This is a genomic window from Klebsiella oxytoca (assembly GCF_009707385.1).
In the GTDB taxonomy this organism is placed as follows: Bacteria; Pseudomonadota; Gammaproteobacteria; order Enterobacterales; family Enterobacteriaceae; genus Klebsiella; species Klebsiella oxytoca_C.
In genome coordinates this window covers 173,014-403,699 of the sequence record NZ_CP046115.1, presented here as the reverse complement: position 1 = coordinate 403,699, position 230,686 = coordinate 173,014, and the positions used below count along the sequence as shown (strand labels likewise).

General features: G+C 54.1%; 200 protein-coding genes, 9 tRNA genes, 6 rRNA genes, 1 pseudogene and 2 riboswitches (1 of these 218 cut by a window edge). Of the genes and pseudogenes, 79 read left to right on the top strand and 137 right to left on the bottom strand.

From position 1 onward, the window contains the following. Positions 1-688: 688 nt before the first annotated feature. Positions 689-1,018, bottom strand: a complete 330-nt coding sequence (yjdP, locus tag GJ746_RS01885; protein ID WP_154678684.1) for a DDRRRQL repeat protein YjdP — start codon at positions 1,016-1,018, stop codon at positions 689-691. A gap of 69 nt (positions 1,019-1,087) precedes the next feature. Further along, positions 1,088-1,537 carry a bifunctional allose-6-phosphate isomerase/ribose-5-phosphate isomerase RpiB gene (rpiB, locus tag GJ746_RS01880; protein WP_154678683.1) on the bottom strand — a complete coding sequence of 150 codons (450 nt, stop codon included), beginning with the start codon at positions 1,535-1,537 and terminating at the stop codon, positions 1,088-1,090. A gap of 360 nt (positions 1,538-1,897) precedes the next feature. On the opposite strand from rpiB, the gene GJ746_RS01875 reads away from it, so the two are divergent. The 6 genes from GJ746_RS01875 (at position 1,898) to alsK (ending at position 8,071) form a co-directional block, all read left to right on the top strand. After that, a complete protein-coding gene (locus tag GJ746_RS01875; protein ID WP_154678682.1) occupies positions 1,898-2,785 on the top strand; it encodes a MurR/RpiR family transcriptional regulator in 888 nt (295 codons plus the stop codon). Between the two features lie 174 nt (positions 2,786-2,959). Next, complete coding sequence (alsB, locus tag GJ746_RS01870; protein ID WP_154678681.1) at positions 2,960-3,895, top strand: D-allose transporter substrate-binding protein; 936 nt, start codon at positions 2,960-2,962, stop codon at positions 3,893-3,895. An 83-nt stretch (positions 3,896-3,978) separates the two neighbouring features. After that, positions 3,979-5,511 carry a D-allose ABC transporter ATP-binding protein AlsA gene (gene alsA, locus GJ746_RS01865; protein WP_154678680.1) on the top strand — a complete coding sequence of 511 codons (1,533 nt, stop codon included), beginning with the start codon at positions 3,979-3,981 and terminating at the stop codon, positions 5,509-5,511. After that, entirely contained in the window at positions 5,490-6,470 is a 981-nt protein-coding gene (gene alsC, locus GJ746_RS01860) for a D-allose ABC transporter permease (RefSeq protein WP_154678679.1), read from the top strand. The genes alsA and alsC overlap by 22 nt, the downstream gene beginning before the upstream one ends. 10 nt (positions 6,471-6,480) lie before the next feature. Further along, entirely contained in the window at positions 6,481-7,176 is a 696-nt protein-coding gene (gene alsE / locus GJ746_RS01855; protein ID WP_154678678.1) for a D-allulose 6-phosphate 3-epimerase, read from the top strand. After that, entirely contained in the window at positions 7,160-8,071 is a 912-nt protein-coding gene (gene alsK, locus GJ746_RS01850; protein WP_154678677.1) for an allose kinase, read from the top strand. Before alsE ends, alsK begins: the two co-directional genes overlap by 17 nt. On the opposite strand, the gene GJ746_RS01845 is transcribed toward alsK, so the two are convergent. Further along, positions 8,068-8,235 carry a hypothetical protein gene (locus GJ746_RS01845; RefSeq protein ID WP_154678676.1) on the bottom strand — a complete coding sequence of 56 codons (168 nt, stop codon included), beginning with the start codon at positions 8,233-8,235 and terminating at the stop codon, positions 8,068-8,070. The two genes, alsK and GJ746_RS01845, sit on opposite strands and share 4 nt — an antisense overlap. Before the next feature lie 93 nt (positions 8,236-8,328). On the opposite strand from GJ746_RS01845, the gene fdhF reads away from it, so the two are divergent. Together fdhF and GJ746_RS01835 are read left to right on the top strand one after the other, a co-directional pair. Beyond that, the gene (gene fdhF, locus GJ746_RS01840) at positions 8,329-10,476 is read left to right on the top strand and encodes a formate dehydrogenase subunit alpha (RefSeq protein ID WP_154678675.1); all 2,148 of its coding nucleotides are present in this window, start codon (positions 8,329-8,331) and stop codon (positions 10,474-10,476) included. Positions 10,477-10,699: 223 nt separating this feature from the next. Beyond that, complete coding sequence (locus GJ746_RS01835) at positions 10,700-11,383, top strand: tetratricopeptide repeat protein (RefSeq protein WP_154678674.1); 684 nt, start codon at positions 10,700-10,702, stop codon at positions 11,381-11,383. 35 nt (positions 11,384-11,418) lie between these two features. Here the strand turns inward: GJ746_RS01835 and gltP are convergent, their stop codons facing one another. Next, positions 11,419-12,732, bottom strand: a complete 1,314-nt coding sequence (gene gltP / locus GJ746_RS01830) for a glutamate/aspartate:proton symporter GltP (protein WP_154678673.1) — start codon at positions 12,730-12,732, stop codon at positions 11,419-11,421. Positions 12,733-13,144: 412 nt separating this feature from the next. Between gltP and acs the strand changes: the two genes are divergently transcribed. The 3 genes from acs to actP all read left to right on the top strand — a co-directional run bounded on the left by acs (position 13,145) and on the right by actP (position 17,248). After that, positions 13,145-15,103: an acetate--CoA ligase gene (gene acs / locus GJ746_RS01825; protein WP_154678672.1), complete on the top strand. Its 1,959-nt coding sequence runs from the start codon at positions 13,145-13,147 to the stop codon at positions 15,101-15,103. Positions 15,104-15,287: 184 nt separating this feature from the next. After that, a complete protein-coding gene (locus GJ746_RS01820; RefSeq protein WP_004127871.1) occupies positions 15,288-15,602 on the top strand; it encodes a DUF485 domain-containing protein in 315 nt (104 codons plus the stop codon). Continuing rightward, positions 15,599-17,248 (top strand): cation/acetate symporter ActP, encoded by a 1,650-nt coding sequence (actP, locus tag GJ746_RS01815; RefSeq protein ID WP_154678671.1) that lies wholly within the window; start codon positions 15,599-15,601, stop codon positions 17,246-17,248. Before GJ746_RS01820 ends, actP begins: the two co-directional genes overlap by 4 nt. A gap of 35 nt (positions 17,249-17,283) precedes the next feature. Here the strand turns inward: actP and GJ746_RS01810 are convergent, their stop codons facing one another. The 7 genes from GJ746_RS01810 to GJ746_RS01780 form a co-directional block, all read right to left on the bottom strand. Continuing rightward, on the bottom strand, positions 17,284-18,381 hold the full coding sequence (locus GJ746_RS01810) for a type 1 fimbrial protein (protein WP_154678670.1): 1,098 nt from the start codon (positions 18,379-18,381) through the stop codon (positions 17,284-17,286). A gap of 11 nt (positions 18,382-18,392) precedes the next feature. After that, positions 18,393-18,983: a fimbrial protein gene (locus GJ746_RS01805; protein ID WP_154678669.1), complete on the bottom strand. Its 591-nt coding sequence runs from the start codon at positions 18,981-18,983 to the stop codon at positions 18,393-18,395. Positions 18,984-18,990: 7 nt separating this feature from the next. Beyond that, positions 18,991-21,582 carry a fimbria/pilus outer membrane usher protein gene (locus GJ746_RS01800; protein ID WP_154678668.1) on the bottom strand — a complete coding sequence of 864 codons (2,592 nt, stop codon included), beginning with the start codon at positions 21,580-21,582 and terminating at the stop codon, positions 18,991-18,993. Then, the gene (locus tag GJ746_RS01795) at positions 21,536-22,222 is read right to left on the bottom strand and encodes a fimbrial assembly chaperone (RefSeq protein WP_154678667.1); all 687 of its coding nucleotides are present in this window, start codon (positions 22,220-22,222) and stop codon (positions 21,536-21,538) included. Before GJ746_RS01795 ends, GJ746_RS01800 begins: the two co-directional genes overlap by 47 nt. 56 nt (positions 22,223-22,278) lie before the next feature. Beyond that, positions 22,279-22,815: a fimbrial protein gene (locus tag GJ746_RS01790; RefSeq protein ID WP_154678666.1), complete on the bottom strand. Its 537-nt coding sequence runs from the start codon at positions 22,813-22,815 to the stop codon at positions 22,279-22,281. 628 nt (positions 22,816-23,443) lie between these two features. Beyond that, complete coding sequence (locus GJ746_RS01785) at positions 23,444-24,133, bottom strand: LrgB family protein (RefSeq protein ID WP_154678665.1); 690 nt, start codon at positions 24,131-24,133, stop codon at positions 23,444-23,446. After that, complete coding sequence (locus GJ746_RS01780) at positions 24,126-24,536, bottom strand: CidA/LrgA family protein (protein ID WP_154678664.1); 411 nt, start codon at positions 24,534-24,536, stop codon at positions 24,126-24,128. Before GJ746_RS01780 ends, GJ746_RS01785 begins: the two co-directional genes overlap by 8 nt. 103 nt (positions 24,537-24,639) lie before the next feature. On the opposite strand from GJ746_RS01780, the gene GJ746_RS01775 reads away from it, so the two are divergent. Beyond that, entirely contained in the window at positions 24,640-25,521 is an 882-nt protein-coding gene (locus GJ746_RS01775; protein WP_154678663.1) for a LysR family transcriptional regulator, read from the top strand. A gap of 154 nt (positions 25,522-25,675) precedes the next feature. On the opposite strand, the gene GJ746_RS01770 is transcribed toward GJ746_RS01775, so the two are convergent. After that, positions 25,676-27,322 (bottom strand): Na+/H+ antiporter, encoded by a 1,647-nt coding sequence (locus GJ746_RS01770; RefSeq protein WP_154678662.1) that lies wholly within the window; start codon positions 27,320-27,322, stop codon positions 25,676-25,678. 146 nt (positions 27,323-27,468) lie between these two features. Beyond that, positions 27,469-28,818, bottom strand: coding sequence for an NCS2 family permease (locus GJ746_RS01765; RefSeq protein ID WP_154678661.1), 1,350 nt, complete (start codon positions 28,816-28,818; stop codon positions 27,469-27,471). Between the two features lie 105 nt (positions 28,819-28,923). Here GJ746_RS01765 and GJ746_RS01760 point away from each other — a divergent pair, with 105 nt between their 5' ends. Further along, positions 28,924-29,226, top strand: coding sequence for a hypothetical protein (locus GJ746_RS01760; RefSeq protein WP_227852735.1), 303 nt, complete (start codon positions 28,924-28,926; stop codon positions 29,224-29,226). Here the strand turns inward: GJ746_RS01760 and GJ746_RS01755 are convergent. After that, a complete protein-coding gene (locus tag GJ746_RS01755; RefSeq protein WP_154678660.1) occupies positions 29,207-29,875 on the bottom strand; it encodes a glutathione S-transferase family protein in 669 nt (222 codons plus the stop codon). The genes GJ746_RS01760 and GJ746_RS01755 overlap by 20 nt on opposite strands. Positions 29,876-30,132: 257 nt before the next feature. Next, complete coding sequence (gene soxR, locus GJ746_RS01750) at positions 30,133-30,591, bottom strand: redox-sensitive transcriptional activator SoxR (RefSeq protein ID WP_004109476.1); 459 nt, start codon at positions 30,589-30,591, stop codon at positions 30,133-30,135. Between the two features lie 84 nt (positions 30,592-30,675). On the opposite strand from soxR, the gene soxS reads away from it, so the two are divergent. Beyond that, positions 30,676-31,005: a superoxide response transcriptional regulator SoxS gene (soxS, locus tag GJ746_RS01745; protein WP_139540844.1), complete on the top strand. Its 330-nt coding sequence runs from the start codon at positions 30,676-30,678 to the stop codon at positions 31,003-31,005. Here the strand turns inward: soxS and GJ746_RS01740 are convergent. Next, complete coding sequence (locus GJ746_RS01740; protein WP_154678659.1) at positions 30,990-32,594, bottom strand: EAL domain-containing protein; 1,605 nt, start codon at positions 32,592-32,594, stop codon at positions 30,990-30,992. The genes soxS and GJ746_RS01740 overlap by 16 nt on opposite strands. A gap of 544 nt (positions 32,595-33,138) precedes the next feature. Between GJ746_RS01740 and GJ746_RS01735 the strand changes: the two genes are divergently transcribed. Further along, positions 33,139-33,420 carry a YjcB family protein gene (locus tag GJ746_RS01735; RefSeq protein WP_154678658.1) on the top strand — a complete coding sequence of 94 codons (282 nt, stop codon included), beginning with the start codon at positions 33,139-33,141 and terminating at the stop codon, positions 33,418-33,420. A gap of 408 nt (positions 33,421-33,828) precedes the next feature. Here the strand turns inward: GJ746_RS01735 and iraM are convergent, their stop codons facing one another. Continuing rightward, a complete protein-coding gene (gene iraM, locus GJ746_RS01730) occupies positions 33,829-34,203 on the bottom strand; it encodes an anti-adapter protein IraM (RefSeq protein ID WP_154678657.1) in 375 nt (124 codons plus the stop codon). 747 nt (positions 34,204-34,950) lie between these two features. On the opposite strand from iraM, the gene GJ746_RS01725 reads away from it, so the two are divergent. After that, positions 34,951-36,501 carry a lytic transglycosylase F gene (locus GJ746_RS01725; protein ID WP_154678656.1) on the top strand — a complete coding sequence of 517 codons (1,551 nt, stop codon included), beginning with the start codon at positions 34,951-34,953 and terminating at the stop codon, positions 36,499-36,501. An 85-nt stretch (positions 36,502-36,586) separates the two neighbouring features. On the opposite strand, the gene ssb1 is transcribed toward GJ746_RS01725, so the two are convergent. Further along, positions 36,587-37,114, bottom strand: a complete 528-nt coding sequence (gene ssb1 / locus GJ746_RS01720; protein WP_004097799.1) for a single-stranded DNA-binding protein SSB1 — start codon at positions 37,112-37,114, stop codon at positions 36,587-36,589. A gap of 246 nt (positions 37,115-37,360) precedes the next feature. Between ssb1 and uvrA the strand changes: the two genes are divergently transcribed. From uvrA to GJ746_RS01705, 3 genes are all read left to right on the top strand, one after another. Continuing rightward, positions 37,361-40,186, top strand: a complete 2,826-nt coding sequence (gene uvrA, locus GJ746_RS01715; protein WP_004097797.1) for an excinuclease ABC subunit UvrA — start codon at positions 37,361-37,363, stop codon at positions 40,184-40,186. 133 nt (positions 40,187-40,319) lie between these two features. Further along, positions 40,320-40,730, top strand: a complete 411-nt coding sequence (locus GJ746_RS01710; RefSeq protein ID WP_154678655.1) for a hypothetical protein — start codon at positions 40,320-40,322, stop codon at positions 40,728-40,730. A gap of 2 nt (positions 40,731-40,732) precedes the next feature. Then, complete coding sequence (locus tag GJ746_RS01705) at positions 40,733-41,041, top strand: hypothetical protein (protein WP_154678654.1); 309 nt, start codon at positions 40,733-40,735, stop codon at positions 41,039-41,041. Between the two features lie 2 nt (positions 41,042-41,043). On the opposite strand, the gene GJ746_RS01700 is transcribed toward GJ746_RS01705, so the two are convergent. The 6 genes from GJ746_RS01700 to dnaB form a co-directional block, all read right to left on the bottom strand. Further along, positions 41,044-41,397 carry an MmcQ/YjbR family DNA-binding protein gene (locus GJ746_RS01700; protein WP_154678653.1) on the bottom strand — a complete coding sequence of 118 codons (354 nt, stop codon included), beginning with the start codon at positions 41,395-41,397 and terminating at the stop codon, positions 41,044-41,046. Between the two features lie 2 nt (positions 41,398-41,399). Next, positions 41,400-41,816 (bottom strand): secondary thiamine-phosphate synthase enzyme YjbQ, encoded by a 417-nt coding sequence (locus GJ746_RS01695; RefSeq protein ID WP_154678652.1) that lies wholly within the window; start codon positions 41,814-41,816, stop codon positions 41,400-41,402. Between the two features lie 140 nt (positions 41,817-41,956). Beyond that, positions 41,957-42,670, bottom strand: coding sequence for an acid phosphatase AphA (gene aphA, locus GJ746_RS01690; protein WP_154678651.1), 714 nt, complete (start codon positions 42,668-42,670; stop codon positions 41,957-41,959). Between the two features lie 196 nt (positions 42,671-42,866). Continuing rightward, positions 42,867-44,060, bottom strand: a complete 1,194-nt coding sequence (gene tyrB, locus GJ746_RS01685; RefSeq protein WP_154678650.1) for an aromatic amino acid transaminase — start codon at positions 44,058-44,060, stop codon at positions 42,867-42,869. 236 nt (positions 44,061-44,296) lie between these two features. After that, positions 44,297-45,376 (bottom strand): alanine racemase, encoded by a 1,080-nt coding sequence (gene alr, locus GJ746_RS01680; RefSeq protein WP_154678649.1) that lies wholly within the window; start codon positions 45,374-45,376, stop codon positions 44,297-44,299. Between the two features lie 145 nt (positions 45,377-45,521). Then, positions 45,522-46,937: a replicative DNA helicase gene (dnaB, locus tag GJ746_RS01675; RefSeq protein WP_154678648.1), complete on the bottom strand. Its 1,416-nt coding sequence runs from the start codon at positions 46,935-46,937 to the stop codon at positions 45,522-45,524. Between the two features lie 61 nt (positions 46,938-46,998). Between dnaB and GJ746_RS01670 the strand changes: the two genes are divergently transcribed. Next, positions 46,999-47,982, top strand: a complete 984-nt coding sequence (locus GJ746_RS01670) for a quinone oxidoreductase (protein ID WP_154678647.1) — start codon at positions 46,999-47,001, stop codon at positions 47,980-47,982. 169 nt (positions 47,983-48,151) lie between these two features. Here GJ746_RS01670 and pspG read toward each other — a convergent pair whose 3' ends face one another. From pspG to GJ746_RS01655, 3 genes are all read right to left on the bottom strand, one after another. Beyond that, positions 48,152-48,394, bottom strand: coding sequence for an envelope stress response protein PspG (gene pspG, locus GJ746_RS01665; RefSeq protein WP_154678646.1), 243 nt, complete (start codon positions 48,392-48,394; stop codon positions 48,152-48,154). Between the two features lie 138 nt (positions 48,395-48,532). After that, complete coding sequence (gene dusA / locus GJ746_RS01660) at positions 48,533-49,531, bottom strand: tRNA dihydrouridine(20/20a) synthase DusA (protein ID WP_154678645.1); 999 nt, start codon at positions 49,529-49,531, stop codon at positions 48,533-48,535. 104 nt (positions 49,532-49,635) lie between these two features. Then, entirely contained in the window at positions 49,636-50,124 is a 489-nt protein-coding gene (locus tag GJ746_RS01655; protein WP_154678644.1) for a cupin domain-containing protein, read from the bottom strand. Between the two features lie 175 nt (positions 50,125-50,299). Between GJ746_RS01655 and zur the strand changes: the two genes are divergently transcribed. Next, positions 50,300-50,815, top strand: a complete 516-nt coding sequence (gene zur, locus GJ746_RS01650) for a zinc uptake transcriptional repressor Zur (protein ID WP_154678643.1) — start codon at positions 50,300-50,302, stop codon at positions 50,813-50,815. 213 nt (positions 50,816-51,028) lie between these two features. Here zur and GJ746_RS01645 read toward each other — a convergent pair whose 3' ends face one another. From GJ746_RS01645 to GJ746_RS01630, 4 genes are all read right to left on the bottom strand, one after another. After that, positions 51,029-51,238, bottom strand: coding sequence for a CsbD family protein (locus GJ746_RS01645; RefSeq protein ID WP_004137568.1), 210 nt, complete (start codon positions 51,236-51,238; stop codon positions 51,029-51,031). 125 nt (positions 51,239-51,363) lie between these two features. Next, positions 51,364-52,680, bottom strand: a complete 1,317-nt coding sequence (dinF, locus tag GJ746_RS01640) for an MATE family efflux transporter DinF (protein ID WP_154678642.1) — start codon at positions 52,678-52,680, stop codon at positions 51,364-51,366. Positions 52,681-52,752: 72 nt separating this feature from the next. Continuing rightward, positions 52,753-53,361: a transcriptional repressor LexA gene (lexA, locus tag GJ746_RS01635; protein ID WP_004097774.1), complete on the bottom strand. Its 609-nt coding sequence runs from the start codon at positions 53,359-53,361 to the stop codon at positions 52,753-52,755. A 122-nt stretch (positions 53,362-53,483) separates the two neighbouring features. Next, positions 53,484-53,852 (bottom strand): diacylglycerol kinase, encoded by a 369-nt coding sequence (locus GJ746_RS01630; protein ID WP_154678641.1) that lies wholly within the window; start codon positions 53,850-53,852, stop codon positions 53,484-53,486. Positions 53,853-53,981: 129 nt separating this feature from the next. Between GJ746_RS01630 and plsB the strand changes: the two genes are divergently transcribed. Beyond that, positions 53,982-56,405, top strand: a complete 2,424-nt coding sequence (gene plsB, locus GJ746_RS01625) for a glycerol-3-phosphate 1-O-acyltransferase PlsB (RefSeq protein WP_154678640.1) — start codon at positions 53,982-53,984, stop codon at positions 56,403-56,405. 98 nt (positions 56,406-56,503) lie between these two features. Here the strand turns inward: plsB and ubiA are convergent, their stop codons facing one another. From ubiA to malK, 5 genes are all read right to left on the bottom strand, one after another. Further along, on the bottom strand, positions 56,504-57,373 hold the full coding sequence (gene ubiA, locus GJ746_RS01620; protein WP_154678639.1) for a 4-hydroxybenzoate octaprenyltransferase: 870 nt from the start codon (positions 57,371-57,373) through the stop codon (positions 56,504-56,506). Positions 57,374-57,385: 12 nt separating this feature from the next. Further along, positions 57,386-57,883 (bottom strand): chorismate lyase, encoded by a 498-nt coding sequence (gene ubiC, locus GJ746_RS01615; RefSeq protein WP_154678638.1) that lies wholly within the window; start codon positions 57,881-57,883, stop codon positions 57,386-57,388. A gap of 188 nt (positions 57,884-58,071) precedes the next feature. Continuing rightward, complete coding sequence (malM, locus tag GJ746_RS01610; protein WP_154678637.1) at positions 58,072-59,004, bottom strand: maltose operon protein MalM; 933 nt, start codon at positions 59,002-59,004, stop codon at positions 58,072-58,074. A gap of 110 nt (positions 59,005-59,114) precedes the next feature. Then, positions 59,115-60,473, bottom strand: a complete 1,359-nt coding sequence (locus GJ746_RS01605; protein WP_154678636.1) for a maltoporin — start codon at positions 60,471-60,473, stop codon at positions 59,115-59,117. Between the two features lie 98 nt (positions 60,474-60,571). Further along, on the bottom strand, positions 60,572-61,681 hold the full coding sequence (gene malK / locus GJ746_RS01600) for a maltose/maltodextrin ABC transporter ATP-binding protein MalK (protein ID WP_154678635.1): 1,110 nt from the start codon (positions 61,679-61,681) through the stop codon (positions 60,572-60,574). Positions 61,682-62,051: 370 nt separating this feature from the next. Between malK and malE the strand changes: the two genes are divergently transcribed. The 3 genes from malE to malG all read left to right on the top strand — a co-directional run bounded on the left by malE (position 62,052) and on the right by malG (position 65,881). Continuing rightward, the gene (malE, locus tag GJ746_RS01595; protein WP_154678634.1) at positions 62,052-63,242 is read left to right on the top strand and encodes a maltose/maltodextrin ABC transporter substrate-binding protein MalE; all 1,191 of its coding nucleotides are present in this window, start codon (positions 62,052-62,054) and stop codon (positions 63,240-63,242) included. A gap of 189 nt (positions 63,243-63,431) precedes the next feature. Continuing rightward, positions 63,432-64,976 carry a maltose ABC transporter permease MalF gene (malF, locus tag GJ746_RS01590; protein WP_154678633.1) on the top strand — a complete coding sequence of 515 codons (1,545 nt, stop codon included), beginning with the start codon at positions 63,432-63,434 and terminating at the stop codon, positions 64,974-64,976. 14 nt (positions 64,977-64,990) lie between these two features. Beyond that, entirely contained in the window at positions 64,991-65,881 is an 891-nt protein-coding gene (malG, locus tag GJ746_RS01585; protein WP_004109572.1) for a maltose ABC transporter permease MalG, read from the top strand. Between the two features lie 316 nt (positions 65,882-66,197). Here the strand turns inward: malG and psiE are convergent, their stop codons facing one another. Then, the gene (gene psiE / locus GJ746_RS01580; protein ID WP_154678632.1) at positions 66,198-66,608 is read right to left on the bottom strand and encodes a phosphate-starvation-inducible protein PsiE; all 411 of its coding nucleotides are present in this window, start codon (positions 66,606-66,608) and stop codon (positions 66,198-66,200) included. A gap of 144 nt (positions 66,609-66,752) precedes the next feature. Between psiE and GJ746_RS01575 the strand changes: the two genes are divergently transcribed. Together GJ746_RS01575 and GJ746_RS01570 are read left to right on the top strand one after the other, a co-directional pair. Continuing rightward, positions 66,753-67,262, top strand: a complete 510-nt coding sequence (locus GJ746_RS01575) for a GNAT family N-acetyltransferase (RefSeq protein WP_154678631.1) — start codon at positions 66,753-66,755, stop codon at positions 67,260-67,262. Positions 67,263-67,270: 8 nt separating this feature from the next. Next, on the top strand, positions 67,271-67,726 hold the full coding sequence (locus tag GJ746_RS01570; RefSeq protein WP_154678630.1) for an acyltransferase: 456 nt from the start codon (positions 67,271-67,273) through the stop codon (positions 67,724-67,726). Between the two features lie 45 nt (positions 67,727-67,771). Here the strand turns inward: GJ746_RS01570 and pgi are convergent, their stop codons facing one another. Continuing rightward, entirely contained in the window at positions 67,772-69,421 is a 1,650-nt protein-coding gene (gene pgi / locus GJ746_RS01565) for a glucose-6-phosphate isomerase (protein WP_154678629.1), read from the bottom strand. Between the two features lie 352 nt (positions 69,422-69,773). Then, positions 69,774-70,007: riboswitch (Lysine riboswitch) on the top strand. 179 nt (positions 70,008-70,186) lie between these two features. Between pgi and lysC the strand changes: the two genes are divergently transcribed. The 3 genes from lysC (at position 70,187) to GJ746_RS01550 (ending at position 73,074) form a co-directional block, all read left to right on the top strand. After that, a complete protein-coding gene (lysC, locus tag GJ746_RS01560; RefSeq protein WP_154678628.1) occupies positions 70,187-71,536 on the top strand; it encodes a lysine-sensitive aspartokinase 3 in 1,350 nt (449 codons plus the stop codon). Positions 71,537-71,666: 130 nt separating this feature from the next. Next, positions 71,667-72,611, top strand: a complete 945-nt coding sequence (gene panS / locus GJ746_RS01555) for a ketopantoate/pantoate/pantothenate transporter PanS (RefSeq protein WP_154678627.1) — start codon at positions 71,667-71,669, stop codon at positions 72,609-72,611. Between the two features lie 190 nt (positions 72,612-72,801). Continuing rightward, the gene (locus GJ746_RS01550) at positions 72,802-73,074 is read left to right on the top strand and encodes a DUF3811 domain-containing protein (protein WP_154678626.1); all 273 of its coding nucleotides are present in this window, start codon (positions 72,802-72,804) and stop codon (positions 73,072-73,074) included. Here GJ746_RS01550 and rluF read toward each other — a convergent pair. After that, positions 73,071-73,943, bottom strand: a complete 873-nt coding sequence (rluF, locus tag GJ746_RS01545; protein WP_154678625.1) for a 23S rRNA pseudouridine(2604) synthase RluF — start codon at positions 73,941-73,943, stop codon at positions 73,071-73,073. The genes GJ746_RS01550 and rluF overlap by 4 nt on opposite strands. Before the next feature lie 468 nt (positions 73,944-74,411). On the opposite strand from rluF, the gene GJ746_RS01540 reads away from it, so the two are divergent. From GJ746_RS01540 to GJ746_RS01505, 8 genes are all read left to right on the top strand, one after another. Continuing rightward, the gene (locus tag GJ746_RS01540) at positions 74,412-75,365 is read left to right on the top strand and encodes a sugar-binding transcriptional regulator (RefSeq protein WP_154678624.1); all 954 of its coding nucleotides are present in this window, start codon (positions 74,412-74,414) and stop codon (positions 75,363-75,365) included. A 71-nt stretch (positions 75,366-75,436) separates the two neighbouring features. Beyond that, positions 75,437-76,240: an SDR family oxidoreductase gene (locus GJ746_RS01535; RefSeq protein ID WP_154678623.1), complete on the top strand. Its 804-nt coding sequence runs from the start codon at positions 75,437-75,439 to the stop codon at positions 76,238-76,240. Positions 76,241-76,249: 9 nt separating this feature from the next. Next, on the top strand, positions 76,250-76,657 hold the full coding sequence (locus GJ746_RS01530) for a mannose/fructose/sorbose PTS transporter subunit IIA (RefSeq protein ID WP_154678622.1): 408 nt from the start codon (positions 76,250-76,252) through the stop codon (positions 76,655-76,657). Continuing rightward, complete coding sequence (locus GJ746_RS01525) at positions 76,657-77,151, top strand: mannose/fructose/sorbose PTS transporter subunit IIB (protein WP_154678621.1); 495 nt, start codon at positions 76,657-76,659, stop codon at positions 77,149-77,151. Before GJ746_RS01530 ends, GJ746_RS01525 begins: the two co-directional genes overlap by 1 nt. 188 nt (positions 77,152-77,339) lie before the next feature. Beyond that, positions 77,340-78,137 (top strand): PTS mannose/fructose/sorbose transporter subunit IIC, encoded by a 798-nt coding sequence (locus tag GJ746_RS01520; protein WP_154678620.1) that lies wholly within the window; start codon positions 77,340-77,342, stop codon positions 78,135-78,137. Between the two features lie 11 nt (positions 78,138-78,148). Continuing rightward, entirely contained in the window at positions 78,149-78,973 is an 825-nt protein-coding gene (locus GJ746_RS01515) for a PTS system mannose/fructose/sorbose family transporter subunit IID (RefSeq protein WP_105889496.1), read from the top strand. A 97-nt stretch (positions 78,974-79,070) separates the two neighbouring features. Next, a complete protein-coding gene (gene sorE, locus GJ746_RS01510; RefSeq protein WP_154678619.1) occupies positions 79,071-80,303 on the top strand; it encodes an L-sorbose 1-phosphate reductase in 1,233 nt (410 codons plus the stop codon). After that, on the top strand, positions 80,296-81,105 hold the full coding sequence (locus GJ746_RS01505) for a shikimate 5-dehydrogenase (RefSeq protein WP_154678618.1): 810 nt from the start codon (positions 80,296-80,298) through the stop codon (positions 81,103-81,105). The genes sorE and GJ746_RS01505 overlap by 8 nt, the downstream gene beginning before the upstream one ends. A gap of 224 nt (positions 81,106-81,329) precedes the next feature. Here the strand turns inward: GJ746_RS01505 and GJ746_RS25535 are convergent. Together GJ746_RS25535 and GJ746_RS01495 are read right to left on the bottom strand one after the other, a co-directional pair. Next, positions 81,330-81,647, bottom strand: a pseudogene (locus tag GJ746_RS25535) (CcdB family protein). Beyond that, entirely contained in the window at positions 81,647-81,940 is a 294-nt protein-coding gene (locus GJ746_RS01495) for a type II toxin-antitoxin system CcdA family antitoxin (protein ID WP_154678617.1), read from the bottom strand. The pseudogene GJ746_RS25535 and the gene GJ746_RS01495 overlap by 1 nt, the downstream one beginning before the upstream one ends. 228 nt (positions 81,941-82,168) lie before the next feature. On the opposite strand from GJ746_RS01495, the gene pepE reads away from it, so the two are divergent. Beyond that, on the top strand, positions 82,169-82,774 hold the full coding sequence (gene pepE, locus GJ746_RS01490) for a dipeptidase PepE (protein WP_154682617.1): 606 nt from the start codon (positions 82,169-82,171) through the stop codon (positions 82,772-82,774). Between the two features lie 120 nt (positions 82,775-82,894). On the opposite strand, the gene GJ746_RS01485 is transcribed toward pepE, so the two are convergent. Beyond that, positions 82,895-84,526 carry a Na/Pi cotransporter family protein gene (locus tag GJ746_RS01485; RefSeq protein WP_154678616.1) on the bottom strand — a complete coding sequence of 544 codons (1,632 nt, stop codon included), beginning with the start codon at positions 84,524-84,526 and terminating at the stop codon, positions 82,895-82,897. 184 nt (positions 84,527-84,710) lie between these two features. Continuing rightward, positions 84,711-88,394, bottom strand: a complete 3,684-nt coding sequence (gene metH / locus GJ746_RS01480) for a methionine synthase (RefSeq protein ID WP_154678615.1) — start codon at positions 88,392-88,394, stop codon at positions 84,711-84,713. 197 nt (positions 88,395-88,591) lie between these two features. On the opposite strand from metH, the gene iclR reads away from it, so the two are divergent. Together iclR and GJ746_RS01470 are read left to right on the top strand one after the other, a co-directional pair. Next, positions 88,592-89,419 carry a glyoxylate bypass operon transcriptional repressor IclR gene (gene iclR, locus GJ746_RS01475; RefSeq protein WP_154678614.1) on the top strand — a complete coding sequence of 276 codons (828 nt, stop codon included), beginning with the start codon at positions 88,592-88,594 and terminating at the stop codon, positions 89,417-89,419. Between the two features lie 9 nt (positions 89,420-89,428). Then, a complete protein-coding gene (locus tag GJ746_RS01470; protein ID WP_154682616.1) occupies positions 89,429-89,833 on the top strand; it encodes an ASCH domain-containing protein in 405 nt (134 codons plus the stop codon). 15 nt (positions 89,834-89,848) lie between these two features. On the opposite strand, the gene aceK is transcribed toward GJ746_RS01470, so the two are convergent. The 4 genes from aceK to metA all read right to left on the bottom strand — a co-directional run bounded on the left by aceK (position 89,849) and on the right by metA (position 95,775). Beyond that, entirely contained in the window at positions 89,849-91,591 is a 1,743-nt protein-coding gene (gene aceK / locus GJ746_RS01465) for a bifunctional isocitrate dehydrogenase kinase/phosphatase (RefSeq protein ID WP_154678613.1), read from the bottom strand. A gap of 55 nt (positions 91,592-91,646) precedes the next feature. Further along, the gene (gene aceA, locus GJ746_RS01460; protein WP_154678612.1) at positions 91,647-92,951 is read right to left on the bottom strand and encodes an isocitrate lyase; all 1,305 of its coding nucleotides are present in this window, start codon (positions 92,949-92,951) and stop codon (positions 91,647-91,649) included. 34 nt (positions 92,952-92,985) lie between these two features. Next, positions 92,986-94,587, bottom strand: coding sequence for a malate synthase A (gene aceB / locus GJ746_RS01455; protein ID WP_154678611.1), 1,602 nt, complete (start codon positions 94,585-94,587; stop codon positions 92,986-92,988). Between the two features lie 258 nt (positions 94,588-94,845). After that, on the bottom strand, positions 94,846-95,775 hold the full coding sequence (gene metA / locus GJ746_RS01450; RefSeq protein WP_154678610.1) for a homoserine O-acetyltransferase MetA: 930 nt from the start codon (positions 95,773-95,775) through the stop codon (positions 94,846-94,848). Positions 95,776-95,931: 156 nt separating this feature from the next. Here metA and GJ746_RS01445 point away from each other — a divergent pair, with 156 nt between their 5' ends. Beyond that, on the top strand, positions 95,932-96,369 hold the full coding sequence (locus tag GJ746_RS01445; RefSeq protein ID WP_154678609.1) for an acetyltransferase: 438 nt from the start codon (positions 95,932-95,934) through the stop codon (positions 96,367-96,369). A 99-nt stretch (positions 96,370-96,468) separates the two neighbouring features. On the opposite strand, the gene rrf (GJ746_RS01440) is transcribed toward GJ746_RS01445, so the two are convergent. The 3 genes from rrf (GJ746_RS01440) to GJ746_RS01430 all read right to left on the bottom strand — a co-directional run bounded on the left by rrf (GJ746_RS01440) (position 96,469) and on the right by GJ746_RS01430 (position 101,425). After that, positions 96,469-96,584, bottom strand: a 5S ribosomal RNA gene (gene rrf, locus GJ746_RS01440). 198 nt (positions 96,585-96,782) lie between these two features. Continuing rightward, positions 96,783-99,687: ribosomal RNA gene (locus tag GJ746_RS01435) — 23S ribosomal RNA — on the bottom strand. Positions 99,688-99,885: 198 nt separating this feature from the next. Beyond that, positions 99,886-101,425 (bottom strand): 16S ribosomal RNA (locus tag GJ746_RS01430). The 16S, 23S and 5S rRNA genes sit together here, the layout of an rRNA operon. 630 nt (positions 101,426-102,055) lie before the next feature. On the opposite strand from GJ746_RS01430, the gene purH reads away from it, so the two are divergent. Continuing rightward, complete coding sequence (gene purH / locus GJ746_RS01425; protein WP_154678608.1) at positions 102,056-103,645, top strand: bifunctional phosphoribosylaminoimidazolecarboxamide formyltransferase/IMP cyclohydrolase; 1,590 nt, start codon at positions 102,056-102,058, stop codon at positions 103,643-103,645. A 15-nt stretch (positions 103,646-103,660) separates the two neighbouring features. After that, positions 103,661-104,953 (top strand): phosphoribosylamine--glycine ligase, encoded by a 1,293-nt coding sequence (purD, locus tag GJ746_RS01420; protein WP_154678607.1) that lies wholly within the window; start codon positions 103,661-103,663, stop codon positions 104,951-104,953. On the opposite strand, the gene zraR is transcribed toward purD, so the two are convergent. Next, positions 104,950-106,281, bottom strand: coding sequence for a sigma-54-dependent response regulator transcription factor ZraR (gene zraR / locus GJ746_RS01415; RefSeq protein WP_154678606.1), 1,332 nt, complete (start codon positions 106,279-106,281; stop codon positions 104,950-104,952). The two genes, purD and zraR, sit on opposite strands and share 4 nt — an antisense overlap. Further along, positions 106,278-107,666, bottom strand: a complete 1,389-nt coding sequence (zraS, locus tag GJ746_RS01410; protein ID WP_154678605.1) for a two-component system sensor histidine kinase ZraS — start codon at positions 107,664-107,666, stop codon at positions 106,278-106,280. Before zraS ends, zraR begins: the two co-directional genes overlap by 4 nt. A 250-nt stretch (positions 107,667-107,916) precedes the next feature. On the opposite strand from zraS, the gene zraP reads away from it, so the two are divergent. Then, complete coding sequence (zraP, locus tag GJ746_RS01405) at positions 107,917-108,345, top strand: zinc resistance sensor/chaperone ZraP (protein WP_154678604.1); 429 nt, start codon at positions 107,917-107,919, stop codon at positions 108,343-108,345. 3 nt (positions 108,346-108,348) lie between these two features. Here zraP and GJ746_RS01400 read toward each other — a convergent pair whose 3' ends face one another. The 6 genes from GJ746_RS01400 to nudC all read right to left on the bottom strand — a co-directional run bounded on the left by GJ746_RS01400 (position 108,349) and on the right by nudC (position 112,831). After that, a complete protein-coding gene (locus GJ746_RS01400) occupies positions 108,349-109,041 on the bottom strand; it encodes a DUF1481 domain-containing protein (RefSeq protein WP_154682615.1) in 693 nt (230 codons plus the stop codon). Between the two features lie 12 nt (positions 109,042-109,053). Then, entirely contained in the window at positions 109,054-109,326 is a 273-nt protein-coding gene (gene hupA / locus GJ746_RS01395) for a nucleoid-associated protein HU-alpha (protein ID WP_002884342.1), read from the bottom strand. A gap of 186 nt (positions 109,327-109,512) precedes the next feature. Continuing rightward, positions 109,513-110,103 carry a YjaG family protein gene (locus GJ746_RS01390; protein WP_154678603.1) on the bottom strand — a complete coding sequence of 197 codons (591 nt, stop codon included), beginning with the start codon at positions 110,101-110,103 and terminating at the stop codon, positions 109,513-109,515. Positions 110,104-110,145: 42 nt separating this feature from the next. Beyond that, entirely contained in the window at positions 110,146-110,817 is a 672-nt protein-coding gene (nfi, locus tag GJ746_RS01385; protein ID WP_154678602.1) for a deoxyribonuclease V, read from the bottom strand. A gap of 9 nt (positions 110,818-110,826) precedes the next feature. Beyond that, on the bottom strand, positions 110,827-111,891 hold the full coding sequence (gene hemE / locus GJ746_RS01380; RefSeq protein WP_154678601.1) for a uroporphyrinogen decarboxylase: 1,065 nt from the start codon (positions 111,889-111,891) through the stop codon (positions 110,827-110,829). Positions 111,892-112,057: 166 nt separating this feature from the next. Continuing rightward, entirely contained in the window at positions 112,058-112,831 is a 774-nt protein-coding gene (gene nudC, locus GJ746_RS01375; RefSeq protein WP_154678600.1) for an NAD(+) diphosphatase, read from the bottom strand. A 95-nt stretch (positions 112,832-112,926) separates the two neighbouring features. Between nudC and rsd the strand changes: the two genes are divergently transcribed. The 10 genes from rsd (at position 112,927) to GJ746_RS01325 (ending at position 121,692) form a co-directional block, all read left to right on the top strand. Then, positions 112,927-113,424, top strand: coding sequence for a sigma D regulator (rsd, locus tag GJ746_RS01370; RefSeq protein WP_154678599.1), 498 nt, complete (start codon positions 112,927-112,929; stop codon positions 113,422-113,424). A gap of 54 nt (positions 113,425-113,478) precedes the next feature. Continuing rightward, positions 113,479-113,592: riboswitch (TPP riboswitch) on the top strand. A gap of 85 nt (positions 113,593-113,677) precedes the next feature. Further along, the gene (thiC, locus tag GJ746_RS01365; protein WP_154678598.1) at positions 113,678-115,573 is read left to right on the top strand and encodes a phosphomethylpyrimidine synthase ThiC; all 1,896 of its coding nucleotides are present in this window, start codon (positions 113,678-113,680) and stop codon (positions 115,571-115,573) included. Then, on the top strand, positions 115,573-116,208 hold the full coding sequence (gene thiE / locus GJ746_RS01360) for a thiamine phosphate synthase (protein ID WP_154678597.1): 636 nt from the start codon (positions 115,573-115,575) through the stop codon (positions 116,206-116,208). The genes thiC and thiE overlap by 1 nt, the downstream gene beginning before the upstream one ends. Then, positions 116,201-116,956 (top strand): HesA/MoeB/ThiF family protein, encoded by a 756-nt coding sequence (locus GJ746_RS01355; RefSeq protein ID WP_154678596.1) that lies wholly within the window; start codon positions 116,201-116,203, stop codon positions 116,954-116,956. Before thiE ends, GJ746_RS01355 begins: the two co-directional genes overlap by 8 nt. Beyond that, complete coding sequence (gene thiS / locus GJ746_RS01350; RefSeq protein ID WP_154678595.1) at positions 116,940-117,140, top strand: sulfur carrier protein ThiS; 201 nt, start codon at positions 116,940-116,942, stop codon at positions 117,138-117,140. The genes GJ746_RS01355 and thiS overlap by 17 nt, the downstream gene beginning before the upstream one ends. A 1-nt stretch (position 117,141) precedes the next feature. Next, entirely contained in the window at positions 117,142-117,912 is a 771-nt protein-coding gene (thiG, locus tag GJ746_RS01345; RefSeq protein WP_154678594.1) for a thiazole synthase, read from the top strand. Further along, on the top strand, positions 117,909-119,042 hold the full coding sequence (gene thiH, locus GJ746_RS01340) for a 2-iminoacetate synthase ThiH (protein WP_154678593.1): 1,134 nt from the start codon (positions 117,909-117,911) through the stop codon (positions 119,040-119,042). The genes thiG and thiH overlap by 4 nt, the downstream gene beginning before the upstream one ends. A 318-nt stretch (positions 119,043-119,360) precedes the next feature. Then, positions 119,361-120,893, top strand: coding sequence for a sensor domain-containing diguanylate cyclase (locus GJ746_RS01335; protein WP_154678592.1), 1,533 nt, complete (start codon positions 119,361-119,363; stop codon positions 120,891-120,893). Between the two features lie 172 nt (positions 120,894-121,065). Next, entirely contained in the window at positions 121,066-121,371 is a 306-nt protein-coding gene (locus tag GJ746_RS01330; protein ID WP_154678591.1) for a PTS sugar transporter subunit IIB, read from the top strand. A gap of 3 nt (positions 121,372-121,374) precedes the next feature. Beyond that, positions 121,375-121,692, top strand: coding sequence for a PTS lactose/cellobiose transporter subunit IIA (locus GJ746_RS01325; protein WP_154678590.1), 318 nt, complete (start codon positions 121,375-121,377; stop codon positions 121,690-121,692). A gap of 43 nt (positions 121,693-121,735) precedes the next feature. Here the strand turns inward: GJ746_RS01325 and dcuB are convergent, their stop codons facing one another. The 14 genes from dcuB to GJ746_RS01255 form a co-directional block, all read right to left on the bottom strand. Next, positions 121,736-123,076, bottom strand: a complete 1,341-nt coding sequence (dcuB, locus tag GJ746_RS01320; RefSeq protein ID WP_154678589.1) for an anaerobic C4-dicarboxylate transporter DcuB — start codon at positions 123,074-123,076, stop codon at positions 121,736-121,738. 402 nt (positions 123,077-123,478) lie between these two features. Then, positions 123,479-127,702: a DNA-directed RNA polymerase subunit beta' gene (gene rpoC / locus GJ746_RS01315; RefSeq protein ID WP_154678588.1), complete on the bottom strand. Its 4,224-nt coding sequence runs from the start codon at positions 127,700-127,702 to the stop codon at positions 123,479-123,481. A gap of 76 nt (positions 127,703-127,778) precedes the next feature. Beyond that, on the bottom strand, positions 127,779-131,807 hold the full coding sequence (rpoB, locus tag GJ746_RS01310; RefSeq protein ID WP_154678587.1) for a DNA-directed RNA polymerase subunit beta: 4,029 nt from the start codon (positions 131,805-131,807) through the stop codon (positions 127,779-127,781). Positions 131,808-132,132: 325 nt separating this feature from the next. Continuing rightward, positions 132,133-132,498 carry a 50S ribosomal protein L7/L12 gene (rplL, locus tag GJ746_RS01305; protein ID WP_012133812.1) on the bottom strand — a complete coding sequence of 122 codons (366 nt, stop codon included), beginning with the start codon at positions 132,496-132,498 and terminating at the stop codon, positions 132,133-132,135. A gap of 66 nt (positions 132,499-132,564) precedes the next feature. Then, entirely contained in the window at positions 132,565-133,062 is a 498-nt protein-coding gene (gene rplJ, locus GJ746_RS01300; RefSeq protein WP_004097644.1) for a 50S ribosomal protein L10, read from the bottom strand. Positions 133,063-133,477: 415 nt separating this feature from the next. Next, positions 133,478-134,182 carry a 50S ribosomal protein L1 gene (gene rplA / locus GJ746_RS01295; protein WP_154678586.1) on the bottom strand — a complete coding sequence of 235 codons (705 nt, stop codon included), beginning with the start codon at positions 134,180-134,182 and terminating at the stop codon, positions 133,478-133,480. Positions 134,183-134,185: 3 nt separating this feature from the next. Continuing rightward, positions 134,186-134,614, bottom strand: coding sequence for a 50S ribosomal protein L11 (gene rplK, locus GJ746_RS01290; protein ID WP_004097640.1), 429 nt, complete (start codon positions 134,612-134,614; stop codon positions 134,186-134,188). Between the two features lie 155 nt (positions 134,615-134,769). Then, positions 134,770-135,315 carry a transcription termination/antitermination protein NusG gene (gene nusG / locus GJ746_RS01285; RefSeq protein WP_002438628.1) on the bottom strand — a complete coding sequence of 182 codons (546 nt, stop codon included), beginning with the start codon at positions 135,313-135,315 and terminating at the stop codon, positions 134,770-134,772. Between the two features lies 1 nt (position 135,316). Further along, positions 135,317-135,700, bottom strand: coding sequence for a preprotein translocase subunit SecE (gene secE / locus GJ746_RS01280; RefSeq protein ID WP_004097638.1), 384 nt, complete (start codon positions 135,698-135,700; stop codon positions 135,317-135,319). Between the two features lie 232 nt (positions 135,701-135,932). Then, positions 135,933-137,117 carry an elongation factor Tu gene (tuf, locus tag GJ746_RS01275; RefSeq protein WP_154678585.1) on the bottom strand — a complete coding sequence of 395 codons (1,185 nt, stop codon included), beginning with the start codon at positions 137,115-137,117 and terminating at the stop codon, positions 135,933-135,935. 116 nt (positions 137,118-137,233) lie between these two features. Beyond that, positions 137,234-137,309: transfer RNA gene (locus tag GJ746_RS01270), tRNA-Thr, on the bottom strand. A gap of 5 nt (positions 137,310-137,314) precedes the next feature. Beyond that, positions 137,315-137,389: transfer RNA gene (locus tag GJ746_RS01265), tRNA-Gly, on the bottom strand. 119 nt (positions 137,390-137,508) lie between these two features. Then, positions 137,509-137,593, bottom strand: a tRNA-Tyr gene (locus tag GJ746_RS01260). 10 nt (positions 137,594-137,603) lie between these two features. Continuing rightward, positions 137,604-137,679, bottom strand: a tRNA-Thr gene (locus GJ746_RS01255). Positions 137,680-138,072: 393 nt separating this feature from the next. Here GJ746_RS01255 and coaA point away from each other — a divergent pair. Then, entirely contained in the window at positions 138,073-139,023 is a 951-nt protein-coding gene (gene coaA / locus GJ746_RS01250) for a type I pantothenate kinase (RefSeq protein ID WP_154678584.1), read from the top strand. A 26-nt stretch (positions 139,024-139,049) separates the two neighbouring features. Here coaA and birA read toward each other — a convergent pair whose 3' ends face one another. The 10 genes from birA to pepQ form a co-directional block, all read right to left on the bottom strand. Then, positions 139,050-140,012: a bifunctional biotin--[acetyl-CoA-carboxylase] ligase/biotin operon repressor BirA gene (gene birA, locus GJ746_RS01245; protein WP_154678583.1), complete on the bottom strand. Its 963-nt coding sequence runs from the start codon at positions 140,010-140,012 to the stop codon at positions 139,050-139,052. Next, positions 140,009-141,037: a UDP-N-acetylmuramate dehydrogenase gene (gene murB, locus GJ746_RS01240; RefSeq protein ID WP_154678582.1), complete on the bottom strand. Its 1,029-nt coding sequence runs from the start codon at positions 141,035-141,037 to the stop codon at positions 140,009-140,011. Before murB ends, birA begins: the two co-directional genes overlap by 4 nt. Before the next feature lie 165 nt (positions 141,038-141,202). Then, a 5S ribosomal RNA gene (rrf, locus tag GJ746_RS01235) occupies positions 141,203-141,318 on the bottom strand. A gap of 191 nt (positions 141,319-141,509) precedes the next feature. After that, positions 141,510-144,415: ribosomal RNA gene (locus GJ746_RS01230) — 23S ribosomal RNA — on the bottom strand. 183 nt (positions 144,416-144,598) lie between these two features. Further along, positions 144,599-144,674: transfer RNA gene (locus GJ746_RS01225), tRNA-Glu, on the bottom strand. An 85-nt stretch (positions 144,675-144,759) separates the two neighbouring features. Then, a 16S ribosomal RNA gene (locus tag GJ746_RS01220) occupies positions 144,760-146,294 on the bottom strand. A 392-nt stretch (positions 146,295-146,686) separates the two neighbouring features. Continuing rightward, a complete protein-coding gene (gene hemG, locus GJ746_RS01215) occupies positions 146,687-147,220 on the bottom strand; it encodes a menaquinone-dependent protoporphyrinogen IX dehydrogenase (protein WP_154678581.1) in 534 nt (177 codons plus the stop codon). A gap of 11 nt (positions 147,221-147,231) precedes the next feature. After that, positions 147,232-148,683 carry a Trk system potassium transporter TrkH gene (gene trkH, locus GJ746_RS01210; protein ID WP_154678580.1) on the bottom strand — a complete coding sequence of 484 codons (1,452 nt, stop codon included), beginning with the start codon at positions 148,681-148,683 and terminating at the stop codon, positions 147,232-147,234. 41 nt (positions 148,684-148,724) lie between these two features. After that, complete coding sequence (locus tag GJ746_RS01205) at positions 148,725-149,339, bottom strand: IMPACT family protein (RefSeq protein WP_154678579.1); 615 nt, start codon at positions 149,337-149,339, stop codon at positions 148,725-148,727. After that, entirely contained in the window at positions 149,339-150,670 is a 1,332-nt protein-coding gene (gene pepQ, locus GJ746_RS01200) for a Xaa-Pro dipeptidase (protein ID WP_154678578.1), read from the bottom strand. The genes GJ746_RS01205 and pepQ overlap by 1 nt, the downstream gene beginning before the upstream one ends. Before the next feature lie 191 nt (positions 150,671-150,861). Here pepQ and fadB point away from each other — a divergent pair, with 191 nt between their 5' ends. The 3 genes from fadB (at position 150,862) to GJ746_RS01185 (ending at position 155,034) form a co-directional block, all read left to right on the top strand. Further along, positions 150,862-153,051, top strand: coding sequence for a fatty acid oxidation complex subunit alpha FadB (gene fadB, locus GJ746_RS01195; protein WP_154678577.1), 2,190 nt, complete (start codon positions 150,862-150,864; stop codon positions 153,049-153,051). Positions 153,052-153,060: 9 nt separating this feature from the next. Further along, positions 153,061-154,224, top strand: coding sequence for an acetyl-CoA C-acyltransferase FadA (gene fadA, locus GJ746_RS01190; protein WP_154678576.1), 1,164 nt, complete (start codon positions 153,061-153,063; stop codon positions 154,222-154,224). Positions 154,225-154,827: 603 nt separating this feature from the next. Further along, entirely contained in the window at positions 154,828-155,034 is a 207-nt protein-coding gene (locus tag GJ746_RS01185; RefSeq protein ID WP_227852733.1) for a hypothetical protein, read from the top strand. A 43-nt stretch (positions 155,035-155,077) separates the two neighbouring features. Here the strand turns inward: GJ746_RS01185 and fre are convergent, their stop codons facing one another. Together fre and ubiD are read right to left on the bottom strand one after the other, a co-directional pair. Beyond that, complete coding sequence (fre, locus tag GJ746_RS01180; protein ID WP_154678574.1) at positions 155,078-155,779, bottom strand: NAD(P)H-flavin reductase; 702 nt, start codon at positions 155,777-155,779, stop codon at positions 155,078-155,080. A 54-nt stretch (positions 155,780-155,833) separates the two neighbouring features. Next, positions 155,834-157,303 carry a 4-hydroxy-3-polyprenylbenzoate decarboxylase gene (ubiD, locus tag GJ746_RS01175; protein WP_154678573.1) on the bottom strand — a complete coding sequence of 490 codons (1,470 nt, stop codon included), beginning with the start codon at positions 157,301-157,303 and terminating at the stop codon, positions 155,834-155,836. Positions 157,304-157,480: 177 nt separating this feature from the next. Between ubiD and rfaH the strand changes: the two genes are divergently transcribed. Beyond that, positions 157,481-157,969, top strand: coding sequence for a transcription/translation regulatory transformer protein RfaH (gene rfaH / locus GJ746_RS01170; RefSeq protein ID WP_154678572.1), 489 nt, complete (start codon positions 157,481-157,483; stop codon positions 157,967-157,969). Between the two features lie 6 nt (positions 157,970-157,975). Here the strand turns inward: rfaH and tatD are convergent, their stop codons facing one another. The 9 genes from tatD to udp form a co-directional block, all read right to left on the bottom strand. Beyond that, complete coding sequence (gene tatD, locus GJ746_RS01165) at positions 157,976-158,770, bottom strand: 3'-5' ssDNA/RNA exonuclease TatD (RefSeq protein ID WP_195908782.1); 795 nt, start codon at positions 158,768-158,770, stop codon at positions 157,976-157,978. A gap of 29 nt (positions 158,771-158,799) precedes the next feature. Then, the gene (tatC, locus tag GJ746_RS01160) at positions 158,800-159,573 is read right to left on the bottom strand and encodes a Sec-independent protein translocase subunit TatC (protein WP_154678571.1); all 774 of its coding nucleotides are present in this window, start codon (positions 159,571-159,573) and stop codon (positions 158,800-158,802) included. Between the two features lie 2 nt (positions 159,574-159,575). Beyond that, positions 159,576-160,115, bottom strand: a complete 540-nt coding sequence (gene tatB / locus GJ746_RS01155; protein ID WP_154678570.1) for a Sec-independent protein translocase protein TatB — start codon at positions 160,113-160,115, stop codon at positions 159,576-159,578. Positions 160,116-160,118: 3 nt separating this feature from the next. Next, complete coding sequence (gene tatA / locus GJ746_RS01150) at positions 160,119-160,370, bottom strand: Sec-independent protein translocase subunit TatA (RefSeq protein WP_154678569.1); 252 nt, start codon at positions 160,368-160,370, stop codon at positions 160,119-160,121. Between the two features lie 155 nt (positions 160,371-160,525). After that, entirely contained in the window at positions 160,526-162,166 is a 1,641-nt protein-coding gene (gene ubiB / locus GJ746_RS01145; RefSeq protein ID WP_154678568.1) for a ubiquinone biosynthesis regulatory protein kinase UbiB, read from the bottom strand. Continuing rightward, positions 162,163-162,768, bottom strand: a complete 606-nt coding sequence (gene ubiJ / locus GJ746_RS01140; RefSeq protein ID WP_154678567.1) for a ubiquinone biosynthesis protein UbiJ — start codon at positions 162,766-162,768, stop codon at positions 162,163-162,165. The genes ubiB and ubiJ overlap by 4 nt, the downstream gene beginning before the upstream one ends. A gap of 13 nt (positions 162,769-162,781) precedes the next feature. Next, positions 162,782-163,537: a bifunctional demethylmenaquinone methyltransferase/2-methoxy-6-polyprenyl-1,4-benzoquinol methylase UbiE gene (ubiE, locus tag GJ746_RS01135; RefSeq protein ID WP_004097585.1), complete on the bottom strand. Its 756-nt coding sequence runs from the start codon at positions 163,535-163,537 to the stop codon at positions 162,782-162,784. 70 nt (positions 163,538-163,607) lie between these two features. Further along, positions 163,608-165,056 carry a DNA recombination protein RmuC gene (rmuC, locus tag GJ746_RS01130; RefSeq protein WP_154678566.1) on the bottom strand — a complete coding sequence of 483 codons (1,449 nt, stop codon included), beginning with the start codon at positions 165,054-165,056 and terminating at the stop codon, positions 163,608-163,610. Positions 165,057-165,194: 138 nt separating this feature from the next. Beyond that, positions 165,195-165,956, bottom strand: a complete 762-nt coding sequence (udp, locus tag GJ746_RS01125; protein WP_154678565.1) for a uridine phosphorylase — start codon at positions 165,954-165,956, stop codon at positions 165,195-165,197. A gap of 267 nt (positions 165,957-166,223) precedes the next feature. Here udp and GJ746_RS01120 point away from each other — a divergent pair, with 267 nt between their 5' ends. Beyond that, positions 166,224-167,036, top strand: coding sequence for a dienelactone hydrolase family protein (locus GJ746_RS01120; protein WP_154678564.1), 813 nt, complete (start codon positions 166,224-166,226; stop codon positions 167,034-167,036). Positions 167,037-167,039: 3 nt separating this feature from the next. Here GJ746_RS01120 and GJ746_RS01115 read toward each other — a convergent pair whose 3' ends face one another. Both GJ746_RS01115 and metE read right to left on the bottom strand, forming a co-directional pair. After that, positions 167,040-167,729: a transporter substrate-binding domain-containing protein gene (locus GJ746_RS01115; protein ID WP_154682613.1), complete on the bottom strand. Its 690-nt coding sequence runs from the start codon at positions 167,727-167,729 to the stop codon at positions 167,040-167,042. A gap of 153 nt (positions 167,730-167,882) precedes the next feature. After that, positions 167,883-170,144 (bottom strand): 5-methyltetrahydropteroyltriglutamate--homocysteine S-methyltransferase, encoded by a 2,262-nt coding sequence (gene metE / locus GJ746_RS01110; protein ID WP_154678563.1) that lies wholly within the window; start codon positions 170,142-170,144, stop codon positions 167,883-167,885. A 231-nt stretch (positions 170,145-170,375) separates the two neighbouring features. On the opposite strand from metE, the gene metR reads away from it, so the two are divergent. Beyond that, positions 170,376-171,329, top strand: a complete 954-nt coding sequence (gene metR, locus GJ746_RS01105; RefSeq protein ID WP_154678562.1) for an HTH-type transcriptional regulator MetR — start codon at positions 170,376-170,378, stop codon at positions 171,327-171,329. Here the strand turns inward: metR and GJ746_RS01100 are convergent. From GJ746_RS01100 to pldB, 3 genes are all read right to left on the bottom strand, one after another. Then, positions 171,217-172,116, bottom strand: a complete 900-nt coding sequence (locus GJ746_RS01100; protein ID WP_154678561.1) for a carboxylate/amino acid/amine transporter — start codon at positions 172,114-172,116, stop codon at positions 171,217-171,219. The genes metR and GJ746_RS01100 overlap by 113 nt on opposite strands. An 88-nt stretch (positions 172,117-172,204) precedes the next feature. Continuing rightward, the gene (gene yigL, locus GJ746_RS01095) at positions 172,205-173,005 is read right to left on the bottom strand and encodes a sugar/pyridoxal phosphate phosphatase YigL (RefSeq protein ID WP_154678560.1); all 801 of its coding nucleotides are present in this window, start codon (positions 173,003-173,005) and stop codon (positions 172,205-172,207) included. 43 nt (positions 173,006-173,048) lie between these two features. Continuing rightward, the gene (pldB, locus tag GJ746_RS01090; protein ID WP_154678559.1) at positions 173,049-174,041 is read right to left on the bottom strand and encodes a lysophospholipase L2; all 993 of its coding nucleotides are present in this window, start codon (positions 174,039-174,041) and stop codon (positions 173,049-173,051) included. A gap of 109 nt (positions 174,042-174,150) precedes the next feature. Between pldB and rhtB the strand changes: the two genes are divergently transcribed. Together rhtB and GJ746_RS01080 are read left to right on the top strand one after the other, a co-directional pair. Continuing rightward, complete coding sequence (gene rhtB, locus GJ746_RS01085; protein WP_154678558.1) at positions 174,151-174,771, top strand: homoserine/homoserine lactone efflux protein; 621 nt, start codon at positions 174,151-174,153, stop codon at positions 174,769-174,771. A gap of 162 nt (positions 174,772-174,933) precedes the next feature. Further along, entirely contained in the window at positions 174,934-175,842 is a 909-nt protein-coding gene (locus tag GJ746_RS01080; RefSeq protein WP_154678557.1) for an Rpn family recombination-promoting nuclease/putative transposase, read from the top strand. Between the two features lie 42 nt (positions 175,843-175,884). Here GJ746_RS01080 and rhtC read toward each other — a convergent pair whose 3' ends face one another. From rhtC to pldA, 3 genes are all read right to left on the bottom strand, one after another. Beyond that, entirely contained in the window at positions 175,885-176,505 is a 621-nt protein-coding gene (rhtC, locus tag GJ746_RS01075; RefSeq protein WP_154678556.1) for a threonine export protein RhtC, read from the bottom strand. Positions 176,506-176,566: 61 nt separating this feature from the next. After that, a complete protein-coding gene (gene recQ / locus GJ746_RS01070; protein ID WP_154678555.1) occupies positions 176,567-178,393 on the bottom strand; it encodes an ATP-dependent DNA helicase RecQ in 1,827 nt (608 codons plus the stop codon). A gap of 67 nt (positions 178,394-178,460) precedes the next feature. Further along, on the bottom strand, positions 178,461-179,333 hold the full coding sequence (pldA, locus tag GJ746_RS01065; RefSeq protein ID WP_154678554.1) for a phospholipase A: 873 nt from the start codon (positions 179,331-179,333) through the stop codon (positions 178,461-178,463). Between the two features lie 155 nt (positions 179,334-179,488). On the opposite strand from pldA, the gene yigI reads away from it, so the two are divergent. Together yigI and rarD are read left to right on the top strand one after the other, a co-directional pair. Next, positions 179,489-179,953, top strand: coding sequence for an acyl-CoA thioesterase YigI (yigI, locus tag GJ746_RS01060; RefSeq protein WP_004097567.1), 465 nt, complete (start codon positions 179,489-179,491; stop codon positions 179,951-179,953). A gap of 49 nt (positions 179,954-180,002) precedes the next feature. After that, positions 180,003-180,896 carry an EamA family transporter RarD gene (rarD, locus tag GJ746_RS01055; RefSeq protein WP_154678553.1) on the top strand — a complete coding sequence of 298 codons (894 nt, stop codon included), beginning with the start codon at positions 180,003-180,005 and terminating at the stop codon, positions 180,894-180,896. A gap of 42 nt (positions 180,897-180,938) precedes the next feature. Here the strand turns inward: rarD and corA are convergent, their stop codons facing one another. The 8 genes from corA to lptM form a co-directional block, all read right to left on the bottom strand. Continuing rightward, a complete protein-coding gene (gene corA / locus GJ746_RS01050; RefSeq protein WP_004107687.1) occupies positions 180,939-181,889 on the bottom strand; it encodes a magnesium/cobalt transporter CorA in 951 nt (316 codons plus the stop codon). 149 nt (positions 181,890-182,038) lie between these two features. Further along, on the bottom strand, positions 182,039-182,095 hold the full coding sequence (gene ysgD / locus GJ746_RS25560; RefSeq protein WP_413773431.1) for a YsgD/CorL family protein: 57 nt from the start codon (positions 182,093-182,095) through the stop codon (positions 182,039-182,041). A gap of 148 nt (positions 182,096-182,243) precedes the next feature. Then, entirely contained in the window at positions 182,244-184,406 is a 2,163-nt protein-coding gene (gene uvrD / locus GJ746_RS01045) for a DNA helicase II (protein WP_154678552.1), read from the bottom strand. A 77-nt stretch (positions 184,407-184,483) separates the two neighbouring features. Further along, a complete protein-coding gene (gene yigB / locus GJ746_RS01040; RefSeq protein ID WP_154678551.1) occupies positions 184,484-185,200 on the bottom strand; it encodes a 5-amino-6-(5-phospho-D-ribitylamino)uracil phosphatase YigB in 717 nt (238 codons plus the stop codon). Then, a complete protein-coding gene (xerC, locus tag GJ746_RS01035) occupies positions 185,200-186,102 on the bottom strand; it encodes a tyrosine recombinase XerC (protein WP_154678550.1) in 903 nt (300 codons plus the stop codon). Before xerC ends, yigB begins: the two co-directional genes overlap by 1 nt. Continuing rightward, positions 186,099-186,806 (bottom strand): DUF484 domain-containing protein, encoded by a 708-nt coding sequence (locus GJ746_RS01030; protein ID WP_154678549.1) that lies wholly within the window; start codon positions 186,804-186,806, stop codon positions 186,099-186,101. Before GJ746_RS01030 ends, xerC begins: the two co-directional genes overlap by 4 nt. Next, the gene (gene dapF, locus GJ746_RS01025) at positions 186,803-187,627 is read right to left on the bottom strand and encodes a diaminopimelate epimerase (protein WP_154682612.1); all 825 of its coding nucleotides are present in this window, start codon (positions 187,625-187,627) and stop codon (positions 186,803-186,805) included. The genes GJ746_RS01030 and dapF overlap by 4 nt, the downstream gene beginning before the upstream one ends. A 25-nt stretch (positions 187,628-187,652) precedes the next feature. Further along, complete coding sequence (lptM, locus tag GJ746_RS01020; protein WP_154678548.1) at positions 187,653-187,856, bottom strand: LPS translocon maturation chaperone LptM; 204 nt, start codon at positions 187,854-187,856, stop codon at positions 187,653-187,655. Positions 187,857-187,994: 138 nt separating this feature from the next. Here lptM and cyaY point away from each other — a divergent pair, with 138 nt between their 5' ends. Further along, positions 187,995-188,315, top strand: a complete 321-nt coding sequence (gene cyaY / locus GJ746_RS01015; RefSeq protein WP_154678547.1) for an iron donor protein CyaY — start codon at positions 187,995-187,997, stop codon at positions 188,313-188,315. Between the two features lie 182 nt (positions 188,316-188,497). Here cyaY and cyaA read toward each other — a convergent pair whose 3' ends face one another. After that, positions 188,498-191,047, bottom strand: a complete 2,550-nt coding sequence (cyaA, locus tag GJ746_RS01010) for a class I adenylate cyclase (RefSeq protein ID WP_154678546.1) — start codon at positions 191,045-191,047, stop codon at positions 188,498-188,500. A 347-nt stretch (positions 191,048-191,394) separates the two neighbouring features. On the opposite strand from cyaA, the gene hemC reads away from it, so the two are divergent. Genes hemC through hemY form a run of 4 tightly spaced genes read left to right on the top strand, consistent with a single transcriptional unit; the run spans position 191,395 to position 195,521 of the window. Next, positions 191,395-192,336 (top strand): hydroxymethylbilane synthase, encoded by a 942-nt coding sequence (hemC, locus tag GJ746_RS01005; protein WP_154678545.1) that lies wholly within the window; start codon positions 191,395-191,397, stop codon positions 192,334-192,336. Beyond that, on the top strand, positions 192,333-193,073 hold the full coding sequence (gene hemD, locus GJ746_RS01000; RefSeq protein ID WP_154678544.1) for a uroporphyrinogen-III synthase: 741 nt from the start codon (positions 192,333-192,335) through the stop codon (positions 193,071-193,073). Before hemC ends, hemD begins: the two co-directional genes overlap by 4 nt. Before the next feature lie 21 nt (positions 193,074-193,094). Then, positions 193,095-194,321, top strand: a complete 1,227-nt coding sequence (gene hemX / locus GJ746_RS00995; protein ID WP_154678543.1) for a uroporphyrinogen-III C-methyltransferase — start codon at positions 193,095-193,097, stop codon at positions 194,319-194,321. A 3-nt stretch (positions 194,322-194,324) separates the two neighbouring features. Continuing rightward, on the top strand, positions 194,325-195,521 hold the full coding sequence (gene hemY / locus GJ746_RS00990) for a protoheme IX biogenesis protein HemY (protein WP_154678542.1): 1,197 nt from the start codon (positions 194,325-194,327) through the stop codon (positions 195,519-195,521). A gap of 586 nt (positions 195,522-196,107) precedes the next feature. Here hemY and GJ746_RS00985 read toward each other — a convergent pair. The 19 genes from GJ746_RS00985 to trxA all read right to left on the bottom strand — a co-directional run bounded on the left by GJ746_RS00985 (position 196,108) and on the right by trxA (position 213,218). After that, a tRNA-Pro gene (locus tag GJ746_RS00985) sits at positions 196,108-196,184 on the bottom strand. Positions 196,185-196,230: 46 nt separating this feature from the next. After that, positions 196,231-196,317: transfer RNA gene (locus tag GJ746_RS00980), tRNA-Leu, on the bottom strand. 22 nt (positions 196,318-196,339) lie between these two features. Beyond that, positions 196,340-196,415: transfer RNA gene (locus tag GJ746_RS00975), tRNA-His, on the bottom strand. A 55-nt stretch (positions 196,416-196,470) separates the two neighbouring features. Next, positions 196,471-196,547 (bottom strand) — tRNA-Arg (locus tag GJ746_RS00970). Between the two features lie 105 nt (positions 196,548-196,652). Next, complete coding sequence (gene thrP / locus GJ746_RS00965; RefSeq protein ID WP_154678541.1) at positions 196,653-198,035, bottom strand: bifunctional threonine/serine APC transporter ThrP; 1,383 nt, start codon at positions 198,033-198,035, stop codon at positions 196,653-196,655. Between the two features lie 240 nt (positions 198,036-198,275). Then, complete coding sequence (gene wecG, locus GJ746_RS00960; RefSeq protein WP_154678540.1) at positions 198,276-199,016, bottom strand: lipopolysaccharide N-acetylmannosaminouronosyltransferase; 741 nt, start codon at positions 199,014-199,016, stop codon at positions 198,276-198,278. An 11-nt stretch (positions 199,017-199,027) separates the two neighbouring features. Next, complete coding sequence (gene wzyE, locus GJ746_RS00955; RefSeq protein ID WP_154678539.1) at positions 199,028-200,374, bottom strand: ECA oligosaccharide polymerase; 1,347 nt, start codon at positions 200,372-200,374, stop codon at positions 199,028-199,030. After that, positions 200,371-201,450: a TDP-N-acetylfucosamine:lipid II N-acetylfucosaminyltransferase gene (locus GJ746_RS00950; RefSeq protein WP_154678538.1), complete on the bottom strand. Its 1,080-nt coding sequence runs from the start codon at positions 201,448-201,450 to the stop codon at positions 200,371-200,373. Before GJ746_RS00950 ends, wzyE begins: the two co-directional genes overlap by 4 nt. Next, on the bottom strand, positions 201,447-202,697 hold the full coding sequence (gene wzxE / locus GJ746_RS00945; RefSeq protein ID WP_154678537.1) for a lipid III flippase WzxE: 1,251 nt from the start codon (positions 202,695-202,697) through the stop codon (positions 201,447-201,449). The genes GJ746_RS00950 and wzxE overlap by 4 nt, the downstream gene beginning before the upstream one ends. A gap of 1 nt (position 202,698) precedes the next feature. Continuing rightward, positions 202,699-203,829, bottom strand: coding sequence for a dTDP-4-amino-4,6-dideoxygalactose transaminase (rffA, locus tag GJ746_RS00940; RefSeq protein WP_154682611.1), 1,131 nt, complete (start codon positions 203,827-203,829; stop codon positions 202,699-202,701). 4 nt (positions 203,830-203,833) lie between these two features. After that, on the bottom strand, positions 203,834-204,508 hold the full coding sequence (gene rffC / locus GJ746_RS00935; RefSeq protein WP_154678536.1) for a dTDP-4-amino-4,6-dideoxy-D-galactose acyltransferase: 675 nt from the start codon (positions 204,506-204,508) through the stop codon (positions 203,834-203,836). Further along, positions 204,486-205,367 (bottom strand): glucose-1-phosphate thymidylyltransferase RfbA, encoded by an 882-nt coding sequence (rfbA, locus tag GJ746_RS00930; RefSeq protein ID WP_154678535.1) that lies wholly within the window; start codon positions 205,365-205,367, stop codon positions 204,486-204,488. Before rfbA ends, rffC begins: the two co-directional genes overlap by 23 nt. A gap of 17 nt (positions 205,368-205,384) precedes the next feature. Further along, a complete protein-coding gene (gene rffG / locus GJ746_RS00925) occupies positions 205,385-206,452 on the bottom strand; it encodes a dTDP-glucose 4,6-dehydratase (RefSeq protein WP_154678534.1) in 1,068 nt (355 codons plus the stop codon). Beyond that, positions 206,449-207,711 (bottom strand): UDP-N-acetyl-D-mannosamine dehydrogenase, encoded by a 1,263-nt coding sequence (gene wecC / locus GJ746_RS00920; protein ID WP_154678533.1) that lies wholly within the window; start codon positions 207,709-207,711, stop codon positions 206,449-206,451. Before wecC ends, rffG begins: the two co-directional genes overlap by 4 nt. Beyond that, positions 207,708-208,838, bottom strand: a complete 1,131-nt coding sequence (gene wecB / locus GJ746_RS00915; protein ID WP_154678532.1) for a non-hydrolyzing UDP-N-acetylglucosamine 2-epimerase — start codon at positions 208,836-208,838, stop codon at positions 207,708-207,710. Before wecB ends, wecC begins: the two co-directional genes overlap by 4 nt. A 56-nt stretch (positions 208,839-208,894) precedes the next feature. Continuing rightward, positions 208,895-209,941 (bottom strand): ECA polysaccharide chain length modulation protein, encoded by a 1,047-nt coding sequence (gene wzzE, locus GJ746_RS00910; protein ID WP_154678531.1) that lies wholly within the window; start codon positions 209,939-209,941, stop codon positions 208,895-208,897. 21 nt (positions 209,942-209,962) lie between these two features. After that, positions 209,963-211,057, bottom strand: a complete 1,095-nt coding sequence (gene wecA / locus GJ746_RS00905; RefSeq protein WP_154678530.1) for a UDP-N-acetylglucosamine--undecaprenyl-phosphate N-acetylglucosaminephosphotransferase — start codon at positions 211,055-211,057, stop codon at positions 209,963-209,965. Positions 211,058-211,299: 242 nt separating this feature from the next. Next, complete coding sequence (gene rho / locus GJ746_RS00900) at positions 211,300-212,559, bottom strand: transcription termination factor Rho (protein ID WP_002883293.1); 1,260 nt, start codon at positions 212,557-212,559, stop codon at positions 211,300-211,302. A gap of 329 nt (positions 212,560-212,888) precedes the next feature. Next, positions 212,889-213,218: a thioredoxin TrxA gene (gene trxA, locus GJ746_RS00895; protein WP_154678529.1), complete on the bottom strand. Its 330-nt coding sequence runs from the start codon at positions 213,216-213,218 to the stop codon at positions 212,889-212,891. A gap of 341 nt (positions 213,219-213,559) precedes the next feature. Between trxA and rhlB the strand changes: the two genes are divergently transcribed. Then, positions 213,560-214,825 (top strand): ATP-dependent RNA helicase RhlB, encoded by a 1,266-nt coding sequence (gene rhlB, locus GJ746_RS00890; protein WP_154678528.1) that lies wholly within the window; start codon positions 213,560-213,562, stop codon positions 214,823-214,825. Positions 214,826-214,950: 125 nt separating this feature from the next. Continuing rightward, a complete protein-coding gene (gppA, locus tag GJ746_RS00885; protein ID WP_195908781.1) occupies positions 214,951-216,447 on the top strand; it encodes a guanosine-5'-triphosphate,3'-diphosphate diphosphatase in 1,497 nt (498 codons plus the stop codon). A gap of 89 nt (positions 216,448-216,536) precedes the next feature. On the opposite strand, the gene GJ746_RS00880 is transcribed toward gppA, so the two are convergent. Then, a complete protein-coding gene (locus GJ746_RS00880) occupies positions 216,537-217,277 on the bottom strand; it encodes a GntR family transcriptional regulator (RefSeq protein ID WP_154678526.1) in 741 nt (246 codons plus the stop codon). 221 nt (positions 217,278-217,498) lie between these two features. Here GJ746_RS00880 and GJ746_RS00875 point away from each other — a divergent pair, with 221 nt between their 5' ends. Genes GJ746_RS00875 through GJ746_RS00865 form a run of 3 tightly spaced genes read left to right on the top strand, consistent with a single transcriptional unit; the run spans position 217,499 to position 220,898 of the window. Beyond that, positions 217,499-218,515, top strand: coding sequence for an ADP-ribosylglycohydrolase family protein (locus GJ746_RS00875; protein ID WP_154678525.1), 1,017 nt, complete (start codon positions 217,499-217,501; stop codon positions 218,513-218,515). 18 nt (positions 218,516-218,533) lie between these two features. Next, the gene (locus GJ746_RS00870; RefSeq protein WP_154678524.1) at positions 218,534-219,952 is read left to right on the top strand and encodes a purine-cytosine permease family protein; all 1,419 of its coding nucleotides are present in this window, start codon (positions 218,534-218,536) and stop codon (positions 219,950-219,952) included. Then, positions 219,936-220,898 carry a PfkB family carbohydrate kinase gene (locus GJ746_RS00865; protein WP_154678523.1) on the top strand — a complete coding sequence of 321 codons (963 nt, stop codon included), beginning with the start codon at positions 219,936-219,938 and terminating at the stop codon, positions 220,896-220,898. Before GJ746_RS00870 ends, GJ746_RS00865 begins: the two co-directional genes overlap by 17 nt. A 3-nt stretch (positions 220,899-220,901) precedes the next feature. On the opposite strand, the gene rep is transcribed toward GJ746_RS00865, so the two are convergent. The 4 genes from rep to GJ746_RS00845 all read right to left on the bottom strand — a co-directional run bounded on the left by rep (position 220,902) and on the right by GJ746_RS00845 (position 225,222). Then, a complete protein-coding gene (gene rep, locus GJ746_RS00860) occupies positions 220,902-222,920 on the bottom strand; it encodes a DNA helicase Rep (protein ID WP_154678522.1) in 2,019 nt (672 codons plus the stop codon). Positions 222,921-223,021: 101 nt separating this feature from the next. After that, complete coding sequence (gene pnuC, locus GJ746_RS00855; RefSeq protein ID WP_154678521.1) at positions 223,022-223,744, bottom strand: nicotinamide riboside transporter PnuC; 723 nt, start codon at positions 223,742-223,744, stop codon at positions 223,022-223,024. Beyond that, positions 223,744-224,493 carry a nucleoside phosphorylase gene (locus tag GJ746_RS00850; RefSeq protein WP_195908780.1) on the bottom strand — a complete coding sequence of 250 codons (750 nt, stop codon included), beginning with the start codon at positions 224,491-224,493 and terminating at the stop codon, positions 223,744-223,746. The genes pnuC and GJ746_RS00850 overlap by 1 nt, the downstream gene beginning before the upstream one ends. Positions 224,494-224,517: 24 nt before the next feature. Beyond that, positions 224,518-225,222 carry a Crp/Fnr family transcriptional regulator gene (locus GJ746_RS00845; RefSeq protein ID WP_154678520.1) on the bottom strand — a complete coding sequence of 235 codons (705 nt, stop codon included), beginning with the start codon at positions 225,220-225,222 and terminating at the stop codon, positions 224,518-224,520. 193 nt (positions 225,223-225,415) lie between these two features. On the opposite strand from GJ746_RS00845, the gene ppiC (GJ746_RS00840) reads away from it, so the two are divergent. Beyond that, positions 225,416-225,697 (top strand): peptidylprolyl isomerase PpiC, encoded by a 282-nt coding sequence (gene ppiC, locus GJ746_RS00840; RefSeq protein WP_016808199.1) that lies wholly within the window; start codon positions 225,416-225,418, stop codon positions 225,695-225,697. A 52-nt stretch (positions 225,698-225,749) separates the two neighbouring features. Then, the gene (gene ppiC, locus GJ746_RS00835) at positions 225,750-226,031 is read left to right on the top strand and encodes a peptidylprolyl isomerase PpiC (protein ID WP_001140251.1); all 282 of its coding nucleotides are present in this window, start codon (positions 225,750-225,752) and stop codon (positions 226,029-226,031) included. A 171-nt stretch (positions 226,032-226,202) separates the two neighbouring features. On the opposite strand, the gene ilvC is transcribed toward ppiC (GJ746_RS00835), so the two are convergent. Continuing rightward, positions 226,203-227,678 carry a ketol-acid reductoisomerase gene (gene ilvC / locus GJ746_RS00830; protein WP_154678519.1) on the bottom strand — a complete coding sequence of 492 codons (1,476 nt, stop codon included), beginning with the start codon at positions 227,676-227,678 and terminating at the stop codon, positions 226,203-226,205. A 275-nt stretch (positions 227,679-227,953) separates the two neighbouring features. Here ilvC and ilvY point away from each other — a divergent pair, with 275 nt between their 5' ends. Next, positions 227,954-228,844 (top strand): HTH-type transcriptional activator IlvY, encoded by an 891-nt coding sequence (gene ilvY, locus GJ746_RS00825; protein ID WP_154678518.1) that lies wholly within the window; start codon positions 227,954-227,956, stop codon positions 228,842-228,844. On the opposite strand, the gene ilvA is transcribed toward ilvY, so the two are convergent. Continuing rightward, positions 228,841-230,385, bottom strand: coding sequence for a threonine ammonia-lyase, biosynthetic (gene ilvA, locus GJ746_RS00820; RefSeq protein ID WP_154682609.1), 1,545 nt, complete (start codon positions 230,383-230,385; stop codon positions 228,841-228,843). The two genes, ilvY and ilvA, sit on opposite strands and share 4 nt — an antisense overlap. 2 nt (positions 230,386-230,387) lie before the next feature. Further along, positions 230,388-230,686, bottom strand: the end of a protein-coding gene (gene ilvD, locus GJ746_RS00815; protein ID WP_154678517.1) for a dihydroxy-acid dehydratase. The gene runs 1,552 nt beyond the window's last position; the window shows 299 of its 1,851 coding nt (coding positions 1,553-1,851); the start codon falls outside the window, past its right edge; it ends in the stop codon at positions 230,388-230,390.

Sequence of the window (230,686 nt, the reverse complement as noted above, 5' to 3'; positions counted from 1 at the left end):
AGGAAGCGCTTTTTTAAGAATTTTCCATATGCAGCTAAGTTAAAGAAAAGATGAAAGAAATTTACATGAGAGCATAAAAATTAAAAAAAATTACTCTGCTTCAAAGTTGAAAATTCTGTTAATCAAAATAGTTTTAGATTATTTATTTGATAATATAAAACATTGCAGTTTAAATGATTGGTGATACGATTTAAAAACAGGTGGCTTAAAATCCTGAAAATCGCGACACATTATTTCTTTAGCAATGAATCCTTAACTGAATAAGGATTAATTTTAAGATGATTCCCTTTATTGAAAGGAATATTCTCCGGTTAAATAACAATTTAATTACAAATGACCTATTTAAAAGAATGAATTTGTTTTGGAAAGTGTGATGAGCATCATAATATGCAAGGAAAAGATGCAATTTTTGCGGACTACAGCAGGCTATGATCAATGAGATACAGTCAAAAAAATGGCACTAAAAATTCTGCTGATGACAAAAACAGATGTTCAAAAACAAATTACACACATATTTTTTGTGGTTATTGCGGTGACGAATTTCATTTATTGAAAAGAAGTTGGTAAGGATAAAAATTAGTATCTTAATAATAACGATATATCGATTGATGCTCTCCTTGACCTCTATATGTTCATTACGGCGTACTTCCGGTCAGGTTCTATGACGAATCATCCCCGCCTTGCTCTGTCAGTAATCATCATTCAGGCGCCGCCAGTCGTTGTCTAATTGCCGACGATCGCTATCCAGCTGGCGTTGACGCTCATCAAGCTGACGGCGTCGATCTTCAAGCTGGCGCCGCCTGTCGTCATAACGCTGCTGGCGATCGTCATTTTGCCGCCGATTATCCTGATAGCGACCGTCATCATAATCATCATCCGAGCGGCTCTCGTCGGGATGGTAAGCATCATTAATGGCCTGCTGAATATTGCCGATCGCGTCGTCAATAATATCAGCGTGCGCCAGCTGGCTGGCGAGGGAGAGAGTGCAGAAAAGCAAAGCGCTAGAATAATGTTTCATAAAGCCAGTCTCATCGTTGGGCTGGCTTTACGTTAATCAAGGAAGGGAACAACGAGTAGCGGAGGAATCTCAAATCCTCTGCTGTTCAAGCGCACCGATTGCATCCACCCGCCCCTGATGGCGTCCGCCTTCAAATTGAGCGCCCAGCCAGGCATCAACAATCATTTTTGCCAGCTCCAGGCCGATAACTCGTGCGCCAAAGGCCAGAATGTTGGTGTCATTGTGCTGCCGTGAAAGCTGCGCGGAGTAAGGCTCGCTGCACACAACGGCACGAATACCGGGATGTTTATTCGCGGCAATTGAGATACCGATACCGGTGCCACAGATAAGGAGCCCACCGTCAACCTCGCCGGCGACAACGGCCTGAGCGACGGCGCTGGCGTAGCGCGGATAATCGGTACGCTCCGTAGACCAGGTTCCTTTATCCACCACTTCAATGCCGCGCTGACGCAGATGTGACACAATGTCGTCTTTGAGGATGAAACCGACGTGATCGCAGCCAATTGCAATCCTTTTCATACTTAGCCTCGCCTGTTAGTAACTTTACAAATATAAATGAGTTGTGATTTTAACGCCCCAAAACGCGGAAAATTACGCCGAAATCACGCCATGCAGGGTCCTTTCTACATGCTGAGATTTCACAAATCAAGGCATAAGCGTTATCTATAGCGGCGTGAAAATTTATTCCCACGCTCGAGAAAAAATCATAACGCAATGATATTTATGCTTTTTTATGAAAAAAACACATTCAGCACCCTGAATTTAATTCACAAAAATAAAAACTTTATAAATAAATTAATTTTGTGAAGTAAGCGACATCTTTTCTGTTCAGGCTGTGGTGATATAGTGTCGTCTTCATTTTATGGACAAGAGAAAGCGATGAGTCAGTCAGAATCCAGTTCGCTCCCTAACGGCATCGGCCTTGCCCCCTGGCTTCGTATGAAGCAGGAAGGCATGACCGAAAACGAGAGTCGTATCGTCGAATGGTTGCTTACCCCCGGCAATCTTAGCGATGCGCCGGCTATCAAAGACGTCGCGGAGGCGCTGTCAGTATCAGAAGCCATGATCGTTAAGGTTTCTAAGCTGCTTGGTTTTAGCGGTTTTCGTAACCTGCGCAGCGCGCTGGAGGCGTACTTTTCGCAATCAGAGCAGGTGTTACCGGCCGAGCTCTCGTTTGATGAAGCGCCGCAGGATGTGGTGAATAAGGTGTTTAACATCACCCTGCGCACCATTATGGAAGGCCAGTCGATCGTTAACGTCGATGAAATTCATCGCGCGGCGCGCTTCTTTGCCCAGGCTAACCAGCGCGATCTGTACGGCGCGGGCGGCTCTAACGCCATCTGCGCCGACGTGCAGCATAAGTTTTTACGCATTGGCGTGCGCTGCCAGGCATATCCGGACGCGCATATCATGATGATGTCCGCCTCGCTGCTGAAGGAAGGCGACGTCGTGCTGGTGGTCTCGCATTCCGGGCGCACCAGCGACATTAAATCGGCGGTGGAACTTGCTAAAAAGAACGGAGCAAAAATTATTTGTATTACACATAGCTATCATTCGCCGATAGCCAAATTAGCTGATTTTATTATTTGTTCGCCAGCACCAGAGACGCCTTTATTAGGCCGTAACGCCTCGGCGCGTATACTACAACTCACATTATTAGATGCTTTCTTCGTTTCCGTTGCCCAGCTCAATATCGAACAAGCGAATTTAAATATGCAAAAAACCGGCGCGATTGTTAATTTTTTTTCACCAGGCGCGCTTAAGTAAAGACTCGTCATACTTCAAGCCACAGATGCGTTGGCTACGCTCGTTTGCCCCAGTCACATAGTTATCTATGTTCCTGGGGACTTACTCCCTTGCCGCCTTTCTGTGACTTGAATTATTTAGAGTATTAATAATTTGCTCCTGTCACAGGAGTCACCCTACACCGAGAATACTGCTATGAATAAATATCTGAAAATTTTCAGCGGCACGCTCATGGGCGTAATGTTATCCACCAGCGCCTTTGCCGCCGCCGATTATGCTGTGGTATTAAAAACATTATCCAATCCTTTTTGGGTTGATATGAAAAAGGGAATTGAAGACGAAGCTAAAACGCTGGGGGTAAGCGTCGATATTTTTGCCTCCCCTTCAGAAGGGGATTTCCAGTCACAGCTGCAGCTATTTGAGGATCTGAGCAACAAAAACTATAAAGGCATCGCCTTTGCGCCGCTCTCCTCTGTAAACCTGGTGATGCCGGTGGCTAAGGCATGGAAAAAGGGTATCTATCTGGTCAACCTCGATGAAAAAATCGATATGGATAACCTGAAGAAAGCCGGCGGCAACGTGGAAGCTTTTGTCACCACCGATAACGTGGCGGTAGGAGCGAAAGGCGCGGAGTTTATCATCGACAGACTGGGCGCAGAAGGCGGCGAAGTCGCGATTATTGAAGGCAAAGCGGGCAACGCGTCCGGTGAAGCCCGCCGCAGCGGCGCCACCGAGACGTTTAAAAAAGCGAGCCAGATCAAGCTGGTTGCCAGCCAGCCTGCCGACTGGGACCGTATTAAAGCGCTGGATGTTGCCACTAACGTGCTGCAGCGTAACCCGAACGTTAAAGCGATTTACTGCGCTAACGACACTATGGCTATGGGCGTCGCTCAGGCCGTCGCCAACGCCGGCAAAACCGGCAAAGTTCTGGTTGTCGGTACCGACGGAATTCCGGAAGCTCGCAAAATGGTCGAAGCCGGACAGATGACCGCCACTATTGCACAGAATCCGGCGGATATCGGCGCAACGGGTCTTAAGCTGATGGTCGATGCCGAGAAGAGCGGTAAAGTGATCCCGCTGGATAAAGCCCCGGAATTTAAGCTGGTGGATTCCATTCTGGTGACCAAATAACGCTGTTAATTCCCTCCCCCTAACCCTCTTCTTTTGGAAGAAGGTTAGGGAACATCGCGCAGAGGTAATAAAGGAAATTCTCTATGCTCACGCCATATATTTCAATGGCGGGGATCGGCAAATCCTTTGGCCCGGTTCACGCATTAAAATCGGTTGATTTAGCTATTTACCCGCACGAAATACATGCGTTATTAGGGGAAAATGGTGCCGGTAAATCAACGCTGATGAAAGTTCTGTCGGGAATACATGAACCGACCAAAGGCACCATTACCATTAATGACGTCGAATATGACAAGCTGGACCATAAATTAGCGGCCCAGCTCGGCATCGGAATTATTTATCAGGAACTCAGCGTCATTGATGAATTAACGGTACTGGAGAATTTATATATTGGCCGTCATCTGACGAAAAAAGTTTGCGGCGTCAATATTATCGACTGGCGAGAAATGCGCGTGCGCGCGGCAATGATGCTGCTGCGCGTCGGACTAAAAGTCGATTTAGATGAAAAGGTGGCGAATCTCTCTATCAGCCATAAGCAGATGCTGGAGATCGCCAAGACGCTAATGCTCGACGCCAAAGTTTTGATCATGGATGAACCCACCTCCTCACTGACCAATAAAGAGGTGGATTACCTGTTCCTGATCATGAACCAGCTGCGTAAAGAGGGCACCGCCATCGTGTATATCTCGCACAAGCTGGCGGAAATTCGCCGTATCTGTGACCGCTATACGGTCATGAAAGACGGTAGCAGCGTCTGCAGCGGAATGGTCAGCGAAGTGAATAACGACGACATCGTACGTCTGATGGTCGGTCGCGAGCTGCAAAACCGCTTCAACGTTATGAAAGAGAGCACCGGCAATATCGCCCGCGAGACGGTGTTCGAAGTAAAGAACGTCACCAGCCACGACAAGAAAAAGGTACGCGACATCTCGTTTAGCGTTAATCGCGGCGAAATTCTCGGTTTTGCCGGACTGGTCGGCTCCGGACGTACCGAACTGATGGACTGCCTGTTTGGCGTGGATAAACGTAGCAGCGGTGAAATTCGTCTTAACGGCAAAGCGATCTCCCCGCGCTCGCCGCTGGACGCCTTAAAGAAAGGCATGGGCTATATCACCGAAAGCCGCAGGGAAAACGGCTTTTTCCCCAATTTTTCCATCGCTCAGAATATGGCGGTAAGCCAGAGCCTGAAGCGTGGCGGATATAAAGGGGCCATGGGGCTATTTCGCGAAGGGGATGAACATAAAACGGCGGAAGAGCAGCGCAGGCTGCTGGCGCTGAAGTGTCATTCAGTTAATCAGAACATTACCGAACTTTCGGGCGGTAACCAGCAGAAGGTACTGATTTCCAAATGGTTATGCTGCAACCCCGAAGTCATTATTTTTGATGAACCGACGCGCGGCATCGACGTTGGCGCGAAAGCTGAAATTTATAAAGTGATGCGCCAGCTGGCCGATGACGGAAAAGTCATCCTGATGGTGTCATCCGAACTACCTGAAATTATTGCCGTCTGCGACCGCATCGCCGTGTTCTGCGAAGGGCGGCTGACGCAAATCCTGGCCAATCGCGACGACATGAGCGAAGAGGAGATTATGGCATGGGCACTACCACAAGAGTGAAAGGCGACATGGACGAGAAAAAACCGTTTAACTTCGCGCTGTTCTGGGATAAATACGGCACCTTTTTTATCCTTGCCATCATCGTCGCGATTTTCGGTACCCTATCGTCAGAGTACTTCCTGACGACCAACAACATTACGCAGATCTTTGTCCAGAGTTCGGTCACCGTGCTGATCGGCATGGGCGAGTTCTTCGCGATCCTCGTCGCCGGGATCGACCTGTCGGTCGGGGCGATCCTCGCGCTCTCCGGGATGGTCACCGCCAAGCTGATGCTGGCGGGCGTTGACCCGTTCCTTGCGGCGCTGATCGGCGGCGTGCTGGTCGGCGGCGCGCTGGGCGCCATCAACGGCTGCCTGGTCAACTGGACCGGCCTGCACCCGTTCATTATCACGCTTGGCACCAACGCCATCTTCCGCGGCATTACGCTGGTTATCTCTGACGCTAACTCGGTGTATGGATTCTCGTTTGATTTCGTGAACTTCTTCGCCGCAACGCCGCTGGGTATCCCGGTACCGGTGATCTTCTCGCTGATTGTGGCGGTGATCCTGTGGTTCCTGACCACCCGTATGCGCGTCGGCCGCAATATTTACGCGCTGGGCGGTAACAAGAACTCCGCTTTCTACTCCGGTATCGACGTCAAATTCCACATGCTGCTGGTGTTCATTATTTCCGGCATTTGCGCGGGGCTGGCGGGAGTGGTCTCTACCGCGCGCCTTGGTGCAGCGGAACCGCTGGCGGGAATGGGCTTTGAAACCTACGCCATCGCCAGCGCCATCATCGGCGGCACCAGCTTCTTCGGCGGCAAAGGACGCATCTTCTCGGTGGTCATCGGCGGCCTGATTATCGGCACCATCAACAACGGGTTGAACATTCTGCAGGTACAAACCTACTACCAGCTGGTGGTAATGGGCGGATTAATCATCGCGGCTGTCGCCCTCGACCGTCTTATCAGTAAGTAAGGAATTTATAATGAAAATTGCTCCCTCTTTAATGTGCATGGATCTGCTGAAATTCAAAGAGCAGATTGAGTTTATTGACCAGCATGCAGACTATTTTCACATCGATATTATGGACGGTCATTTTGTGCCGAACCTGACTCTGTCGCCGTTTTTCGTCGGCCAGGTGAAAAAGCTGGCCAGCAAACCGCTGGACTGCCACCTGATGGTCACCCGCCCACAGGACTACATTAGCCAGCTGGCGAAGGCGGGAGCGGACTTTATTACCCTGCATCCGGAAACCATCAACGGCCAGGCCTTCCGCCTGATTGAGGAAATACGTCGACACGGTATGAAGGTCGGGCTGATCCTTAACCCGGAAACGCCGGTGGAGGCGATGAAGTATTACATCCATAAAGCGGACAAAATCACGGTAATGACCGTCGATCCGGGGTTCGCCGGACAACCGTTTATCCCGGAGATGCTGGAAAAAATCGCCGAACTGAAAGCCTGGCGCGAGCGCGAGGGGCTGAACTACGAAATAGAAATCGACGGCTCCTGCAACAAAGCCACCTATGAAAAACTCATGGCGGCAGGCGCGGACGTGTTTATCGTCGGTACCTCTGGTCTCTTTAACCACGCCGACAGGATTGAAGACGCGTGGCAAATTATGGCAGAGCAGATTCTGGCGGCAAAAAACGAGGTACAGCCTCATGCAAAAACAGCGTAAGGTCGTCGCGGGCGTGGATATGGGGGCAACCCATATCCGCTTTTGCCTGCAAACGGCACGGGGCGAGGCGCTACACTGCGAAAAGCTGCGCACCGCGGACGTCATCGGCCCTGACGGCCTGGTCAACGGTATTAAAAACCTGTTGCAGCAGCAGTTGACCCATCACGCAGCTCAATGCTGCGGGCTGGTGATGGGGTTTCCGGCGCTGGTGGCAAAAGATAAGCGAACCATTATCTCAACGCCCAACCTGCCGCTGGCCGCTGACGACCTGTATAACCTGGCCGACAGGCTGGAAGCGGCGCTGGGCTGCCCGGTCGAGTTTTCGCGGGATGTCAATCTACAGCTCTCTTTTGATGTTCAGGAAAATGGCCTGCAGGCGCAGGAAGTGCTGGCGGCCTATCTCGGTACCGGCATGGGCTTCGCCGTCTGGCTGAACGGCGGGCCGTGGACCGGCGCCCACGGCGTGGCGGGCGAGCTGGGGCATATTCCGCTGGGCGATGATACCCTCACCTGCGGCTGCGGTAATCCCGCTTGTCTGGAAACCGTCTGCTCCGGCATTGCGCTGAAGCGCTGGTATGAACAGCAGCCGCGCGCGTACGAACTGGGAGAACTGTTTCTTCACGCCGCGCAGGAGCCGTTTGTGCAGCAGCTGCTTAACCACGCCGCCCGCGCCATTGCCACCAGCATCAACCTGTTCGACCCCGACGCGGTGATCCTCGGCGGTGGCGTAATGGATATGCCGGCCTTCCCGCGCGACGCTCTCATCACGATGGTCAAAACCTACGTTCGCCGTCCGCTGCCGTATCAGGCCGTACGCTTTATTGCCGCCTCTTCCTCAGCGTTTAACGGTGCCCAGGGCGCTGCAGCGCTGGCGAGCAGTCGTTATTTAACTTAGCCCAGCGATACCAATAAGCGCACTGCCCCGCGCTCTTTCCCGGAGGCGGTGCTGCGCACCTGTCCGGGCAACCCGACCCGCGTCACATTCTCCTGCGTCGACACGTCAAAACTGACGATAGGCTGTTTTTCGTCAGCATTTCGCCCAAAAAAACAACGTATCATCAGTCAATACCCACAATGAAAACATGGCATAGAAGATGCATAGTGACGGCGCGATAGCGCGTATGCGCCAATTGATTAACTGGAGCAAGACCGATGAAAAAAGTCGTCACGGTTTGCCCGTATTGCGCGTCAGGTTGCAAAATCAACCTGGTGGTCGATAACGGCAAAATCGTTCGGGCGGAGGCAGCGCAGGGGAAAACCAACCAGGGTACTCTGTGTCTGAAAGGCTATTATGGCTGGGACTTCATAAACGATACCCAGATCCTCACCCCGCGCCTGAAAACCCCTATGATCCGTCGCCAGCGCGGCGGCAAGCTGGAATCCGTCTCCTGGGATGAGGCGCTCGATTATGTCGCCACCCGCCTCAGCGCCATTAAAGAGAAATATGGCCCGGACGCGATTCAGACTACCGGTTCGTCCCGCGGGACAGGTAACGAAACCAACTATGTGATGCAAAAATTCGCGCGCGCCGTTATTGGTACCAATAACGTCGACTGCTGCGCTCGCGTCTGACACGGCCCTTCGGTTGCAGGTCTGCACCAGTCGGTCGGTAACGGCGCCATGAGTAATGCCATCACCGAGATTGATAACACCGATCTGGTGTTTATCTTCGGTTACAACCCGGCGGATTCCCACCCCATCGTGGCGAATCACGTCATTAACGCTAAACGCAATGGGGCGAAAATCATCGTCTGCGACCCGCGCAAAATTGAAACCGCGCGCATCGCCGACATGCACATTGCGCTGAAGAACGGCTCGAACATCGCGCTGCTCAACGCCATTGGCCACGTGATTATTGAAGAAAATCTGTACGATAAATCCTTTGTCGCCAGCCGTTCCGAGGGCTTCGAGGAGTATCGCAAAATCGTCGAAGGCTATACGCCGGAGTCGGTAGAAGAGATTACCGGCGTCAGCGCCCAGGAGATCCGCGCCTGCGCCCGTATGTACGCCAACGCGAAATCCGCGGCTATCCTGTGGGGCATGGGCGTAACCCAGTTCTATCAGGGCGTGGAGACCGTGCGTTCGCTGACCAGCCTGGCGATCCTCACCGGCAACCTCGGCAAGCCAAGCGTCGGCGTTAACCCGGTGCGCGGCCAGAACAACGTTCAGGGCGCCTGCGATATGGGCGCGCTGCCGGATACCTATCCGGGCTATCAGTACGTTAAGTTCCCGGAAAACCGCGAGAAGTTTGCCAAAGCCTGGGGCGTCGACAGCCTGCCGGCGCACACCGGCTACCGCATCAGCGAGCTGCCGCATCGCGCGGCGCATGGTGAAGTGCGGGCGGCGTACATCATGGGTGAAGATCCGCTGCAGACCGATGCCGAATTGTCCGCAGTACGCCAGGCATTCGACGATCTGGAGCTGGTTATCGTCCAGGATATTTTCATGACCAAAACCGCCGCAGCGGCCGACGTTATCCTGCCATCCACCTCGTGGGGCGAGCACGAAGGCGTCTACACCGCAGCGGACCGCGGCTTCCAGCGCTTCTTTAAAGCGGTAGAGCCGAAGTGGGACCTGAAAACTGACTGGCAGATTATCAGCGAAATCGCCACCCGTATGGGCTACAAGATGCACTACAACAACACCCAGGAGATCTGGGACGAATTGCGTCATCTGTGCCCGGATTTCTACGGCGCCACCTACGAGAAAATGGGCGAGCTGGGCTACGTGATGTGGCCGTGCCGCGATGAGTCCGATGCCGACCAGGGGACGTCGTATCTGTTTAAAGAGAAGTTCGATACCCCGAACGGTCTGGCGCAGTTCTTCACCTGCGACTGGGTCGCGCCGATTGACAAGCTCACCGAAGAGTATCCGATGGTGCTGTCGACGGTGCGGGAAGTCGGCCACTACTCGTGCCGTTCGATGACCGGCAACTGTGCGGCGCTGGCGGCGCTGGCGGATGAGCCAGGCTATGCGCAAATCAATACCGCTGACGCCGAGCGTCTTGGCATTGAGGACGAAGCGCTGGTGTGGGTGAATTCGCGTAAAGGCCGCATCATCACCCGCGCGCAGGTCAGCGATCGTCCGAATAAAGGAGCGGTCTATATGACCTACCAGTGGTGGATTGGCGCCTGTAACGAGCTGGTCACCGAGAACCTGAGCCCGATAACCAAAACGCCGGAGTACAAGTACTGCGCCGTCAACGTTGAGCCGATTGCCGACCAGCGTGCCGCCGAGCAGTATGTGATTGACGAGTACAACAAGCTGAAAGCCCGCCTGCGCGAAAGCGCAATGGGTTAATCAGGCCGCCTCCCCGGAGGCGGTGCTTCGCACCTGTCCGGGCTACCGGACCGCAGACGGCTGTGAATCTGTAGCCCGGGCAAGGCGCGTCGGCGCCGCCCCCGGGAAACAGACGGCACGACCCTTCGGGTAAAACAGATGTATTCCCCACAAGTTCCCGTCGTTTTCTTCTCCTTTCCCTGCCTTTATACTGCTCGCTATGTCCTCTACCGATAATAACAAAATGAAATACCTCTATTTACTGCTGGTGATGGCAAGCTGCACCGCAGGAGCCATGGAACCTGGCAGCCAGTATAAACAGCAGGCCGAAGCGGGCGATCCGCGGGCACAATATTACCTGGCGGATACCTACGTCAGCTTCGGCGATTTTCCGCAGGCCGAATATTGGGCGCAAAAAGCGGCAGACAGCGGCGATGGCGACGCGCTGGCGCTACTGGCCCAGCTTAAAATACGCAACCCGCAGCAGGCAGATTATCTCCAGGCCAAAACGCTGGCGGAGAAATCCGTTCAGACGGGCAGCAAAGCGGGAGAAATTGTGCTCGCCCGCCTGCTGGTAAATCAACAGGCAGGTACGCCGAACTATGCTCACGCCATCACCCTGTTACAGCATGCCGCCAGGGATCCGGAAAGCGACTCCGCCGTCGACGCTCAAATGCTACTGGGGCTGATCTACGCCAGCGGCGTTCATGCGCCGGAAGATGACGCGCAGGCGGCGCAGTATTTTAAAGAGAGCTCCGCTCTCTCCCGTACCGGTTACGCCGAATACTGGGCCGGAATGCTTTTCCAGCAGGGAGAAAAAGGCTTTATCGAACCAAACAAGCAAAAAGCGCTGCACTGGCTCAACGTCAGCTGCCAGGAGGGGTTTGATACCGGATGTGAAGAGTTCGACAGGATAAGTAAACAATAAAAAAAGCCCGGTGCGATGTCACCGGGCCTGCTGTTTTATTGGGCCGTTTTATCAAATTTGCCCAGCACTTCACGCTCATACGCCAGCGCTTTTTTGCGGTCAAACTTGTGTTCCCACTTAGCGATAACCAGCACCGCCAGCGCGTTGCCCACGACGTTCAGAGCGGTACGCGCCATATCGAGGATACGGTCAACGCCAGCGATAAACGCCAGGCCTTCCAGCGGAATACCCACGCTGCCCAGCGTCGCCAGCAGCACCACAAAGGAAACGCCCGGTACGCCCGCGATCCCTTTCGACGTCACCATCAGCGTCAGCACGAGCGTAATTTCCTGCCAGATAGACAGGTCGATACCGTACAGCTGGGCAATAAAGATGGCCGCAATACTCTGATATAACGTTGAACCATCAAGGTTAAACGAGTAGCCGGTAGGCACCACGAAGCTGGTGATTGATGCCGGCGCGCCATAGGCTTCCATCTTCTCAATAATACGCGGCAGCACGCTCTCAGAGCTGGCGGTAGAGTAGGCCAGAATCAGCTCATCTTTCAGAATACGAATCAGGATCCAGATGCTCAGTCCGCATACCCGCGCAACGATGCCGAGCACCACCAGCGCGAAGAACAGGATCGCAAAGTAAACCAGAATCACCAGCTTAGCCAGCGGCCACAGCGAGGCGAAGCCGAAGGTCGCAACGGTCACCGAAATCAGCGCGAACACACCGACTGGTGCGTAGCGCATCACCATGTGCGTCACTTTGAACATGGTTTCGGAGATAGAGCGGAACACGGTAACCAGCGGGTCACGGTGGGTGGCGGGCAACGAGGAGAGGCCCAGACCAAACAGCACCGAGAAGAAGATTATCGGCAGCATATCGCCTTTCGCCATTGAGGCGACGATATTGGTCGGCACCAGCGAAAGAATGGTGCCCATCAGGCCATGCGCGTGGCTCTGCACCTCCGCCGTGGTGTTTTGATATTTTGATATATCTACCGCCGCCAGCTGGGACATATCAATCCCGGTCCCAGGCTGGAAGACGTTAGCCAGGGTGATACCCAGCACAATGGCCACCGTGGTGATCACTTCAAAATAGATAATAGTTTTCGCGCCGATACGGCCCAGCTGCTTTGCATCGCCCACGCCCGCAATCCCAACCACCAGGGTCGAAATCACGATGGGTACAACGATCATTTTAATCAGATGGATAAAGATATCGCCCGCCGGGGTCAGCAAGTTTGAGATTAACCAATCACGGCTTTCGGCGTGGTAATGCAGGTAACTGCCCAGAAGTATGCCCAGCACAAGGGCCAGCAAAATTTGCCAGGCAAGGCTGACTTTTGTTTTTTTCTTCACTACAGACTTCCTCAATGAAAGGCACCATTCCAGAAGGTAATAGCTCCTCCTGAAAGGAGGTATGAATTGTGTTGCGTTGTTTTGCGGGGTTATTTAACGCGCAATATCAGTATCATTTGCACGGTATGCTGCGCAAGTCTTTAAGAACAGCGGTTTACTCTGGTTTTATGCATAAACTCGCTAATATCCCCAACTTATCTTGCATAAGTATTTGTTATAAAAAATATTTAACACATTCAATTTCTATAAATCTATTGCAGAAATTATTTCACCTCAAAGTTTCATTTGATTGATTTTCATTCAGTTCAATCAATGCGTGATCTGTCCCCCAAATAGCAAACAAAGCCGTCAAAGCCCCTACTATTAACGTTTATTTGACATATATTTAACAACCTACAGGAGAAAAAAAGCCATGAGCCAAATACATAAGCACTCTATTCCCGCTAACATTGCGGAACGTTGCCTGATTAACCCGGAGCAGTACCAGGCGCAGTATCAGCAGTCCGTCACCGATCCTGAGGCCTTCTGGGGCGAGCAGGGCAAAATCCTTGACTGGATGAAACCCTACACGCGCGTGAAAAACACCTCTTTCGCGCCGGGCAATATTTCCATCAAATGGTACGAAGACGGTACCCTTAACCTGGCCGCTAACTGTCTCGATCGCCATCTGGCGGAGCGCGGCGACCAGACGGCCATCATCTGGGAAGGCGACGACGCCAGCCAGAGCAAAAATATCACCTATCGCGAGCTACACCGCGACGTCTGTCGCTTTGCTAACGTCCTGCTCGACCTCGGCATTAAAAAGGGCGATGTTGTCGCTATCTATATGCCAATGGTGCCGGAAGCGGCGGTAGCCATGCTGGCCTGCGCCCGCATCGGCGCTATTCACTCGGTGATTTTCGGCGGCTTCTCGCCGGAAGCGGTCGCCGGTCGCATCATCGACTCGAACTCCCGTCTGGTCATTACCTCTGATGAAGGTCTGCGCGCCGGTCGCGCGATCCCGCTGAAGAAGAATGTCGATGACGCGTTGAAGAACCCGAATGTCAAAAGCGTCGAACACGTAGTGGTCCTCAAACGCACCGGCGGCAAAATCGACTGGCAGGAAGGTCGCGACCTGTGGTGGAGCGATCTGATTGAGAAGGCCAGCGCGGAACACCAGCCCGAAGAGATGAACGCTGAAGACCCGCTGTTCATCCTTTACACCTCCGGTTCGACCGGAAAACCAAAAGGCGTGCTGCACACCACCGGCGGCTACCTGGTCTATGCGGCCTCAACCTTCAAATACGTTTTTGATTACCATCCAGGCGATATCTACTGGTGTACCGCCGACGTCGGCTGGGTCACCGGCCATAGCTACCTGCTGTACGGTCCGCTGGCCTGCGGCGCGACGACGCTGATGTTCGAAGGCGTGCCAAACTGGCCGACGCCTGCGCGTATGTGTCAGGTGGTGGATAAACATCAGGTCAACATTCTTTATACCGCCCCCACGGCGATCCGCGCGCTGATGGCTGAAGGCGATAAGGCTATCGAAGGTACCGACCGCTCGTCCCTGCGCATTCTTGGATCCGTTGGCGAACCGATTAACCCGGAAGCCTGGGAGTGGTACTGGAAGAAGATCGGCAAAGAGAAGTGCCCGGTCATGGATACCTGGTGGCAAACCGAAACCGGCGGCTTTATGATCACGCCTCTGCCTGGCGCTATTGAGCTGAAGGCGGGTTCCGCCACGCGTCCGTTCTTTGGCGTCCAGCCGGTACTGGTGGATAACGAAGGCACGCCGCTGGAAGGCGCGACCGAAGGTAACCTGGCGATTGCCGACTCCTGGCCGGGCCAGGCGCGCACGCTGTTTGGCGATCACGAACGCTTCGAACAGACCTACTTCTCGACCTTTAAAAATATGTACTTCAGCGGCGACGGCGCGCGCCGTGACGAAGATGGTTACTACTGGATCACCGGGCGCGTCGATGACGTGCTCAACGTTTCCGGCCACCGTCTCGGAACCGCCGAAATCGAATCAGCGCTGGTGTCGCATCCGAAAATCGCCGAAGCGGCGGTGGTAGGTATTCCGCATAATATTAAAGGCCAGGCGATCTACGCCTACGTCACGCTTAACCATGGCGAAGAACCGACGCCGGAGCTGTACGCCGAAGTTCGCAACTGGGTAAGAAAAGAGATTGGTCCGCTGGCGACGCCGGACGTGCTGCACTGGACAGATTCCTTACCCAAAACCCGCTCGGGCAAAATTATGCGTCGTATTCTGCGCAAAATTGCCGCGGGCGATACCAGCAACCTCGGCGATACCTCAACGCTCGCCGATCCTGGCGTGGTGGAAAAACTGCTCGAAGAGAAGCAGGCCATCGCTATGCCATCATAAACCAACCGATCCCCTACACCCTCTCCCCATAAGGGGAGAGGACATAAATAAAGACTCCCCTAAGGATTTCAGGTAGCAGGAAAGCGGAAAACAGGCTGATTCCCGACAGTTAACTGCCGGGCGGATGAGTGTTGCCGACGACCGGCGCGTGGATGACGAAAAGGGAACCTCTGGAGACGCTACGATGAACGATCAGATTTGTCAGCGGATAGAAAATAGTGCGCATTTTAAGGAGCTTGTTGCAGCCCGGCAAAGGTTTGCCGCCATCCTTTCACTGATTATGCTGGTGATATATGTGGGCTTTATTCTGCTTATCGCCTTCGCTCCCGGCTGGCTCGGTACGCCGCTACATGCGGGAACCAGCGTCACCCGAGGTATTCCGATTGGTATCGGCGTGATCGTTATCTCTTTCGTATTAACCGGAATTTACGTCTGGCGGGCAAATGGTGAATTTGATCGGCTGACGAAGAGCATTCTCAGCGAGGTTAAAGCATCATGAAGAAAGTCCTGACGGCGCTCGCCGCCACGCTCCCTTTTACCGCTAACGCCGCGGATGCCATTACCGGCGCGGTACAGCGTCAGCCCACCAACTGGCAGGCGATTATCATGTTCCTGATTTTCGTCGCCCTGACCCTGTATATCACTTACTGGGCGTCAAAACGCGTACGTTCGCGCAGCGACTACTACACCGCTGGTGGCAACATTACCGGTTTCCAGAACGGTCTGGCGATTGCCGGCGACTTTATGTCCGCGGCCTCGTTTCTCGGTATTTCCGCGCTGGTCTACACCTCCGGCTACGACGGGCTGATTTACTCGCTCGGCTTCCTCGTTGGCTGGCCAATTATTCTGTTTCTGATCGCCGAGCGCCTGCGTAATCTCGGCCGCTACACGTTTGCCGACGTCGCCTCTTATCGCCTCAAACAGGGGCCGATTCGCACCCTCTCCGCCTGCGGCTCGCTGGTGGTGGTGGCGCTCTATCTGATAGCCCAGATGGTCGGCGCGGGTAAACTTATACAGCTGCTGTTCGGCCTCAACTACCACGTTGCGGTCGTGCTGGTGGGCGTGCTGATGGTGCTCTACGTCCTCTTCGGCGGTATGCTAGCCACCACCTGGGTGCAGATTATCAAAGCGGTACTGCTGCTGTTCGGCGCAAGCTTTATGGCCTTTATGGTGATGAAGCACGTCGGCTTCAGCTTCAATAATCTGTTTACTGAAGCGATGGCGGTCCACCCGAAAGGGGCGGCAATTATGAGTCCAGGTGGCCTGGTGAAAGACCCGATATCGGCGCTCTCGCTCGGCCTCGGGCTGATGTTTGGTACTGCTGGTCTGCCGCATATTCTGATGCGTTTCTTCACCGTGAGCGATGCGAAAGAAGCGCGTAAGAGCGTGTTCTACGCCACCGGCTTTATGGGTTATTTCTATATTCTGACCTTTATCATCGGCTTCGGCGCCATCATGCTGGTGGGGGCGAATCCGGCGTTCAAAGACGCGGCCGGGCAGCTTATCGGCGGCAACAACATGGCGGCGGTGCACCTGGCGGATGCGGTCGGCGGCAACCTGTTCCTTGGCTTTATCTCAGCGGTCGCCTTCGCCACGATTCTGGCGGTGGTTGCTGGCTTGACGCTGGCGGGCGCATCGGCGGTGTCTCACGACCTGTACGCTAACGTGTTCCGCAAAGGTGCGACCGAGCGTCAGGAGCTGAAGGTTTCCAAAATTACCGTACTGATCCTCGGCGTAGTGGCGATTCTGCTGGGTATTCTGTTCGAGAATCAGAACATCGCCTTTATGGTCGGCCTGGCGTTCTCTATCGCCGCCAGCTGTAACTTCCCGATTATCCTGCTGTCGATGTACTGGTCGAAGCTGACCACGCGCGGAGCGATGATTGGCGGCTGGCTGGGCCTGCTGACCGCGGTGATTCTGATGATCCTCGGGCCAACAATCTGGGTGACAATACTTGGTCACGAGAATGCAATATTCCCGTATGAGTATCCGGCGCTGTTCTCTATCGCCGTGGCCTTTATCGGTATCTGGCTGTTCTCTACCACTGATAACTCAGCGGAAGGAGCACGCGAGCGCGAGTTGTTCCGCGCCCAGTTTATCCGTTCGCAGACCGGTATCGGTATTGAGAAGGGTCAGGCGCACTAAACTCTCATTCCCCGACCTGGAGGTCGGGGAATATTTTAGTTGTAGATAAAGGTTATCGTTCCGCTCGCATTGGCTTTACCCGGCGTAACCTCAGCGCCGGTTTTATAATAGTTAGTCGAAAAATACAGCGTATTTGTCCCTGAGGCCCCACCGGGGTTATTTGGATCGGTAAATATTGTATAGCTCGCCTCCGCGCCGGGATTGGTCACCGTGGTTCGGTTGTAAGGGAATAAGGCGTAATTGGTATTCAGGGAGAGGGGAACACCGTTAATATTCAACTGTACTCCAACGCCAGTCGCAATGTTCTCTCCGGGGGTTAGCGCCATCACGCTATTATCCGGGTTATCTCCATCCGTTTCGGTCGCAATAATCCGCATCGTTGCTCTCGTCCCTGGTTCACAGGTCAGTGTGAGCGTTTGTTGGGCAGAACCGACTTTGTTAGAAAGATTAAATTCACTCGTTTTAACCGAACCCATTGTGAAATTCAGTGCGGTTGAACCAGCCGTGCAACCCATTGGCGTCAACTTGATTTTCGTCGTACCGTTTATATGCAGTTGGGAAATAACCATCGTTCCGGAGCTGTCTTTAAACGAAACCGTCGAGATAGGATCTTTCAACGTCAGAGAGCTATTGCTGGCAATAGCTCCGCCGGTAGCTACGAGCTGTAACTGATAGGTTGGCGCATAATTTGTACCAGCCCAATAATCGAGTAATCCATTAGGTTTACCCAGATAGAAGTCCGCATCACCGATATAATGCTGGCTATAATCTGGTGTGAAGTCATCGTTATCACCATCATACTCACCGGTGATATTCAGCCAGACTTTAACTCTGAGACCAATACCGGGCACACTAGTGGTATATATCCCATCACTAACCGGTGAAATAGTATTATCTGAAGACCACGCAAACTGGGCATAAATATTACCCTGACAGTTTGTTACGTGGGTTTTTGAATGTGTAATCTGGCCTGAATCATAGAGAATCGTGCCCGCTGAGTAGTTACCCGCATTTACTAATACTTGCTCAGGAAGATTCGTCATTGATACATCACCATAGTTGGCACCATCGACACATGACCAACCAGACATCGGAAAGCTTAACGCCAATAGTAAAATAATATTCTTGAACATACTCTTCCCTGTTATTTATAAGACACGTTGAATGTAGCGGCAAAAAGCACCTTCCCGGCGGTTATCTGGCCATAAGGAGTGTACATTCTGGCAATCATGTCAAAAACGTGCCCCCCCGCCTCATCGCTGAAGGTATAAATATATTGATCGCCGGGCCCTAATGATTTGGAATCCTTAAGACTGAAAAGCTGTAATCCAACACCCTTCGCCCCAGTTCCAACGGCCGCGCTTTTATATATCATCGAATAGGTACTGTCATAATAAGAACCACTAAACGTGATGGTGACCGCACGCGTACCTTTTGAACAATTCTCAAACTCAAGATAAACAGGAACATTTGCGCTATTAGCACCCGGTTTTCCCGTCAAATGCTGAAAAGATACGGTGCCTAAGTCAATATTATCAGAGGGCTTTATCGAGACCTCACAGGAAGGTTCTTCAATCATACCAGTAATATTAAAATTAACGGTACTGCTCGCATCATAAGCCCAGGCGCCAGAACTTAAAAAAAAAGAAATAATAAAACCTGCTCCCGGCAGGCAGGAATTCTTGACCAATGAACAACGCCTGCTTCCTGTCCTCAGGGAATGTCGTCTACTCATATTTTACTCATCTACAGTTAGCCTGATAAAAAACAATATCCTCGGTAGATTTATTTCCCGAAAAATCATAATTAAAATGGCACCGGGAATTATTATCATCGCCCCACTTAACCAATAAACGACCTTTTACCGGAAGCCCCGTCAGATAAACCTGTCCTGCATCGCCTACAATGGAACTTCTACTGTCTTTCGCATCCAGAGATTCATCTTTCAGTGAAACGAGCGCGCCAAAAGGCACGTCTTTATTATGAAAGCGCAGGGTCATCATTGCCTTATAGCCAATCCAGGTATCATATTTGACCTTAACGATAGCGCTGCGCGTCGGTACCACCGTTCTGACGATATTATCAATTTCCGCACCCGAGACCTGCTGCTCATTGAGGGCGAGACTATTTTCGTGATAGGGCCGAACGAAAGGCACGACGGCATATCCGGCGGAATCGGTCATTACGTTAGTTTGCCCAAGCACCGCCACATCGCTGACGCCAGGAGCTTCAACCAGCGCCACGCTCTCACCAAGATAGCGGGAAAGGGTTACCCCACCGGAATGAGCGACCATTCCGCCGCGCAGCGAGTAGTTATATCGGGAGCTGTAGCTGTCATAGCCGTATCCCGCCGTCACCTCGCCTTTAGAACCCTGGTAGTTCAGGTTAACGTTTCCTGAAGTACTCTTATCGCTGGCGTTGTACCCCTCCAGCACACTCCAGTTCAGAGAACGATCCGCAAAAGCAGTACCGCTCAAACCAAGGCTGTGGGTAGAGTCCCCCTTGCGGCTACTGTTCATGTTGTAATTGGCTGAGGTGCTATCGCCAAAAGGTACGCTCACGGTCAGCGAGATAATGCTATCGCTGGATGGAGAACTATCGCTATTCTGGCTTGTACTCTGTACATTTCGGTTATAAGAGTAGTTGATGAAATATGATATCCGGCCAAGGGTATTACTGTAACTTACCCCCAGCGACTCCATGCGTGAATTATCCCAGTAAGACTCGCTAACCAGCGAAAGGGAAAGTGAGCCAAAGCCAGCAAATATCTGTGAGGCCGATGCGTCAAAGCGATCTTTTGTCCGTCCATTGGATGAACAACAGCCGCTATAAGCAGTCGCGTTATCGATAAAATTCTGCAAAGAGTAATAACCATGCGTTGAATACCGATATCCTGCGACGGAGAAGTTGGTACCCGTTAATGGAAAATCTTTACTAAAACGCAAGCGATAAGATTGCCCCTCGCTGGAGGTCGTATTATCCGCTAGTGGATTTTCTTTTATTTCAGCCCAGGACTGGGAAGCATCAAACGAGAGTGCGCCGACAGAACCCAGATTAAACCCGGCCCCGAGCAGCGCATTGCTATATTTATCTTCCAGTTGCTGAAAACCGCCGTACAGCGTGACGTTGCTCAATGCTCCCCAGGCCAGGGTGGATTGCAGAAAATTGTATTCCTTTCCACCGGAGCTCCCCGAACGCGTTTTACCGCTGCTGAAAGCATAGTCTACCTGCCCTTCACGCTGGAGAATCGCCAGCGAGGCAAAGGGCACCACAAAGCTCTGCTCACCGCCATCAGACTCTTTCACCGTTACATAGAGATCGCCCGCACTCCCCGTTGGATAAAGGTCATTTATCTCGAATGCCCCGGGAGAGACCGTGGTTTTATAGATGCTGTAACCGTTCTGATATACCGTAACGTCCGCGGTAGTCCGGGCGATTCCCTTGATCACCGGCGCAAAGCCATTCATGCTGTCCGGCAACATCTCTTTATCTGAATTCAACTGCAAACCGGTGAAGCTGATGCTGTCAAAGATGCCTGAGGAAGTGTAAGTCTGACCTAATATCAGTTGGCCTTTCAGGGTGTGGATATCACGCGAAATATAGCTGTAGACGGAGTCCCACTGGTTGCCATCATCATTATGATTAAGGGTGCTGTAATTACGTAAACGCCATGGCCCAACGTTCAGCCCCGGCTGCAGACTGAGAAACTGGCTGGATGTCGATTCTCCACCGTGCCGCGGATCGGTTTTTTGCCCTGAAAGATTGTAGTTAAGCAACCCGGCGGTGATTCCCTGCTGCCATTGGTTCTCAGCGACATAGCCCTGAGGGCGGCGCATCATCGCGATCTGAGGCAAGGTAAAATCGACCCGCTGCTGCGAAAGCAATACCGCCGTTTCCCATCCTGGTATTGCAGACAGTTTTGCGCACTCGGAGCCTACGCTCGCAAGTTCAGGATAATCCTGAGTTTTTATCGACCACTCTTTCAGTTGCGCAATGCTAATACACGGCTGAGCAGACGAATCACTACCTTCATTTTGGGGCTTAAATACGATAGATTCAGCAGCAATAAATTTGTCGTTAATATAGATATCGAGGTTGTATTTGCCCGGAGGCACGGTTTCCTGGGAAATATAAGATAAATCTACGGCTGTCGCCCCGGTTTCGTTAACTTCAAGTAAGTGCGGGTTAAAATACTCCCCGGCGCCAGACGGTAACGGAATCGAACCAAGACAGCAAACAATGGCGATATAGCTGCTTTTCAATGAGAATGCATCATTCCATCCAACGCTATTGAAGAATGGCCTTATATTTTGGTCCTGACATACCATAATCATTGATCACACTCCATGTGACTTCTCTTTTCCCAGATGAAGAGGCACTTGCTACCGGTATTTTTATCGTTGAATAAGGTGCAACAAACCACGCCTCGGGTACTGCTTTACCATTAATAAATATCTCAGAAAAATTCATATACAGAGGAGAGTCATTTTTTACCTTAATCCCTCTGCCATCACTTGACCATTGCAGCTTTTCAGCGAAGTCTTCCGGAATCGCCTTTTTTAAGGCGGCGGGTCGATAAATAAGTTTGATTCTGGAGTTAATCGCAAATTGCACCATATTTTTATCTGGCACATCATCCGCGGCAGGAATCCCTTTAATATTGAGCCAAAGCATAGACTCGCGATCTTCTGCCAGAGGTTTGCCTGTACGAAGTATACGGACAAATCCCTGCTCACCCGCCTTCAAGCGAAAAAGAGGGGGCGTAGTAATAAATGAATCTTTCGCGGGTGACGCCTCATCCACGATGGATAACCATGACTGAACGATATTTGTAACGTTATCTTTATTCTGAACAGACACCGTGGTTGTCTTTTGTGTACCATCGAAGATAACGCGCGTGCCGCCAACAACTACGCTAGCCTGCGATACTGAAATACAAAGAAAAAAACAAACAATACATAATAATCTGTTCATGTTTTTGTCCAAACAGGGAAAGCATATAGCTTTCCCTTTATATATTTATGGCTTAATTAATAATATGTTACGTTATAGGTTACAGTTGTCTTCACTGGGCCTTTGGTTGGGTCAGAGGAACCAGACTTAGCCATTTTTACGGTAAACGGAATAGTTGCCGCGCCAGAGGAGATATCAACATCAGAGCCTTCAGCATTGTTCTTTTGTAGTGCTCCGGCATTATCAAAAATAGCGACAGCAACATTGGTCGCTGGAGATTCTGAAGCCTGATTTTTAAAGTAATCACTATTAAAATTATCTGCTTCACCACCAAAGGTAATTCTGGCTTTAGTCAGAGCCCCATCGTCCGTAGGGCAACCGGTCAAAGTGAAAGAGAAGTTCTTCGCGGCGCTATAGGTATTAGCTTTTAAATCTGCAACTGAGACAGTTCCCATCTCAATAGATGAAACGCCATTATCAATGGTAGCGGTACAGGTCGTATCGGAAACCGTTCCGTTAAAAGTGATAGTATTATCCGCATGAGATATTGCCACCAGAGAGCAGCCGGCGGACAAAGCTAAAATTTTAGCTAACGTTTTTACATTGGTTTTCATTTGTATTCCCCTATTTATTCAGATTAACAATCAATCCATCAATTGTTTATGGCAATATATTAGCGAATGAGATTAAATACCAACTGTACCTACCGCTGGTATATTTTTAGGGGAATGTATCGCTTGCATTTAACATTAATTCAAATACAAGAGCTTTAGTTCCACTTGAATCCATTCAATAATAAAAGCTCACTTCAACAACATAACGGAAACCAGGAGTATTCTCAACAATAGAAGGAAGTCTAATCCAGAATCATAAATGGTCATCATTAATAACTAACGTATATGATTTAAAAATAATCAAATAAAATCATGGAATTATAAAATATATACATTCATCATTTAAATATCAAAATATAAATAAATTAAGATTACAAATAAAATACCACTCAAATAGAAATATTTAGTTACAATCAAAAGGTGAAATAGTTGAGAACATCCATATCGATACTAAAAAAATAAGATATTGACTATACGAATAATATTAGAGCTAATACGGGCTTAATTATCATTTCTATGACGGGATATAACGAATAATGATAAATTCTTTAATTAAAACTGTTCAATAAACCATCATCTAGCCAGGTACATTCGTAAAAAATAGCTGAAATGACCACTGAATGATTTTTTAAAACATCGCCCAGCGTACCAACGGCGCGGCCAGCACCATCACTATCCCGGAAAGCATCATCACCAGACTGGCGACCACGCCCTCCTGTGGGCCAAGCTCATAGGATCGCGCGGTACCGGCGCCGTGTGATGCCGCGCCAAACCCTGCTCCTTTCGCCATTCCCGCGCGAATAGAAAGACGCAGAAACAGCACATCGCCTATTGCCATACCAAATACCCCGGTGACGACAACAAACAGGGCGACGAAATCAGGCTGACCGCCCAGCGGCTTAGCGGCTGCCAGGGCAAAAGGCGTCGTTACCGAGCGCACTGCCAGGCTGCGCTGGATCTCATCAGGCAGAGTCAACAATCTCGCCAGCCAGACCGAACTGGTCACCGCAACAACCGACGCGGTGGTCACCCCGGCGGTAAGCGACATCCAGTGACGTTTAATGATCGCCAGGTTGTCATATACCGGCACGGCGAAAGCGATGGTTGCCGGGCCCAGCAGCCACAGCAGCCAGTGGGTCTCACCCAGATAGCTTTGATAGGAGATATGACCGATTACCAGAATCATCACCAGCAGGATCGGGGTAAAAACCAACGGCATCAGCGGGAGTTTATGGAAGCGGCGATAAAGCCGCTTGTTGGCAAAATAGAGTCCCAGCGTCACCAGAAGGCACAGGACGCTCAGCTGAAAATCACTCATGCTTCATCCTGCTGACTTCATAGCGATACACCTTATCAACCACCCACGCCGTTGCGCCCAGCACCATCGTGGTACTTAAGCCAATCACCAGAAAAATACGCCAGCCATCAACCATCAGCAGCTGCGCATAGTTAACCACCGCCACCACCGCCGGCACGAAAAACAGCAGCATTTCCGCCAGCAGCCAGCGTGCTCCGGCCCGAACCCAGTTTAGAGGGATCACCCGGCAAACAATCAGCGCCAGCATTATCAGCATACCAACCAGATTCGCCGGAAGCGGCAAATGCAACCAGTTAACTAAATAATCAGCGCAGACGAACAGTCCGGCATAGATCAGTACCTGAACGGGTACCTGAAGACGTTGCATGACCAGGGGCGTCACGCGAACTGGCGCGAAGGCCATGGGCGGTATTCCTGAAAAAGAAAACAGGCGTGCAGTATAGAGAGCCGTCCGGCCCGGTAGAAATGAATTAAAATCATCACAGGTATAGTCTCAGGGAATAATTATGGATATCCGAACGCTGCGTTATTTTGTCGAAGTGGTTCGCCAACAGAGCTTCACTCGCGCGGCGGAGAAACTGTTCGTCACGCAGCCCACCATCAGCAAAATGCTTAAGAATCTGGAAGATGAGCTGAACTGCACGCTGCTGATCCGCGATGGTCGGAAGCTATTGCTGACCGATACCGGGCGGGTAGTCTTCGAGCGCGGGCAGGCTATCCTTGGCGAATTTCATCAGCTGGAATCAGAGCTGAGTGATATTAATCATCTGCATAAAGGCATACTGCGTCTTGGGATCCCGCCGATGGTCGGCATGCTGATGGCCGAGCCAATTAGCCTCTTTCGCCAGCGCTACTCGGGGGTCGAGCTGAAAATTTCCGAGTTTGGTGGCCTGACCGTGCAGCAGGCCGTAAGCAACGGCGAGCTGGATTTAGCCATGACGGCTCTTCCCGTTGATGAGGCCAGCGGCCTGACTACGCTTTCTCTGTTCAGCCATCCGCTCTGCGTGCTAACGCCGAGAACCGCGCACTGGAAGGGTATCGCGTCATTGTCGCCGGAAGCGCTCGCAGAGTATCCGCTGGTGATTTACAACGAGGATTTCGCCCTCAGCCAGCAGCTGATGCGGCTATTTGCACAGCATGAAGTTAAGCCGAGCATCGCCGTGCGCAGCGGGCAATGGGATTTTCTGGCCGCCATGGTGCAGGCTGGCATTGGCGTAGCCATTTTGCCGGAGCCGATCTGCCAGCGTCTCGACCCACAAAGCTTTTGCTGGATCCCGCTGCAGAGCGATCTACGCTGGGAGCTGGGAATGATTTGGCGCGAAGGTGTGTACATGTCGCACAGCGCGCGGGCGTGGCTGGAGTGCAGTAAGGCGTTCTGGCTGAAGTGAGTTCCCGGGTTGCGGCGTAACGCCTTACCCGGGCTATAATTCTCAATCTTCTGAGGGGCGGTAGCCCGGACAAGGCGCGTCAGGCGCCGCCTCCGGGAAAATCACACCACACACGTCCCGAGCGGCGCAGCGCCGCCGGGGAACAGGTACGGCGTTACTGGTCTTCGATCAGCAGCGCCTCCAGCAGGTCGAGGTCGTGCAGCAGCTTCTGCAGCGTCTCGTTACTGATCTGCCGGGTGGCGCGCAGGTGGTACAGTTCCCCACGCTCTGAACGCAGCGCCGCCAGGCGGAAACGACGTTCAAGGCTCTCTTCCAGCATCGAGGTTTCAACATCGTTACGACCATCAACGCGGCGGCGCAGGTTACCAATCACTCGCGAACTGACTTCTGTCAGCAGCTGATTATCGATATTCTCTTTGGTGTCCGCCGCCAGGCGCTCTTCCATTTTCTGAATCGCGACAATCGCCACGTCCGCCGTTGCCGCTCGCGCCAGGCGCTCCTCTTTACGCTGCTGCACATGGTCGGTCGATTCGATATGGCGCAGCAGAATCGGCAGCACAATCACGCCGACGAACAGAGAAAACAGAATCACCCCGGCGGCAAGGAATACCAGCTCATAGCGCGCCGGGAAGACGTTGCCGTCCGGCAGCAGCAGAGGAATCGACAGCACACCGGCAAGAGTAATCGCCCCGCGGACGCCGGCGACGGAGGAGATCAGCAGCTCGCGCGTCGTCCAGGAGCCGAACTCCATCGGTTTCTTTTTCAGGAAACGCTGACTGAGTTTGCGCATCGTCCACAGCCAGCCGAAACGCACCAGCATCAGGGCGGCATAAATCAGAACGATATCGGTAAACAGCATCCAGGTTTCGACGTTGGGATCTGCTTCAGCGGCCACCAGCGAGCTGGAGAGAATATCCGGTAGCTGCAGGCCCAACAGCAGGAATACCATGCCGTTGAACACGAACTCCAGCATCGCCCAGGTACTGTTAGCACGCAGGCGCATCGCCAGCGGCGCGCTGCGCATCACTCCGGAGCGGGTGATGGTCATCCCCGCGGCAACTGCCGCCAGGATCCCGGAAAAGCCGATATGTTCAGCGATCAGGTAAGAAGCGAACGGCAGCAGAAATAGCAGTACGATTTGCGTTGCCGGTTCATCGCCGCCCCAGCGGCTGAGGAAGCGCATTGAACGTCCGTACAGCCAGCTAACCACGAAGCCCGCGAGAATACCGCCAACCGCCACTTTGAAGAACTCAACCGTCGCGCCGCCGACGGTAAAGACCATCGTCCCCATCGCTACCGCAACGGCAAATTTCAGGGAGACCAGGCCGGAGGCATCGTTCATTAGCGCCTCGCCCTGCAAAATCCCCATAATTTTTTTCGGAATGCGCCCTTCGCCAACGATCCCGGACAGCGCCACGGCATCCGTTGGCGACAGAACCGCCGCCAGGGCAAAAGCCGGAATCAGCGGAATACCCGGCACAATCCAGTAGATAAGGTAGCCAATACCAACCACCGTCACCACTACCAGCGCCAGCGCCAGACCGAAAATTTCTCGTCCATGCTCAATGAACTCACGGGTTGGCGTCTTCCAGCCGTCGGCAAAAAGCAGCGGCGGAATAAAAAGAACCAGAAAGAGTTCAGGGTCGAATTCAACATGCAATCCGAAGGTAGGCCAGGCTAACAGCGCGCCGATGCCGATTTGGATTAAAGGTAGTGGAACCTGAAAGGGAAGTACGCGTGTAACAACCCCGGAGAGAGAGACCACGAGGGTCATGATGAGTATGGTAAAGAATATTTCCATGTGTTCCCTGTTTGCTGCGTTTTCTTTTTTACATCTGAGGCGTCATGTCTCGGCATAATACGCTACTCAGATTAACGCAAAAGGAAACAGGATGTGGCTTAAAAATTAAACGGGCGGCCAAAGCCGCCCGTCGTTAGCAGGAAAAGTTAAATCGCCCAGCCGCCTGCGTAGAAAATAACCAGCGCCGCAGCGATGATCACCGTGCCGAGGTTCAGCTTACGCCATTCGCCGGACACCAGACGGCCAATCACCAGCGACGCAAAGCCGATCATGATGCCGGTGACGATGTTGCAGGTCAGAACGATAAAGACCGCAGTAATCAGGCCCGCCATCGCATCAACGAAGTCGTTGAAATCGATTTTCGCCACGTTGCTCAGCATCAGCAGGCCGACGTACATCAGCGCCGGAGCGGTAGCGTAGGCCGGAACCAGATAAGAGAGCGGAGAGAGGAACAGGATCAGCAGGAACAGTACGCCGACGGTCACTGCGGTCAGACCGGTTTTACCGCCCGCCGCCGTACCGGCAGCAGATTCGATATACACCGCAGCCGGAGCCGCGCCCACCACGCCGGAGAAAACGCTGCTCAGGGAGTCGGTGGTCAGCGCTTTGCCGCCGTTGATAATCTGCCCGTCTTTATCCAGCAGGTTCGCCTGACCCGCCACCGCGCGGATAGTACCGGTAGCGTCAAACACCGCGGTCATTACCAATGCCAGTACGCTTGGCAGCACGACCGGGTTCAGCGCGCCGACGATATCCAGGCTACCGATCAGCGAATTGCCTTTATCGTCGCTCAGCGACGGCATAGCGAAGATACCTGAGAAGTGAACAGCAGGATCGAAAATCAGGCCGATAATCGATATACCGATGATCGTCAGCAGGATACCGCCCGGCACCTTCAGTTTTTCGAGGCCAATAATCACCGCCAGCCCCACCAGCGACATAATCACCGGGAAGCTATTAAAATGACCCAACGCCACCGGCAGGCCATCCAGCGGGTTTTTGATAACCAGACCCACGCCGTTAGCGGCAATCAGCAGCAGAAACAGGCCAATACCAATTCCCGTACCGTGCGCAACGCCCTGCGGCAGGTTACGCAGGATCCAGCTACGAATGCCGGTCGCCGAAATCACGGTGAACAGCACCCCCATCAGGAAGACCGCACCCAGCGCGACCGGAATGCTGATCTGCTGGCCCAGCACCAGGCTAAAGGCGGTAAAAGCGGTCAGCGAGATAGCGCAGCCAATCGCCAGCGGCAGGTTCGCCCACAGGCCCATCACCAGCGAACCGACGCCGGCCACCAGACAGGTGGAGACAAATACCGCGGCCGGCGGAAAACCTGCTTTACCAAGCATGCCAGGCACAACGATGACCGAGTACACCATCGCCAGGAAGGTGGTAAGACCGGCAACGATTTCCTGACGCACGGTACTGCCGCGAGCAGAAATTTTAAACCAGGCGTCTAATGAACCGCCGGTACGCGCTGAAGGCGTAGACATAGAAAACTTCCCCTGAGAATTTTTATCGTTCGTCTGTATGCGTGGTGGACCATCCACTGCCAGCTAAACGCGATCTCCTTGTGCTACATCGCAGCGCCAGGGGCTGTGAAAAGCAAACGTTTAACTCCGCGCATACAGTACGGTGTGAAGAATGACTTTGCCCCCTCTGTCAGCAGAGGAAATGATGAGCAAAATAAAAAGGCAAACGATTATCCAGCCTTTAGACGGGCCTTTTCAACTGAAGTTTGTCGGATTTCGCTAAATTTCGCTTATGACGTTCAGGAAATAACCAGTCGATGCGCAAACGTTATCGTCCATGCGCAATCCGGTAACAATTTTGCATTACGCCGCCAGCAATTTTTCCCCGGTCATCGGCTTCAGGAATGGTTCACTCTCCGGGAAGCGTAAAAGGGCCGCCGCGCTCAATTGCCTTCTGCCAGCCCGGACGCTGCTCCACGCGCTGAACCCACTGCGTCAGATGCGGTAAATCACCCACGCCGCCGCGCGCCAGCAGCGCCATCGCCGGAAAGCTCATCTGAATATCGGCCATACTGAGCTCTGCCCCGGCAAACCAGCGCTGCCTGGAAAGGTGCGTTTCGATAAAACGGGCATGGGTCTCCACCTGCCGGTTAAGCCAGGCCTTTTGCACCCCTTTGCCTAACGCATTGCCCAGCGTACGCATGCCAAACGGCACCGGAGGTTTACCGAGGCTGGAAAACACCAGTTTCATCAGCAGAAGGGGCATCAGGGAACCCTCGGCATAATGCAGCCAAAAGCGGTATTGCAGTTTATCTTCCATCGACTGAGGCTTCAGGCGCCGGGCGCTATCGTAGGTTTCCTGCAAATATTCAAGAATAGCGCCGGATTCAGCCAGAATGTGGCCGTTATCTTCCACGACCGGCGATTTCCCCAGCGGATGAACGCTCTTTAATTCAGCCGGCGCGAGCATATCCTTGCCGCGCTGATAAGAGACAACTTGATAAGGCAGCTGTAGTTCTTCCAGCGCCCATAATATGCGCTGCGATCGTGACTGATTGAGATGATGTACCGTTAACATGGGCCTCTCCCGCTGTTTGTTCAAATTAACTATAGAAACAGGCGGCGAATGACGGGAATTTTTCGGCAAACCATTGAGGCAAATTCGGAGAAAAGAGCCACACTTAAAGTGTCGGCGCAAACCGGAACCTCCATCAACACATTGCGCAATACTGAGGTGAGCCGACGTCGGGGGAAACCCTCCTGCGTACCAGCGGGATAGAGCGAAAGACCAAGACCGGAAAACAACTAAAGCGCCCTGTTGTGGCGCTTTAGTTTTTAGTCCTCCTCCAGCAACCGCGCCCCGGTCCCCTCTTCACCCAGCTTATCGCCAGGGTTACGTAACGGACAGTCGCGACGCGACAAACAGCCACAGCCAATGCAGCCATCAAGCTGATCGCGCAGCGCGGTGAGAGTATGAATGCGTCGGTCCAGCTCCTCCCGCCACTGGGACGACAGCATCTTCCACTCTTTAGCGCTGAGATTATGCCCTTCCGGCAGCACGCCGAACGCATCGCCGATAGTCGCCAGCGGAATACCGATACGTTGCGCAATCTTAATGATCGCCACCGCGCGCAGCACGTCGCGCCGGTAGCGTCGCTGATTGCCCGCATTGCGCTGGCTGTGGATCAGCCCTTTGCTTTCATAAAAGTGCAGCGCGGAAACGGCCACGCCGGTTCGTTTCGCTACCTCTCCGGGCGTCAGCAGCATTTTGATGCGGGGTGATTTCTTTTCCATAAAGCGCTTTACCTCAAGTTAACTTGAGGAATTATACTCCCCCGCAGACAAAACGACGAATCGAGAATTGAGAGAGGCCGCTTTATGTCCCATCAGGATATTATCCAAACGCTTATTGAATGGATTGATGAACATATCGATCAACCACTTAACATTGATGTAGTCGCCAGAAAATCGGGATACTCAAAATGGTATCTCCAGCGGATGTTTCGCGCCGTGATGCATCAAACGCTTGGAGATTACATTCGCCAGCGCCGTCTGCTGCTCGCCGCGGAAGCGTTAAGAACCACCCAGCGCCCTATTTTTGATATCGCGATGGATCTCGGCTACGTATCGCAGCAAACCTTCTCGCGAGTGTTCCGTCGCGAATTCGACCGTACGCCTACCGACTATCGCCATCAAATTTCCGCCTGATAAGGCTGTTGCCAGGGGCAGAGGCTGGTACGATCGTTCGCCAGCCACTGCATAAACTCCTGCGGCGGCATCGCTTTCGCAAAGTACCAGCCCTGGCAATATTGCACGTCGCGCTTATGTAGCCAGGCGACCTGGTTTGCGGTTTCCACACCTTCCGCCACTATCTTTAAATGCAGGCTGTTCGCCATCTGGATAATATGTTCAGCAATCAGGTGGCTGGTCGTATGACTTGCCAGCGTGTCGATAAAAGATTTATCAATCTTGAGGATGTCGACGTTGAGCGAATGGAGGTTTTGCAGGTTGGAGTAGCCGGTACCAAAATCATCGATGGCGATTTCGTATCCCGCGTCGCGAAAAGCCTGAATCACCGGCGTCGTTTTCGGTACATCAATAAACCCCCGCTCGGTCACTTCGATTTTAATTTGTTCCGCCTTGATAGCGTAGCGACGGACCTTCTCGTTGATGTGTTCAATCAAGCGCGCGGAGTGAAAATCGGAAGCGGAGAGGTTGATCGCCACGTATAAATGCGGGTTCCGGGCCAGGAACTCGCCAAGGTCGGAAAATACCTCATCTATTACATAGTCGGTAACCTGCGCAATCATCCCTTCGTTTTCCGCCAGCGGGATAAACTCCGCCGGGCTCATCACCGGACCATCGAAGCCCGGCCAGCGCAATAGCGCTTCGGTACCGACGCAGCGATTATTTTTAATATCGATAATCGGCTGATAGTGCAGGCACAGCTGGCGACGGCTTAACGCTCGCTGCAGCATATTGCGCGGAGAATGGTACTGCTGCCGGGTTCGCGACCACACCAGTAAAAGCAGCACGCTGCAAATCAGCCCCAGCGGCAAAGTCAGCGTTACCTGATTATAAAAATTCTGATAATAGCTGACGCGTGAGGTGGACATAATGACGGCTATTGGGCGAACGGTAGAATGGGCGATGGTATAAACGCGGCCATTCTGATGAAAAAAAGCCTCTTTCCCCCGTATCAGGCGATGCAGCTCCCCGGAGTCCGCATGCTTGCTGACAGAAAAAAACTGGTTGGTTTTAGTATCAAAAACACCCCAGGCCAGATTGCGGTCACTGGATATCAAGGTGCTGAACGAGAGCGGATTAATCACCGCGACATAGTGGCCGCGCTGTAAATAATTCATCGTATAGCCAGGATAGAACGGAGTCTCACGGTAGTAATAAATCGCGATATCCGGCTTTTTAATGTACGTTGCCGCCGGGATTTGCCAGCCTATCTGGCGGCGTACCGCGGTTGAACAATAAAAATACCTGCCGTCGGCATAGATTAGGTCATCAACATAAAGCAGGCCGCGAACGATGCCGAGCAGATATTGCTGATGCTGCGGCGAGCAGTACTCTCCCTGATAAAGGCGGGCTTTTTCGCGCGCTTCGTCGGCTTCACGGATCACCATTTCTGTTTTTTGCAGCGCCAGTTTAGAAAACAGCCGTAGCTGGTCGGCGGTTTCCGCTTTGGCGCGCATTTGCGCAAACCACAGTGCCAGCACGACCGGTAGCAGAATGACCAGTACAATGCCGAATATTCTCAACGCCTTATGCGGCGCGCTATGACTCATTTCCGCTTTTTATCCATGCGATACGCCTTAATCAAGGTGAAAGACCCCGATGATTCTGCTTACTGTGATATGAATCAGTGTGTTTCAGCAACCCACGCTTTGACGTAAAAACCTCATGACTATGAATCATGAATAATACTGGCTTCTGGAAAACTGGAGAAACATTCTCAGCATAATGAGATTAGCTCCACTATCTCATTCGGTTTATCCGCATAATTGACGGGAATAAGTAATAAAATCCGCAGAACCTAAACCTTAATAAAAAAGTAAAGCGGCCGACAATCGCTTATAATTGGCCCCCGCAATGAGAAACGACCCTATCTCCTGGCCATTAACCATACAGTTGACATGGTTAATAAGCGCAAGAAAAGAACATTTTTTCACTGGTGAATAAAAGACCAAATGTGATATAGTTCACATTAGTTTATGAAACAAAAACATTGTTTCATTACGTTCTTATTTACCTGTAGATAGCCAGAGCACCGAATCATCGTTAGTCTCATCAGGTTGTCAAAGGGTGCCAAATTTCTTTGAGGATAGGTTGATGGCTTCCATTACTACCAGTGTCGTACTTTTACGCTGGCCACTCGTGAGCGCCGTACTGATGTTTCTGGCCAGCTCGTTGAACATTCAGTTACGGAAAAGTGATTATGCCGGTCTGGCGGTAATTTGTAGCTGTATGGGCCTGGCTGCGGCCTGCTGGTTCGCCACCGGCCTTTTAGGCATTACCCTGGTGGACGTCGCGAAAATCTGGGGCAATATCAAAGACGTGATGATTGAAGTTATGAGCCAGACGCCGCCAGAATGGCCAATGATGATGACCTGATCGCAAAAGAAATTCGCGCCTTTGTGCCGGGTGGCGCCCAACGCCGGACCCGGCCTGAAGCGCCCACGCACGCAATGCGACTCCGGGAGCCTCCCGCTATTCCCCCCTTCTTTGAGAGCATCTCCGCACGCATGAATTTATGAATCATCTGCAAAATCAGTACCGTGCCTGACGATACCTGATAGTTGCGCGATGCGGGACTACCGATCGATAAACGAGTCCGCCAGGACTTTGTCCCGCAGGCCGATCTGTGCGTGGAAAAGAGATCTGGCGGAAAGCTCACTGCCCGCAGAATGGATTGCATAGCGAAGAGTTAGCCTACACGGTTTGCTTAGCGGCAACCTGGTGATGGCCGAAAGCGATAATGTCCAGGTGCGGCTTCCACTGTGGCCAGCGTAATACGGTCCATCACGCAGGATACTGTCCGGATGAGTGTCCTGGCGATCTGCGAGGAATGTCGTTCGGACAGCGTTTTATTGCACAGTGCGCCTGGTAAGAACAGGATACCGCCGTCGCGGCAGTAGAATGGTAGGGACATGAAGGCCGCTCGCGTAATTTCTCCCACTGCGCCTCATCGTATCGTGTGATGTTATAAACTTTCACCGCGTGATATTGATCGTTAATTAAAATGCTCGACGAGTAGAGCTTTATCGACTCCCCCGGCAGTAATAAAATATCGGCCTCATACCAAAGAATAAACTTTAAAAATCGCAGGCTGGAAATTGAAGAAAAGGCCACGCCGGAATGCGGACAGACAAGAGTATTATGAATAGTCCATTTCATTTTTTATCCTTGTATGCATTGCTGATAAACGTTTCTATATATTGATAGCACCCATTATCGCTAACCGCAAGGCGGCCTATTAATTGTGTGATATCAGACAATACTTAGCGTCAATTATACTCACTAAGACTTATCAACAACCTTGAGTTCTAATAATGAATAGTTAATCATAATAGTCTGAGAAAATAACAAACCGGAGCCTATAAAAACAAAAATACATTGACAATTAATTACAACTGGCCAATAAAAAGTCAGCTACGAGTATTATTTCCAGAGCGTTCTGGAGCTGTCTAAGCTATTCTTCGGATATTCACTAACCTGGAGTATTACCATGCTACCTGCTGGCGGAGTTATCGCTGCGGTTAACACCAACCAGTTCAGAGACATCTCGCGCTGGCGGATATTTACGGATTTCCGCAGCAGCGCCGATGTAGAATTTTTCATTTCGTCTCAAGCACGATCGCCAGTAGTCTGCGCCGGCAGCGCTACTCACCAGACAGACATATGACCACCTTACCTGGCGCAACATCTCTTTTATGGCACAGACAGGCTCTTCCATGTAAATAATGCAATAGTAATTAATAGCGGCCAGACAGGAATCTGAACCTGGTATAAAACGAAGAAAAAATGCGCCGTATAATATTATTGGAAAATACAGATTAACCGACTCTCCTGCATGTTCGCCAGGCATGCTAACTGCCAGGAATAGACTAAAATAAGAAAATCCCCCTGGCGGAGCACCGCGCCATGAACACTTTATCGTTGTCTCGATCCCTAATCGGCTGGCTCGTATGTCTTGCCGCTCTGCTATTCTTTACTTCAGTTTACGCCGCCACAGAAAACAAACGATCCGAGCCAGAGGAACGCGCTCCCCTGGAAGTCAACGTTGACGACATGCTACAGCCATGGAAGGGAGATTTACCGGGTATGCTCGACCGGCGAACCATTCGGGTACTCACCACATTCAGCAAAACCTTTTTCTTTATCAATAAAGGGACTCAGCGCGGCGCTACTCACGATATTTTTATGGAGTTTGAGCGCAGCCTGAATCAAAACCTGGCGAAGGAGAACAGGCTCAAACATCGTCATCTTAAAGTGCGTATTATCTTTGTACCAGTTGCCCGCGACCAGCTCATCAGCGCGCTTAACTCTGGTAAAGGGGATGTTATTGCCGCTAACCTGACGATCACCTCTGCCCGGCAGCGGGAGATGGCGTTTACCGCGCCAGTATACTCTCACGTTCAGGAGCTGCTTCTTTCCGGCCCCGGTTCTCCCGTAGTGGAAAATCTGCAGCAGCTTTCCGGTAAAACAGTGTTCGTGCGCGCCTCATCCAGCTACTACGAGAGTCTGGTTGCGCTCAACGCTCGCTTTGCCCGGCAATCGCTGCCGCCCATCACCATCGAACCGGCTCCCGAAGCGCTGGAGGACGAAGATCTGATAGAAATGCTCAGCGCAGGCCTGATTCCATTGACCGTGGTCGACCGTCATAAAGCCCTGTTCTGGCAGCAGGTCTTCCCCAAAATTAAGGTTCACCAGAACATCATTCTGCGCGATGAGGCCGATATCGGCTGGGCGGTTCGCAAAAACAGTCCGCAGTTGCTCGCGTTGCTTAATGATTTTATTAGCAAGAATCGTCAGGGCAGCAGGCTGGGCAATACCATTCTGCTGCGCTACCTCAAGGATGCCAGATACGTTAAGAACGCAGCGGCACAAAAAGAACGCCGTAAATTTCTGACGATGGTGGAAATCTTCCGTAAATATGGCGATCGCTACGATGTTGACTGGCTGCTGATGGCAGCCCAGGGGTATCAGGAGTCGCGGCTTAATCAATCCGTCCGTAGCCACGTCGGCGCGATTGGCGTTATGCAGGTAATGCCGAGCACCGGTAGGGAGCTAAAAGTCGGCGATATTAAACAGCTCGATCCCAATATCCATGCCGGAGTGAAATATATGCGCTGGATGATAGATCGCTACTATGGCGATGAGCCGATGACCCAGCTTGATAAAGCGCTGTTCTCGTTTGCTTCCTATAACGCTGGCCCCGCGCGCATCGCCAGGCTGCGCGTGGATACCAAAAAACGCGGTTTTGATCCCAACGTCTGGTTTGGCAACGTTGAGTATCTGGCCGCCGAGAGAATCGGTTCCGAGACCGTAAGCTACGTCAGCAACATCTATAAATATTACATCGCTTACCGGCTAATCGTGGATGATATGGCGCGTAAACAGCAGGCGACAGCAGGCTCGAAAAATCAGCTCACTCCGGCAACGAGCACACAAAGCATACCGGCCACACCGTGAAAGATTGCTGCGAACCTGCGATTTTAAAATAGAAAAAGCCCCAAACAGGGGCTTTTTGAGATGACTTAACAGCGCCAGTTCTTCATCAGAACGGGATATCGTCGTCAAAGTCCATCGGCGGTTCATTGGAAGGCGCTGCCGGTGCCTGCTGCTGCGGGCGAGACTGCGCGCCGCCGCTGAACTGGTTTCCACCCTGCGGCTGCTGAGGCTGACCCCAACCGCCCTGCTGCTGACCGCCGCCTGCTGGCGCGCCCGCGCCCTGCTGACGACCGCCGAGCATTTGCATGGTTCCGCCCACGTTTACCACAACCTCGGTGGTATATTTTTCCTGACCGGATTGATCGGTCCATTTACGGGTACGCAGCTGGCCTTCGATATAGACCTGAGAACCTTTACGCAGATACTCACCGGCTACTTCCGCCAGTTTGCCGAACAGCACAACCCGGTGCCATTCAGTCTGCTCTTTCATCTCTCCGGTCGCTTTATCACGCCAGGATTCGGAAGTAGCCAGCGTAATGTTGGCAACTGCGCCACCACTCGGCATGTAGCGTACTTCCGGGTCCTGGCCCAGATTACCGACGAGAATCACCTTGTTTACGCCTCTGCTGGCCATGTTTGAGTCTCCTGAATGCGTTTCTTAATAGTGTAAACGCGCGAGTGTACCATTTCCAGGTGCTATGTTGATAGCTGGGAAGTATGTTCCAGATAACTCTCGCGGCGTGACATTTTTGCATATCCCGCCGGAAAATGCATTCCAATACTGTATATTCAAACAGGTTAAATTGTGTCATAATTAGCCGTTTCTGCCGTTTGTCCTTCTAACAAACCAGGCAATCCGCGTATCTACCGGGAAAGGTGAATGGATAAGATCGAAGTTCGGGGCGCCCGCACCCACAATCTCAAAAATATCAACCTCGTTATCCCTCGCGACAAACTCATTGTCGTCACCGGGCTTTCGGGTTCAGGCAAATCCTCACTGGCTTTCGACACGTTATATGCCGAAGGGCAGCGTCGCTACGTTGAGTCGCTCTCCGCCTACGCGCGGCAGTTTCTGTCGCTGATGGAGAAGCCTGACGTCGACCATATCGAAGGGCTGTCGCCGGCGATTTCCATTGAACAGAAATCAACGTCCCACAACCCCCGTTCAACGGTAGGCACCATTACCGAAATTCACGACTACCTGCGTCTGCTGTACGCTCGCGTCGGCGAACCGCGCTGCCCGGATCACGACGTACCGCTGGCGGCGCAAACCGTGAGCCAGATGGTCGATAACGTGCTCTCACAGCCTGAAGGCCAGCGCCTGATGCTGCTGGCGCCGATCATTAAAGAGCGTAAAGGCGAGCATAACAAAACGCTGGAAAACCTCGCCGGACAGGGTTATATCCGCGCCAGGATCGACGGCGAGGTCTGCGATCTCTCCGATCCGCCGAAGCTTGAGCTGCAAAAGAAACACACCATCGAAGTCGTTATCGACCGCTTCAAGGTACGCGACGACCTTAGCACGCGTCTGGCCGAGTCTTTTGAAACCGCGCTGGAGCTCTCCGGCGGCACCGCTATCGTCGCCAATATGGACGACCCGAAAGCGGAAGAGCTGCTGTTTTCCGCCAACTTCGCCTGCCCGATTTGCGGCTACAGCATGCGCGAACTGGAGCCGCGCCTGTTCTCCTTCAACAACCCGGCTGGCGCCTGCCCGACCTGCGACGGCCTCGGCGTGCAGCAGTATTTCGATCCGGAACGCGTGATTCAGAACCCTGAGCTGTCGCTGGCGGGCGGAGCGATTCGCGGTTGGGATCGGCGCAATTTCTACTACTTCCAGATGCTGAAGTCGCTGGCAGAACATTATGAATTCGATGTTGAAGCGCCATGGGGTACGCTGAATAGCAGCGTACAAAAAGTGGTTCTGTACGGCTCAGGCAAAGAGAATATTGAATTCAAATATATGAACGATCGCGGCGACACCTCCGTGCGTCGCCATCCGTTTGAAGGCGTGCTGCATAATATGGAGCGCCGTTATAAAGAGACGGAATCCAGCGCCGTACGTGAAGAGCTGGCCAAATTCATCAGCAATCGTCCCTGCACCAGCTGTGAAGGTACTCGTCTGAAGCGTGAAGCGCGGCACGTGTTCGTGGAAAATACGCCGCTGCCGACAATCTCAGATATGAGCATCGGCCACGCCATGGATTTCTTCAACAATCTGAAGCTCTCCGGTCAACGTGCGCAAATTGCGGAAAAAGTCCTGAAAGAGATTGGCGACCGCCTGAAATTCCTCGTTAACGTCGGCCTGAACTACCTGACGCTTTCCCGTTCGGCGGAAACTCTCTCCGGCGGCGAAGCACAGCGTATCCGCCTCGCCAGCCAGATCGGCGCGGGCCTGGTTGGCGTCATGTACGTGCTGGATGAGCCTTCTATTGGCCTGCACCAGCGCGATAACGAACGCCTGCTGGGCACCCTGATCCACCTGCGTAATCTCGGCAACACGGTGATTGTCGTTGAGCACGATGAAGACGCTATTCGCGCCGCTGACCACGTTATCGATATCGGCCCTGGCGCCGGCGTGCACGGCGGTCAGGTGGTGGCTGAAGGTAAGCTGGAAGATATTATGGCAGTGCCGGAATCGCTGACCGGCCAGTTTATGAGCGGCAAACGTAAAATCGAGGTCCCGAAACAACGCGTCCCCGCTAATCCGGAAAAAGTGCTTAAGCTGAGCGGCGCGCGCGGCAACAACCTGAAAGACGTCACGCTGACGCTGCCGGTAGGTCTCTTTACCTGTATCACCGGCGTATCCGGCTCGGGTAAATCAACCCTGATTAACGACACGCTGTTCCCAATCGCCCAGCGCCAGCTCAACGGCGCCACCATTGCGGAACCTGCGCCGTACCGCGACGTGCAGGGGCTGGAACATTTCGATAAAGTCATCGATATCGACCAGAGTCCCATAGGCCGTACGCCACGCTCTAACCCGGCCACCTACACCGGCGTCTTTACTCCGGTGCGCGAACTGTTTGCCGGCGTGCCTGAATCACGCTCGCGCGGCTACACGCCGGGACGTTTCAGCTTTAACGTGCGCGGTGGTCGCTGTGAGGCCTGTCAGGGCGATGGCGTGATTAAAGTCGAGATGCACTTCCTGCCCGATATCTACGTACCTTGCGACCAGTGCAAAGGCAAGCGCTATAACCGTGAAACGCTGGAGATTAAATACAAAGGCAAAACGATTCATGAAGTGCTGGATATGACCATTGAAGAAGCGCGTGAGTTCTTCGATGCCGTACCGGCGCTGGCGCGCAAGCTACAGACGTTGATGGACGTCGGGCTGACCTATATTCGCCTTGGGCAGTCGGCCACCACGCTCTCCGGCGGTGAAGCCCAGCGCGTCAAGCTGGCGCGCGAGCTGTCCAAACGCGGTACCGGGCAAACGCTGTATATTCTTGATGAACCGACCACCGGTCTGCACTTTGCCGATATTCAGCAATTGCTGGAGGTTCTGCATCAGCTGCGCGACCAGGGTAATACCATCGTGGTGATTGAGCATAACCTGGACGTCATCAAAACGGCTGACTGGATCGTTGATCTTGGGCCGGAAGGCGGAAGCGGCGGCGGTGAAATCCTTGTTTCCGGTACGCCGGAAACGGTCGCCGAATGCGAGGCTTCATATACCGCTCGCTTCCTCAAGCCAATGCTGAAGTAATCTCACCTGCCTCTTCTCATCCCGGGAAGAGGCATCATCTCCTCTCATTTTATCCCGTTGATGTTTTGTGATTTGCGGCAGGACGGCATCTGTCATCAGATAGCGCCTACTGTCATAGATTGCAGAATGCATCATGAAATTAAAGCACGGGTTTTATCAATTCATCTTCACCGCAGCGTTGTTGGTGATAACCGCCTGCAGCTGGGTAGATAGCTACAGCGGCACGGCCTCTGAGCGGCTACAAATGCTGGAACAGCTTCATCTTCAGTTCATCAGCGATGCCGCGACAGCGCCAGTCGACCAGCAATTACTAAGGCATGAGACTCGCCAGATTCATCAACTGTTCAGCCTGGCGTTAAACGATAGCGATGCGCTACGACAGAATAACCTGCGCGTGCTGGAGAATAATTTTCAGCGGTTATACCTGCACGTTTCCCGCCAGGATGCGGCGATAACGCCTTTTGAAGCCGCTGTTTTAGCACAACAAACGGAAAATCTTTACCAGCAGGCCATCGGCGGCGAACAACGGCGTTCCGGGAGATAACAATGTCCACCATAGATCGTTTAAACATCAGTTCCACCGTAAATACGGCAGAGTGGATACAGCTTATGAAGGCCGTAGTTAATGATGACGATAGCGGCATTCGCAACGCCGGTACGCTCACGTTACGGGCGTTAGAAGAGCAGGCTCGCGGCTGGTTGACCCAGGACGACCTTATATTGCTTCTGGAAGGGCAGCGCGACATTGCCCGCATTCGCGCTAACAACGAGCGTATCGCAATGCAAACGCATCTTCAGTCCACGCTGCTTCGGCTGCTGGATATGACGCTGCTGGCGCTGCTGCCCAGAATTTAGCTTTATGGCAACAGCTTTCGCTTGTTCTCGGGCAGAGAATCAAGGGCCTGCTGATATGAAGCATCAACCAGATAATAAATTTGTGAGTCAGGCAGAGAGCCATCAAGAAACACCGTACTCCAGTGGGCTTTATTGAGATGTTTGCTGGGGCGGACATCGCGATGCTGCTGCCGTAGCAGTTCCGCAAGCTCGGGGCTGGTCTTTAATGAAACCGCAGGCCGGTTGTCCTCCACCTCTTTTATCATCGCGAACAGGACATCTGCCGCTTTAATCTGCGTGGCTTTCCAGTCGCTGTGCACGCTCTGTTCCGCGCCCGGTTTTGCCATGCAGTACAGCAATAGATCCGAAATTGTCATTTTTATTCCCCCATAAGCGTCGCGATAATTTGGCGCGCGCCACCATGAATACGATGCTCCCCCAGCCAGATACCCTGCCAGGTCCCCAGCCTGACGCGCCCATCCCGAACGGGCAGCATCAGCGACACGCCCAGCATCGACGACTTAATGTGCGAGGGCATATCATCAGAACCTTCATAATCATGTTCGTACGGCGCGTTATCCGGTACGGCTTTCAGAAAATGCTGCTCCATATCGTAGCGGACGGTCGGATCGCAGTTTTCATTTAGCGTCAGGGAAGCAGATGTATGCTGGAGCAGCAAATGCAGTAGGCCAGTTTTCACTTGCGAGACTTCGTGAACCTGGCCAACAATTTCATCAGTGACCAGATGAAAGCCCCGTGGTTTCGGACTTAACGTCAGGGTTTGCTGATGCCACATAAGCGACTCCTTTTACCAATGAACCTTCCTAAGTGTGCAGCAATAAGCGAAAAGGTAAACCTTTGGCTCGCTATTTTGCACAAAAAAACGGCAGCCCGCTGGCTGCCGTTTAGCAATACATGATTAAGCCGCCTGGCAGCTTAATATTCTGAATTCACAATCACCTCTTCTCCCTGAGCGCCCGCCATCGGCAGCGGCTTATAGGAGGAGTTCGATGCCCGCAAAATGCGGATCCCACGCGCACCAACCTCTCGTGCTGCGGAGATATCGTTATCAGAATCGCCGTAGAAGACTTTGATCCCCTTCTCCTGCAGCCACTGGATTTTGGTGTTCTGACCAGGTTTATCGCCCGCAAAAATAACCGGATTCATGTTCGCTGCCGGAATGAGAAAATCATCCTGTAAGATTTTTGATACCGTTTCAGTTTTGGTCTGACTGCGCCCGGTGACAAAGTAGATGCTATCGCCGCGTTTAATGTGCATCGCAATCAGCTGACGAGCCACCTCTTTCGGCATGCTGAACTCATCCCAGCCATTGTTCATTTTTTCCCAGAACTCCGGGTTTTTCAGGTAATCATCGCTGCCGGGGGAATAAGTTTTCTGCCCGCGCCAGAAGCCCGGGCTGGAGAACAGAACCGTATCGTCAATATCAAAACCGATGGCCATCGGTTGGCGCCCCAACAGGCTGTTTTCAATCTGCGCGACGGAAACCCAATGAATGGGCGCCTGTTCGGCGAGTTTCGCCATATTGGTGCCCGTCCACAGCGGCTGCGGTGCAGAGGCGTGAGCAACGACGGAACTATTTAGCGTGAACAGTAAGCAGACGGCTCCCAGGCCGAGAATAATCTTGCGCATATTTTTCCCTGAATAAATTAATCGTTATAATTTTCAATAATGTGTACGCTTATTATTGCCCCAAAACCTTACCCCTCGCAGGCAAAGATAGGAAGGCTTTTCTGTTCAGATATCGCATAAAAGGAGAGGGATCACACTTCAGGGAGGCAATTACCCTCACCAGAATATCAGTGAGGGCATTAAAGTTAAGTTAAAACTATATGACAGCAGCAAACGCCTGCGCCACGCGCTGAACATTGCGTGAATTGAGTCCCGCTACGCACATACGGCCGCTGGCAATCAGGTAGACACCAAACTCGTCGCGCAAGCGATCAACCTGGGCTGGGCTGAACCCGGTATAGCTGAACATTCCGCGCTGTTTAAGCAGATAATCAAAATCCCCTCCCGGCACGGTATCTTTAAGGACATTCACCAGCTCCTGACGCATGGCCAGAATACGGATGCGCATCTCTTCAACTTCCGCCAGCCACGAGGCTTTCAACTCGCTGTCGCTTAATACCGCCGCAACCACCTGCGCGCCAAAGTTTGGTGGGCTGGAGTAGTTACGACGTACTGTCGCTTTTAACTGTCCGAGCACGCGACCTGCGGTTTCTGCGTCTTCACAGACGATTGATAACCCGCCAACTCGCTCACCGTACAGGGAGAAAATTTTCGAGAACGAATTGCTCACCAGCATGGGAATACCGGCGTTGGCAATAGCGCGGATAGCGTAGGCATCTTCCTCAATTCCTGCGCCAAAGCCCTGATAGGCGATATCGAGGAAGGGAATCAAATTGCGCGCTTTCAGCACCTCAACCACTTCATCCCATTGAGCGTTGGTGAGATCGGCTCCCGTTGGGTTATGACAACACGGATGCAGCAGCACAATATCGCGTTCCGGTAGCGATTTAAGTTTTTCCAGGAAAGCCTCGAAACGCACGCCATTGGTTTTATCATCAAACCATGGGTAAGTACTTACTTCGAATCCAGCCCCTTCAAATATGGCAATGTGGTTTTCCCAGGTCGGATCGCTAACCCAAACGTGCGAACCCGGGAAATAGCGTTTCAGGAAATCTGCGCCCACTTTCAGCGCCCCGGAGCCGCCCAACGTCTGGATAGAGGCCACGCGATTTTGCGCCAGCACCGGATGGTCAGCGCCGAACAGCAGCGGCGCAATAGCGTGACGATATGTATTCAGCCCTTCCATAGGTAGATAGACTGAGGCGCCATGCGGCTGGGCATTGAGACGCGCCTCCGCTTCAGCAACCGCCTGCAGCTGGGGAATAATGCCGTCTTCGTTGTAATAAAGACCGATGCTGAGATTTACTTTGTCACTACGCGGATCGTCTTTGAAACGCTCCATCAGGGAAAGAATAGGGTCGCCAGCGTAGGCGTCAACTTTCTGAAACACGTGATGTTTCTCCAGGTTTACATGGGCTCGTCATAACACAATAAACTGGATGTGAAAGAAGGTCGAGAGGATGTTGGTGGATAAAACAGCCCAGAACGGGTCTGACGCATCAGCGTCGATGCCCTTCCCGGGTTGCGGCGTAAACGCCTTGCCCGGTACCGGCCCGCAGCCGGTAGTGAACCCGTAGCCCCGGTAAGGCGTCAGCCGCCACCGGGGGAAAAGAGCAGTGGCTGAAATTAATCCACGTACTTCATCGTGACTCGTGAAGTCAGCCGCGTAATAAGTTCGTAAGCACTTACTTTTGTGATTCCGGCGATGCGCTCGACCGGCAAACCATCCCCCCACAGCACGACCGAATCGCCAGCTTTATCCAGAGCATCAGGGCCAAGATCGACGCAAATCATATCCATCGCCACGCGCCCGACAATCGGCACTTCACGACCATTGACCAGTACAGGCGTCCCAGATGGCGCTGCGCGCGGATAGCCATCGCCGTAACCCATCGCCACAACCCCTAACCGCGTATTACGCTCGCTGATCCAGGTTCCGCCGTAGCCCACCGGCTCGCCGGCTTTATGCTCGCGAACAGCAATCAGGCTGGAGGTCAGGGACATCACCGGCTGACAGCCAAAATCCGCGCCGGTGGATCCACCGTCGAGCGGCGACACGCCGTAGAGGATAATCCCCGGACGCACCCAGTCGAAGTGCGACTGCGGCCACAGCAAAATCCCACCGGACGCGGCGATAGAACGCAGCCCCGGTTTACCTTCCGTGAAGGAGGTAAAGATATCCAGCTGACGTTCAGTGGCGCCGCACTCGGGCTCATCCGCTCGGGCAAAATGGCTGACTATGTTGACCGGCTGACGGACGTTTTTACACTGGCTCAGGCGCTGATAGAACGCTTCGGCCTGCTCGGGCAAAACGCCTAAACGATGCATCCCGGTATCCAGTTTCATCCAGACGGTCACCGGCTCGGGTAAATCCGCTTCTTCCAGCGCCGCCAGCTGTTCCATGCTGTGTACCGCGGTATGCAGGTGCTGGGCGGAAATTACCGGCAGATCGGCAGCCTCGAAAAAACCCTCCAGCAGCAGAATCGGCTGAGTAATACCGCCAGCGCGCAGGCGCAAAGCTTCTTCAAGTCGGGCGACGCCAAAAGCATCGGCGTCAGGGAGCGTTCGCGCGGTCTCAAGAAGACCGTGTCCGTAAGCGTTCGCTTTCACCACCGCAACCAGTTTGCTGGCTGGCGCCAGTTCACGTAGACGTTGCAGGTTGTGTCGCAGAGCGCGGCGGTTAATGACTACAGTTGCCGCTTGCATTTGAATTCCTTAATAAAAGAATCTCCTAAATCCTTCGTGTTGCAGGAAGGCGACAAGCCTGAGAATCCCCGGTCACTTAGTTAACTAAGTGACCGGGGTGAACAGGCGTAGTCAACGCATCTGCAGCATGAAGGATGACGGAGATTTATTCGTCGTCGTATTGTGGCCCAGCATAGTTATCAAAACGCGACCATTGACCGTTAAACGTCAGGCGCACCGTCCCGATAGGGCCGTTACGCTGTTTACCAATAATAATTTCGGCAATGCCTTTTAAGTCACTGTTTTCGTGATAAACCTCATCACGGTAGATAAACATGATTAAGTCGGCGTCCTGCTCGATAGAGCCGGATTCACGCAGGTCGGAGTTCACCGGGCGCTTATCTGCACGCTGTTCCAGAGAGCGGTTAAGCTGCGACAGCGCCACCACCGGCACCTGCAGCTCCTTCGCCAGCGCTTTTAGCGAGCGGGAGATTTCGGCGATTTCCAGAGTACGGTTATCGGAGAGCGACGGCACCCGCATTAGCTGCAGGTAGTCGATCATAATAAGACCAATGCCGCCGTGCTCGCGGGCGATACGCCGCGCGCGGGAGCGCACTTCCGTCGGCGTCAGGCCGGAGGAGTCATCGATATAGATATTACGTTTTTCCAGCAGGATCCCCATGGTGCCGGAAATACGCGCCCAGTCTTCATCATCCAGCTGGCCGGTACGAATACGGGTCTGGTCAACGCGCGACAGCGAGGCCAGAGAACGCATCATAATCTGTTCGGAGGGCATCTCAAGACTGAAGATTAATACCGGTTTATCCTGCAACATCGCTGCGTTTTCGACGAGGTTCATCGCAAAGGTCGTTTTACCCATCGACGGACGCGCGGCGACGATAATCAGGTCGGATGGCTGAAGACCGGCAGTCTTTTTATTGAGATCGTCATAACCGGTATTCACCCCGGTGACGCCGTCATGCGGCTGCTGGAATAGCTGCTCAATACGCGCCACGGTAGCATCCAGCACGTCAGCGATATTTTTCGGCCCTTCGTCTTTATTAGCGCGGCTTTCAGCAATTTTAAAGACCCTGGATTCCGCCAGGTCGAGCAGGTCTTCGCTGGTGCGGCCCTGGGGGTCGAAACCGGCCTCGGCGATTTCATTCGCTACCGAAATCATCTCACGCACAACGGCGCGTTCGCGCACGATATCGGCATAAGCGCTGATGTTCGCCGCGCTTGGCGTGTTTTTCGATAATTCAGCCAGATAGGCGAATCCGCCAACGCTGTCCAACTGCCCCTGACGCTCAAGCGATTCTGCAAGCGTTATCAGGTCAATTGGGCTGCCGGACTCCTGCAGACGCGCCATTTCGGTAAAAATATGGCGATGCGGACGGGTATAAAAATCTTCCGAAACAACGCGTTCGGCAACGTCGTCCCAGCGTTCGTTATCCAGCATTAAACCGCCCAACACCGACTGTTCCGCTTCAATCGAGTGCGGTGGGACTTTCAACCCGTCGACCTGATAGTCTCGCTCGCGGGGTTCAGTCTGTGGTTTGTTGAAGGGTTTATTTCCTGCCATAGTGAATGGAGTTACCGAGATAGTGAATGGGTCGAAAGATTACCACATTTATGGGGGAAGCATGGCAACACGAATTGAATTTCACAAGCACGGAGGGCCTGAAGTTCTGCAAGCGGTGGAGTTCACGCCGAAAGATCCCGCGGAGCACGAAATTCAGGTAGAGAATAAGGCCATCGGCATCAACTACATCGATACTTATATCCGCAGCGGCCTCTACCCGCCGCCGACTTTGCCGAGCGGTCTGGGCACCGAAGCTGCGGGCATAGTGAGCAAAGTCGGCAGCGGCGTGAATCATATTAAAGCCGGCGATCGGGTGGTCTATGCCCAATCAGCGCTGGGCGCTTATAGCTCCGTGCACAACGTGCCCGCCGATAAGGCCGCCATTTTACCTGACGCTATCTCTTTCGAGCAGGCGGCGGCCTCATTTCTCAAAGGGCTCACGGTCTATTACCTGTTGCGTAAAACCTACGAGATCAAAGCGGGTGAGCCGTTCCTGTTTCACGCCGCAGCTGGCGGCGTCGGGCTGATTGCCTGCCAGTGGGCAAAAGCGCTGGGGGCAAAACTAATCGGTACCGTCGGCAGCGCGCAGAAAGCCGGACGCGCTAAACAGGCCGGCGCCTGGCAAATCATTAACTATCGCGAAGAAAACATCGTCGAACGCCTGAAAGAGATCACCGACGGTAAGAAAGTCCACGTAGTTTATGACTCTGTTGGTAAAGATACCTGGGAATCCTCGCTTGATTGCCTGCAGCGTCGGGGGCTGATGGTCAGCTTCGGCAACTCTTCTGGCCCGGTGACCGGAGTGAATCTTGGGATCCTCAATCAGAAAGGTTCACTGTACGTGACACGCCCTTCGCTGCATGGCTATATCACCACGCGCGAAGAGCTGACGGAAGCCAGCAACGAGCTGTTCTCGCTAATCGCCAGCGGCGTAATAAAAGTGGATGTCGCGGAGAGTCAAAAATATGCATTAACCGATGCCCGGCGCGCGCATGAAGTGCTGGAAAGCCGGGCGACGCAGGGTTCGAGTTTATTGTTACCGTGATGACAAAAGTTTAGGGCTTCCACATGGGAAGCCCTTACTTTTTTTGTTCGGCTGTATGTAGGGTACAGCTCGATGAATTCGTTAACGCGCTAATAGTGACAGATTTGATAAGCAAAGCCTACGCTGTTTTATGCAAAAATCTTCAGGTTGTGACATACCGCTCAATACCTTAGTAACGCCAGCGGTTATTACCGCGATAACGATTCTCGGTTGGCGATTTTATCGCCCGTATCACCCATACCACGACTACGGCCAGCAGCAGCCACGGCAGCAGTTTAATCATTAACGCAAACAGACCGCCGACAAACATTAGCGCGGTCGCGACCACAATCGCGGCAATAATTCCCAGCAATGAAACGCCGGTGACCAACAGCACGACAAAAAAGCCAATCACAAATAACAGTTCCAGCATCGTCTTTCCCCTAAAGAAATTTTATCTACCTTGCCGGCTATTACAAAAATCGTGCCAAACATAACTTATTGAATAAAAACAAAACGCCCGACAGGGTTAGTGCCGGGCGTGGTGAAATTGACCAGGTTTTAGCGAAAACTACCGCTTATCGGCAACCAGTTTTAGCGCCTGCTCCAGCACGTTGATATCCGCCCCGGCTTTGTGCGCATTTTCACTCAGATAGCGACGCCACTGGCGCGCGCCAGGGATGCCCTGAAACAACCCCAGCATATGACGCGTCACGTGTCCCAGGTAGGTGCCGTTACTGAGTTCACGTTCAATATAGGGATACATCGCCCGGACTACGGAGACCGGGTCAACATCAACGCCTTCAACGCCGAAAATCTCCCGGTCCACCGAGGCAAGAATACCCGGATTCTGATACGCCTCGCGCCCCACCATCACCCCATCCATATGTTCAAGGTGCTGTTTCGCCTCTGCCAGAGACTTAATCCCGCCGTTAATCGCCATGGTCAGATGCGGGAAATCACGCTTAAGCTGGTAAACGCGCGGATAGTCCAGCGGCGGGATCTCGCGGTTCTCTTTGGGGCTCAGCCCTGAAAGCCAGGCTTTACGCGCGTGGATGATAAACATCTCGCATTCGCCTTTACCGGAGACCGTGTCGATAAAATCGCATAGAAATTCATAGCTGTCCTGGTCGTCAATGCCGATACGAGTTTTTACCGTTACCGGAATAGACACCACATCGCGCATCGCTTTAATACAGTCGGCAACCAGTTGAGCATTGCCCATCAGGCAGGCGCCAAACATGCCGTTCTGCACTCGGTCGGACGGGCAACCAACGTTAAGGTTAATTTCATCATAGCCGCGCGCCTGCGCCAGCTTCGCGCTGTGGGCCAGCGCAGTCGGGTCGCTCCCCCCCAGCTGTAAGGCAACAGGATGCTCTTCTTCGCTATAGGCCAGATAGTCGCCCTTGCCGTGAATAATCGCACCGGTGGTCACCATTTCGGTGTACAACAGCGTGCGCTGCGACAGTTGACGCAGAAAATAACGGCAGTGTCTGTCGGTCCAGTCGAGCATCGGCGCGATGGAAAAACGGTGAGCGGCAAAAGCAGTAGACGTTGATTCAGACATCATGGCGAATAAATAAGCATCCTGGTAAAAAGGGGCGCTACTATAGCATAAACATAAACCACTGGCGCATCGCGTCAGCGCTCACCTTTCCTGGCCCACAACAAACGCTATTTTTTCCGCGGCTTTCCGTCGTGCGGGCCAAAAAACTGCGGCGGATGGTCGACCCATCGATCCTGTCGCGTAGCGGCATAGCCGGGGTTAAGCGGATAGTAAATGCGATTAAATTTCTTGTTTGCCTCGCCAACGACTAACAGGCGAACCTCCTGCTCGGTGTTATTGAGAAAGGTGTGGCAAATACCGGTTCCGGCAGGAAAACCGACGCTGTCCCCCGGCTCCAGCTTCCACAGGTAGCCGTTAATCCACACTTCCGGATAGCCGTCCAGCACGTAGATAAACTCTTCTTCGTCGCTTTCCGCGTGCGGGTAAGAGGTTCGACGTCCGGGCGGTAGACGCTCGTGATGGATCCCCAGGCGATTCAACCGCAGACCGCGCGCCAGCGGCGCGCCGATGGAGAAAAGCTCAGCGCTGTCGGGATAGGTGGAATCATCCGCACCTTCCAGTTCACGCCAGTGTCGAATGCAATCAGGTCGTTTCATCGTTTTCTCCCGAAAATGAGATGCATCAGGTATAGCATAAGGCAGGCGGCAAGGTAGAGCCCCCAGAAGCGTACATGTGACTTGAAGTATGACGGGTATAGCCCGCTGGGTCTCGGCGTTTTATTTGTATCGTGATAAAGTAACAGTTTCATATTCACGCAACCAGAGGACGCTCATGGATAAGACCACTTCGCAACAAATGTTAGCGCATGCTGAAAAGCTCTGCGCGCAGCGTGGCGTGCGCCTGACCCCGCAGCGCCTTGAAGTATTGCGTTTGATGAGCCTGCAGCAAGGGGCTATCAGCGCCTACGACCTGCTCGATCTCCTTCGTGAAAAAGAGCCCCAGGCTAAACCGCCGACCGTCTATAGGGCGCTGGAGTTTTTACTGGAGCAGGGGTTCGTGCATAAGGTGGAATCCACTAACAGCTATGTACTGTGTCACCTGTTCGATCAGCCTACCCACAGCTCGGCGATGTTTATCTGCGACCGCTGCGGCAGCGTTAAAGAAGAGGGCGCGGAAGGCGTAGAAGATATTATGCATACCCTGGCAGCAAAAATGGGGTTTGCTTTACGCCATAACGTTATTGAAGCTCACGGCCTGTGCGCTGCCTGTGTCGAAGTGGAAGCCTGCAGCACGCCTGGGCACTGCCATCACGATCATACCATTCAGATAAAAAAGAAAGCCCGCTAAGGCGTAAGCCACAGCGGGATTCAAGGGAATATACCCGTCATACTTCAAGAAGCTGCATGTGCGTTGGCGATAACTCGGCCCCTCCCTGGGCCTCACCCTGACGGGCGCCGTTCAAAACGGTTAACCGTTTTGTCCTGCAACCTGCAACTCGAATTATTTAGGGTATTAATCGTAGGACAGGCAATAACAGTGGGTTAATACACGACGCTTTCGCTACCAGCGATAGTCGTTTTTAGTTTCCCAATCAGTCACTTCTTTCTCAGCCTGATCTTTAGCGTATCCATAACGTTCCTGAATTCTGCCGACCAGCTGATCGCGCTTACCTTCGATGACGGTCATGTCATCATCGGTCAGCTTGCCCCATTTCTCTTTCGCTTTACCTTTAAACTGTTTCCAGTTACCGCCGATTTCGTCTTTATTCATCATGCAATCCTCATCGTTCGGTGAATGAACAGCCCGCTGTGTCTCGGACATGACTTAACTATAGATGAGTATTCTGGGTAAGATTTATTATTCGGAATCTTTAACCACCAGAACAATAAAATACACTATGAAAACCAGGTACCGCGCCGCCAGTGCCGCCGCCAGATGACAGCCAAAGAAACGCCGCGTAGAGCGAGAAATACGGCCAGCGCCAGCCACAGTCCATGATTACCGAGCAGCGGTACCGTCAGCAGCGTCAGAGCAAACCCTGCCGCCGCCACCGCCATGCTGTTACGCATCTCCGCACCGCGCGTCGCGCCGATAAACATACCGTCGAGCAGGTAGCACCAGACGCCAACGAGCGGCAGTATCATCTGCCACACCAGATAGCGGTCGGCCAGCTGCTGTAGCGATGACAGCGAGGTTAACAAAGCAATAATGCGTTCGCCGGCGAGGCAGTAGATGAGCGCGAACGCCAGAGCCACCATCCCTGACTGGCGGCAGGCCGCATGCCATACGGCAAGCAGTTGGCTATCGTCGCGGGCGCCGTAAGCCTGCCCCGAGTGAGCCTCTACGGCGTAGGCAAAACCGTCCAGCGCATAGGCGGTAAAGGTCAACATCGTCATGAGTACGGCATTGACCGCGACAACATCAGCGCCGAGACGGGCGCCATATACCGTTACCGCCCCAAAACAAAGCTGTAGCAGCAGCGATCGCAGCATGATGTCGCGATTCAGCGCCAGCAGACGTCGTATATCTCCGCGCCAGGCATTTTTCAGCATCAACAGGGAAACGCCGCGTAGCGCCAGCACCCGTTTCGCCATTAGCAGGCCAATGACGAAAGTGGCATATTCTGCCGTAACCGTCGCCAGTGCCGCCCCCTGCACATTCATGTGCAGGCCCATCACCAGCCATAAATCGAGCACAATATTGAGCACGTTACCGACCACCAGCAGGATCACCGGCGCTCTGGCGTACTGTACCCCAAGCAGCCAGCCCAGCAGAACCAGATTTGCCAGCGAAGCCGGAGCGCTCAGCCAGCGGATCTCAAGGAAGCGCCGGGCCTGCTCAAGTACCGCTTCGCTACCGCCAACGATATGCAGCGCCAGATTTATTAACGGGATCCTGAAGAGAACAATCGCCAGCCCGGCGGCCAGCGCCAGGCCTAGCGGTTGCACCAGCGCACGCGCCAGCCGCTGCGGATCTTTTGCGCCAAACGCCTGTGCCGTTAGTCCGGTCGTGCTCATTCGCAGGAACAAAAGCAGCATAAAGAGGAAACTGGTCGCCGTCGCACCGACGGCCACGCCGCCCAGATAAACCGGGCTGTCGAGGTGACCAATAACGGCAGTATCCACCAGTCCCAGCAGAGGAACGGTGATATTGGAAAAGATCATGGGCAGCGCTAAGCGCCAAAGGGCTTTGTCGGCGGCGTTAAAAAGCATGGGGAAAGAGCCAAAATGAGGAAAAACGACGCGGCATCATACAATTACTGATGATGCCGCGGGATGAAGAAATTACTGCCAGTTGCCGTTACGGATAACGCCGACGGCCAGGCCTTCAATAGTAAAACTCTGCTCGCGGAGATCCACCACAATCGGTGAAAATTCGCTATTTTCTGGCAGCAGTTCAACGACGTTACCCTGCTTTTTCAGACGCTTCACGGTAACTTCTTCGTCAATGCGCGCCACAACCACCTGGCCGTTACGCACATCCTGCGTTTTATGTACCGCCAGCAGGTCACCGTCGAGAATACCGATGTCTTTCATCGACATCCCGCTGACGCGCAGCAGAAAATCGGCATTCGGTTTAAACATGGCCGGATCGACCTGATAGTGACCTTCAATATGCTGTTGCGCCAGCAGAGGCTCGCCTGCCGCGACGCGACCGATAAGCGGCAGACCCGTTTCTTCTTCCGTCAGTAGACGAATACCGCGGGAGGCACCGGAAACGATCTCAATTGCGCCTTTACGCGCCAGCGCTTTCAGGTGTTCTTCCGCCGCGTTTGGGGAACGAAACCCCAAGCGCTGAGCAATCTCCGCACGCGTCGGCGGCATGCCCGTCTGGCTGATATGATCCCGAATGAGATCAAACACCTCTTGCTGCCTGGTCGTTAACGCTTTCATTCCGCCCCCTGGGTGTATATACAGTTATGCTGTGAGTATATACAGCTAACGGTGATTTTGGAACCACATTTCACACAAAAATCAGGAGTTTCTTTCCGTTTTGCGAGCAGATACGAAAGGACTTAGCGATAGTTTGCCCATAAAAGCACTGCCCATGTGATCAGCGCGATGATAATCGCCAACAACACCGCCGCAGAGCCCATGTCTTTTGCTCGCCCCGAGAGCTCATGGCGTTCAGGGCCGATACGGTCCACGACCGCTTCAATCGCGCTGTTGATAATTTCAACTATCATCACTAACAGGACTGAGCCAATTAACAGCACTCGCGTAATGGCATCAACGTCTAACCAGCAGGCTATCGCCACGGCAATAATGGCCGCGACGCCTTCCTGACGAAATGCGGCCTCATTGACCCATGCCGCGCGAAATCCTTTCCAGGAATACCCTGCAGCTTTAATAATTCGGGTTAACCCAGTGGTATTATTGGCCATCAAACGAACCTTTTTATGTAAATGACATCAATGAGTGTACGCGTTTACTGCGTTACAACGGAAATTTTGCGCACTTTCTGTTATTCTTGCGGCGCATTTGCATGATTAACCAGAGGCTTCACATCGTCTATGTCTGGCTGGCAACGAATTTACTATAAATTACTGAATTTACCATTAAGGGCGCTGGTAAAGAGCAAGTCGATTCCGGCACAACCTGCTCAGGAATTAGGCCTGGATACCTCGCGGCCGATTATGTACGTCCTGCCCTACAATTCGAAGGCGGACCTGCTGACGCTGCGCGCGCAATGTCTGGAACATGAGTTACCGGACCCACTAGAGCCGCTTGAGATCGATGGCGCCCTGCTACCGCGCTACGTATTCATCCACGGCGGACCACGCGTGTTCACCTATTACACGCCGAAAGAAGAGTCTATTAAGCTATTCCACGACTATCTCGATTTGCACCGCAACCATCCTGACCTTGACGTGCAAATGGTGCCGGTCTCGGTCATGTTTGGCCGCGCACCGGGACGTGAAAAAGGCGAGGTTAACCCTCCTCTGCGCATGCTCAACGGGATACAAAAATTCTTCGCCGTTCTGTGGCTGGGCCGCGACAGTTTTGTGCGTTTCTCACCTTCGGTCTCTTTGCGGAAGATGGCGGACGAGCACGGCACCGATAAAATTATCGCTCAGAAGCTGGCCCGCGTGGCGCGTATGCATTTCGCCCGGCAACGTCTGGCGGCCGTCGGTCCACGTCTGCCTGCGCGTCAGGATCTGTTTAATAAACTACTGGCATCGAAAGCCATTGCTCGCGCCGTAGAAGACGAAGCGCGCAGCAAGAAAATCTCCCATGAAAAGGCGCAGCAAAACGCTATCGCCCTGATGGAAGAGATCGCAGCGAACTTCTCCTACGAGATGATTCGTCTGACCGACCGCGTGCTAGGCTTTACCTGGAACCGCCTGTATCAGGGAATTAACGTCCATAACGCTGAGCGCGTGCGCCAGCTGGCACACGAAGGCCACGAGATAGTTTATGTTCCATGCCATCGCAGCCATATGGACTATCTGCTGCTCTCTTACGTCATTTATCATCAGGGGCTGGTTCCGCCGCACATCGCTGCCGGCATCAACCTGAACTTCTGGCCAGCCGGGCCGATTTTCCGCCGCGGTGGCGCATTCTTTATTCGCCGTACGTTTAAAGGCAATAAGCTCTATTCAACGGTATTCCGCGAATATCTTGGCGAACTGTTCAGCCGCGGCTACTCCGTTGAGTACTTTGTCGAGGGCGGTCGTTCCCGTACCGGGCGTCTGCTGGATCCAAAAACCGGCACCCTGTCGATGACCATCCAGGCGATGCTGCGCGGCGGCAATCGTCCGATCACTCTGGTACCGATTTATATCGGCTACGAGCACGTGATGGAGGTCGGTACCTACGCTAAAGAGCTGCGCGGCGCAACGAAAGAGAAAGAGAACCTGCCGCAGATGTTGAAAGGTCTCAGCAAGCTGCGCAATCTCGGTCAGGGCTATGTTAACTTCGGTGAACCGCTGCCGCTGATGACCTATCTCAACCAGCACGTGCCGGACTGGCGTGAGTCTATTGACCCCATCGAAGCAGTCCGTCCTTCCTGGCTGACGCCGACGGTGAATAACATCGCCTCAGACCTGATGGTGCGCATCAACAATGCCGGGGCGGCAAACGCCATGAACCTGTGCTGTACGGCGCTGCTGGCATCGCGTCAGCGCTCGCTGACTCGCGAGCAGCTTACCGAACAGCTAGAGTGCTACCTCGCCCTGCTGCGCAACGTGCCATATTCGGCGGATGCGACCACCCCAGCGGCTTCTGCCAGCGAACTTATCGACCACGCGCTGCAGATGAACAAATTCGAAGTCGAGAAAGACACTATCGGCGATATCATCATTCTGCCGCGCGAGCAGGCCGTCCTGATGACCTACTACCGCAACAATATCGCCCATATGCTGGTGATGCCGTCGCTGTTGGCCGCTATTGTGACCCAACATCGTCGTATTACTCGCGGCGAAATCTTGCGTCACGTCGAGATGTTCTATCCGTTCCTGAAGGCTGAACTGTTCCTGCGTTGGGAAAAAGCGGAGCTGGCGGGCGTTGTCGATGCGCTGATTGCTGAAATGGAGCGTCAGGGTCTGATCGCCCTGAACGACGATGAAGTAAGCGTCAATCCGTCTCATGCCCGTTCTCTGCAGCTGTTGGCCGCAGGCGCGCGTGAAACGCTGCAGCGCTACGCTATCACCTTCTGGCTGCTAAGCGCTAACCCATCAATCAACCGCAGTACGCTGGAGAAAGAGAGCCGCACCGTGGCGCAGCGTCTGTCCGTGCTGCACGGCATCAACGCGCCAGAGTTCTTCGATAAGGCAGTGTTCAGCACGCTGGTGCTGACCCTGCGTGATGAAGGCTATATCAGCGATACCGGGGATGCCGAGCCGGAAGAGACGTTAAAGATCTACCGTATGCTGGCGGATCTGATTACCTCTGATGTGCGTCTCACGATTGAAAGCGTTACCCAGGATGAAGCGTAACGTTTAAAGAGATGTCCCGGCCTGCGCCGGGCTACCGGACCATGCGGTTTTGTAGCCCGGCTAAGGCGTTTACGCCGCAAGCCGGGAAACCCACAGCGCTACTGCATATACCCCATCGCCAGGCCGAGAAACAGCACCAGCCCAACGTAGTTATTGTTCATAAATGCCTTAAAGCAGTCATCGCGTTCACGTTTAAATATCAGCTTCTGCTGCCAGACAAACAGCGCCGCGGCGATAAACAACGACCAGTAATACTCCCAGCCCAACCCGCTCAGCCAGCCTACCGACGCCATCAGTACCAGCACCGCTATCTGTAAAATGCCGATGATTAAGCGATCGTTATCGCCAAACAGAATCGCCGTCGACTTGATGCCGATTTTTACATCATCATCACGATCGACCATCGCATATTGGGTATCGTAGGCCACCGCCCACAGGATATTGGCGAGGAACATCAGCCAGCAGCTCAGCGGCAGCGATTCGCTCACCGCCGAAAACGCCATCGGAATCGACCAACCAAATGCCGCGCCCAGAACAACCTGCGGCAGATGAGTGTAGCGTTTCATAAACGGATAGACCCATGCCAGCGCCAGCGCCGCTATCGACAGCAGAATGGTCATGGTATTCAGGGTTAGTACCAGCAGAAATGAAAGCAGCACCAGGACGACAAACAGGGTTCGCGCCTCTTTTTCGCTCACATCGCCGCTGGGCAGCGGACGGTGGGCGGTACGTTTGACGTGGCCGTCAAACTTGCGATCGGCATAGTCGTTGACCACGCAGCCTGCGGCGCGCATTAACCAGACGCCGGCAACAAAAACGGCGAGGATCCATAGCGGCGGTATTCCCGGCGTCGCCACCCACAGCGCCCACAGCGTCGGCCACAGCAGCAGCAGCGCGCCGATCGGTTTGTCAGTACGCATCAGGCGGTGAAACGCCAGCAGCTTGTTCTGCGTCAGACTCCACTCCATTTAATTATCCTCTCAATACAACGGCGATGCAGGCAAAAACAGTTCCGTCAGCAGCAGCGGTTTGCCGCTCAGCCGGAGGCGGGAACGACGCCCCCAAAGCTCTGCATTACGACCAATTTCAATAAAATCACGGGTTAGCGTCGATGACGTAAAGATATAGCGCCCCAGTGGCGTTTGCCCCAGCTGTTGCAGCGCCAGCTCGGGGCCACAGAGCGTCGACTCCGGCACGATAGTCCGCCCGGCCAGCCAGGGTTCAGCGTTGGCGCAAAGGATAATTTCCCGTAGCCAGTAGCGGGGTTCACTCGGCAGCAGGGACTCCTCATCAACCAGTTCTTCGCGTCCAACGAAGCCTTCATTAACCATCATGACGCTAACTTTCTTCCCCTGCTGCTCAAAACGCTTAGTCATTGAGTCTTCCAGCAATAGCCAGTCGCGCAGATGCGCGTCCAGCGGGGGCATAGTGGCAAAATAACGCAGCGCACGCAGTTGCGTAAGCGCAGGATGTGGCATGCCTGAATCTCCGGTACATAACGTAAAGGTATTGTATCGCAGAATGGGATATGGGGGGCGGGCAAACGTCAATATCCGATCATCCGCGCAACAGCTGTGCAACAGAGGCTGCCGCGCGATAAAAAAAAGTGCGCCCGAACGGACGCACCTAAAGGCTGTGCCTAAACATCAGCATTGTGGGGAGACGGTCACCCCTTGCCTTTTACACTGCTGATAAAGGTGGAACGAGCAGATTTCGAGCCAAGACGTTCAGCTTCGTTCATCAATTTCAGAGCCTTATCGATATCGCCTTTCGCGACCGCCTGCTTGATACCGTTGTTGAAGTAGGTTTCAGTATCATCAAGCATCGGTTCGCTTTTCGCCGCCGGGGCCGGGGCCGGAGCGGCAACCGGCGCGCTATAGGCAGGAGCTGCGGTATTACCTACGGTAACAGGACCCGGAGCGGACGAACCGAACAGCGGGCCAACCAACACGCTGGAGGCGGTAGAAGTTTTCACCTTCAGGCTAATGGTACCGTTTGTAACGTGTTTCGCGATGGGATCCGGAATATCCGGCACCGCATTGCCGGTACCTTTGGCGTAAGCCTTCGCCGGATCGATTAATTTAGTGGTCTGCTGCAAATCCTGCGGTGTGGTAAAGACCAGCACATAAATTTTCTGCTGTCCCAACGCCGGCGTCAGGCGCATTACGCCTTCCAGACGATCGGAGCTCATCACACCCGGTTCAAGATAAGTGAAGTAGCTGCTGGGGAAAAACGCGGATGGCGTCATATTCTGGTCAAGAATCAGCACGTTCGGCGCATATACTGTGGTTTGTTTTTCCACTTGGCTGGTTAACGTAATATTGAGCTCGCCAATATTCGCCGGAACGCTGTATGCGGCGACCGGACCACTGATACCGGGGACATTGAGCATCTGTCCTGCCACGGCGAGCTTTGTGGTTTGCGTTTTTGATTGATCGACTGGCGTCCAGGTTAGCTGCTGCAACGCGGAGGCCGGAATCGACGGCGCGGCAGAGGTGTTCTGCGGCACAAAATTAACATCAGCAAAACTGACTGCGGGTACGCAGGCCATCAGGCCGACGGACAGGCAGAGGGCAACGAGACTTTTCTTCATTTTCATTGTTATCACCTCAATTCCGATGGCCGAGCGGTAGCCAGGCAATAGCGCGCTGGGCCTGAGATAGAGGGGCTTACGCCCCTCTTTTTTTAGTTACGAACGGTTAGATTCGATTACCACCAGATTTCCATCTGGGCACCGAAGGTCCACTCGTCGTTGTCGCCACGGCTAGTAGTGCTCAGGCCTGAGTTAGTTGCGGCGGCATACTTGGATACATTATCGCCACTTTTGATGTAGCCCCAGTTCTCATCCCATTTCGCATAAGTTGCAAAAAGACGGATTGCTGGACGGGACCAAATGCTGTCGCCTGCCTGCCACTGTTGTGCAAGGGTGATTTTGTACTGATTGTTGCGATCGCCGGTCTGCTGAGATTTCACGTTGTCGTACCCAACTTCCAGCAAAGTACTCATGATCGGCGTCCATTTGTACATTGGGCGAACGCCAACGGTCCACCACTCGGTACCAAGGTCGTTGTCAAAATCGATTTTTTGGAACATACCGACGTACATCAAATCCCATTTGTCGCCAAGGGAAATGGCACCATGATCAAGAACACGCCACATATTACCGTTGTTGTTAATCACGTTATTTGCATAGTTAGTTTTACTGCCGTCTGGATTCGTGACCGTAAAGGAAGAAGAGCCATAGGAACCTTGAGAGGCACCTTTGCCCTGCGTCGTCATAGAATCCGTCGCGTATTGCAGAACAAACTTGTTAAAGCCTTTCAGCATGCTTTGGGTATGCTCTGCGGTGAACATCCAACCATCTTTTGATGCACCATTTGCCAGGCTATAGTCATCAGTAGTATTGGCTCGTCCGTAATCGACCCCCAGCTCCAGTACACCATCTGGGTTAGTTTCCAGACCCGCTAAGCGAATATCGAAAACGTCATTGGCTGTATCTTTGGATTTACTATAAATATTGTCGCTACTGAAGGTATAAGACCCTCCGGCTTCTTGAGAACGCGTTGCTGCCAGAGAGAGTTTACCGAAGCCCAGATCGATGTTTTCAATACCGGCACCAGGACCAGAAATATCCCAGTAGTAGAAGTCGATCATATGAACGTCATGACGTTGGTAGAAGCGCTTACCGGCCCAGATGGTGGATCCTGGCAACCATTCGATCAGGTTTTTACCCTGCACGTTAGCTTCACGGAATGCCGGACTGGTGGATTCCCAGTCGTTCTGCTGCGACACAGAGTAGGCGACGTTGGTATCGAAGTAGAAGCTCTTATCACCTTCTTTCCATACTTCCTGACCCAGCTTCAGTTCCGCATAGGTTTCACATTCGTTACCCAGACGGTATTTACTTTGAGCGCCGGTTGCCTGGAAGCACTGTTGTTCACCGCCGCTGCCGGTCCAGCCGATACCAGAACGGGCATAACCGTGGAAATCAACGGCCAGCGCCTGAGCAGACATAACGCCTGCCGCAACGGCGACCGCCAGTGGAAGTTTGCGCAGAGTAATCATCATTCTATCTCCTGAGATCATTGCTTTTCTTTGAACGCTTCGCCTGTTGTTGCGCCTGTTTATCGACGCTGCAGGGTGCACGTTTTTTTTAATGGGAAGCCCTACACGCCCGGCTCTTTATGTAGCCGACGACAAGCGGTGCCATCCTCACGGAATAAATGGCAGCGTTCCGGCGGCAAACCGATGGCGAATGTGGCTCCCTCTTCTACCAGCACCACGTCATTCTGGCGGTAAACCAGGTTCTGACGGATGGATGGGATCTGAATATGAATTTGCGTTTCGTGACCGAGCTGTTCGACTACCTGAACTTCACCTTCAAGGGTGACGTCGGCGATATCGCTGGGCAGCAGATGCTCCGGGCGAATACCTAAGGACATGTTGGCGCCGACCTGAACGCGGGAGCTGTCCACCGGTAGCCAGACCTGCTGGCGGTTCGGCAGCTCCACCTGTACCTGCTCGATGGCGGTCGCGGTGACTTTAACCGGCAGGAAGTTCATCTTCGGCGAGCCAATAAAGCCCGCGACGAAGCGATCGGCCGGATAGTGATAGAGTTCGAGAGGCTTCCCAACCTGGGCGACGCGACCGGCGTCCAGCACCACAATCTTGTCAGCAAGCGTCATCGCTTCGACCTGGTCGTGGGTCACGTAAATCATCGTGCGGCCAAGGCGCTTATGCAGGCGGGAAATCTCAATGCGCATCTGTACGCGCAGCGCGGCGTCGAGGTTAGAGAGCGGTTCATCCAGCAGGAAAACCCGCGGTTCGGCCACCAGGGTACGGCCGATCGCCACGCGCTGGCGCTGACCGCCGGAAAGCGCTTTAGGTTTACGCTCCAGCAAATGAGCCAGCTGCAGAACTTCCGCCACCTGGGTCACTCGCTGGTTGATCAAATCTTTTTTGGCGCCGGCCAGCTTGAGGCCGAAAGACATGTTTTCCGCGACGGAAAGGTGGGGGTAAAGCGCATAAGACTGAAACACCATCCCGATACCGCGCTCGGCGGGTGGGACATCATTCATGCGGGTATCGCCAATCAGCAGATCGCCGCTGGTCACCGTTTCCAGCCCGGCAATCATACGCAGCAGGGTAGATTTGCCGCAGCCTGATGGCCCAACAAACACGACGAACTCCCCATCCTGGATTTCGAGATTGATATCTTTCGACACCACCACGTCACCCCAGGCCTTAGTTACATTTCGCAGCTGTACGCTCGCCATGCCCTTCTCCCTTCGTTACAACCTGTCACTTAACGACACATTCAAGATGGGCTGACTATGCGGCATTCATACATAGGGTAAATCCTCCACCCCCCGGCTTTTTTATGGGGGAGGAGACGGGAGGATGAGAGATGACGTCTCGCCGCCGGGAGGGACGAACGGATGCCGATTTCGTGATGTAGCCTGCAAAAATGGTCGCCTTTTTATGTGCTCCAGGACGCATAACCGGCGATTCTGCAATGGAGATCACATAAACGGGGGATGGGGCGTAGACATGGGGAGGATGGAAAGAGGTTGTTAAAAAAGGAAACTCATCACCGTTAAGCCACTCAAGTGTATCCACGAGCACATCACCAAATAGGACGGGTATATGAAAATCAAAACTGGCGCTCGCATCCTCGCGCTGTCTGCATTGACCACGATGATGTTTTCCGCCTCTGCCCTCGCAAAAATTGAAGAAGGTAAGCTGGTTATCTGGATTAACGGCGACAAAGGCTACAACGGCCTCGCTGAAGTGGGTAAAAAGTTTGAAAAAGACACCGGCATTAAAGTTTCCGTAGAGCATCCGGACAAGCTGGAAGAAAAATTCCCACAGGTTGCCGCGACCGGCGACGGCCCTGACATCATCTTCTGGGCTCACGACCGTTTTGGCGGCTACGCGCAGTCCGGTCTGCTGGCAGAAATCACCCCGGACAAAGCCTTCCAGGACAAACTCTATCCGTTCACCTGGGACGCGGTTCGTTATAACGGCAAGCTGATTGCCTACCCGATTGCCGTCGAAGCGCTGTCGCTGATCTACAACAAAGACCTGGTGCCAAACCCGCCGAAAACCTGGGAAGAGATCCCGGCGCTGGATAAAGAACTGAAAGCGAAAGGTAAGAGCGCGCTGATGTTCAACCTGCAAGAACCGTACTTCACCTGGCCGCTGATTGCTGCCGACGGTGGCTACGCGTTCAAGTTTGAAAACGGTAAGTACGACGTGAAAGACGTCGGCGTAGATAGCGCTGGCGCGAAAGCGGGCCTGACCTTCCTGGTCGATCTGATCAAGAACAAGCACATGAACGCCGACACCGACTACTCCATCGCGGAAGCAGCATTCAACAAAGGCGAAACCGCGATGACCATCAACGGTCCGTGGGCGTGGTCTAACATCGATAAGAGCAAGGTTAACTACGGCGTTACCCTGCTGCCAACCTTTAAAGACAAGGCGTCCAAGCCGTTCGTTGGCGTTCTGAGCGCCGGTATTAACGCCGCCAGCCCGAACAAAGAACTGGCGAAAGAGTTCCTCGAAAACTACCTGATGACCGATCAGGGCCTGAGTGAAGTGAACAAAGATAAACCGCTGGGCGCTGTGGCGCTGAAATCCTTCCAGGAAGAGCTGGAAAAAGATCCGCGTATCGCCGCCACTATGGCCAACGCCCAGAAAGGCGAAATCATGCCGAACATTCCGCAGATGTCCGCTTTCTGGTATGCCGTACGTACCGCGGTAATCAACGCCGCTAGCGGCCGTCAGACCGTCGATGCGGCGCTGAAAGACGCACAGACTCGTATCACCAAGTAATACGGTTTCCCTTATTTCTCAGGAAATAAGGTTTATTGAATACGTTGTTACACCAAATCATTCGCGCTACATCAAGGCAGCGACGATGCAAATCCCCAGGAGCTTACATCATCGGTAAGTAACTGGGGTACGCATCCGCAGCCAACAAGGAGGTAGCGCGCAGGATAAAGTGTAAAGAGGATGATCCCCATGGATGTTGTGAAAAAGAAACACTGGTGGCAAAGCCCGCAGTTCACATGGTCTGTGATCGGCTTGTTGTGCCTGCTGGTGGGTTACCTTGTTGTTTTGATGTACGCCCAGGGGGAGTACCTGTTTGCCATCATGACGCTGATTTTAAGCTCGGTTGGCCTGTATATTTTTTCCAATCGCAAGGCCTACGCCTGGCGCTATGTTTACCCAGGACTCGCCGGGATGGGGCTGTTCGTCCTGTTCCCGCTGATCTGTACCATCGCAATTGCTTTCACCAACTACAGCAGCACCAACCAGCTGACCTTTGAACGCGCTCAGCAGGTGCTGATGGACCGCTCCTTCCAGGCTGGCAAATCCTACAACTTCGCGCTATATCCAGCGGGAGACAAGTGGAAGCTGGCGCTGACCGATGGCGAAAGCGGCAAAAACTATCTTTCCGATGCCTTTGCATTCGGCGGCGAGCAGAAGCTGCCCTTAAAAGAGGCTGAGGCGCTGCCTGAAGGCGAACGCGCCACCCTGCGCGTGATTACGCAAAACCGTACCGCTCTGAACCAGCTGACCGCCGTGCTGCCGGATGAAAGCAAAGTCATTATGAGTTCCCTGCGTCAGTTCTCCGGTACCCAGCCGCTGTACGCGCTGGCTAATGATGGCACTTTGACCAACAATCAGAGCGGCGTGAAATATCGCCCGAACGCCGAGGTCGGTTTCTATCAGGCAATCAACGCCGACGGCAGCTGGGGCAGCGAAAAGCTCAGCCCGGGCTATACCGTGACCATCGGCTGGGATAACTTCACCCGCGTGTTCCAGGATGAAGGTATCCAGAAACCATTCTTCGCGATTTTCGTCTGGACGGTAGTCTTCTCTGTTCTGACCGTTATTCTGACCGTTGCGGTCGGCATGGTGCTTGCCTGTCTGGTACAGTGGGAAGCCCTGAAAGGCAAAGCTATCTACCGCGTACTGCTGATTCTGCCTTACGCCGTACCGTCGTTTATCTCAATTCTGATCTTCAAAGGGCTGTTCAACCAGAGCTTCGGTGAGATCAACATGATGCTCAGCGCGCTGTTCGGCATTAAGCCGGCCTGGTTTAGCGACCCGACCACCGCTCGCTCAATGATTATCATCGTCAATACCTGGCTGGGCTATCCGTACATGATGATCCTGTGCATGGGCCTGCTGAAAGCGATTCCTGACGATTTATATGAGGCCTCAGCAATGGACGGCGCCACGCCGTTCCAGAACTTCTTCAAAATTACGCTGCCGCTGCTGATCAAACCGCTGACGCCGCTGATGATCGCCAGCTTCGCCTTTAACTTTAACAACTTCGTGCTGATTCAGCTGTTGACCAACGGCGGGCCGGACCGGCTTGGCACCACCACGCCGGCGGGCTACACCGACCTGCTGGTGAGCTATACCTACCGCATCGCCTTCGAAGGCGGCGGCGGCCAGGACTTCGGCCTCGCGGCGGCTATCGCTACGCTGATCTTCCTGCTGGTAGGCGCCCTGGCGATTGTTAACCTGAAAGCCACACGTATGAAGTTCGATTAAGGGAGATAACGATTATGGCTATGGTTCAACCCAAATCTCAGAAGCTGCGCCTGCTCACGACGCATCTCCTGCTGCTGATTTTTATCGCGGCGATTATGTTCCCGCTGCTGATGGTCATCGCTATCTCGCTGCGCGAAGGGAACTTCGCCACCGGTAGCCTGATTCCCGAAAGTATCTCCTGGGAGCACTGGCGGCTGGCGTTAGGCTTCAGCGTTGAACACGCTGACGGTCGCGTCACGCCGCCCCCCTTCCCGGTCCTGCTGTGGCTGTGGAACTCCATCAAGGTGGCTGGCATTACCGCCATTGGCATCGTCGCGCTCTCTACTACCTGCGCTTACGCTTTTGCCCGCATGCGCTTCCCGGGCAAAGCTACGCTGCTGAAAGGGATGCTGATTTTCCAGATGTTCCCTGCGGTTCTGTCGCTGGTCGCGCTGTACGCGTTGTTTGACCGTCTCGGCCAGTACGTGCCGTTCGTCGGCCTGAATACCCACGGCGGGGTGATCTTCGCCTATATGGGTGGTATCGCGCTGCACGTCTGGACAATCAAAGGTTACTTCGAAACTATCGACGGCTCACTGGAAGAAGCGGCGGCGCTGGACGGCGCCACCCCATGGCAGGCTTTCCGCCTGGTGCTGCTCCCGCTGTCGGTACCGATTCTGGCGGTAGTGTTTATTCTGTCTTTCATCGCCGCGATTACCGAAGTACCGGTAGCCTCTCTGCTGCTGCGCGATGTGAACAGTTATACCCTTGCGGTCGGTATGCAACAGTATCTCAACCCGCAGAACTATCTGTGGGGCGACTTTGCCGCTGCGGCGGTGCTCTCCGCCATTCCGATTACCGTCGTATTCCTGCTGGCCCAGCGCTGGTTGGTTAACGGCCTGACCGCAGGTGGAGTGAAAGGTTAAGTTTTTTGTAACACCCGCCCCAAATTTCAGAGGAGGGATGACGGTTTAATGGTAATGCGCGACCCCAACCGGGCATTACCGCCGTCGCCCTCAGCTGAAAAAGTAAGGCAAATGCCACTGCTATTCACAAAATCATTCGAGATGCATCGAGGCGGCAAGGGAAGAAATCCCCAGGAGCATAGATAACTATGTGACTGGGGTTTCTGAGTGCAGCCAACAAAGAGGCAGCTTGAAGGATGATGTGTATATCCTCAACTGGACCCTGCATAAATTCTATTTGTGACTGTTGGTCAGCGGCCCTGGAGGCCGCTTTTTTTTATTCGCGTTTCAGGCGGTTGGAATTACACAACCAGAGCGTAATCACCAGAATCAGGATCGCGGCCGAATAAATCAGCACCGCCATCGGCGACTCATGATCGATGATAATCAGACGTACGATAGCGGTAATACCGATATAAACAAAGTAGCGCAGCGGAAAGTGAAAACCCGATTCAAAGTACTTCACAATCAATGCGATAAACTCAAAATAGAGGAAGTAGACCACCAGACCTTCCACCAGCTTGTACTTACTGACTGGCTCAGGGGTAAACAAGACATGCGCCAGATGCAGCGTCTCTTTTCCGAGAAAAACGATCAGAATGACCCCGAGGCACAGCAGGCCAAGATTCAACACGGTTTGCATAGCGGTAGCAATAAAGCTCACCAATGGACGATAAACTGACGGCATAGATACACCTCATAATTATGATTCTTTGTGACCTGTATAACGCAAAACTGTGATCCAGATCGATATTATTCGTTAACTTTTTGCCACCGTCGACGGAGATGTAACAATCATTTGCCAGACTGGCGGGTTAAAAAGGAAACGACCATGCTGAAAATCCGCACCACTCGACCGGAAGATGCGGCTTTACTCAACGAAATGGGCAATACCAGCTATCGCCACCATTTTGCACACCTCTGGCATAACGCCGATGAAATGGAACGCTATCTGCAACAAGAGTATTCCGTGACCTCACTGGAGCACAGCCTGGCCGATCCACAATGCTGCTGGTTGATTGCTGAAGCCTCGCAGCCTGTCGGTTTTGCTAAATACGCCTGTGGCCAGAATATTCATCCCCACGGTCCGTCCGGGACGCTACTACACAAGCTCTATCTGCTGCCTGACGCAACGGGGCACCGCTACGGCGAGCAGGTTTTTAACGCCGTCGAAACGCGGGCAAAAGATGCTGGTGAAAGCTGGCTATGGCTGGAAGTTCTCGCCGACAATACCAGCGCCCGTCGTTTTTATGCACGCCAGGGGATGCAGCACGTGAAAGATGTTGTATTTCATTCAGCTACCCAACAAAGCACATTACATATTCTGGCCAAACAGATCTGAGAGGCAGCATGCATACCCTTCGTGAAACCGCTATTCGCAACGTCACCAGCGGCGAAAACGTGGTCATTTATCAGCCCGCTAATCTCTACGACTGTACGCTTGACGATAACGTCTTCGTCGGACCGTTCGTTGAAATTCAGGGTAATACCCGCATCGGCAGCGACAGCAAAATTCAGTCACATACCTTTATCTGCGAGTACGTCACTATCGGCGAACGCTGCTTTATCGGCCACGGCGTAATGTTCGCCAACGATATGTTCCGCGATGGCAAGCCCAATGCCGACCGCGAGAGCTGGGGAAGAATAGTGATTGGCAACGATGTGTCCATCGGCAGCGGCGCAACCATTCTGGCGGTCAGCATCTGCGATGGCGTGGTGATTGGCGCGGGCAGCGTGGTAACAAAGTCGATTACCGAGAAAGGCGTGTGGGCCGGGAACCCGGCAAAGCTGCTGCGGCGGCTATAACAAAAATGCCGGCCATATGGGCCGGCATTGCGAACGTTTTAGCGATTATGCGCGCCAGGATTTATAGCGGTTAATCAGGCCATTAGTGGAGCTATCGTGACTGCTCACTTCGGAACCATCTTTCAGCTCCGGCAGGATGCGGTTTGCCAGCTGTTTGCCCAGCTCTACGCCCCACTGATCGAAGGTGAAGATGTTGAGGATAGCGCCCTGGGTGAAAATCTTATGTTCATACAGGGCAATTAGCGCGCCCAGGCTGAACGGGGTGATTTCACGCAGCAGGATTGAGTTGGTCGGACGGTTGCCTTCAAACACTTTGAACGGCACCACGTGCTCCAGGGTCGCCGGATCTTTACCCTGATCGCGATATTCCTGCTCAACCACTTCACGGGATTTACCAAACGCCAGCGCTTCAGTCTGCGCAAAGAAGTTAGACAGCAGCTTCGGATGGTGGTCGGACAGCGGATTGTGGGTGATCGCCGGCGCGATAAAGTCGCAAGGAACCATTTTGGTACCCTGGTGAATCAGCTGATAGAACGCGTGCTGACCGTTGGTGCCCGGCTCGCCCCAGATGATTGGGCCCGTCTGGTAATCCACGGCGTTGCCGTTACGGTCAACGTACTTACCGTTAGATTCCATGTTGCCCTGCTGGAAGTAGGCGGCAAAACGGTGCATATACTGGTCGTACGGCAGAATCGCTTCGGTTTCAGCGCCGAAAAAGTTGTTGTACCAGATACCGATCAGCGCCAGCAGCACCGGCAGGTTTTTCTCAGCCGGCGTAGTGGAGAAGTGTTTGTCCATCGCGTGCGCGCCGGAAAGCAGCTCAACGAAGTTGTCGAAGCCAACGGACAGGATGATGGACAGACCGATGGCGGACCACAGAGAGTAACGGCCGCCAACCCAGTCCCAGAACTCAAACATATTGGCGGTATCAATACCGAATTCACCTACCGCTTTGCCGTTGGTGGACAGCGCCGCGAAGTGTTTCGCTACGTGCTTGTTGTCGCCAGCGGTTTTCAGGAACCAGTCGCGCGCGCTGTGGGCGTTGGTCATGGTTTCCTGGGTGGTAAAGGTTTTGGATGCCACCAGGAACAGCGTGGTTTCCGGGTTCACGTTCTTCAGCACTTCGGCGATGTGGGTGCCATCGACGTTAGACACAAAGTGCATATTGAGGTGGTTTTTGTACGGGCGCAGCGCTTCGGTCACCATGAACGGGCCAAGATCGGAGCCGCCGATACCGATGTTCACGACGTCGGTAATCGCTTTACCGGTGTAGCCTTTCCAGCTGCCGGAGATAATGGCCTCAGAGAAGGTTTTCATCTTCTCGAGTACCGCGTTCACTTCCGGCATTACATCTTTACCATCAACCAGAATCGGAGTATTGCTGCGGTTACGCAGCGCAACGTGCAGCACCGCACGGTCTTCTGTACGGTTAATCTTCTCGCCGGAGAACATGGATTTAATGGCGTCTGCCAGGCAGGTCTCTTTGGCCAGCTCCTGCAGCTTAGCCAGCGTCTCTTCGGTGATGCGGTTTTTGGAGAAATCCACCAGCATCAGATCGTCGAACGTGGCGGAGAATTTAGAGAAACGATCGCTATCTTTCGCGAACAGATCCGCAATAGTAACGTCTTTCATTTCATCAAAGTGCTTCTGTAATGCCTTCCAGGCAGAGGTCTGCGTTGGGTTGATGTTTTTCATTAGCAATACTCTTCTGATTTGAGAATTGTGACTGCGGTCGATTGTAGCGCCGGTGACGAAAAATTGTGATGATTTTTGTGTTATGCCGATGATACGCGTCAGGAATTGGGCCGATTTGAGGTAAAACTCCCCTGATAGTATAGCCATCATAAGCCTTTTTTCTGTCAGCGACTCGCGCATGAAAAATCCGCATAACCCTGACGTTGACATACTTCGTCCGAAGCCTTTATATAACGGCATTACCTGCACGGACGCAGGTATGTATGGATCGCGCATTTCACGCTACAGCGAAAGGGTATTGCAGGGGGGTAAAATGTCCCGCGTCCCCCAGGCAAAGTGAAAGACGTCGGTAATTGCCAGAAGAGGTGCGTTGCCCAGGTAACCGTATTGGAGGAGCCAGTCCGGGGAAGATACGTGAGGGGGAGCAACGCCGAGGTGAATAAGCGTCTGGTTACGCTCATCACCGGCCACAGGGGCTGAATCCCCTGGGTTGTCACCAGAAACGTTCGCAGTCGGGCGTTTTATACTCGCCAGTTGATGCCCGGCATCGGCAAGCGGGTTTACAAGGTGGAGCACTTCTGGGTGACATCGTAGTTTGTTTATCGCTCTGCGCCCACCCTGTTTTTCGCTCTTCCCTTGTGCCATGGCTGAATAATTTGGCCTGGCTTATTAAGACATTTTGTTGCAATCCGGATGCGTCCAGCCTCACCAGGATTGGTTGTCAGGAATCGTTTTAATAAGTCAGGCCCCTGACACGAGGTTGTTATGACAGACTTAGTTGTAGCCAAGTTCGGCGGTACCAGCGTTGCCGATTTTGATGCCATGAACCGCAGCGTAGACGTCGCGCTGCTGGATGCCAATACCCGCGTAGTGGTGCTTTCCGCCTCAGCGGGTGTGACCAACCTTCTGGTCGCGTTAGCGGAAGGGCTGGAACCCGGTGAACGTTTCGCAAAGCTCGATGCCATGCGTCAGATCCAGTTCAATATTCTGGAGCGTTTGCGCTACCCGAACGTTATCCGCGATGAAATTGAGCGCCTGCTGGAAAACATCACTACTCTGGCGGAAGCCGCCTCTCTTGCCAGTTCAACCGCGTTAACCGACGAACTGGTCAGCCATGGCGAGCTCATGTCTACCCTGCTTTTTGTCGAGATCCTGCGCGAGCGCGGTATCCCCGCCCAATGGTTTGATGTACGCAAAATTATGCGCACCAACGATCGCTTTGGCCGCGCAGAGCCGGATATCGCCGCGTTAGCGGAATTAACCCAGCAGCAGCTGGCCCCGCGTCTTGCGGAAGGTATAGTGATCACCCAGGGCTTTATTGGCAGCGAAGCCAAAGGCCGCACCACCACGCTTGGCCGCGGCGGAAGCGACTACACTGCCGCATTGCTGGGCGAGGCGTTAAACGCCAGCCGTGTCGATATCTGGACCGATGTTCCGGGTATCTATACTACTGACCCGCGCGTCGCGCCGGCGGCCAAACGCATTGACGTTATCGCTTTTGAAGAAGCGGCGGAAATGGCGACCTTTGGCGCGAAAGTCCTGCATCCGGCAACTCTGCTTCCCGCCGTGCGTAGCGATATTCCGGTATTCGTCGGCTCCAGCAAAGAGCCGAAGGCTGGCGGTACGCTGGTGTGCAAAAATACCGAAAACCCGCCGCTGTTCCGCGCGCTGGCGCTGCGCCGCAGGCAGACCCTGCTCACCCTGCATAGCCTGAATATGCTGCACTCGCGCGGTTTTCTGGCCGAAGTATTCAGCATTCTGGCGCGTCACAGTATCTCGGTTGATCTGATCACCACCTCGGAAGTAAGCGTGGCTCTGACCATGGATACCACCGGTTCAACGTCGTCTGGCGATACCCTGCTCACCCAGGCGCTGCTGACCGAGCTTTCTTCTCTGTGTCGCGTTGAGGTCGAAGAGGATCTGGCGCTGGTTGCCATCATTGGTAACGAGCTGTCGAAGGCGTGCGGTGTCGGTAAAGAAGTGTTCGGCGTGCTGGAGCCGTTTAATATTCGTATGATTTGCTACGGCGCATCCAGCCACAATCTGTGCTTCCTGGTTCCTGGCGCGGATGCCGAAAAAGTTGTGCAGAAGCTGCACCATAATTTATTTGAATAAAATCTCTTAGCACGATAAACAATACCTATAGCCGGGCTCGAACCCGGCTTTTTTATAACAACATCAACACAACAAATTCACCATTACCCGGCCCTTCAGGGTATGGTGCATCAATCGCAAGGAAAACAATATGCTCGCCACGCTTACGCGGCTGTTCCCATTATGGGCGCTGCTGCTCTCAGTTATCGCGTATTACACACCATCCACTTTCACTCCCGTTGGCCCGTGGGTCCCGACTCTGCTGATGCTGATTATGTTCGGTATGGGCGTGCATCTGAAAATAGATGACTTTAAACGCGTCCTCTCCCGCCCTGCGCCAGTAGCCGCAGGAATTTTTCTGCATTATCTGGTGATGCCGCTCGCCGCATGGCTGCTGGCGCTGATTTTTCAGATGCCGCCCGAGCTTTCCGCCGGGATGGTGCTGGTCGGCAGCGTCGCCAGCGGAACGGCGTCCAACGTGATGATCTACCTGGCTAAAGGCGACGTGGCATTGTCGGTCACCATCTCGTCGGTTTCCACGCTGGTCGGCGTGGTGGCGACGCCGCTGCTGACGCGCCTGTACGTCGATGCGCATATTCAGGTGGATGTGATGGGAATGCTGCTCAGTATTCTGCAAATCGTGGTTATCCCGATTGCGCTGGGGCTGATAGTGCACCATCTGCTGCCGAAAGTGGTCAAGGCGGTGGAGCCTTTCCTGCCGGCTTTTTCGATGGTCTGCATCCTGGCGATTATCTGCGCCGTGGTGGCCGGTTCCGCATCGCATATTGCCTCGGTAGGCTTTGTGGTGATTATCGCGGTCATCCTGCACAACACCATCGGCCTGCTCGGTGGCTACTGGGGCGGCCGACTGTTTGGCTTTGACGAATCCACCTGCCGCACATTAGCGATTGAAGTTGGCATGCAGAACTCAGGGCTTGCCGCCGCGCTGGGGAAAATCTACTTTGGCCCGCTGGCCGCGCTGCCTGGAGCCCTGTTCTCGGTCTGGCACAATCTGTCCGGCTCGCTGCTGGCCGGCTACTGGTCAGGGAAGCCGATTGCGGATGAATCGCGTAAGGCAGGAAAAAAGAGCAGATAAAACGTAACCTTGATCAAAATCTCCCGGTGGCGCTGCGCTGACCGGGCTACAGGTCCACAGCCGCTTGCGGTCTGGTAGCCCGGTCAGGTGCAAAGCACCGCCTCCGGGATTTTGCCGGGTGATGAAATTGCTGTAAGACTCCCATCCCAATACCGTACACTGAAGCCACAGGCTAACTGAGGGCACCACTATGGCACTCCCCCGCATCACCCAAAAAGAGATGACCGAGCGCGAACAGCGCGAGCTCAAAACCCTGCTCGACCGCGCGCGCATCGCCCATGGTCGTCCGCTGACTAACGCCGAAACCAACAGCGTTAAAAAAGAGTACATCGATAAGCTGATGGCCCAGCGTGAAGCCGAAGCTAAAAAAGCCCGCCAGTTAAAGAAAAAGCAGGCTTATAAACCGGATGCAGAGGCCTCGTTTTCCTGGTCGGCGAACACGCCGACGCGCGGCAGACGTTAACGCCCTTTCTTTTTGCGCCCTGGCGCAGTGAAGCGCTTGCCGTTTGATGCCGGACGGGAAGACTTCTCGCTGGTTTTTTCCATTGCCACTACCGGGCGCTTAATACCGGTCGTTTTCGGCTTCGCTTTTGCCTTCGGTTTCGCTTCTGAAGAAGAGTTTTCAATGAGTTTGAAGAGATCGATCAGCTCATCATCGGTCAGATCGCGCCATTCTCCCAGCGGGATCCCGGTCAGGCTGACGTTCATAATCCGCGTACGTTCAAGCTTCGTGACTTCATAGCCAAAGTGCTCGCACATACGGCGGATCTGGCGATTCAGCCCCTGTACCAGGGTGATGCGAAACACAAACGGCGCTTCTTTTTTGACTTTGCACTTCTTCGTCACCGTGCCAAGAATCGGTACGCCCGCCCCCATGCCGCGGATAAACTCATCGGTCACCGGCTTATCAACCGTGACCAGATACTCTTTTTCGTGATCGTTACCGGCGCGCAGGATCTTGTTAACCAGATCGCCATGGTTGGTGAGAAAGATCAGCCCCTGGGAGTCTTTATCCAGACGCCCAATCGGGAAAACGCGTTTGCTATGGTTGACGAAATCAACGATGTTGTCGCGCTCGCCATCTTCGGTAGTGCTGACAATACCAACCGGTTTATTCAGCGCAATCAGAACTAAATCATCCGCTTCACGCGGCTCAATCAGCCGGCCATTAACCTTTACCACGTCGCCAGCTTTGACCTGGTCACCGATGGTGGCTCGCTTGCCGTTGATAAAAACGTTGCCTTGTTCGATAAAGCGATCGGCTTCACGGCGCGAGCAAATTCCGCTCTCGCTGATGTATTTGTTAAGTCGGGTTGATGAGTCGGGCAGCATAACGTCTCCTGAAACACTTCATCCTTCAAGTTGTCTCTGCGTTGGCTACGCGCACTTATCCCAGTCGCATAACTTTCTATGCGCCGGGCCGCCCGCTCTCTTGCCGCCTTGATAAAACTTGAATGCTTTTATGTTTAAAACGCGAAATATACCCTACCTTGCGGGCGATAAAAAATAATCGCGCGCTCGCTGACTGACGCTAAGTGTGATCCAGAGCGTCTTTCAACACAAAAGTGTACCTTTGCAATCCCGGCAACTTTGCCCGGCGAAATAAAGCAGAATCAGCCCCTTAGAACCACCTGCACAAACGTGCCGTAAACCACCTATTGGCACAGCAAATGTGCAACAGAAATCGCCAGTATTCCGACATGAAATAGATGAAAATTTCTTTGAACAGGGAGCTTGATAGGGTTATATCAGATCATGACGGCAAATAACTGATTTGCACAAATGTGCAGGGGGTCGAAGATGACGATTGAAAATAGCGATGATATTCGTCTAATCGTGAAAATCGCCCAGCTCTACTATGAGCAGGATATGACTCAGGCACAGATTGCTCGCGAGCTGGGAATTTATCGTACTACCATCAGCCGGTTACTGAAACGCGGCCGCGAGCAGGGCATCGTCACTATCGCCATCAACTATGACTACAACGAGAACCTGTGGCTTGAGCAGCAGCTAAAACAAAAATTTGGCCTTAAAGAGGCGGTGGTGGTCACCTGCGACTCGCTAATCGAAGAGGAGCAGCTCAATTTCATCGGCCAGCATGGCGCCCAGCTGGTCGACAGGCTGCTGGAGCCAGGTGATATTGTCGGCTTCTCCTGGGGCCGCGCGGTACGGGCGCTGGTGGAGAATCTGCCGCAGGCCAGCCAGTCCCGTCAGGTTATCTGCGTGCCAATTATCGGCGGCCCCTCCGGCAAACTGGAGAGCCGCTACCACGTGAATACGCTGACCTATAGCGCCGCGGCAAAATTAAAAGTGGAATCGCATCTCGCCGACTTTCCAGCGCTGCTGGATAACACACTAATTCGCAACGGCATTATGCAATCGCAACACTTTAAAACCATTGCCTCCTACTGGGATAACCTCGACGTCGCACTGGTAGGGATTGGTTCTCCGGCGATTCGCGACGGCGCTAACTGGCACGCGTTTTACGGCAGCGAAGAGAGTGACGACCTCAACGCTCGTCACGTGGCCGGTGATATCTGCTCGCGTTTTTACAATATTGACGGCGCGATGGTTGAGACCGCCATGAGCGAAAAAACGCTCTCTATTGAGATGGCGAAACTTAAGCAAGCACGTTATTCCGTAGGTATCGCGATGGGCGAGGAAAAATACTCCGGTATTCTTGGCGCATTAAACGGAAATTATATTAACTGCCTGGTGACCGACAGAGAAACTGCCGAGTCGCTACTGAAGTAAATTTCAAGAATATGATTTCACGCAGCGCTGCTGCGGGGGATCCCTTTATCCAGAGAAAACAGGAGTCGATAATGGAAACGTGGTTAAATCTAAAAGACAAAATTATTATTGTTACCGGTGGCGCATCAGGAATTGGTCTGGCCATTGTCGATGAATTATTAGCTCAGGGCGCAAATGTGCAGATGAGCGATATTCATGGCGGTGATAAGCATCAGGAGGGAGAAAATTATACTTTCTGGCCGACCGATATTTCCAGTGCCAGCGAAGTGAATAAAACCGTCGACAGTATTATTCAACGTTTTGGCCGCATTGATGGTCTGGTAAATAATGCGGGGGTTAACTTCCCGCGTTTACTCGTCGATGAGAAAGCGCCGGCCGGTCGTTATGAATTAAATGAATCGGCATTCGAAAAAATGGTCAATATCAACCAGAAAGGCGTATTCCTGATGTCGCAGGCGGTGGCCCGCCAGATGGTCAAACAGCGCGATGGCGTGATCGTTAACGTCTCGTCGGAAAGCGGACTGGAAGGCTCCGAAGGCCAGAGCTGCTATGCCGCAACCAAAGCCGCGCTGAATAGCTTTACTCGCTCCTGGTCGAAAGAGCTGGGCAAACACGGCATCCGCGTCGTAGGCGTTGCACCCGGCATTCTGGAAAAAACCGGGCTGCGTACGCCGGAATACGAAGAGGCGCTGGCCTGGACCCGCAATATTACCGTCGAGCAGCTGCGCGAGGGCTATAGCAAAAATTCGATTCCGATTGGTCGCTCGGGGCGCCTCTCTGAAGTTGCTGATTTCATTTGCTATCTGCTCTCAGAGCGCGCCAGCTATATCACCGGAGTAACCACTAACATTGCGGGCGGCAAAACGCGCGGCTAAGGAGGAAAAATGGTTAACGTCATCTTCTGCGCTCACGGCCAGCTGGCCTGCGCCATGCTCGACTCGGTGCGCATGGTCTACGGCGATGTCAACGTCAGCGCCGTGGAATTTATCCCCGGCGAGAACGCGGGTGATATCGCCACAAAAATAGATAAGTTAGTAAGTACTCACAGTAATGAGCAATGGCTTATTGCCGTCGATTTACAATGCGGCAGCCCGTGGAACGCCGCCGCCGGGCTGGCGATGAGCAACCCACAGCTTCGGGTCATCAGCGGCCTGTCGCTACCGTTGGCTCTGGAACTGGTGGATAACCAGCAAACTATGAACGCTGACGAACTCTGCCAACACCTGGAAACCATCGCCAGCCAGTGCTGCGTCACATGGCGGCAGCCGGAAACCGTTGAGGAGGATTTCTGATGAACATTACACTCGCCCGTATCGATGACCGTTTAATTCATGGTCAGGTCACCACCGTGTGGTCAAAAGTGGCCAACGCCCAGCGAATTATCATCTGTAATGACGATGTTTATAACGACGAAGTTCGCCGCACGTTACTGCGCCAGGCCGCGCCTCCGGGGATGAAGGTTAATGTGGTGAATATCGAAAAAGCCGTCGCCGTATATCATAACCCACAATATAAAGACGAAACGGTTTTTTATTTATTCACTAACCCGCAGGATGTATTAACCATGGTTCAGCAAGGCGTAAAAATAGCCACCCTGAATATTGGCGGCATGGCCTGGCGACCGGGTAAAAAACAATTAACCAAAGCGGTGTCATTAGACGAAGCGGATATTCATGCCTTTCAGCAATTAGATAATCTGGGCGTTAAGCTTGATTTACGCGTCGTGGCTTCGGACCCGTCGGTTAATATTCTCGATAAAATAGCTGAGCAGTCCGTTACAGAATAATAAATCGCGCCTGTTTTATTACACACTGTCATTCTGGATGCATCGCGGCGGCAAATGAGCAAGTCGCCAGGAGCATAGATAACTATGTGACTGGGGCGAGAGAATGCAGCCAACAAAGAGGCCGCCTGAAGGACATCATGTAAATGCCGTAACAGGCAGGGACTCTTATACCCTCAAGGTGACAAATTATGGAAATTAGTACCCTACAAATAATAGCCATATTTATTTTTTCCTGTATTGCCGGGATGGGCAGCGTGCTGGATGAATTCCAGACCCACCGCCCATTAATCGCCTGTACCGTCATTGGCTTAATTCTTGGCGATTTAAAAACCGGGATTATGCTCGGCGGTACCCTGGAACTGATTGCGCTGGGCTGGATGAACGTCGGCGCGGCGCAGTCTCCGGACTCGGCGCTGGCCAGCATTATTTCGGCCATCCTGGTGATTGTCGGCCAGCAAAGTATCGCCACCGGGATTGCGATCGCGCTGCCGGTCGCCGCCGCGGGCCAGGTGCTCACCGTGTTCGCCCGCACCATTACCGTGGTGTTCCAGCACGCAGCGGATAAAGCAGCGGAAGAGGCACGCTTCAGAACCATCGATCTGCTGCACGTGTCAGCGCTGGGCGTTCAGGCGCTACGTGTCGCTATTCCCGCGCTGGTGGTATCGCTGTTCGTCAGCGCCGATATGGTCAGCAATATGCTTAACGCCATCCCGGAATTCGTCACCCGAGGTCTGCAAATCGCCGGCGGTTTTATCGTGGTGGTCGGCTACGCCATGGTGCTACGCATGATGGGCGTGAAGTATCTGATGCCTTTCTTCTTCCTCGGCTTCCTCGCGGGCGGCTATCTCGACTTTAGCCTGCTGGCTTTCGGCGGCGTGGGGGTCATCATCGCGCTGATTTATATCCAGCTTAATCCGCAGTGGCGTAAACCCGAACCGCAGGCCGCCGCCGCCTCTTCCACCGCCCTTGACCAGCTTGACGACTGATGGAGCTCTATATGGAACAGAGAAAAATTACCCAAGGCGACCTGGTGAGCATGTTTCTGCGATCCAACCTGCAGCAGGCGTCATTTAACTTCGAGCGAATCCACGGACTTGGTTTCTGCTACGACATGATCCCGGCCATCAAGCGCCTCTACCCGCTGAAGGAGGATCAGGTCGCCGCGCTGAAGCGCCATCTGGTGTTCTTTAACACTACCCCGGCGGTCTGCGGCCCGGTGATTGGGGTGACGGTGGCGATGGAGGAAGCGCGAGCTAACGGCGCAGCTATCGACGACGGCGCAATCAACGGCATCAAAGTAGGCCTGATGGGGCCGCTGGCCGGGGTTGGCGACCCGCTGGTATGGGGCACGCTGCGGCCGATCACCGCCGCCCTCGGCGCATCGCTGGCGCTCTCTGGCAACATTCTTGGCCCGCTGCTGTTCTTCTTTATTTTCAATGCAGTACGTCTGGCCATGAAGTGGTACGGGCTGCAGCTGGGCTTTCGTAAAGGGGTCAATATCGTCAGCGATATGGGCGGCAACCTGCTGCAAAAACTGACCGAAGGGGCCTCCATTCTCGGCCTGTTTGTGATGGGCGTGCTGGTCACCAAGTGGACCACCATCAACGTGCCGCTGGTGGTTTCGCAAACGCCGGGCGCCGATGGCTCGACCGTCACCATGACCGTGCAGAACATCCTCGATCAGCTCTGCCCCGGCCTGCTGGCCCTGGGTCTGACGCTGCTAATGGTGCGCCTGCTTAATAAGAAAGTGAACCCGGTATGGCTGATTTTCGCCCTGTTCGGTTTGGGGATTATCGGTAACGCGCTGGGCTTCCTGTCCTGATTATTCCGCTCCGGCGATGCCGGGGCTACTTCAACAAGTTAGACCCAAAAGATTTCGCAGCCGTAATGCGAAAGATGAAGAGGATGAGGTGGTAAACATGCAAACAACAACAGCCCTGCGCCTGTACGGCAAACGCGACCTGCGCCTGGAAACCTTCGAACTCCCGGCGATGCAGGATGATGAAATCCTCGCCCGGGTAGTCACCGACAGCCTGTGTCTCTCCTCGTGGAAAGAGGCGAATCAGGGGGAAGATCATAAAAAAGTGCCTGACGATGTGGCGACCAACCCGATCATCATCGGCCATGAGTTCTGCGGGGAAATTATCGCCGTCGGCAAAAAATGGCAGCACAAGTTTCACGCCGGCCAGCGCTATGTGATTCAGGCCAACCTCCAGCTGCCGGATCGCCCGGACTGCCCCGGCTATTCCTTTCCATGGATCGGCGGCGAAGCGACTCACGTGGTGATCCCTAATGAGGTGATGGAGCAGGATTGTCTGCTCTCCTGGGAGGGCGATACCTGGTTTGAAGGCTCGCTGGTGGAGCCGCTCTCCTGCGTGATTGGCGCGTTCAACGCCAACTATCATCTGCAGGAAGGCAGCTATAACCATGTGATGGGCATTCGTCCGCGGGGGCGTACCCTGATCCTCGGCGGCACCGGTCCGATGGGGCTTCTGGCGATCGACTACGCGCTGCATGGCCCAATCAACCCGGCGCTGCTGGTGGTTACCGATACCAATAAGCCAAAGCTCAGCTATGCGCGTCAGCACTATCCCTCCGAGCCGCAAACCCTGATTCATTATCTTGATGGTCATGATGCCAGCCGCGAAACGCTGATGGCGCTCACCGGCGGCCACGGTTTTGACGATATCTTCGTCTTCGTCCCTAATGAACAGCTCATCACCATGGCTTCGTCGCTGCTGGCCGCAGACGGCTGCCTGAACTTCTTCGCCGGACCGCAGGATAAGCAGTTCAGCGCGCCGATCAATTTTTACGATGTACATTACGCTTTCACCCACTACGTCGGCACCTCCGGCGGTAATACCGACGATATGCGCGCCGCCGTAGCGCTGATGCAGGCGAAAAAAGTCCAGACCGCCAAAGTGGTGACCCATATCCTGGGGCTTAACGCGGCGGGCGACACCACCCTGGATTTACCGGCGGTGGGCGGCGGTAAAAAGCTGGTCTACACCGGGAAAAATTTCCCGCTCACGCCGCTTGGCGAAATTAGCGACCCGCAGCTGGCGGCTATTATGGAGCGTCACCGCGGTATCTGGTCAAAAGAGGCGGAAGAGTACCTGCTGGCCCACGCGGAGGATATTGCTCATGATTGATCGCGATACGCAGCTGTGCATGTCGCTGGCCGGTCGCCCAGGCAACTTCGGCACCCGCTTTCATAACTATCTGTATGAAAAACTGGGACTGAACTACATCTATAAGGCCTTTACGACCAGGGATATTGAAGCAGCGGTCAAAGGCGTGCGCGCGTTAGGTATTCGCGGCTGTGCGGTATCGATGCCGTTTAAAGAGAGCTGCATGCCATTTCTCGACGCTATCGACCCTTCGGCGAAGGTGATCGACTCGGTTAATACTATCGTCAACGACGACGGCAGGCTGACCGGACTGAACACGGACTACATCGCGGTGAAAAGCCTGATTGACAGTAACCAACTCAATTCCTCCGCCAAAGTGATGATTCGGGGCAGCGGCGGGATGGGTAAAGCAACGATCGCCGCCTTTCGCGATGCGGGTTTCCGCGACGTGATTATCGCCGCCCGTAACCGTGATAATGGTCTGGCGCTGGCGAAGCAGTATGGCTTTCAATGGCAGCCAAAGCCGGAGGGGATCCCGGTGGATATTCTGGTTAACGTCACCCCGCTCGGTATGGCGGGCGGCGCGGAAAGCGAAACCCTGGCCTTTAGCCCGACGATGGTGGAACGGGCCAGCGTGGTGTTTGACATGGTCGCTCTGCCGCCGCAAACCCCGCTTATCAAGCTGGCGCAGCGGCTGGACAAGCAGGTGATCAGCGGCGCGGAAGTCATTGCCTTACAGGCCGTGGAACAGTTTGCGCTTTACACCGGCGTACGCCCTGACGATGCGCTGGTCGCCGAAGCCGCTGCCTTTGCCAGAGGGTAAGTAGCCGCCCAAACTCAGGTACAATGTGCGCCCTCTCCCTTTTTAAGGGAGAGGGCTGGAGTGAGGGTGAACGCTCAGTAAACTATCCGTGGAATGCCCCGGAGGCGGTGCTGTGCACCTGTCCGGGCTACCAAACCTCAGACCGCACGGGCCTGTAGCCCGGTCAGCGTAGCCACCGGGAGTTATATCCGGGGACAATTAAGCGCATGTCCTGGCCACAGCAGCTAATAGCCATTAATCATAAAACCGATCGCATCACGAAGCGCAGCCCTGTCCGCCGTCAAATCAGCAATACGTTTGCCAAGCTCTTTCTGCGGCAAACCCACCAGCATGTGCGTCATAACGACATATGATTGGCCTGCAATATTGATCACGGGACAAATTTTGGACGGAGGCTGGGCATCTGGCAGTTAGCTTTGTTCAATTACAGGAGCAACAAGCATATGTTTCAGTACATTAGCGACTGGATGCTGTAGATTTATTAAATAAGGGAAAACATTTTTACCGCTTCCCACATTCTCATAGGCACAATATTGTTCCATCAGAATGGCCTTTGAAAATCACTAAACGAACCGTTTTCTTCTACCCATTGGTTAATCGCATCGATCGATTTCTTATTATCCCGCAACCACTCTTCACGCTGGTGTTCACGAAACTTCTCAAGTAAAGCTTCGGTTAAAACCGCCGAAATATTGATTTTAAGTTTACGAGCCTCTTCCAGGATTTCAGGCGAAAGCGAGACATTGACTGATTTTTTAACGTTCGACGTATTGCGCATGATAGCCCCCATGGTAATGCGCATGATATGCCTCAGATTAGCGTAATAAACGAGCATTTTCTATTCCTTTGCCTGTGGACCATCAACGTAAAACTAAGCGGTTCCCGCTTACCTGTCACGCCCGGTAGAGTCAGTCTGCGAGGCACTTTCCAGATTAATTTAGTGAATCGCTGGCAGCTTAGCTCCCGCGTTAAGCTCGTTTTAGCGTGAGCCACGTTAGCCAGCAGAATGATAAGCTGTGCTAACATTCTCAACCGACGAATCATCTGGCCAAATGGAGAAATGATGGAACTGCTGCTATTGAGTAACTCAACGCTACCGGGCAAAGCCTGGCTGGAACATGCGCTACCGACGATTACCGGGCAGCTAAACGGTCGTCGTTCTGCGGTATTTATTCCTTTCGCCGGGGTGACGCAAACCTGGGACGATTACACCGCGAAAACCGCCGCCGTCTTCGGCCCAATGGGCGTGGCGGTCACCGGTATTCACAGCGTGGCTGACCCGGTATCGGCGATTGAAAACGCAGAGATAGTTATCGTTGGCGGCGGCAATACTTTCCAGTTGCTGAAAGAGTGCCGCGAGCGCGGCCTGCTGGCGCCGATAGTGGATGTGGTGAAGCGCGGCGCGCTGTACGTCGGCTGGAGCGCGGGAGCTAACCTTGCTTGCCCTACCATCCGCACCACTAACGATATGCCGATTGTCGACCCTCAGGGCTTTGATGCGCTGGGGCTGTTCCCGCTGCAAATTAACCCGCATTTCACCAACGCCCTGCCGGAAGGCAACTGGATTCAGGTGACCCAGGGCCACGCTACCCTGGGTGGGCCAAATCCGACTCTGGTTTTCAGAGCCGGAGAGGAAGCGGTAACCCTTAACGCAGGGCATCGTTTCTGACCCCCGACCTGGTCCCGGAGGCGGTGCTGCGCACCTGTCCGGGCTACCATCCCACAGACCGCGGTAACTGTAGCCCGGCTAAGCGCAGCGCGAGCCGGGAATGTAAGGCGGCGTCAGCGCTCAGTAATCATCGCGCACATCGTCTTCATCCGGCTGCTCCATCACGCTATAGGCCACCGAGCAGAACAGCGAGTTCAGACGCTTCATATCGCCCAGCAGCGCCAGGTGCAGCGTACTGGTTTCGATACTCTGCACGTTTTGCTGATGCAGGCGGTCAACGTGCGCGTGCGAGTAGCGGCGGTTCATAATGCGAAAACGATGCTTGCTGCGGCGCAGGCGGCGGGCGCTCGGCACATCGCCGGAGAAAAAAACCGACATCGCCAGCTGGAGGTTGCTGAGCAGTTGATCGTAGAGCGCATCCAGCTCTTTTAACCCTTCCATGGAGAACGCGCGACGCGCGGCCAGAGATTTATCGGCGATTTCACTACCCATTCTTTCGACAATATCCGAAGCCTGCTCCAGGTTAAGCGCCATTTCGATAATCTCCGCCCAGCGGCGGGACTCCTCTTCCGCCAGCTCCTCTTTCGGCATCCGCGCCAGATAGAGCTTGATCGCGGTATACAAAACGTTGATATCGTCCGCCATCCGCCGCAGCTCTTTCTCCTCACGCGGCTCGCCGTGCATCACCTTATGCAGGCTTTTCAGCATCTGCTCCATCGCATCGCCGATACGCAGAGTTTCGCGAGCGGCATTGGCTAACGCCAGCGTGGGCGTATCCAGCGCCGAGGTATCCAGATGCTTCGGTTTTAGTCGTGCATCCAGCTCCGGTTCGTCGCGAATCAGACGCCTACAGAGGTTCGCCATCGGTCCTGCGAACGGCACCATGGCGATACAACGAATCAGGTTGTAGAAGACATGGAAATAGATAACCAGCTCAGATTTTTGCAGTGGGAGATCATCCATGACGTTTGCCAACAGATGGACAAACGGCAGGATAATCAGGCTTCCCACCAGCTTAAACAGCAGGCTGCCGAGCGCAACGCGACGCGCGGCGGCATTGGCGCCGCTGTTGTTTAGCATCGCCAGCAGTCCGGAACCGAGGTTAGCGCCAATCACCAGACATAGCGCCACCGGAAAGGAAATCACGCCGGTCGCGGTTAACGTAGCGGTCAGCAGCACCGCCGCCAGGCTTGAATAGCTGATGATGGCAAACACCGCACCGATCAGCGCATCCAGCATAATATCGCCGGTCAGCGAGGCAAAAATTACCTGCACACCGTTGGCCTGGGTAATGGGATGTACCGCCTGTACGATCAGCTCCAGCGCCAGCAGAATCAATCCCAGGCCAATGCCCACGCGCCCGAGTTGACCCGCGCGCGTCTGCTTGCGCCCGAGAAAGAAAATCACGCCAATAAAAATCAGCAGCGGTGAAAGCCATGACAGATCGAAGGTCAGCACCCTCGCCATCAGCGCAGTCCCCACATCGGCACCCAGCACCATCACCAGCGCAGGAGCCAGCGCCACCAGATCCTGAGCGACAAAAGAGGTAACCAGCATGGTGGTGGCGTTGCTGCTCTGGACCAGCGCGGTGACGCCGATACCCGCGCAGAAGGCGAGCGGTTTTTTCTCTACGCTGCTGCTCAGTACGCTGCGCAGACGGGCGCCGTAAACGCGCATCACCCCGGTACGGACGATATGGGTGCCCCACACCAGCAGAGCGACGGCGGACAACAGGTGTAGCAGAGTTAACACGGAATCAGCTTCTCCTTATATTTATTCGTTCCCGAACTCATAAACCGTTACAAGCAGGATGGCGTTTCGCTTATCCGGCCCATAACGATCTCAAGCTCTTAAGTATAAGGGTTTACGCTCAATAAAGAGACAGGGCGCTCATTGAGCGCCCTGTTAGTTGTAAGGAAAGATAACGGTTGGTGTATCAGTCGGCATCGTAACCGAGGTTCGGCGCCAGCCAGCGCTCTACTTCCGCCACGCTCATTCCTTTTCGTAACGCGTAGTCCTCCACCTGATCGCGCTGAATTTGCGCTACCGCAAAGTACTTGCTGTCCGGATGGCTGAAGTACCAGCCGGAAACCGAGGCGCCGGGCCACATAGCAAAGGATTCTGTCAGCTTCATGCCGGTGTGTTTTTCCACCTCCAGCAGTTCCCAGATAGTCGCCTTTTCGGTATGTTCCGGACATGCCGGATACCCCGGAGCCGGGCGAATCCCTTGATAATTTTCGCGGATCAGCTCTTCGTTACTGAGGTTTTCGTTCGCCGCGTAGCCCCAGTAAACCTTACGCACTCGCTCATGCAGATACTCGGCGAAGGCTTCCGCCAGACGGTCGGCAATCGCCTTCACCATAATCTTGTTGTAGTCATCGTGCTGCGCCTCCCAGGCATCGGCCAGCGCATCCTCCTCAAGGCCGCCGGTCACCGCAAAGGCGCCGATATAGTCCGCCTTCCCCGACAGCTTCGGCGCGACAAAATCCGCCAGGCAGTAGTTGGCAAAGCCGACTTTCTCGGTCTGCTGGCGCAGATGATGCCCCACCGTCAGCACGTGAGTGCGGGTTTCATCGCGATAGATTTCTATGTCATCGCCGACGCGGTTGGCCGGGAACAGCCCCACCACGCCGCGTGGATTAAGCGCTTTCTCTGCGCTCAGCTTATCCAGCAGATCGTTAGCATCTTTGAACAGACGCTGCGCCTCAACGCCGACCACTTCGTCTTCAAGGATCCGCGGATATTTCCCGGCCAGCGACCAGGTCATAAAGAACGGCGTCCAGTCAATGTAGTTACGCAGGGTTTCGATACTGGCTTCCACTTCCTGTACGCCCAGACGATGGGCCACCGGCGGCGTATAGCTTGCCCAGTCAAAAGCCAGATCGTTATCGCGCGCGGCCTCCAGCGTTACCGGCGGGGTACGCGGTTTTTTGCGCCCGTGCTGGATACGCACGGTTTCATACTCTTTGCGGGTGCGGGCGACAAAATCATCACGCTGAGTATCGGAGAGCAATGCAGCCACCACGCCTACTGTACGCGAGGCGTTCTGCACGTAGACCGTCGGGCCGCTGTAGTTCTGCTCGATTTTAACCGCCGTATGCGCTTTCGAGGTGGTTGCGCCGCCGATCAGCAGCGGAATAGTAAAGCCCTGACGCTCCATCTCCTTCGCCACGTTGACCATTTCATCCAGCGACGGAGTGATTAACCCGGAAAGCCCAATCAGGTCAGCGTTCACTTCGCGGGCGGTTTTCAGGATTTTATCCGCAGGTACCATCACGCCGAGATCGACGATTTCATAGTTATTACACTGCAGCACGACGCCGACAATATTCTTGCCGATATCGTGAACGTCACCCTTCACGGTGGCGATGACCATCTTGCCGTTGCTGGAACCTTTCTCTTTGCTGGCCTCAATATAGGGTTCGAGGTAGGCCACCGCCTGCTTCATTACGCGGGCGGATTTCACCACCTGCGGCAGGAACATTTTCCCTTCGCCGAACAGGTCGCCGACCACGTTCATACCGTCCATCAGCGGGCCTTCGATGACCTCAATTGGACGCGCGGCCTGCTGGCGGGCTTCTTCGGTATCCAGTTCGATAAATTCGGTAATACCCTTAACCAGCGAATATTCGAGGCGTTTTTTGACATCCCAGCTGCGCCATTCCGCCTGCTGGGCGTTGGCGGTATCGTCGGTTTTACTGCCCCGGTATTTCTCCGCCAGGTCGAGCAGGCGTTCGGTGCCGTCATCGCGGCGGTTGAGAATCACATCTTCAACCGCGTCGCGCAGCTCGGCAGGAAGATCGTCGTAAATCGCCAGCTGGCCGGCGTTGACGATCCCCATATCCATGCCGTTACGGATGGCGTAGTAGAGGAATACCGCGTGGATCGCCTCGCGCACCGGGTCATTACCGCGGAATGAGAACGACACGTTAGAGACGCCGCCGGAAATCAGCGCGTGCGGCAGCTCGCGTTTGATATCTTCACAGGCGCCGATAAAATCCTGGGCGTAGTTGTTGTGCTCTTCAATGCCGGTCGCCACGGCGAAAATATTCGGGTCAAAGATAATGTCTTCCGGTGGGAAGCCCACTTCTTCGGTGAGAATTTTGTACGCCCGACGGCAAATTTCAATTTTACGTTCACGGGTATCGGCCTGGCCCACTTCGTCGAAGGCCATCACCACCACGGCGGCACCGTAGCGGCGCACCTTTTTCGCATGATGGATAAATGGCTCAACGCCCTCTTTCATCGAGATGGAGTTAACGATGCCTTTACCCTGAATGCACTTCAGCCCCTTTTCGATAACCTCCCATTTCGAGGAGTCGATCATAATCGGCACGCGGGCGATATCCGGCTCACCGGCAATCAGGTTGAGGAAGCGCGTCATCGCCGCTTCGGCGTCGAGCATCCCCTCATCCATATTGATATCGATAATCTGCGCGCCGCTTTCCACCTGCTGACGCGCCACATCCAGCGCTTCGTTATATTTTTCTTCTTTAATCAGGCGCTTAAATTTCGCCGAGCCGGTAACGTTGGTGCGTTCGCCAACGTTCACAAACAGGCTGTCATCGCCGATATTCAGTGGCTCAAGGCCGGAAAGACGGCAGGCGACGGGGATGTCCGGCAGCCGGCGCGGCGGCAGACCGGCCACCGCGCGGCTCATGGCGGCGATATGTTCCGGCGTGGTACCGCAGCAGCCGCCAACGATATTCAGGAAGCCGGCCTCAGCCCATTCGCGAATCTGCGCCGCCATCGTGTCGGCGTCCAGATCGTATTCACCAAAGGCGTTCGGCAGACCAGCGTTCGGGTGGGCGGTGACGTAACATTCGGCGATGCGCGACAGCTCCTGTACGTACTGGCGCAGCTCGTCGGGCCCTAACGCGCAGTTAAGGCCAAATGTTAGCGCATCGGCGTGGCGCAAGGAGTTATAAAAGGCTTCGGTGGTCTGGCCGGAAAGCGTGCGTCCGGAGGCGTCGGTGATAGTGCCGGAAATCATAATCGGCAGATCCACTCCCAGCGCTTCAAACTCCTCTTTGACCGCAAAGATCGCTGCTTTGGCGTTGAGAGTATCAAATACCGTCTCAATCAGGATCAGGTCCGCTCCGCCTTCCACCAGCGCTTTGGTGGATTCACGATAGGCTTCCACCAGCCCGTCGAAAGTGATGTTGCGAAAGGCCGGGTCGTTGACGTCCGGGGAAATAGACGCAGTGCGGTTAGTGGGGCCGAGTACGCCTGCCACGTAGCGCGGTTTTTCCGGCGTACGGGCGATCCAGGCATCAGCGCTGGCGCGGGCCAGTTTCGCCGCCGCAAAATTGATTTCCGCCGACAGGGATTCCATCTGGTAATCCGCCATCGCGATAGTCGTCGAGTTAAAGGTGTTGGTTTCAATGATATCCGCCCCGGCCGCAAAATAGGCATCGTGGATAGCGCTTATCACTTCAGGCTTGCTGAGAACCAGCAGGTCGTTGTTGCCCTTCAGGTCGCACGGCCAGTCGGCAAAGCGTTCGCCGCGGAAGTCCTGCTCACTCAGACGATAGCTCTGGATCATGGTGCCCATGCCCCCATCCAGAACCAGAATACGTTCTTTTAACTGCTGATGCAGTTGCTCAACTTTGCTGCTCACACTCGCTCCCGACAACGCTCAACCAGACCGAAAAAAGGCCAACAAAGCATACTCGCATAAACCTGAAGGGTGGAAAAGAGAACAGCGGGCAAGATGAGACATGTTCAGCTTCACTCATCCGATGAGTCTGGTAGTGATTGCATTATCGCCAAATAAAACGAAAATCATTTCCACGATACAGAAAAAAGGAGTCCGCGATGGCGACCCCCGCACCCGCAAAACGCGGCAGAAAACCTGCCTCTCCCGCCGCCGCTCCGGCTGGCGGACAAGTTCAGTCCCTGACCCGCGGACTGAAGCTGCTCGAATGGATTTCAGAGGCTCACGGCAGCGTAGCGCTGACCGAACTAGCCCAGCAGGCCGGTTTACCTAATTCAACGACTCACCGCTTACTGACGACCATGCAGCAGCTGGGTTTCGTTCGTCAGGTCGGAGAGCTGGGACACTGGTCGGTAGGGGCGCATGCTTTTATCGTCGGCAGCAGCTTTCTGCAAAGCCGTAATCTGTTAGCGATCGTCCACCCCATTCTGCGACAACTGATGGAAGACTCCGGCGAGACGGTCAATCTTGCGGTGCTGGATCAGAGCGACCACCAGGCGATTATTATCGACCAGGTACAGTGCACGCAGCTGATGCGTATGTCGGCGCCGATTGGCGGTAAGCTGCCAATGCACGCCTCCGGCGCGGGGAAAGCGTTTCTGTCGCAGCTGAGCGAAGAACAGGTTACCGGCCTGCTGCACCGTAAAGGTCTGCATGCTTATACCCACGCCACGCTGGTATCACCGGTGCATCTGAAAGAAGATTTGGCCCAGACGCGTAAGCGCGGCTACTCGTTTGATGACGAAGAGCACGCTCTTGGCCTGCGCTGCGTAGCGTCATGCATTTATGACGAACATCGTGAACCGTTTGCCGCCATCTCTATCTCCGGGCCTGTTTCCCGCATTACCGATGACCGCGTCACCGAGTTCGGTGCGATGGTGATCAAGGCGGCGAAAGAAGTGACGCTGGCATATGGTGGAGTACGATAATTGAGCGATCTGAAATCATACTGGCAGGATAAATACCCTTCCGCTTTCTGCTGGTCATTCGGCGATTCACCGCCGCTGGCCGACGAGCTGGCAGCTCTGGTTGTCGCCGGGAAAAAGCGCGGCACCTGCTGCTCGCTTGCCAGCTATCAGCAAGAACAGCCGCCCGTGACGCCGGGAGCATACCACATTGTGCTGGACGGCCAGGGCAAAGCCGTATGCGTGATACGCACCATGGCGCTCAGGCTCATCCGATTTAACGAAATGAGCGCAGAGCTGGCCGCGCTGGAAGGCGAAGGTGATTTGAGCCTCGCTTACTGGCAATCCGCGCATCGGGCGTTTTTTGAACGCGAAGGCACCTGGGCGCCGGATATGGAGCTGGTGTACGAAGAATTTGCCGTTATTGAAGTGGCCTGAACCAGACTTACCTGTTTATCCCGCCTGCTGCAGGTTGCCATAGCGCACGCAAAAGCGCTGGCGGCGGCGATAGGCGTAAACGTCTTCCACATGGCCGTTGCGAATGCGCGTTTGTAGCTCCCGCCAGTAGTCGGCGCGCAGCAGATCGGCATGCATCTCTTCAAATAGCGGTCCGATGCGCGGGTCAGCGCACAGCCAGTGGCGAAACTCTTCCGGAAAAACATCTCCCGGCGAGACGCTGTACCAGGGCTCGCTGGCCAGCTCATCTTCCGGATAACGCGCTGGTGGTATTTCGCGGAAATTCACTTCCGTCATGTAGCAAATTTCATCGTAATCGTAAAACACCACCCGACCATGACGCGTAACGCCAAAGTTTTTAAATAGCATATCGCCGGGAAAAATATTGGCAGCAGCCAGCTGACGAATCGCGTTACCGTACTCCTCTACCGCATCGCGTAGCGCCTGGCCATCCACCTGCTCCAGCCAGATATTAAGCGGCACCATCCGGCGCTCGATATAGAGATGGCTGATGGCGATCCGATCGCCGAGGTCGGTGATTTTCTCTCCGGCCTCGGTTTGTAGCAGGGCCATGAGTTCAGGCGCAATTTGCCGTTTATCCAGCACAAAGTTTTCAAACTCCTGGGTATCCGCCATTCTCCCCACGCGATCGTGCTCTTTAACCAGCTGATAGCAGGCGCGTACGTGAGCGGCGGTCATCTCCTTTTGCGGCGCAAAGCGGTCTTTAATCACCTTAAAAACCCGGTCAAATCCGGGCAAAGTAAACACCAGCATCACCATCCCGCGGATCCCCGGAGCTTCTATAAACTGCTCATCGCTGTGGGAAATATAGTGCAGGTATTCGCGATAGCTCTCCGTTTTCGCGTGTTTCTGACAGCCAATCGCCATGTACAGTTCAGCGGTGGTTTTACCCGGCAGAATCTCGCGCAACCACTCGACCAACGCGCCGGGCAGCGGCGCATAAACCATAAAATAGGAGCGGGCGAAGCCAAAAACGATGCTCGCTTCAGCATGGGTAGTCAGGCAGGCGTCAATGAACAGCTCACCTTCATCGGTACGATGAATTGGCAGAAGAAAAGGCAGCGTCGCCATGGGCGTGACAAGCTTAGCTACCAGCCAGGCCGCCTTATTACGATAAAAGAGTTCATTCGCCACCTGCAGGTGCGACCGGGAGAGCAGCTCGCTGCCGAGCGCTTCCTGCAGACAAGCGGTAATATAACCAATATCGCGCGCCCTGTTTTGCCACGGTAGACGAAGAGGAAGGTCGGATAACACCTTGCGTAGCAGAGGCTCCCAGCCGTGCTCTGGAAAGAAATCCTTGCTCAGCGGACGTGAAATAGAGCGTAAACGCCGCTCTGGCTGCGAACTGAAAATAAACAGCCGCTCGGGAGTCAGCGAGCGGTGGTCAAACAGCCGGCAATAGACGGAGTTGAAAAAGCTCTCCGCAATTTCAAAGCGAGGGTAATCAGGCAGCAGGCGGGTATAGTGTTCTTTCACCCGCAGCAAAAAATCGCTATCGGTATTTTTGCCATCGGTAATACAACGCAGCTGTTCGACAACGAGGCCGACGTGGTGATCGTAGAGATGAATACGCTGCTTCATTGCCTGCTGGACGGCATGCCAGTCAGCCTGTTCAAAGCGCTGCTGGGCACCGGATGTCACTTCAAGAAAACGCCCGTACTGGGCGTCAAAACCCTGCAAGATAGTTTGAGCAATCAATAATTCCAGGCCACGCGTCATATCTTCCCCCCTCACCCATCCCTCTCCCCCCGGAGAGAGGGAGAGGGGGAAATTATCAGAACTGAGCTTCTTCTGTTGAACCGGTTAACGCCGTTACTGACGAGGCTCCGCCCTGGATAATGGTGGTGACCTTGTCGAAGTAGCCGGTGCCGACCTCCTGCTGATGAGAAACAAAGGTGTAGCCATCTTTCGCCGCCGCGAACTCCGGCTGCTGGACCTTCTCAACATAGTGCTTCATACCTTCTCCCTGGGCGTAGGCGTGCGCCAGGTCGAACATGTTGAACCACATACTGTGGATACCGGCCAGGGTGATGAACTGATACTTGTAGCCCATATCCGACAGCCGCTGCTGGAAGCTGGCGATGGTTTTATCATCCAGCTTTTTCTGCCAGTTAAACGACGGCGAGCAGTTGTAAGCCAGCAATTTGCCCGGATATTTCGCGTGAATCGCGTCGGCAAAGCGCTGCGCCAGCTCCAGGTCCGGGGTGGAGGTTTCACACCACACCAGGTCGGCATACGGCGCGTAGGCCAGCCCGCGGCTGATCGCCTGTTCGATACCGGCATGGGTACGGAAAAAACCTTCGCTGGTACGCTCCCCGGTGATGAACTGGCGATCGTACGGGTCGCAATCGGAAGTAATTAAATCCGCCGCATCAGCATCAGTGCGGGCGATAACCAGCGTTGGCACGCCCATAACGTCTGCTGCCAGACGCGCGGCAACCAGCTTCTGAATCGCCTCCTGCGTGGGTACCAACACTTTGCCGCCCATATGGCCGCACTTTTTCACCGATGCCAGCTGATCTTCGAAGTGTACGGCCGCTGCACCAGCCTCAATCATCGATTTCATTAGCTCAAACGCATTAAGAACGCCGCCAAACCCCGCCTCAGCGTCGGCGACGATCGGCAGGAAGTAATCGGTATAGCGCGGATCGTTCGGTTCAATGCCCGCAGACCACTGGATCTGATCCGCGCGGCGGAAGGTATTGTTGATCCGATCGACAACCGCCGGTACCGAGTTAGCCGGATAGAGCGATTGATCCGGATACATGCTGGAGGCCAGGTTGGCATCAGCCGCCACCTGCCAGCCTGAAAGGTAAATCGCTTCAATGCCCGCCTTCGCCTGCTGCAGAGCCTGCCCACCGGTCAGCGCCCCCAGGCTGTTGACGTAACCTTTTTTCGCTTCACCGTGCAGCAGTCGCCACATCTTTGCCGCACCAAGCTGCGCCAGGGTACATTCCGGGTTAACCGAGCCGCGTAGTTTCACCACATCTTCGGCGCTGTATGGGCGTTCAATGCCTTCCCAGCGCGGTTGAGTCCACTCTTTGTTTAATTCTTCGATTTGTTGGGTACGAGTTTTCATGTGCAGATGCTCCATAGGGTGAATTGTGGGTAATTTAGGCCAGCAGGCGGTAACCCGGCAGAGTTAAGAAATCGATAAGTTCATCAGAAGTGGTGATCTGTTCCATCAGACGAGCGGCTTCATCAAAACGTCCGCTGCTGAAACGGTGCTCGCCTAGTTCATCCTGAATCACCTGCATCTCTTCGGCCAGCCACTGGCGGAACAGCGCTTTAGTTACCGGAGTGCCGTTACTAAGGGTTTTCTCATGATGGATCCATTGCCAGATGGAAGTGCGGGAGATCTCGGCCGTTGCCGCATCTTCCATCAGGCCGTAAATCGGCACGCAGCCATTACCAGAGATCCAGGCCTCGATGTACTGTACCGCCACGCGAATATTGGCGCGCATACCCTCTTCGGTTCGTTCGCCTTCGCAGGGAGCCAGCAGCTGCTCGGCGGTAATCGGCGCATCGTTATCACGAGTCACAAATAGCTGGTTTTTCTTCTCGCCCAGCACTTCGTTGAAGACCGCCATCGCGGTATCCGCCAGCCCCGGATGCGCGATCCAGGTGCCATCATGACCATTATTGGCTTCCAGCGATTTGTCCGCTTTTACCTTGTTCAAAACCTGATTGTTTCGCTCAGCATCTTTGCTGGGGATAAATGCCGCCATGCCGCCCATCGCAAACGCACCGCGCTTGTGGCAGGTCTTAATCAGCAGCCGCGAATAGGCACTCAGGAAAGGCTTGTCCATCGTCACCACCTGACGGTCCGGCAGAACCCGGTCCGGGTGATTCTTCAGCGTTTTGATATAGCTGAAGATGTAGTCCCAGCGTCCGCAGTTCAGGCCAACAATATGGTCGCGCAGGGCGTGCAGGATTTCGTCCATTTGGAATACGGCGGGCAGCGTTTCAATCAGCAACGTGGCTTTGATGGTGCCGCGCGGCAGCTCAAAACGATCTTCCGTAAAGCTAAAGACATCGCTCCACCACGCCGCTTCCTGCCAGGCCTGGGTCTTTGGCAGATAGAAATAGGGTCCGCTACCTTTTTCCAGCAGCGCTTTGTAGTTGTGGAAAAAATAGAGAGCAAAGTCGAACAGGCTGCCAGGGATGGCTTCTCTGCGCCACGTTACGTGTTTTTCCGGCAAATGCAGACCGCGCACTCGGCAGATCAATAATGCCGGGTTCGGCTTGAGCTGATAAATCTTGCCTGCCTCATTGGTGTAGCTAATGGTGCCGTTCACCGCATCGCGCAGGTTGATCTGCCCATCGATGACTTTGCTCCATTCAGGAGCCAGCGAGTCTTCGAAATCCGCCATAAAGACTTTCACGTTCGCATTCAGCGCATTAATAACCATCTTGCGCTCAACCGGGCCGGTAATTTCTACCCGGCGATCCTGTAAATCCTGCGGGATACCGCGGATCTTCCAGTCACCATTACGAATGGAAGCTGTTTCCGCAATAAAATCAGGAAGCTTTCCGTCATCAATTTCCTGCTGCTGCTGGATGCGTGCCGCCAGTAGTTTGTTGCGCTCAGGCGTGAAGCGGCTCACCAGTTCGGTAAGAAATTCTACTGCCTCAGGCGTTAAAATTTGCTTCTCCTGCTCGCCATATGGCTGACTAAAAGCCAGTTCGTCAGTAATTGTCGCCTGCTGCGTCATATGCTGCTCCTCTTGGTTGATCCAGTTGGCGCGAACGTTAGATCGTTGTGTGGTTTTCGTTCAGCACAATTAAGACTACGCATTTATTTTTCAAAATCAAAAACAATTTCCATTTTTAATTTAATTATAAATTAACCCATTGATAACAATATAAATAAAGTTTAATTACAATATGAGCTGCGTTTCGGAAATAAAAAAGCACCCGAAGGTGCCAGAGGCAAAATGCTGAAACGCTTTAGGATCGCGTTATGTAGAAGATTAATCCAGCGTTGGATTCATATGACGTAGATCGTATGGCGTTATCTGATAGACGTAATAATTCAGCCAGTTGATAAACAGCAGATTACCATGGCTGCGCCAGGTGGCTCGCGGTTTGTTCTGCGGATCGTTTTGCGGAAAATAGTTATGCGGAATCTGCGGATCGATTCCCGCTTCCACATCGCGGAAAAACTCGCAGGCCAGAGTATTGGCATCATATTCCGGATGGCCGGTCACGAAGGCGATACGCTTATCTTTGCTGGCGAACAGGTAGGCATCACCCTCTTCCGTCTCCGCCAGAATCTCCAGATCGGTGTAGTCGCGAATCAGTGCTGCCGGGAAATCAGCATAGCGCGAATGCGGTGCAAGAAAGCTATCGTCAAAGCCGCGGGTTAACAAAGCATGGGGTTGCAGGATATGGTGTTCATATACACCTGAAATCTTTTCTGAGCGGGTCTGTTTAGGAATACCGTAGAGGATATTGAGGGCGGCCTGTACCGCCCAACAGACAAACAGCGTTGAGGTGACATGATCTTTAGCCCATTCCAGTACCTGTTTAATCTGCGGCCAGTAGGCAACATCATTAAACTCAACCAATCCTAAAGGTGCACCGGTAACAATCAGGCCATCAAAGTTCTGATCGCAAACATCTTCAAAGTTGCAGTAGAAATTGTTCAGATGTTCGGCTGGGGTATTGCGCGATTCACGCGCATCGATGCGCAGCAGCTGGATATCAAGCTGTAATGGCGAATTGGAAAGCAGACGCAGAAACTGATTCTCCGTCTCGATCTTCTTCGGCATCAGATTAAGAATAAGCACCTTCAGCGGGCGGATTTCCTGAGTCGTCGCGCGAGTCGTCGTCATTACAAAGACGTTTTCATTACGCAAGAAATTGACGGCCGGTAGCTCGTCCTGCACCCGAATTGGCATAACTTTATTACCTCATAGCATACGTATAAACGTTTAGACATCCAGATAGCTGAAGATACCCAGGAATAAAGCGAATGTCGAGCCTGCATGTGCAGGGTGAAAAAATTTCACGGCGATATTTACGTTAGAATATAAGAACAAATAAAAGGAGCAAATATGGTTATTAGTATCCGTCGTTCACGGCATGATGAAGGGAAAAAGCTGATTGAGATTTGGTGCCGATCGGTCGATGCAACGCACGATTTCCTGTCGAAAGAGTACAGAGCGGAGCTTGAAAAGCTGGTGAGCTCGTTTTTACCCGAAGCGCCGCTCTGGGTGGCAGTAACGGAGAAAGATGAGCCTGTCGCCTTTATGCTTCTAACGGGGGAACATATGGATGCGTTATTTGTTGATCCTGCCGTTCGCGGCTGTGGCGTGGGTAAGCTGTTGATTAAACACGCCTTGACGTTAGCGCCCAGACTGACGACCAACGTTAACGAGCAGAATGAACAGGCGGTCGGGTTTTATAAGAGAATGGGTTTTAAAGTGACAGGACGTTCTGAGACGGACGATCTGGGAAAACCGTATCCGTTATTGAATTTGGTACATGAGTAAGATACGGGCCGGATGTGAGGGAAACCCCATCTCCGGCAGTTTCAGACGACAAAAACGCAAAAAGCCCATCCGTCAGGATGGGCTCTTCACTGGTTTGATGCCTGGCAGTTCCCTACTCTCACATGGGGAGACCCCACACTACCATCGGCGCTACGGCGTTTCACTTCTGAGTTCGGCATGGGGTCAGGTGGGACCACCGCGCTGTTGCCGCCAGGCAAATTCTTTGTGCTCAGTACGCAATTCTTTATCGCATCAGCTGCGTTGCCCGCGCTCGCAAAGCCAGTCACATACTTCAGTATGCTCCTGCCTTTCCTTCGCTTGTCGCCTTGCTGCTGCGCAAATTATTGCGTACTCAACTCTGAATCATTGCTGAAAATCGTCTCTCAAATCCGCCAAAACATCTTCGGCGTTGTAAGGTTAAGCCTCACGGTTCATTAGTACCGGTTAGCTCAACGCATCGCTGCGCTTACACACCCGGCCTATCAACGTCGTCGTCTTCAACGTTCCTTCAGGACTCTCAAGGAGTCAGGGAGAACTCATCTCGGGGCAAGTTTCGTGCTTAGATGCTTTCAGCACTTATCTCTTCCGCATTTAGCTACCGGGCAATGCCATTGGCATGACAACCCGAACACCAGTGATGCGTCCACTCCGGTCCTCTCGTACTAGGAGCAGCCCCCCTCAATTCTCCAGCGCCCACGGCAGATAGGGACCGAACTGTCTCACGACGTTCTAAACCCAGCTCGCGTACCACTTTAAATGGCGAACAGCCATACCCTTGGGACCTACTTCAGCCCCAGGATGTGATGAGCCGACATCGAGGTGCCAAACACCGCCGTCGATATGAACTCTTGGGCGGTATCAGCCTGTTATCCCCGGAGTACCTTTTATCCGTTGAGCGATGGCCCTTCCATTCAGAACCACCGGATCACTATGACCTGCTTTCGCACCTGCTCGCGCCGTCACGCTCGCAGTCAAGCCAGCTTATGCCATTGCACTAACCTCCTGATGTCCGACCAGGATTAGCTGACCTTCGTGCTCCTCCGTTACGCTTTGGGAGGAGACCGCCCCAGTCAAACTACCCACCAGACACTGTCCGCAACCCGGATTACGGGCCCACGTTAGAACACCAGCCATTAAAGGGTGGTATTTCAAGGATGGCTCCATGCAGACTGGCGTCCACACTTCAAAGCCTCCCACCTATCCTACACATCAAGGACCAGTGTTCAGTGTCAAGCTATAGTAAAGGTTCACGGGGTCTTTCCGTCTTGCCGCGGGTACACTGCATCTTCACAGCGAGTTCAATTTCACTGAGTCTCGGGTGGAGACAGCCTGGCCATCATTACGCCATTCGTGCAGGTCGGAACTTACCCGACAAGGAATTTCGCTACCTTAGGACCGTTATAGTTACGGCCGCCGTTTACCGGGGCTTCGATCAAGAGCTTCTCCGCGAGGATAACCCCATCAATTAACCTTCCGGCACCGGGCAGGCGTCACACCGTATACGTCCACTTTCGTGTTTGCACAGTGCTGTGTTTTTTAATAAACAGTTGCAGCCAGCTGGTATCTTCGACTGAGTTCAGCTCCATGAGCAAGTCACTTCACCTACCATCAAGCGTGCCTTCTCCCGCAGTTACGGCACCATTTTGCCTAGTTCCTTCACCCGAGTTCTCTCAAGCGCCTGGGTATTCTCTACCTGCCACCTGTGTCGGTTTGGGGTACGATTTCGTGTTACCTGATGCTTAGAGGCTTTTCCTGGAAGCAGGGCATTTGTCACTTCAGCACCGTAGTGCCTCGTCATCACACCTCAGCGTTAATAAGGTTCGGATTTACCTGAGCCTCCGCCTACATGCTTAAACCGGGACAACCGTCGCCCGGCCAACATAGCCTTCTCCGTCCCCCCTTCGCAGTAACACCAAGTACAGGAATATTAACCTGTTTCCCATCGACTACGCCTTTCGGCCTCGCCTTAGGGGTCGACTCACCCTGCCCCGATTAACGTTGGACAGGAACCCTTGGTCTTCCGGCGTGCGGGTTTTTCACCCGCATTATCGTTACTTATGTCAGCATTCGCACTTCTGATACCTCCAGCAGCCCTCACAGGCCACCTTCAACGGCTTACAGAACGCTCCCCTACCCAACAACACATCGTGTCGCTGCCGCAGCTTCGGTGCATGGTTTAGCCCCGTTACATCTTCCGCGCAGGCCGACTCGACCAGTGAGCTATTACGCTTTCTTTAAATGATGGCTGCTTCTAAGCCAACATCCTGGCTGTCTGGGCCTTCCCACATCGTTTCCCACTTAACCATGACTTTGGGACCTTAGCTGGCGGTCTGGGTTGTTTCCCTCTTCACGACGGACGTTAGCACCCGCCGTGTGTCTCCCGTGATAACATTCTTCGGTATTCGTAGTTTGCATCGGGTTGGTAAGTCGGGATGACCCCCTAGCCGAAACAGTGCTCTACCCCCGAAGATGAGTTCACGAGGCGCTACCTAAATAGCTTTCGGGGAGAACCAGCTATCTCCCGGTTTGATTGGCCTTTCACCCCCAGCCACAAGTCATCCGCTAATTTTTCAACATTAGTCGGTTCGGTCCTCCAGTTAGTGTTACCCAACCTTCAACCTGCCCATGGCTAGATCACCGGGTTTCGGGTCTATACCCTGCAACTTAACGCCCAGTTAAGACTCGGTTTCCCTGCGGCTCCCCTATACGGTTAACCTTGCTACAGAATATAAGTCGCTGACCCATTATACAAAAGGTACGCAGTCACCCCACATGGAGGCTCCTACTGCTTGTACGTACACGGTTTCAGGTTCTTTTTCACTCCCCTCGCCGGGGTTCTTTTCGCCTTTCCCTCACGGTACTGGTTCACTATCGGTCAGTCAGGAGTATTTAGCCTTGGAGGATGGTCCCCCCATATTCAGACAGGATACCACGTGTCCCGCCCTACTCTTCGAGTTCACAGCATGTGCATTTTGGTGTACGGGACTATCACCCTGTACCGTCGGACTTTCCAGACCGTTCCACTAACACACACGCTGATTCAGACTCCGGGCTGCTCCCCGTTCGCTCGCCGCTACTGGGGGAATCTCGGTTGATTTCTTTTCCTCGGGGTACTTAGATGTTTCAGTTCCCCCGGTTCGCCTCGTTTGACTATGTATTCATCAAACGATAGTGCAACGAATTGCACTGGGTTTCCCCATTCGGACATCGCCGGTTATAACGGTTCATATCACCTTACCGACGCTTTTCGCAGATTAGCACGTCCTTCATCGCCTCTGACTGCCAGGGCATCCACCGTGTACGCTTAGTCGCTTAACCTCACAACCCGAAGATGTTTCACTTCTGATTGCGAAAATTTGAGAGACTCGAACACACTTTAACTGTGTGTCGTTTCAATTTTCAGCTTGATCCAGATTTTTAAAGAGCAAAATTTCACAATGTACTTAACAGTACATTTTGAAATTTATTATTTATCAAACAATCTGTGTGAGCACTACAAAGGCAGGTTCTTTCAGGTAAGGAGGTGATCCAACCGCAGGTTCCCCTACGGTTACCTTGTTACGACTTCACCCCAGTCATGAATCACAAAGTGGTAAGCGCCCTCCCGAAGGTTAAGCTACCTACTTCTTTTGCAACCCACTCCCATGGTGTGACGGGCGGTGTGTACAAGGCCCGGGAACGTATTCACCGTGGCATTCTGATCCACGATTACTAGCGATTCCGACTTCATGGAGTCGAGTTGCAGACTCCAATCCGGACTACGACATACTTTATGAGGTCCGCTTGCTCTCGCGAGGTCGCTTCTCTTTGTATATGCCATTGTAGCACGTGTGTAGCCCTGGTCGTAAGGGCCATGATGACTTGACGTCATCCCCACCTTCCTCCAGTTTATCACTGGCAGTCTCCTTTGAGTTCCCGGCCGGACCGCTGGCAACAAAGGATAAGGGTTGCGCTCGTTGCGGGACTTAACCCAACATTTCACAACACGAGCTGACGACAGCCATGCAGCACCTGTCTCACAGTTCCCGAAGGCACGTTCTCATCTCTGAAAACTTCTGTGGATGTCAAGACCAGGTAAGGTTCTTCGCGTTGCATCGAATTAAACCACATGCTCCACCGCTTGTGCGGGCCCCCGTCAATTCATTTGAGTTTTAACCTTGCGGCCGTACTCCCCAGGCGGTCGACTTAACGCGTTAGCTCCGGAAGCCACTCCTCAAGGGAACAACCTCCAAGTCGACATCGTTTACAGCGTGGACTACCAGGGTATCTAATCCTGTTTGCTCCCCACGCTTTCGCACCTGAGCGTCAGTCTTTGTCCAGGGGGCCGCCTTCGCCACCGGTATTCCTCCAGATCTCTACGCATTTCACCGCTACACCTGGAATTCTACCCCCCTCTACAAGACTCCAGCCTGCCAGTTTCGAATGCAGTTCCCAGGTTGAGCCCGGGGATTTCACATCCGACTTGACAGACCGCCTGCGTGCGCTTTACGCCCAGTAATTCCGATTAACGCTTGCACCCTCCGTATTACCGCGGCTGCTGGCACGGAGTTAGCCGGTGCTTCTTCTGCGGGTAACGTCAATTGCTGCGGTTATTAACCACAACACCTTCCTCCCCGCTGAAAGTACTTTACAACCCGAAGGCCTTCTTCATACACGCGGCATGGCTGCATCAGGCTTGCGCCCATTGTGCAATATTCCCCACTGCTGCCTCCCGTAGGAGTCTGGACCGTGTCTCAGTTCCAGTGTGGCTGGTCATCCTCTCAGACCAGCTAGGGATCGTCGCCTAGGTGAGCCGTTACCTCACCTACTAGCTAATCCCATCTGGGCACATCTGATGGCAAGAGGCCCGAAGGTCCCCCTCTTTGGTCTTGCGACGTTATGCGGTATTAGCTACCGTTTCCAGTAGTTATCCCCCTCCATCAGGCAGTTTCCCAGACATTACTCACCCGTCCGCCACTCGTCACCCGAGAGCAAGCTCTCTGTGCTACCGTTCGACTTGCATGTGTTAGGCCTGCCGCCAGCGTTCAATCTGAGCCATGATCAAACTCTTCAATTTAAGTTTGATGCTCACAGAATTAAACTTCGTAATGAATTACGTGTTCACTCTTTGAGACTTGGTATTCATTTTTCGTCCGAAGACGTTAAGAATCCATGTCACTTTGAGTGCCCACACAGATTGTCTGATAAATTGTTAAAGAGCAGTGCAACGCGGCTTTCGCTCACCGTTGCGAGGTGGCGTATATTACGCTTTCCTCTTTCAGAGTCAACCCTGAATGTCAGGATTTTTTCTCTTCAACCGACCGGCTGTTTGTGTGAAGTGATTCACATCTGCCGGGTCAGTGGGAGCGCATTATAGGGAGTTCCCGGGCATCCGCAATAGTTAAATTGCAGAAAAATGACTGACTGCTGCATTCCCCAGCAAAACCCCACTTTATACCCTGTTACACACAGAATTATCCACAGATAGCGGACGATGCCCCCCTAAGAAAGGCCATTTCGCCTCTCTATCATAAGTCGTCATTCGGGGCTAAAAAGAGAAAGATAAAAATTCGCGAGCGTTGCGCAAACGTTTTCGTTACAATGCCGCGCTATAACAAGGATGCCCGGTTGGGTGCGTTAGGTGAGTTTTTAGACAAAAACTCACCTAACGCTCTCTGTAATGTTCAAATCCTGGGGATTTAATACCATGCAACAACGTCGTCCAGTCCGCCGCGCTCTGCTCAGTGTTTCTGACAAGGCCGGTATCGTCGAATTCGCGCAGGCGCTTTCCGCTCGTGGTGTCGAGCTGCTGTCCACCGGCGGCACCGCTCGCCTGCTGGCAGATAAAGGCCTGCCGGTGACCGAAGTCTCTGACTACACCGGTTTCCCGGAAATGATGGATGGACGCGTGAAAACCCTGCATCCGAAGGTCCACGGCGGTATTCTTGGCCGTCGCGGCCAGGATGACGGCATTATGGAGCAACACGGGATCGCGCCTATTGATATGGTGGTTGTTAACCTGTATCCGTTTGCTCAAACCGTTGCTCGCGAGGGTTGTTCTCTGGAAGACGCGGTAGAAAACATTGATATCGGCGGCCCGACCATGGTGCGCTCTGCGGCAAAAAACCATAAAGACGTCGCTATCGTGGTGAAGAGCAGCGACTACGAGGCCATTATCCAGGAGATGGATGCCAACGAAGGCTCCCTGACGCTGGATACTCGTTTCGATCTCGCCATTAAAGCATTCGAACATACCGCCGCCTATGACAGCATGATTGCCAACTACTTTGGCAGCATGGTGCCGGCCTATCACGGCGAGAGTAAAGAAGCCGCTGGCCGTTTCCCGCGTACCCTGAACCTGAACTTCATTAAGAAGCAGGATATGCGCTACGGCGAAAACAGCCACCAGCAGGCCGCCTTCTATATAGAAGAAGAGGTTAAAGAAGCTTCTGTAGCGACCGCACAGCAGGTTCAGGGCAAAGCCCTCTCCTATAACAACATCGCCGATACCGACGCGGCGCTTGAGTGTGTGAAAGAGTTCAGCGAACCGGCCTGCGTTATCGTGAAGCATGCTAACCCGTGCGGCGTGGCGGTAAGCACTTCTATTCTTGATGCCTACGATCGCGCATATAAAACCGACCCGACCTCCGCGTTTGGCGGCATCATCGCGTTTAACCGCGAACTGGATGCCGAAACCGCGCAGGCCATCATCTCCCGTCAGTTTGTTGAAGTGATCATCGCACCGTCTGCCACACAAGAAGCGCTGAACATCACTGCCGCTAAGCAAAACGTTCGCGTCCTGACCTGCGGACAATGGACTCAGCGCGTGCCGGGTCTGGACTTCAAGCGCGTTAACGGCGGCCTGCTGGTTCAGGATCGCGATCTGGGTATGGTCACGGAAGGCGAACTGCGCGTGGTTTCCAAACGCCAGCCGACCGAGCAGGAGCTGCGCGATGCGCTGTTCTGCTGGAAAGTGGCGAAATTCGTAAAATCTAACGCCATTGTTTATGCCAAAGAGAACATGACCATTGGGATAGGCGCAGGCCAGATGAGCCGCGTTTATTCAGCCAAAATCGCCGGGATTAAAGCCGGTGATGAGGGACTAGAAGTGAAAGGTTCGGCGATGGCCTCCGACGCCTTCTTCCCGTTCCGCGACGGTATTGATGCCGCCGCTGCCGTTGGCGTGAGCTGCGTCATTCAGCCAGGCGGTTCTATCCGCGACGAAGAGGTGATTGCCGCCGCCGATGAACACGGTATCGCGATGATCTTCACCGACATGCGCCACTTCCGCCATTAATTCACGGAGCAGACGATGAAAGTATTAGTTATTGGCAACGGCGGCCGCGAGCACGCCCTGGCCTGGAAAGCGGCGCAGTCGCCAAAAGTCGATACCGTTTTTGTCGCCCCGGGTAACGCGGGCACCGCGCTGGAACCGGCGCTGCAAAATGTGGCTATTGGCGTCACCGATATCCCTGCTCTGCTGGCTTTTGCTCAGAATGAGAAGATTGATCTGACTATCGTTGGCCCGGAAGCGCCGCTGGTGATTGGCGTGGTGGATGCATTCCGCGCCGCCGGGCTGAAAATCTTCGGTCCAACCGAAGGCGCCGCGCAGCTGGAAGGTTCCAAAGCCTTTACTAAAGATTTTCTTGCCCGCCATAACATTCCGACGGCGGAATACCAGAACTTCACCGAAGTCGAGCCCGCGCTGGCGTACCTGCGTGAGAAAGGCGCGCCCATCGTTATCAAGGCCGACGGCCTGGCCGCCGGCAAGGGCGTGATTGTCGCCATGACGCTGGAAGAAGCGGAAGCCGCCGTTCACGACATGCTGGCAGGTAACGCCTTTGGCGACGCCGGACACCGCATCGTCATTGAAGAGTTTCTCGACGGCGAAGAAGCAAGCTTTATCGTGATGGTCGACGGCGAGCACGTGCTGCCGATGGCCACCAGCCAGGATCACAAACGCGTGGGTAACGGCGATACCGGGCCTAACACTGGCGGTATGGGCGCTTACTCACCGGCACCGGTGGTAACCGATGAAGTTCATCAGCGCACCATGGAACGCATTATCTGGCCAACCGTAAAAGGTATGGCAGCGGAAGGAAACACCTACACCGGTTTCCTCTATGCGGGCCTGATGATCGACAAACAGGGCAATCCGAAGGTTATTGAGTTCAACTGTCGCTTTGGCGATCCGGAAACCCAGCCGATCATGCTGCGCATGAAATCGGATCTGGTGGATCTGTGCCTCGCCGCCTGCGACGGTAAGCTGGACGAGAAAACTTCCGAATGGGACGAGCGCGCCTCGCTGGGCGTCGTGATCGCCGCCGGTGGCTATCCGGGCAGCTACAAGACCGGCGATGAGATCCACGGCCTGCCGCTGGAAGAATCGGCTGACGGTAAGGTCTTCCACGCCGGAACCAAACTTGCTGACGACGATCGCGTCTTGACCAGCGGCGGTCGGGTGCTGTGCGCTACCGCGCTGGGCCGCACCGTCGCTGAAGCGCAAAATCGCGCTTACGCCCTGATGAGCGATATCCGCTGGGACGGCAGCTTTAGTCGTAACGACATCGGCTGGCGCGCGATTGAGCGTGAGCAAAACAGCTAACGGCTGAGTTTTGCCAGCAGCGTTTTGCGCGTAATGCCCAGCTGACGGGCGGCTTCAGTTTTGTTGCCGCCCGTTTTTTCGAGCGCCGCGAGGATCGCTTCTTTCTCTACCTCCACCAGCGGCTGAATAACATCATCGCCGTGCGGCACGTCCGCAACCGGCGTACCGGCAATCGCCAGCGGCAGCTCGCGTTCAGAAATATACTCTCCGGTCAGCAAGACCACCGCCCGCTCCACCGCATTCTCCAGCTCGCGAATGTTTCCCGGCCATGCATAGTGAATCAGTAAGTCCATCGCCTGCGGAGTAAATCCCTGTACCGCTTTGCGGTTTCGCTCAGCGTAACGTTGCAGGAAATAGCGCGCCAGTTGAGGAATATCTTTCCGCCGTTGGCGTAGCGGCGGCATATCAATAGTCACGACGTTCAGGCGGTAGTATAGATCCTGGCGAAAACGCCCGGCGCTGACTTCTTCGGCTAGATCCCGGTGGGTAGCGGCAATTAGCCGCACATCCACCGACAGAGTCTGATTGCTGCCAACGCGCTGCACTTCGCGTTCCTGAATGGCTCGCAGCAGGCGCACCTGCATCAGGGGCGAAATATCGCCAATCTCGTCCAGGAAGAGCGTGCCGCCGTCCGCTTCAACAAAGCGCCCTTCTCGCCGTTTGTCCGCCCCGGTAAAGGCACCTTTCTCGTGACCAAACAGCTCCGACTCCAGCAGTGATTCATTAAGCGCCGCACAGTTGAGGGTCACCAGCGGTCTACGGCTGCGAGCGCTGCTGGCGTGCAGCGCTCGCGCGACCAGCTCTTTACCGGTTCCCGACTCGCCGTGAATTAATACCGTCGCATCAGAAGGGGCAACCAGGGCGATATTGTTCAGCAACGCCCGCATCGCCGGGCTATCGCCTACCATGCCAAACTGGTTTGCAGGAGAACCTGCGGTGAGGGGCTCGTTCAAACGCGTATGCGCTAACGCCCCGGACAGCGTCTGCTGCAGCTTGTCAAAGTCCAGCGGCTTAATCAGGTAGTCGAGCGCGCCGGACTTCAGCGCCTCCACCGCGGTATCGACGCTGGAGTACGCGGTCATGATCAGAACGGGAATCGACGGATTCAAAGTCTTGATCTCTTTCAGCGTTTCGATGCCGTCCATCTCCGCCATGCGGATATCGCAAAGCACCAGATCGAACACCTTCTCACGCACCTGCTCCAGCGCCTGTACACCGTTATGAGCCAGCACAACCCGGTATCCCCAGCCCCGTAATAACGCCTGTAAGATAGTGCAGTGGCTGATGTCATCGTCCACCACCAGAATATCGACCTGCTCGCCACTCATCCTTGTTCATCCTTCTGTTGCCCATTAACCGGCAAATAGAGCGTAAATAGCGCGCCCTTGCCGGGGCTGCTCTCAGCGTAGATGGTCCCGCCGTGCTGCTCAACAATGTTCTGCACCACTGCCAGACCCAGCCCGGTACCGTCGGCCTTGGTCGTGAAGTACGGGGTGAAGATGGCCTGTAGCTGCTCCGCGGTCATCCCCTTGCCGCTATCCGCAACGCTTGCCTTCACTCGCCCGTCGCCACATTCACTCACCGACACCGTAATTACGCCATCGCGGCCAATGGCGTGGATGGCATTGAGATAAAGATTCAGCAGCACCTGTTTCAAACGATCAGGATCGGCCTGAATGCGGCTTAGCGCGGGCTGGGCGGTAAACTGGAGGGTTATTGCCCGGCTGGCAGCATCCTGGCTAACCAGCTGAAGCGAATGGGTAATCACTTCATTCAGATCAATGGATTGATATTTTAAATGCGCCGGACGCACCAGTTCCAGCAGTTCGCTCACGACTCTGTTCAGACGATCGGCTTCTTTCGCCATCACCTGAGCAAGCTGATGCGCTTCTCCATCGGGCGGGGTGCGTTCAGCGAAATACTTCGCTAGCCCTTTAATGGAGGAGAGCGGGTTGCGAATTTCATGGGCGACGCCTGCGGCCAGATGACCGAGCGCCGCCAGTTTTTCTTTACGCGCCGTCGCCTCCTGCAGCAGCTTGCGCGACCGCTGGTAGCGGCGAAACCAGAACTGCGCCAGCACCGTTGCCGCCATCACTACGCCCGCAGCACAGAGCATAATGACCGTATTACGCAGGCTGCGGGCATGGTTGGCATCCAGCTCACGCGTATCAAAAGCAATAAAAATGAACTGGGGAACCTGAGTACGCAGTTCGGCTGATTCGCGGCGCATCATCATGCGCATATGATGTCCACCGCCGTTGAGCGGGCGAAACTGGCGATAGACCTCTAACGCTGGCTCTGGCTGTTCAAGGCGTCGCCAGCGCTCCTCGGGACCGATATTATATTCACGCATCGCGCTGGCAGAATAGAGCTCTTCCCCCACTCGCCGCGGGTCGCTATGGGCGATAATTTTACCGTGCTCATCCGTCACCGCGAACCACAGCACGCCGGGCTGCCAGGCCATTTCCTCCAGCAATGCCTGCAGCTGGGTATGATGCATACGCATTCCCATCCCCACGCGCGCTCCGGACTCAAGAGCGCGAATCAGCACGCTGCCCTTTTCCTGGATAGTCTGGCGTGCGGCTTCATTTTCACGGCCATAGTCGCGCACGATTAACGCGGAAAACAGGCATACCAGCAGCAAGATAAGGCCGGTTAACAACCAGCTCAGCCCAACGGCGACGGAATCCTTAGACAACCGCATCACCTTCATGACAACTCCCTTTCCTCAGACAGCGCATAGCACAGCAGAAATCATGCCATTTTTCCGCCTCATCTAACCGCTCCTCGGGCACAAACCGGGAAGGCGATCGAGTAAAAATGACCCACAGTAAAGGATGCGGCGGGTCATTTTTACTCGCTTGCGCCTGCAGAAGTCACTTACCCCCCTACATCCTGCGGATTTTTCTTCCTGGCATGGAAGATGCAAATCAGTCAGTAACCATAAGCCAGGAGAATAAACTATGAGACGGAACAAAAAACTTCCCCTAACGCTGATTACCCTCGCCGCCCTGACTTTCGGCAGTAGCTCAGCCTGGGCAAGGCACCACTGGAATAACGGTAACGCTATGAGCCCCCAGGGCTATAGCCAGCTCACGGCCGACCAGCAGGCCACTGCCCAGAAGCTGCATAATGATTTCTATGAACAAACCCGCGCTTTGCGTCAGCAGCTCATATCAAAACGCTACGAATATAATGCGCTGTTAACCGCGGATAGGCCTGACAGCGCAAAAATCGAATCCGTCGCCGGGGAAATGGAAGTTCTCGGTCAGAAGCTGGCCCAGCAGCGGGTTAAATTTGATCTCGCGTTAGCTGACGCAGGTATTCCTCGTGGCGAGGGTATGGGACGTGGGGGCTGCGGTGGCGGTCATATGGGAATGAACCACTGGTAAGGCTCAGAAGCTTTTTTCAGTCGGCTGCCAGGTACAGAAGTCTTCGTTTGCCACCAGCAGCAGTTGAGAGCCTTCCGGCGCTTCCAGCCACGCTACGCTCACCTCAACGGATGAGTGACGCTGGCGGCGTTCAATATGCGCGAGCGCCGACGTGTCGAGGTCAGGCTTCACGGTCTGACCTTCGCAGGTCGTTACCGTCTTGTTGGCATGCCAGCGCCCCTGACGCAGCGTAACGCGTCCCTGACGCAGGGCATCGCTGGTCTGGCGTATCTGTTCCGCCCGATAGCGATATAACGCGACCTGATCGCTGGAAAGCTGCTGCTTCTGGCCATCAACTTCGCGCTGCATAAAGCTGAGCTCACCCTGAGCATCAAAGCGGGCGCGAATATGTTCCGGAGGTTTGCCGTAGACGTTGAGTTCAATCAGCGCGAGCTGATCATCCTGCCAGCGGTACTCGCTGGTCGAGGTATTACCGTGACGCCATGGACTGAAGGCGGCAAGAAGATGCACCTCACCGTCGGAATCTTTGCGCCAGATACGCATCGCTCCCTGGTTATCCGCATATCCGCTGGCGGTAAACGGCGGGAGAGAAGAGTTATGGCTGCAGGCAGTGAGCAGCAATACGCCCACCAGCGCCAGCTTGCGGCGCCAGATAGACAAAAGGGGCCGACAAGCCCCTTCAATAAAACTGTACACTGCCACGCGGTCTTACTTAACTGCGTCTTTCAGAGCCTTACCAGAAACAAATGCCGGCACGTTAGCTGCGGCGATTTTGATTTCTTTACCGGTCTGCGGGTTGCGGCCAGTACGCTCAGCGCGGTGGTTCACTTTGAAGGTACCGAAACCAACCAGTTGAACAGCATCACCTTCTTTCAGAGACTCGGTAATTGCAGCCAGGGTAGATTCCAGAGCAGCTTTTGCCTGCGCTTTGGACAGGTCAGCTTTGTCCGCAATTACATCAATCAGTTGAGTCTTGTTCATAAGTTATCCTTACAATGTGTTTATCGCTTGCTAAGCATCGAGTGCGACGGAAATGCCTGAAAAGCACTCTCCTGCATACACGCACCGATAGCCACGTTTTTTCGCCCTCCAAATGTAGACCAGACGGGGGGCGGAATGGAAGCCTTCAGACGCTACAATTGAGGCGGTAAATCACGTTTTCTGGTCTCATTGCTGAAAATTTATACCAATATTGCTTTCGCCGGCCTCGCGGAGGTCTGCACGCAGCCCTTTGATCAGTTCAATATCGCGTTCTTCACAGTCGGCCAGAAGACGGAAAATCTCCCACTGGATATCCCATTCTTGCTCAATAGCCGGGTTTTCTTTGAGCTCTTCATCGGTCATTTCGCGACCAGCCTGAGTCATTTCCAGCATTGCGACGGTAGTGATCGAGCTCTTGCTGACTTCGATGGCATGTTCGAGGGTTTCGCCGCTCAGCCGTGAATGAATCAGTTCACTCAATGCAACGCAGGCATCGATCGCCGGATAAACGCCGTACAGATCGTAATCATCTGCGGCCGGAATCGCCTCTTCCAGCTTTTCCAGCTGGCTGTCGAAATTCACCTTCGCGTCTTTTACCGTCAGCGTTTCCCAGATTAGATCGAGGATACGGCGATAGAGCTGGCCATCGGCAAACTCCGTTTGCTGGCAGAACATAGCGTAGTTGGGATACATCCGCTCGCACAGGCAGGCCATAAAAGTCACGTGCTGCCAGCTATCCAGCTTCTCCAGACGCAGGTGAATCGGGTTTTGTAACATGATGAATTCTCGAAGTCAGAAATTAGCCGCAGTGTACCTGAATCAGTCCTGATTTGCTTGCCAACGCACAAATGCCGGACGGCGGGATGCCACCGCATCAGCCCAGCGCGTCGGCTCAGGGAGACGATAGCCTTTCAGGCAGCGTTCCACCCACATCAACGCGCTATCAAGACCAACGCGATGTCCCGTGCTGACGAACAGCGGATTACAGCGCGTTTTGCTGCGCAAGACCCACGCCAGCTGATCGCCTTTATCCAACAATGGCGCCAGCGCGCCGGGCTCATCTCCCAGGTGCTCAAACTTACCGCACAGACGTTTTTTCGCTACGCCGATAGTAGGAACATCCACTAACAGGCCAAAATGGCTGGCGACACCGAGGCGGCGCGGGTGAGAAATCCCGTGGCCATCAACGAATAAGAGATTTGGTTTTTGCGAAAGCTGCTCCCACGCTGCCAGCAGCGCAGGAGTTTCTCGAAAAGAGAGAAAACCAGGAATATAGGGCATCGTAGTCGCGACGCGCGCAATCTGATATTCCACCAGCTCCAGAGAGGGATAGCTCAGCAGGACCATCGCCGCCCGGGTCACCTCTCCCTCTTGTTCAAATCCGACATCCGCCCCGCCAATCAGCGTTGGTGGGTCTTGTTCGAACCGATCGCCTCGTTCTACCGATGCCGCCAGGCTGAGCTGCTGGGTGCGTAGCGCTGCCAAATCCATATTCACTCCTTAACGGTGGTATTGCGCCGACAGCCGGTGCACCGCCTCCACAAATACGCCCGCGTGTTCCGGGTCGACATCCTGATGAATTCCGTGTCCGAGATTAAAGACATGCCCTTCACCCTGACCAAATCCGGCGAGAATCGTCGCCACTTCTTCTTCGATACGCGCCGGAGGGGCATACAGCATTGAGGGGTCCATATTTCCCTGCAGGGCAACTTTATGACCGACCCGGCGACGGGCGTCGGCGATATCGGTGGTCCAGTCGAGGCCCAGCGCATCGCAGCCGGTTTCCGCCATCGCTTCCAGCCACTGTCCGCCGCCTTTGGTAAACAGTGTCACAGGCACGCGGCGCCCATCGTTTTCGCGCAGCAGACCATCGACGATTTTATGCATGTAATAGAGCGAGAACTGCTGATAATCCCGGCCGGTCAGCACGCCGCCCCAGGTATCAAAAATCATCACCGACTGCGCGCCCGCTCTGATCTGCGCATTCAGATACAGCGTGACGCTTTTCGCCAGCTTGTCGAGCAGCGCATGCAGGGCCTGCGGCTCGGCATACATCATTTTTTTGATCACCGTAAACGCTTTGCTACTTCCACCTTCAACCATATAGGTCGCCAGCGTCCATGGACTACCGGAAAAACCGATCAGCGGCACTTCGCCTTTCAGTTCGCGGCGAATGGTGCGCACGGCGTTCATCACATAGCCAAGCTCACCTTCCGGATCGGGGATCGGTAATTTATCAACATCCGCTTTACAGGTAATCGGCGAGGTAAAACGCGGACCTTCTCCGGCTTCGAAATAGAGCCCCAGCCCCATGGCATCCGGGATAGTGAGAATGTCCGAGAAGAGAATGGCCGCGTCGAGCTTATAGCGGCGCAGCGGCTGCAGCGTCACTTCACAGGCCAGCTCAGCGTTTTTACACAGCGACATAAAGTCCCCCGCTTGCGCACGGGTGGCTTTGTACTCCGGTAAATAGCGGCCCGCCTGGCGCATCATCCACACCGGGGTGACATCAACCGGCTGGCGTAGCAGCGCGCGCAGATAGCGATCGTTCTTCAGTTCGGTCATTTTTACATTCCTTTAGCGTTGATGCGCCAAGTTTATACACAAAATCATTCAAAGTGGATCGAGGCGGCAATTGAATGAACCCCGGGAGCTTACTCAAGTAAGTGGTTGAGGTACGTTAAAACAGCCAACAAAGAGGCAATTTGAAGGATAAAGTGTATGTAACATGTCACTCATACTCTGCCCGACACATCGCCACGGTATCTTCAATCAGCCGGCGCGCCACGGTGCCCGGCGGCGGCAGAAGCGGCAGATCGTCATAGCGATACCATCCCGCCTCCAGCAGCTCTTTCTTGTCGATGACAATCTCGCCGCTATCGTACTCGGCCATAAACGCGGTCATCAGCGATTGCGGGAACGGCCAGGGCTGGGAGGTCACGTAGCGCAGGTTTTTCACCTTAATACCGCTCTCCTCCATCACCTCGCGGGCCACGGTCTGCTCCAGGGTCTCTCCGACCTCGACAAACCCGGCCAGCACCGTGTGCACGCCGTTACGATGGCGCGTATGCTGCGCCAGCAGAATGGTGTCATCCCGGCGGATGGCGACGATAATGCACGGTGCGATTTGCGGGTAGTAGCGTTCGCGGCAATGGCTGCACAGCATCGCCCACTCGGTTTTACTGGGATGCATCGGATGCCCGCAGTAGCCGCAGAATTTATGCGAACGGTAGAATTCCGCCAGCTGGATCCCTCGACCCGCCAGTTGGAAAAGACCAGCATCCTGATCGAGCACCTGGCGCAGCGATCCCATGTCATGCCGACGATCCTGACGCACCAGCCATACCGGTTCGCCCTGCCATTCCCCTATCCGCAGCCCGGGTTGTCCCGCAAGATTAAAATTTACCGCTTCGCCATATGGTAATTCCCCACCAGGTAACCATAATTTCTGTTCGTGGCTGACAATCCACCAGCCGCGATCTAATTTTTCAATAATACGATCCATATCTATTGCACTACCTTCATTTTACTGGCACTTTTAACATTAAATTTACATTTTGGTGAGCAACGTGTTTCTCTTAAAAACTTGCGGAGTCAACCATGTTAAACCAGCTGGAAAACCTGACGGAACGTGTTGGAGGCAGCAATAAACTGGTCGATCGCTGGCTACAAGTACGTAAGCATTTGCTCGTGGCTTACTACAACCTGGTTGGCCTGAAGCCCGGCAAAGAATCATTTATGCGGCTTAATGAGAAAGCGCTGGATGATTTTTGTCAAAGCCTGGTGGACTACCTTTCCTCCGGCCATTTTAGTATTTATGAACGCTTTATCGGCGAATTGGAAGGCGATACGCCACTTTTAGCCGCGACTAAGATTTATCCACAGCTGCAGGCTAATACCCAGCAGATTATGGATTATTACGACTCCTGCCTCGAAAACGCCATCGATCACGATAACTACCTTGAGTTCCAGCAGGCGCTGTCAGATATCGGTGAAGCGCTGGAAGCGCGCTTTGCGCTGGAAGACAAACTGATCGCCCTCGCCGTAGCCCATAGTCGCAAAGATAGCATCAGCGACAATATCGCGCCGACCGCTTGAGTTGTGAGCCATTAACGCGTAGTTTACATACATTCCCCCTTTCTGAGAGGGAATGTCATCTTGTCGGAGTGCCTATTTTCCACACTGGAAAAGGCTGAGACCGTTAATTCGGGATCCGCGGAACCTGATCAGGCTAATACCTGCGAAGGGAACAAGAGTAAACTGCATTTAGCATCAGCCTGTTCAGGGCCGATCGCATCTGTTACTCCATCCGTCGTCTGGCAAGCCATATCCTGTTTAACCGGAATGAGCTATGTCTACAACAAAACTCACGCGTCGAGAGCAACGTGAACACGCTCAGCGCTTTATCGACACGCTGGAAGGTACCGCGTTTCCCAATTCACAGCGCATCTATATCCATGGTTCGCAAGAAGATATTCGCGTACCGATGCGCGAAATTCAGCTGAGCCCGACGCTTATCGGCGGCAGCAAAGATAATCCTCAGCACGAAGCTAACGAGGCCATTCCTGTCTATGACACGTCCGGCCCGTACGGCGACCCGCATATCGCGATTAACGTTCAGCAGGGCCTGACAAAACTACGCCTGCCGTGGATTGAGGCGCGTCGCGACTGCGAAGAGCTCAGCGATCGCAGTTCGGCGTATACCAAACAGCGGCTGACGGATGAGGGCCTCAACGAGCTGCGCTTTACCGGCCTGTTAACGCCCAGACGCGCTATCGCCGGTAAATGCGTGACTCAACTGCACTACGCCCGTCAGGGAATTGTCACGCCGGAGATGGAATTCATCGCTATTCGCGAGAATATGGGCCGCGAGCGTATTCGTGGCAAAGTGCTGCGCCAGCAGCATCCGGGCGTCGGCTTTGGCGCACGACTGCCGGAAAATATCACCCCGGAATTTGTACGCGCTGAAGTCGCCGCCGGGCGCGCGATTATTCCGGCCAATATTAATCATCCGGAATCTGAGCCGATGATTATTGGCCGCAACTTCCTGGTGAAGGTTAACGCCAATATCGGCAACTCGGCGGTCACCTCGTCGATTGAGGAAGAGGTCGAGAAACTGGTGTGGGCGACGCGCTGGGGAGCGGATACGGTAATGGACCTTTCTACCGGCCGCTATATTCACGAGACCCGCGAGTGGATCCTGCGCAATAGTCCGGTACCGATCGGCACCGTGCCGATCTACCAGGCGTTAGAAAAGGTCAACGGGATCGCCGAAGATCTCACCTGGGAATCCTTCCGCGACACGCTGCTGGAACAGGCTGAACAAGGGGTCGACTACTTCACCATTCACGCCGGCGTGCTGCTGCGCTATGTGCCGATGACCGCCCGGCGCCTGACAGGTATTGTATCCCGCGGCGGTTCCATCATGGCGAAATGGTGCTTGTCCCATCATAAAGAGAACTTTCTCTATCAACATTTTCGTGAGATCTGCGAAATCTGCGCCGCCTATGACGTTTCGCTCTCATTAGGTGATGGCCTGCGTCCCGGCTCGATTCAGGATGCCAACGACGAAGCGCAGTTTGCCGAACTGCATACGCTGGGCGAGCTAACCAAAATCGCCTGGGAGTATGACGTGCAGGTGATGATCGAAGGCCCGGGCCATGTGCCGATGCAGATGATTCAGCGCAATATGACCGAAGAGCTGGAGCACTGCCACGAAGCGCCTTTCTATACCTTAGGTCCGCTAACTACCGATATTGCACCGGGGTACGACCATTTCACCTCGGGTATTGGCGCAGCCATGATCGGCTGGTTCGGCTGTGCGATGCTCTGCTACGTGACGCCGAAAGAGCACCTCGGCCTGCCGAATAAAGAAGACGTTAAGCAGGGCCTGATTACTTACAAAATTGCCGCCCACGCTGCCGACCTCGCCAAAGGTCATCCCGGCGCGCAGATCCGCGATAACGCCATGTCGAAAGCACGCTTCGAGTTCCGCTGGGAAGACCAGTTTAACCTGGCGCTCGATCCGTTCACCGCTCGCGCTTACCACGACGAAACCCTGCCGCAGGAGTCCGGCAAAGTGGCCCACTTCTGCTCCATGTGCGGCCCCAAATTTTGCTCAATGAAGATAAGCCAGGAAGTTCGCAACTACGCCGCCGTGCAGACCATCGAAGTGGGGATGGCCGATATGGCGGATAACTTTCGCGCCCGCGGCAGTGAAATCTATCTACGTAAGGAGGAAGCCTGATGTATCAACCCGATTTTCCACCCGTCCCATTCCGTTTAGGACTCTATCCGGTCGTCGATAGCGTAACGTGGATCGAACGCTTGCTGGCTGCGGGCGTTCGCACCATCCAGCTGCGCATTAAGGATAAACGCGATAGTGAAGTCGAAGAGGATGTGGCCGCCGCTATCGCCCTGGGACGCAAATATGATGCGCGACTGTTTATCAATGATTACTGGCGGCTGGCTATTAAACATCAGGCTTACGGCGTGCATTTAGGCCAGGAAGATCTGGAAACCACTGACCTTAGCGCCATCCGTAACGCCGGGCTGCGCCTTGGTGTTTCCACTCACGACGATATGGAAATTGATATCGCGCTGGCGGCTCGTCCTTCTTACATCGCTCTCGGCCACGTTTTTCCGACGCAAACCAAGCAGATGCCTTCCGCTCCCCAGGGGCTGGAACAGCTGGCGCAGCATATTCAGCGCCTGGGCGATTATCCCACCGTGGCGATTGGCGGAATCAGCCTTGAGCGCGCTCCGGCGGTTCTGGCAACCGGCGTCGGCAGTATTGCGGTAGTCAGCGCCATTACTCAGGCTACCGACTGGCGGCAGGCCACGGCACAGTTGCTCGGGATAGCGGGAGCGGGTGATGAATGACAGCGATTTTATGCGCTATAGCCGCCAGCTGCTGCTGGAGGATATCGCCATTGAAGGCCAGCAAAAGCTGCTGGCCAGCCGGGTGTTGATCGTTGGTCTCGGCGGGCTGGGTTCCCCTGCTGCGCTCTATCTGGCCGGAGCCGGGGTCGGCACGCTGACGCTGGCCGACGACGACGACGTGCACGTCAGCAATCTGCAGCGGCAAATTCTGTTCACCAGCGATGATATCGCTCAGCCCAAAACCACCGCCGCCAGAGCGAGGCTGGCTCGCCTCAACCCGCAGATTGAACTGATTGCGCTGAAACAACGCTTAAGCGGAAAAAACCTGCTGGATGAAGTAACGAAGGCCGATGTGGTACTGGATTGCACCGATAACATGGTGACCCGGCAGGCGATCAACGCCGCCTGCGTCGCGCTTGAAACGCCGCTTATTACCGCCAGCGCCGTCGGACTGGGAGGCCAGCTGATGGTGCTGACGCCGCCGTGGGAACAGGGCTGCTACCGCTGTCTGTGGCCAGACGCGAGTGAACCAGAACGCAACTGCCGTACGGCGGGCATTATCGGCCCGGTGGTCGGGATGATGGGTACCCTTCAGGCGCTGGAAGCGATCAAACTGCTTAGCGGTATGGCAACGCCGCGTAACACGCTGCGCCTGTTCGATGCCCGTACCAGCAGCTGGCGCACGCTCGCGCTCCAGCGGGCTCAGGGCTGTCCGGTATGCGGAGGGCAGCATGCAGGTATGGCTTAACGATGAACCGTTGCAGTGCGCCGAAGCGACTTCCGTCGCCGACCTGCTCACGCAGCTGGAACAGCAGCAGCCGGGCGTCGCGCTGGCGCTCAATCAACACATCCTGCCGCGCGAACGGTGGGAAGCTCATCTCTTGCAGGAAGGCGACCAGATCCTGCTTTTTCAGGTTATCGCTGGAGGCTGACATGTTACGCATTGCGGATAAAACGTTTGAATCACATCTTTTCACCGGCACTGGTAAATTCGCCGCCCCCGACGTTATGGTGGAGGCTATTCGCGCTTCCGGCAGTCAGCTGGTAACGCTGGCGATGAAGCGCGTCGATCTCCGTCAGCATAATGACGCTATCCTCGCGCCGCTGCTGGCGGCTGGCGTTAGCCTGCTGCCAAATACATCCGGCGCCAAAACGGCGGAAGAGGCGGTATTTGCCGCCCGTCTGGCGCGGGAGGCGCTGGGCACCCATTGGCTGAAACTGGAAATCCATCCCGACGCCCGCTGGCTGCTACCTGACCCAATCGAAACGCTGAAAGCGGCCGAAATTCTGGTTCGGGAGGATTTCGTGGTGCTGCCCTACTGCGGCGCCGATCCTGTACTGTGCAAACGCCTGGAAGAAGCGGGCTGCGCGGCGGTGATGCCGCTCGGCGCGCCTATCGGTTCCAATCAGGGGCTGGAAACCAAAGCGATGCTGGAGATTATTATCGAGCAGGCCACGGTGCCGGTGGTCGTGGATGCCGGTATCGGCGTGCCGAGCCACGCGGCGCAGGCGCTGGAAATGGGCGCTGACGCGGTTCTGGTGAATACCGCCATCGCCGTTGCCGACGACCCGGTAGCCATGGCCCGGGCTTTCCGGCTGGCGATTGATGCCGGATTACTGGCGCGACAGGCCGGGCCGGGCGCGCGCAGCGCCCAGGCGCAGGCCACCAGCCCGCTGACCGACTTTCTGGAGGCGCAGGTATGAACACCTTCACTGACCGTTGGCGACAGCTGGACTGGGACGATATTCGCCTGCGCATTAACGGTAAAACCGCCGCTGACGTTGAGCGCGCTCTGGCGGCAAAACAGCTTAGCCGCGACGATATGATGGCGCTCCTCTCCCCTGCCGCCGCAGGTTATCTCGAGCCTCTGGCGCAGCGCGCTCAGCGCCTGACTCGCCAGCGTTTTGGCAATACCGTCAGCTTTTATGTCCCGCTGTATCTCTCAAATCTGTGCGCCAACGACTGCACCTACTGCGGCTTCTCAATGAGTAACCGTATCAAGCGCAAAACTCTGGATGAGACAGAAATTGCCCGTGAATGCGCGGCAATTCGCGAAATGGGTTTCGAGCATCTGCTGCTGGTGACCGGCGAACATCAGGGCAAAGTCGGCATGGACTACTTTCGCCAACATCTTCCAGCTATTCGCCGCCAGTTCGCGTCATTGCATATGGAGGTCCAGCCGCTGGCAACAGAGGAGTACGCCGAGCTGAAAACGCTCGGCCTCGACGGGGTGATGGTGTATCAGGAGACCTATCATGAAAGCATCTATGCGAAACATCATCTGAAAGGGAAAAAACAGGATTTCTTCTGGCGGCTGGATACGCCGGACAGGCTTGGACAGGCGGGGATTGATAAAATTGGCCTTGGCGCGTTAATCGGCCTTTCCGATAGCTGGCGCGTGGATTGTTTTATGGTGGCGGAGCACCTGCTGTGGCTCCAGCAGCGCTACTGGCGCAGCCGCTACTCCATTTCCTTTCCGCGACTGCGCCCTTGCGCTGGCGGTATCGAACCCGCCTCCTTAATGGATGAACGGCAGCTGGTACAAACCATCTGCGCTTTCCGCCTGCTGGCGCCGGAAGTGGAGCTCTCGCTGTCCACCCGAGAATCTCCCTGGTTCCGCGATCGGGTTATCCCGCTGGCCATAAATAACGTCAGCGCATTTTCAAAAACCCAGCCGGGCGGTTACGCCGATAATCATCCGGAGCTGGAGCAGTTTGCGCCTCACGATGACCGTCGCCCGGAAGAGGTGGCCAGCGCGCTGGTGGCCAGCGGGCTACAGCCGGTATGGAAGGATTGGGATAGCTGGCTGGGACGCGTTTCACAGACGTCATGATGATCAATGTAACGTTTTAAAAGTTCTACGAGTACGATCGTAATAAGAGAAACGGGGGATTGTTGTTCAATTTTCGTTTCTCTATTCTGCCCTGGACAGCAGTGGACGCTGTCCAGGGCGAAGGATAGCTCTTCCTCACTTTCGCCCTGCTCCCCCTCTTTTCCGATAGGGTAATTCCATTAAAATCGAATATTAATCAGTCCATATCACATCGTCAGGGTTATAATTACCGGAGTTTTATCTGAATCGCTCAGCAGGCATGCTGGCTAAACGTGCGACCTTATCCACGGTTTAACTCTTCTGGAACGATTACGACTCATGGCTCGTCATAACAGAAAGCTCTCTTTCACCACGCCGATTGTGATCGGATTTGCGGGAATTTTATTCAGTTTCTTACTCATCGCGGTGTTCACCACGATGACGCAAAGGAAAGATTTTCTTGAAGATTATCACCATATTAACCGCAACTTCACTCACAACATGGCAACAAACTATACGGAGACGCTGCTACGGGGCAATGACTTCATCCTCACCCGCGCGGCCACTTTCTTTGCGCGTGATGACGAGCTAAACAATGCGGTTAACGTCAATCCTGAAAAAGGCCTCATGCTGTTAATGCAGCTGCAAAATATGATGCAGAGCGTGTCGTCAATTTCGCTGGCCGATACCGACGGACACTATCTGCGCGCGCCTGAGGTTCTGGAAACCGAAGACAGTAAATCCTTTGATGCCAAATCACGTCCCTGGTTTATTAAGCAGGCGGAAGCCAGTACCTTTAGTCTCTACACGACTCCCTATATCGATTACTTCACGCATCATCCGACCATTACCCTGTATAAACCGGTTATCTCCCCGACAGGTCGCCTGAAAGGCAGCCTCGCGTTTCATCTCGATCTGACGTCGATGGGCTATGCGTTACGCCAGATGGTCGCCCCAATGCAGGGCGAGTTTTTTGTTGTACAACGAGATGGCAAAGTTGTTCTCCATCCCGATCCTGGCGCGTTATTTAAGCCCTACGTTAGCAGTACACTAATGGATGGAATGACCAGCGGCGAAGGCCAGCTTTATGATGAAGAGAAAGACGTCTGGTATTATTACTATTCTTTTACTAATCCCGACTGGTTTATTATTTATCGCGTTGATAACTCGACGCTAATCAACTTAACTCGCCATGAAACAGATATTGTCGCCTGGAGTTTTGCCCTGGCCGCTATCGTCATCGTGCTGTTCGGGCTATATCTGCGTCATGCCTCGCGTACCGTGTTGATGAACATTATCAATGCCATTAAGACCGGTGATGTTAAACGCGCCCCGCGCCTGGAAGCCATGCTCAGTAAAGCCATCGAGAGCAACAAACAGCGTGAATTAACCTACGTTCGCCAGGCCACCATTGATGCGCTAACCGGCTGCAAAAACCGGCGCGCCTTCGATAGCGATATCGCCGCCCTGATGAACGATCATCAGCCTTTCTCTCTCGCGTTAGTTGATATTGATAACTTCAAAAAAATAAACGACACCTGGGGTCATCTTAATGGCGATATCGTTCTGCGTAACGTCGCCCGTGAAGGACTGCAGATCCTGCAACCGCTGCAGATTTCACTTTACCGCTACGGTGGTGAAGAATTCGCGGTGATATTCGCCGATGAACATATTGATAACGCTTTAATGCTGCTGGAAAGCTGGCGAGTGAGCGTCGCACAGCGCTCCTGGCGTGAAGAAGGATTGTCGGTAACCTTTAGTGCGGGACTGGGAGAATGGAATATGGAGCCTCTGGAGCAGCTCGTCGTGAGCGTTGATGAAGCGCTCTATAAAGCCAAACAGCAGGGCAAGAATCGGATCGTTCGTACTTAATGGTACCCGCTTCTGCAGGCCCGGCAGGCCGGGCTTTTGTCGTTTTCGGTCATCAAACCGAAACCGGTTTCATTATTTTGTGATGACTTACACACAATCACCGTAAAGCGGTTGTTCCGTCCTCCGGCCCGCGATAAAGATGGTACATCAAGGAACATAAGGGCCAAGAACTATGAAGAATATCGTTTTATGCTGCGCCGCAGGTATGTCCACCAGCATGCTGGTTCAACGTATGCAGGCCGCTGCGCAACAAAAAGGTGTAGAAGTTTCTATCAAAGCCGTACCGGTTGCCGAATTTAAAGATAATCTTGCTGCTGCCGATATTATCCTGCTCGGTCCTCAGGTGAAGTATGAGCAGGCCAAGCTACAGGCGCTGGCCGACCCGCTGGGTAAAAAGGTCGCCGTTATCGATATGATGGATTACGGCATGATGAAAGGCGATGCCGTGCTTGATAAAGCCCTGAAGCTGATGGAGTAAGAGATGGAAGACTTAGAAACGATCATCATGGAGCTGCTGGTTAACGCCGGTTCAGCGCGCAGCGCTGCTTTAACCGCGCTGCAGCTGGCGCGTAAAGGCGATTTTGCTGCCGCCGAACAGTCAATGGCGGAATCCCACGAATTCGTAAAGCATGCGCATAAAATCCAGACCCAGCTCATTGGCCTGGATGAAGGCAGCGGCAAGCTTCCGGTTAACCTGATCACCGTTCACTCTCAGGATCACCTGATGAACGCGATGGTCATTCAGGATCTGGCCACCGACATGATTGAGCTATACCGCCGTATTCCACTCGCTCAATAATTCCAGGCAGTTAACAGGCGCCGCTACCGGCGCCTGTATCCTCTCAGAGAAATCCGTACATTGCCGCAAATATCCAGCCAAAGACACAAGAGACGCTAACGCCAATAAGTCCTGGCAGAATGAAACTGTGGTTAATGACAAAGCGGCCGATATGCGTGGTACCTGAACGGTCGAACTGAATCGCCGCCAGATCGCTTGGGTAAGTCGGGAGAATGTAATAACCGTAACAGGCCGGCGCAGAAGCGACGATATAGGCCGGGTCAACGCCAATCGCCAGCGCCACCGGCACTATCGCCGCCAGGGCAGCCGCCTGGGAGTTAACAAACTTCGACACCAGCAGCAGAACGATGGCATAGGCCCACGGGTACTCCTTCACCATCTCTCCCAGGACGCCTTTAATTTCGGCCATATGCGCGCCGAACATGGTCTCCGCCATCCACGCAATTCCGTACACCGCCACGATGGCGATCATCCCCGAGCGGAAAACCTCATTTTTAGAAATAGAGGCCGGATTGGTTTTGGTAATGATGATGATAAGCGCCCCGGAAAGCAGCATGAACATCTGGATCACCAGCACCATTGAAAGCGGCTTACCGTCGAATGTCGGACGCAGTTCAGAGAAGGCGCCAAGCAAGGCAACAACCGCTATCGAGGCCAGAAAAATCCACATCGCAATCCAGTTACTGGTCGGTAGCTTCTTATCCAGCAGCGTGGCCGTGTCGCCATAAACGTAGTGATGGTTTTCAGGCACCGCAATAAAGGCCTGGAAGGCTTCGTCTTTATCGAGTTCTTTACCGCGAAACCAGCTGAAGATACCAATGGCCAGAATCCCCAGCAGCGTGGACGGAATGGTTATCGCCAGCAGATCGAGAAACTCAAGATGCTTACCGTTAAAGGTAAAATTGCCGAGCATCGCCACCAGCGAGACCACCGCCACGGAAACCGGACTGGCGATGATGCCCATCTGCGCGCCGATAGAGCTCGCCGCCATAGGACGTTCCGGGCGGATATTATTTTTGATGGCGACATCGTAGATAATTGGCAGGATGGTATAGACCACGTGACCGGTACCGCACAGAATCGTCAGCGTACAGGTGACGAAAGGTGCCACGATCGAGACATATTTTGGGTTACGCCGCAGAAGTTTCTCGGCAATCTGCAGCATCACATCTAAACCACCGGAGGCCTGCAGCGTCGCCGACGCGGCCACCACCGCGATAATCACCAGCATGACATCGACAGGTGGTTTTCCCGGTTGAAGATGAAAAACAAAAACTAAAATAACTAATCCAATACCGCCTAAAAGGCCGAGCGCAATGCCGCCCTTTTTCGCGCCATAGAACAAACAAATTAAGATAATGATAAGTTGTATAGCAAACTCCATACATCCCCCAGAAGCTATCCATTAAATATCGACAATACTCTCCGCTTTGTTTTTATTAGCTCTCCTCATCCAGCGCCTTTTTGACAGGCGTAACAATCCCCTCGGTTGCGGTAAACCGAAAAGAACCGGGAAAGTAATCACATGATTATTTTAGTTTTTTGACTATATAGCGTTTGCGGTGCTTATTTTTTGATACATGTAGGATTTTCACCCTTTGATTGATGACGAAAATCTTAAATGAAAATAAATAACTAATAAGAATGGTTTATTTGATAATTAATTGAGGCAATTACATCAATAAAATGTAATAGAAAGGTAGATGAGACAAATAACAAATAGCAGGCAATAAAAAAGCCAGTCAGATGACCTGACTGGCTTTTTAAGCGCTTAGCGAATCAACGATTAATCGTTGTCAGAACCGCCCAGACCTGCGTTCAGCAGTTCTGCCAGGTTCGCAGAAGCTTCTTCCACGCTGACCTGCGGTGCAGCCGGCAGTTCGCCAGCCGCGCGGCGGCGCATACGATCCTGGTGGTACGCATAGCCGGTACCAGCCGGGATCAGACGACCCACGATAACGTTCTCTTTCAGGCCGCGCAGTTCGTCGCGTTTACCCGCAACGGCTGCTTCGGTCAGGACACGTGTGGTCTCCTGGAACGATGCGGCAGAGATGAACGATTCGGTTGCCAGAGACGCTTTGGTGATACCCAGCAGATCGCGGGAGAACGTTGCGCCCACTTTGCCGTTCGCTTCCAGATCGCGGTTAGCAATCTTGACGCGAGAGTATTCAACCTGTTCGCCTTCCAGGAAGTCGGAACTACCCGCGCTTTCGATGGTGGCTTTACGCAGCATCTGACGAACGATAACTTCAATGTGCTTATCGTTAATCTTAACGCCCTGCAGACGGTATACGTCCTGAACTTCGTTAACGATGTAACGAGTCACAGCATGAACACCACGCAGACGCAGAATGTCGTGCGGCGCTTCCGGACCGTCGGAAACCACGTCACCACGTTCTACACGTTCACCTTCAAACACGTTGAGCTGACGCCATTTCGGAATCATCTCTTCGTACGGATCGCTACCGTCTACCGGAGTGATAACCAGACGACGTTTCCCTTTGGTTTCTTTACCGAAGGAAATGATGCCGCTGATTTCAGCCAGGATTGCCGGCTCTTTCGGACGACGTGCTTCGAACAGGTCGGCAACGCGCGGCAGACCACCGGTGATGTCCTTGGTACCGCCGGATTCCTGCGGTACACGCGCCAGGGTGTCACCAGAACTGATCTGGACGCCATCTTCCAGCTGAACAATCGCTTTACCCGGCAGGAAGTACTGCGCAGGCATATCGGTGCCAGGGATCAGAACGTCATTGCCCTGAGCATCAACGATTTTCAGCGCCGGACGCAGGTCTTTACCGCCAGTGGTACGCTCTGCAGAATCCAGAACCACCAGAGAAGACAGACCGGTCAGCTCGTCGGTCTGACGAGTAATGGTCTGGCCGTCAATCATGTCAGTGAAGCGGACGAAACCACTCACTTCGGTGATAACCGGCATGGTGTGCGGATCCCAGTTTGCTACGGTTTCACCGCCGGCAACCTGCTCGCCATCACCTTTCGCCATAACGGAGCCGTAAGGCACTTTATAGCTCTCTTTGGTACGGCCGAATTCGTCGATCAGCTTCAGCTCGGTATTACGAGAAGTAATAACCAGTTTACCGCTGGAGTTAACAACCGACTTCGCATTGCTCAGACGGATGCTACCTTTGTTTTTCACCTGGATGCTGGATTCAGCAGCCGCACGCGATGCCGCACCACCGATGTGGAACGTACGCATCGTCAGCTGTGTACCCGGCTCACCGATGGACTGTGCCGCGATAACGCCGATGGCTTCACCTTTGTTGATGATATGGCCACGCGCCAGGTCACGACCATAGCAGTGCGCACATACACCAAAGTCGGTGTCACAGGATACAACGGAACGCACTTTGACGGAGTCAACGGAGTTCTCTTCCAGCAGGTCACACCAGTGCTCGTGCAGCAGCGTGTTGCGAGGAACCAGAATATCCGCCGTACCCGGCTTCAGAACGTCTTCAGCAGTCACACGACCCAGTACGCGATCGCGCAGCGGCTCTTTAACGTCGCCACCTTCGATAACCGGCGTCATGGTGATGCCTTCCAGGGTGCCGCAGTCGTCTTCAGTGACGACCAGGTCCTGTGCAACGTCAACCAGACGACGAGTCAGGTAACCGGAGTTCGCTGTTTTCAGTGCGGTATCCGCCAGACCTTTACGCGCACCGTGGGTGGAGATGAAGTACTGGAGTACGTTCAGACCTTCACGGAAGTTCGCGGTGATCGGCGTTTCGATGATGGAGCCATCCGGCTTCGCCATCAGACCACGCATACCGGCAAGCTGACGAATCTGTGCAGCAGAACCACGCGCACCGGAGTCGGCCATCATGTAGATGCTGTTGAAGGAGACCTGCTGCTCTTCTTCGCCGTTACGGTTAATAACGGTTTCAGTTTGCAGGTTGTCCATCATCGCTTTGGATACACGATCGTTCGCCGCAGCCCAGATATCGATAACTTTGTTATAGCGTTCGCCAGCGGTAACCAGACCGGACTGGAACTGTTCCTGAATCTCAGCAACTTCAGCTTCCGCTTCGCTGATGATTTCGTATTTTTTCTCCGGGATGACCATGTCATCGATACCAACGGATGCACCTGAACGCGCTGCATAAGCAAAGCCGGTGTACATCGTCTGGTCCGCAAAAATAACGGTCGGTTTCAGGCCCAGAATACGGTAGCAGGTATTCAGCATCTTAGAGATTGCTTTCTTACCCAGCGCCTGGTTGACGATGGAGTAAGGCAGACCCTTCGGCACGATCATCCACAGAATGGCACGACCAATGGTCGTATCTATCAGGCTGGTTTTCGCAACGAACTCGCCGTTAGCATCTTTTTCGTATTCAGTGATACGCACTTTTACGCGCGCATGCAGAGAGGCCAGGCCTGCGCGATAAATACGCTCAGCTTCTTTCGGGCCAGTCAGCACCATGCCTTCGCCTTTGGCGTTAACACAGTCACGGGTCATGTAGTACAGACCCAGTACAACGTCCTGAGAAGGAACGATGATTGGTTCACCGTTCGCTGGAGACAGGATGTTGTTGGTAGACATCATTAGCGCACGCGCTTCCAGCTGGGCTTCCAGCGTCAGCGGTACGTGAACAGCCATCTGGTCACCATCGAAGTCGGCGTTATATGCCGCACAAACCAGCGGGTGCAGCTGGATAGCTTTACCTTCGATCAGTACCGGTTCGAATGCCTGGATACCCAAACGGTGCAGGGTTGGCGCACGGTTCAGCAGTACCGGGTGTTCGCGGATAACTTCATCCAGGATATCCCAGACGACGGCTTCTTCGCGCTCAACCATTTTCTTCGCGGCTTTGATGGTGGTGGCCAGGCCACGCAGTTCCAGCTTGCCGTAGATGAACGGTTTGAACAGCTCCAGCGCCATTTTCTTCGGCAGACCGCACTGATGCAGACGCAGGTATGGACCTACGGTGATTACAGAACGACCGGAGTAGTCAACACGCTTACCGAGCAGGTTCTGACGGAAACGACCCTGCTTACCTTTGATCATATCGGCCAAAGATTTCAGAGGACGTTTGTTAGAGCCGGTGATCGCACGGCCGCGACGACCGTTATCCAGCAGGGCGTCGACCGCTTCCTGCAGCATACGTTTTTCGTTGCGTACGATGATGTCCGGCGCAGCCAGATCCAGCAGACGTTTCAGACGGTTGTTACGGTTAATGACGCGACGATACAAATCGTTCAGGTCAGAAGTCGCAAAACGACCGCCATCCAGCGGAACCAGCGGACGCAGATCTGGCGGCAGAACCGGCAGAACGGTCAGGATCATCCACTCCGGCTTGTTGCCAGACTGAACAAATGCTTCCAGCAGCTTAATGCGCTTGGTCAGCTTTTTACGCTTGGTTTCGGAGTTGGTTTCGTTCAGCTCTTCGCGCAGAGTTTCACACTCTTGCTCCAGATCCATGCTCTTCAGCAGGGCCTGAATAGCTTCCGCACCCATCTTCGCGTCAAATTCGTCGCCGAACTCTTCCAGCGCGTCCAGATACTGTTCTTCAGTCAGGATCTGCTGGCGTTCCAGGTTGGTCATACCGCCTTCGATAACCACATAGGATTCGAAGTACAGCACGCGTTCGATATCGCGCAGCGGCATATCGAGCAGCAGGCCGATACGGGACGGCAGAGACTTCAGGAACCAGATATGAGCGGTCGGAGACGCCAGCTCGATGTGGCCCATACGCTCACGGCGCACTTTAGTCTGGGTCACTTCAACGCCGCACTTCTCACAGATCACACCACGGTGTTTCAGGCGCTTGTACTTACCGCACAGGCACTCGTAATCTTTTACTGGCCCGAAAATACGCGCGCAGAAAAGGCCGTCACGCTCAGGCTTGAACGTACGGTAGTTAATGGTTTCCGGCTTTTTAACTTCACCAAAAGACCATGAACGGATCATGTCTGGCGATGCCAGAGCAATTTTGATCGCATCAAACTCTTCGGTTTTAGTTTGCGCTTTCAGAAACTTTAATAAGTCTTTCACGGATTTGCTCCCGTCGGAGTTAGCACAATCTGGCGCCGGGTCTTACCCCGGCACCAGTGACCTGTTTGAGCGAGAGTTACTCGTCTTCCAGTTCGATGTTGATGCCCAGCGAGCGAATCTCTTTCAACAGTACGTTGAAGGATTCCGGCATGCCCGGTTCCATCTGATGGTTGCCATCCACGATGTTCTTATACATCTTAGTACGGCCATTCACGTCATCAGACTTAACGGTGAGCATTTCCTGCAGGGTGTATGCTGCGCCATATGCTTCCAGCGCCCACACTTCCATCTCCCCGAAGCGCTGACCACCGAACTGCGCCTTACCACCCAGCGGCTGCTGAGTAACCAGGCTGTAAGAACCGGTAGAACGCGCATGCATTTTGTCATCAACCAAGTGGTTCAGTTTCAGCATGTACATGTAGCCAACGGTAACCTGGCGCTCGAACTGCTCACCGGTACGACCGTCGAACAGGGTGATCTGGCCGGAAGTCGGCAGGCCACCAAGCTGTAACAGCTCCTTGATTTCAGACTCTTTCGCACCGTCGAAGACCGGCGTTGCGATCGGCATACCTTTTTTCAGGTTTTCAGCGAGACGCATAACTTCTTCGTCAGTGAAGGTATTCAGATCCACCTTCTGACGAACGTCGGTACCCAGATCGTAGGCACGCTGGATGAACTCGCGCAGTTTGGCGACTTCCTGCTGCTGCTTCAGCATGGCGTTAATTTTCTCGCCGATGCCTTTCGCAGCCATACCCAGGTGAGTTTCCAGGATCTGACCGATGTTCATACGAGACGGTACGCCCAGCGGGTTCAGTACGATGTCTACCGGCGTGCCGTTTTCATCGTAAGGCATATCTTCGATCGGGTTGATCTTAGAGATAACACCCTTGTTACCGTGACGGCCTGCCATTTTGTCACCAGGCTGAATCTGACGTTTAACGGCCAGATACACTTTAACAATCTTCAGCACGCCCGGTGCCAGATCGTCGCCCTGGGTGATTTTGCGGCGTTTCGCTTCGAGTTTTTTCTCGAACTCGTGTTTCAGTTCGTCGTACTGCTCAGCCAGCTGTTCCAGCTGATTTTGTTTCTCTTCGTCGGTCAGGCCGAGTTCCAGCCAGCGATCGCGCGGCAGCTTGTCGAGCTTCTCAGCTTCGATACCGCCGGAGACCAGCACCGCGTAGATACGACCAAACAGGCCAGCTTCAAGGATCTGCAGTTCTTCAGACAGGTCTTTCTTCGCCTGTTTGAGCTGCATCTCTTCGATTTCCAGCGCACGTTTGTCTTTTTCTACGCCATCGCGGGTAAAGACCTGAACGTCGATAATGGTACCGGAAACACCGTTTGGCACGCGCAGAGAAGAGTCTTTAACGTCAGACGCTTTCTCACCGAAGATCGCACGCAGCAGTTTCTCTTCCGGCGTCAGCTGGGTTTCACCTTTCGGCGTAACCTTACCAACCAGAATATCGCCACCGGTTACTTCCGCACCGATATAAACGATACCGGATTCATCCAGTTTAGAGAGCGCGGCTTCACCCACGTTCGGGATATCAGCGGTGATCTCTTCCGGCCCCAGCTTAGTGTCACGGGACACGCACGCCAGTTCCTGAATGTGGATGGTGGTAAAACGGTCTTCCTGGACAACACGCTCGGAAACGAGGATGGAGTCTTCGAAGTTGTAACCGTTCCACGGCATGAACGCGACGCGCATGTTCTGACCGAGCGCCAGTTCACCGAGGTCGGTAGACGGGCCGTCGGCCAGCACGTCACCGCGCTCAATCGGCTCGCCCAGGGAGACACACGGCATCTGGTTGATGCAGGTGTTCTGGTTAGAACGGGTGTACTTGGTCAGGTTATAGATGTCGATACCTGCTTCGCCCGGGTACATCTCGTCTTCGTTAACTTTGATAACGATACGGGAAGCATCCACGTACTGAACGGTACCGCCACGTTTAGCGACCGCAGTAACACCGGAGTCAACGGCAACAGCACGTTCCATACCGGTACCAACCAGCGGCTTATCAGCGCGCAGAGTCGGAACCGCCTGACGTTGCATGTTCGCACCCATCAATGCACGGTTGGCGTCATCGTGTTCCAGGAACGGGATCAGGGACGCACCGACGGAAACCACCTGCTGGGTGGATACGTCCATGTAGTCAACCTGGTCGCGGCTGAACAAGCTGGATTCGCCTTTACTACGGCAGGTAACCAGATCTTCTACAAAGTGGCCTTCGTCATCCAGGTTGGAGTTCGCCTGAGCGATGACGTAGTTACCTTCTTCGATAGCAGACAGGTAATGAATTTCGTCGGTCACAACACCGTCGGTCACTTTACGATACGGCGTCTCAAGGAAACCATATTCGTTAGTCTGTGCGTACACGGACAGGGAGTTGATCAGACCGATGTTCGGACCTTCAGGCGTTTCGATTGGGCATACGCGACCGTAGTGGGTCGGGTGTACGTCTCGAACTTCAAAGCCTGCGCGCTCACGGGTCAGACCGCCCGGGCCGAGTGCAGAGATACGACGTTTGTGCGTAATCTCAGACAGCGGGTTGTTCTGGTCCATAAACTGAGACAGCTGGCTGGAACCAAAGAACTCTTTCACTGCTGCAGAAATCGGCTTGGCGTTGATCATATCCTGAGGCATCAGGGTATCCAGATCGCCCAGAGACAGACGCTCTTTCACCGCACGCTCTACGCGAACCAGGCCAACGCGGAACTGGTTTTCCGCCATTTCGCCAACGGAACGGATACGACGGTTGCCGAGGTGGTCGATATCATCGACTTCGCCTTTACCGTTACGGATATCAATGAGCTTCTTCATCACTTCGATGATGTCTTCTTTGCTCAGGATACCGGAACCTTCGATTTCGTCGCGCAGCAGAGAACGGTTGAACTTCATACGACCAACCGCGGACAGATCGTAGCGGTCTTCGGAGAAGAACAGATTCTCGAACAGGCTTTCAGCGGCTTCACGAGTCGGCGGCTCACCAGGACGCATCATGCGGTAGATTTCTACCAGCGCGCTCAGACGATCGTTGGTCGGGTCGACGCGTACAGTCTCAGAGATGTACGGACCGTGGTCCAGATCGTTGGTGAACAGCGTTTCGATACGCTTATGGCCAGACTGGCTCAGCTTGGCCAGCAGATCCAGGCTCAGCTCCATGTTCGCCGGGCAGATCAGCTCGCCGGTAGATTCGTCAACATAGTCTTTAGAGGCAACTTTGCCAGCGATGTACTCAACCGGAACTTCGATATGTTTGATATCGTCTTTTTCCAGCTGGCGAATGTGGCGCGCAGTAATACGGCGGCCTTTCTCAACGTACACTTTACCGTTCGCTTCGATATCGAAGGAGGCGGTTTCGCCGCGCAGACGCTCCGGTATCAGTTCCATCTGCAGCTTGTTATCGCGAATTTCGAAGACCACTTTTTCGAAGAACAGGTCAAGGATCTGCTCAGTGGTGTAGTTCAGCGCGCGCAGGATGATAGTAGCCGGCAGCTTACGACGACGGTCGATACGGACAAACAGGTTGTCTTTCGGGTCGAATTCGAAGTCAAGCCAAGAGCCACGGTAAGGAATGATACGTGCGTTATACAGAACCTTACCGGAAGAGTGGGTCTTACCTTTGTCACTGTCAAAGAAGACGCCCGGGCTACGGTGCAGCTGAGAAACGATAACGCGCTCGGTACCGTTGATAACAAAGGTACCGTTGTCGGTCATGAGCGGGATTTCGCCCATGTAGACTTCTTGTTCTTTAATGTCTTTAACGGTGCCTTCCGGCGCTTCGCGCTCGTAGATCACCAGACGCAGTTTGACGCGCAGCGGTGCCGAGTAGGTCACGCCACGGATCTGACATTCTTTAACGTCAAAAACCGGTTCGCCCAGACGGTAGCTGACGTACTGCAGCTCAGAATTACCGCTGTAGCTCTTAATCGGGAATACGGAACGGAAAGCTGCTTCCAGACCATACTGCCCTTCAGGATCTTGCTCGATGAACTTCTGAAACGAGTCAAGCTGGATAGAAAGGAGATAAGGTATGTCCAGAACCTGCGGACGTTTACCAAAATCCTTACGAATACGTTTTTTCTCGGTATAGGAGTAAACCATAGGGTTCCTCAGCTCGCTGACAAGTCGACCCATCTGCCCACATCAGGCAGTTTTTTATGCAACACTATTTTGTTGACCGGAAAATGGAACACTTTCCGCAATACCTGTTTCTATCACGCTTAAACCATTTCATTGCGATTTACACAGCTCAGGAACCCCAACCTGTCGCAGTATATTAAGTCGTCTATAGAAACAAGCATTGTCAGGACAACCAGTAGTCAAACAGTGTGAAATGCTACTGGCGCCTTACAGCGCAAAAAGGCTGGTGACTAAAAAGTCACCAGCCATCAGCCTGATTACTCAAGCTGCAACCGGAAAGGTTGGCTTATTTAACTTCAACTTCAGCGCCAGCTTCTTCCAGAGATTTTTTCAGTGCTTCAGCGTCATCTTTGCTCACGCCTTCTTTCAGAGCAGCCGGAGCAGATTCTACCAGGTCTTTAGCTTCTTTCAGACCCAGGCCAGTTGCGCCACGAACTGCTTTGATAACAGCAACTTTGTTCGCGCCAGCAGCTTTCAGAATTACGTCGAATTCAGTTTTTTCTTCAGCAGCTTCAACCGGGCCAGCAGCTACAGCTACAGCAGCAGCAGCGGAAACACCGAATTTTTCTTCCATTGCAGAGATCAGCTCAACAACGTCCATTACGGACATAGCGGATACTGCTTCAATGATTTGATCTTTAGTGATAGACATTTAAATTGTTCCTGAATATCAGAATAAGTTTATACGTAAGCAGATGCTTGATAAAGATAACTGCAATTAAGCAGCTTCTTTCGCATCGCGTACAGCAGCCAGAGTGCGAACCAGTTTGCCAGCCGAAGCTTCTTTCATGGTTGCCATCAGGCGTGCAATTGCTTCTTCGTAGGTCGGCAGAGTCGCCAGGCGGTCGATTTGCGACGCCGGGATCAGCTCACCTTCAAAGGCTGCGGCTTTGACCTCAAATTTTGCATTCGCTTTCGCGAACTCTTTGAACAGACGAGCAGCTGCGCCCGGGTGTTCCATAGAGTATGCAATCAGGGTCGGACCAACAAACGTGTCTTTCAGGCACTCGAAAGGAGTACCTTCAACGACGCGGCGCAGCAGGGTGTTACGAACAACACGCATGTATACGCCAGCTTCACGACCTGCTTTACGCAGTTCAGTCATTTTATCTACAGTTACGCCACGGGAATCCGCAACTACTGCAGACAGCGCGCCTTTGGCTACTTCGCTGACTTCAGCAACAATCGCTTGTTTGTCTTGAAGATTTAAAGCCATTAGCTTTGCTCCTGGATGTTTGCCAGAGCTCGTGCTCCGGAACTCACTTCACTCAACTCAAAGAGAAGAGCGTCTTAATACGGTGAGCAGAAACAAGCCAGAGTATCCAAAAATAATCTTAGCGTTCTGTCACCGTCTACGCAGGGGATTAAGTCTCTTGCGAAACACCTGCGGTCTTCGACGGAGGCCTGGATAGGCCAGGCTCCAACGAACAAATCTTGTCTATCCGTCGCTATTCACTCTGTGGCGGCCTTGACTGCCTTCGTTCACACCAGTCACATAGTTAACTATGCTCCAGGTGATTCACTCAGTTGTCGCCTTGCCACAGCCTGAATATCTCGGCTATACGTCTGCTATAAGCAGAATACGTGGGGGTAAGATTGTAGACAAATCCACCGCCCACGTAAAGCTAATCTTAGTTCGCAGAAGCGCTCAGACCAGCCTGATCAACGGCAACGCCAGCACCCATGGTGGTGGAGATACTGATTTTCTTGATGTACACGCCTTTAGCCTGAGTCGGTTTAGCTTTTTTCAGCGCAACCAGCAGAGCTTCCAGGTTTTCTTTCAGTTTATCAGATTCAAAATCCACTTTACCGATGGTGGTGTGGATGATGCCGTTTTTGTCGTTACGGTAACGAACCTGACCTGCTTTAGCGTTCTTAACCGCTTCAGCAACGTTCGGAGTTACAGTACCAACTTTCGGGTTTGGCATCAGGCCGCGTGGACCCAGAACCTGGCCCAGCTGGCCAACAACGCGCATTGCATCCGGAGAAGCAATAACAACGTCAAAGTTCATTTCGCCTTTTTTGATCTGGTCAGCCAGATCTTCCATACCTACCAGCTCGGCGCCAGCAGCTTTAGCTGCTTCAGCGTTCGGGCCCTGGGCAAATACGGCTACGCGAACTGAACGGCCAGTACCGTGCGGCAGTACGGTTGCACCACGAACGTTCTGGTCAGATTTACGAGCGTCGATGCCGAGGTTAACGGCAACATCAACGCTTTCAACGAACTTAGCAGTAGCCAGTTCTTTCAGCAGAGCGATGGCTTCGTTGATGTCGTATTGTTTGGTCGAATCAACTTTGTCACGGATCACGGACATGCGCTTGGTCAGTTTAGCCATTTCTTAGTCCTCCACTACCAGGCCCATGGAACGTGCAGTACCTTCAATGGAGCGAGTCATCGCTTCAATGTCGGAACCAGTCATGTCGGCAGCTTTGGTCTGCGCGATTTCCTGCAGCTGAGCGCGGGAAATTTTACCAACTTTGTCTTTGTTCGGCTTACCGGAACCAGACTTGATACCAGCCGCTTTTTTCAGCAGAACTGCTGCCGGCGGGGTTTTGGTAACGAAGGTGAAAGAACGGTCAGCATAAACGGTAATAACAACCGGGATCGGCAGACCTTTTTCCAGGGATTCAGTTTTGGCGTTGAACGCTTTGCAGAATTCCATGATGTTCACACCCTGCTGACCCAGTGCTGGACCAACCGGCGGACTCGGGTTTGCCATACCAGCTGCAACCTGCAGCTTGACGTAGGCTTGTACTTTCTTAGCCATTTAAATTTCCTCGTTTGGGTGTAACGCCTTTAAAAAGGCTCCCCGTAATAAATATCGCTTTATGGGCATCAGGCCCATAAAAACAAAAGGCGCGAAATTGTATGTCAATTTCGCGCCTCATGCAACGATTAAAACGTTGCTTTTTTGATCGGCAGTTAGGCTTTTTCTACCTGAGCGAAGTCCAGCTCAACGGGAGTGGCACGTCCAAAGATAGAAACAGACACTTTCAGGCGAGACTTCTCATAGTCAACTTCTTCAACCACGCCGTTAAAGTCTGCAAATGGACCATCGCTAACGCGTACCATTTCACCCGGTTCAAACAGCGTCTTCGGCCGCGGTTTATCGCCAACCTGCTGTAGACGATTCATGATCGCGTCGACTTCTTTGTCGCTGATTGGAGCCGGACGGTCGGAGGTACCGCCAATGAAACCCATTACACGCGGTACGCTACGTACCAGGTGCCAGCTTGCGTCGTTCATCACCATCTGGACCAGTACATAGCCCGGGAAGAATTTGCGCTCGCTTTTACGACGCTGGCCGCCACGGATTTCGACCACTTCTTCGGTCGGCACCATGACTTCGCCAAACAACTCTTCCATATTGTGTAATTTGATATGTTCACGCAACGAGGTAGCTACGCGACCTTCAAAACCGGAAAACGCCTGAACGACGTACCAGCGTTTTTTAGGAGCTTCAGACATCTCAGAACCTCAGGCCAGTGATAAAGGATACCAGGCGAACCAGAATACCATCCAGCCCCCACAGGATCAGTGACATTACTGCGGTCACTGCGGCAACAATCAGCGTGGTGTGCAACGTTTCCTGGCGAGTCGGCCAGATCACCTTGCGCACTTCGGTTCTCGCTTCACGAGCGAAAGCGACTGTCGCCTTACCTTTTGTCGTTAACAGCGCGACACCGCCAGCTGCAGCGATCAGAATCACTACGGCCAGTGCCCGCACTGCCAGCATAATGTCACGATAAAGGAAGTTGCCGACGATGGCCACAACCAGCAGCACGACAACGATCGTCCACTTCATCGCTTCGAGGCCGCGCCCGCTCCCTTGAGCTTCGGTATTCGCACTCATAAACCAACCTGTCACAAGAATTCAGACAAATATCTTCACCCCGCATGAAATGCGAGGCGACCAAACCGAAATGCTCTGTTGCGTTTCGGACTTAACGCCCTCTTCAGAGCCTGTCTCAGCAATGATTATGACCCAAAAAATCACTGATGAGCCAGGTTCTGGTGTGAAAGCGTGCAAAAAGGGCATCAAATGATGCCCTTTTATTGCGCATTGCGTCAAATGTTATCAGCAATTAGCCGAGAACTTTAGCAACCACGCCCGCGCCAACGGTACGGCCGCCTTCACGGATTGCGAAACGCAGACCGTCGTCCATCGCGATCGGGTGGATCAGGGTAACAACCATTTTGATGTTGTCGCCCGGCATTACCATCTCTACGCCTTCCGGCAGTTCGATGGTGCCAGTCACGTCAGTTGTACGGAAGTAGAACTGCGGACGGTAGCCTTTGAAGAACGGAGTATGACGGCCGCCTTCGTCTTTGGACAGAATGTACACTTCAGATTCGAACTTGGTGTGCGGCTTGATAGAACCCGGCTTCGCCAGTACCTGACCACGTTCGATTTCTTCACGTTTGATACCACGCAGCAGAACACCAACGTTCTCACCCGCACGGCCTTCGTCCAGCAGTTTGCGGAACATTTCAACGCCAGTACAGGTAGACTTCGCAGTCTCTTTAATACCAACGATTTCAACTTCTTCGCCCACTTTGATGATACCGCGCTCTACACGACCGGTAACAACGGTACCACGACCGGAGATGGAGAATACGTCTTCGATCGGCAGCAGGAACGGCTTGTCAATCGCACGCTCTGGTTCCGGAATGTAAGAATCCAGGTAGCCAGCCAGTTCGATGATTTTCGCTTCCCACTCTGCTTCGCCTTCCAGCGCTTTCAGAGCAGAACCACGAACGATCGGCGTGTCGTCGCCCGGGAAATCATACTGAGACAGAAGTTCACGAACTTCCATTTCAACCAGTTCCAGCAGCTCTTCGTCATCAACCATGTCGCATTTGTTCAGGAACACGATGATGTACGGAACGCCTACCTGACGACCCAGCAGGATGTGCTCACGAGTCTGCGGCATCGGACCGTCAGTCGCAGCAACAACCAGGATCGCGCCGTCCATCTGCGCAGCACCGGTGATCATGTTTTTAACATAGTCGGCGTGGCCTGGGCAGTCTACGTGCGCGTAGTGGCGAGTCGGGGTGTCATATTCAACGTGAGAAGTGTTGATGGTGATACCACGAGCTTTTTCTTCCGGCGCGTTATCGATCTGGTCGAATGCGCGAGCAGAACCACCGTAGGTTTTAGCCAGAACGGTAGTGATTGCAGCGGTCAGCGTTGTTTTACCATGGTCAACGTGGCCGATAGTACCGACGTTAACGTGCGGTTTTGTACGTTCAAACTTTTCTTTAGACATCGATTGTCCCTCTAAGACACGGATAAATCGGTGATATCACCACATCAACCGGGCAACATGCCCGACTTGTTGAATGCAATAAACAAGAGAGAAACAGGGGAGGAGAGATAAAGAAGTGGTGCTGATACCCAGAGTCGAACTGGGGACCTCACCCTTACCAAGGGTGCGCTCTACCAACTGAGCCATATCAGCACGTTTGGAGCGGGCAGCGGGAATCGAACCCGCATCATCAGCTTGGAAGGCTGAGGTAATAGCCATTATACGATGCCCGCATCCTGAAACTCGGCTACCCAGTTCTTTCTATAACAAAAAAAAGAGAAGAGTCTCTTTTTCTGTTTGAGCAGACCAGCTTAGCTAATCAACTCTGGCTCCGCAAAGCGTTGCCGAAAGATGGTGGTGGGGGAAGGATTCGAACCTTCGAAGTCGATGACGGCAGATTTACAGTCTGCTCCCTTTGGCCGCTCGGGAACCCCACCAGGCACTTGATGGTGCCGACTACCGGAATCGAACTGGTGACCTACTGATTACAAGTCAGTTGCTCTACCTACTGAGCTAAGTCGGCATCAAGTAGCGCGCATTCTAGGGAGACCTGAGAGTTCATGCAACTAAAAAATTGCAGAAAATGTTCTATTGCTCACATTTTGTGCTCAAACGAGAAAAAACGGTGTAATTTCAAACAATGCAGAACAAAAATACACCACCCTCCTCTACAGAAACGGGAGCGGCGAAGGAAAAATGTATGTTCCATCCGAACAACCGGCATGGCTCTGCTGAGAATTTTATAAACCTTCGCGTAACCATCCATCACTGTGATGTTACCTCTAGAAAGCATCATCCAATGAGTTTTTTTCTTATTATTCCTCGCAATCTGGTGTTACCCTCCTGCCCATTGTCCTGATTAACTAGTGTGAAGCATACCGCCTTCATGTAATTCGGCGGCTGCAAGAACATGCTTATGAGCCTAAAAGAGCAAACGTTAATGACACCGTATCTACAATTTAACCGCGATCAATGGGCCGCACTTCGCGATTCCGTCCCAATGACGTTGACAGAAGAAGAAATCACGCGGTTAAAAGGCATCAACGAAGATCTTTCCCTGGAAGAAGTTGCAGAAATTTATTTGCCGCTGTCGCGTTTACTCAATTTCTATATCAGTTCTAATCTACGCCGCCAGGCCGTACTGGAACAATTCCTTGGCACCAACGGGCAACGTATTCCTTACATCATTAGCATTGCGGGTAGCGTGGCCGTTGGTAAAAGCACCACCGCGCGTGTACTACAAGCTTTACTTAGCCGCTGGCCTGAACATCGACATGTAGAATTGATTACGACTGATGGCTTTCTGCATCCTAATGCGGTATTGAAACAACGCGGATTGATGAAGAAGAAAGGCTTCCCGCAGTCTTACGATATGCGTCGCTTGGTTAAATTCGTCTCCGACCTGAAGTCTGGAGTTTCTGATGCTACTGCACCGGTATATTCCCATCTTATTTATGACGTTATTCCTGATGGGGATAAAACAGTTACTCAACCTGATATATTAATTCTTGAAGGATTAAATGTCCTGCAGAGTGGAATGGATTATCCTCACGATCCACATCATGTATTTGTTTCCGATTTTGTTGATTTTTCTATTTATGTTGATGCACCAGAAGAGTTACTCAAAAACTGGTATATCAACCGCTTTTTGAAATTTCGCGAAGGTGCTTTTACCGATCCGGATTCCTATTTTCATAACTATGCTCAGCTGTCTAAAGATGAAGCAGTTAATGTTGCCACATCGCTATGGAATGAAATTAACCTTCTGAATTTAAAAGAAAATATTCTTCCAACCCGTGAGCGGGCAAGCCTTATAATGACCAAAAGTGAAAATCACTCAGTCAATCAGGTACGCTTACGGAAATAAAAAAGGGAGCTCTGGCTCCCCCTTTTTTATTCAGCGCTTCGCAATGATATCTCACCGCCAATCCAGGGTTTTGTTATCCCGTCCTGTTCCAGTAATAATGCCCCTTGAGCATCAATACCTCGAGAAATGCCAAAGACTTCTTTATCACCAATAATAAGTTTAACCGGACGATTTATAAAGTTATCCAGTTTTTCCCAGCGGCTCAGATAGGGGGCTAAGCCTTCATTCTCAAAGAGTTTAAAACCCGCCCGCAGCTCTTTAATCAGACAAGCAGCTAACGTATTACGATCGATTGAGATCCCAGCTTCCTGTAGGCTAATCCAGCCCTGATTAACAACATCCGACTCTACCCGGCGCATCATTAAATTAATACCTGCGCCGCTGACTATTTGCGCAGCATCGCCGGTTTTCCCCGTCAGTTCGACCAGGATCCCTGATAGTTTCCGGTCCTGCAAATAGAGGTCATTCGGCCATTTTACCCGTACTTTATCAGCCCCCAGGCTCTGCAGAACCTCAGCTATCACGATACCGATAACCAGACTCAAGCCAATAGCAGCAGCAGGCCCTTGCTCAAGCCGCCAGTACATTGAAAGATACAGATTCGAACCAAATGGCGAGAACCACTTGCGCCCGCGTCGACCACGGCCGGCCTGCTGATATTCAGCTACGCAGGCGTCACCAGATTGCAATTCGCTGAGTCTGTCCAGAAGATACTGGTTAGTAGAATCAATCACTGGTAGTACAGTTACCCGGCCGTGTTCAATCTGCCTGGAGATTTGCTCTTCATCCAGCAGCTGGATAGGTTCAGGTAGACTGTAGCCTTTACCCGGCACGGTGAACACGTCGATTCCCCAATCACGTAGCGTTTGAATATGCTTATTGATTGCGGCCCGACTCATCCCCAAACGCTCGCCAAGTTGTTCGCCTGAGTGAAATTCCGCGTCAGCTAATATGGATATTAGCGTCAGAGGAACGGTGTAGTCCTTCATGCAATGGTCTCCTCGGCATTAACTTCACCCCTTTCGCCAATAAAACGCACCTCTGGTTGCAGCCATATCCCGAATTTCGCACCAACCTGCTGACGTACATAGTGAGCCAGCTCAACGATATCTTCGCTGGTTGCCTGATTATGATTGATTAATACCAATGCCTGCTGACTATGCACAGCTGCGCCGCCCATTACTTTACCTTTAAGCTGACATTGATCGATAAGCCATCCAGCAGCCAGCTTCATACTGCCATCAGGCTGAGGATAATGTGGAATATTCGGGTAGGCAGCCAGTATTTCTTGAGCTTGTTCTGCGCTAATGACCGGATTCTTAAAGAAACTCCCCGCATTTCCATTCACTTTTGGGTCGGGTAGCTTGGTCATACGCATATGGCATACGGCATCAAATACCTGCTGGGGCGTAACAGTTTGCGGATCAAGGCGGGTCAAATCACCATAGTTTAGTACGGGTTGCCACGCTTTAGGCAACCTCAAGCCAACGGCTACAATGGCGTAACGGTCCTGGTATTCATGCTTAAAAATACTGTCCCGATAGCCAAAACGACATTCAGCAGCAGAAAGGCGCCGTTTCTCGCCAGTGGCCAGCTCAATGCAATCAACGTACTGGCAAACCTTTTGTAATTCGATGCCGTAAGCGCCAATATTCTGAATGGGAGAAGATCCGGCACATCCAGGGATTAAGGCCAGATTTTCCAGCCCAGGCATTCCGTTATTTAGTGCAAACTTCACCAGTTGATGCCAGTTCTCTCCCGCGCCAACATGCAAATGCCAGGCATCGGGTGATTCACTCACTTCGATACCCATAATACGGTTGATAATGACCGTGCCGGAATAGTCCCTCAGGAACAGGACGTTGCTTCCTTCACCAAGGATCAGGGTTGGTTGGCGCTCTGCGACGGCATTTTGCCATGCATCCAGTAGCTGTTTTTCAGTTTCCGCACGTACGATTGTTTTGGCATAACGGTCAATACCGAAGGTATTCCAGGGCTTAAGAGAGTGGCTCATATCGGCTTCCAGATGCAAAATCGGCTTTAGTTTACCGTATATAGCGAGGGAAGGCTTGCCTGATTGTCATGGGCATATCAGGAAGCATGACGTGATTGTGAGAGGATAGTCAATTCGAAAACGCAAAAAGCCCATCCGTCAGGATGGGCTCTTCACTGATTTGATGCCTGGCAGTTCCCTACTCTCACATGGGGAGACCCCACACTACCATCGGCGCTACGGCGTTTCACTTCTGAGTTCGGCATGGGGTCAGGTGGGACCACCGCGCTGTTGCCGCCAGGCAAATTCTTTGTGCTCGTCCTGTGTCTTTTACGCTCATACTGCGTTGGCTGCTCTCGCGAATGTCAGTCACATACTTCAGTATGCTCCTTCCATCGCTTCGCTTGCCGCCTTGTCTCAGCGTAAAATCCTTCGGACTCTGAATCAGAGCTGAAAATCGTCTCTCAAATCGCCAAAACATCTTCGGCGTTGTAAGGTTAAGCCTCACGGTTCATTAGTACCGGTTAGCTCAACGCATCGCTGCGCTTACACACCCGGCCTATCAACGTCGTCGTCTTCAACGTTCCTTCAGGACTCTCAAGGAGTCAGGGAGAACTCATCTCGGGGCAAGTTTCGTGCTTAGATGCTTTCAGCACTTATCTCTTCCGCATTTAGCTACCGGGCAATGCCATTGGCATGACAACCCGAACACCAGTGATGCGTCCACTCCGGTCCTCTCGTACTAGGAGCAGCCCCCCTCAATTCTCCAGCGCCCACGGCAGATAGGGACCGAACTGTCTCACGACGTTCTAAACCCAGCTCGCGTACCACTTTAAATGGCGAACAGCCATACCCTTGGGACCTACTTCAGCCCCAGGATGTGATGAGCCGACATCGAGGTGCCAAACACCGCCGTCGATATGAACTCTTGGGCGGTATCAGCCTGTTATCCCCGGAGTACCTTTTATCCGTTGAGCGATGGCCCTTCCATTCAGAACCACCGGATCACTATGACCTGCTTTCGCACCTGCTCGCGCCGTCACGCTCGCAGTCAAGCCAGCTTATGCCATTGCACTAACCTCCTGATGTCCGACCAGGATTAGCTGACCTTCGTGCTCCTCCGTTACGCTTTGGGAGGAGACCGCCCCAGTCAAACTACCCACCAGACACTGTCCGCAACCCGGATTACGGGCCCACGTTAGAACACCAGCCATTAAAGGGTGGTATTTCAAGGATGGCTCCATGCAGACTGGCGTCCACACTTCAAAGCCTCCCACCTATCCTACACATCAAGGACCAGTGTTCAGTGTCAAGCTATAGTAAAGGTTCACGGGGTCTTTCCGTCTTGCCGCGGGTACACTGCATCTTCACAGCGAGTTCAATTTCACTGAGTCTCGGGTGGAGACAGCCTGGCCATCATTACGCCATTCGTGCAGGTCGGAACTTACCCGACAAGGAATTTCGCTACCTTAGGACCGTTATAGTTACGGCCGCCGTTTACCGGGGCTTCGATCAAGAGCTTCTCCGCGAGGATAACCCCATCAATTAACCTTCCGGCACCGGGCAGGCGTCACACCGTATACGTCCACTTTCGTGTTTGCACAGTGCTGTGTTTTTAATAAACAGTTGCAGCCAGCTGGTATCTTCGACTGAGTTCAGCTCCATGAGCAAGTCACTTCACCTACCATCAGCGTGCCTTCTCCCGAAGTTACGGCACCATTTTGCCTAGTTCCTTCACCCGAGTTCTCTCAAGCGCCTGGGTATTCTCTACCTGACCACCTGTGTCGGTTTGGGGTACGATTTGATGTTACCTGATGCTTAGAGGCTTTTCCTGGAAGCAGGGCATTTGTCACTTCAGCACCGTAGTGCCTCGTCATCACACCTCAGCGTTAATAAGGTTCCGGATTTACCTGGAGCCTCCGCCTACATGCTTAAACCGGGACAACCGTCGCCCGGCCAACATAGCCTTCTCCGTCCCCCCTTCGCAGTAACACCAAGTACAGGAATATTAACCTGTTTCCCATCGACTACGCCTTTCGGCCTCGCCTTAGGGGTCGACTCACCCTGCCCCGATTAACGTTGGACAGGAACCCTTGGTCTTCCGGCGTGCGGGTTTTTCACCCGCATTATCGTTACTTATGTCAGCATTCGCACTTCTGATACCTCCAGCAGCCCTCACAGGCCACCTTCAACGGCTTACAGAACGCTCCCCTACCCAACAACACATCGTGTCGCTGCCGCAGCTTCGGTGCATGGTTTAGCCCCGTTACATCTTCCGCGCAGGCCGACTCGACCAGTGAGCTATTACGCTTTCTTTAAATGATGGCTGCTTCTAAGCCAACATCCTGGCTGTCTGGGCCTTCCCACATCGTTTCCCACTTAACCATGACTTTGGGACCTTAGCTGGCGGTCTGGGTTGTTTCCCTCTTCACGACGGACGTTAGCACCCGCCGTGTGTCTCCCGTGATAACATTCTTCGGTATTCGTAGTTTGCATCGGGTTGGTAAGTCGGGATGACCCCCTAGCCGAAACAGTGCTCTACCCCCGAAGATGAGTTCACGAGGCGCTACCTAAATAGCTTTCGGGGAGAACCAGCTATCTCCCGGTTTGATTGGCCTTTCACCCCCAGCCACAAGTCATCCGCTAATTTTTCAACATTAGTCGGTTCGGTCCTCCAGTTAGTGTTACCCAACCTTCAACCTGCCCATGGCTAGATCACCGGGTTTCGGGTCTATACCCTGCAACTTAACGCCCAGTTAAGACTCGGTTTCCCTGCGGCTCCCCTATACGGTTAACCTTGCTACAGAATATAAGTCGCTGACCCATTATACAAAAGGTACGCAGTCACCCCACATGGAGGCTCCTACTGCTTGTACGTACACGGTTTCAGGTTCTTTTTCACTCCCCTCGCCGGGGTTCTTTTCGCCTTTCCCTCACGGTACTGGTTCACTATCGGTCAGTCAGGAGTATTTAGCCTTGGAGGATGGTCCCCCATATTCAGACAGGATACCACGTGTCCCGCCCTACTCTTCGAGTTCACAGTATGTGCATTTTGGTGTACGGGACTATCACCCTGTACCGTCGGACTTTCCAGACCCGTTCCACTAACACACACGCTGATTCAGACTCCGGGCTGCTCCCCGTTCGCTCGCCGCTACTGGGGGAATCTCGGTTGATTTCTTTTCCTCGGGGTACTTAGATGTTTCAGTTCCCCCGGTTCGCCTCGTTTGACTATGTATTCATCAAACGATAGTGCAACGAATTGCACTGGGTTTCCCCATTCGGACATCGCCGGTTATAACGGTTCATATCACCTTACCGACGCTTTTCGCAGATTAGCACGTCCTTCATCGCCTCTGACTGCCAGGGCATCCACCGTGTACGCTTAGTCGCTTAACCTCACAACCCGAAGATGTTTCACTTCTGATTGCGAAAATTTGAGAGACTCGAACACACTTCAACAGTGTGTCGTTTCAATTTTCAGCTTGATCCAGATTTTTAAAGAGCAAATATCTCAAACATAACTCACTGAGTTAGTTTTGAGATATAAAGGCAGGTGACTTTCACTCACAAACCAGCAAGTGGCGTCCCCTAGGGGATTCGAACCCCTGTTACCGCCGTGAAAGGGCGGTGTCCTGGGCCTCTAGACGAAGGGGACACTGAAGTCTCAATCGCAAGACGCCTTGCTATTTACTTTTCATCAGACAATCTGTGTGAGCACTACAAAGGCAGGTTCTTTCAGGTAAGGAGGTGATCCAACCGCAGGTTCCCCTACGGTTACCTTGTTACGACTTCACCCCAGTCATGAATCACAAAGTGGTAAGCGCCCTCCCGAAGGTTAAGCTACCTACTTCTTTTGCAACCCACTCCCATGGTGTGACGGGCGGTGTGTACAAGGCCCGGGAACGTATTCACCGTGGCATTCTGATCCACGATTACTAGCGATTCCGACTTCATGGAGTCGAGTTGCAGACTCCAATCCGGACTACGACATACTTTATGAGGTCCGCTTGCTCTCGCGAGGTCGCTTCTCTTTGTATATGCCATTGTAGCACGTGTGTAGCCCTGGTCGTAAGGGCCATGATGACTTGACGTCATCCCCACCTTCCTCCAGTTTATCACTGGCAGTCTCCTTTGAGTTCCCGGCCGGACCGCTGGCAACAAAGGATAAGGGTTGCGCTCGTTGCGGGACTTAACCCAACATTTCACAACACGAGCTGACGACAGCCATGCAGCACCTGTCTCACAGTTCCCGAAGGCACGTTCTCATCTCTGAAAACTTCTGTGGATGTCAAGACCAGGTAAGGTTCTTCGCGTTGCATCGAATTAAACCACATGCTCCACCGCTTGTGCGGGCCCCCGTCAATTCATTTGAGTTTTAACCTTGCGGCCGTACTCCCCAGGCGGTCGACTTAACGCGTTAGCTCCGGAAGCCACTCCTCAAGGGAACAACCTCCAAGTCGACATCGTTTACAGCGTGGACTACCAGGGTATCTAATCCTGTTTGCTCCCCACGCTTTCGCACCTGAGCGTCAGTCTTTGTCCAGGGGGCCGCCTTCGCCACCGGTATTCCTCCAGATCTCTACGCATTTCACCGCTACACCTGGAATTCTACCCCCCTCTACAAGACTCCAGCCTGCCAGTTTCGAATGCAGTTCCCAGGTTGAGCCCGGGGATTTCACATCCGACTTGACAGACCGCCTGCGTGCGCTTTACGCCCAGTAATTCCGATTAACGCTTGCACCCTCCGTATTACCGCGGCTGCTGGCACGGAGTTAGCCGGTGCTTCTTCTGCGGGTAACGTCAATTGCTGCGGTTATTAACCACAACACCTTCCTCCCCGCTGAAAGTACTTTACAACCCGAAGGCCTTCTTCATACACGCGGCATGGCTGCATCAGGCTTGCGCCATTGCTGCATATCCCCACTGCTGGCCTCCCGTAGGAGTCTGGACCGTGTCTCAGTTCCAGGTGGCTGGTCATCCTCTCAGACCAGCTAGGGATCGTCGCCTAGTGAGCCGTTACCTCACCTACTAGCTAATCCCATCTGGGCACATCTGATGGCAAGAGGCCCGAAGTCCCCCTCTTGGTCTTGCGACGTTATGCGGTATTAGCTTACCGTTTCCAGTAGTATCCCCCTCCATCAGGCAGTTTCCCAGACATTACTCACCCGTCCGCCACTCGTCACCCGAGAGCAAGCTCTCTGTGCTACCGTTCGACTTGCATGTGTTAGGCCTGCCGCCAGCGTTCAATCTGAGCCATGATCAAACTCTTCAATTTAAGTTTGATGCTCACAGAATTAAACTTCGTAATGAATTACGTGTTCACTCTTTGAGACTTGGTATTCATTTTTCGTCCGAAGACGTTAAGAATCCATGTCACTTTGAGTGCCCACACAGATTGTCTGATAAATTGTTAAAGAGCAGTGCAACGCGGCTTTCGCTCACCGTTGCGAGGTCCCGTATAATACGGTTTCCTCATGCAGAGTCAAGCGTTTAATTTCGCTTTTCTCTGCCGGCATTCATCGCTGAATCCCGCTGACCCGGCGGCTTGCGTGCCGTTGTTCCGTGTCAGTGGGAGCGCATTATAGGGAGTAATTCTGACGTGACAAGGGGAAATTTCAAAAAACTTTTCGTTCGCTCAACTTTCCATCATCGGGGTCATTTAACGCGCTATTTGCTGGTCATATGCGCAATTTCACGCGCAAATCTGCCCACCTGCTGCCAGTCGGTATAAACCACTTCTTTACTAACATCCGTTTCGCCGCCGGTCATCTTCATAATGAGGCGAATCATAAAGCGGTCGAACCAACGATAGCGTGGATAACGGAGCGCGCCGGCAAACACTGCGCAGTGCTGCGGCTGCCAGGGCGAGCTGAGCAGGAACTTACGCGTATAGCTATTAGTTTGCGGCGTGCGTTTTTCTGGCTTACGCGCGACGAGGTTAACCGAGAAAAATGCTCCCGGCAGCGCCTGCAGCGAGTGCAGGTGCGCTTTTACAAACCGTTCCAGCGCGGGATGGAAATGACCATAGCGAATTGATGCACCAATCACGACACGATCGTATAAAGACCACTCAACTTCATTAGTACGGTTGAGATCAATCGTGTCTGAATCAACCCCCTGCTCTTTTAATTCAGATGCCAGAAATGAGGCGATTTCACGCGTTTGCCCATCACGGGTGGAAAATAGAATCAAAGTTTTCACAGGCACTCCTGTTATTCGCGCCAGAAAGTCGGAGTAAATAGCACCAGTAAGGTGAACACTTCCAGACGACCAAACAGCATATTAGCAATCAAGATCCATTTTGCGACAGGGTTCATTGTGGCGAAGTTATCAGCCACAACGCCCAGCCCCGGCCCAAGGTTATTCAGCGTCGCGACAACTGAAGCAAAGGCCGAGAAATCATCCACGCCGGTGGCAATAATCGCCAGCATACTGATGATAAATACCAGAGCATAAGCGGAGAAGAATCCCCATACGGCTTCCAGGATACGTTCCGGCAGCGCACGATTCCCCAGTTTAATACTGTATACCGCATTAGGGTGAACCAGACGTTTAAGCTCGCGGTTACCTTGCTTGAACAGCAGCAGGATACGGATAACCTTCAAACCACCGCCGGTCGACCCGGCGCAGCCGCCGATAAAAGCCGAACATAGCAGAAGGACCGGTAAGAATAGCGGCCAGCGCGCAATGCTGTCGGTAGTGAAGCCTGCGGTTGTCGCCATCGATACGACCTGGAAAAACGCCTGGTTGACCGTCATGACCGCAGAGCTATATACGTCATGCAGCCACAGCACCAGGGTACATACCACCACCAGCGTTAACTGTACGCCGATAAACATACGGAATTCAGGGTCTCGCCAGTACACTTTCAGGCTACGTCCGCTGAGTAATGAAAAGTGCAGGCCGTAGTTACAACCAGAAATCAGCAGGAAAATCGCAATAATGGAGTTAATCGTTGGGCTATTGAAGTAGCCCACGCTGGCATCATGAGTAGAGAATCCACCAATCGCGATAGTAGAGAAGCTGTGGCCGATGGCATCAAACGCCGGCATTCCCGCAAACCACAGCGCCAGCGCGCAGGCTACCGTCAGCAAAACATAGATAAGCCACAACGTTTTCGCGGTCTCAGCAATTCGCGGCCGCATCTTATTATCTTTCAGAGGTCCGGGCATTTCGGCCCTGTATAGCTGCATCCCCCCGACGCCCAGAATCGGAAGTATTGCTACCGCCAGTACGATGATCCCCATCCCACCAAACCATTGCAGCATCTGCCGATAGAAAAGAATAGCATGAGGTAACGAATCGAGACCGACCAGCGTGGTGGCCCCTGTCGTGGTCAAACCCGAAAAGGACTCAAAGAACGCATCCGTGATCGTCAGGTTCGGCTGCTCCGCAAAGATAAACGGCAATGCCCCCACACTACCCAGTACGGTCCAGAAAAGAACCACAATGAGAAATCCTTCGCGAGATTTAAGTTCACCCTTCTCACGACGGTTAGGCCACCACAGAAGCGAACCAATCGCCAGCGCGACAAAAAAAGTCTGGGTAAACGCCCGTCCCGCACCATCGCGATATATAAGAGCTATTAATCCCGGCAGGATCATGGTTCCCGAAAACAAAATGACCAACAGTCCAACGATTCGGGTTATCGCGCGAAAATGCATCTCTGGCGCTTCCTTTGATATGCAAAAAAATCAGGTGGGGATTATTCGTCAATCTTCAGTAATTGCAACGAACCGCGACTAAAATCAGCCAGCCTTGCTGAAAATTTCGCCACTTCAGCCTGAGGAAGCGCCACGCGCAGCTGAACAGAGGCCTGATATTCGCTTTCGACAATTATTCCTGAGAACTGAGCTAGCAGCGTTTCAATCCCGGCCAACTGCCCGTATTCACACTGCAAAGTATATGCGGTCAGCGGCGTCTTGCGCTGTGTTGTAAGCTGCGCAAGCGCCTGATGAACACCGCCACCGTACGCTTTTACCAGGCCGCCGGTGCCCAGCAGAATACCACCGTAATAACGCACAACGACAGCGGTTATCTCGCCGACACCGCTGCCCATCAGTTGCGCCAACATCGGCTTTCCGGCCGTCCCCGCCGGTTCACCATCATCGGAAAAACCCAGCTGCTGTGAATCATCCGGTGGCCCTGCGACCCACGCCACGCAGTGGTGACGCGCATCCGGATGCTCTGCCCTGACTGACTCGACAAACGCCTTCGCCGCCGCTACGCCGTCGGTATGCGCCAACAGCGTGATAAAGCGGCTCTTTTTGATCTCTTCAACAAAGGTGACCGGCGCTGCCGGTATCAACCAGCTTTCCATTACGCCAGTTTTAGATCGCGCGTCATATTTTCGATACTGTTTTCGTGGATCACGACATTATCTTCAATACGAATGCCGCCAAACGGCTTCAACGCTTCAATTTTCTGCCAGTTGAAGTGTTTACTGAACTGACCTTCACGCCACGGCGCCAGCAGCGATTCGATAAAATAGATTCCTGGTTCAATCGTCAACACCATACGCGGCTGCAGAACGCGCGTGCAGCGCAGGTAAGGATATTTTGCCGGCGCGGCCAGGTGAGTACCGGTATCATCCTGCATAAAACCGGCAACGTCATGAACCTGCAGACCTAAGGGGTGACCAATACCGTGCGGCATAAACGGCCCGGTCAGGTCGTTTTCAACCATCGCTTCTTCGCTCATATCTTTGACTATCTGATGCTTACGCAGCAGTTTGGCGATGCGATGATGGAACTGAACATGATAATCCACGTAGCTCACGCCCGCCTTTATGGTGTCGATCAGCGCCAGCTGTTCATCATTAACGTCTTTAACCAGCTGAGCATAGTCATTATCGCTATTCGCCGCCCAGGTACGGGTCAGGTCGGCAGCATAACCGTTATATTCCGCGCCCGCATCCAACAGGAAACTACGCATCTCCGCAGGCGCGCGATGATCCAGCTTCGTGTAATGCAGCACAGAGGCATGCTCGTTCAACGCCACAATATTGCTGTACGGTACATCGGTGTCACGATGGCCGGTAGCGGTCAGATAGGCCTGATTGATATCAAACTCGCTCATCCCGGAAAGAAACGCTTCATGAGCGGCCTGATGGCCGTTAACCGCTGACTTCTGCGCTTCGCGCATACAGGCAAGCTCATAGTCGGTTTTCCAGGAGCGATAGTAATGCAGATAATCGATAACTCCCTTCGGGTTAATCTTTTCTGCCGCAATGTCTAAACCTAATGCACGTTCCGGTACCGGCCCGATGTAAGCGATATTGCCGCGCGCGGCAGGTAGCTGGCTACCGATGCCATCCGCTTTCGGCAGAGCGATAACTTCTACTTCCTCAGTCCAGAAAGAAGTCGGCAGCGGTTCCACGTTATGCCAGTAATCAACCGGCAGATAGAACCACAGTTTCGGTTTATTGACGCCATCTACCAGTAACCAACAGTTAGGCACCTGGGTAACCGGTACCCAGGCTTTGAACTGTGGGTTGACCTTGAACGGATAAGGATGATCGTCAAGAAAGACGTTGACCAGTTCACCGGAGTGAATCAGCAGTGCATCCAGCTTAAAACGGGCCAGCACATCGCGGGTACGTTCTTGTAGAGTAACAATATGATTTTTATAGAGACCGGCCAGGGATTCCATCTTTTATCCTTTGATTTTATTGGATCGTGATACTTCGCATCTTAGCACATTGACCTCAGACGAGGTGATCTCTGGCGGATGTGATCCGACCAGCATTTATTTAAAGACTCATTTGCAATTTCTTAACATAAATTCCACACTCCGTCTCATCTGGTATGACCAGATCATATTGCTGGATTCAGGAGACTGACATGCTCTACAAAGGCGACACCCTGTACCTCGACTGGCGGGAAGACGGCATTGCCGAACTGGTATTTGATGCCCCCGGCTCGGTCAATAAGCTCGATACCGCAACCGTAGCCAGCCTCGGTGAAGCGCTGGACGTACTCGAAAAACAAAAAGATCTTAAAGGGCTGCTGCTGCGCTCTGAGAAAGCGGCCTTTATCGTTGGCGCGGATATCACCGAATTTCTTTCTCTGTTCCTGGTTCCCGAAGAACAGCTAAGCCAGTGGCTGCATTTCGCGAATAGCGTGTTTAATCGCCTGGAAGATTTGCCGGTTCCCACTATTTCCGCAGTTAACGGCTACGCGCTGGGCGGCGGCTGCGAATGCGTGCTGGCGACCGATTACCGTCTGGCGACGCCGGACCTGCGTATTGGACTCCCCGAGACAAAGCTCGGCATTATGCCGGGATTCGGCGGATCGGTACGTATGCCGAGGATGCTTGGCGCGGATAGCGCGCTGGAAATCATCGCCGCAGGTAAGGACGTTGGCGCTGAGCAAGCATTAAAAATTGGCCTTATCGACGGCGTGGTGGCGCAGGAGAAATTGGTCGGCGGCGCGGTAGCCATTCTGCGTCAGGCCATCAACGGTGACCTGGACTGGAAGGCGAAGCGCCAGCCGAAACTGGAGCCCCTTCACCTGAGCAAAATTGAAGCGACAATGAGCTTTACCATCGCTAAAGGGATGGTCGCGCAAACTGCCGGGAAACATTATCCGGCCCCGCTTACCGCCGTTAAAACCATCGAGGCTGCAGCACGTTTTGGCCGCGAAGAAGCGTTGAATCTGGAAAACAAAAGCTTTGTCCCGCTGGCGCACACCAACGAGGCGCGAGCGCTGGTAGGTATCTTCCTCAACGATCAGTACATCAAAGCAAAAGCGAAGAAGCTGACTAAAGGCGTCGAAACGCCAAAACGCGCAGCCGTGCTGGGCGCCGGAATTATGGGTGGCGGCATTGCTTATCAATCGGCGTGGAAAGGCGTGCCGGTGGTCATGAAAGATATCAACGACAAATCGCTGACCCTCGGCATGTCAGAAGCTGCAAAACTGCTGAATAAACAGCTTGAGCGCGGCAAAATCGACGGTCTCAAGATGGCTGGCGTCATTGCCACTATTCAGCCGACCCTGGATTACGCTGGCTTTGAGCGGGTAGACGTGGTGGTCGAAGCCGTGGTTGAGAATCCGAACGTGAAAAAAGCGGTGCTGGTGGAAACGGAAGATAAAGTACGTCCAGATACCGTACTGGCATCGAATACCTCCACCATTCCCATCAGCGAGCTGGCCAGCGTGCTGAAGCGCCCGGAAAATTTCTGCGGCATGCACTTTTTTAACCCGGTGCACCGGATGCCGCTGGTGGAAATCATTCGCGGTGAAAAAAGCTCGGATGAAACCATCGCCAAAGTCGTTGCCTGGGCCAGCAAAATGGGTAAAACGCCGATTGTGGTCAACGACTGTCCCGGTTTCTTTGTAAACCGCGTGCTGTTTCCCTACTTCGCCGGTTTTAGCCAGCTGCTGCGCGACGGCGCGGACTTCCGCAAAGTCGATAAAGTGATGGAGAAACAGTTTGGCTGGCCGATGGGCCCGGCCTACCTGCTTGACGTCGTTGGCATCGATACCGCCCATCACGCGCAGGCGGTCATGGCAGCGGGCTTCCCGCAGCGTATGCAAAAAGATTACCGCGACGCGATCGATTCTCTGTTCGACGCCAACCGCTTCGGCCAGAAAAACGGTCTTGGCTTCTGGCGTTATAAAGAAGACAGCAAAGGCAAGCCGAAGAAAGAAGAGGATGCCGCAGTCGATAGCCTGCTGGCAGAAGTCAGTCAGCCGAAACGCGATTTCAGCGATGAAGAGATTATCGCGCGCATGATGATCCCGATGGTCAACGAAGTGGTGCGCTGTCTCGAAGAGGGCATCATTGCCAGCCCGGCGGAAGCCGATATGGCGCTGGTTTACGGTCTCGGCTTCCCTCCGTTCCACGGCGGCGCGTTCCGCTGGCTGGATACGCTCGGCAGCGCAAAATATCTCGATATGGCGCAGCAGTATCAGCACCTGGGCCCGTTATATGCAGTGCCGGAAGGTCTGGCCAGCAAGGCACGTCATAACGAAGCGTACTATCCACCGGTTGAGCCTGCCCGTGCGCCAGGCGAGCTGAAAACGGCTTAAGGAGTCACAATGGAACAGGTTGTCATTGTCGATGCAGTTCGTACCCCGATGGGCCGTTCGAAGGGCGGCGCTTTTCGCCACGTGCGTGCGGAGGATCTCTCCGCACACCTGATGCGTAGCCTGCTTTCGCGCAATCCGTCTCTTGAGGCTAGCGCGATTGACGATATTTACTGGGGCTGCGTTCAGCAAACCCTTGAGCAGGGCTTCAACATTGCCCGCAACGCGGCGCTGCTGGCGGAAATCCCCCATTCGGTACCTGCTAATACGGTCAATCGGCTATGCGGTTCTTCCATGCAGGCGCTTCACGATGCGACGCGCATGATCATGACCGGCGATGCCAGCGTCTGCCTGATTGGCGGCGTTGAGCATATGGGCCACGTCCCGATGAGTCACGGCGTGGATTTCCATCCGGGACTGAGCCGCAACGTCGCTAAAGCCGCCGGCATGATGGGACTGACGGCAGAAATGCTGGCTCGCCTGCACGGCATCAGCCGGGAAATGCAGGATCAGTTCGCGGCCCGCTCACACGCTCGCGCCTGGGCCGCTACCCAATCCGGCGCGTTCAAGACAGAGATTATCCCGACCGGCGGTCACGATGCCGATGGCGTGCTGAAATCATACAACTATGATGAAGTTATTCGCCCGGAAACGACGGTAGAAGCGCTGGCCGCGCTAAGGCCAGCGTTCGATCCCGTCACCGGTACCGTGACGGCGGGAACCTCTTCTGCGCTTTCGGATGGCGCCGCAGCGATGCTGTTAATGAGCGAAAGCCGCGCCCGCGAGCTGGGTCTGAAGCCTCGCGCTCGCGTGCGTTCAATGGCGGTAGTCGGCTGCGATCCGTCAATTATGGGCTATGGCCCGGTTCCAGCGTCAAAACTGGCGCTGAAAAAGGCCGGTCTCTCGACCAGCGATATTGACGTATTCGAGATGAACGAGGCATTTGCCGCTCAGATCCTGCCGTGTATTAAAGATCTGGGACTGATGGAGCAGATAGACGAGAAGATCAACCTTAACGGCGGCGCGATCGCCCTGGGTCATCCGCTCGGCTGTTCCGGCGCGCGCATTAGCACCACGTTGATCAATCAAATGGAACGCAAAGATGCGCAGTTTGGTCTGGCGACCATGTGTATTGGTTTAGGTCAGGGCATCGCGACGGTATTCGAGCGGGTTTAATCAAAGAGTTATCTCAAAGCCATTGGTGCCAGAACAAAGCGGCAAGTGAATAAATCCCGATGAGCTTACATATAGTAAGTGCTTCGGGTGAATGAACGCAGCCAACGCAGTTTTGGTGACAATGGCGAATCGAAGAGTCGTCTCAAAGCCATTGGTGCCAGAACAAGGCGGCAAGTAAATGACTCCCGATGGGCTTAAATATAGTAAGTGCTTCGGGTGAATGAACGCAGCCAACGCAGCGATGGTGACAATGGCGAATCGAAGAGTCATCTCAAAGCCATTGGTGCCAGAACAAGGCGGCAAGTGAATAAATCCCGATGAGCTTACATATAGTAAGTGATTCGGGTGAATGAACGCAGCCAACGCAGTTATGGTGACAATGGCGAAGAGAGAGGGTTTAGTTGCCGTTCTTCCCGCCTGTCAGGGGCGGGTTTTTTATTTCTGCTATTCAGTTATTATCGCTACGTACGCAATAATTATTAAGGATAATAACGAGTTATGAGAATACCATCAATCATTTTCCTGCTAACTATATTTTCTGCCGCTGCACTCGCTGGTGAACGGGATATCGCTCAGTCATGCCATTCATGGGGCATCAGTAAAATGACGCAGAATCCTGCAAGCGATCGCCTAAAGCACCTGGCTATCACCGATATTAATATCGAACGATACGATGAACAGGTAGGCAGCCAGCATATCGCGACGCAGCTGACCGCCACGCTGGAAAAAGAAGGGAATATCGAGGGTAAAATGCTCTGTTTACTGGAAAACGATCGTCCGCTGTACGTTTACTTCAGCGATTCCCGATAAAAATAGCATCCGGGCCAAAACCCGAATGCTTTCAGGGCGGCTATCAGATAAACGCAAAGGCATCGCCAAACAGGCGATCTTCTCGTGCTCCGCGCTCGTTGCAGAACAGATCCCGGGCAATTTTCGCCATTTCGAAGCGGCCAGCAATATAAATATCATGCTCGCCCAGAGAACCGTAATCCTGCAGAACCGCCGTGAGCACCGTTCCGCTACGACCGCGCCATTCGGCTTCAGGCTGCTCAACAACGGGCTCCACGCGTAAACCTGGATGCTGCACGCTCAACGCTTCCAGCTCTGCCAAATCATAGAGATGCTTCGCTTCGCGTCCGCCCCAGTAGATGGCAATATCGCGGTTCGGATTGCGCGCCAGGGCGGTAAGCAGAATCGAGCGGACGTAAGAGAAGCCCGTTCCTCCGGCGATTAAAATCAGCGGACGTTCTTCATCTTCGCGCAGCCAGGCTTCGCCATGCGGCATATCGACCACGATTTCGCGCTCTTTCAGAATACGATCCATCACCGCCATCGCATACAGGTTAAGTTCAGATGCACCGATATGCAGTTCGATAAACTCCTGTTCCGACGGCATAGAAGCCATAGAGAATGGGCGTTTATCGCGCTCGTCCATCACGACCATCAGATACTGACCAGCACGGAAGGAAAACGCCGCTTCCGGCACTAATCGAACGCGATACACAGTATCGGTAATCGCCTCCACCGAGGTCACTTTACAGCTTAAGGTTGTCATGCGTCCCCTCTGTCGGGTCTATTGTGCAAAACAGCGGCGTAGCCCCGCTTACTGTTATTTGAAGATGGCCAGCTCATCCCAGATGGCGTCAACGCGCGCCGTCACCTCGGGATCTTTCTTAATCGGACGACCCCACTCGCGCTGGGTCTCACCAGGCCATTTATTTGTGGCATCCAGCCCCATTTTTGAACCCAAGCCGGAAACCGGCGAGGCAAAATCCAGATAATCAATTGGCGTATTTTCTACCAGTACCGTATCACGCGCCGGGTCCATACGGGTAGTAATCGCCCAAATCACGTCATTCCAGTCGCGTGCGTTGACATCATCATCGCAAACAATCACAAACTTGGTGTACATGAACTGACGGAGGAACGACCAGACGCCCATCATGACGCGTTTAGCATGTCCGGCGTATTGTTTCTTCATAGTGACCACTGCCATGCGGTAGGAGCAACCTTCAGGCGGCAAATAGAAATCAACAATTTCAGGAAACTGCTTTTGCAAAATGGGGACGAACACTTCGTTCAGCGCAACTCCCAGCACCGCAGGCTCATCAGGCGGGCGTCCGGTATAGGTCGAGTGATAAATCGCATCTTCACGCTGGGTAATGTGCGTAACGGTAAAGACCGGGAAGTTATCCACTTCATTGTAGTAGCCAGTATGGTCGCCATAGGGCCCTTCCGGTGCCATTTCCCCGGCCTCAATATACCCTTCCAGTACGATTTCCGCGCTGGCAGGCACTTCAAGATCGTTCGAGATACACTTCACGACTTCGGTTTTGGTTCCGCGTAGCAGCCCGGCAAATGCATATTCGGAGAGAGTATCCGGAACCGGCGTCACCGCGCCGAGGATCGTTGCCGGATCGGCTCCCAGCGCGACGGAGACCGGGAAACGCTCGCCAGGATGCGCTGCGCACCACTCCTGAAAGTCCAGCGCGCCGCCGCGATGCGATAGCCAGCGCATAATCAGCTTATTCTTGCCAATCAACTGCTGGCGATAAATACCCAAATTTTGCCGCTCTTTATGCGGGCCACGAGTGACCGTCAGCCCCCACGTGATAAGCGGCGCGGCATCTTCCGGCCAGCAGGTCATGATGGGAATGCGGGATAAATCAACATCGTCGCCCTGAATAATTTTCTGCTGACATGGCGCTCCGCGCAGACGCTTCGTCGGCATATTCAGTACCTGTTTAAACTGCGGCAGCTTATCAAACAGATCGCGGAAACCCTTTGGCGGCTCCGGCTCTTTCAGAAACGCCAGAAGCTTACCCACTTCGCGCAAAGAACTGACATCCTCCTGCCCCATCCCCAGCGCAACTCGCCGCGGCGTGCCGAAGAGATTACATAACACCGGCATGGAGTAGCCCTTAGGATTTTCAAAGAGCAAGGCCGGCCCGCCGGCACGCAAAGTACGGTCGGCAATTTCGGTAATTTCCAGGTGAGGATCGACCGGCAGGGAAATCCGTTTCAATTCCCCCTGCTGCTCCAGTAATGTCAGAAATTCGCGTAGATCGTGGTATTTCATGGAGTTGTTATTGACCTCTATACAGGCGGCTGATTATACGGCGTTCGCCGGAGCTATGCTGTATTTTTGTTAAATTAGCGTGAAAGAACGCCGAAATTTTGTTTTCACCCGCAATGATTTCGCGATCGTACCGGGCTTTTGTTATGCTTGCAGCAAGTAGCATTGGAAAGAGTCATTATGCAAGCCTGGTACTTACTTTATTGCAAACGTGGGCAGCTCGAACGCGCCCAGGAACATCTCGAACGGCAGGCGGTTAATTGCCTGATGCCAACGATCGAACTGGAAAAAATCGTCCGCGGTAAACGCGCGATGGTTAGCGAGCCCCTGTTCCCAAACTATCTATTTATCGAGTTCGATCCGGAAGTGATTCATACCACAACCATCAGCGCAACGCGCGGTGTGAACAGCTTTGTGCGCTTCGGCGCGATGCCCGCTATCGTACCATCCACCGTCATCCATCAGCTCTCCATCTATAAACCGGAAGGTATTACCGACCCGGAGACGCCGCATGAAGGCGACAGCGTGCTGATAACCGATGGCGCGTTCGAAGGTCTGCAGGCTATCTTCACCGAACCGGATGGTGAAGCCCGCTCGATGCTGCTGCTGAACCTGCTTAACAAGCAGGTACTACAGAGCGTTAAAAATACTGACTTTTATAAAATCTGACGGCGCTTAAAAGCGCACGTCAAAGAGTCTTCTGACGTTAGCATCAGTAACCTCTTCCAGCCACTGTGCCTCTTCCCCACGCCATTGCGCGATACTGGTCAGTATATGCGGTAAATACACAGGCTCATTACGGCGGGAAGAGGGTTTTGGATGCATGTCCCGCGGTAGCAAATACGGCGCATCGGTCTCAATCAGCAGGCGTTCGGCCGGGATATCGCCCAGTAATTCTCGCAGCGCCAGCCCCCGACGCTCATCGCATACCCAGCCGGTAATGCCAATATATAGACCGTGGTCCACGCATTCGCGCATCTCTTCGCGGCTACCCGTAAAGCAGTGCACCACGGCTCCGGGGAGTTTATCAAGCCAGGGGATAAGCAGATCCAGGAAGCGCTCGTGCGCATCGCGGCAATGCAAAAATACCGGCATCGACAGTTCCGCAGCCAGCGCCAGCTGGGCACTGAACGCCGCTTCTTGTTCCTGAGGCGTTGAAAAGTTGCGATTAAAATCCAGCCCGCACTCACCCACCGCAACGACCTCTGGTTCACGGGCCAGCGTATAAATCTCTGCTGCGACAGAGTCGTTCCAGCTGCTGCTGTCATGGGGATGCACTCCGACGGTTGACCAGCATCCGGAATAACGGCGCGCCATCTTCTGCGCCTGAGCGCTTTCATGCAGGTTGGTACCCGTTAACAGCATTCCGGAGACTCCCGCCGCCTGAGCACGGGAAACAACCTCATCGCGATCGCGTGAAAACTGAGAACTGGTCAGATTTACGCCAATATCAAACATCATCACCCCCATACAACAACCGCCCTGACGGGCGGTTGAGCTTATTCTTCTTTGCCCTGCGCCTCTTCGGCTGCGGCATCCTCGTCACGCGTCAGACGTTTACCGGAGTAGAATCGCGCAAAGAAGACTCCGACCTCAAACAGACAGTACATCGGAATCGCCAGCAGGGTTTGCGAGAACACATCCGGCGGCGTCAGCAGCATCCCGACAACGAATGCGCCAACCAGCACATAAGGACGCTTCTTGCGCAGATCGTCCGGAGTTGTTACGCCCATCCAGCACAGCAGCACGATCGCCACGGGGACCTCGAACGAGACGCCAAATGCGATAAACAGCGCCATGACGAAGTCAAGGTAGCTGCGTATATCAGTAGAGACCTGTACGCCCTCCGGCGCCGCGTGGGTCAGAAAACCAAACGCCAGCGGGAAAACCACAAAGTAAGCAAAAGCCATACCGATGTAGAACAGCAGGGTACTGGATACCAGCAGCGGCATAACCAGCCGACGTTCATGTTTGTACAGCGCAGGCGCCACAAAGGCCCATACCTGATACAAAATAACCGGCACCGACAAAATTATCGATACCATGAACGTCAGCTTGATCGGAGTGAAGAAAGGTGAGGCCACATCCGTAGCGATCATCGTCGCACCTACCGGCATCTGCCGAATAAGCGGTGCGGAGACCAGCTGATAGATATCGTTGGCGAAATACACCAATGCCAGGAAGATCACCAGAATAGCAAGCATGCTGTTGATCAAGCGCTTGCGCAGCTCGATCAGATGCGCAATTAGCGGTTGAGTATCATCTACGGCCATTTTTACTGTTTATCACTCGATACAGGGGAGGAGGGCTCAGAAACTGGCACGGCAACTTTTGCTTTCGCTGCCGGAATATCAGTCTGCGAAGCGGGGAACTCTTCAGCTACGTTTTCAGGAGCATAAGCCGGCGCGCTGGCCTGATGTTCAGCCGTTGCGGGCGTCACGTCCTTGCGCTGCTCTTCACTCCCTTTTACAACCGGGTTATGAATGGTGTTGGCTTCATCGCTGGCTTTTTCAGGATCGTGGACTGAATAAGAGCGTTTCATAGATTCCGCCGCTTCCCGTAGCTCATCCATTGAAGCTTTTAGCTCCGGCGTCAGATTATCCAGGCTGGCTTTTTCCACCTTTTTAAGGCTTTCCTGAAACTCCTGCAGTTTTAATTCCTGCGTTATTTCATTTTGCACGGTAGCAGCCAGAGACCGCAGCGTACGGATCCAGCTAACTACCGTTTTTACCGCAACCGGTAGTCGCTGTGGCCCCAAAACGATAAGGCCAATCACGAATACCAGCAGCAGCTCACTAAAACCGATATCGAACACGAATTACACCTGCTCTTTGTCGTGACGTTTAGTCTCGTCTTTATTTGCTTCATCCGGCTTGTCGGCAAGAGTCTTCGCCGCGAAATCTGCATCCGGTGCGGATTTTTCCGGTTTATCATCATCGCTCATGGCCTTTTTAAAGCCTTTAATTGACGCCCCTAAGTCCGAACCGAGCGAGCTCAGCTTTTTTGTCCCAAAAAGCAGAACCACGATGACGACAACAATGAGTAACTGCCAAATACTGATACCACCCATACACATTCCCCTATGACAGATGATGAATTATTAGGACGCATTATATACAGTCATACTTCAAGTTGCATATGCGTTGGCTGCGCTTGCTTGCCGCCTTGATGAAACCTGAATTATATATGTCTACACGTAATGCGCAGTGATAAAGGCGACGGCTATCAGTTAGTCTTTCGCCAACCGATAAGCCAGGTTACGACGCCAGCGGCCATCAGCCAGCCCGGCATCAAGCCCCACTCCGGGCGGTGGATAAACAACAGCGTACCACTCAGCAATAAAACCGCGCCTATACCAAAAAGATAGCGGGATTGGCCCTGACGCACGTTTCGTACATGGATGTCCCGCACAATGGTATCAACGCTATTCTGCAGCTGCTTACTTTGCTGCAGGCTCTGGTACACCAGCTCCGGTATTTCCGGCATTCTCTCAATCCAGAACGGCGCTTTTTCTTTAAACGCACGCACCAGAGCCGGAATGCCGACCTGCTCTTTAATCCACGACTCAAGAAACGGTTTCGCCGTTTTCCACAAGTCTAACTGAGGATAGAGCTGGCGACCTACTCCTTCTACGTAAAGTAATGTCTTCTGCAGCAGAACCAGCTGCGGCTGCACTTCCATATTGAAGCGTCGCGCGGTGTTGAACAGGTTCAGCAAAACATGACCAAACGAGATTTCCGCCAGCGGCTTTTCAAAAATAGGCTCACAGACGGTACGAATAGCGAATTCAAACTCTTCAACATTCGTATCCGCGGGTACCCAGCCGGAATCGACGTGCAGTTCCGCAACTTTACGGTAATCGCGGTTGAAGAAAGCAATGAAGTTTTCCGCCAGATAACGCTTATCTTCTTTATTCAGCGAGCCGACAATACCACAGTCAATGCCGATGTACTGCGGATCCTCCGGATGGTTATAGCTGACAAAAATATTGCCAGGATGCATATCGGCATGGAAGAAACTGTCGCGGAAAACCTGGGTGAAGAAGACCTGTACGCCGCGCTCGGCCAGCAGCTTCATATTGGTTCCCTGCGCCTCAAGTGCGGCGACGTCGGAAACCGGGATCCCGTAAATTCGCTCCATTACCATCATGCCTTCGCTGCAGTAGTCCGAGTAGACTTCAGGGACATACAGCATCGGGCTATCTTCAAAATTGCGTCGAAGCTGAATAGCGTTAGCCGATTCACGCAGCAGGTTGAGCTCATCCAGCAGCGTTTTTTCATATTCGCGAACCACTTCCTGCGGACGAAGGCGGCGGCCGTCCGGCAGCAGACGCGGCACCCAGCGAGCAAGGCGGTAGATAAGCTTCATATCCGCTTTGATAATGGGCATGATATCCGGGCGGATCACCTTAATGACCACCTCTTTACCGTTCTCTTTCAGGCGCGCGGTATGAACCTGGGCGATGGAAGCGGAAGCGAGCGGTTCAACGGAGAAATCATCAAACCAGGCTTCTACCGGCAGACCGCCCATAGCTTGCTCTATTTGCTTTTTTGCCTGCAGACCGTCAAAAGGTGCGACGCGATCCTGCAACATGGCCAGCTGATCGGCAATGTGGGGCGGAAAGAGGTCACGACGGGTCGAGAGCATCTGACCAAACTTAATCCATACCGGCCCCAGTTCCTGCAGTGCAAGGCGTAGTCTCTCGCCCAGCGGTCGGCTCTTATGGCGGTTTGGCATCCAGAACAGCATTCGCCGCCAGATCCGCAGCGGCAGCGTAATGCGCATTTTAGGGATGAGCTCATCAAGCCCATAGCTCAAAAAGGTGTGGATGATGAAATACAGGCGCCGTAATTCTCCTGGCGTCATTTGCCCTCCAGCGTTTCCAGCCGTTTTTCCAGCGCCATCAGGGTTCGTTCCACGGCAGCGGTTTCCTCAGCAAACCAGGCCAGCTCCAACGGACCCGGCGCCAGACGCCATTCTTCGGTAATCGCTTCCGCGACATAGCGCTGCTGACGCCGAGCGCCATGCACAAGAAAGCGGGTGCCGCTGCGGAATACTTTACTGAAACCTTCCGCAACCACATCGCCGGCATACGGGGCCAGTAGTTCAGCCGGATCGAACTCCGCCAGATCGCAGAGCGTGACGGTATTTTGCACTACCTGCAGGTCGCCCTGTACTTCAAGATCGCCGCTGCGAATCAACGCAGTAAGCTGCTGACGATTGCGCAACTGCGGAAGCACGCTAAGGCGGGTACGCACGGTGCAATCAGCCTCACCTTCCCACGCGCCCAGCACATCCACCTGGCGCTCGCTAAAAACCAGCACTACCGGCTCGGAAAGCTCCTGCAACTCGACGCGCAGCACTTTCCCCAGCAGACGCTGGCGGGCGGGTTTAAGCGCCCGATCCCGCCAGAGGAAAGCGTTCAGGACCGTCTCAATACCGGCGGTAACCAGTGGTTTGAAAGGCATAGCGTCCCTCCTGTCAGAACTTGTAACCACGGTGTAGAGCAACGATGCCTGCCGTCAGGTTGTAGTAGTCGACGCTTTCAAAGCCTGCGTCCTGCATCATACCTTTCAGGGTGTCCTGATCGGGGTGCATTCGGATAGATTCTGCAAGATAGCGATAGCTTTCGGCATCTTTCGCCACGAGTTCACCCACGCGCGGCAGAATATGGAAAGAATAGGCATCGTAGGCTTTGCTGAGCGGCTCAATAATTGGTTTGGAGAATTCCAGCACCAGCAGGCGGCCACCGGGTTTTAGTACGCGATACATGGAACGCAGCGCTTTTTCTTTATCAGTCACGTTACGCAGACCAAAAGAAATAGTAATGCAATCAAAGGTATTGTCCGCAAAAGGCAGCGCTTCAGCGTTAGCCTGGACGTATTCCACGTTGCCAACGATACCAATGTTGCGCAGCTTCTCACGGCCCATTTTCAGCATCGAGTCGTTGATATCCGCCAGCATCACGCGGCCGGTTTCACCCACCAGGCGAGAGAATTTCGCCGTCAGATCGCCAGTACCACCAGCCAGATCCAACACGGTTTGCCCACGGCGCACACCGCTGCAATCGATGGTGAAACGCTTCCACAAACGATGAATACCGAACGACATCAGGTCGTTCATTACGTCATATTTTGCGGCCACAGAATGAAATACATGCGCCACCATGTCAGCCTTCTGCTCTTTGGCGACAGTCTGAAAGCCAAAATGCGTCGTTTCTTGTGAATCCTCAACCATCTCAATGCCTGCTTGCTTATCAAGAAAATGTTCGTTGAGTGTAACAGGTTTAGCGCACTTCCCATACGCTTCAACGCGGTTGAGGGCGGTTGTCATACGCGGTAGTCGCCGCGCTATCGGACGAAAAACCGTTATCTTCTGGTTGGTTATCATCGTTCGCAAGCAAGTATTCCTCATCCTGTGCCGTTGCCTGTTCAACCAGGTCAGGATTAATTCCACGTTTAACCTCTACGCCGAGGCCGCGGAACGATTCCGCCTGTACCAGCAGATTACCGCGCCCGGAGACGAGCTTTTTCATTGCCTGACGGTAATTATCCTGAGCTTTATCGAGGCCCTGACCAATAGCGGACATATCGTCGACAAACAAACGCATCTTGTCGTACAGCCGCCCCGCTCTTTCGGCAATTTTTTGCGCGTTACGGCTCTGGTGCTCATAGCGCCAGAGATTGGCGATAGTTCGCAGCGCCACCAGCAGCGTGGTCGGACTCACCAGCATGATGTTGTTCTTCAACGCTTCGCTAATTAGCTCCGGCTGACGATCGATGGCCAGCAGAAAAGCCGGCTCTACCGGAATAAACATCAAAACGTAGTCCAGCGAGCGTAAGCCCGGTAGCTGCTGATAGTCTTTACGCCCCAGCAAACGCATATGGTTGCGCACGGAAGCAATATGCTCCTGCAGCGCCGCTTCACAGGTGTAGTCATCATCTGCGTTGAAGTAACGCTCATAAGCTACCAGGGTCATCTTGGCATCGATAACTACATCTTTCCCCTGCGGTAAACGGACAATCACATCAGGCTGCATCCGCGAACGGTTTTCCGTTTCAATGCTCACCTGGGTTTGATACTCATGGCCCTCCCGCAGCCCTGATGCTTCCAGTACGCGGGTCAACACCACCTCGCCCCAGTTGCCCTGGGTTTTGTTATCGCCTTTGAGCGCGCGGGTCAGATTTAGCGCTTCCTGGGCCATCTGCGCATTTAGCTGCTGAAGATTGCGGATTTCATGGGCCAGAGTATGGCGCTCACGCGCTTCCTGGCCAAAGCTATCCTGTACCTGGCGGCGAAAGCCATCCAGCTGCTCGCGAAGCGGCGTCAGCAGCCCGTGCAGGCTCTGGCGGTTCTGCTCGTCCACCCGGCGATTACTGTGCTCAAAAATACGGTTTGCCAGGTTCTCAAACTGCTCGCTAAGCCGCTGTTCGCTGTTAACCATCTGGCGGATTTTATCTTCAGCGTGCAGCTGAGTGGATTCAAGACGGGTGGTCACTTCGCGGAGATCGGCTTCCAGCGAGGCGTTAATATCGCGCAGACTGCGCAGCTCGTTGTTGAGCAGTTCACACTCTTCGCGCCAGTGGGACTCCTGTACCAGGCGTTGGCGGGTGGCGCTCAGCTCAATATCCAGTTCGCGCCGCTCTTCGATGAGATCGGCGCGAATTTGATCGGCATGCGCTTTAGTTGCCAGCCAGCCGACGATCAGACCTATGGCCAGCGCCACAACGGCACTTATAACAATTGAGATATCCACAACGCCCCCTGCGGCAACGACTTACGGCACAAAATAGAATTGTGCTGTACAAACGTCCAGTTGGAAAGGGTTTTCCTGCGAGGCGCTACGCAAAAAAGAAGGGCCGGAGAATCCGACCCTTATACGAAGAGAGAATAATTACAGCAGGCGGCGCGCCGCTTCCACGACGATTTTCACCGCGTGGCTTTCGGTTTGCTTCATGGTTTCCGCGTTCGGAATTTCCTGCTGGGTACGGTTTACAATAACCCCGGCAACCATACCGGCGCGCAGGCCCTGGCTGGCGCACATGGTCAGCAGGGTGGCGGATTCCATTTCATAGTTCATCACGCCCATCGACTGCCACTCTTCCATTGAACCTTTAAAGCGCCTAACCACGCGACCGGAGAAAGTGTCGTAACGTTCCTGGCCCGGATAGAAGGTGTCAGAAGAAGCGGTAACGCCGATATGGGTGGTAGCGCCGATAGATTTCGCCGCTTCAACCAGCGCGGTTGTACATTCAAAATCAGCCACCGCCGGGAACTCCATTGGCGCAAAGTGCAGACTGGCGCCGTCAAGGCGAACCGATGCCGTCGTCACCAGTACATCGCCAACATTAATGTGCGGTTGAATAGCGCCGGTGGTACCAATACGCAGGAAGGTACGGATGCCCAGCTGGGCCAGCTCTTCCACGGCGATAGAAGTCGATGGGCCGCCGATACCGGTAGAGCAGACAATCACTGCTTTACCATCCAGCTCAGCGCGCCAGGTAGTGAATTCTCGATGAGATGCCAGTTTAACCGGCTTATCCATCAGCGCGGCGATCTTTTCCACACGCTCCGGATCGCCAGGGACGATAGCCAGCGTAGCCCCTTGTAAATCGTTTTTGGTGAGGCCGAGATGAAAAACATCAGACTTGGACATAAGAAACTCCTCTGTGGGTCGAATTGTCAGCAGAAGCAAAACGGTACTTTACAGAAGCTGTCGCCTTTATTTTGTGACTACAGTCACCATGAATGAAACTCATTGCAATGACTTTCCATTAAATAGTGATAAAAATCACATTAATAAGTTAAATCGCCGAACTCTGAACAAAAGATAGCCTGTTTCGGGCACTGTGTTTTGTTAACGTCCTGTCCAGAGCAGCTATAGTTATTGCTGCGCTAATACATTAAGGGTACGGAGAATACCATGACGACAATTAAGCAAACCGGCTTCGCACCTGCAGCCACGCCGCACGCCTCAACTGCCGTTCACACATCAGATGAGAACATCATCTCCGGAGAGACATCAATCCCCTCTCAGGGAGATAACATGCCGGCATTTCATGCCCGTCCGGGCAACGTTGACGGACCTCTGCCGGTGGTTATCGTAGTCCAGGAAATTTTCGGCGTGCATGAACATATTCGCGACATATGCCGCCGTCTGGCGAAGGAGGGATATCTGGCTGTCGCGCCAGAGCTGTACTTCCGCCAGGGCGATCCTAATGATTACAGCGACATTCCTTCCCTGTTCCAGGGACTGGTCAAAACAGTGCCAGACTCTCAGGTCCTGGCCGACCTCGATCATGTCGCCAGCTGGGCCGCCCGACACGGCGGTGATGCCCATCGCCTGCTCATTACCGGCTTCTGCTGGGGTGGACGTATTACCTGGCTCTACGCCGCGCACAATCCGCAGCTAAAAGCGGCTGTCGCCTGGTACGGCAGGCTGGTTGGTGAAAAAACGCTGAATTCACCCAAGCATCCGGTCGACATTGCCGTCGATCTGAACGCGCCAGTGTTAGGGCTTTATGGCGCAAAAGATGACAGTATTCCACAGGACACAATAGAAACCATGCGCCAGGCGCTGCGTGCGGCCAACGCCACGGCGGAAATCGTGGTCTATCCCCAGGCCGACCACGCCTTTAACGCTGACTATCGCGCCAGCTATCATGAAGAATCGGCGAAAGACGGCTGGCAGCGAATGCTGGCGTGGTTTGCCCAGTATGGCGGTAAGCGCGGCTAAAGATCAGCTATTGCCGAGATGGCGGCTGACCATCCCGGCAATAGTCCCGTCCGCTATCCATGAAGACAGGTAGCGGCAAATAAACTCATAGTGCTGCGGCGCGTTGCGCGGCACGCATACCGCCTGTTGTATCTGGCTGAAGCTGTCGGGCAGAACGCGAAACTGCGGATTTTCCTGCGCCGCTTTCTCCAGAGGCTGGCGAATGCCGGCAGCCATATCGCCTTCGCCGTTGATGAATGCCTGAATAGCTTCCTGAGAGGTAGCGTACTGGCGCATCGTCGCATGTTTTAGCGTGCGAATCAGATACAGCTCGTAGGCCGCACCTTTACCAACGTTAATCACTACACCCTCCCGATCCATCTCCTGAACCGACTGGATCTTGCTGGCTTTTTTAACCATCAGCGAACTTTCGATAGTGATGTAGGGCGGCGTGAAGCGAAGCTTATCTTCCCGCGCCGGGTCGATAGCCAGAAAAGCGATATCCCATTGATCCCGTAACGCCGCATCAACCACCTGCCCGGCAGTCGGCCAGGTGACAAATCGTGCCTCACGTTGACTCTCTGCCGCCAGCTTGTTCGCCAGCTCAACGGTTATCCCTCCCGGAGAGCCATCCGGCAGAAGTGTCGCGAGAACCGGGTTGCCCAGGTTAATGGCAAAACGCAAATATCCCTTTCGATCGTTATATTTAGTCATCATTTACCTCCGAAGAGCGACATTCGCCCGATTCAGGAAACGCTTAACTGTAGCTAAAGAGATCCTTCCTGGGCAAACTCAAGACACAGGATCGCGACTTGTTGGTTAGACGTTCTTAATGCTCTTCTGTTTACCCCTTCCCACCACTCTCCATCAGGCCTGGCGTAGGTTCTGCGCAGCTTTGACCATATTGGCCAGCGCGGCGCGGGTTTCCGGCCAGCCGCGCGTTTTCAGACCGCAGTCCGGGTTTACCCACAGGCGCTCTGCCGGAATACGCTGCGCGGCCTTCTTCAGCAACGCTTCTATCCACTCGACGCTCGGGACGTTTGGCGAATGAATATCGTACACTCCCGGCCCGATTTCATTCGGGTAGTCGAACTCTTCAAACGACTCCAGCAGCTCCATATCAGAACGCGAGGTTTCGATGGTGATCACATCGGCATCCAGCGCGGCGATGGAGTCCATGATGTCGTTGAACTCGCAATAACACATGTGGGTGTGGATCTGCGTGTCGTCTTTCGCCACCGCAGCGTTGATACGAAAAGCTTCCACGCCCCACGCCAGGTAAGCATCCCAATCGCTGCGCTTCAGCGGCAGGCCTTCGCGCAGCGCCGGTTCGTCAATCTGGATAATGCCAATACCGGCCGCTTCCAGATCGGCCACTTCATCGCGCAGCGCAAGGGCTATCTGCTTCGCAATGGTTTCACGGCTGACATCTTCACGCGGAAAGGACCAGCAGAGAATGGTCACCGGGCCGGTCAACATGCCTTTTACCGGTTTATCGGTCAGCGACTGGGCGTATTTTGCCCACTCAACGGTGATCGCCTCCGGGCGGCTGACGTCACCAATCACCACCGGCGGCTTAACACAGCGGGAACCGTAGCTCTGCACCCAGCCGTTTTGCGTGAAAATAAAGCCGTCCAGATGTTCGCCGAAGTATTCTACCATATCGTTACGCTCGGCTTCACCATGAACCAGCACGTCCAGCCCCAGCCGCTCCTGCTCAACGATCGCCTGCTTAATATGTTCAGCGATGCCGGTACGGTAGCGGTTAGCGTCGAGATTACCCTTTTTGAAATCCAGACGCAGGCCGCGGATCTCAGTGGTCTGCGGGAATGAACCGATGGTGGTGGTCGGCCAGGCCGGAAGCTTAAAGCGCGCTCGCTGGGCGGCTGCGCGAACCTCGTAGGCGCTCGTGCGCTGGCTGTCCTGAGCGGTGATCGCCGCCAGGCGTTGCTCTACCGCCGCGTTATGTACGCGGGTTGAATGGCGACGGGCCTGGATCGGCGCGCTCCATTCGGCAATCGCAGCGGTAACGCCGCTGTTCAGCGCATCGCGCAGCAGCGCCAGTTCCTGGCATTTTTGCAGGGCGAAGGCAAACCAGCTCTTCACTTCGGCATCAAGCCGCGTTTCCACGCTCAAATCGATCGGGCTGTGCAGCAGGGAGCAGGAAGAGGCGACCCACAGCTCGCGTTTGCCGACAATCCCTTTAACCTGCGCGTATTTTTCGCTCAGATCGGCGCGCCAGACGTTGCGACCGTTGATCAGGCCCGCGGAGAGCAGCCAGTCGGCAGGCAGGCGCTTATGCAGTTCGGCGACATCATCCTGGCCATGGACCAGATCCACATGCAAACCCTGCACCGGCAGCGCGGTAATGGTGTCGAGGTTATCGGTAATGCCTTCAAAGTAGGTGGTCAGCAGCAGCTTAACCTCGCCGTTAAGCGCCTCATAAGCCGGTTTGAAAGCCTCCAGCCACGCCTGCGGCAGCTCAAGCACCAGCGCAGGTTCATCAATCTGTACCCACTCAATGCCGCGTTTTGCCAGCTCTGCCAGTACCTGCCGATAAACCGGCAGAATATCGTTCAGCAGGCTCAGACGATCGAACGGCTCACCTTTTACTTTACCGAGCCACAGATAGGTGACTGGCCCAAGCAGGACGGGCTTCACTTTGTGGCCCAGCGCCAGCGCTTCGTCCACCTCATCCAGCAGCTGTCTCCAGCTCAGTTTAAACTGCTGGCCTTTCACGAATTCCGGCACCATGTAGTGGTAGTTGGTATTAAACCATTTGGTCATTTCCGCCGCCGCAGCCGGTTCGCCGGTCGGCGCACGGCCGCGGCCAATGCGGAACAAAGTATCGATATCGACGGAGCCGTCTTTGTTCTGATGACGAGCCGGCACGTTGCCCAGTAGCAAGCTGGTAGTCAGAACATGGTCGTACCAGGCGAAATCGCCTACCGGCAGCAGGTCAACGCCGGCCTGCTTCTGCTGCTGCCAGTGACGAGCGCGCAGCTCGCGGCCGACAGCCAGCAGCTCTTCGCGGCTGGTCTTACCCGCCCAGTAGCTCTCTTGCGCTTTCTTTAGCTCGCGACGCAGGCCAACGCGAGGGAAACCGAGGGTGTGGTTAATAATTGTCATTTTTTGAGCCTCATAATTGCAATCCGAAAGATTTCGGATTTAGGGAAGGCGGCAAACTTGCTCATCCCCAGGAGCTTACTGAAGTAAGTGACTGGGGTGAGGAAGTGCAGCCAACGCACCATAAATTCGAAAGATAAAGGATTTAGACGTCCAGATGTTTACACATCCATAATTGACAGTTACTGTATATTCCTCAAGCGCAAATTATTCATGCCGAAGTGAAGGACTTTCATGATCGAAATTAAACACCTGAAAACGCTCCAGGCGTTGCGGAACAGCGGTTCTCTGGCGGGCGCGGCGGCGGCCCTGCACCAGACACAGTCCGCCTTATCCCACCAGTTCAGCGATCTGGAACAGCGCCTTGGCTTCCGTCTTTTTGTGCGCAAAAGTCAGCCGCTGCGCTTTACGCCGCAGGGAGAGATCCTGCTGCAGCTGGCCAATCAGGTGCTGCCGCAAATTAGCCGCGCCCTGCAGGATTGCAACGAGCCGCAGCAAACCCGTCTGCGTATCGCCATCGAATGCCATAGCTGTATTCAATGGCTCACCCCGGCGCTGGAGAATTTCCGCGCCCGCTGGCCGCATGTGGAAGTGGATTTTCAGTCCGGGGTCACCTTCGACCCGCAGCCGGGCCTGCAGCAGGGCGAACTGGACCTGGTTATGACCTCTGATATTCTGCCGCGCAGCGGCCTGCACTATTCGCCGATGTTTGATTACGAAGTGCGGCTGGTAATGGCGCCGGACCATCCGCTGGCGGCAAAGACGCGTATTGCGCCTGAGGATTTAGCAACCGAGATGCTGCTGATTTATCCGGTGCAGCGCGGGCGCCTGGATATCTGGCGTCACTTCCTGCAGCCAGCGGGGGTCAGCCCGCAGTTGAAGAGCGTCGATAATACGCTGCTGTTAATTCAGATGGTTGCTGCGCGGATGGGCATCGCCGCCCTGCCGCACTGGGTCGTGGAGAGCTTTGAGCGCCAGGGGCTGGTGATCACCAAAACCCTCGGCGAGGGCCTGTGGAGCCGACTGTACGCCGCGGTACGCGACGGCGAGCAGCATCAGCCGGCCACCGAGGCGTTTATTCGCTCAGCGCGGAACCACGCTTGCGATCATTTACCGTTTGTGCGGAGTGCGGAGCGACCCAGCGCCGATGGACCCATAGCGAGGCCAGGATCACCAGAGCTCCTGTGATAAAGCTTGGCCAGCGGGGCTGTTGATGCCAGATAGCAAGGTTTACCAGCAGCCCGGCCGGCACATGCATATTATTCATGATGCCGAGCGTACCGGCATCCACCTGGGTAGCGCCGTAGTTCCACATGAAGTAGCCAATTCCCGATGCCGCCACGCCAAGAAATACCAGAATGCCCCACTGCAGCGAGGTTTCCGGCATTTTCTGCGCGTTACCCAGCATCAACCAGGCCACTGTCGCTACCAGAAACGCCCCGACGTAGAACCAGGCGAAGGCGTTATGCTGCGGCATCGGACGCGTTTCCATCAGGCGCTTGTAGCCCACCATGCCGATAGCGAAGCTAATGTTGGAGAGCTGTACCAGGATCAAACCGGTCCAGAAATGATCGGTCACCTGGTCGTAACGGATAATCCCCGCGCCGATCACCGCCAGCAGAGCGCTAAAGGCGTAGCCCCAGCGCAGACGGCGGCGGCTCATTACATCGTAAATCAGCGTGATATAAAGCGGCGTCAGGACGGTAAACAGCAGAAGTTCGGACACCGTCAGGTACAAGTAGGCCTGGAAACTCAGCATGTACATGATGCCAAGCTGCATCGCACCTACCAGCATATACAGGCCGATGGTTGACAGGCTCTGCCCGCGGGAGCGCAGGAAAGGTAAAAATACTAATGCCGCCAGGCCAACGCGCGCCAGCACCGCGAAATAGCTATCGACGTGGCCTGCCAGATATTCGCCATACAGGCTGAAGGAGAAGGCCCACAGGATGGTGGTAATAATCAGTAGCGCCACAATGAATGTCTCACAGAGTAAAGAACACTCATTGTAGCGAAGTGATTGGTTGACAACTGTTCACTTATAAAGCAAACGTCAATCTTTTTTAATCAAGATAGAGTTTACGTAGATAGTGCGGGACGGCGTCATCGGCGTTGCTGCCGATCACTTCCAGTTCAGGATGCAAATCTTTCAACCGCTGGTGCGCGTCGGCCATAATGCAGCCCTTACCCGCCAGCGACAGCATTTCCGCATCGTTCATGCCGTCACCGAAGGCAATGCACTCTTTCAGGCTATAGCCGAGCATTTTCGCGACGGCTTCCAGCGCATGTCCTTTTGACACGCCGCCGGCCATCACTTCGAGGCAGGTTACGGTAGAGAAGCTCACGTTCACGCGATCGCCCCAGCGGGCGTTGATTGCCTGCTCCAGCGGCAGCAGATGCTCATGCTTATCGCAGGTGAAAAAGACCTTGCTGATGCCTTCAGGATCGAGTTCGCCCGGCTCGTAAAGCTTGTAGTTAAATACCGCTTCTTTGAAGAAACGCATCTCCTCCGGACGATGGCGGTTCATATACCACTCATCTTCACGATACACATTCGTCACGATTGCCGGATCGTTACGCATAACCTCAAACAGATCGGCGGCAATATCGCGATCAAGGTTGTGAGCAAATATTTGCTTTCCTTCGCTATCGTGTACGCGAGCGCCGTTAGAGGTGATCATATAGGATTTAATGCCGAGATTATCGCGAATTTGCCCGACATCGATGTAATGACGGCCGGTCGCAAATACGAAATTGATACCGCGCGCGGTAAGCAGCTTCAGCGTCTCTTTGGCGTAGGGGGTTAAGCAGTGATCGGGGGAAAGCAACGTGCCATCTAAGTCAGACGCAACAACCTGGTACATAAAAATTTTAACCTCTAAACAGGGCGACGAGCGTTTCGCCGGATTAAGTGTGTCGACTAAAAAAATCGACGATAGCGTTTAGCGCGACCGAGCGCATGGCGTCCTTTTCAAAAAGGATCTCATGGTATGCCCCTTCTATGACAAACGGCTTATTCCCTTCACAGGGATGACCGCCAGCGGCGCGAAGTTCACAGTAGCGATCGTGCATACGGTTATCGACCACTCGCTCTTCTTCCGCCTGGAGCAATAACGTTGGCGTAACGTCTTTTGCCGCACCGGCCAGCACCTCTTCGCCGGCCAGAATCCCCTCGCGCACCCAGTGGAACGTTGGCCCGCCGACCCGCAGCTGTGGTTCATCGGCGTAAAAACGGAGGTTGCGACGATAGCGTTGACGGCTGTGCGTCAGTACGTTGACCGCAAAGGGCAGTGCCCGCCAGCGACCGGTTCCGAGGGCATACTCTTCACGGATGCGCTGATGGCCCTCAGCCCAATCGAGAATATGACGCACCATCCAGTCAGGCAGGCGCATGACAATGCCAAACATTGGCGCGCAGAGCGCCATCGCATCGCAATACTGGTGGTAGCGCTGCAAAAATAGCGTCGCAATTGCCCCACCCATCGAGTGGGCCAGTATAAACCGTTTCCGCCAGTGGCCGGGGACCACTTCCTGCTCCCAGAAAGCGGCGAGATCGTCGACGTAATCGCTGAAATTAACAACGTGTCCGCGGTGGGTATCGGAAAGCATGCGCCCGGAGCGTCCCTGACCTCGATGATCGATAATCATCACGTCAAAGCCGCTGCGGAAAAGATCGTAAGCCAGCTCAGCGTACTTCACATAGCTTTCAATGCGTCCGGGGCAAATAACCACTACCCGGTCGTGAGTTGTGGCGCAGAAGCGAACAAAGCGTACCGGAACATTATCTACGCCCGTAAATTCGGCCTCTTCCCGCTGACGCCAGAAATCGGTCAGTGGCCCCATGGTAAAGGCCGCAAACGCGTTTTCTCGTGTTTCCCAGTCCTTTTGCTGCAAAAACATCGGGCTTACACCCCTGATAACCGCTGAAAATCGTTTTTTTGTCGTGCATCACACAATGCTTACACAATAGCGTATTGTGGCATAAAAACAGACAATCAGGGAGTTTCTCATGACGTTCGAGTGGTGGTTTGCCTATCTGCTGACATCAATTATTCTCAGCCTGTCACCGGGTTCCGGGGCGATAAATACCATGACCACCTCCATTAACCATGGCTATCGCGGCGCTGTAGCCTCCATTGCCGGGCTACAGACCGGGCTTGGAATCCATATCGTACTGGTCGGCGTTGGCCTGGGTACGCTATTTTCTCGTTCGCTGTTGGCCTTTGAAATCCTGAAATGGGCAGGCGCTGCTTATCTCATCTGGCTCGGTATTCAGCAATGGCGAGCCGCGGGCTCTATCGATTTGAATACGCTGGCGAAAGTGCAGACCCGCGGCAAACTCTTTAAACGCGCGGTGTTCGTGAATCTGACCAACCCAAAAAGCATCGTGTTCCTCGCCGCGCTGTTCCCGCAGTTTATCGTGCCGCACCAGCCCCAGGTGATGCAGTACCTCGTGCTCGGCGTCACCACCATCGTGGTCGATATTATCGTGATGATCGGCTACGCCACGCTGGCGCAGCGTATCGCGGCATGGATTAAGGGGCCGAAACAGATGAAAGCGTTGAATAAGGTATTCGGTTCGCTGTTTATGCTGGTCGGCGCCCTGCTGGCCTCCGCGCGCCACGCCTGATGAATGGAAGCTCGCTCGCAAATTAACGTTAGATTTCCGGGCGTAGCGACATCATCAGCCGAGCAGGTGCGCAAAGAACGAAGATAATTTTTTTGCCCGCTGTTGACCTCGCTGCGCCAGTGCCAGAATGCCGCCAGATTCTCTTCTTCGTGGATGAAAACGATGGCAGAAGCGGCAACCCCTCACGATGCGGTATTCAGAACCTTTCTCTCCCGCGTGGAAACCGCGCGGGATTTTATAGAGATCCATCTGCCCCCCTCACTCAGACAAATTTGTAAACTGAATACGCTACGCCTTGAGTCAGGAAGCTTTATTGAAGATGATCTGCGGCCATACTACAGCGATATCCTCTATTCTCTGGAAACGACCAGCGGTTGCGGCTATGTACACGTCCTGATTGAACATCAAAGCTCGCCAGATAAATTAATGGCGTTTCGTTTAATGCGCTACGCCATCGCGGCTATGCAGCGGCACATCGAAGGAGGGCATAAAACGCTACCTCTGGTGATCCCAATTCTTTTTTATCAGGGACGGCGAAGCCCCTATCCCTGGTCGTTGGACTGGCTGGAAAGCTTTGCCGATCCGGAAACTGCGCGCCAGATTTACTCCACCGCCTTCCCGCTGGTCGATATTACCGTTATCCCCGATGACGAAATCATGCAGCACCGGAGTATGGCGGCCCTGACGCTGGTACAAAAGCATATACGGCAGCGGGATATGGCTGAGCTCGTCGACAAGCTCACCAGCCTGCTGATGCTGGAACAGATGAGCAGACAACAAATTACCGTCCTGATAAAATATATGACCCAGGCGGGAGAAGAGCAGGATGTTCGGCCGCTATTATATGAGCTGGCACAGCGGGTGCCGCAACATGGAGGTGTACTGATGACTCTGGCAGAAAAGTGGCTTGAGGAAGGTATGCAGAAGGGCATTAAGGAAGGCATAATAGAGGGCAAACGCACTGCGCTTCTTAGCGTCGCGAAGGCCATGCTCGAACGGGGGATTGATGCAGCGGCGGTTATGGAAATGACCGGTCTGACGCACGACGATTTGCAGCAGCTCCGTCATTAATATCCGGCCCGCCCATAACCCCTCAGGCGGGCCGCAGAACGCTTAGCGCGAAATAATCAGATGAATACCGAAGCCGGCGAATAGCGTACCGGCAATGCCGTCGATCCACTTCGCCATCCGCTGATAGCCCCGACGCATGCCCGGCAGGGCAAACAGACTGGCAACCACCGTAAACCATGCCAGCGTCTCCAGCACGATCAGCAGGAAAATCCCCCAGCGTGCGCCGGAACTTACGCTATCGCCGACAAACAGCGAGAACACGGAACCAAAGTAAATAATCGCTTTTGGGTTCGCCAGATTGGTCAACAGACCTTTCAGGAAGCTCCGACCGCTGCGCGCCAGCTCAACCTGCGGTTCTGCAGCCGCCGCTTCATTTTTTTTCAGCGCGCCGCGCAGCATCTGGAAGCCCATCCAGCACAGATACAGGCCGCCGCCGACCATAATAATGGTATGCAGCCAGGCCATCTTCTCAATAATCAGGTTCAGGCCGAGCAGCGCAATTCCTGCCCACACCATTACACCGCAGGTGATCCCTAACACCCCCATCATCGCCTCTTTACGGGAGCGACTAACGGCGGTTTGTGAGACAAAGAAAAAGTCCGGGCCAGGACTCATTAGCGCAATGATATGCACCAGGGCCACGGTGAAAAAGAGCGTCAACATAATTAACTCGCAGGGAAATAGTTAAGACGAAAACTATCTTTACACTTTTTCGCCTGGTTGACTACTCATCATCGCCATCCACATGCGCCCGAATCAGAGCCATAAACTCTTTACCAAAGCGCTCAAGCTTACGCGTACCTACGCCGTTGACGCTCAGCATTTCACCGGCAGTCAGCGGCGTTTGCTCGGCCATTTCGATCAGCGTCGCATCGTTGAACACCACGTAAGGCGGAATATTCTCTTCATCGGCAATCGCCTTACGCAGTTTGCGCAGCTTAGCAAACAGTTTGCGATCGTAATTACCGCCAAAGGATTTCTGCATTGCTTTTGGCTTCAGCGCCACAATACGCGGCACGGCAAGCTGCAGCGTCACATCGCCGCGCAGGACCGGACGAGCGGCTTCCGTTAGCTGTAACGCGGAGTGCTGAGCAATATTCTGCGTCACCAGACCTAAATGGATAAGCTGGCGGATGACGCTGACCCAATGCTCGTGGCTCTGTTCGCGCCCAATGCCGTAGACGGGCAATTTATCATGCCCCATCTCGCGAATACGCTGATTGTTGGCACCGCGCAGCACTTCTACCACATAGCCCATACCAAAGCGCTGATTAACGCGATAAATCGTCGACAGCGCCTTCCGCGCGTCCATTAAACCATCGTACTGTTTCGGCGGGTCGAGACAAATATCGCAGTTGCCGCACGGCTCCTGACGCCCTTCGCCAAAGTAGTTAAGCAGCACCAGACGGCGGCAGGTTTGCGCTTCGGCAAAAGCCCCCATCGCGTTGAGCTTATGGCGTTCAATGTCCTGCAGCGGCCCGGCGGGCTTCTCTTCAAGGCAGCGTCTGAGCCACGCCATATCCGCCGGATCGTAAAACAGCATCGCCTCGGCAGGCAGGCCATCGCGCCCGGCGCGTCCGGTTTCCTGGTAATAGGATTCAATATTGCGCGGGATATCGAAATGCACCACAAAACGGACGTTCGGTTTGTTGATCCCCATACCAAAGGCCACCGTCGCCACTACGATTTGCAGGTCATCGCGCTGGAATTTCTCCTGCACATCGGCGCGAATATGATTTTCCAGCCCGGCATGATAGGCCGCCGCGCTGATACCGCGGCTTTGCAGCCGCGCGGCGGTATCTTCCACCTTCGAACGACTATTACAGTAGATAATGCCCGACTTCCCGCGCTGATCCTGCACGTAGCGCATCAGCTGATCCAGCGGCTTAAACTTCTCCATCAGCATGTAGCGGATATTGGGGCGGTCGAAGCTGCTGACCTGCACGAACGGGTCGTTTAAATCCAGAAGACGAACAATATCGCGACGAGTCGTATCGTCGGCGGTGGCGGTCAGCGCCATAAACGGAATTTGCGGTATCCGCTGGCGCAGCTGCCCTAACGCGGCGTATTCCGGACGGAAATCGTGGCCCCACTGGGAAATACAGTGCGCCTCGTCCACCGCCACCATCGCCAGGTTCCAGTGCGTGAGATGCTCAAGGAAGTTATCCAGCATCAGGCGCTCCGGAGCGATATACAGCAGGCGAATTTGCCCGCTGCGGCATCCGGACATCACTTCCTGCTGCTGCTCCCGGCTCTGCGTCGAGTTCAGGCATGCCGCCGCCACGCCGTTAGCCAGTAGCTGATCGACCTGATCTTTCATCAGTGAAATGAGCGGTGATACCACGACGGTCAACCCGCCCAGCACCAGCGCCGGAACCTGATAACACAGCGACTTGCCGCCGCCGGTCGGCATCACGACCAGGCTATCACGCCCGGCCAGCGCCGTATCGATAATGGTTTCCTGGCCCGGGCGAAACTGCTGGTAGCCGAAGGTTTCTTGTAAAACCTGCTTAGCCAGCGATTCCTGATTTAATACTTCCGCCTGCGCCACGTTGACCCCATATGCCAGAAAAGAAAACAGGCGCTATTTTCAGCGCCTGAGAGCCAGAGTGCAACGATTAAAACAGATCGTTGAGCATCAGCCCGACGCCAACGCGGGTCTGATTAAAATTATAATCGATGAGTGACTCGCCATAACCGCTATAGACCTGAGTATAGACGCGCACGTGTTTGGTGATCGGATAGCTCACCCCTAGCTCGGCGCCGCCGTAGCCGGTATTCCAGTTGTATTGCCCCTGGGCGCTGAGTATAGCGTCGCCCAGCTGATAGCCCACTTTAAGGCGGTAATAACCCATATATTTGGTGATATCCGGATTATCGTCGGTGCTGCCAATCACATACCAGGGCTTCACCTCTACCAACCAGTTGCCATGTTGCGCCATCAGCCGGGTATAAAGGCGGTTCCAGCTGCGGGAAGTGGGATCCGAGCGGCCGTTGGAATCATGGTTATAGCCCATTTCAACATCGGTCAGCGTCCAGCCCGCCAGCGAGTAATCGGTCGCGAAACCGAGGAACAGCTGCGGCTCATAGTTAGTTTCGCGAAACGGCGCCGATTCTTTGCTATTAGAGAGCTGCCACCAGGATTTTTGCGTATAAGACGCGCCCAGCAGGGAATTTTCACCGAGGATCCCCCGCCACAGCGGAAACGCCAGGCTAAGCTGGAACTTCACTTCATCCTTACGCGCGTTCTCCGCCCAGTCGTAGCTGCGAATCGCTTCTTTATTGAGATCGCTGGTCCACGTATAGAGCAGATAATTGCTCTCGTAGGGATACAGCAGGAATGGATTATCATGGTCCTGTAACAGGTTGGCGATAATGCTCCCGCGAACGGTCGGGGTATCGTGGACCTGGTTATTCACTGGCGCGTCCTGCGCCAGAACGCCGGCCGGAAGCGCAACAAGCGCCAGCAGGCAGGCCAAAGAGATACGCATTGCTGTTCTCCTGGATGGATAATTATTATTTCTGTTTAACCCTGGAAGCATTCTACCTATTTATGTGTCTTCTGACCTGTTATCCGTTCTTAAAGTAGAAATCAATATTTCAGAAGCATAAAATCAACATTTCATTAACTTATGGAAGTGTTGTTATGTCAGAACTAACCGCCGCCGCCGCCCTTAAGCTGGTGGGAGAAATCTTCGTCTACCATATGCCTTTTAACCGCGCCTTAGGGCTGGAGCTGGAGCGCTATGAAAAAGAGTTCGCTCAGCTTAGTTTCAACAATCAGCCGATGATGGTTGGCAACTGGGCGCAAAGCATTTTACACGGCGGAGTGATCGCCTCTGCGCTGGACGTCGCTGCGGGACTGGTATGCGTTGGCAGCACGCTGACTCGCCACGACACCATCAACGAAGAAGAACTGCGCCAGCGCCTGTCGCGGATGGGAACCATCGACCTGCGCGTCGACTATCTGCGACCGGGCCGCGGGGAACGCTTCACCGCCACCAGCAGCCTGCTGCGCGCCGGTAACAAAGTCGCGGTGGCCCGCGTTGAGCTGCATAACGAAGAGCAGGTTTATATCGCCAGCGCCACGGCGACGTATATGGTGGGTTGATTACCATAAATCGAGTAACATCACTCTCTTTGGCAATGGATTTGTATCGATGGATGCTAAACAAACGCGGGTAGGGGTTCTGCTGGCCCTGGCCGCCTATTTTATCTGGGGTATCGCGCCGGCGTACTTCAAGCTTATCTACTATGTTCCCGCCGATGAAATTCTGACTCACCGCGTGATCTGGTCCTTCTTCTTTATGGTGGCTCTGGTCAGCGTCAGCCGTCAGTGGCCGCAGGTTAAAAGACTGCTGAAAACGCCGAAGAAAGTGTTCCTGCTGGCGCTGTCTGCCGTGCTGGTGGGCGGTAACTGGCTGCTGTTTATCTGGGCAGTCAATAACCATCATATGCTGGAAGCCAGCCTGGGGTATTTTATTAACCCACTGGTGAATATTCTGCTGGGGATGCTCTTTCTCGGGGAGCGTTTCCGACGGATGCAGTGGCTGGCGGTACTGCTGGCCGCCTGCGGCGTGCTGGTACAGCTATGGACCTTCGGCTCGCTGCCGATAATCGCGCTGGGCCTGGCCTTCAGCTTCGCTTTTTACGGCCTGCTGCGTAAAAAGATTGCCGTTGATGCGCAAACCGGGATGCTGTTTGAAACGCTATGGCTGCTGCCGGTCGCGGCAATTTATCTGTTCGGCATTGCCGATAGCCCGACCAGCCATATGGGTCAGAACCCATGGTCGCTGAATCTGCTGCTGATGGCGGCGGGTGTGGTCACCACGGTCCCATTGCTGTGCTTTACCGGGGCAGCAACGCGTCTGCGTCTCTCCACGCTGGGCTTTTTCCAGTATATCGGTCCGACGCTGATGTTCCTGCTGGCTGTGACCTTCTACGGCGAAGTGCCGGGCGTGGATAAGATGGTGACCTTCGCCTTTATCTGGGTGGCGCTGGCGATTTTCGTGATGGATGCTGTTTACACACTACGCCGGACGTATAAGGCGTAAAGACAAACCTGTAGTCAAAAAAAGGAGCCGAAGCTCCTTTTTTTACAACCAGTTTTTACGCTTAAAGTAGAGATACGGCGCCAGACCGGCGAGCATCATAAAGACAATCGCGCCGGGGTAGCCAAAGCTCCAGTGCAGCTCGGGCATAAACTCGAAGTTCATCCCGTAGCTGGAAGCCACCAGCGTCGGCGGCAGAAAGACCACGGAAACCACCGAGAAGATTTTGATGATGCGGTTCTGCTCGATGTTAATAAAGCCCATCGCCGCCTGCATCAGGAAGTTGACCTTCTGGAACAGAGATTCATTGTGCGGCAGCAGGGATTCGATATCGCGCAGGATCTCACGCGCCTGCTCCAGCTGACCTGCCGGCAGACGCGCCTTACGCACGAGGAAATTCAGCGCGCGCTGGGTATCCATCAGACACAAGCGAACTTTCCAGCCGATATCTTCCTGCTCCGCCAGCGTAGAGAGCGCCTCGTCGTAATCATCACCCTGACGGCCTTCCATAATTACCCGGCTGAGCTTTTCCAGATCGCTGTAGATGTTTTCAATTTCATCCGCCAGCTGTTCGATTTTAGTTTCGAACAGATCCAGCAGCAGTTCGTAGGCGTTACCATCCACCATCGACTGGTTGCGGGCGCGCATACGATACAGGCGAAAAGCGGGCAGCTCCCGCTCGCGCAGGGTAAACAAACGGCCTTCGCGGATAGTAAACGCCACGGTAGAGTTACCGGCGTGATCCTCTGCATCTTCGAAAAAGAAAAATGAGTGGATATGCAGGCCGTCTTCGTCCTCAAAGAAACGCGCTGACGCTTCGATGTCTTCCAGCTCCGGGCGCGTCGCCAGGTTCTGGCCCAATTCCGTTTGCACGCGGCTTCGTTCATCATCGTCAGGCTCGACAAGATCGACCCACACCGAACTGGCGAGGTGCTTGATTTCGTCGGCTTCCAGGCGCGTTAAACGATTGTTTTCCAGTTGAAATGCGCTCAGCATGACCGGGACTCCCAATGCAAAAAATTATCGGACAGTTCGGTGGGCACACAGAAACAATTTGGGTTTCAGACCATTAAGCCTGACTCAGAGCGACGGGAATAGAACGAGTCGCCGACAACCGCTAAGGCTATCAGCATCAGAGGATAGCCTTAGGAGTTGCTCCTGATGGACAGGAAATTGAGCCAGCATCTACTGGGTGTGTCCAAGGCGAATGTCCTCTTAGCGTAATCGTGCGCGCATGTTACGCCAGCGCAAAAACGGCGTCAACACGCAACGGAACGCTAAAGAGCAATTCAAGCTCCTTAACGTATAAAGGTAGCAGAATATTACAAAATAATTATATTTTTCTTAAAGTTACACTGTTTCCAGACGGGCATAGGCCGCTACCAGCCATTTGATCCCCTGGCCCTGAAACGCGACCTGCAGGCGGCTGTGTTCGCCGCTGCCTTCGAGGTTCACAATAGTGCCTTCGCCAAATTTGGCATGGCGCACGCGCTGGCCCAGCTTATAGCCGGTGTCGTTTTCCGCCATCGGGGTCCCCATGCGCTGGTGGCTGACCGGACGGCTCACCGTCGCGCGCAGCCGCACCTCTTCCACGCACGACTCCGGCAGCTCGCCGATAAAACGCGATGGGCGATGATAAACCTCTTTACCATACAGGCGGCGGGTTTCCGCATAGGTCAGCGTGAGCTTCTGCATGGCGCGGGTCACGCCCACGTAGGCCAGGCGGCGCTCCTCTTCCAGGCGGCCGCCCTCATCAAGAGCCATCTGGCTCGGGAACATCCCCTCTTCCACCCCGACGATAAATACCTGCGGGAACTCCAGACCTTTCGCCGAATGCAGAGTCATCAGCTGTACCGCATCCTGCCAGGTATCCGCCTGCCCTTCGCCCGCTTCCAGCGCCGCGTGGGAAAGAAACGCCTGAAGCGGCATAAGATCTTCATCTTCTTCGTTGTAGCTGAACTGGCGGGTCGCCGTTACCAGCTCCTCTAAGTTCTCAATACGCGTCTGGCCTTTTTCACCTTTCTCCTGCTCGTACATCATGCGCAGGCCAGAGTCTTTAATCACCCGGTCGGTCTGCACGTGCAGCGGCATATCGGCGGTCTCCTGCGCCAGCGCGTCAATGAGCTCCATAAAGCGCTGTAAAGCGCTGGCGGCGCGCCCGGCCAGGACTTTGTCTTTTAACAGCTCGCGGCAGGCCTGCCACAGCGTCAGCTGCCGGTCGCGCGAGGTCTGGCGCACTACGTCCAGGGTGCGATCGCCAATGCCGCGCGTCGGGGTATTCACCACGCGCTCAAACGCCGCGTCGTCGTTACGGTTGGCGATCAGGCGCAGATAGGAGAGCGCATCTTTGATCTCCTGGCGTTCGAAGAAGCGCATGCCGCCATAAATACGGTACGGCATGCTGGCCTGCAGCAGCGCCTCTTCCAGCACGCGCGACTGGGCGTTACTGCGATACAGGATCGCGCACTGCTCCAGCGCCCCGCCGTTTTCCTGCCAGGTTTTGATGCGGTTGACGACAAAGCGCGCCTCATCAAGGTCGTTAAACGCACAGTAGAGCGAAATCGGCTCGCCGTCGGCGCCGTCGGTCCACAGCTTTTTGCCCAGACGACCGCTGTTGTTCTCAATCAGGGCGTTGGCCGCGCTGAGGATATTGCTGGTCGAACGGTAGTTCTGCTCCAGACGGATGGTTTCCGCGCCGGGAAAATCGTTGAGGAAGCGCTGGATGTTCTCCACCTGCGCGCCGCGCCAGCCGTAAATCGACTGGTCGTCATCGCCAACGATCATCACCTTGCCGGTATCGCCCGCCAGCAGACGGATCCACGCGTACTGAATATTGTTGGTATCCTGGAATTCGTCCACCAGGATATTGGTAAAGCGCTCGCGGTAGTGCTGAAGAATGTGCGGCTTGTTAAGCCACAGCTCATGCGCGCGCAGCAGCAGCTCGGCGAAATCCACCAGCCCCGCGCGATCGCAGGCTTCCTGATAGGCCTGATACACCTTCTGCCAGGTCTGCTCCACCGGATTACCGTAGCTCTGAATATGATGCGGGCGCAGCCCTTCATCTTTCTGGCCGTTGATGTACCACATCGCCTGCCGCGGCGGCCACTGCTTCTCATCGAGATTCATCGCCTTAATCAGGCGCTTAAGCAGGCGCAGCTGATCTTCGCTGTCGAGGATCTGGAAATCCTGCGGTAGTCCGGCGTCAAGGTGATGAGCGCGCAGCAGCCGGTGCGCCAGGCCGTGGAAGGTGCCTACCCACATACCGCCCTGGGTGGTGCCCATCAGTTGACCGATACGATGGCGCATTTCCGCCGCCGCTTTGTTGGTAAAGGTGACCGCCATGATGGAGTAAGGAGAACAGTTCTCAACGCTCAGCAGCCAGGCAATGCGGTGCACCAGCACGCGCGTCTTACCGCTGCCCGCTCCCGCCAGAACCAGCATGTTAGTACGTGATGCCGCAACGGCTTCGCGCTGTTTATCATTGAGGCTGTCGAGCAGGTAAGAAACGTCCATTGGCACCGCCGGAAATAAGGCGCCCGGCAACGTTACCTTCACCGGGCTACTGTTAATTTATACAGAACTACTGACGATTATATCAGCGAGGTCAGAGATGCCAACCGTGAAATTTCGATGTGCGGCAGCAGACGGCTGTCGGCGGTGCGCATCAGGTCTGCGCCCTGCAGTTTGATCCAGCAGGCCTGCATGCCGCAGCGGATAGAGCCTGCCACGTCGGTGGTCAGATCGTCCCCGACGTGCAGAATCTGCCCCAGCGGCAGCTCCAGCCGCTCCGCTGCCAGATGATACATATCGGCAAAGGGTTTCGAGCGCCCATCCGGACCCGCACGCAGGACAAAACGGAAGTAGTCGCTCAGGCCAAAGAGTTCCGGCTGGGCGTTACCGTTAGTAATCGCCACCAGCGGCCACTTTTCAGCGAGCTTAGCCAGCGTATCGTGCGTCTCTTGCGGGACGTCGATCCGGCTGCGCCAGTGGGCGAAGTTCGCCATCGCTTCATCGGCCCCCGTTTTCGCCAGCGCCGCAGAAAGCCCGGCGTTGATCATCCCCAGCTCCAGCGCCCGACGCCGCCACTCGGTCACATCGTGGTAAATCTCCGGCTCCGATGCCAGCAATGTCTGGCGCAGCCGGTTAAGTTCGCTGGCATCAAACTGGCTCAGTGCAGGATGATAGCTGCGCACGAAGCTCAGCGACTCATGCAGCGTCCGATCAATTACCGGGCGGTTATCGTAAAGGGTATCGTCCAGGTCAAACGTCAGCGCGGAAATCTGGCCCAGAGGTCGGTAAAAACGCATTATTTCCCCCGTTTGGCGCGCGGATGCGCCGCATCGTACACCGAGGCAAGGTGTTGAAAATCAAGATGGGTATAAATTTGAGTGGTGGAAAGGTTAGCATGGCCCAGCAGCTCCTGTACCCCGCGAAGATCGCCGCTCGACTCCAGCATATGGGTGGCGAAGGAGTGGCGCAGCTTGTGCGGATGCACGTGGCTGTTGAGGCCCTGCTTAATGCCCCATTCGGCAAAGCGCTTTTGCACGTTACGCGCTGAAATTCGCTTGCCCAGTTTAGATAAGAACAAGGCGTCTTCATCGGTACCGAACAGGCCGCGCAGGTCGAGCCAGTGCTCAATCCATACCACCGCGTTGCGGCCAATCGGCAGGCGGCGCTCTTTGCTGCCTTTACCCATCACCCACACCTCGCCGGATTCCAGATCGAGGTGCTTGATGTCAAGATTCACCAGCTCTGACAGACGCAGCCCGGCGCCGTACATCACTTCCAGCATCGCTCTGTCGCGGACCGCCAACGGATCGTTAAGATCGATATCCAGCAGCCGGTTAACGTCATCGACATCGATATTTTTCGGCAGATGCCGCGGTATTTTGGGCGCCGAAATCCCCTTCGCCGGATTAGCCGCCAGCTCACCCTGGCTCACCAGCCAGTCAAAGAAGCTGCGCAAAGCGGAGAGACGTAACGCCAGACTGGCTGGCCCCAGCCCCTGACGGCGGCTGCGCACCGCAAGGCTACGGACCTGGGCGGCATCGCACTGCTGCCAGCTTTTCAGCCCGGCGTTTTCGGCCAGCATGATAAGCGCCTCCAGCTGACGGCGATAGTTCAGCAGCGTTATCGGACTCAGCTGACGCTCTACGCCGAGATAGCGTAAAAAGCGCTCTACGGAAGCAAGCAGCGGCGAGTCGCTCATGCGCGTTCGATCCAGCGCTCAAGCAATCCCGGGAGCATTGATGCAATTTCCTGCAATAGCTGCGTCCCCTGACCTTGCTGATAGTGTTGGGGATCGCGACTGCTGAACAGCATCACGCCTGGCGCTTGCTCTCCCCCCAGTAGCGACATCGCCACCGAGCCAATGGCTTTTGCTTCCGGCAGTACCACCAGCAGTTCCGGACCGTTTAATGAGCCAAGATAGTGGCGTTGCTGCCCAAGGCGCTGAATGCGAATGGGTTCAAACGCCTGACGGCTTATCGCCAGATGGGTGAATTTGGAAGGCGCACCAAGCCACCAGCTGTCGGGAAAGAGGCGCACCGTAGCCCCCGCCAGCCCCAACTCGCGCGCCCAGCGATGAAAACGGTTCAGCATTTCATCAAGGCTATCGGCTGACGCCAGCCGCGTTTGCAGGTTAAACAGGCGCTGAAACAGACTTTCGTTAGCCGTCGCCTGCTCCATCAGCAGCGTCATATTCTCTTCCAGCACGTTGATATGGTTCCGCGCCCGCGCCATGTGCCACTCTACCAGCGAGACCGAACCACGCACCGGATGCGGAACCGACATGTGCTCCACCAGCGCCGCATTACGAATAAAGAATTCAGGATGTTGCAACAGATAGTCCACCACTGCGCGATCGTTCAGCTCGCTGGCGAGTTCCTGCTGTTCTTCCCCGACTTGTTTCATAAATGGATAAATCCGTCATAGACATGTGCCGCCGGGCCAGTCATATACAACGGTTGGCCCGGGCCTTTCCAGGCGATATCAAGACGCCCGCCGGGTAATTCCACGCGGACCTCCTCGCCCAGTAATCCCTGCTGGATACCGACTGCCGCCGCAGCACAGGCGCCGCTGCCGCAGGCCTGAGTTTCGCCCGCGCCGCGTTCATACACGCGCAGACGAATATGGGAACGGCTGACCACCTGCATAAAGCCGATGTTCGCCCGCTCCGGGAAGCGCTCGTGATTTTCCATCACCGGGCCGAGCGTTTCCACCGTCGCGGTTTCTACATCATCGACCTGAATAACGCAGTGTGGGTTACCCATCGATACCACGCCGCACAATATTGTCTGTTCAGCGGCGCGCATAATATAGGTCTTTTCCGCTTTGTTAGCGCGGAACGGTACCTGTGAGGGTTCAAAGTTCGGCTCACCCATATTAACGCGTACCAGATCGTCTTCCGTTACGCTTAATACCATACGGCCATTCGACGTACTCACGCGGATGTCACGCTTGTTGGTCAGACCTTTCAGGCGCACAAAGCGAGCGAAACAGCGCGCGCCGTTGCCGCATTGCGCCACTTCGCTACCGTCTGCATTGAAGATTCGATAGTGGAAATCGAGCTCGGGATCGTAGGGCGGTTCAACCACCAGCAGCTGATCGAAGCCCACGCCAAGATGCCGATCCGCCAGGCGGCGAATCAGTTCCGGTGAGAAAAAAACATTCTGAGTTACCGCGTCAACGACCATAAAGTCGTTGCCAAGGCCATGCATTTTAGAGAACTGCATCATCTACTCCAGCTGCGCGGAATTGTCAGTAATTCACCTGAGTCGGGCCACCGCTATCGCCGCGGTCGTTACGATCCGGCGTAGAACTCTGGACACCGCTATCAACCGGTTTAGTCGGCGGAGGCGCCGTTTTATCCGCTGGCGGGAAATAAAGCGGCCCTTTCAGGCCACAGCCGGTGAGGCTAATGACCGCTAATAAAACGGCAAGCGCTGGGAAAACGTTTTTCATGGATAGTTGCCCGTGATTCATTCTTTCTGCTTTCTATCATCGCAGGAGAAGACGTAAAAGCAAGCGTTTAGCATCCCACTGCACGCGCTTTTGTTTCGCGCTATACTGCCGCCACTATCAAAAAAGCGGGAAAAAACCATGAACGACAGTGAATTCCATCGCCTGGCCGATACCCTGTGGATGACCATCGAAGAGCGCCTCGACGACTGGGATGGCGACAGCGATATCGACTGTGAAATCAACGGCGGCGTGCTAACTATCAGCTTCGAAAACGGCAGCAAAATTATTATCAACCGTCAGGAGCCGCTGCACCAGGTGTGGCTGGCCACGAAACAGGGCGGCTACCATTTCGACTTAAAAGGCGACGAGTGGATATGCGACCGCAGCGGCGAGACGTTCTGGGATCTGCTGGAACAGGCGGCGACCAGCCAGGCCGGTGAAGCGGTGAGTTTTCGCTAAGCGAACGTAATTCGATCTCCCCGGATTGCGGCTGACGCCTTATCCGGGCAACAAAACTGCCCGGGTGACACGATACAATACCGCACATACTCGTATCCCGGGCAAGCGAAGCGCCCCAGGAAGTTCACCGGCACCAGATTTCAGACCGATCGCTCCCCCGCAGGTACCCGTATAGTTCAGGTTCAGGAATAGTGCTGCAGCATCGATGATGTCGCGGAATCTTCACCTGCGGCAAGGCTCGCCGCGGCAATCGCCTGGCTGCGGAACGGAATGACCTGTTCGCGGCCATCGACGTCGACGATTTGATAAAACTGCGGCAGGTTAAAGTTGATAAAGCTGGAGCCGTAGGTAAAGCGGTCATGAGATGAAGAGTAGAAGCGGCTGACGTCGCGCACCAGCTCTTCTTTGCTACCTTCGCAGTGGTGGTACACCTCGGCGCGGTTGCTCTCATCAAGGATATAGATGTTAAAACCGTTATCGTTATCCGCATCTTCAAAGAAGAACTGGATAATCCCTTCGCTGGCAAAACCGTCCACCACCTGCGGCAGCCTGACGTGGTTGGTCTCCACCTGCACCGACAGGCCGTGCAGTTTGTTATGCGAAATCGCGCCGTAAAATTCAATGGCGTTTTCCAGCTTCTGTACCGAAACGTTAAGACGCTCGAAGAACAGTCCCCAGGTTTGCCCGGAAACGCGTAGCGCTTTAAAGCGACCGGTATCCTGACGGGTGCTGGAGAGGCGCAGCTCAACGCATTCAGAGACCAATTGCTGCACGCGAGTGCGGATTAACCCGCGCAGATGCTGGCTATAGCAGAAAACTTCCACGCTATCCGGCGGCGCGGCGTCCTGATGCATCTTGCCGAGAATGGTTTTCAGCGCTTCGATCATCGCCTGCTCGCCGTTAAAGTGCAACGTGCGCACTTCGTTCCACGAGTTGCGGTACAGCAGATCAACGCTGCCAATCAGGCATTTTTGTTCTTCACCGAAGCTGAAAACATCCAGCTTGCGGAAGTCAAAATGCACCACCTGATTGCGGAAGGCCGCCGTCGGGTCATATTCCAGGTTGACGATAATCGCCAGGTGGCGAATTTCACACGGGCTGTACAGCGCTTTCGGCGTCGGGGACGGCAGACGCAGCGGGAAGTGGTGCGAAACATCGGCCACCATCTCCTGCAGCTTCGCCAGATCGACAATGCCGTTGCCCTTAATAAACAGGCGAGTTCGTGACGTCAACAGGCCGTTAAACCAGGCCCAGGCCACCAGCTTATTAAGATAACGGTTATATTCCAGCGGCTGATGGCTAATGATCGACTCCATATCCGGCGCGCGATTATAGACATACCAACCGGTTCGGTTAGCACGGCCCGGCGGCACGTGGATAAAGGTCAAATTCGGCTCAGACAGGTCCGGCGAGATTTGCGGGTTCACCAGGGTCACTTTCCCCGGTAGCGCTTCAAAAGCGGCATACAGCTTACGCGTCAGTACGCCAATGTCCTGCGGACTGGCAGAAACGCTCAGGTTATTGCGGCGCGCAAAACGAATCAGGTTACGGTAACTTTGCATCATCGCATCAAGCAGTTCGTTATGCGCTTTACGGACTTCGTCGATCTTCCAGTTGGCCCGGTTGTCGAGCATCATCAGACGCTTTTCATCCCAGCCCCACTCTTTCACAAGGTGGCTGACAACTTCGCGACGCCAGCCGACGCAGGCGCGCTCGCGGCTCAGCTTCTCGCAAACTTTTAAATAGAAACATCGACGCACCAGATCGAGGCGCGTTTCATCTTCGATAGCCTGCAGATAGAGCGTCACGCGCTCCAGCATCATGCAGTAAGGATCGAGGCCAAACGAGACGATTTCGCCGTCATGCAGGCGCTGCTTGATATCCTTCGCCAGCAGTCGGTTGTTGGGATATTCCCAGGAATAAGCTTCCAGCAGCAGCGTCTTCAGCACCGCCTTATAGGGCGAGTCGATGCTTTTATACAGCTGCCACAGGCTGGCGCCGAAATACTCTTCCGCCGACAGCGAGCTCAGGCCGCCGAGATCCAGCCATTCGTTCGGCGTCAGCACGCCCTGCGCATAGAGGCTCATGACATAATCGTCGTAATGTTCCTCTTCTTCGCACGGCACCATATTCCACAGGATACGTTTCCCGGCAAGGCGCACCGCGGTGCGGTAAAACTCATCCAGCAGCAGGATATGCTGAGTCGAACCGCAGTCTTCGCCGCCCAGACTACCGCTTTCATTGTGACGGAAGCGGTTCTCGTCGATCAGGAAGAAGCTCACCTCAACGCCCAACGACGCGGCCCAGCTTTCAAGCAGGCTGCATTTACGCTGCAGCAGCTGTCGCTCTTCGCTATCCAGCCAGGACTGGTGGCAAACCCAGATATCAAGGTCGGAAGAGCAGCTTTGACCAACGGAAGAAGTACTGCCCATCGAGTAAAGGCCGGTGATCGGCAGTTCGCCTTTCGGCGGCTCCTGGGTCAGCATTCCACGGTGGAGTTCGAGTTCATCGAGGTAGTGGCGTTGGGTTTCATCAGGCGTGTAAAGGCAAATGCCACGGGGAACGTTACCGTCAAGGTAACCCGGCATCAGCGGGTGATGATAATGTAATAATGTCGGCAGTAGACTGTAAACCTGCTGGAAAGCGGGTCCCATGGCAGCAAGGGCGCGATCCACGCGCAATTGGTTGATGGCATCCAGTCTCTGTTTCAGTGTCTCAATATAGAGGTACAAGACATATCGCCTGATGTTCAAAAACCCGACGTACAATAGTACGGAGAGTTTCAGTATTTCAACAAAAACCGTCACCATTCGTCATCGGTGTGGTTGTGATGAACTGCTGACTGACAAATGGTTTAAAACGTGATCAATCTAACACCTTGCTGATTGACCGTAAAGAAAGATGCGCTACATACAAGTGTAGCACCCTTTAATACGTGTAAATTCTTCACTACGTTTGCGACAACCCGTAAACGCATGAAAGGCTAAAAAGGATGGCCGCGACCCTTAACCCCACAAAACTAACATCCCTAAGGCAACAATGTTAGGATGGTTAGTGGTCGACTATGACGGTAACAAGCATGTTAGACAAAGTTTTAAGAATTGCCACAAGGCAAAGCCCGCTTGCGCTATGGCAGGCACATTATGTAAAAGAGCGTCTCGAGTCCTGTCATCCGGGGCTTTCCGTTGAACTGGTGCCGATGGTCACCCGCGGCGACGTGATCCTTGATACACCCCTTGCAAAAGTGGGTGGTAAAGGTCTGTTTGTGAAAGAACTGGAGCTGGCCATGCTGGAAGGCCGCGCCGATATCGCCGTCCATTCAATGAAAGACGTGCCGGTGGAGTTTCCTGCAGGTCTGGGGCTGGTCACCATTTGCGAACGTGAAGATCCGCGCGATGCGTTTGTCTCGAACCACTACGCTTCGATTGCTGAACTGCCGCACGGTAGCGTCGTTGGCACGTCAAGTTTACGCCGTCAATGCCAGCTGGCTGCGGAGCGGCCGGATCTGGTGATCCGCTCCCTTCGCGGCAACGTTGGCACGCGTCTGGGTAAACTCGATAACGGCGAGTATGACGCCATCATTCTCGCGGCAGCGGGGCTAAAGCGCCTGAAGCTGGAATCACGTATTCGTCAACCGCTGGCGCCGGAGCAATCTCTGCCCGCCGTCGGTCAGGGCGCAGTAGGCATCGAATGTCGTCTTGACGACGAGTGGACCAAAGCTTTACTGGCTCCGTTGAACCATACGGAAACGGCTATACGGGTACGTGCCGAAAGGGCAATGAACACCCGTCTTGAGGGCGGTTGTCAGGTGCCTATCGGTAGCTACGCCGAGCTGATCGACGGTGAAATATGGCTGCGGGCATTAGTCGGCGCGCCGGATGGCTCAAAGCTCGTTCGCGGCGAGCGGCGTGGCCGTCCGGAAGATGCCGAAAAGCTCGGCGTTTCCCTTGCCGAAGAACTTCTGGATAACGGTGCCCGCGATATTCTCGCCGCCGTCTACGCGGGAGAAGCGCCTCGATGAGCATTCTGGTTACCCGTCCGCTGCCGCAAGGCGAAGAGCTGGTCAGTCGCCTGCGCGCGCTGGGACGCGTAGCCTGGAGCTTTCCGCTTATTGAATTTACCCCAGGCACCCAGCTCCCTGAGCTGGGCGGCCAGTTGGCAAGCCTTGCGGCGGGTGATTTACTCTTCGCGCTATCGCAGCACGCCGTTGAGTTTGCCCACTCTCGCCTCCAGCAGCAAAGGCTACGCTGGCCTTTTGCGCCCGATTATTTTGCTATCGGTCGCACCACCGCGCTGGCCCTGCATAAAGTCAGCAGTCGTGATGTTCGCTATCCATTAGATCGGGAAATCAGCGAAGTCTTGCTACAATTACCTGAATTACAAAACATTGCGGGGAAAAAGGCGCTCATCCTGCGCGGCAACGGTGGGCGGGAATTACTTGGTGACACGCTTCGCGAACGCGGTGCCGATGTCACTTTTTGTGAATGTTATCAACGTAGTGCAAAGCACTATGATGGCGCAGAAGAAGCAATGCGCTGGCAGTCTCGCGGGGTTTCGACGCTGGTCATTACCAGCGGTGAAATGCTGCAGCAGCTCTGGACGTTAATACCGCAGTGGTATCGCGAACGTTGGCTCCTGAGCTGTCGCATTTTAGTTGTCAGTGAACGTCTGGCCGAGCAGGCCAGGGAATTGGGCTGGCAGGATATCCAGGTTGCCGATAGCGCCGACAACGATGCGCTGCTACGCGCATTACAATAACTCTCAACATTGGAAGCCATAATGACGGAACAACAGAATCAATCCGCCGTGGTTGAAGAGACCAGGGAGGCCGTGGACACAACGCCACAGCCAGAAAACAACGTAGAAAAGAAAAACGGCGGCAGTAAAACCAGTCTCGCTCTGAGCGCGATAGCCATCGCTATCGCCCTCGCCGCTGGGGTAGGTCTTTATGGGCTGACAAAGACGCAAACGGCTCGCCAGAACGAAACCAGCGCCGGGCTCTCCAGCCAAATCGCCGCGCTGCAAAAAGCACAGGAAAGCCAGAAAAGCGAACTCGAAGGCATCATTAAGCAGCAGACCGACCAGCTGGCGGAAGCGCAGCGTCAGCAGGATTCGCTGGCGAAAAAGCTGGAAGAAGTGCAGGAAAAAGTAGCGGTCATCTCCGGCGGTGATGCAAAAACCTGGCTGCTCGCACAAGCTGATTTCCTGGTGAAACTGGCCGGACGTAAGCTGTGGAGCGATCAGGATGTAACGACCGCCGCCGCGCTGCTAAAGAGCGCTGATGCCAGCCTGGCCGATATGAACGACCCAAGCCTGATCGGCGCCCGTCGCGCCATCACCGATGATATCGCCTCGCTTTCCGCCGTGAGTCAGGTTGATTATGACGGCATCATTCTGAAAGTGAACCAGCTCGCCAACCAGATCGATAATTTACGTCTGGCGGACAATAACGACGATGACACCCCGATGGATTCCGATAGCGATGAGCTATCCAGCTCTATTCGCGAGTGGCGGGTAAACCTGCAAAAAAGCTGGCAGAACTTTATGGACAGCTTTATTACCGTCCGTCGTCGTGACGAAACCGCCGTGCCGCTGCTGGCACCAAACCAGGACGTCTATCTGCGCGAAAATATTCGCTCCCGTCTGCTCGTCGCCGCGCAGGCCGTGCCGCGCCATCAGGAAGAAACCTACAAACAGGCGTTGGATAACGTCTCAACCTGGGTTCGCGCCTATTACGACACTGAAGACGCCACGACTAAAGCCTTCCTTGAGGATGTGGACAAGCTCAGCCAGCAAAGCATCACCATGAACGTACCGGAAAGCCTGCAAAGCCAGGCGCTGCTGGAGAAGCTGATGCAGACACGGGTACGTAATCTGATGGCGCAGCCGGCTGAAGCACAGGCCAATACCCCTGCACCTGCACCTGCACCTGCACCTGCACCTGCACCTGCACCTGCACCTGCACCTGCACCTGCACCTGCAGACCATGCGCCACAAGGAGAATAACGCATGTTGAAAATTCTCTTACTTTTCGCGCTGCTGATTGCCGGGATCGTTGTCGGGCCGATGATCGCGGGTCATCAGGGCTACGTCCTGATCCAGACCGATAACTACAATATTGAAACCAGCGTTACCGGGTTAGCGATCATCATGATCCTCACCATGGTGGTGCTGTTTGCTATTGAGTGGCTGCTGCGGCGCATTTTCCGTACCGGCGCGCATACCCGCGGCTGGTTCGTGGGCCGCAAGCGTCGTCGTGCTCGTAAGCAAACCGAGCAGGCGCTGCTGAAGCTGGCGGAAGGTGATTATCAGCAGGTTGAGAAGCTGATGGCGAAAAATGCCGATCACGCGGAGCAGCCGGTGGTTAACTATCTTTTGGCCGCTGAAGCAGCCCAGCAGCGTGGGGATGAAGCCCGCGCCAACCAGCATCTGGAGCGCGCAACCGAATTAGCCGGCGACGATCTGATTCCTGTCGAGATAACCCGCGTGCGCCTGCAGCTGGCGCGTAATGAAAATCATGCCGCCCGCCACGGTATCGACAGGCTACTGGAAATCACCCCGCGCCATCCGGAAGTACTCCGTCTCGCCGAGCAAGCCTACATTCGTACCGGTGCCTGGAATTCGCTGCTGGATATCATTCCATCCATGGCGAAAGCCAACGTCAGCGATGAAGAGCATCGCGCGGAACTGGAACAGCTGGCGTGGATTGGTCTGATGGATAAAGCGCTGGCCGACGGCGGTAGTGAAGGTTTGCGTGACTGGTGGAAAAGCCAGAATCGTAAAACCCGCGGTCAGGTGGCGTTACAGGTGGCAATGGCTAATCGCCTTATCGAAAGCGACGATCATGATACCGCGCAGCAGATTATTATCGATGGTCTGAAAAAACACTACGACGATCGGCTGGTCATGCCGATTCCACGGCTGAAAACCAATAATCCGGAACAGCTTGAGAAAGCGCTGCGCCAGCAGCTTAAAACGGTCGGCGACCGCCCTCTGCTGTGGAGCACGCTGGGGCAATCGCTCATGCGCCACGGCGAGTGGCAGGAAGCCAGCATCGCGTTCCGTGCCGCGCTCAAGCAGCGCCCGGATGCATTTGACTACGCGTGGCTGGCCGATACGCTCGATCGCCTGCATCAGCCGGAAGAAGCGGCGACGATGCGTCGCGATGGCCTGCTGTTAACCCTACAAAATAATCCACAGCAATAACCACATTCTCGCCTCCGCCGGGGGCGAGAATGTCTCTTCCTTTCCCGCCTGAACGCTTACCGCTCCCTGAAAAGAAAAAAACGCCTGCTCTGAAACCAGGGCAGGCGTTAAAACAGGTCTGTTTGACAACAATTGGGTGCTTCACTCAACGTAGTGTCCATGGTGTTTGATGAGGCTATATGCTTCATCCTTCACGCTGTCTCTTCGTTGGCTGCACACGCTCACCCCAGTCACTTACCTTTGTAAGCTCCTGTGGATTCCCGTGCTGGCCGTCTCGACACATCATGAATGATTTAGCATATAAAATACGACATCTGTCAGTGGACGATAAGCACCGTAAAACGGCTCTGCATCATTCCTGAGTTTATGAGGCACTAAGGCGAACATAAGAGATGGAATGAGCATCTACCCGTTTATTATCGCACAGGATCTGCAGAAGATGCATCTATCTGAACAATGAATTGGGATTATTCTGGACAATAAATCGCGTCAGGGATAACGAAATATTTTCCGCGATATCAGGAAGATAAAAGATTTTTTTGCAGAATGAGAAAACAAAAAACCCCGCCGAAGCGGGGTTCAAAATTGGTCGGCGAGAGAGGATTCGAACCTCCGACCCACTGGTCCCAAACCAGTTGCGCTACCAAGCTGCGCTACTCGCCGATGTACTGCTTTTTTTGAATTTTTAGTTCAATTCTTTATAAAGTCGTGGTGCGAGGGGGGGGACTTGAACCCCCACGTCCGTAAGAACACTAACACCTGAAGCTAGCGCGTCTACCAATTCCGCCACCTTCGCAATATCACAACTTTCTAAATAATGGGGTGGCTAATGGGATTCGAACCCACGACAACTGGAATCACAATCCAGGGCTCTACCAACTGAGCTATAGCCACCACTACAAATCTTTTACGCGGTATTGAAACCACCGCAGCTCCAGCACCGGGTAAATGGTGCGCCCGACAGGATTCGAACCTGAGACCTCTGCCTCCGGAGGGCAGCGCTCTATCCAGCTGAGCTACGGGCGCTTAGCGCCGTTGCGGGGTCGGATAATACGGACTTCCTACCCCGCTGTCTAGTGCCTTTTTAAAGAAAATTATCGTTTGCTCATGCTTTGTGCGTTTTGTCGCTTATTACGCCACATTATCCACGTTTCCGCGTCGACCAAGGCCAAATACCTTATAAATAAGCGTCACAGCGGCGAGGAAAATAATCCCGACAAAGAGCGACATACGCGTATCGTCATTAAATCCCATCCCTACCAGCACACAAACCAGGAACGCCATAGTCAAATAGTTCGCCCACGGAAACAGCAGCGAACGGAACGGATGGCTGGCCATCGCTTCTTTATGCACAAGACGAAAACGCAGCTGGCTGATCAGAATCACAAACCACGGCACCATACCCGGCAGCACGCTGGCGCTGTAGACGTAGACAAATACCCGCTGTGGATTAGGAATAATGTAGTTCAGGCACGAGCCAACCAACAGAATCAGAATCGAGAGGGCCACGCCTGCTGATGGTACGCCGTTGCGCGAGACTTTGGCGATTGCCGCAGGGAGCTGGCGGTTTCTTGCCAGCGCGTAAAGCATACGCCCGCAGCTGTACATCCCGCTGTTACAGCCGGAAAGCGCCGCCGTCAGCACCACAAAGTTGATAATGCCAGCCGCCGCGGTGATGCCGATTTTAGCGAAGGTCAGAACAAACGGACTGCCGTTGGAGCCAATCTGATCCCAGGGGAAAATAGTGACGATAACGAAAATCGCTCCCACGTAGAAAATCAGGATTCGCCACAGCACTTTACCGACCGCGCTGCGCAGTGTGACCTGCGGGTTTTTCGCTTCACCGGCGGTAATACCGATAAGCTCTACGCCCTGATAGGAGGCGACGACAATACACAGCGCCGTAAGGAAGCCCTTCCAGCCGCCAGCGAAAAAGCCACCGTGCTCGGTCAGATTGCCAAAGCCGATGGAGTGCCCGCCGTTGCCAAAACCAAAGAAAATAACGCCCAGCCCGACCACTATCATGACGATAATGGTGGTGACTTTGATCATCGCAAACCAGAACTCAATTTCGCCATACAGCCGTACCGCAGCCAGGTTCGCCAGCGCCACCAGCCCGACAGCAATCAACGCCGGTATCCATTGCGCCATATCCGGGAACCAGAACTGTACATAGACCCCGATAGCCGTAATCTCCGATATCCCGACCGCCATCCACATAAACCAGTAGGACCATGCCGTGAGATAGCCAAAAAACGGGCTCATATAGCGATGTGCATACACGGCGAACGAGCCGGTTACCGGTTCGAGGAACAGCATTTCGCCCATCGAACGCATGATAAAGAAGACAAAGAGCCCCGCGATAATATACGCCAGCAGAACCGAGGGGCCGGCCCACTTCAGCGTACTGGCCGCGCCCATAAACAATCCCACACCAATCGTGCCGCCAAGAGCAATTAGCTCAATGTGCCGCGCCTCCAGTCCCCGCTGAAGTTCCGCTTTTTTCTCAGTCATATAGCCTCTTGTGTTTGCCCTGCTCCGGGTTTAAACGCATCCCAACCAGGATGTGTATATACCGGTTATTTTTATGAATGAACCAATGGAATAGCCCTGCCTGCGCGACGGTAAAATAGCCCGCCGCGCCTTAAGCATGCGAATGGTTAATGAATTTCAGGAAAATGGCAAATAAAGTATCAGGCGAGTAAATACATTACATAGAATGTCCGGGTAAACCCGCCCGTTCTCAGTGGAAAATCAAAGCTTATCGGTGTAATACCAACGTAAATAGCGCAGCAAACGCGCCTGCCTTTTTATGCGGCTTGGCTGCGAAACCAGGCGATAAAACCACTCCAGGCCAAGGTCCTGCCAGAACTTCGGCGCCCGCTGAACGTGGCCGGTAAAGACGTCATAGGTTCCACCAACGCCCATGTATAGAGCGTGTGGATAAACTTTCCGGCAATCGCGCATCAGGATCTCCTGACGCGGCGACCCCATTGCCACGGTGACGATTTTCGCTCCACTAGCGCGAATACGCTCAAACAGCGCCTGACGCTGGTCAGCGGCGAAATAGCCGTCCTGACTACCGACAATATTCACGTCCCAGCGCTGCCGAAGCTGCCGTTCGGTCTGCGCCAGTACGTCGGGCTTGCCGCCGATCAGAAATACCGGCGTTCCCTGAGCGCCAGCACGCGCCATCAGAGCCTCCCATAAATCCGCTCCGGCAACGCGGGACACCTGCGCCTGAGGATATTTTTTACGTAATGAGCGCACCACGCTGATGCCGTCAGCATATTTAAACTCTGCGGCTTCAATCAGCGCCCGAACCTCGGGGTTGTCTTCTACCGCCAGCATCTTCTCTGCATTAATCGCCACCAGCGTACCCGTGCGGATCTCGCCATCGGCATACAGATAATCCAGAGCGTGCTGCATATCGCGCCAACCAATGAGTTGCAGCCCTCTCAGCAGGTACAACGGCGCGGATGTAGTCTCAGTCATGTACACCCTTATCAGACTTGAGGTTGCGTCAGCGGTTTAGCCCGCTTGTGAATCAGCCCCACGCTATCCAGTAGCCAGTACAGCAACTTTGCCGCCAGAAGACAGAGCCCAAAGATAACGAGGAAAAAAACCACGCGAGAGCCAAATGAATCCAGCCCTTCACGCGCCAGCACGATCATGTTGAAGATAGCGCCAAAACAGAAACTATGCAGGATCGCCGCTTTATAGCGGTTCGTCTCCCGATTACCCAGTTCGTACAGCCAGTCAAACCATTTAATAATCAGCCCAACCGCCACCGCGCCGAGCGGGACGAACCAGACGCCGCCCATCACCACCAGCGAGCCAATCAGGGTCGGCGAAATCGCCAGTCCAGAATGATTATTCAGCACTTCCCAGGTGAAATAGTTAGCGGCATTAAGCACCATTGTCGGCCGACCGTGCCACAACCAGCTGGGGATGAAAACGTAGAAATCCCGGACGATTGGCGCCAGCCCCTGGAACTCAATCTTGTCGTAGTTTTGTAACAGCAGGGCCAGGTTTTCCCACGGCGAGAAGGTATCGCGGGTCAGATAGAGGAACGTATAAAACGCCTCGTCGCCGCTGACGTTCATGCCGTAGCGTTTGAGCGCCAGCCAGAACATACCGACGATACCCAGCACGCCCGCCGCCGCCAGCATCCACAGGCTGATCCGACCGCGAATAATGCCGATAAACAGGAAGATGGCAAACGCAATGATAATATTCGCCCGGGTACCGCCAACGATGGCGTAAGTCAGGAGACCAAACGCAACGGTGCTGACGAGGAAGAATATCCACGCCTTATAGTCCTGACGCAGGAAATAGACCACCAGCATTGCCGGGATGAAAAAGTAGAAGAAGCGCTTTAGCGCCACGCCGGAGACTTCGCTGGAGAAAATCTGACTATAGGAGTTGAGCTTGAATAACAGGAAGCCGTTATGCGCAAAGAAGATACCGACGCTAAGCAACGCCAGCCCCAGCAAAATGCCCCATGCCAGATGAGTCTCCACGCGATTCATCGTAAACAGAGGACGATGCTGATTATCCCGGCCCGCCGGGCGCAGCCGCGTTTTATAGGTGACGTAGTAGACCGCATAAAAACAGACGGACACCAACAGCGTCTGCAGCAGGATTTCCGGCGGGGCGACCGCCACGTCAAAGCGGAACACCAGAATACTGGTCAGCGGGAAGCCGAAGAAAAAAGTCAGCAGAAACAATAACGAGAAAAAGACGTTGAAGTTGAAACGCACACGACGAAATTCAAAGTAAGTGGCGGTAGCGATAAATAGCGTCGACAGCAGCCAGACCAGCAGCAGCCCGCTAAATTGCATTAATGTCATGCGTCCACCCCCGCGGCAATCCGTAACGCTCGTCGCCATCCCGTCAGGTAATTCGGACGAAAGAAGGCTATCTGATTCTTGTCCACGCCAGCAAGCTGACGCTGTGCTTCACGCACCACGGCCGCGTCCAGCGCATCGCTGGTAAAGAGTACCGGAATATGCTGCTCCGACATATCCTGCCAGAAGGGGTTCTCCCGGTTCAGAACGCAGGGGATCCCCGCCTGAATCAGCAGACACAGCGTGCCGATACCCTGCTGACGGGCAAACAGGAAATAGCCAAGATCGCAACGACGCAGCAGGGCCAGATAGTCATCAAACGCCAGCTTATCGCCCAGGACCTGAAGATGCTGCGGGCTGAACAGCGCCGCACCAGCCTCGCGAACTTCATCGATATAGTCACTATTGTTGGCCGGATAGCCCATCGGCACGACAACGTTGACCGTATCGCCGAACTGCTGATGAATCGCACGCAGCGCGGCGATGTGCTCATTGCTACGGTCGCCGGAATTCCCCACCAGAATAGTCAGCGTATCGCCGCGCGGCGCGCTTTCTGCCAGCGAATTTAGCGCTGGATCCATACGAGTCGGGAAATAGAGCAGCTCGCCCGGTACACCTGAATGACGGGCGGAGAACCAGCTCAAATCGCCGCGGGTAGCAAACACGCGCCCCACCCGCCCCTGCGCCATGCGCCGCAGCGGATAGAACAGCCGGAACTTCAGGCTGGCGGAATTCTCATACAGGTCCGCGCCCCAGATATGCCAGTTAAACTGCGCCGGTCGGATCCCGCCGCTGAGCAGCGCCAGCCACAGGCCGGTATTGAACTGACCGTGAAAGAAAAAGCGCTGCTGCCGGTTCGCTTTTGCCAGCGCGATAACCGCCTGCGCCAGCGACTTTTTCCCCGGATAACAGCTGATAGATAACGCGGGATAGGCTTCACGAACTCCTGTCGCATCACCGACGACCATAAATATGCGGGCCTGCTCGTCATCAACGGCAAGCTCATCATTGAAGAACCGCAGAACGGTCTGGTTGTGGTGTGGGATATCCGATCCCAGTACATGTATCAGTGCTGTCATGCCCGTTTACGCCAAATTAAAAACACGCCGCTACAAAGAGCGAAATAAACAATATACGTAGCCATATACGCCTGCGCCGCGCCGATCGCGCCGTGCGCCGGTATCAACCAGTGCGAGAATGCGGTCAGTAGCGTGAACTGGCTGATTTCCGTCAGAATATAAAAACGCAGTGAGGCTTTAGCGATCACCAGATAGCCATAAACATAGGCTCCGACCTTCAGCACGTCGCCCACCAGCTGCCAGGCAAACAGGTCGCGCATCGCCGTAAAACGCTCGGAAAAAAGCAGCCAGATAGCGAAATCGCGCAGCAGCCACACGGTTAAGCTCGCTGCCGCCACCGCCGGGAGGACAAATTTTAACGATTTGCCAATTTCGCGGGTGATATCCGCTTTGTTAGTCAGGCGAGAAAGCGTAGGCAGCAGATACACGCTAAACGAAGCGGTAATAAACTGCAAATAGGCGTCGGAGATGCTGCTCACACCTTGCCAGATCCCCACCTCATCCCAACCATAATGCGCAGCCAGCAGGTTACGCATCATCACGTAAGCAACTGGCAACGTCACCGAGGTAATCAGCGCCATTAAGGTAAATTTCGACAGCTGCCCCGCCAGACCATTGTCCCAGCGCGGACGCAGCGCGCTCAGCGGAATATTGCCGCGTCGCCACAGTACCATCGCCGCCGGAACCACCACCAGCGCGGGCACCAGCGCCAGACCAAGTAATGCTCCCTGATAACCGCCGAAACGGTAGCAGGCATAGTACGCCGCCACGCCAATCAGGCTCCCGGCGATAAGCGACAACGCATTGCCTGCCGCATCGCGAAAGCCTTTCATCAACGCCAGCAGGAAGTTTGCCCAGGCGATCCCCATTTGTACCAGTGCCACCAGCCGTACCAGGTTCTGGTAATGCTGATGACCGAACAGCCCCTGGCTTATCGGCGCCGCCGCCAGCAGGAATATCAGCGCCAGCAGGGTAGAGAAACCCAGCACCATCGCTGAAGCGGTACCGACAACGTTGTGCAACTGCCGGCGATCGTCATGGTGCTGGGCCACCAGCTTAGTGACGCCGTTAAATATTCCGGCCCCCGCCAGCACGCCAAGCACGGTCACCAGCTGGCGGAAGTTTCCCGCCTGCCCTACGCCTGCCGGGCCGAACGACACCGCCAGCAGTTTCACCACCAGCAGACCGGCGCCGATTTTGACCAGCGTGGACGCCGCGGTCCACAGAGAAGCTTTAGCCAGCGACATATCAGGAGAAATAGCTCAGCAGCGAGTTAATCACCGTGCGCTGGTTTACGCTCGACAGGTTATAGAATAACGGTAGACGCAGCAGGCGCTCGCTCTCCTGGGTGGTGTAGCGGTCCGTCCCGTGGAATACGCCGAAGTTCTCCCCGGCCGGGCAGCTATGCAGCGGGATATAGTGGAACACCGCCAGAATCTCCGCCTCTTTCAGCCAGGCTATCAGCTTGCTGCGATCGTCAATATCGCGCAGCTTGATGTAGAACATATGTGCGTTGTGTCCGCAGTCGTCAGGAATCGCGGGCAATTCGACACGCCCGGCACGCGCCAGCGGCAGCAGGGCATCGTAGTAGTTCTGCCACAGCGCCAGGCGCTGCTGGTTAATCCGCTCAGCCGCTTCCAGCTGCGCCCACAGGTAGGCCGCCTGTAAATCGGACATCAGATAGCTGGAGCCGATATCCCGCCAGGTATATTTGTCCACCAGACCACGGAAAAACTGGCTACGGTTGGTGCCTTTTTCACGAATGATCTCCGCGCGCTCGACCAGCTTGCGATCGTTAATCAGCGTCGCACCGCCTTCACCGCCAGCGGTGTAGTTTTTGGTTTCATGGAAGCTGAAGCAGCCAATATGGCCGATAGTTCCCAGCGCCCGGCCTTTATAGGTCGACATCACGCCCTGCGCGGCATCCTCGACCACAAACAGATTATGTTTGTTGGCGATAGCCATAATGGTGTCCATCTCGCAGGCCACGCCGGCATAATGAACCGGCACAATCGCGCGGGTTTTGTCGGTGATTGCCGCCTCAATCAGCGTTTCATCGATATTCATAGTGTCGCGACGAATATCAACGAAGACGATTTTCGCACCGCGCAGCACAAAGGCGTTAGCGGTAGAAACAAAGGTGTAGCTCGGCATAATCACTTCATCGCCCGGCTGAATATCCAGCAGCAGCGCCGCCATTTCCAGAGACGCGGTGCAGGATGGCGTCAGCAGCGCTTTCGCGGTGCCGAAACGTTGTTCCATCCACTGCTGGCAACGACGGGTAAAACCACCATCGCCGCACAGCTTGCCGCTACCCATCGCGGACTGCATATAATCAAGTTCGGTTCCCACCACCGGCGGCGCGTTAAATGGAATCATCATGTCACCTGTATAACCAGTACGCGGTGCTTTCGACATTCGCACCGCTAAGAATGTAACGTTTAAGCGCGGCGGTATTGCCCATCTGGGTCGCCACGCGCAGTATCGTCAGCCCACGCAGCGCCGCCCAGCGCTGCGCCGCATGCATTAATTCCGCTCCGGCGCCGCGCCCGGCCAGCAGGCCGATTCTTGCCTCATGCTCATTGAGCTGGCGCAGGGAGACAAACGCGCGGATATCGCCGCCAGGGGCGCGAAACACCAGACACTGATGATCGAAGGTTCCGCGTACAGCATTTTCTATCCACTGGGCATAGAAACGACCGCTGGCGTCGGCCGCGTACCAGGGCGCGCGGAAACGGCTCTGCGCAAAAGCCTGCGCCGCCAGTTCGCGCAGCCGGGGAATATCCATCTCCGTCGCTGGCCCGGCGCCGATATCACCAGTAGCCGCAGGCGAAAGCGCGAGATCCACTTCACCCTCTACCAGCCGGAAGCCTAATGCCTGTAGCGCATCCAGACGTGCGGTATCGTCCGCCGCGACTTTCGCCTGTACCCGCGACCAGTTCGCCAGCGCATCCACCGTCAGCGGCGGCGCATCATCGCCAAAGCGCAGGATGGCGCTATTGACGCCAAAGAAGCGGTTTTCCCACTGCAGGGGCTCAATACTGGCGCGGACGGGCACGGAGTAAATCCAGTAAGTATTGGCCGTAGCCAGTTTTTTCCAGCCGTTTCGCCGCGCGCTTCACGCCGTCGTCGTCCAGCCAGCCGTTACGCCAGGCTATCTCTTCCAGGCAGGCAATCTTAAATCCCTGCCGCTTTTCCACCGTCTGCACAAACATGCTGGCCTCGATCAGGCTATCGTGCGTGCCGGTATCCAGCCAGGCAAAACCGCGGCCCAGCAGCTCAACCGTTAGCGCGCCATCATCGAGATACATTTGATTGATGGAGGTGATCTCCAGCTCGCCGCGCGCCGAGGGTTTAACCCGTTTCGCGTACTCCGCCACTTTACCGTCGTAGAAATAGAGGCCGGTTACCGCCCAGTTGGATTTGGGCTGCTTTGGCTTCTCCTCCAGCGAAATCGCGCGGAAATCGTCATCAAACTCCACCACGCCAAAGCGCTCCGGGTCCATCACCTGATAGCCGAATACCGTCGCTCCGGTCGTGCGGGCCGCGACGCTGCGCAGCTTCGGGCTAAAGCCCTGGCCGAAAAAGATATTGTCACCGAGCACCAGACATGAGGGCTCACCGTTGAGAAACGCCTCGCCGATGATAAAAGCCTGCGCCAGCCCATCCGGGCTTGGTTGTGCAGCGTAGCTTAGCTGTACGCCGAACTCCGAGCCATCGCCAAGCAGGCGCTGGAAATCACGCTGGTCATCCGGGGTGGTGATGATCAGCACTTCGCGAATCCCGGCCAGCATCAGCACCGAGAGCGGATAGTAGATCATCGGCTTATCGTAGATGGGTAGCAGCTGTTTTGAGACGCCGCGCGTGATCGGATGCAGGCGGGTACCCGATCCGCCAGCCAGAATAATACCTTTCATTTTTCCCCCTCAGACGCTCAGGCCTGCAGACCCAGGCGTTCACCCTGATAACTGCCGTCCAGCACCTGCTGCCACCAGGCTTCATTGGCCAGGTACCACACAACGGTTTTGCGCATCCCGCTGGTGAACGTTTCAGCCGGCGTCCAGCCCAGCTCACGCGCTATTTTCGCCGCATCAATGGCGTAGCGCAGGTCGTGGCCGGGACGATCGGTAACAAAGGTGATGAGATCGCGATAGCGCGCCAGGCCATCCGGTTTGCACGGCGCCAGTTCTTCCAGCAGATCGCAAATGGTTTCCACCACCTCGATATTCTTCCGCTCGTTATGGCCGCCGATGTTGTAAGTTTCGCCCGGCTCACCGCTCGTTGCCACCCGATAGAGCGCTCTGGCGTGATCTTCAACGTATAGCCAGTCGCGAATCTGCTGTCCGTTGCCATAAACCGGAAGGGATTTGCCCGCCAGCGCGTTCAGGATAGTCAGCGGGATCAGTTTTTCCGGGAAATGATACGGTCCGTAGTTATTCGAGCAATTGGTGACCAGGGTCGGCAGGCCGTAGGTTCTCTGCCAGGCACGCACCAGATGATCGCTGCTGGCCTTGGAGGCCGAATAGGGGCTGCTGGGCGCATAGGGCGTGGTTTCGGTGAAAAATGCGCCGCTGTCGTGCAGATCACCGTAGACCTCATCCGTTGAGATGTGGTGGAAACGAAAGGCGTCTTTTTTATCGCTCGCCAGCGTATTCCACCAGGCCCGAGCCGCTTCCAGCAGCGTATAAGTGCCGACAATGTTGGTTTCGATAAACGCCGCCGGGCCGTCAATAGAGCGGTCGACGTGGCTTTCGGCAGCCAGATGCATCACGATATCGGGCCGGTAGTGACGGAAGACCCGGTCGAGTTCGGCGCGATCGCAGATATCCACTTGCTCAAAGGCAAAACGCGGATCTTCAGCGATCGGCGCCAGCGACATCAGGTTTCCGGCGTAGGTCAGCTTATCCACCACCACCACGTTATCGCTGGTTGCGGTGATGATTTCGCGCACCACCGCCGAACCGATAAACCCGGCGCCGCCAGTGACCAGAATCGTTCTCACCGCCAGACCCCTTTGGTATCGACGATAAACTGCTGGCTGACGCTGTCACCGCTCATCGCTTTAAATTCTTTATGATCGACCAGCATCACCAGCACATCGGCGCTCGCCAGCGCGTCGTCCAGAGATGCCAGAGTGCACAGGCCATCAAGTTTTTTCGGCAGCTGATGAATATTTGGTTCAACGACCAGGGTCTCGCCGCCATGCCAGCGGGCGATTTGCGCGGCAATAGCCATCGCAGGGCTTTCACGCAGGTCATCAATATTCGGCTTAAACGCAAGGCCAAAGCAGGCGATTTTCAGCTCGCTGGCGCGTTTATCACTGGCCGCAAGGCAATCAGCGACCTGCGTTTTAACCTGCTCAATAACCCATTCAGGCTTATGGTCGTTTACTTCACGCGCGGTGCGGATAAGCCGCGCCTGCTGCGGGTTTTGCGCCACGATAAACCACGGGTCTACGGCGATACAGTGGCCGCCAACGCCCGGGCCTGGCTGGAGAATATTGACGCGCGGATGACGATTCGCCAGGCGAATCAATTCCCAGACGTTAATCCCCTGATCGGCGCAAATAAGTGAAAGTTCATTGGCAAAAGCGATATTAACGTCGCGGAAGCTATTTTCCGTCAGCTTGCACATTTCGGCAGTGCGCGAGTTGGTCACCACGCATTCGCCTTCGAGAAAGATTTTATACAGCTCGCTGGCGCGGGCTGAGCAAACCGGCGACATGCCGCCGATCACGCGGTCGTTTTTAATCAACTCAACCATCACCTGCCCTGGCAAAACGCGCTCAGGACAGTAGGCGATATTAACGTCTGCGGCTTCACCGGCCTGCTGCGGAAAGCTCAGGTCAGGGCGCATTTCCGCCAGCCAGCCCGCCATCTGCTCGGTGGCGCCAACCGGCGAGGTGGACTCAAGAATAACCAGCGAGCCTTTCTTCAGCGTCGGCGCAATGGATTTAGCCGCCGATTCGACAAAAATCATATCCGGCTCATGCCGATCTTTAAACGGCGTCGGCACCGCAATAAGATAGGCATCGGCCTCAACCGGCGCAGTAGTCGCGCTCAGGTAGCCCTGCTCGACCGCCGTTTTGACGACGCTCGCCAGATCCGGCTCCACGATATGAATTTCACCACGGTTAATGGTCTCCACGGCGTGTTGATTGATATCAACGCCGACCACCCGCTTTTGCCGGGAGGCGAACGCGGCAGCGGTTGGCAGGCCAATATATCCAAGGCCAATCACTGAAATGGTAGAAAAATTCATAGCGTTACCTGATTATTTTTAAGTGCAGACAAAATACGATGACACGCTTGTCCATCGCCGTACGGATTATGCGCCCGGCTCATAGCCTGATACGCAGACTCATCATGCAGCAAGCGCGTGACTTCATTGACGATGCGCTGGCTATCGGTTCCGACCAGGCATACGGTTCCCGCGCTGACCGCTTCCGGACGCTCGGTCATTTCGCGCATCACCAGCACCGGCTTACCGAGCGATGGCGCCTCTTCCTGGATACCGCCGGAATCGGTCAGGATCAACCACGCGCGATTCATCAGCCAGACAAACGGCAAATAATCCTGCGGTTCAATCAGTATGACGTTATCAATATGGCCGAGAATACGGTTTACCGGCTCGCTGACGTTCGGGTTCAGATGTACCGGATAGACAATTTGAACGTCCGGATTGTTAGCGGCGATCTCCGCCAACGCCTGGCAAATTTGCTCAAAGCCGCGGCCAAAGCTTTCCCGACGATGCCCGGTGACCAGAATCATCTTCTTGCTGCTGACGAGGAACGGGTAGCGCTGGGTCAGTTCGTTGCGCAGGGCCTCATCGCTCAACACCCGATCGCGCACCCAGAACAGCGCATCGATAACCGTATTGCCGGTCACCGTGATGCGCTTGTCGTCAATGTTTTCCCGCAGCAGGTTCTGCCGCGAAGTTTCCGTCGGCGCAAAATGGTACGCTGCCAGATGCCCGGTCAACGTCCGGTTCCCCTCTTCCGGCCACGGCGAGCTCAAATCGCCCGTACGCAGTCCGGCTTCCACATGCCCTACCGGAATGCGCTGATAGAACGCAGCCAGGCTTGCCGCCATTGTCGTGGTGGTATCGCCATGCACCAGCACCACATCTGGCTTGAACGACTCCAGAACCGGCTTTAACCCCTCAAGGATGCGACAGGTAATCTCCGTCAACCCCTGACCCGGCTGCATGATGTTAAGGTCGTAGTCCGGAACAATAGAAAAAAGTTTCAACACCTGATCGAGCATCTCCCGATGCTGCGCGGTCACGCAAACTTTCGCCTCAAAATGAGGATCCTTTGCCAGCGCATGAACCAGAGGAGCCATCTTGATAGCTTCTGGTCTCGTGCCAAATACCGTTAGTACTTTCACATCGATTCTCTTCGATTAGGTGATAAAGGCTACATGTCCTTCACCACAGGCTGCATTCACTGGACACGGCGACGCGATAATGCAACGCCTGCGCCGATGAGCGCGCCCACAATCCCCCACATCACCATCAGAAACATGCGGCGCGGGCTATCGCGTTTTACCGGTTCTTCAGGCGTTCGCAAATACCTGTAAGTCTGAAAACGTGGGTCCAGGGTTGGACCAACGTTCAATGTCGTTAACATGGCGCGGCTTTGGTCATAATCAATATCGTACTGCGGCCCTACCGCCTGCAGGTTTTCCAGCCGGGCCTGCAGCATCGGCCGCCCCAGTAAAAACAGTTCAGAATCAGGAAGTTGATCTGGAGGAATATCGGTTTCGCTGCGGGAAATGTTGTGCTGCTGCGCGACCTTCAGCGCCTGCTCCACGCTATTCATGCGGCGATTAAAAATCTCGCGCGCCACCTCTTCCTGACGCTTCACCTGGGCTTTCATCTGTACGGTACGCGCGGCCCAGGCGCCTTTGAGCTCATCGTTCAGATGCCCCGCTGCGCGCTGGCTGGCGAAAGCCACGTACTGGCGCAGCAGATTATTGGCATCCGGAGCGGTTTCCGCGGTCAGTTTCACGCTGTCGTTAACGCTTTTTAACGCATCGCCGGGCATAAACTGGATATCGTTAATCAGATCGTCAAGCAGAGCGGCATCGGCGCGAGCGTTACCCGACTGGCGCTGTTTGTAGTAGTCCGTTTGCAGCCAGAAGTCGCGGCGGGTATCCCATGACGCCTGCTGCATGATGAACTCTTTATATGCTTCGTCCATTACCGAAGGTTGATCGACCGAGACAAGATTGGCCTTGATATCAAGATTGCGTAAGAACTGCTGTTGCGAATAGTACCCCCCCAGCATGTTTACCGTTGGCCGGTCGGTAATTGCCGTCGCGCTCCACTCCTGGCGAGCAAAAAAGGTATAAACCAGAACAATCAGTGCAAAGAGCACTGCGATACCTGCTATCCAGCTTTTTCCAGCCCATAAGGCGCGAAACAGCCCGCGAATATCCAGCTCATTCTCAACGTTCACTGCTTGTGCTCCCGGTAATGGTTGAGTCATCACGTCCCCAGATTTACTTGGTTAATTTGGATTATTGCCGCTGTGTCGCCGTATTCTGCGTCTGATGCGCTTAACCATGCGCGCCACTTTCCAGGCGCGTTTAATGCAGTAGCCATAAAGGAAAAAGGCTAACAAAAAGAGTATTAACATCACCCATTCAGGAACAATACGGGTGTATTCCGCCACTACGCCAACCAACGCCAGAAGGGCGGCGGCCAGAGTAATCAGTACGAACGCCTGACGGGAAGTGAACCCGGCACGCATGATCAGATGATGAATGTGCTGACGGTCCGGGGAGAAAGGACTCATCCCTTTACGCAGGCGGCGGTACATAATCGCCACCATATCCATCAGCGGGATCGCAATAATCCATAGCGCAGTCACTGGGCTAATGGGGTGCGTTTTGCCCTGGGTAGTTTCCAGCAGGATCCAGATAATCGTGAAGCCAATCATGGTGCTGCCCGCGTCGCCCATAAAGACTTTATAGCGACGGCCAAGGGCACCGAGATTAAGTAAAATATAGGGCAAAATGGCGGCAATCATCGCAAAACACCACATTGCCAGGCTGTACTGGCCATCAAACCACAGAATGATGCCCGTTGCCGCGAAAGAGACCGAAGACAGGCCACCAAGCAGACCATCGATACCATCAACCATATTGAAGGCATTGATCGCGGCCCAAACGGCGAAAAGGGTGAGGAAGAAGCCAAAGGGGCCGAGCACCAGCTCCCATGAGCCGAATATAAAGCCCAGGCTACTGAGATGAAGATTACCCACCATCATCATAATGACGGCGATGGCGGCCTGAATAACCGCACGAATTTTTACGCTGATATCAAAGCGGTCATCCAGTGCGCCGACCAGCACAAGTACCCCGGCACAGCCCAGATATAACTTTGCATGAGGAATGTAATAATCGGCGATGGCAAACGTAAAACAAATACCTGCGAAAACTGAAATACCACCGACTAACGGAATCAAACCCTGATGCCGTTTGCGATAGTTCGGCTTATCCACCAGTCCAACTCTTTTTGCCGCCTTGCGCGCGACAAATATAAACAGAGTGGTGAATAAGAAAATACTGATTAATTCAGTAATAGCAGTGAGTAAATTCACAACGCATGTGCTCTCAGCATAGTTAATCCGGGAAGTATAACGACGATGCCTCAACTCCAGAAGGGGCAAAGCAGAACATTACAAATTTATTGTAGAAATTTTAGACCCTTAAAGCAGTCTCTGCCTGCCGTCCTGCTGCGCGCAGCATACGTTAACACCCATTTTGTTTTCCCTTGCTGGATCATACAAACCCGGAAAACAAAACGCCACGCAATAGCGTGGCGTTTTCTGGCTTTTTTAACTTATGAGCGCTTCATCATGTCGAAGAAGTCATCGTTAGTTTTAGTCATCGCCAGTTTATTGATGAGGAATTCCATCGCGTCGATTTCACCCATCGGGTGAATAATTTTACGCAGGATCCACATCTTCTGCAGCTCTTCCTGAGTGGTGAGCAGCTCTTCTTTACGAGTACCGGAACGGTTGTAGTCGATAGCCGGGAAGACGCGTTTTTCTGCAATCTTACGAGAGAGGTGCAGCTCCATGTTACCGGTGCCTTTAAACTCTTCGTAGATAACTTCGTCCATCTTAGAACCGGTATCGATCAGGGCCGTCGCGATGATGGTCAGGCTACCGCCCTCTTCCACGTTACGTGCGGCACCGAAGAAACGCTTCGGACGGTGCAGGGCGTTAGCGTCCACACCACCGGTCAACACTTTACCGGAAGCCGGGACCACGGTGTTGTAAGCACGCGCCAGACGGGTGATGGAGTCGAGCAGAATGATAACGTCTTTCTTGTGTTCAACCAGACGTTTCGCCTTCTCGATAACCATTTCCGCAACCTGAACGTGGCGGGATGCTGGTTCGTCAAAGGTAGAAGCAACCACTTCACCTTTGACCAGACGCTGCATCTCGGTCACTTCTTCCGGACGTTCATCGATCAGCAGAACCATCAGCACGCAATCAGGATGGTTGTACGCAATGCTCTGTGCGATGTTCTGCAGCAGCATGGTTTTACCCGCTTTCGGCGGAGCAACAATCAGACCACGCTGGCCGCGACCGATCGGCGAGGCCAGATCCAGGACGCGAGCGGTTAAGTCTTCCGTTGAGCCATTACCGCGCTCCATACGCAGACGTGAATTTGCGTGCAGAGGGGTTAAGTTCTCGAACAGAATCTTGTTACGCGCGTTTTCCGGCTTGTCGTAGTTAACTTCGTTAACTTTCAACAGAGCAAAGTAACGCTCACCCTCTTTAGGAGGACGAATCTTACCGGAAATGGTGTCACCAGTGCGGAGGTTGAAACGGCGGATTTGGCTGGGAGATACGTAGATGTCGTCGGGACCGGCGAGGTAGGAGCTGTCTGCTGAACGGAGGAAACCAAATCCATCCTGCAGTATCTCCAGTACGCCATCGCCAAAGATATCCTCGCCACTCTTCGAATGCTGCTTGAGGATGGCAAAAATAATATCCTGCTTACGCATACGGGCCAGGTTTTCCAGCCCCATATTTTCGCCGAGAGTAATCAGCTCAGAAACCGGCGTATTCTTTAATTCGGTAAGATTCATAATGGTGTGGGTTCTTAAACTCGGGGTAATTCTCGAACTTAATGTTGTGAATGGTATGGCAGGAACATCCATGCCTGTTAACGGCCTTCATCTCGTGTCTGTACGTTGCCTGGTCACAGGAAAGAACGCAGAACTGAAACGACTAAACGGAATGAGTGATAAGCCCGGATTATAAGCCTCACGCGCATTTTTGCGGGACGCTTTGGGTAAAACAAGATTCAAACAAAGGTATGTTTAAAACGAAGTCTGAGATTAACTTAGCACGACTCTCGCCGGGCGTCCAGAGATCCACAAAAAATAGGAGTCCGGACGCCGGGATAGCAAGTCGCTTACGCCAGGTTGGCGTCGAGGAACTCTTTCAGCTGGCCTTTGGACAGCGCGCCAACTTTGGTCGCGGCAATTTCGCCATTTTTAAACAGCAGCAGGGTCGGGATGCCGCGAATGCCGTATTTCGGCGCCGTACCCGGGTTCTGATCGATGTTCAGTTTCGCAATGGTCAGTTTGCCCTGATACTCTTCAGCGATCTCATCCAGAATCGGGGCGATCATTTTGCACGGACCACACCACTCTGCCCAGAAATCGACGAGGGTTAGCCCGTCAGCCTTGAGTACGTCCGTGTCAAAACTGTCGTCAGTCAGGTGAATAATTTTATCGCTCATATTTAACTCCACAGGAATAAGCCTGGTGTGTTGGTGTCGCAGACATCAACGACGTGTCGATACTACGTTATGCACGCTGTTCTTCAGAATGCCTCTTTCTATAACTCACCGCGTCACAATATCCATCATGGACTTTGCCTCGCAAAAGTTAAGCAACCCGCGTTCAAACCGGCTTATCGCAGATTTGTCACCTCGCCTCGCTTAGTGGTCTAAGCTTTCGAGGATTCGTTCAGTTGCTGTAGACGCACCTTGAATATTTCATACATAGCCAACGAAAGGTTGACGTTATTTCACCGGATACGCTTTCTTAATGCAATAGTTAGCTGATATTCTACCACACTATGAGCAAAACACATTTAACAGAACAGAAGTTTTCCGACTTCGCCCTGCACCCGGCAGTGATTGAAGCCCTTGAAAAAAAAGGGTTTCATAATTGCACACCCATTCAGGCTCTCGCTCTTCCGCTAACGCTGGAAGGTCGGGATGTCGCCGGGCAGGCGCAAACCGGTACCGGTAAAACGATGGCGTTCCTGACGTCAACGTTTCATTATCTTCTCACACACCCGGCGATCGCTGACCGCCAGGTCAATCAGCCGCGCGCGCTAATCATGGCTCCGACGCGTGAACTGGCGGTACAGATCCATGCTGACGCCGAACCGCTGGCGCAGGCGACCGGTTTGAAGCTGGGTCTGGCGTACGGCGGCGACGGCTACGATAAACAGCTGAAAGTGCTGGAAAGCGGGGTTGATATTCTGATCGGTACCACCGGTCGCCTTATCGACTACGCCAAACAGAACCATGTTAATCTCGGTGCCATTCAGGTTGTCGTTCTTGATGAAGCCGATCGTATGTACGATCTCGGCTTTATTAAAGATATCCGTTGGTTGTTCCGCCGCATGCCGCCAGCGAATCAGCGTCTGAACATGCTGTTCTCCGCCACCCTTTCTTATCGCGTACGTGAACTGGCGTTCGAACAAATGAACAACGCCGAGTATGTCGAAGTTGAGCCTGAGCAGAAAACGGGCCACCGTATTAAAGAAGAGCTGTTCTATCCTTCCAATGAAGAAAAAATGCGCCTGCTGCAGACGCTGCTGGAAGAAGAGTGGCCGGACCGCGCAATTATTTTCGCTAACACTAAACATCGTTGTGAAGATATCTGGGGTCACCTGGCGGCTGACGGCCATCGCGTTGGTCTGTTGACCGGCGACGTCGCGCAGAAAAAGCGCCTGCGTATTCTCGACGAATTTACCCGCGGCGATATTGATATCCTGGTCGCGACCGACGTCGCCGCTCGCGGTCTGCATATTCCGGCCGTGACTCACGTCTTTAACTACGATCTGCCGGACGATTGCGAAGACTACGTGCACCGTATTGGCCGTACCGGCCGTGCTGGCGCCAGCGGTCACTCCATCAGCCTGGCCTGTGAAGAGTACGCGCTGAACCTGCCGGCGATTGAGACCTATATTGGTCATTCGATTCCGGTCAGCAAATACAATTCTGACGCGCTCATGACCGAACTGCCTAAGCCGCTGCGCCTCACACGTGCGCGCCCGGGTAACGGCCCGCGCCGCAACGGTCCACCACGTAATCGTCGTCGTTCAGGTTAATGCAATATGCCATACACAAAATCATTCAAGTTGCAGCAAGGCGCCGGGAGAACCAATTCCGATGAACTTACTCTGTCAGGCAATTCGGGTAAGCGCGCGCGGCCAACGCAGAGGCAACTTGAAGGATGAAGTGTATGAGCTCCACCTCGCTCTATGCAGCTATCGATCTGGGATCTAATAGTTTTCATATGTTGGTTGTGCGCGAGGTGGCCGGAAGCATCCAGACCCTTAGTCGTATTAAACGCAAAGTCCGTCTGGCCGCTGGCCTGAATAGCGACAACACGCTCTCTACGGACGCTATGGAACGCGGCTGGCAATGTTTACGCCTGTTCGCCGAGCGTTTGCAGGATATTCCCCCGACGCAAATCCGCGTGGTCGCCACCGCAACGCTGCGGCTGGCAGTGAACGCCGGAGAGTTTCTGGAGAAAGCGCGGGATATCCTCGGCTGTCCGGTACAGGTTATCAGCGGCGAAGAAGAAGCACGCCTGATTTATCAGGGCGTCGCGCATACAACCGGCGGTGCCGATCAGCGCCTGGTCGTGGATATCGGCGGAGCCAGTACCGAGCTGGTTACCGGTACCGGCGCGCAAACTACCTCTCTTTTCAGCCTGTCGATGGGCTGCGTCACCTGGCTGGAGCGCTATTTTGCCGATCGCAGCCTGACTAAAGAAAACTTCGACCTCGCCGAAACCGCCGCGCGTGAAGTTTTGCGCCCCGTCGCCGACGTGCTGCGCTATCACGGCTGGAAGGTGTGTGTAGGAGCATCCGGAACGGTTCAGGCGTTACAGGAAATCATGATGGCTCAGGGGATGGATGAACGCATCACCTTAGCCAAGCTGCAGCAGCTCAAACAGCGCGCCATTCAGTGCGGTCGTCTGGAAGAGCTGGAGATTGAAGGCCTGACGCTTGAACGCGCGCTCGTTTTTCCAAGCGGTCTGGCGATTCTGATGGCCATTTTCAAAGAGCTGAATATTCAGTGCATGACCCTTGCTGGCGGTGCGCTGCGTGAGGGCCTTGTCTACGGCATGCTGCACCTGTCGGTCGATCAGGATATTCGCAGCCGTACGTTACGCAATATTCAGCGTCGGTTTCTGGTGGATACCGATCAGGCGCAGCGCGTTGCCCAGCTGGCCGCCCATTTTGTTCACCAGGTGGAAAATAGCTGGGAAATTGAGCCATTATGCTTCGATTTGCTGCAAAGCGCCTGCCAGCTGCATGAAATCGGCCTGAGCGTGGAGTATAAGCAGGCACCTCTGCATGCCGCCTGGCTGGTACGCAATCTCGATCTGCCTGGCTTTACCCCGGCACAAAAAAAACTTCTGGCAACGCTGTTGTTAAATCAGACCAACGCCGTCGATCTTTCTTCAATTCATCAACAAAATGCGGTTCCGCCAAGGGTTGCGGAGCATATGTGTCGCCTGCTGCGTCTGGCTATTCTGTTTGCCAGCCGTCGACGCGACGATCTGCTGCCGATGATTGCGCTGGCTGCCAAAGATGAGAGTCTGACGCTCACGCTCCCCCAGGGTTGGCTGGAAAATCATCCGCTGGGCCGGGAAATGGTCGAACAAGAGTGCCAGTGGCAGAGCTACGTTCACTGGCCGCTGCTGGTCGATGAGCAGTAATCTTGAGTCGATCGGTTTTGCCTAAAACGATTACCCGTTTTATTCACGGACAAAACTAAACGGCGCTCATTAACCACTGGCCGATCTGGTTATTGCAGCTTCACTCTGAAATCAAAATTAAAGTAATTGCTTAGGCAAAATGCGGTTCCGTACTCAAGCACTTCCCCCTGCGCATTGCGGCTTTTCAGCGTAATCTTCATCAACGGCACCCCTTGCGGCAGGTCGAGCAAATTAAGTTCTTCCGCCGAAGGGATATGTACCGTCAGGGAGTAATCCTGAAGATCGGGAAAAATATCATTTTCTGCCCAGTGCGCGTACAGCGAGCCTTCGAGCAAATCAGGGCGAGGTAAATAACGCTCGGGGATAAACATGGTTTCGATAGAAACGGGAAGCGCATCGACTAAACGCACGCGTTTTATTTTCGCCACCCGATCGCCGACAGCAATTTCCAGTTCACGGGCCAGAAACTCATCCGCCGCCAGCTTTTCCCTCACCAGCCAACGGTTTGATACCGTCCCTGAATTTTGTAGCTGTGCAGAAAATCCGCCGCTGGCAAGGTTATAGCTTACCGGCAGATTCACCTCCGTACCTTTCCCGTGACGCTTGATCACCAGTCCGGCTTCCAGCAGCGCATCAAGCGCCTTCACCACGGTCACGCGCGATAGTTCAAGAGCCTGAGACATTTTGCGTTCTGAAGGCAAAATACTGCCATGAGTCAGTAACCGATCCGTCATCGCAGCTTCAATTGCTTGTTTTAATTGCATATAAAGTGGTGCGGCAGCCTCGGTATCCAGGCGCTCTTTTATATACTCAAGCAGCGATTGCGACATAATTTCTCGACCTTCCAGGAATAAGTAGCAGTGGATTTATCATAGTGGACCCATACTGGCATCTATATCCTCATCATAACGCCGCTTTACGGCCTCCTGTACCTCATTTTTTTATCAGAATGCGTCTTCGATCACAGTGTGACCATTAAGGACTTTAAGTGGACTTAATCTGGATTTATTTTTAGTACAACTTTTATTCATGTCTTACAGGGAGTCCGCCTATGTCTGATATTCGCCCTACATATACTGCTGAAAGCCGTATTCTTGGCTGTCTTTATGGGCAAGCCATAGGAGACGCCATGGGTATGCCTTCCGAACTCTGGCCTAAGCGTCGGATAATTAATCATTTTGGTTGGATAGAGCGCTTCCTTCCTGGGCCAAAAGAGAATATCGCGGCCTGTGAATTTAGCGCTGCGGAGTTTACCGATGATACCCATCAGTGTATCGCTTTGATGGATGCTCTGAATGAAACCAACGGCGTGACCGATCCACTGGCTATCGCCAGGCATATTCTGCTGTGGGCCAGAGACTGCCAGGCATTTGAGAAAAATATCCTCGGCCCGACCTCTAAGGCCTCCCTGCTCGCGCTCGAAAAGGGGGTAGCCCTGGATGAAATTACGGCCAACGGTGTGACCAACGGCGCGGCAATGCGCGTAGCGCCAATGGGCTGTCTGTTACCCACCCGCAATAAAACCTTTTTCATCGAGCAGGTACGTCTATCCTGCCTGCCAACGCACAAATCAGATATCGCCATCGCCGGCGCGGTAGTCATTGCCTGGGCTATCAGCCGCGCCGTTGAGGGTGTCGAATGGTCGTTAATCAAAACGGAACTGGGATCAATCGCCAATGAAACCCAGCGCCAATATGAGTCCACTTTTAGTCCACTTCTCGGAAATCGTATTCATCTGGCGCTGGATAAGGTGTCCAGGGAGACTGACCACCTGACTGGTATTGAGCGTATTTATGAGGACATCGGTGCCGGCATGGATATCATCGAATCGGTCCCGGCAGCGATTGCTCTGGTTGAACTGGCAAAAACGCAGCCCATGAAATGCGCTATGCTGGCGGCAAACCTGGGCGGTGATACCGACACCATTGGTGCTATGGCGACGGCTATCTGCGGCGCGCTTCATGGCATTGAGGCTTTCCCTGAAGGTCATATCCAACAGATTAATCAGGCCAACAGTATAGATTTCACGCCTTACGCACGGCGGCTTGCAGGATACCGCTTCGCATAATTCACAGAGGGTATCAATATGGACAGCAAAGCTTCATACGATGGCAATATGCAAACGCCAGATCCCGACATGGCGGATCTGGGGATTGGTTTGGTTCCCCCGGTACATCAGACCCAAAAACCGGTGCAGCTATTTTTCGTCTGGTGCGCGGCGAATATCGGTATTCTTGGCGTGGTATACGGCGCGGTCATTGTGTCGTTTGGCCTCTCATTCTGGCAGTCGATTCTGGCTGCCATCGCGGGAGTTGCCTCCTTTGCGCTGGTCGGCGTCACCAGCATTGCCGGGAAAATCGGCCGCACCACGACACTGACGCTCTCGCGCGTCATTTTTGGCAAACGCGGAAATATCGCGCCCACCAGCTTCTGCTGGGTGAACCTGATGGGCTGGGAGTCGGTCAACATCATTACCGGCACGCTCACCCTCGTCGCGCTGTTTGCCGCCATGGGTTTTGAAGAGAGCCTGACCACCACCGCCCTGTCGCTTTTTCTGTTTGGCGGCCTGACCGTGCTGGTCAGCGTGCTTGGCCAAAATGCCGTGCTGATGATGCAAAAATGGATCACTCGTATCTTTGGCGCCATGACGTTGCTGGTAGTGATCTATTTACTCTTCACCGCGGACTGGCAGGCTATTCTCGCACTGCCGTCAGGCAGCTGGTTGACTGGATTTCTCCCGGCAGTGTCAATCATCGCCGCGGGTACCGGCATCAGCTGGGCTATCGCCGGTGCCGACTATAGCCGGGACCAGCACCCGGACTCCGGTGAAAAAAGCATTTTCCTCGCCGTTGTCAGCGGCGCCGCCCTTCCCCTGCTGCTGCTGATGCTCACCGGAATACTGCTTACCGCCCAGATCCCCGATCTGGCATCCAGCGAAAACCCCATTTCAGCGATCGGTAAACTGCTGCCTTCCTGGATGGCAATCCCCTATCTGGCCGCGGCAACAGCCGGAGTCGTGACCATTGCCGTACTGAGCCTCTATTCCGCCAGCCTTAACCTGTTAAGCATGGGAATTAAGCTACAGCAGCGTTCCGCCGTGGCCCTTGATGCCGTGCTGGTGCTGGGTATCGCGCTCTACGTACTATTTGTCTCAAAAGATTTTCTTGGGCCGTTCATCGCGTTTCTGATTTTCTGCGGCGTGTTTCTGGCCGCATGGGCCGCCATTTTTATGGTCGATTTTTATCGGCTGCGTCGCCATGCAGGATATTCGGAAGCCGATATATTCAGCGAAAGCGGCGCCAATCGTACCGCGCTGGGCTGCTGGATTGTCGGGGCGCTGGCAGGATTAATGGTCTCCAAAACCGGGTTTATCGATGGGCCTTTCGCGGTCGGAATTTTTGCCGACTCCAGTCTGGGCTTGTTCATCTCTTTTATTCTGAGCCTGGTACTGTACCTCGTTTTTGGCGCGAAGAAAGAAGGGGGCAGCCGTGACAATCACCGCTAATCTACTCTCGCCCCAGCTGCCGATCGTGGTTGTCGGCGCCGCTTTTGGCGATATTATTCTCCATCTCGAAGCGCTACCGCAAAGCGGCGGCGACGTCTCCGCCCGCGATGGCGGACGGCAGATCGGCGGCTGCGCGTTTAATGTCGCCCGTGCGCTCTCGCGCCTCGAAATCCCATTGATTAACGCGATACCGGTAGGTAATGGCGACTGGGGGCAGGCCGTTGCGCAAAAGATGACGCAGGAAAACTTACCCGTCCTCTTGCGCCACCCTACCCATGATAACGGCTGGTGTATGGCCCTCGTCGAGGCTAATAAAGAACGGACGTTTATCACCATTGAGGGCTGTGAGCAGCACTGGAATACCGAGCTGCTGGCGCAAATTCCGCAGCCGAAGAACGCAATTATTTACGTCTCAGGCTACGAGCTGGCCAGCGAAACGCTGCGCCAGTGGATTCTGAGCCTGACGCCAGATAAAACGCTGTTTGTCGATTTTGGCCCTCGCCTTAACGCTCTGGATATTCACTTTATTCAGGCGTTGCTGCGCAAGCGTCCCGTGCTCACCCTGAATCGCGACGAACTCAGCGTGCTATGCGCACGTTTATACGATCGGGACAGCGCTACGCTCGATGCCGCCTCCCGGCTCGCCAGTGACTGGGGGTTAAGGGCAATTTGTCGGTTTGATAAAGATGGGGCGTGGGTAGTTGAGCCTGACGCACAACCGCAGCATATCCCGGCCTGCCGCGTACAGGTTCACGATACCATTGCCGCAGGAGATAGCCACTGCGCCGGTACTATCGCCGGGCTGTCCTGCGGAATGAGTCTGCGTCAGGCCACGCGGCTGGGTAATGAAATTGCGGCAATTGTCGTGAGCAGGCCAGGTTCAGACGGCGCCCCGAATCGTGAAGAACTACGTCAGTTCCAGATCCAACAACAAAATTGCCGCTAACCGCTATTTACGCGCTTTCGCCAGCATCGCCCGGATGTTGGCGACGTTCGCCTGGCCTTTATGCATGCGCTCTTCCGCCGAAATAACTTTGCGCTCCTGCTCCCAAATCAGGTCGTCCTGCGGCAATTCAAGCAGGAAACGGCTCGGCTCCGGTCGCACCAGCTCGCCGTACTGACGGCGCTCTTTGCACAAGGTAAAAGTCAGCTCTTTCTGCGCGCGGGTAATACCAACATAGGCCAGACGGCGCTCTTCATCGACGTTGTCTTCATCAATGCTGCTCTGGTGCGGCAGCAGCCCTTCTTCCATGCCAACCAGATAGACGTACGGGAACTCCAGTCCTTTGGAAGCATGAAGCGTCATCAGCTGAACCTGATCCGTCTCCTCATCCGACTCGCCGCGCTCCATCATATCGCGCAGGGTGAAGCGGGTGACCACCTGCGTCAGCGTCATCGGTTCATCGATCTCGCTGCCTTCAAGCATTTCGGTCATCCACGTGAACAGCGTATTGACGTTTTTCATCCGCATTTCGGCGGCTTTCGGACTGGGCGAGGTCTCATAGAGCCAGGACTCATAATCCACGCCGCGGATCAGGTCGCGGACGGCCGCAATCGGCTCGCGCTCCGAGAGCTGCTGGATCTCCCGCAGCCAGTGGGTAAAACGGGTCAAAGACTCATAGCTGCGCCCGCTCAGCGTCTGGGTCAAACCCATATCGAAGCTGGCGGTAAACATACTTTTGTTGCGCCCCATCGCCCATTCGCCCAGCTTTTTCAGGGTCGCCGAACCGATTTCACGCTTCGGCGTATTCACAATACGCATGAAAGCGCTGTCATCATCAGGATTGGTCAGCACGCGCAGATAGGCCAGCAGGTCTTTAATTTCCGGGCGGGAAAAGAACGACGTGCCGCCGGAAATTTTGTACGGGATGCGGTTCTGCATCAGCATCTTTTCAAAAACCCGCGACTGATGGTTGCCGCGATACAGGATCGCATAGTCCTTATAAGCGGTTTTATTAATAAAGTGATGGGCGATCAGTTCACCGGCAACGCGTTCCGCTTCGTGATCTTCATTGTTGGCAGAGAGCACTTTCAGTTCTACGCCATAGCCCAGTTCGGAAAACAGGCGCTTTTCGAAGACATGGGGATTATTGGCTATCAGGATATTCGCCGCCTTCAGGATACGCCCGGAAGAACGGTAGTTCTGTTCCAGCTTGATCACCTGCAGCGCCGGGAAATCCTGACTAAGCAGTACCAGGTTCTGCGGCCGTGCGCCACGCCAGGAGTAGATTGACTGATCGTCATCACCGACCACGGTAAAGCGCGCCCGCTGCCCCACCAGCAGCTTCACCAGCTCATACTGGCTGGTGTTGGTATCCTGGTATTCGTCCACCAGCAAATAGCGAATCCTGTTCTGCCAGCGCTCCCGCACTTCTTCGTTGCGCTGCAGCAGCAGCGTCGGTAGTAAAATGAGATCGTCGAAGTCGAGTACGTTACAGGCTTTCATATGCGCGTCGTACAGCCCGTAGCAGTGGGCAAAGATCCGATCCCGCTCTCCTTTTGCGCCGGCGGCGGCCTGGGAAGGAGTTTTCAGATCGTTTTTCCAGTTGGAGATCGTTGAGATCAGCTGCTGGAGCACCACTTTATCGTCTTCGATCAGTCCCTCGGTGAGCTCTTTTAACAGCGCCACCTGGTCAGTATCGTCGAACAGCGAAAAATTAGATTTCATCCCCAACGCGGCGTACTCGCGTTTAATGATATCCAGCCCCAGCGTGTGGAAGGTGGAGATCATCAGACCGCGTGCTTCTTTGCGCCCCAGCGTTTGCCCGACGCGCTCTTTCATCTCACGCGCCGCCTTATTGGTAAAGGTGACTGCCGCAATATGGCGCGCCTGATAACCGCAGCCGCGGATCAGGTGGGCGATTTTATTAGTTATAACGCGGGTCTTACCGGAGCCGGCTCCCGCCAGCACCAGGCACGGTCCGGTAACGAATTCGACGGCTTGTTGTTGGCCAGGGTTTAAACGCATGGGAGTATTTTGCTCAATCTTCGAACGGGGTGAGGATTGTAGCAGAAAGCGGGGTACAGAGAGCAACAGGCTACCCTTTCAGGCAGCCTGAAATCAGTAAATCAGGCTGCGGCAAGCGGCGTATAGCCGTTACGCTGCGCGCTCTTGATCCAGCTATATGAACCCATTACCGCGATCGCCGTCAGCAGGACATACTCAAGCGACATGGCGTAAACGCCCTGTACCGCGTAGATAACCACGCTAATCACGTCGATAAGCACCCATAGCAGCCAGTTTTCGACGAACTTGCGCGTCATCAGGACCATCGCCGCAATCGACAATACCAGCATGGTGGAATCCCAGAACGGGAAGGCATCGGGCTGGAGGTCGGGCATCGCAACCTGCATGCCGAAAGTTTGCAGCAGGGCAATCATGATGCGGGTAAGCGCCGAGAATACCGGATCGATAAACAGCGTCATCAAAATAATCGCCACCGCGCAGACGCCGCCTAGTGCCAGGGTTTGCTGACGGGAAAGCCAGCGTACCTTGAGAGCCGCCTCCTGCGCCTCGTTTTGTCGGCTCCACGCGTACCAGCCGTAAATATTGGCAGCAAAGAAGAACACCTGTAGCAGCAGACTGGCATAGAGTTGAATCTGGAAAAAAATCGCCGCAAACAGCGTGACGTTAATCAGACCAAACAGATAGTTGATGATTTTTTCCCGGCTGGCGCACCAGATGCACAGCAGACCGAATACGGTACCGATAGCTTCAATCCACGATAGCGCATAGCCGCCTTCGCCAAGAGGAATATTGACCATCACATTGTTAATGCTAAAAAAGTCCATCACTGATCTCCTTGCTGGCTAGCGGAGTAAATGGCGCGTAGCGCCAGGGTAATTTGCCGTTCTTCGCCCTGCTGGCACAGCGCTTCCTGCTGGACATAATCATTGATGCTGCTGTCCAGGCATCCGTTGTGGGCAACCACCACGTTGAGTAATGAGGCCGTACGTAATCCGCGCAGCGCGCCGATGGTCATCAGGGCGGCGCTCTCCATATCCGCCCCCAGAATGCCGAGCGCTGACCACTGCGCATCCAGCTCCATCTCACGATCGGTATAAAAGCTGTCGTGGCTGCGTACCAGACCGCACGCGGCGGGGATATTCATCTGCCGCGCCTGCGTCATCAGTTCCCAGGTCAGCTGCGGGTCGGCGCAGGCTGGATAGCCCGCAGGCGCATAGGTTCGACTGGTGCCGTCATCCACGACCGCGGCATGGGCGATAATCACGTCGCCGAGCGCGAGATTATCCTGTAGCGCCCCGCAGCTGCCGATACGAATCAGAGTGGTTACGCCGATCTGGCGTAGCTCTTCAATGGCGATCGCGGTGGAGGGGCCACCGATTCCGGTGGAAAGTACCAAAATCTCAACGCCCTGATACCAGCCGCGCGCGGCGCGAAACTCCCGGTTCTGACCGAGCGGTTCAGGATTATCAAGAAAATTGACGATCCGGTCGACCCGCTGCGGGTCGCCCGGCAGCAGCGCGTACCGAGCGCCGGTCATCTCCTTGCTTAACTGGATATGGGGTTGCAGCGACATTCTCCCGCCTCCTTACTCTTGCGGTTATCCGATATCAGCCTCCTGTTGCAATTTTTCAGGAGCTAACAACACAATGCGTTCACCATCGGTATCAATAATCTGTAGCGCTTTCAGGTCATGCAAAATACGGTTAATACTGCGGGTCGTTGCCGCGAACTCCTGGCTGAGATTCTGTTTATCCAGCAAGATTCCATTGGCGCCATCCTGCTGATAACGCAGCCATAAGGCCTGGCACACCCGCTGATGCAGCGAGTAAAGATTGTCGCTGCTGGCCTTCTTCGACAGCTGGTAATACTGCTGGCTAAAGAAGCGCAGCATCCGCTGGTTGAAATGATTATCTAACGCCAGCCAGCGGCAGAAATGTTCCTGTGACAGGCTCAAAAGCTGAACATGCCCCACCGCCACCACCGAGCAGATGTAATGGCGCGACTCAAAGATCTCGAGCTCGCCCAGCATGTCGCCTTTCCGGTAGCGGGCCTGACGGTAGCGACGACCGTCTTCGGCCTCATAAAAAACATCTACTTCACCGGCGATAATCAGCGAAAAACGCTGACACACTTCACCCTGTCGACAGATAAAATCACCGCGCGGGATCTCTTCGAAGCGCCAGCGCCGCATGATTTCCAGGGGACAATATTTCAGTAGTTCATACAGCAGCGGATCGCTCACAATCTCACTCAGCCCGGACAGCCAGCCGACTGAAAATTCAGGTTTTTTCATTGTGTCCATGTTATCTCGCTCCACGACTATAAGGACAGGACGGCTGTCCCGGGCAGGAGGGAAGAGGCCATAGAAAAGTGTTGCTCATCTCCCGCTTCCGTATATCAGGCGAGACATCTGTCCCGCGATGGCGAAGAGTATATGTCCGTGGCCAGAGCGGGTGGTAAAGTAACGGGATATCTTTGCGACTGAGAACACCATAATGGCAAAAAGCGCAGCAGCCCTGCACATCCTGGTTAAAGAAGAGAAGCTGGCCCACGAGATCCTCGCCAAACTTGAACGTGGCGTGAGCTTCGATCATCTGGCAAAGCGCTATTCGAAATGTCCATCAGGACGCAACGGCGGCGATCTTGGGGAGTTTAATCAAGGCGTTATGGTCGGGCCATTTGATAAAGCGGTCTTCAGCTGCCCGCTGCTCAAGCCTTACGGGCCGGTCAAAACCAAGTTCGGTTACCACATCATTAAGGTGCTGTATCGCCGCTAGCCCATGCTACTATTGCGCCCTGATTTATCCCCCATTCACTCAAGGTACGATCATGGCAAAAACGGCAGCAGCACTGCATATCCTGGTTAAAGAAGAGAAGCTGGCACTGGATCTTCTGGAGCAGATTAAAAATGGCGCCGATTTCGGCAAACTGGCGAAGAAGCACTCTATTTGTCCGTCAGGCAAACGCGGCGGCGATTTAGGTGAATTCCGCCAGGGCCAGATGGTACCGGCGTTTGATAAAGTCGTTTTCTCCTGCCCGGTGCTGGAGCCGACCGGCCCGCTGCACACCCAGTTCGGTTATCACATCATCAAGGTGCTGTATCGCAATTAAAAAAACCGGTGTCTTATTGCACCGGTTTTTTATCTCACAGCTTTCCCGTAAGGATTTCAGCTTGCAGGAAGACGGCAAGTGAGTACAGCCAGCCCCAGGAGCATAGATAACTATGTGACTGGGGTGTACGAACGCAGCCAACGCATTTGCAAGTTGAAAGACGACGGGGAATTAGCCCGCTACCGCAATACGCTTCATATCGGTCATATAGCCGCGCAGCTTCTTACCAACCTGCTCGATTGCGTGGCTGCGAATTGCTTCGTTCACGTCACGCAGCTGAGCGTTGTCTACCGCGCCTTCGGCAATCGCTTTGCCCAGGTCACCGGTCTGCAGGGTAGTCATGAACTCTTTCAGCAGCGGCACGCAAGCGTAAGAGAACAGGTAGTTACCGTACTCTGCGGTATCGGAAATAACCACGTTCATTTCGTACAGACGCTTACGAGCGATGGTGTTGGCAATCAGCGGCAGCTCGTGCAGCGATTCATAGTAAGCAGACTCTTCGATGATGCCGGAATCAACCATGGTTTCAAACGCCAGTTCAACGCCCGCTTTCACCATCGCGATCATCAGAACGCCTTTATCGAAGTACTCCTGCTCGCCGATTTTTCCTTCAAACTGCGGTGCGGTTTCGAACGCGGTCTTACCGGTCTCTTCACGCCAGGTCAGCAGTTTCTTATCGTCGTTAGCCCAGTCAGCCATCATGCCGGAAGAGAATTCACCGGAGATGATGTCATCCATATGTTTCTGGAACAGCGGCGCCATGATTTCTTTCAGCTGTTCTGACAGCGCGTAGGCACGCAGCTTAGCCGGGTTAGACAGACGGTCCATCATCAGGGTGATACCGCCCTGCTTCAGCGCCTCGGTGATGGTCTCCCAACCGAACTGAATCAGTTTTTCAGCGTAAGCCGGGTCGGTGCCTTCTGCCACCAGCTTGTCGAAGCACAGCAGAGAGCCGGCCTGCAGCATACCGCACAGGATGGTCTGCTCGCCCATCAGGTCGGATTTCACTTCCGCCACGAAGGACGATTCCAGAACGCCCGCACGGTGACCACCGGTAGCCGCAGCCCAGGCTTTAGCAATAGCCATGCCTTCGCCTTTCGGATCGTTTTCCGGGTGAACTGCGATCAGGGTCGGTACGCCGAAACCACGTTTGTACTCTTCACGCACTTCGGTACCCGGGCACTTCGGCGCCACCATCACAACGGTGATATCTTTACGGATCTGCTCGCCAACTTCCACGATGTTGAAGCCATGAGAGTAGCCCAGCGCCGCGCCGTCTTTCATCAGCGGCTGAACGGAACGTACAACGTCAGAGTGCTGCTTGTCCGGAGTCAGGTTAACCACCAGATCGGCCTGCGGGATCAGCTCTTCGTAGGTACCCACTTTAAAGCCGTTTTCGGTCGCTTTACGCCATGATGCGCGCTTCTCGGCGATCGCTTCTTTACGCAGCGCGTAGGCGATATCGAGACCGGAGTCGCGCATGTTCAGGCCCTGGTTCAGACCCTGCGCGCCACAGCCGACGATGACCACTTTTTTACCCTGAAGGTAGCTTGCGCCATCGGCGAATTCGTCGCGACCCATAAAGCGACATTTGCCCAGCTGCGCCAGCTGCTGGCGCAGGTTCAGTGTATTAAAGTAGTTAGCCATGGTGATACCTCGTGATGTTGTACGTTGTTACTCTGTGGATTTCGAGTTTCAGGAAGGCGGCAAGGCAGCGAATCCCCAAGAACTTACTCAAGTAAGTGACTGGGGTGAGCTGACGCAGCCAACGCATCTGCAACTTGAAAGGCGACGAGTATATTGTTCGGTTCGCTCTTCAGCGAGAATGTACCCACATTACAACAGGAAATTTATTGCGGAAATTGATATATTCACAACGTCACGTTGCAATTTCTGCAATGTAAAACCGTGGAGCGTGCCCAGTGGATTTACGCGATCTGAAAACCTTCCTCCATCTGGCGGAAAGCCGTCATTTTGGCCGCAGCGCGCGGGCGATGCACGTCAGCCCCTCCACGCTTTCGCGCCAGATCCAGCGCCTTGAGGAAGACCTCGGCCAGCCCCTTTTTGTACGTGATAACCGCACCGTTACCCTCACCGAAGCGGGCGAAGAGCTGCGCATTTTTGCCCAGCAGACCTTGCTGCAGTATCAGCAGCTGCGCCACACCATCGATCAGCAGGGGCCGTCGCTTTCCGGCGAGCTGCATATTTTCTGCTCGGTGACCGCCGCCTATAGCCATCTACCGCCGATTCTCGACCGCTTTCGCGCCGAGCACCCCTCAGTAGAAATTAAACTCACCACCGGCGATGCCGCCGATGCGATGGAGAAAGTGGTGACGGGTGAAGCCGATCTGGCAATTGCCGGTAAGCCTGAAACGCTGCCTGGCGCGGTGGCATTCTCAATGCTGGAAAATCTGGCGGTAGTGTTAATCGCTCCTGCCCTGCCCTGCCCGGTACGTAACCAGATTTCAGTTGAAAAGCCGGACTGGGCAACGGTGCCATTCATCATGGCCGATCAGGGACCGGTGCGCCGCCGCATCGAACTCTGGTTTCGGCGCAATAAAATCAGCAACCCATCAATTTACGCTACCGTAGGCGGCCATGAGGCGATGGTTTCCATGGTGGCGCTTGGCTGCGGCGTGGCGCTGCTGCCGGAAGTGGTGCTGGAAAATAGCCCGGAGCCAGTGCGTAACCGCGTAATGATTCTGGAACGCAGCGACGAGAAAACGCCTTTCGAACTGGGCGTCTGCGTACAAAAAAAGCGGCTGCATGAGCCGCTTATTGATGCGTTCTGGAACTTGTTGCCGAACCATTAACCTGCCAGAAAGAACCTGAACGCTGGGTTATGCGTCTCATCGTGACAGTCGTAGCCCAGTTCATGCAGACGGGTCTCGAAGTCAGGCTCGTGATTACCCAGTTCGAATGCCGCCAGCACGCGCCCATAGTCGGTACCATGGCTGCGATAGTGGAACAGAGAGATGTTCCAGTGCGTGCCCAGCGTATGCAGGAACTTCAGCAGAGCGCCGGGTGATTCCGGAAACTCGAAGCTAAACAAACGCTCCTGCAGCGGCTGCGACGGACGTCCGCCGACCATATAGCGCACGTGAAGCTTGGCCATTTCATCGTCAGAGAGATCCACCACGCTGTAGCCCCCCTCACGCAGCAGGTCGAGGATCTCTTTGCGCTCTTCCAGACCGCGGCTCAGGCGCACGCCGACAAAAATGCAGGCATTTTTCGCATCAGCGAAGCGGTAGTTGAACTCCGTGACCGAACGACCGCCCAGCAGCTGGCAAAACTTAAGGAAGCTGCCCTTCTCTTCCGGAATCGTCACCGCCAGCAGCGCTTCCCGCTGTTCACCCAGCTCGCAGCGTTCAGACACGTAGCGCAGACCGTGGAAATTGACGTTCGCGCCGGAAAGCACGTGAGCCAGGCGTTCGCCGCGAATATTGTGCTGGGCGATATATTTTTTCATCCCCGCCAGCGCCAGCGCGCCGGAAGGCTCAGCCACCGCTCGCACGTCTTCAAACAGGTCTTTCATCGCCGCACAAATGGCATCGCTATCAACGGTAACGATATCGTCGAGATATTCCTGGCACAGTCGGAAAGTCTCATCGCCGATACGTTTTACCGCCACACCTTCAGCAAATAGCCCGACGCGGGGTAAATCAACCGGATGGCCCGCATCCAGCGCGGCTTTCAGGCAGGCAGAATCCTCTGCCTCGACGGCGATGACTTTGATCTGCGGCATCAGCTGTTTGATCAGCACCGCTACGCCCGCCGCGAGACCGCCGCCGCCGACCGGTACAAATACGCGATCAATATGAGCATCCTGCTGCAGCAGCTCCAGCGCCATCGTCCCCTGTCCGGCAATCACCATAGGGTGATCGAAAGGCGGTACCCAGGTGAAACCTTGCTGCTTCGCCAGCTCGATAGCTTTGGCTTTGGCTTCATCGAAGTTCGCGCCGTACAGCAGCACTTCGCCGCCGAAGCCGCGAACCGCATCGACTTTGATATCCGCCGTGGCGGTTGGCATAACGATCAGCGCTTTTACTCCCAGGCGAGACGCCGAGAAAGCCACGCCCTGTGCGTGATTACCCGCCGAAGCGGTGATCACGCCGTGCGATTTTTGCTCTTCCGTCAGCCCCGCCATCATCGCGTACGCGCCGCGTAGCTTAAAACTGTGCACCGGCTGGCGATCTTCACGCTTCACCAGCACAATGTTATCAAGGCGCGATGAGAGCTTTTCCATTTTTTGCAGCGGCGTGATCTGCGCGGCTTCATATACCGGCGCGCGCAGTACCGCTCTGAGATATTCCGCCCCCTCGGGGGCGGCGGACAGGGGTTGCGACTCGGCCATCATTAACCCCCAAGTTTCGATTTATCGCGCACCGCGCCTTTGTCGGCGCTGGTTGCCAGACTGGCGTAAGCGCGAAGGGCAAAGGAAACCTGACGCTCACGGTCTTTCGGCGTCCATGCTTTATCACCACGAGCTTCCTGGGCTTCACGACGCGCCGCAATCTCAGCATCACTCAGCTGCAGCTGAATACCGCGATTCGGGATATCGATAGCAATCATGTCACCATCTTCAATGATCGCAATATTGCCGCCGCTGGCTGCTTCCGGAGAAACGTGACCAATGGAGAGGCCCGAAGTACCGC

What these genes read in the sequence shown, in the direction of transcription:
- panS (WP_154678627.1), top strand. Translation starts at nt 71,667, where the DNA reads ATGCTCGCCACGCTTACGCGGCTGTTCCCATTATGGGCGCTGCTGCTC.
- GJ746_RS01605 (WP_154678636.1), bottom strand. Translation starts at nt 60,473, where the DNA reads ATGATGATTACTCTGCGCAAACTTCCACTGGCGGTCGCCGTTGCGGCA.
- GJ746_RS01740 (WP_154678659.1), bottom strand. Translation starts at nt 32,594, where the DNA reads ATGAGTCATAGCGCGCCGCATAAGGCGTTGAGAATATTCGGCATTGTA.
- lptM (WP_154678548.1), bottom strand. Translation starts at nt 187,856, where the DNA reads ATGAAAAACGTTTTCCCAGCGCTTGCCGTTTTATTAGCGGTCATTAGC.
- GJ746_RS01775 (WP_154678663.1), top strand. Translation starts at nt 24,640, where the DNA reads ATGGATATCCGAACGCTGCGTTATTTTGTCGAAGTGGTTCGCCAACAG.
- GJ746_RS01810 (WP_154678670.1), bottom strand. Translation starts at nt 18,381, where the DNA reads ATGTTCAAGAATATTATTTTACTATTGGCGTTAAGCTTTCCGATGTCT.
- GJ746_RS00850 (WP_195908780.1), bottom strand. Translation starts at nt 224,493, where the DNA reads ATGTCGCTGCAACCCCATATCCAGTTAAGCAAGGAGATGACCGGCGCT.
- lexA (WP_004097774.1), bottom strand. Translation starts at nt 53,361, where the DNA reads ATGAAAGCGTTAACGACCAGGCAGCAAGAGGTGTTTGATCTCATTCGG.
- GJ746_RS01030 (WP_154678549.1), bottom strand. Translation starts at nt 186,806, where the DNA reads ATGAAACAAGTCGGGGAAGAACAGCAGGAACTCGCCAGCGAGCTGAAC.
- rep (WP_154678522.1), bottom strand. Translation starts at nt 222,920, where the DNA reads ATGCGTTTAAACCCTGGCCAACAACAAGCCGTCGAATTCGTTACCGGA.
- ppiC (WP_001140251.1), top strand. Translation starts at nt 225,750, where the DNA reads ATGGCAAAAACGGCAGCAGCACTGCATATCCTGGTTAAAGAAGAGAAG.
- ilvC (WP_154678519.1), bottom strand. Translation starts at nt 227,678, where the DNA reads ATGGCTAACTACTTTAATACACTGAACCTGCGCCAGCAGCTGGCGCAG.
- GJ746_RS01205 (WP_154678579.1), bottom strand. Translation starts at nt 149,339, where the DNA reads ATGGAAAGCTGGTTGATACCGGCAGCGCCGGTCACCTTTGTTGAAGAG.
- rplJ (WP_004097644.1), bottom strand. Translation starts at nt 133,062, where the DNA reads ATGGCTTTAAATCTTCAAGACAAACAAGCGATTGTTGCTGAAGTCAGC.
- ubiA (WP_154678639.1), bottom strand. Translation starts at nt 57,373, where the DNA reads ATGGAGTGGAGTCTGACGCAGAACAAGCTGCTGGCGTTTCACCGCCTG.
- thrP (WP_154678541.1), bottom strand. Translation starts at nt 198,035, where the DNA reads ATGACTGAGAAAAAAGCGGAACTTCAGCGGGGACTGGAGGCGCGGCAC.
- GJ746_RS01770 (WP_154678662.1), bottom strand. Translation starts at nt 27,322, where the DNA reads ATGGAAATATTCTTTACCATACTCATCATGACCCTCGTGGTCTCTCTC.
- rhtC (WP_154678556.1), bottom strand. Translation starts at nt 176,505, where the DNA reads ATGTTGACGCTCTTTTTCACCGTGGCCCTGGTGCATATCATTGCGCTA.
- GJ746_RS01705 (WP_154678654.1), top strand. Translation starts at nt 40,733, where the DNA reads ATGTCCACCATAGATCGTTTAAACATCAGTTCCACCGTAAATACGGCA.
- hemY (WP_154678542.1), top strand. Translation starts at nt 194,325, where the DNA reads ATGTTGAAAATTCTCTTACTTTTCGCGCTGCTGATTGCCGGGATCGTT.
- GJ746_RS01120 (WP_154678564.1), top strand. Translation starts at nt 166,224, where the DNA reads ATGACGACAATTAAGCAAACCGGCTTCGCACCTGCAGCCACGCCGCAC.
- GJ746_RS01080 (WP_154678557.1), top strand. Translation starts at nt 174,934, where the DNA reads ATGGCAGAAGCGGCAACCCCTCACGATGCGGTATTCAGAACCTTTCTC.
- tatA (WP_154678569.1), bottom strand. Translation starts at nt 160,370, where the DNA reads ATGGGTGGTATCAGTATTTGGCAGTTACTCATTGTTGTCGTCATCGTG.
- gppA (WP_195908781.1), top strand. Translation starts at nt 214,951, where the DNA reads ATGAAGTGTATGAGCTCCACCTCGCTCTATGCAGCTATCGATCTGGGA.
- rho (WP_002883293.1), bottom strand. Translation starts at nt 212,559, where the DNA reads ATGAATCTTACCGAATTAAAGAATACGCCGGTTTCTGAGCTGATTACT.
- psiE (WP_154678632.1), bottom strand. Translation starts at nt 66,608, where the DNA reads ATGCCGTCAGTTTATCGTCCATTGGTGAGCTTTATTGCTACCGCTATG.
- GJ746_RS01645 (WP_004137568.1), bottom strand. Translation starts at nt 51,238, where the DNA reads ATGAATAAAGACGAAATCGGCGGTAACTGGAAACAGTTTAAAGGTAAA.
- malE (WP_154678634.1), top strand. Translation starts at nt 62,052, where the DNA reads ATGAAAATCAAAACTGGCGCTCGCATCCTCGCGCTGTCTGCATTGACC.
- purH (WP_154678608.1), top strand. Translation starts at nt 102,056, where the DNA reads ATGCAACAACGTCGTCCAGTCCGCCGCGCTCTGCTCAGTGTTTCTGAC.
- dnaB (WP_154678648.1), bottom strand. Translation starts at nt 46,937, where the DNA reads ATGGCAGGAAATAAACCCTTCAACAAACCACAGACTGAACCCCGCGAG.
- GJ746_RS01520 (WP_154678620.1), top strand. Translation starts at nt 77,340, where the DNA reads ATGGAAATTAGTACCCTACAAATAATAGCCATATTTATTTTTTCCTGT.
- pepE (WP_154682617.1), top strand. Translation starts at nt 82,169, where the DNA reads ATGGAACTGCTGCTATTGAGTAACTCAACGCTACCGGGCAAAGCCTGG.
- rhtB (WP_154678558.1), top strand. Translation starts at nt 174,151, where the DNA reads ATGACGTTCGAGTGGTGGTTTGCCTATCTGCTGACATCAATTATTCTC.
- pnuC (WP_154678521.1), bottom strand. Translation starts at nt 223,744, where the DNA reads ATGGACTTTTTTAGCATTAACAATGTGATGGTCAATATTCCTCTTGGC.
- malG (WP_004109572.1), top strand. Translation starts at nt 64,991, where the DNA reads ATGGCTATGGTTCAACCCAAATCTCAGAAGCTGCGCCTGCTCACGACG.
- fadA (WP_154678576.1), top strand. Translation starts at nt 153,061, where the DNA reads ATGGAACAGGTTGTCATTGTCGATGCAGTTCGTACCCCGATGGGCCGT.
- thiH (WP_154678593.1), top strand. Translation starts at nt 117,909, where the DNA reads ATGAACACCTTCACTGACCGTTGGCGACAGCTGGACTGGGACGATATT.
- fre (WP_154678574.1), bottom strand. Translation starts at nt 155,779, where the DNA reads ATGACAACCTTAAGCTGTAAAGTGACCTCGGTGGAGGCGATTACCGAT.
- metE (WP_154678563.1), bottom strand. Translation starts at nt 170,144, where the DNA reads ATGACAATTATTAACCACACCCTCGGTTTCCCTCGCGTTGGCCTGCGT.
- yjdP (WP_154678684.1), bottom strand. Translation starts at nt 1,018, where the DNA reads ATGAAACATTATTCTAGCGCTTTGCTTTTCTGCACTCTCTCCCTCGCC.
- hupA (WP_002884342.1), bottom strand. Translation starts at nt 109,326, where the DNA reads ATGAACAAGACTCAACTGATTGATGTAATTGCGGACAAAGCTGACCTG.
- malF (WP_154678633.1), top strand. Translation starts at nt 63,432, where the DNA reads ATGGATGTTGTGAAAAAGAAACACTGGTGGCAAAGCCCGCAGTTCACA.
- pepQ (WP_154678578.1), bottom strand. Translation starts at nt 150,670, where the DNA reads ATGGAATCCCTGGCCGGTCTCTATAAAAATCATATTGTTACTCTACAA.
- tatC (WP_154678571.1), bottom strand. Translation starts at nt 159,573, where the DNA reads ATGGCCGTAGATGATACTCAACCGCTAATTGCGCATCTGATCGAGCTG.
- GJ746_RS01800 (WP_154678668.1), bottom strand. Translation starts at nt 21,582, where the DNA reads ATGATTATGGTATGTCAGGACCAAAATATAAGGCCATTCTTCAATAGC.
- GJ746_RS01735 (WP_154678658.1), top strand. Translation starts at nt 33,139, where the DNA reads ATGGCTTCCATTACTACCAGTGTCGTACTTTTACGCTGGCCACTCGTG.
- soxR (WP_004109476.1), bottom strand. Translation starts at nt 30,591, where the DNA reads ATGGAAAAGAAATCACCCCGCATCAAAATGCTGCTGACGCCCGGAGAG.
- dapF (WP_154682612.1), bottom strand. Translation starts at nt 187,627, where the DNA reads ATGCAGTTCTCTAAAATGCATGGCCTTGGCAACGACTTTATGGTCGTT.
- GJ746_RS01535 (WP_154678623.1), top strand. Translation starts at nt 75,437, where the DNA reads ATGGAAACGTGGTTAAATCTAAAAGACAAAATTATTATTGTTACCGGT.
- GJ746_RS01875 (WP_154678682.1), top strand. Translation starts at nt 1,898, where the DNA reads ATGAGTCAGTCAGAATCCAGTTCGCTCCCTAACGGCATCGGCCTTGCC.
- hemE (WP_154678601.1), bottom strand. Translation starts at nt 111,891, where the DNA reads ATGACCGAACTGAAGAACGATCGCTATCTGCGCGCGCTGCTACGCCAG.
- GJ746_RS01755 (WP_154678660.1), bottom strand. Translation starts at nt 29,875, where the DNA reads ATGTTAACGGTACATCATCTCAATCAGTCACGATCGCAGCGCATATTA.
- aceK (WP_154678613.1), bottom strand. Translation starts at nt 91,591, where the DNA reads ATGACGCGTGGCCTGGAATTATTGATTGCTCAAACTATCTTGCAGGGT.
- GJ746_RS01570 (WP_154678630.1), top strand. Translation starts at nt 67,271, where the DNA reads ATGCATACCCTTCGTGAAACCGCTATTCGCAACGTCACCAGCGGCGAA.
- corA (WP_004107687.1), bottom strand. Translation starts at nt 181,889, where the DNA reads ATGCTGAGCGCATTTCAACTGGAAAACAATCGTTTAACGCGCCTGGAA.
- rfbA (WP_154678535.1), bottom strand. Translation starts at nt 205,367, where the DNA reads ATGAAAGGTATTATTCTGGCTGGCGGATCGGGTACCCGCCTGCATCCG.
- ubiC (WP_154678638.1), bottom strand. Translation starts at nt 57,883, where the DNA reads ATGCCACATCCTGCGCTTACGCAACTGCGTGCGCTGCGTTATTTTGCC.
- GJ746_RS01835 (WP_154678674.1), top strand. Translation starts at nt 10,700, where the DNA reads ATGAAATACCTCTATTTACTGCTGGTGATGGCAAGCTGCACCGCAGGA.
- ubiD (WP_154678573.1), bottom strand. Translation starts at nt 157,303, where the DNA reads ATGAAATACCACGATCTACGCGAATTTCTGACATTACTGGAGCAGCAG.
- sorE (WP_154678619.1), top strand. Translation starts at nt 79,071, where the DNA reads ATGCAAACAACAACAGCCCTGCGCCTGTACGGCAAACGCGACCTGCGC.
- metR (WP_154678562.1), top strand. Translation starts at nt 170,376, where the DNA reads ATGATCGAAATTAAACACCTGAAAACGCTCCAGGCGTTGCGGAACAGC.
- GJ746_RS01330 (WP_154678591.1), top strand. Translation starts at nt 121,066, where the DNA reads ATGAAGAATATCGTTTTATGCTGCGCCGCAGGTATGTCCACCAGCATG.
- GJ746_RS01670 (WP_154678647.1), top strand. Translation starts at nt 46,999, where the DNA reads ATGGCAACACGAATTGAATTTCACAAGCACGGAGGGCCTGAAGTTCTG.
- ubiJ (WP_154678567.1), bottom strand. Translation starts at nt 162,768, where the DNA reads ATGCCTTTCAAACCACTGGTTACCGCCGGTATTGAGACGGTCCTGAAC.
- murB (WP_154678582.1), bottom strand. Translation starts at nt 141,037, where the DNA reads ATGAGCCACTCTCTTAAGCCCTGGAATACCTTCGGTATTGACCGTTAT.
- cyaY (WP_154678547.1), top strand. Translation starts at nt 187,995, where the DNA reads ATGAACGACAGTGAATTCCATCGCCTGGCCGATACCCTGTGGATGACC.
- GJ746_RS01515 (WP_105889496.1), top strand. Translation starts at nt 78,149, where the DNA reads ATGGAACAGAGAAAAATTACCCAAGGCGACCTGGTGAGCATGTTTCTG.
- acs (WP_154678672.1), top strand. Translation starts at nt 13,145, where the DNA reads ATGAGCCAAATACATAAGCACTCTATTCCCGCTAACATTGCGGAACGT.
- GJ746_RS00880 (WP_154678526.1), bottom strand. Translation starts at nt 217,277, where the DNA reads ATGTCGCAATCGCTGCTTGAGTATATAAAAGAGCGCCTGGATACCGAG.
- zraP (WP_154678604.1), top strand. Translation starts at nt 107,917, where the DNA reads ATGAGACGGAACAAAAAACTTCCCCTAACGCTGATTACCCTCGCCGCC.
- GJ746_RS01765 (WP_154678661.1), bottom strand. Translation starts at nt 28,818, where the DNA reads ATGTCTACGCCTTCAGCGCGTACCGGCGGTTCATTAGACGCCTGGTTT.
- rpoB (WP_154678587.1), bottom strand. Translation starts at nt 131,807, where the DNA reads ATGGTTTACTCCTATACCGAGAAAAAACGTATTCGTAAGGATTTTGGT.
- rplL (WP_012133812.1), bottom strand. Translation starts at nt 132,498, where the DNA reads ATGTCTATCACTAAAGATCAAATCATTGAAGCAGTATCCGCTATGTCC.
- yigI (WP_004097567.1), top strand. Translation starts at nt 179,489, where the DNA reads ATGTCAGAACTAACCGCCGCCGCCGCCCTTAAGCTGGTGGGAGAAATC.
- tuf (WP_154678585.1), bottom strand. Translation starts at nt 137,117, where the DNA reads ATGTCTAAAGAAAAGTTTGAACGTACAAAACCGCACGTTAACGTCGGT.
- zraS (WP_154678605.1), bottom strand. Translation starts at nt 107,666, where the DNA reads ATGAAGGTGATGCGGTTGTCTAAGGATTCCGTCGCCGTTGGGCTGAGC.
- pldB (WP_154678559.1), bottom strand. Translation starts at nt 174,041, where the DNA reads ATGTTTTTGCAGCAAAAGGACTGGGAAACACGAGAAAACGCGTTTGCG.
- rhlB (WP_154678528.1), top strand. Translation starts at nt 213,560, where the DNA reads ATGAGCAAAACACATTTAACAGAACAGAAGTTTTCCGACTTCGCCCTG.
- hemD (WP_154678544.1), top strand. Translation starts at nt 192,333, where the DNA reads ATGAGCATTCTGGTTACCCGTCCGCTGCCGCAAGGCGAAGAGCTGGTC.
- malK (WP_154678635.1), bottom strand. Translation starts at nt 61,681, where the DNA reads ATGGCGAGCGTACAGCTGCGAAATGTAACTAAGGCCTGGGGTGACGTG.
- udp (WP_154678565.1), bottom strand. Translation starts at nt 165,956, where the DNA reads ATGTCCAAGTCTGATGTTTTTCATCTCGGCCTCACCAAAAACGATTTA.
- GJ746_RS01795 (WP_154678667.1), bottom strand. Translation starts at nt 22,222, where the DNA reads ATGAACAGATTATTATGTATTGTTTGTTTTTTTCTTTGTATTTCAGTA.
- rplA (WP_154678586.1), bottom strand. Translation starts at nt 134,182, where the DNA reads ATGGCTAAACTGACCAAGCGCATGTCCGTGATCCGTGACAAAGTTGAT.
- fadB (WP_154678577.1), top strand. Translation starts at nt 150,862, where the DNA reads ATGCTCTACAAAGGCGACACCCTGTACCTCGACTGGCGGGAAGACGGC.
- zur (WP_154678643.1), top strand. Translation starts at nt 50,300, where the DNA reads ATGGATAAGACCACTTCGCAACAAATGTTAGCGCATGCTGAAAAGCTC.
- rfaH (WP_154678572.1), top strand. Translation starts at nt 157,481, where the DNA reads ATGCAAGCCTGGTACTTACTTTATTGCAAACGTGGGCAGCTCGAACGC.
- nfi (WP_154678602.1), bottom strand. Translation starts at nt 110,817, where the DNA reads ATGGATTTGGCAGCGCTACGCACCCAGCAGCTCAGCCTGGCGGCATCG.
- alsB (WP_154678681.1), top strand. Translation starts at nt 2,960, where the DNA reads ATGAATAAATATCTGAAAATTTTCAGCGGCACGCTCATGGGCGTAATG.
- GJ746_RS01790 (WP_154678666.1), bottom strand. Translation starts at nt 22,815, where the DNA reads ATGAAAACCAATGTAAAAACGTTAGCTAAAATTTTAGCTTTGTCCGCC.
- soxS (WP_139540844.1), top strand. Translation starts at nt 30,676, where the DNA reads ATGTCCCATCAGGATATTATCCAAACGCTTATTGAATGGATTGATGAA.
- GJ746_RS01710 (WP_154678655.1), top strand. Translation starts at nt 40,320, where the DNA reads ATGAAATTAAAGCACGGGTTTTATCAATTCATCTTCACCGCAGCGTTG.
- alsK (WP_154678677.1), top strand. Translation starts at nt 7,160, where the DNA reads ATGCAAAAACAGCGTAAGGTCGTCGCGGGCGTGGATATGGGGGCAACC.
- nudC (WP_154678600.1), bottom strand. Translation starts at nt 112,831, where the DNA reads ATGGATCGTATTATTGAAAAATTAGATCGCGGCTGGTGGATTGTCAGC.
- dinF (WP_154678642.1), bottom strand. Translation starts at nt 52,680, where the DNA reads ATGCTTTTTAACGCCGCCGACAAAGCCCTTTGGCGCTTAGCGCTGCCC.
- GJ746_RS01355 (WP_154678596.1), top strand. Translation starts at nt 116,201, where the DNA reads ATGAATGACAGCGATTTTATGCGCTATAGCCGCCAGCTGCTGCTGGAG.
- rsd (WP_154678599.1), top strand. Translation starts at nt 112,927, where the DNA reads ATGTTAAACCAGCTGGAAAACCTGACGGAACGTGTTGGAGGCAGCAAT.
- alsC (WP_154678679.1), top strand. Translation starts at nt 5,490, where the DNA reads ATGGGCACTACCACAAGAGTGAAAGGCGACATGGACGAGAAAAAACCG.
- plsB (WP_154678640.1), top strand. Translation starts at nt 53,982, where the DNA reads ATGTCTGGCTGGCAACGAATTTACTATAAATTACTGAATTTACCATTA.
- rpiB (WP_154678683.1), bottom strand. Translation starts at nt 1,537, where the DNA reads ATGAAAAGGATTGCAATTGGCTGCGATCACGTCGGTTTCATCCTCAAA.
- uvrA (WP_004097797.1), top strand. Translation starts at nt 37,361, where the DNA reads ATGGATAAGATCGAAGTTCGGGGCGCCCGCACCCACAATCTCAAAAAT.
- aceA (WP_154678612.1), bottom strand. Translation starts at nt 92,951, where the DNA reads ATGAAAACTCGTACCCAACAAATCGAAGAATTAAACAAAGAGTGGACT.
- uvrD (WP_154678552.1), bottom strand. Translation starts at nt 184,406, where the DNA reads ATGGACGTTTCTTACCTGCTCGACAGCCTCAATGATAAACAGCGCGAA.
- hemC (WP_154678545.1), top strand. Translation starts at nt 191,395, where the DNA reads ATGTTAGACAAAGTTTTAAGAATTGCCACAAGGCAAAGCCCGCTTGCG.
- GJ746_RS01700 (WP_154678653.1), bottom strand. Translation starts at nt 41,397, where the DNA reads ATGACAATTTCGGATCTATTGCTGTACTGCATGGCAAAACCGGGCGCG.
- GJ746_RS00950 (WP_154678538.1), bottom strand. Translation starts at nt 201,450, where the DNA reads ATGACAGCACTGATACATGTACTGGGATCGGATATCCCACACCACAAC.
- GJ746_RS01530 (WP_154678622.1), top strand. Translation starts at nt 76,250, where the DNA reads ATGGTTAACGTCATCTTCTGCGCTCACGGCCAGCTGGCCTGCGCCATG.
- coaA (WP_154678584.1), top strand. Translation starts at nt 138,073, where the DNA reads ATGAGCCTAAAAGAGCAAACGTTAATGACACCGTATCTACAATTTAAC.
- GJ746_RS01335 (WP_154678592.1), top strand. Translation starts at nt 119,361, where the DNA reads ATGGCTCGTCATAACAGAAAGCTCTCTTTCACCACGCCGATTGTGATC.
- xerC (WP_154678550.1), bottom strand. Translation starts at nt 186,102, where the DNA reads ATGAGCGACTCGCCGCTGCTTGCTTCCGTAGAGCGCTTTTTACGCTAT.
- zraR (WP_154678606.1), bottom strand. Translation starts at nt 106,281, where the DNA reads ATGAGTGGCGAGCAGGTCGATATTCTGGTGGTGGACGATGACATCAGC.
- rplK (WP_004097640.1), bottom strand. Translation starts at nt 134,614, where the DNA reads ATGGCTAAGAAAGTACAAGCCTACGTCAAGCTGCAGGTTGCAGCTGGT.
- ssb1 (WP_004097799.1), bottom strand. Translation starts at nt 37,114, where the DNA reads ATGGCCAGCAGAGGCGTAAACAAGGTGATTCTCGTCGGTAATCTGGGC.
- ppiC (WP_016808199.1), top strand. Translation starts at nt 225,416, where the DNA reads ATGGCAAAAAGCGCAGCAGCCCTGCACATCCTGGTTAAAGAAGAGAAG.
- wecC (WP_154678533.1), bottom strand. Translation starts at nt 207,711, where the DNA reads ATGAATTTTTCTACCATTTCAGTGATTGGCCTTGGATATATTGGCCTG.
- GJ746_RS01820 (WP_004127871.1), top strand. Translation starts at nt 15,288, where the DNA reads ATGAACGATCAGATTTGTCAGCGGATAGAAAATAGTGCGCATTTTAAG.
- iraM (WP_154678657.1), bottom strand. Translation starts at nt 34,203, where the DNA reads ATGAAATGGACTATTCATAATACTCTTGTCTGTCCGCATTCCGGCGTG.
- GJ746_RS00845 (WP_154678520.1), bottom strand. Translation starts at nt 225,222, where the DNA reads ATGGACACAATGAAAAAACCTGAATTTTCAGTCGGCTGGCTGTCCGGG.
- wzyE (WP_154678539.1), bottom strand. Translation starts at nt 200,374, where the DNA reads ATGACATTAATGCAATTTAGCGGGCTGCTGCTGGTCTGGCTGCTGTCG.
- thiG (WP_154678594.1), top strand. Translation starts at nt 117,142, where the DNA reads ATGTTACGCATTGCGGATAAAACGTTTGAATCACATCTTTTCACCGGC.
- GJ746_RS00870 (WP_154678524.1), top strand. Translation starts at nt 218,534, where the DNA reads ATGGACAGCAAAGCTTCATACGATGGCAATATGCAAACGCCAGATCCC.
- GJ746_RS01505 (WP_154678618.1), top strand. Translation starts at nt 80,296, where the DNA reads ATGATTGATCGCGATACGCAGCTGTGCATGTCGCTGGCCGGTCGCCCA.
- GJ746_RS01725 (WP_154678656.1), top strand. Translation starts at nt 34,951, where the DNA reads ATGAACACTTTATCGTTGTCTCGATCCCTAATCGGCTGGCTCGTATGT.
- iclR (WP_154678614.1), top strand. Translation starts at nt 88,592, where the DNA reads ATGGCGACCCCCGCACCCGCAAAACGCGGCAGAAAACCTGCCTCTCCC.
- alsE (WP_154678678.1), top strand. Translation starts at nt 6,481, where the DNA reads ATGAAAATTGCTCCCTCTTTAATGTGCATGGATCTGCTGAAATTCAAA.
- pgi (WP_154678629.1), bottom strand. Translation starts at nt 69,421, where the DNA reads ATGAAAAACATCAACCCAACGCAGACCTCTGCCTGGAAGGCATTACAG.
- ubiE (WP_004097585.1), bottom strand. Translation starts at nt 163,537, where the DNA reads ATGGTTGAGGATTCACAAGAAACGACGCATTTTGGCTTTCAGACTGTC.
- GJ746_RS01495 (WP_154678617.1), bottom strand. Translation starts at nt 81,940, where the DNA reads ATGCTCGTTTATTACGCTAATCTGAGGCATATCATGCGCATTACCATG.
- metA (WP_154678610.1), bottom strand. Translation starts at nt 95,775, where the DNA reads ATGCCAATTCGGGTGCAGGACGAGCTACCGGCCGTCAATTTCTTGCGT.
- tatD (WP_195908782.1), bottom strand. Translation starts at nt 158,770, where the DNA reads ATGGGGGTGATGATGTTTGATATTGGCGTAAATCTGACCAGTTCTCAG.
- secE (WP_004097638.1), bottom strand. Translation starts at nt 135,700, where the DNA reads ATGAGTGCGAATACCGAAGCTCAAGGGAGCGGGCGCGGCCTCGAAGCG.
- GJ746_RS01390 (WP_154678603.1), bottom strand. Translation starts at nt 110,103, where the DNA reads ATGTTACAAAACCCGATTCACCTGCGTCTGGAGAAGCTGGATAGCTGG.
- GJ746_RS01185 (WP_227852733.1), top strand. Translation starts at nt 154,828, where the DNA reads ATGACGCAGAATCCTGCAAGCGATCGCCTAAAGCACCTGGCTATCACC.
- trxA (WP_154678529.1), bottom strand. Translation starts at nt 213,218, where the DNA reads ATGAGCGATAAAATTATTCACCTGACTGACGACAGTTTTGACACGGAC.
- nusG (WP_002438628.1), bottom strand. Translation starts at nt 135,315, where the DNA reads ATGTCTGAAGCTCCTAAAAAACGCTGGTACGTCGTTCAGGCGTTTTCC.
- GJ746_RS01325 (WP_154678590.1), top strand. Translation starts at nt 121,375, where the DNA reads ATGGAAGACTTAGAAACGATCATCATGGAGCTGCTGGTTAACGCCGGT.
- yigL (WP_154678560.1), bottom strand. Translation starts at nt 173,005, where the DNA reads ATGTACCAGGTTGTTGCGTCTGACTTAGATGGCACGTTGCTTTCCCCC.
- birA (WP_154678583.1), bottom strand. Translation starts at nt 140,012, where the DNA reads ATGAAGGACTACACCGTTCCTCTGACGCTAATATCCATATTAGCTGAC.
- alr (WP_154678649.1), bottom strand. Translation starts at nt 45,376, where the DNA reads ATGCAAGCGGCAACTGTAGTCATTAACCGCCGCGCTCTGCGACACAAC.
- GJ746_RS01630 (WP_154678641.1), bottom strand. Translation starts at nt 53,852, where the DNA reads ATGGCCAATAATACCACTGGGTTAACCCGAATTATTAAAGCTGCAGGG.
- wzzE (WP_154678531.1), bottom strand. Translation starts at nt 209,941, where the DNA reads ATGACTCAACCATTACCGGGAGCACAAGCAGTGAACGTTGAGAATGAG.
- GJ746_RS01780 (WP_154678664.1), bottom strand. Translation starts at nt 24,536, where the DNA reads ATGGCCTTCGCGCCAGTTCGCGTGACGCCCCTGGTCATGCAACGTCTT.
- rluF (WP_154678625.1), bottom strand. Translation starts at nt 73,943, where the DNA reads ATGCTGCCCGACTCATCAACCCGACTTAACAAATACATCAGCGAGAGC.
- GJ746_RS01785 (WP_154678665.1), bottom strand. Translation starts at nt 24,133, where the DNA reads ATGAGTGATTTTCAGCTGAGCGTCCTGTGCCTTCTGGTGACGCTGGGA.
- GJ746_RS01550 (WP_154678626.1), top strand. Translation starts at nt 72,802, where the DNA reads ATGGCACTCCCCCGCATCACCCAAAAAGAGATGACCGAGCGCGAACAG.
- rffA (WP_154682611.1), bottom strand. Translation starts at nt 203,829, where the DNA reads ATGATTCCATTTAACGCGCCGCCGGTGGTGGGAACCGAACTTGATTAT.
- GJ746_RS01655 (WP_154678644.1), bottom strand. Translation starts at nt 50,124, where the DNA reads ATGAAACGACCTGATTGCATTCGACACTGGCGTGAACTGGAAGGTGCG.
- ubiB (WP_154678568.1), bottom strand. Translation starts at nt 162,166, where the DNA reads ATGACGCCAGGAGAATTACGGCGCCTGTATTTCATCATCCACACCTTT.
- malM (WP_154678637.1), bottom strand. Translation starts at nt 59,004, where the DNA reads ATGAAAATGAAGAAAAGTCTCGTTGCCCTCTGCCTGTCCGTCGGCCTG.
- aphA (WP_154678651.1), bottom strand. Translation starts at nt 42,670, where the DNA reads ATGCGCAAGATTATTCTCGGCCTGGGAGCCGTCTGCTTACTGTTCACG.
- GJ746_RS01525 (WP_154678621.1), top strand. Translation starts at nt 76,657, where the DNA reads ATGAACATTACACTCGCCCGTATCGATGACCGTTTAATTCATGGTCAG.
- purD (WP_154678607.1), top strand. Translation starts at nt 103,661, where the DNA reads ATGAAAGTATTAGTTATTGGCAACGGCGGCCGCGAGCACGCCCTGGCC.
- pldA (WP_154678554.1), bottom strand. Translation starts at nt 179,333, where the DNA reads ATGCGTATCTCTTTGGCCTGCCTGCTGGCGCTTGTTGCGCTTCCGGCC.
- GJ746_RS01805 (WP_154678669.1), bottom strand. Translation starts at nt 18,983, where the DNA reads ATGAGTAGACGACATTCCCTGAGGACAGGAAGCAGGCGTTGTTCATTG.
- thiS (WP_154678595.1), top strand. Translation starts at nt 116,940, where the DNA reads ATGCAGGTATGGCTTAACGATGAACCGTTGCAGTGCGCCGAAGCGACT.
- GJ746_RS00875 (WP_154678525.1), top strand. Translation starts at nt 217,499, where the DNA reads ATGTCTGATATTCGCCCTACATATACTGCTGAAAGCCGTATTCTTGGC.
- pspG (WP_154678646.1), bottom strand. Translation starts at nt 48,394, where the DNA reads ATGCTGGAACTGTTATTTGTGATTGGCTTTTTTGTCGTGCTGTTGGTC.
- GJ746_RS01445 (WP_154678609.1), top strand. Translation starts at nt 95,932, where the DNA reads ATGGTTATTAGTATCCGTCGTTCACGGCATGATGAAGGGAAAAAGCTG.
- dcuB (WP_154678589.1), bottom strand. Translation starts at nt 123,076, where the DNA reads ATGGAGTTTGCTATACAACTTATCATTATCTTAATTTGTTTGTTCTAT.
- lysC (WP_154678628.1), top strand. Translation starts at nt 70,187, where the DNA reads ATGACAGACTTAGTTGTAGCCAAGTTCGGCGGTACCAGCGTTGCCGAT.
- thiE (WP_154678597.1), top strand. Translation starts at nt 115,573, where the DNA reads ATGTATCAACCCGATTTTCCACCCGTCCCATTCCGTTTAGGACTCTAT.
- yigB (WP_154678551.1), bottom strand. Translation starts at nt 185,200, where the DNA reads ATGCGTTTTTACCGACCTCTGGGCCAGATTTCCGCGCTGACGTTTGAC.
- GJ746_RS01540 (WP_154678624.1), top strand. Translation starts at nt 74,412, where the DNA reads ATGACGATTGAAAATAGCGATGATATTCGTCTAATCGTGAAAATCGCC.
- GJ746_RS01115 (WP_154682613.1), bottom strand. Translation starts at nt 167,729, where the DNA reads ATGACTAAATATAACGATCGAAAGGGATATTTGCGTTTTGCCATTAAC.
- wecG (WP_154678540.1), bottom strand. Translation starts at nt 199,016, where the DNA reads ATGACTGAGACTACATCCGCGCCGTTGTACCTGCTGAGAGGGCTGCAA.
- rarD (WP_154678553.1), top strand. Translation starts at nt 180,003, where the DNA reads ATGGATGCTAAACAAACGCGGGTAGGGGTTCTGCTGGCCCTGGCCGCC.
- ilvA (WP_154682609.1), bottom strand. Translation starts at nt 230,385, where the DNA reads ATGGCCGAGTCGCAACCCCTGTCCGCCGCCCCCGAGGGGGCGGAATAT.
- trkH (WP_154678580.1), bottom strand. Translation starts at nt 148,683, where the DNA reads ATGCATTTTCGCGCGATAACCCGAATCGTTGGACTGTTGGTCATTTTG.
- wzxE (WP_154678537.1), bottom strand. Translation starts at nt 202,697, where the DNA reads ATGTCGCTGGCTAAAGCTTCTCTGTGGACCGCGGCGTCCACGCTGGTC.
- GJ746_RS01845 (WP_154678676.1), bottom strand. Translation starts at nt 8,235, where the DNA reads ATGATACGTTGTTTTTTTGGGCGAAATGCTGACGAAAAACAGCCTATC.
- dusA (WP_154678645.1), bottom strand. Translation starts at nt 49,531, where the DNA reads ATGATGTCTGAATCAACGTCTACTGCTTTTGCCGCTCACCGTTTTTCC.
- hemX (WP_154678543.1), top strand. Translation starts at nt 193,095, where the DNA reads ATGACGGAACAACAGAATCAATCCGCCGTGGTTGAAGAGACCAGGGAG.
- thiC (WP_154678598.1), top strand. Translation starts at nt 113,678, where the DNA reads ATGTCTACAACAAAACTCACGCGTCGAGAGCAACGTGAACACGCTCAG.
- GJ746_RS01575 (WP_154678631.1), top strand. Translation starts at nt 66,753, where the DNA reads ATGCTGAAAATCCGCACCACTCGACCGGAAGATGCGGCTTTACTCAAC.
- alsA (WP_154678680.1), top strand. Translation starts at nt 3,979, where the DNA reads ATGCTCACGCCATATATTTCAATGGCGGGGATCGGCAAATCCTTTGGC.
- actP (WP_154678671.1), top strand. Translation starts at nt 15,599, where the DNA reads ATGAAGAAAGTCCTGACGGCGCTCGCCGCCACGCTCCCTTTTACCGCT.
- GJ746_RS01695 (WP_154678652.1), bottom strand. Translation starts at nt 41,816, where the DNA reads ATGTGGCATCAGCAAACCCTGACGTTAAGTCCGAAACCACGGGGCTTT.
- aceB (WP_154678611.1), bottom strand. Translation starts at nt 94,587, where the DNA reads ATGACGCAGCAGGCGACAATTACTGACGAACTGGCTTTTAGTCAGCCA.